This is a genomic window from Qipengyuania sp. ABI-127-1, assembly GCA_022953095.1.
Taxonomy (GTDB): Bacteria; Pseudomonadota; Alphaproteobacteria; order Sphingomonadales; family Sphingomonadaceae; genus Qipengyuania.
Genome location: JALJCR010000001.1, coordinates 337,434 through 568,119 on the forward strand (window position 1 = coordinate 337,434; position 230,686 = coordinate 568,119).

General features: G+C 61.7%; 193 protein-coding genes, 2 tRNA genes and 8 pseudogenes (2 of these 203 only partly in view). 112 read left to right on the plus strand and 91 right to left on the minus strand.

Annotated features, from left to right (window positions below):
• A protein-coding gene (locus tag MUY37_RS01690) for a PilZ domain-containing protein (RefSeq protein WP_499193750.1) crosses the window boundary here: on the minus strand, positions 1–15 show its 5' end (the start). Its footprint begins 321 nt before the window's first position; the window shows 15 of its 336 coding nt (coding positions 1–15); the start codon lies at positions 13–15; the stop codon falls past the left edge of the window.
• A 206-nt stretch (positions 16–221) separates the two neighbouring features.
• Here MUY37_RS01690 and MUY37_RS01695 point away from each other — a divergent pair, with 206 nt between their 5' ends.
• Positions 222–1,103, plus strand: coding sequence for an alpha/beta fold hydrolase (locus tag MUY37_RS01695; protein WP_499193751.1), 882 nt, complete (start codon positions 222–224; stop codon positions 1,101–1,103).
• Positions 1,104–1,612: 509 nt separating this feature from the next.
• Entirely contained in the window at positions 1,613–3,634 is a 2,022-nt protein-coding gene (locus MUY37_RS01700; RefSeq protein WP_499195100.1) for a ribonucleoside-diphosphate reductase subunit alpha, read from the plus strand.
• A 187-nt stretch (positions 3,635–3,821) separates the two neighbouring features.
• Here the strand turns inward: MUY37_RS01700 and MUY37_RS01705 are convergent, their stop codons facing one another.
• The gene (locus MUY37_RS01705; protein ID WP_499193752.1) at positions 3,822–5,018 is read right to left on the minus strand and encodes a GGDEF domain-containing protein; all 1,197 of its coding nucleotides are present in this window, start codon (positions 5,016–5,018) and stop codon (positions 3,822–3,824) included.
• Between the two features lie 481 nt (positions 5,019–5,499).
• Here MUY37_RS01705 and MUY37_RS01710 point away from each other — a divergent pair, with 481 nt between their 5' ends.
• The 5 genes from MUY37_RS01710 (at position 5,500) to MUY37_RS01730 (ending at position 8,258) form a co-directional block, all read left to right on the plus strand.
• Positions 5,500–5,664 carry a hypothetical protein gene (locus tag MUY37_RS01710; RefSeq protein WP_499193753.1) on the plus strand — a complete coding sequence of 55 codons (165 nt, stop codon included), beginning with the start codon at positions 5,500–5,502 and terminating at the stop codon, positions 5,662–5,664.
• Between the two features lie 44 nt (positions 5,665–5,708).
• Positions 5,709–6,773: a ribonucleotide-diphosphate reductase subunit beta gene (locus tag MUY37_RS01715; RefSeq protein ID WP_499193754.1), complete on the plus strand. Its 1,065-nt coding sequence runs from the start codon at positions 5,709–5,711 to the stop codon at positions 6,771–6,773.
• Positions 6,774–7,004: 231 nt separating this feature from the next.
• Positions 7,005–7,391 (plus strand): hypothetical protein, encoded by a 387-nt coding sequence (locus MUY37_RS01720; protein WP_499193755.1) that lies wholly within the window; start codon positions 7,005–7,007, stop codon positions 7,389–7,391.
• A gap of 306 nt (positions 7,392–7,697) precedes the next feature.
• Positions 7,698–7,952 carry an HP1242/YdcH family protein gene (locus MUY37_RS01725; RefSeq protein WP_499193756.1) on the plus strand — a complete coding sequence of 85 codons (255 nt, stop codon included), beginning with the start codon at positions 7,698–7,700 and terminating at the stop codon, positions 7,950–7,952.
• Between the two features lie 66 nt (positions 7,953–8,018).
• Complete coding sequence (locus MUY37_RS01730) at positions 8,019–8,258, plus strand: hypothetical protein (protein ID WP_499193757.1); 240 nt, start codon at positions 8,019–8,021, stop codon at positions 8,256–8,258.
• Between the two features lie 132 nt (positions 8,259–8,390).
• Here the strand turns inward: MUY37_RS01730 and MUY37_RS01735 are convergent, their stop codons facing one another.
• The gene (locus MUY37_RS01735) at positions 8,391–9,053 is read right to left on the minus strand and encodes a hypothetical protein (RefSeq protein ID WP_499193758.1); all 663 of its coding nucleotides are present in this window, start codon (positions 9,051–9,053) and stop codon (positions 8,391–8,393) included.
• Positions 9,054–9,150: 97 nt separating this feature from the next.
• Between MUY37_RS01735 and MUY37_RS01740 the strand changes: the two genes are divergently transcribed.
• The 7 genes from MUY37_RS01740 (at position 9,151) to MUY37_RS01770 (ending at position 14,388) form a co-directional block, all read left to right on the plus strand.
• The gene (locus tag MUY37_RS01740) at positions 9,151–9,714 is read left to right on the plus strand and encodes a DUF4440 domain-containing protein (RefSeq protein WP_499193759.1); all 564 of its coding nucleotides are present in this window, start codon (positions 9,151–9,153) and stop codon (positions 9,712–9,714) included.
• Between the two features lie 99 nt (positions 9,715–9,813).
• Complete coding sequence (argB, locus tag MUY37_RS01745; RefSeq protein WP_499193760.1) at positions 9,814–10,710, plus strand: acetylglutamate kinase; 897 nt, start codon at positions 9,814–9,816, stop codon at positions 10,708–10,710.
• 48 nt (positions 10,711–10,758) lie between these two features.
• A complete protein-coding gene (locus MUY37_RS01750) occupies positions 10,759–11,082 on the plus strand; it encodes a YggT family protein (protein ID WP_499193761.1) in 324 nt (107 codons plus the stop codon).
• Complete coding sequence (gene folD, locus MUY37_RS01755) at positions 11,082–11,978, plus strand: bifunctional methylenetetrahydrofolate dehydrogenase/methenyltetrahydrofolate cyclohydrolase FolD (protein WP_499193762.1); 897 nt, start codon at positions 11,082–11,084, stop codon at positions 11,976–11,978. Before MUY37_RS01750 ends, folD begins: the two co-directional genes overlap by 1 nt.
• Entirely contained in the window at positions 11,975–12,676 is a 702-nt protein-coding gene (locus MUY37_RS01760) for a hypothetical protein (RefSeq protein WP_499193763.1), read from the plus strand. Before folD ends, MUY37_RS01760 begins: the two co-directional genes overlap by 4 nt.
• Before the next feature lies 1 nt (position 12,677).
• The gene (locus MUY37_RS01765; RefSeq protein ID WP_115415317.1) at positions 12,678–13,301 is read left to right on the plus strand and encodes a MarC family protein; all 624 of its coding nucleotides are present in this window, start codon (positions 12,678–12,680) and stop codon (positions 13,299–13,301) included.
• Between the two features lie 49 nt (positions 13,302–13,350).
• Positions 13,351–14,388, plus strand: a complete 1,038-nt coding sequence (locus tag MUY37_RS01770; RefSeq protein WP_499193764.1) for a serine hydrolase domain-containing protein — start codon at positions 13,351–13,353, stop codon at positions 14,386–14,388.
• Here the strand turns inward: MUY37_RS01770 and MUY37_RS01775 are convergent.
• Together MUY37_RS01775 and MUY37_RS01780 are read right to left on the minus strand one after the other, a co-directional pair.
• Entirely contained in the window at positions 14,375–14,986 is a 612-nt protein-coding gene (locus MUY37_RS01775; RefSeq protein WP_499193765.1) for an LON peptidase substrate-binding domain-containing protein, read from the minus strand. The two genes, MUY37_RS01770 and MUY37_RS01775, sit on opposite strands and share 14 nt — an antisense overlap.
• 8 nt (positions 14,987–14,994) lie before the next feature.
• Positions 14,995–15,921, minus strand: a complete 927-nt coding sequence (locus MUY37_RS01780; protein ID WP_499195101.1) for a tetratricopeptide repeat protein — start codon at positions 15,919–15,921, stop codon at positions 14,995–14,997.
• Positions 15,922–16,117: 196 nt separating this feature from the next.
• On the opposite strand from MUY37_RS01780, the gene MUY37_RS01785 reads away from it, so the two are divergent.
• Positions 16,118–16,192, plus strand: a tRNA-Gly gene (locus tag MUY37_RS01785).
• A 351-nt stretch (positions 16,193–16,543) separates the two neighbouring features.
• Here MUY37_RS01785 and MUY37_RS01790 read toward each other — a convergent pair.
• Both MUY37_RS01790 and MUY37_RS01795 read right to left on the minus strand, forming a co-directional pair.
• A complete protein-coding gene (locus tag MUY37_RS01790; RefSeq protein WP_499193766.1) occupies positions 16,544–16,861 on the minus strand; it encodes a hypothetical protein in 318 nt (105 codons plus the stop codon).
• Between the two features lie 187 nt (positions 16,862–17,048).
• The gene (locus tag MUY37_RS01795; RefSeq protein WP_499193767.1) at positions 17,049–19,847 is read right to left on the minus strand and encodes a TonB-dependent receptor domain-containing protein; all 2,799 of its coding nucleotides are present in this window, start codon (positions 19,845–19,847) and stop codon (positions 17,049–17,051) included.
• 361 nt (positions 19,848–20,208) lie between these two features.
• Here MUY37_RS01795 and MUY37_RS01800 point away from each other — a divergent pair, with 361 nt between their 5' ends.
• The 7 genes from MUY37_RS01800 (at position 20,209) to MUY37_RS01830 (ending at position 28,912) form a co-directional block, all read left to right on the plus strand.
• Positions 20,209–21,141, plus strand: coding sequence for a LysR family transcriptional regulator (locus tag MUY37_RS01800; protein WP_499193768.1), 933 nt, complete (start codon positions 20,209–20,211; stop codon positions 21,139–21,141).
• A 153-nt stretch (positions 21,142–21,294) separates the two neighbouring features.
• Positions 21,295–22,623, plus strand: a complete 1,329-nt coding sequence (locus tag MUY37_RS01805) for a serine hydrolase domain-containing protein (RefSeq protein WP_499193769.1) — start codon at positions 21,295–21,297, stop codon at positions 22,621–22,623.
• Positions 22,620–24,221, plus strand: a complete 1,602-nt coding sequence (locus tag MUY37_RS01810; RefSeq protein WP_499193770.1) for an N-acyl-D-amino-acid deacylase family protein — start codon at positions 22,620–22,622, stop codon at positions 24,219–24,221. The genes MUY37_RS01805 and MUY37_RS01810 overlap by 4 nt, the downstream gene beginning before the upstream one ends.
• Positions 24,222–24,303: 82 nt before the next feature.
• Complete coding sequence (locus MUY37_RS01815) at positions 24,304–25,608, plus strand: FAD-dependent oxidoreductase (RefSeq protein ID WP_499193771.1); 1,305 nt, start codon at positions 24,304–24,306, stop codon at positions 25,606–25,608.
• Entirely contained in the window at positions 25,605–25,991 is a 387-nt protein-coding gene (locus MUY37_RS01820; RefSeq protein WP_499193772.1) for a RidA family protein, read from the plus strand. Before MUY37_RS01815 ends, MUY37_RS01820 begins: the two co-directional genes overlap by 4 nt.
• A gap of 164 nt (positions 25,992–26,155) precedes the next feature.
• Positions 26,156–27,394, plus strand: coding sequence for a dicarboxylate/amino acid:cation symporter (locus MUY37_RS01825; protein ID WP_499193773.1), 1,239 nt, complete (start codon positions 26,156–26,158; stop codon positions 27,392–27,394).
• 90 nt (positions 27,395–27,484) lie between these two features.
• On the plus strand, positions 27,485–28,912 hold the full coding sequence (locus MUY37_RS01830; protein WP_499193774.1) for an amidohydrolase: 1,428 nt from the start codon (positions 27,485–27,487) through the stop codon (positions 28,910–28,912).
• A 133-nt stretch (positions 28,913–29,045) separates the two neighbouring features.
• Here the strand turns inward: MUY37_RS01830 and MUY37_RS01835 are convergent, their stop codons facing one another.
• Entirely contained in the window at positions 29,046–29,276 is a 231-nt protein-coding gene (locus MUY37_RS01835; protein ID WP_499193775.1) for a hypothetical protein, read from the minus strand.
• 263 nt (positions 29,277–29,539) lie between these two features.
• On the opposite strand from MUY37_RS01835, the gene MUY37_RS01840 reads away from it, so the two are divergent.
• From MUY37_RS01840 to MUY37_RS01855, 4 genes are all read left to right on the plus strand, one after another.
• Positions 29,540–30,079: an RNA polymerase sigma factor gene (locus MUY37_RS01840; protein WP_499193776.1), complete on the plus strand. Its 540-nt coding sequence runs from the start codon at positions 29,540–29,542 to the stop codon at positions 30,077–30,079.
• Positions 30,080–30,117: 38 nt separating this feature from the next.
• Positions 30,118–31,035, plus strand: coding sequence for a FecR family protein (locus tag MUY37_RS01845; RefSeq protein ID WP_499193777.1), 918 nt, complete (start codon positions 30,118–30,120; stop codon positions 31,033–31,035).
• Positions 31,036–31,037: 2 nt separating this feature from the next.
• A complete protein-coding gene (locus MUY37_RS01850; RefSeq protein WP_499193778.1) occupies positions 31,038–33,404 on the plus strand; it encodes a TonB-dependent receptor in 2,367 nt (788 codons plus the stop codon).
• A 97-nt stretch (positions 33,405–33,501) separates the two neighbouring features.
• A complete protein-coding gene (locus tag MUY37_RS01855) occupies positions 33,502–36,705 on the plus strand; it encodes an autotransporter outer membrane beta-barrel domain-containing protein (RefSeq protein ID WP_499193779.1) in 3,204 nt (1,067 codons plus the stop codon).
• Between the two features lie 250 nt (positions 36,706–36,955).
• Here the strand turns inward: MUY37_RS01855 and trmB are convergent, their stop codons facing one another.
• Positions 36,956–37,663, minus strand: coding sequence for a tRNA (guanine(46)-N(7))-methyltransferase TrmB (trmB, locus tag MUY37_RS01860; RefSeq protein WP_499193780.1), 708 nt, complete (start codon positions 37,661–37,663; stop codon positions 36,956–36,958).
• 19 nt (positions 37,664–37,682) lie between these two features.
• Positions 37,683–38,447, minus strand: a complete 765-nt coding sequence (locus tag MUY37_RS01865; RefSeq protein WP_499193781.1) for a sulfite exporter TauE/SafE family protein — start codon at positions 38,445–38,447, stop codon at positions 37,683–37,685.
• 130 nt (positions 38,448–38,577) lie between these two features.
• Between MUY37_RS01865 and MUY37_RS01870 the strand changes: the two genes are divergently transcribed.
• Entirely contained in the window at positions 38,578–39,792 is a 1,215-nt protein-coding gene (locus tag MUY37_RS01870) for a mechanosensitive ion channel family protein (RefSeq protein WP_499193782.1), read from the plus strand.
• 60 nt (positions 39,793–39,852) lie between these two features.
• Here the strand turns inward: MUY37_RS01870 and ctrA are convergent, their stop codons facing one another.
• The 3 genes from ctrA to lptB all read right to left on the minus strand — a co-directional run bounded on the left by ctrA (position 39,853) and on the right by lptB (position 42,963).
• Positions 39,853–40,548, minus strand: a complete 696-nt coding sequence (gene ctrA / locus MUY37_RS01875; RefSeq protein ID WP_050601718.1) for a response regulator transcription factor CtrA — start codon at positions 40,546–40,548, stop codon at positions 39,853–39,855.
• A gap of 142 nt (positions 40,549–40,690) precedes the next feature.
• Complete coding sequence (gene rpoN, locus MUY37_RS01880) at positions 40,691–42,151, minus strand: RNA polymerase factor sigma-54 (RefSeq protein ID WP_499193783.1); 1,461 nt, start codon at positions 42,149–42,151, stop codon at positions 40,691–40,693.
• 26 nt (positions 42,152–42,177) lie between these two features.
• Positions 42,178–42,963: an LPS export ABC transporter ATP-binding protein gene (lptB, locus tag MUY37_RS01885; RefSeq protein WP_115417708.1), complete on the minus strand. Its 786-nt coding sequence runs from the start codon at positions 42,961–42,963 to the stop codon at positions 42,178–42,180.
• 197 nt (positions 42,964–43,160) lie between these two features.
• Here lptB and MUY37_RS01890 point away from each other — a divergent pair, with 197 nt between their 5' ends.
• From MUY37_RS01890 to MUY37_RS01900, 3 genes are all read left to right on the plus strand, one after another.
• A complete protein-coding gene (locus tag MUY37_RS01890; RefSeq protein WP_115415286.1) occupies positions 43,161–43,535 on the plus strand; it encodes a hypothetical protein in 375 nt (124 codons plus the stop codon).
• Between the two features lie 73 nt (positions 43,536–43,608).
• A complete protein-coding gene (locus MUY37_RS01895; protein WP_499193784.1) occupies positions 43,609–44,955 on the plus strand; it encodes a TldD/PmbA family protein in 1,347 nt (448 codons plus the stop codon).
• On the plus strand, positions 44,952–46,325 hold the full coding sequence (locus tag MUY37_RS01900; RefSeq protein WP_499193785.1) for a mechanosensitive ion channel family protein: 1,374 nt from the start codon (positions 44,952–44,954) through the stop codon (positions 46,323–46,325). Before MUY37_RS01895 ends, MUY37_RS01900 begins: the two co-directional genes overlap by 4 nt.
• A gap of 52 nt (positions 46,326–46,377) precedes the next feature.
• On the opposite strand, the gene ppa is transcribed toward MUY37_RS01900, so the two are convergent.
• Positions 46,378–46,911 carry an inorganic diphosphatase gene (ppa, locus tag MUY37_RS01905; protein ID WP_499193786.1) on the minus strand — a complete coding sequence of 178 codons (534 nt, stop codon included), beginning with the start codon at positions 46,909–46,911 and terminating at the stop codon, positions 46,378–46,380.
• A gap of 194 nt (positions 46,912–47,105) precedes the next feature.
• Here ppa and hisS point away from each other — a divergent pair, with 194 nt between their 5' ends.
• The 6 genes from hisS (at position 47,106) to metK (ending at position 54,478) form a co-directional block, all read left to right on the plus strand.
• Positions 47,106–48,347, plus strand: a complete 1,242-nt coding sequence (gene hisS, locus MUY37_RS01910) for a histidine--tRNA ligase (RefSeq protein ID WP_499193787.1) — start codon at positions 47,106–47,108, stop codon at positions 48,345–48,347.
• A gap of 417 nt (positions 48,348–48,764) precedes the next feature.
• The gene (gene prfA / locus MUY37_RS01915) at positions 48,765–49,832 is read left to right on the plus strand and encodes a peptide chain release factor 1 (RefSeq protein ID WP_499193788.1); all 1,068 of its coding nucleotides are present in this window, start codon (positions 48,765–48,767) and stop codon (positions 49,830–49,832) included.
• Positions 49,829–50,650: a peptide chain release factor N(5)-glutamine methyltransferase gene (gene prmC, locus MUY37_RS01920; protein ID WP_499193789.1), complete on the plus strand. Its 822-nt coding sequence runs from the start codon at positions 49,829–49,831 to the stop codon at positions 50,648–50,650. Before prfA ends, prmC begins: the two co-directional genes overlap by 4 nt.
• Before the next feature lie 240 nt (positions 50,651–50,890).
• Positions 50,891–51,571 (plus strand): DUF4167 domain-containing protein, encoded by a 681-nt coding sequence (locus tag MUY37_RS01925; RefSeq protein WP_499193790.1) that lies wholly within the window; start codon positions 50,891–50,893, stop codon positions 51,569–51,571.
• A gap of 42 nt (positions 51,572–51,613) precedes the next feature.
• Positions 51,614–53,209, plus strand: coding sequence for an apolipoprotein N-acyltransferase (lnt, locus tag MUY37_RS01930; protein ID WP_499193791.1), 1,596 nt, complete (start codon positions 51,614–51,616; stop codon positions 53,207–53,209).
• Positions 53,210–53,239: 30 nt separating this feature from the next.
• A complete protein-coding gene (gene metK / locus MUY37_RS01935) occupies positions 53,240–54,478 on the plus strand; it encodes a methionine adenosyltransferase (RefSeq protein ID WP_499193792.1) in 1,239 nt (412 codons plus the stop codon).
• 53 nt (positions 54,479–54,531) lie between these two features.
• On the opposite strand, the gene MUY37_RS01940 is transcribed toward metK, so the two are convergent.
• From MUY37_RS01940 to MUY37_RS01950, 3 genes are read right to left on the minus strand one after another with little or no spacing between them, the layout of a single operon-like run.
• Positions 54,532–55,671 (minus strand): CaiB/BaiF CoA transferase family protein, encoded by a 1,140-nt coding sequence (locus tag MUY37_RS01940; protein WP_499195102.1) that lies wholly within the window; start codon positions 55,669–55,671, stop codon positions 54,532–54,534.
• Between the two features lie 37 nt (positions 55,672–55,708).
• On the minus strand, positions 55,709–56,848 hold the full coding sequence (locus tag MUY37_RS01945) for an NAD(P)H-dependent flavin oxidoreductase (protein ID WP_499193793.1): 1,140 nt from the start codon (positions 56,846–56,848) through the stop codon (positions 55,709–55,711).
• A gap of 57 nt (positions 56,849–56,905) precedes the next feature.
• A complete protein-coding gene (locus MUY37_RS01950) occupies positions 56,906–57,832 on the minus strand; it encodes a 5'-nucleotidase, lipoprotein e(P4) family (protein ID WP_499193794.1) in 927 nt (308 codons plus the stop codon).
• Between the two features lie 453 nt (positions 57,833–58,285).
• On the opposite strand from MUY37_RS01950, the gene MUY37_RS01955 reads away from it, so the two are divergent.
• A complete protein-coding gene (locus tag MUY37_RS01955; protein ID WP_499193795.1) occupies positions 58,286–60,613 on the plus strand; it encodes a CDC48 family AAA ATPase in 2,328 nt (775 codons plus the stop codon).
• On the opposite strand, the gene MUY37_RS01960 is transcribed toward MUY37_RS01955, so the two are convergent.
• From MUY37_RS01960 to polA, 3 genes are read right to left on the minus strand one after another with little or no spacing between them, the layout of a single operon-like run.
• Positions 60,610–61,692, minus strand: a complete 1,083-nt coding sequence (locus MUY37_RS01960) for a mechanosensitive ion channel family protein (RefSeq protein WP_499193796.1) — start codon at positions 61,690–61,692, stop codon at positions 60,610–60,612. The two genes, MUY37_RS01955 and MUY37_RS01960, sit on opposite strands and share 4 nt — an antisense overlap.
• Before the next feature lie 39 nt (positions 61,693–61,731).
• On the minus strand, positions 61,732–62,964 hold the full coding sequence (locus MUY37_RS01965) for a sensor histidine kinase (RefSeq protein ID WP_499193797.1): 1,233 nt from the start codon (positions 62,962–62,964) through the stop codon (positions 61,732–61,734).
• 44 nt (positions 62,965–63,008) lie between these two features.
• Positions 63,009–65,843, minus strand: a complete 2,835-nt coding sequence (gene polA / locus MUY37_RS01970; protein ID WP_499193798.1) for a DNA polymerase I — start codon at positions 65,841–65,843, stop codon at positions 63,009–63,011.
• Positions 65,844–66,090: 247 nt separating this feature from the next.
• On the opposite strand from polA, the gene MUY37_RS01975 reads away from it, so the two are divergent.
• Positions 66,091–66,342 (plus strand): hypothetical protein, encoded by a 252-nt coding sequence (locus MUY37_RS01975; protein ID WP_499193799.1) that lies wholly within the window; start codon positions 66,091–66,093, stop codon positions 66,340–66,342.
• Between the two features lie 90 nt (positions 66,343–66,432).
• Here the strand turns inward: MUY37_RS01975 and MUY37_RS01980 are convergent, their stop codons facing one another.
• Together MUY37_RS01980 and MUY37_RS01985 are read right to left on the minus strand one after the other, a co-directional pair.
• Positions 66,433–67,407 carry a serine hydrolase gene (locus MUY37_RS01980; protein ID WP_499193800.1) on the minus strand — a complete coding sequence of 325 codons (975 nt, stop codon included), beginning with the start codon at positions 67,405–67,407 and terminating at the stop codon, positions 66,433–66,435.
• 179 nt (positions 67,408–67,586) lie between these two features.
• On the minus strand, positions 67,587–67,994 hold the full coding sequence (locus MUY37_RS01985) for a baeRF12 domain-containing protein (protein WP_499193801.1): 408 nt from the start codon (positions 67,992–67,994) through the stop codon (positions 67,587–67,589).
• Between the two features lie 91 nt (positions 67,995–68,085).
• Here MUY37_RS01985 and MUY37_RS01990 point away from each other — a divergent pair, with 91 nt between their 5' ends.
• The 3 genes from MUY37_RS01990 (at position 68,086) to MUY37_RS02000 (ending at position 73,031) form a co-directional block, all read left to right on the plus strand.
• Positions 68,086–69,453 carry a phosphotransferase family protein gene (locus MUY37_RS01990; protein WP_499193802.1) on the plus strand — a complete coding sequence of 456 codons (1,368 nt, stop codon included), beginning with the start codon at positions 68,086–68,088 and terminating at the stop codon, positions 69,451–69,453.
• A 4-nt stretch (positions 69,454–69,457) separates the two neighbouring features.
• Entirely contained in the window at positions 69,458–70,738 is a 1,281-nt protein-coding gene (locus MUY37_RS01995) for an acyl-CoA dehydrogenase family protein (protein WP_499193803.1), read from the plus strand.
• Positions 70,739–70,841: 103 nt separating this feature from the next.
• Complete coding sequence (locus tag MUY37_RS02000) at positions 70,842–73,031, plus strand: DUF305 domain-containing protein (protein WP_499193804.1); 2,190 nt, start codon at positions 70,842–70,844, stop codon at positions 73,029–73,031.
• A gap of 1 nt (position 73,032) precedes the next feature.
• Here the strand turns inward: MUY37_RS02000 and MUY37_RS02005 are convergent, their stop codons facing one another.
• The 4 genes from MUY37_RS02005 to MUY37_RS02020 form a co-directional block, all read right to left on the minus strand.
• Positions 73,033–73,707 carry an aspartyl/asparaginyl beta-hydroxylase domain-containing protein gene (locus tag MUY37_RS02005; protein ID WP_499193805.1) on the minus strand — a complete coding sequence of 225 codons (675 nt, stop codon included), beginning with the start codon at positions 73,705–73,707 and terminating at the stop codon, positions 73,033–73,035.
• A 327-nt stretch (positions 73,708–74,034) separates the two neighbouring features.
• A complete protein-coding gene (gene groL / locus MUY37_RS02010) occupies positions 74,035–75,684 on the minus strand; it encodes a chaperonin GroEL (RefSeq protein WP_499193806.1) in 1,650 nt (549 codons plus the stop codon).
• Positions 75,685–75,738: 54 nt separating this feature from the next.
• Positions 75,739–76,026, minus strand: coding sequence for a co-chaperone GroES (gene groES, locus MUY37_RS02015; protein ID WP_115415267.1), 288 nt, complete (start codon positions 76,024–76,026; stop codon positions 75,739–75,741).
• Positions 76,027–76,177: 151 nt separating this feature from the next.
• On the minus strand, positions 76,178–77,605 hold the full coding sequence (locus tag MUY37_RS02020; RefSeq protein ID WP_499193807.1) for an MATE family efflux transporter: 1,428 nt from the start codon (positions 77,603–77,605) through the stop codon (positions 76,178–76,180).
• A gap of 356 nt (positions 77,606–77,961) precedes the next feature.
• On the opposite strand from MUY37_RS02020, the gene MUY37_RS02025 reads away from it, so the two are divergent.
• Positions 77,962–78,627 (plus strand): hypothetical protein, encoded by a 666-nt coding sequence (locus MUY37_RS02025; protein ID WP_499193808.1) that lies wholly within the window; start codon positions 77,962–77,964, stop codon positions 78,625–78,627.
• 130 nt (positions 78,628–78,757) lie between these two features.
• Here MUY37_RS02025 and rplL read toward each other — a convergent pair whose 3' ends face one another.
• The 5 genes from rplL to MUY37_RS02050 form a co-directional block, all read right to left on the minus strand.
• Positions 78,758–79,135, minus strand: coding sequence for a 50S ribosomal protein L7/L12 (gene rplL, locus MUY37_RS02030; protein WP_115415265.1), 378 nt, complete (start codon positions 79,133–79,135; stop codon positions 78,758–78,760).
• A gap of 83 nt (positions 79,136–79,218) precedes the next feature.
• The gene (gene rplJ, locus MUY37_RS02035; RefSeq protein ID WP_499193809.1) at positions 79,219–79,734 is read right to left on the minus strand and encodes a 50S ribosomal protein L10; all 516 of its coding nucleotides are present in this window, start codon (positions 79,732–79,734) and stop codon (positions 79,219–79,221) included.
• A 294-nt stretch (positions 79,735–80,028) separates the two neighbouring features.
• Positions 80,029–80,757, minus strand: coding sequence for a hypothetical protein (locus MUY37_RS02040; RefSeq protein WP_499193810.1), 729 nt, complete (start codon positions 80,755–80,757; stop codon positions 80,029–80,031).
• Entirely contained in the window at positions 80,754–80,993 is a 240-nt protein-coding gene (locus tag MUY37_RS02045) for a helix-turn-helix domain-containing protein (RefSeq protein WP_499193811.1), read from the minus strand. The genes MUY37_RS02040 and MUY37_RS02045 overlap by 4 nt, the downstream gene beginning before the upstream one ends.
• On the minus strand, positions 80,993–81,502 hold the full coding sequence (locus MUY37_RS02050; RefSeq protein WP_499193812.1) for a DUF2975 domain-containing protein: 510 nt from the start codon (positions 81,500–81,502) through the stop codon (positions 80,993–80,995). The genes MUY37_RS02045 and MUY37_RS02050 overlap by 1 nt, the downstream gene beginning before the upstream one ends.
• Positions 81,503–81,687: 185 nt before the next feature.
• Here MUY37_RS02050 and MUY37_RS02055 point away from each other — a divergent pair, with 185 nt between their 5' ends.
• The 6 genes from MUY37_RS02055 (at position 81,688) to MUY37_RS02080 (ending at position 96,378) form a co-directional block, all read left to right on the plus strand.
• Entirely contained in the window at positions 81,688–82,200 is a 513-nt protein-coding gene (locus MUY37_RS02055) for a YybH family protein (protein ID WP_499193813.1), read from the plus strand.
• Between the two features lie 321 nt (positions 82,201–82,521).
• Positions 82,522–86,727, plus strand: coding sequence for a DNA-directed RNA polymerase subunit beta (rpoB, locus tag MUY37_RS02060; protein WP_499193814.1), 4,206 nt, complete (start codon positions 82,522–82,524; stop codon positions 86,725–86,727).
• A 61-nt stretch (positions 86,728–86,788) separates the two neighbouring features.
• Positions 86,789–91,117, plus strand: a complete 4,329-nt coding sequence (gene rpoC, locus MUY37_RS02065) for a DNA-directed RNA polymerase subunit beta' (RefSeq protein ID WP_499193815.1) — start codon at positions 86,789–86,791, stop codon at positions 91,115–91,117.
• Positions 91,118–91,406: 289 nt separating this feature from the next.
• The gene (locus MUY37_RS02070; protein WP_499193816.1) at positions 91,407–93,683 is read left to right on the plus strand and encodes a putative bifunctional diguanylate cyclase/phosphodiesterase; all 2,277 of its coding nucleotides are present in this window, start codon (positions 91,407–91,409) and stop codon (positions 93,681–93,683) included.
• 40 nt (positions 93,684–93,723) lie between these two features.
• Positions 93,724–95,073, plus strand: coding sequence for a glutamate--tRNA ligase (gene gltX, locus MUY37_RS02075; protein ID WP_499193817.1), 1,350 nt, complete (start codon positions 93,724–93,726; stop codon positions 95,071–95,073).
• Between the two features lie 12 nt (positions 95,074–95,085).
• Complete coding sequence (locus MUY37_RS02080) at positions 95,086–96,378, plus strand: NADH:flavin oxidoreductase/NADH oxidase family protein (protein ID WP_499193818.1); 1,293 nt, start codon at positions 95,086–95,088, stop codon at positions 96,376–96,378.
• On the opposite strand, the gene pyk is transcribed toward MUY37_RS02080, so the two are convergent.
• Positions 96,375–97,841, minus strand: a complete 1,467-nt coding sequence (gene pyk / locus MUY37_RS02085) for a pyruvate kinase (RefSeq protein ID WP_499193819.1) — start codon at positions 97,839–97,841, stop codon at positions 96,375–96,377. The two genes, MUY37_RS02080 and pyk, sit on opposite strands and share 4 nt — an antisense overlap.
• Positions 97,842–97,890: 49 nt before the next feature.
• Between pyk and MUY37_RS02090 the strand changes: the two genes are divergently transcribed.
• The 3 genes from MUY37_RS02090 (at position 97,891) to MUY37_RS02100 (ending at position 98,985) form a co-directional block, all read left to right on the plus strand.
• Positions 97,891–98,211 carry a DUF1244 domain-containing protein gene (locus MUY37_RS02090; RefSeq protein ID WP_499193820.1) on the plus strand — a complete coding sequence of 107 codons (321 nt, stop codon included), beginning with the start codon at positions 97,891–97,893 and terminating at the stop codon, positions 98,209–98,211.
• A 100-nt stretch (positions 98,212–98,311) separates the two neighbouring features.
• A complete protein-coding gene (locus MUY37_RS02095; protein WP_006833088.1) occupies positions 98,312–98,548 on the plus strand; it encodes a DUF2312 domain-containing protein in 237 nt (78 codons plus the stop codon).
• Positions 98,549–98,667: 119 nt separating this feature from the next.
• Positions 98,668–98,985, plus strand: a complete 318-nt coding sequence (locus tag MUY37_RS02100; RefSeq protein WP_115417702.1) for a heavy metal-binding domain-containing protein — start codon at positions 98,668–98,670, stop codon at positions 98,983–98,985.
• A gap of 1 nt (position 98,986) precedes the next feature.
• Here the strand turns inward: MUY37_RS02100 and MUY37_RS02105 are convergent, their stop codons facing one another.
• Positions 98,987–99,769, minus strand: a complete 783-nt coding sequence (locus tag MUY37_RS02105; RefSeq protein WP_499193821.1) for a CPBP family intramembrane glutamic endopeptidase — start codon at positions 99,767–99,769, stop codon at positions 98,987–98,989.
• A 71-nt stretch (positions 99,770–99,840) separates the two neighbouring features.
• Here MUY37_RS02105 and MUY37_RS02110 point away from each other — a divergent pair, with 71 nt between their 5' ends.
• Positions 99,841–100,584 (plus strand): YebC/PmpR family DNA-binding transcriptional regulator, encoded by a 744-nt coding sequence (locus MUY37_RS02110; protein ID WP_499193822.1) that lies wholly within the window; start codon positions 99,841–99,843, stop codon positions 100,582–100,584.
• Positions 100,585–100,675: 91 nt separating this feature from the next.
• A complete protein-coding gene (ruvC, locus tag MUY37_RS02115; RefSeq protein ID WP_499193823.1) occupies positions 100,676–101,152 on the plus strand; it encodes a crossover junction endodeoxyribonuclease RuvC in 477 nt (158 codons plus the stop codon).
• 227 nt (positions 101,153–101,379) lie between these two features.
• Here ruvC and MUY37_RS02120 read toward each other — a convergent pair whose 3' ends face one another.
• A complete protein-coding gene (locus MUY37_RS02120) occupies positions 101,380–101,490 on the minus strand; it encodes an enoyl-CoA hydratase (RefSeq protein WP_236925152.1) in 111 nt (36 codons plus the stop codon).
• 374 nt (positions 101,491–101,864) lie between these two features.
• Between MUY37_RS02120 and MUY37_RS02125 the strand changes: the two genes are divergently transcribed.
• Positions 101,865–102,212, plus strand: a complete 348-nt coding sequence (locus tag MUY37_RS02125) for an ArsC family reductase (protein WP_499193824.1) — start codon at positions 101,865–101,867, stop codon at positions 102,210–102,212.
• The gene (locus tag MUY37_RS02130) at positions 102,191–103,225 is read left to right on the plus strand and encodes a glycerophosphodiester phosphodiesterase (protein WP_499193825.1); all 1,035 of its coding nucleotides are present in this window, start codon (positions 102,191–102,193) and stop codon (positions 103,223–103,225) included. The genes MUY37_RS02125 and MUY37_RS02130 overlap by 22 nt, the downstream gene beginning before the upstream one ends.
• Here MUY37_RS02130 and ubiG read toward each other — a convergent pair.
• Complete coding sequence (gene ubiG, locus MUY37_RS02135) at positions 103,206–103,976, minus strand: bifunctional 2-polyprenyl-6-hydroxyphenol methylase/3-demethylubiquinol 3-O-methyltransferase UbiG (RefSeq protein WP_499193826.1); 771 nt, start codon at positions 103,974–103,976, stop codon at positions 103,206–103,208. The two genes, MUY37_RS02130 and ubiG, sit on opposite strands and share 20 nt — an antisense overlap.
• Before the next feature lie 53 nt (positions 103,977–104,029).
• Here ubiG and MUY37_RS02140 point away from each other — a divergent pair, with 53 nt between their 5' ends.
• The 4 genes from MUY37_RS02140 (at position 104,030) to purU (ending at position 108,502) form a co-directional block, all read left to right on the plus strand.
• Positions 104,030–105,310 carry an aspartate kinase gene (locus tag MUY37_RS02140; RefSeq protein WP_499193827.1) on the plus strand — a complete coding sequence of 427 codons (1,281 nt, stop codon included), beginning with the start codon at positions 104,030–104,032 and terminating at the stop codon, positions 105,308–105,310.
• Positions 105,307–106,479 carry a formate-dependent phosphoribosylglycinamide formyltransferase gene (purT, locus tag MUY37_RS02145; RefSeq protein ID WP_499193828.1) on the plus strand — a complete coding sequence of 391 codons (1,173 nt, stop codon included), beginning with the start codon at positions 105,307–105,309 and terminating at the stop codon, positions 106,477–106,479. The genes MUY37_RS02140 and purT overlap by 4 nt, the downstream gene beginning before the upstream one ends.
• 48 nt (positions 106,480–106,527) lie before the next feature.
• A complete protein-coding gene (locus tag MUY37_RS02150; RefSeq protein ID WP_499193829.1) occupies positions 106,528–107,544 on the plus strand; it encodes an NAD(P)H-dependent flavin oxidoreductase in 1,017 nt (338 codons plus the stop codon).
• Between the two features lie 103 nt (positions 107,545–107,647).
• A complete protein-coding gene (gene purU / locus MUY37_RS02155) occupies positions 107,648–108,502 on the plus strand; it encodes a formyltetrahydrofolate deformylase (RefSeq protein WP_499193830.1) in 855 nt (284 codons plus the stop codon).
• Between the two features lie 12 nt (positions 108,503–108,514).
• Here purU and MUY37_RS02160 read toward each other — a convergent pair whose 3' ends face one another.
• A complete protein-coding gene (locus MUY37_RS02160; RefSeq protein ID WP_499193831.1) occupies positions 108,515–109,312 on the minus strand; it encodes a LytTR family DNA-binding domain-containing protein in 798 nt (265 codons plus the stop codon).
• A 165-nt stretch (positions 109,313–109,477) separates the two neighbouring features.
• On the opposite strand from MUY37_RS02160, the gene MUY37_RS02165 reads away from it, so the two are divergent.
• Positions 109,478–110,005, plus strand: a complete 528-nt coding sequence (locus MUY37_RS02165) for a DUF2306 domain-containing protein (RefSeq protein ID WP_499193832.1) — start codon at positions 109,478–109,480, stop codon at positions 110,003–110,005.
• On the opposite strand, the gene MUY37_RS02170 is transcribed toward MUY37_RS02165, so the two are convergent.
• Positions 110,006–112,177, minus strand: a complete 2,172-nt coding sequence (locus MUY37_RS02170; protein ID WP_499193833.1) for a PQQ-dependent dehydrogenase, methanol/ethanol family — start codon at positions 112,175–112,177, stop codon at positions 110,006–110,008.
• Between the two features lie 164 nt (positions 112,178–112,341).
• Between MUY37_RS02170 and MUY37_RS02175 the strand changes: the two genes are divergently transcribed.
• Positions 112,342–113,349, plus strand: a complete 1,008-nt coding sequence (locus MUY37_RS02175; RefSeq protein WP_499193834.1) for an SPFH domain-containing protein — start codon at positions 112,342–112,344, stop codon at positions 113,347–113,349.
• A gap of 11 nt (positions 113,350–113,360) precedes the next feature.
• Positions 113,361–113,828, plus strand: coding sequence for an NfeD family protein (locus tag MUY37_RS02180; protein ID WP_499193835.1), 468 nt, complete (start codon positions 113,361–113,363; stop codon positions 113,826–113,828).
• 1 nt (position 113,829) lies between these two features.
• Here MUY37_RS02180 and MUY37_RS02185 read toward each other — a convergent pair whose 3' ends face one another.
• Positions 113,830–114,780, minus strand: a complete 951-nt coding sequence (locus MUY37_RS02185) for a complex I NDUFA9 subunit family protein (RefSeq protein WP_499193836.1) — start codon at positions 114,778–114,780, stop codon at positions 113,830–113,832.
• Positions 114,781–114,953: 173 nt separating this feature from the next.
• Between MUY37_RS02185 and MUY37_RS02190 the strand changes: the two genes are divergently transcribed.
• From MUY37_RS02190 to MUY37_RS02205, 4 genes are all read left to right on the plus strand, one after another.
• A tRNA-Leu gene (locus tag MUY37_RS02190) sits at positions 114,954–115,040 on the plus strand.
• A 177-nt stretch (positions 115,041–115,217) separates the two neighbouring features.
• Complete coding sequence (locus tag MUY37_RS02195; RefSeq protein WP_499193837.1) at positions 115,218–116,420, plus strand: tyrosine-type recombinase/integrase; 1,203 nt, start codon at positions 115,218–115,220, stop codon at positions 116,418–116,420.
• 262 nt (positions 116,421–116,682) lie between these two features.
• A complete protein-coding gene (locus MUY37_RS02200) occupies positions 116,683–118,857 on the plus strand; it encodes a hypothetical protein (protein WP_157668099.1) in 2,175 nt (724 codons plus the stop codon).
• Between the two features lie 192 nt (positions 118,858–119,049).
• Entirely contained in the window at positions 119,050–120,528 is a 1,479-nt protein-coding gene (locus tag MUY37_RS02205; RefSeq protein WP_347209442.1) for a hypothetical protein, read from the plus strand.
• A gap of 202 nt (positions 120,529–120,730) precedes the next feature.
• On the opposite strand, the gene MUY37_RS02210 is transcribed toward MUY37_RS02205, so the two are convergent.
• From MUY37_RS02210 to MUY37_RS02220, 3 genes are all read right to left on the minus strand, one after another.
• Complete coding sequence (locus tag MUY37_RS02210) at positions 120,731–121,765, minus strand: tyrosine-type recombinase/integrase (RefSeq protein ID WP_232468695.1); 1,035 nt, start codon at positions 121,763–121,765, stop codon at positions 120,731–120,733.
• A gap of 786 nt (positions 121,766–122,551) precedes the next feature.
• A complete protein-coding gene (locus MUY37_RS02215) occupies positions 122,552–123,673 on the minus strand; it encodes a patatin-like phospholipase family protein (protein ID WP_066842330.1) in 1,122 nt (373 codons plus the stop codon).
• Positions 123,674–123,734: 61 nt separating this feature from the next.
• Positions 123,735–124,343 carry a TetR/AcrR family transcriptional regulator gene (locus MUY37_RS02220; protein ID WP_499193838.1) on the minus strand — a complete coding sequence of 203 codons (609 nt, stop codon included), beginning with the start codon at positions 124,341–124,343 and terminating at the stop codon, positions 123,735–123,737.
• 294 nt (positions 124,344–124,637) lie between these two features.
• On the opposite strand from MUY37_RS02220, the gene MUY37_RS02225 reads away from it, so the two are divergent.
• The 6 genes and pseudogenes from MUY37_RS02225 to MUY37_RS02250 all read left to right on the plus strand — a co-directional run.
• Positions 124,638–126,095, plus strand: a complete 1,458-nt coding sequence (locus tag MUY37_RS02225) for an efflux transporter outer membrane subunit (RefSeq protein WP_066842334.1) — start codon at positions 124,638–124,640, stop codon at positions 126,093–126,095.
• Complete coding sequence (locus MUY37_RS02230) at positions 126,092–127,198, plus strand: efflux RND transporter periplasmic adaptor subunit (RefSeq protein ID WP_192796942.1); 1,107 nt, start codon at positions 126,092–126,094, stop codon at positions 127,196–127,198. Before MUY37_RS02225 ends, MUY37_RS02230 begins: the two co-directional genes overlap by 4 nt.
• A complete protein-coding gene (locus MUY37_RS02235) occupies positions 127,195–130,323 on the plus strand; it encodes an efflux RND transporter permease subunit (RefSeq protein WP_499193839.1) in 3,129 nt (1,042 codons plus the stop codon). Before MUY37_RS02230 ends, MUY37_RS02235 begins: the two co-directional genes overlap by 4 nt.
• A 31-nt stretch (positions 130,324–130,354) precedes the next feature.
• Positions 130,355–131,026 carry a LysR family transcriptional regulator gene (locus MUY37_RS02240; RefSeq protein WP_083987516.1) on the plus strand — a complete coding sequence of 224 codons (672 nt, stop codon included), beginning with the start codon at positions 130,355–130,357 and terminating at the stop codon, positions 131,024–131,026.
• A gap of 44 nt (positions 131,027–131,070) precedes the next feature.
• Positions 131,071–132,422 (plus strand): IS3 family transposase gene (locus MUY37_RS02245; RefSeq protein WP_499193840.1). Its coding sequence is split into 2 segments (ribosomal slippage): positions 131,071–131,406 and positions 131,409–132,422, totalling 1,350 coding nucleotides; the frame shifts between segments, so codons are not numbered across the junction.
• A 408-nt stretch (positions 132,423–132,830) separates the two neighbouring features.
• A pseudogene (locus MUY37_RS02250) lies at positions 132,831–133,639 on the plus strand (IS3-like element ISEli1 family transposase); the annotation flags it as partial.
• Positions 133,640–133,848: 209 nt separating this feature from the next.
• Here the strand turns inward: MUY37_RS02250 and MUY37_RS02255 are convergent.
• Positions 133,849–135,145: pseudogene (locus MUY37_RS02255) on the minus strand (IS110 family RNA-guided transposase).
• Between the two features lie 153 nt (positions 135,146–135,298).
• On the opposite strand from MUY37_RS02255, the pseudogene MUY37_RS02260 reads away from it, so the two are divergent.
• Positions 135,299–135,661 (plus strand): annotated as a pseudogene (locus tag MUY37_RS02260) (integrase core domain-containing protein); the annotation flags it as partial.
• Between the two features lie 29 nt (positions 135,662–135,690).
• Here the strand turns inward: MUY37_RS02260 and MUY37_RS02265 are convergent.
• Together MUY37_RS02265 and MUY37_RS02270 are read right to left on the minus strand one after the other, a co-directional pair.
• A complete protein-coding gene (locus MUY37_RS02265; RefSeq protein WP_083987518.1) occupies positions 135,691–135,861 on the minus strand; it encodes a DUF2188 domain-containing protein in 171 nt (56 codons plus the stop codon).
• Between the two features lie 153 nt (positions 135,862–136,014).
• A complete protein-coding gene (locus MUY37_RS02270; RefSeq protein WP_054525419.1) occupies positions 136,015–136,239 on the minus strand; it encodes a hypothetical protein in 225 nt (74 codons plus the stop codon).
• Positions 136,240–136,488: 249 nt separating this feature from the next.
• Between MUY37_RS02270 and MUY37_RS02275 the strand changes: the two genes are divergently transcribed.
• Positions 136,489–137,304, plus strand: a complete 816-nt coding sequence (locus MUY37_RS02275) for an HNH endonuclease (RefSeq protein ID WP_066842344.1) — start codon at positions 136,489–136,491, stop codon at positions 137,302–137,304.
• A 30-nt stretch (positions 137,305–137,334) separates the two neighbouring features.
• Here MUY37_RS02275 and MUY37_RS02280 read toward each other — a convergent pair whose 3' ends face one another.
• Both MUY37_RS02280 and MUY37_RS02285 read right to left on the minus strand, forming a co-directional pair.
• Positions 137,335–137,718, minus strand: a complete 384-nt coding sequence (locus MUY37_RS02280; protein ID WP_066842346.1) for a DUF3768 domain-containing protein — start codon at positions 137,716–137,718, stop codon at positions 137,335–137,337.
• Positions 137,715–137,903: a hypothetical protein gene (locus MUY37_RS02285; protein ID WP_066842348.1), complete on the minus strand. Its 189-nt coding sequence runs from the start codon at positions 137,901–137,903 to the stop codon at positions 137,715–137,717. The genes MUY37_RS02280 and MUY37_RS02285 overlap by 4 nt, the downstream gene beginning before the upstream one ends.
• Positions 137,904–138,565: 662 nt before the next feature.
• Here MUY37_RS02285 and MUY37_RS02290 point away from each other — a divergent pair.
• Positions 138,566–138,820: a hypothetical protein gene (locus MUY37_RS02290; RefSeq protein WP_499193841.1), complete on the plus strand. Its 255-nt coding sequence runs from the start codon at positions 138,566–138,568 to the stop codon at positions 138,818–138,820.
• A gap of 67 nt (positions 138,821–138,887) precedes the next feature.
• On the opposite strand, the gene mobF (MUY37_RS02295) is transcribed toward MUY37_RS02290, so the two are convergent.
• The 5 genes from mobF (MUY37_RS02295) to MUY37_RS02315 form a co-directional block, all read right to left on the minus strand.
• Complete coding sequence (mobF, locus tag MUY37_RS02295; protein WP_066842353.1) at positions 138,888–141,635, minus strand: MobF family relaxase; 2,748 nt, start codon at positions 141,633–141,635, stop codon at positions 138,888–138,890.
• Complete coding sequence (locus MUY37_RS02300; protein WP_066842355.1) at positions 141,635–143,455, minus strand: type IV secretion system DNA-binding domain-containing protein; 1,821 nt, start codon at positions 143,453–143,455, stop codon at positions 141,635–141,637. Before MUY37_RS02300 ends, mobF (MUY37_RS02295) begins: the two co-directional genes overlap by 1 nt.
• Positions 143,452–143,826, minus strand: a complete 375-nt coding sequence (locus tag MUY37_RS02305; RefSeq protein ID WP_066842357.1) for a hypothetical protein — start codon at positions 143,824–143,826, stop codon at positions 143,452–143,454. The genes MUY37_RS02300 and MUY37_RS02305 overlap by 4 nt, the downstream gene beginning before the upstream one ends.
• Before the next feature lie 201 nt (positions 143,827–144,027).
• A complete protein-coding gene (locus MUY37_RS02310; protein ID WP_066842359.1) occupies positions 144,028–144,543 on the minus strand; it encodes a hypothetical protein in 516 nt (171 codons plus the stop codon).
• A gap of 42 nt (positions 144,544–144,585) precedes the next feature.
• Positions 144,586–144,777, minus strand: coding sequence for a helix-turn-helix transcriptional regulator (locus MUY37_RS02315; protein ID WP_087910441.1), 192 nt, complete (start codon positions 144,775–144,777; stop codon positions 144,586–144,588).
• A gap of 347 nt (positions 144,778–145,124) precedes the next feature.
• On the opposite strand from MUY37_RS02315, the gene MUY37_RS02320 reads away from it, so the two are divergent.
• On the plus strand, positions 145,125–145,718 hold the full coding sequence (locus MUY37_RS02320; protein ID WP_237392257.1) for a hypothetical protein: 594 nt from the start codon (positions 145,125–145,127) through the stop codon (positions 145,716–145,718).
• On the opposite strand, the gene MUY37_RS02325 is transcribed toward MUY37_RS02320, so the two are convergent.
• The 3 genes from MUY37_RS02325 to MUY37_RS02335 all read right to left on the minus strand — a co-directional run bounded on the left by MUY37_RS02325 (position 145,715) and on the right by MUY37_RS02335 (position 147,599).
• On the minus strand, positions 145,715–146,395 hold the full coding sequence (locus MUY37_RS02325) for a nucleotidyl transferase AbiEii/AbiGii toxin family protein (protein ID WP_499193842.1): 681 nt from the start codon (positions 146,393–146,395) through the stop codon (positions 145,715–145,717). The two genes, MUY37_RS02320 and MUY37_RS02325, sit on opposite strands and share 4 nt — an antisense overlap.
• 4 nt (positions 146,396–146,399) lie before the next feature.
• Positions 146,400–146,663: a hypothetical protein gene (locus tag MUY37_RS02330; RefSeq protein WP_066842364.1), complete on the minus strand. Its 264-nt coding sequence runs from the start codon at positions 146,661–146,663 to the stop codon at positions 146,400–146,402.
• 201 nt (positions 146,664–146,864) lie between these two features.
• Positions 146,865–147,599, minus strand: coding sequence for a topoisomerase DNA-binding C4 zinc finger domain-containing protein (locus tag MUY37_RS02335; protein WP_157668101.1), 735 nt, complete (start codon positions 147,597–147,599; stop codon positions 146,865–146,867).
• A gap of 493 nt (positions 147,600–148,092) precedes the next feature.
• Here MUY37_RS02335 and MUY37_RS02340 point away from each other — a divergent pair, with 493 nt between their 5' ends.
• On the plus strand, positions 148,093–149,316 hold the full coding sequence (locus MUY37_RS02340; protein ID WP_499195103.1) for a tyrosine-type recombinase/integrase: 1,224 nt from the start codon (positions 148,093–148,095) through the stop codon (positions 149,314–149,316).
• 136 nt (positions 149,317–149,452) lie between these two features.
• Here the strand turns inward: MUY37_RS02340 and MUY37_RS02345 are convergent, their stop codons facing one another.
• The 3 genes from MUY37_RS02345 to MUY37_RS02355 form a co-directional block, all read right to left on the minus strand.
• On the minus strand, positions 149,453–149,647 hold the full coding sequence (locus MUY37_RS02345; RefSeq protein ID WP_499193843.1) for a DUF6961 family protein: 195 nt from the start codon (positions 149,645–149,647) through the stop codon (positions 149,453–149,455).
• Positions 149,638–150,189 carry a thermonuclease family protein gene (locus MUY37_RS02350; RefSeq protein WP_499193844.1) on the minus strand — a complete coding sequence of 184 codons (552 nt, stop codon included), beginning with the start codon at positions 150,187–150,189 and terminating at the stop codon, positions 149,638–149,640. The genes MUY37_RS02345 and MUY37_RS02350 overlap by 10 nt, the downstream gene beginning before the upstream one ends.
• Before the next feature lie 64 nt (positions 150,190–150,253).
• The gene (locus tag MUY37_RS02355; RefSeq protein ID WP_499193845.1) at positions 150,254–150,838 is read right to left on the minus strand and encodes a lytic transglycosylase domain-containing protein; all 585 of its coding nucleotides are present in this window, start codon (positions 150,836–150,838) and stop codon (positions 150,254–150,256) included.
• A 138-nt stretch (positions 150,839–150,976) separates the two neighbouring features.
• On the opposite strand from MUY37_RS02355, the gene MUY37_RS02360 reads away from it, so the two are divergent.
• The 10 genes from MUY37_RS02360 to MUY37_RS02405 all read left to right on the plus strand — a co-directional run bounded on the left by MUY37_RS02360 (position 150,977) and on the right by MUY37_RS02405 (position 165,726).
• Positions 150,977–151,885 carry a DUF7146 domain-containing protein gene (locus MUY37_RS02360; protein ID WP_499193846.1) on the plus strand — a complete coding sequence of 303 codons (909 nt, stop codon included), beginning with the start codon at positions 150,977–150,979 and terminating at the stop codon, positions 151,883–151,885.
• Positions 151,886–151,960: 75 nt separating this feature from the next.
• Positions 151,961–156,208, plus strand: coding sequence for a strawberry notch-like NTP hydrolase domain-containing protein (locus tag MUY37_RS02365; RefSeq protein ID WP_499193847.1), 4,248 nt, complete (start codon positions 151,961–151,963; stop codon positions 156,206–156,208).
• Positions 156,209–156,312: 104 nt separating this feature from the next.
• Complete coding sequence (locus MUY37_RS02370; protein ID WP_499193848.1) at positions 156,313–158,286, plus strand: ParB/RepB/Spo0J family partition protein; 1,974 nt, start codon at positions 156,313–156,315, stop codon at positions 158,284–158,286.
• Between the two features lie 151 nt (positions 158,287–158,437).
• Positions 158,438–160,453 carry a toll/interleukin-1 receptor domain-containing protein gene (locus MUY37_RS02375; RefSeq protein WP_499193849.1) on the plus strand — a complete coding sequence of 672 codons (2,016 nt, stop codon included), beginning with the start codon at positions 158,438–158,440 and terminating at the stop codon, positions 160,451–160,453.
• A 149-nt stretch (positions 160,454–160,602) separates the two neighbouring features.
• On the plus strand, positions 160,603–162,006 hold the full coding sequence (locus MUY37_RS02380; protein ID WP_499193850.1) for an argonaute/piwi family protein: 1,404 nt from the start codon (positions 160,603–160,605) through the stop codon (positions 162,004–162,006).
• Positions 162,007–162,181: 175 nt separating this feature from the next.
• Positions 162,182–163,111 carry an ArdC family protein gene (locus MUY37_RS02385; protein WP_499193851.1) on the plus strand — a complete coding sequence of 310 codons (930 nt, stop codon included), beginning with the start codon at positions 162,182–162,184 and terminating at the stop codon, positions 163,109–163,111.
• Positions 163,112–163,125: 14 nt separating this feature from the next.
• Positions 163,126–163,566, plus strand: coding sequence for a hypothetical protein (locus MUY37_RS02390; protein ID WP_499193852.1), 441 nt, complete (start codon positions 163,126–163,128; stop codon positions 163,564–163,566).
• Between the two features lie 219 nt (positions 163,567–163,785).
• The gene (locus MUY37_RS02395; RefSeq protein ID WP_499193853.1) at positions 163,786–164,721 is read left to right on the plus strand and encodes a DUF2493 domain-containing protein; all 936 of its coding nucleotides are present in this window, start codon (positions 163,786–163,788) and stop codon (positions 164,719–164,721) included.
• A gap of 70 nt (positions 164,722–164,791) precedes the next feature.
• Entirely contained in the window at positions 164,792–165,061 is a 270-nt protein-coding gene (locus MUY37_RS02400) for a hypothetical protein (RefSeq protein ID WP_499193854.1), read from the plus strand.
• A 266-nt stretch (positions 165,062–165,327) separates the two neighbouring features.
• Complete coding sequence (locus MUY37_RS02405; protein ID WP_259963171.1) at positions 165,328–165,726, plus strand: single-stranded DNA-binding protein; 399 nt, start codon at positions 165,328–165,330, stop codon at positions 165,724–165,726.
• A 67-nt stretch (positions 165,727–165,793) separates the two neighbouring features.
• Here MUY37_RS02405 and MUY37_RS02410 read toward each other — a convergent pair whose 3' ends face one another.
• The gene (locus MUY37_RS02410; protein WP_499193855.1) at positions 165,794–166,060 is read right to left on the minus strand and encodes a DUF6437 family protein; all 267 of its coding nucleotides are present in this window, start codon (positions 166,058–166,060) and stop codon (positions 165,794–165,796) included.
• A gap of 345 nt (positions 166,061–166,405) precedes the next feature.
• Between MUY37_RS02410 and MUY37_RS02415 the strand changes: the two genes are divergently transcribed.
• The 5 genes from MUY37_RS02415 to MUY37_RS02435 all read left to right on the plus strand — a co-directional run bounded on the left by MUY37_RS02415 (position 166,406) and on the right by MUY37_RS02435 (position 173,948).
• Positions 166,406–166,627: a hypothetical protein gene (locus tag MUY37_RS02415; protein WP_226792133.1), complete on the plus strand. Its 222-nt coding sequence runs from the start codon at positions 166,406–166,408 to the stop codon at positions 166,625–166,627.
• 730 nt (positions 166,628–167,357) lie between these two features.
• On the plus strand, positions 167,358–167,690 hold the full coding sequence (locus MUY37_RS02420; protein ID WP_499193856.1) for a hypothetical protein: 333 nt from the start codon (positions 167,358–167,360) through the stop codon (positions 167,688–167,690).
• Complete coding sequence (locus tag MUY37_RS02425; RefSeq protein ID WP_499193857.1) at positions 167,680–169,992, plus strand: type IV secretion system DNA-binding domain-containing protein; 2,313 nt, start codon at positions 167,680–167,682, stop codon at positions 169,990–169,992. Before MUY37_RS02420 ends, MUY37_RS02425 begins: the two co-directional genes overlap by 11 nt.
• A gap of 59 nt (positions 169,993–170,051) precedes the next feature.
• Positions 170,052–172,967, plus strand: coding sequence for a MobF family relaxase (gene mobF, locus MUY37_RS02430; protein ID WP_499193858.1), 2,916 nt, complete (start codon positions 170,052–170,054; stop codon positions 172,965–172,967).
• Between the two features lie 72 nt (positions 172,968–173,039).
• The gene (locus MUY37_RS02435) at positions 173,040–173,948 is read left to right on the plus strand and encodes an HNH endonuclease (protein WP_499193859.1); all 909 of its coding nucleotides are present in this window, start codon (positions 173,040–173,042) and stop codon (positions 173,946–173,948) included.
• An 8-nt stretch (positions 173,949–173,956) separates the two neighbouring features.
• Here the strand turns inward: MUY37_RS02435 and MUY37_RS02440 are convergent, their stop codons facing one another.
• Positions 173,957–174,592, minus strand: coding sequence for a S24 family peptidase (locus tag MUY37_RS02440; RefSeq protein ID WP_006832465.1), 636 nt, complete (start codon positions 174,590–174,592; stop codon positions 173,957–173,959).
• 365 nt (positions 174,593–174,957) lie between these two features.
• On the opposite strand from MUY37_RS02440, the gene MUY37_RS02445 reads away from it, so the two are divergent.
• Together MUY37_RS02445 and MUY37_RS02450 are read left to right on the plus strand one after the other, a co-directional pair.
• Positions 174,958–176,649: an HsdM family class I SAM-dependent methyltransferase gene (locus MUY37_RS02445; protein WP_499193860.1), complete on the plus strand. Its 1,692-nt coding sequence runs from the start codon at positions 174,958–174,960 to the stop codon at positions 176,647–176,649.
• Positions 176,576–177,361 (plus strand): hypothetical protein, encoded by a 786-nt coding sequence (locus MUY37_RS02450; RefSeq protein ID WP_197063450.1) that lies wholly within the window; start codon positions 176,576–176,578, stop codon positions 177,359–177,361. The genes MUY37_RS02445 and MUY37_RS02450 overlap by 74 nt, the downstream gene beginning before the upstream one ends.
• 26 nt (positions 177,362–177,387) lie before the next feature.
• Here the strand turns inward: MUY37_RS02450 and MUY37_RS02455 are convergent, their stop codons facing one another.
• Positions 177,388–178,698: a type II toxin-antitoxin system HipA family toxin gene (locus tag MUY37_RS02455; protein ID WP_499193861.1), complete on the minus strand. Its 1,311-nt coding sequence runs from the start codon at positions 178,696–178,698 to the stop codon at positions 177,388–177,390.
• Positions 178,695–179,054: a helix-turn-helix domain-containing protein gene (locus MUY37_RS02460; protein WP_499193862.1), complete on the minus strand. Its 360-nt coding sequence runs from the start codon at positions 179,052–179,054 to the stop codon at positions 178,695–178,697. The genes MUY37_RS02455 and MUY37_RS02460 overlap by 4 nt, the downstream gene beginning before the upstream one ends.
• Positions 179,055–179,203: 149 nt before the next feature.
• Here MUY37_RS02460 and MUY37_RS02465 point away from each other — a divergent pair, with 149 nt between their 5' ends.
• The gene (locus MUY37_RS02465) at positions 179,204–179,407 is read left to right on the plus strand and encodes a hypothetical protein (protein WP_499193863.1); all 204 of its coding nucleotides are present in this window, start codon (positions 179,204–179,206) and stop codon (positions 179,405–179,407) included.
• Here MUY37_RS02465 and MUY37_RS02470 read toward each other — a convergent pair whose 3' ends face one another.
• Genes MUY37_RS02470 through MUY37_RS02555 form a run of 18 tightly spaced genes read right to left on the minus strand, consistent with a single transcriptional unit; the run spans position 179,408 to position 197,125 of the window.
• Positions 179,408–182,119: a conjugal transfer protein TraG N-terminal domain-containing protein gene (locus tag MUY37_RS02470; RefSeq protein ID WP_499193864.1), complete on the minus strand. Its 2,712-nt coding sequence runs from the start codon at positions 182,117–182,119 to the stop codon at positions 179,408–179,410.
• Positions 182,120–182,131: 12 nt separating this feature from the next.
• A complete protein-coding gene (locus MUY37_RS02475; protein ID WP_499193865.1) occupies positions 182,132–183,568 on the minus strand; it encodes a conjugal transfer protein TraH in 1,437 nt (478 codons plus the stop codon).
• Positions 183,558–184,373, minus strand: a complete 816-nt coding sequence (locus MUY37_RS02480) for a conjugal transfer protein TraF (protein ID WP_499193866.1) — start codon at positions 184,371–184,373, stop codon at positions 183,558–183,560. The genes MUY37_RS02475 and MUY37_RS02480 overlap by 11 nt, the downstream gene beginning before the upstream one ends.
• On the minus strand, positions 184,370–186,103 hold the full coding sequence (locus MUY37_RS02485; RefSeq protein WP_499193867.1) for a conjugal transfer protein TraN: 1,734 nt from the start codon (positions 186,101–186,103) through the stop codon (positions 184,370–184,372). Before MUY37_RS02485 ends, MUY37_RS02480 begins: the two co-directional genes overlap by 4 nt.
• Positions 186,100–186,852, minus strand: coding sequence for a type-F conjugative transfer system pilin assembly protein TrbC (gene trbC / locus MUY37_RS02490; RefSeq protein ID WP_499193868.1), 753 nt, complete (start codon positions 186,850–186,852; stop codon positions 186,100–186,102). The genes MUY37_RS02485 and trbC overlap by 4 nt, the downstream gene beginning before the upstream one ends.
• Positions 186,849–187,862: a conjugal transfer pilus assembly protein TraU gene (gene traU / locus MUY37_RS02495; RefSeq protein WP_499193869.1), complete on the minus strand. Its 1,014-nt coding sequence runs from the start codon at positions 187,860–187,862 to the stop codon at positions 186,849–186,851. Before traU ends, trbC begins: the two co-directional genes overlap by 4 nt.
• Positions 187,859–188,497: a type-F conjugative transfer system protein TraW gene (traW, locus tag MUY37_RS02500; protein WP_499193870.1), complete on the minus strand. Its 639-nt coding sequence runs from the start codon at positions 188,495–188,497 to the stop codon at positions 187,859–187,861. The genes traU and traW overlap by 4 nt, the downstream gene beginning before the upstream one ends.
• A complete protein-coding gene (locus MUY37_RS02505) occupies positions 188,494–189,015 on the minus strand; it encodes a S26 family signal peptidase (protein ID WP_499193871.1) in 522 nt (173 codons plus the stop codon). Before MUY37_RS02505 ends, traW begins: the two co-directional genes overlap by 4 nt.
• On the minus strand, positions 189,012–189,338 hold the full coding sequence (locus MUY37_RS02510) for a TrbI F-type domain-containing protein (protein WP_499193872.1): 327 nt from the start codon (positions 189,336–189,338) through the stop codon (positions 189,012–189,014). The genes MUY37_RS02505 and MUY37_RS02510 overlap by 4 nt, the downstream gene beginning before the upstream one ends.
• Before the next feature lie 52 nt (positions 189,339–189,390).
• Positions 189,391–189,771 carry a hypothetical protein gene (locus MUY37_RS02515; protein WP_499193873.1) on the minus strand — a complete coding sequence of 127 codons (381 nt, stop codon included), beginning with the start codon at positions 189,769–189,771 and terminating at the stop codon, positions 189,391–189,393.
• Positions 189,768–192,311 carry a type IV secretion system protein TraC gene (gene traC / locus MUY37_RS02520; RefSeq protein ID WP_499193874.1) on the minus strand — a complete coding sequence of 848 codons (2,544 nt, stop codon included), beginning with the start codon at positions 192,309–192,311 and terminating at the stop codon, positions 189,768–189,770. The genes MUY37_RS02515 and traC overlap by 4 nt, the downstream gene beginning before the upstream one ends.
• Complete coding sequence (locus MUY37_RS02525) at positions 192,308–192,895, minus strand: hypothetical protein (RefSeq protein ID WP_499193875.1); 588 nt, start codon at positions 192,893–192,895, stop codon at positions 192,308–192,310. The genes traC and MUY37_RS02525 overlap by 4 nt, the downstream gene beginning before the upstream one ends.
• Positions 192,892–193,764 (minus strand): DsbC family protein, encoded by an 873-nt coding sequence (locus MUY37_RS02530; RefSeq protein ID WP_499193876.1) that lies wholly within the window; start codon positions 193,762–193,764, stop codon positions 192,892–192,894. The genes MUY37_RS02525 and MUY37_RS02530 overlap by 4 nt, the downstream gene beginning before the upstream one ends.
• Positions 193,761–195,077, minus strand: a complete 1,317-nt coding sequence (locus tag MUY37_RS02535; RefSeq protein ID WP_006834211.1) for a TraB/VirB10 family protein — start codon at positions 195,075–195,077, stop codon at positions 193,761–193,763. The genes MUY37_RS02530 and MUY37_RS02535 overlap by 4 nt, the downstream gene beginning before the upstream one ends.
• Positions 195,077–195,892 (minus strand): type-F conjugative transfer system secretin TraK, encoded by an 816-nt coding sequence (locus MUY37_RS02540; protein ID WP_499193877.1) that lies wholly within the window; start codon positions 195,890–195,892, stop codon positions 195,077–195,079. The genes MUY37_RS02535 and MUY37_RS02540 overlap by 1 nt, the downstream gene beginning before the upstream one ends.
• Positions 195,889–196,458, minus strand: a complete 570-nt coding sequence (locus MUY37_RS02545) for a type IV conjugative transfer system protein TraE (RefSeq protein ID WP_499193878.1) — start codon at positions 196,456–196,458, stop codon at positions 195,889–195,891. Before MUY37_RS02545 ends, MUY37_RS02540 begins: the two co-directional genes overlap by 4 nt.
• 12 nt (positions 196,459–196,470) lie before the next feature.
• Entirely contained in the window at positions 196,471–196,758 is a 288-nt protein-coding gene (traL, locus tag MUY37_RS02550) for a type IV conjugative transfer system protein TraL (RefSeq protein WP_499193879.1), read from the minus strand.
• A gap of 34 nt (positions 196,759–196,792) precedes the next feature.
• On the minus strand, positions 196,793–197,125 hold the full coding sequence (locus MUY37_RS02555) for a hypothetical protein (protein ID WP_499193880.1): 333 nt from the start codon (positions 197,123–197,125) through the stop codon (positions 196,793–196,795).
• Between the two features lie 365 nt (positions 197,126–197,490).
• Between MUY37_RS02555 and MUY37_RS02560 the strand changes: the two genes are divergently transcribed.
• Positions 197,491–197,982: a hypothetical protein gene (locus MUY37_RS02560; protein ID WP_006834206.1), complete on the plus strand. Its 492-nt coding sequence runs from the start codon at positions 197,491–197,493 to the stop codon at positions 197,980–197,982.
• Positions 197,975–198,190: a helix-turn-helix transcriptional regulator gene (locus MUY37_RS02565; RefSeq protein WP_006834205.1), complete on the plus strand. Its 216-nt coding sequence runs from the start codon at positions 197,975–197,977 to the stop codon at positions 198,188–198,190. Before MUY37_RS02560 ends, MUY37_RS02565 begins: the two co-directional genes overlap by 8 nt.
• 962 nt (positions 198,191–199,152) lie before the next feature.
• Here MUY37_RS02565 and MUY37_RS02570 read toward each other — a convergent pair.
• A pseudogene (locus MUY37_RS02570) lies at positions 199,153–199,611 on the minus strand (DUF8840 domain-containing protein).
• 85 nt (positions 199,612–199,696) lie between these two features.
• On the opposite strand from MUY37_RS02570, the pseudogene MUY37_RS02575 reads away from it, so the two are divergent.
• Positions 199,697–200,529: pseudogene (locus MUY37_RS02575) on the plus strand (IS3 family transposase); the annotation flags it as partial.
• A 209-nt stretch (positions 200,530–200,738) separates the two neighbouring features.
• Here MUY37_RS02575 and MUY37_RS02580 read toward each other — a convergent pair.
• A pseudogene (locus tag MUY37_RS02580) lies at positions 200,739–202,035 on the minus strand (IS110 family RNA-guided transposase).
• A gap of 153 nt (positions 202,036–202,188) precedes the next feature.
• On the opposite strand from MUY37_RS02580, the pseudogene MUY37_RS02585 reads away from it, so the two are divergent.
• Positions 202,189–202,548, plus strand: a pseudogene (locus tag MUY37_RS02585) (integrase core domain-containing protein); the annotation flags it as partial.
• 138 nt (positions 202,549–202,686) lie between these two features.
• Here the strand turns inward: MUY37_RS02585 and MUY37_RS02590 are convergent.
• The 3 genes from MUY37_RS02590 to MUY37_RS02600 form a co-directional block, all read right to left on the minus strand.
• On the minus strand, positions 202,687–204,273 hold the full coding sequence (locus tag MUY37_RS02590) for an ABC1 kinase family protein (RefSeq protein WP_006834199.1): 1,587 nt from the start codon (positions 204,271–204,273) through the stop codon (positions 202,687–202,689).
• Positions 204,270–204,836: a MarR family winged helix-turn-helix transcriptional regulator gene (locus tag MUY37_RS02595; protein ID WP_006834198.1), complete on the minus strand. Its 567-nt coding sequence runs from the start codon at positions 204,834–204,836 to the stop codon at positions 204,270–204,272. Before MUY37_RS02595 ends, MUY37_RS02590 begins: the two co-directional genes overlap by 4 nt.
• A 330-nt stretch (positions 204,837–205,166) precedes the next feature.
• Positions 205,167–205,352 carry a MarR family transcriptional regulator gene (locus tag MUY37_RS02600; RefSeq protein WP_228135198.1) on the minus strand — a complete coding sequence of 62 codons (186 nt, stop codon included), beginning with the start codon at positions 205,350–205,352 and terminating at the stop codon, positions 205,167–205,169.
• Positions 205,353–205,615: 263 nt separating this feature from the next.
• Between MUY37_RS02600 and MUY37_RS02605 the strand changes: the two genes are divergently transcribed.
• Together MUY37_RS02605 and MUY37_RS02610 are read left to right on the plus strand one after the other, a co-directional pair.
• Positions 205,616–206,503: an alpha/beta fold hydrolase gene (locus tag MUY37_RS02605; RefSeq protein ID WP_006834196.1), complete on the plus strand. Its 888-nt coding sequence runs from the start codon at positions 205,616–205,618 to the stop codon at positions 206,501–206,503.
• Positions 206,500–206,913, plus strand: coding sequence for a hotdog fold thioesterase (locus tag MUY37_RS02610; RefSeq protein ID WP_006834195.1), 414 nt, complete (start codon positions 206,500–206,502; stop codon positions 206,911–206,913). The genes MUY37_RS02605 and MUY37_RS02610 overlap by 4 nt, the downstream gene beginning before the upstream one ends.
• A 156-nt stretch (positions 206,914–207,069) precedes the next feature.
• On the opposite strand, the pseudogene MUY37_RS02615 reads toward MUY37_RS02610, so the two are convergent.
• The 6 genes and pseudogenes from MUY37_RS02615 to MUY37_RS02640 all read right to left on the minus strand — a co-directional run.
• Positions 207,070–207,249, minus strand: a pseudogene (locus tag MUY37_RS02615) (IS3 family transposase); the annotation flags it as partial.
• Between the two features lie 311 nt (positions 207,250–207,560).
• A complete protein-coding gene (locus MUY37_RS02620) occupies positions 207,561–210,293 on the minus strand; it encodes a TonB-dependent receptor (protein WP_034922553.1) in 2,733 nt (910 codons plus the stop codon).
• 166 nt (positions 210,294–210,459) lie between these two features.
• Positions 210,460–211,530, minus strand: coding sequence for an acyl-CoA dehydrogenase family protein (locus MUY37_RS02625; RefSeq protein WP_006834193.1), 1,071 nt, complete (start codon positions 211,528–211,530; stop codon positions 210,460–210,462).
• An 18-nt stretch (positions 211,531–211,548) separates the two neighbouring features.
• Complete coding sequence (locus MUY37_RS02630; RefSeq protein ID WP_006834192.1) at positions 211,549–212,760, minus strand: acyl-CoA dehydrogenase family protein; 1,212 nt, start codon at positions 212,758–212,760, stop codon at positions 211,549–211,551.
• Positions 212,761–212,828: 68 nt separating this feature from the next.
• Positions 212,829–213,155 carry a 2Fe-2S iron-sulfur cluster-binding protein gene (locus tag MUY37_RS02635; protein ID WP_006834191.1) on the minus strand — a complete coding sequence of 109 codons (327 nt, stop codon included), beginning with the start codon at positions 213,153–213,155 and terminating at the stop codon, positions 212,829–212,831.
• Between the two features lie 28 nt (positions 213,156–213,183).
• On the minus strand, positions 213,184–214,446 hold the full coding sequence (locus MUY37_RS02640; protein ID WP_006834190.1) for a cytochrome P450: 1,263 nt from the start codon (positions 214,444–214,446) through the stop codon (positions 213,184–213,186).
• 201 nt (positions 214,447–214,647) lie between these two features.
• Here MUY37_RS02640 and MUY37_RS02645 point away from each other — a divergent pair, with 201 nt between their 5' ends.
• The 11 genes from MUY37_RS02645 (at position 214,648) to MUY37_RS02695 (ending at position 228,964) form a co-directional block, all read left to right on the plus strand.
• Positions 214,648–215,376, plus strand: a complete 729-nt coding sequence (locus tag MUY37_RS02645) for a FadR/GntR family transcriptional regulator (protein WP_006834189.1) — start codon at positions 214,648–214,650, stop codon at positions 215,374–215,376.
• A gap of 50 nt (positions 215,377–215,426) precedes the next feature.
• The gene (locus tag MUY37_RS02650; protein WP_006834188.1) at positions 215,427–216,569 is read left to right on the plus strand and encodes an NAD(P)H-dependent flavin oxidoreductase; all 1,143 of its coding nucleotides are present in this window, start codon (positions 215,427–215,429) and stop codon (positions 216,567–216,569) included.
• An 80-nt stretch (positions 216,570–216,649) separates the two neighbouring features.
• Positions 216,650–217,342 carry a Coq4 family protein gene (locus MUY37_RS02655; protein ID WP_006834187.1) on the plus strand — a complete coding sequence of 231 codons (693 nt, stop codon included), beginning with the start codon at positions 216,650–216,652 and terminating at the stop codon, positions 217,340–217,342.
• Positions 217,339–218,511 carry a thiolase C-terminal domain-containing protein gene (locus MUY37_RS02660; protein WP_006834186.1) on the plus strand — a complete coding sequence of 391 codons (1,173 nt, stop codon included), beginning with the start codon at positions 217,339–217,341 and terminating at the stop codon, positions 218,509–218,511. The genes MUY37_RS02655 and MUY37_RS02660 overlap by 4 nt, the downstream gene beginning before the upstream one ends.
• Entirely contained in the window at positions 218,508–218,984 is a 477-nt protein-coding gene (locus MUY37_RS02665; protein ID WP_006834185.1) for a Zn-ribbon domain-containing OB-fold protein, read from the plus strand. The genes MUY37_RS02660 and MUY37_RS02665 overlap by 4 nt, the downstream gene beginning before the upstream one ends.
• 6 nt (positions 218,985–218,990) lie before the next feature.
• On the plus strand, positions 218,991–220,241 hold the full coding sequence (locus tag MUY37_RS02670; RefSeq protein WP_063506922.1) for an acyl-CoA dehydrogenase family protein: 1,251 nt from the start codon (positions 218,991–218,993) through the stop codon (positions 220,239–220,241).
• Entirely contained in the window at positions 220,241–221,332 is a 1,092-nt protein-coding gene (locus tag MUY37_RS02675; RefSeq protein WP_050599567.1) for an acyl-CoA dehydrogenase family protein, read from the plus strand. Before MUY37_RS02670 ends, MUY37_RS02675 begins: the two co-directional genes overlap by 1 nt.
• A 63-nt stretch (positions 221,333–221,395) precedes the next feature.
• Positions 221,396–223,006 (plus strand): acyl-CoA synthetase, encoded by a 1,611-nt coding sequence (locus MUY37_RS02680; protein ID WP_006834182.1) that lies wholly within the window; start codon positions 221,396–221,398, stop codon positions 223,004–223,006.
• Positions 223,003–224,640, plus strand: coding sequence for a flavin-containing monooxygenase (locus tag MUY37_RS02685; RefSeq protein WP_063506924.1), 1,638 nt, complete (start codon positions 223,003–223,005; stop codon positions 224,638–224,640). The genes MUY37_RS02680 and MUY37_RS02685 overlap by 4 nt, the downstream gene beginning before the upstream one ends.
• Before the next feature lie 5 nt (positions 224,641–224,645).
• Entirely contained in the window at positions 224,646–225,608 is a 963-nt protein-coding gene (locus MUY37_RS02690; RefSeq protein WP_499193881.1) for an alpha/beta fold hydrolase, read from the plus strand.
• A gap of 419 nt (positions 225,609–226,027) precedes the next feature.
• Complete coding sequence (locus MUY37_RS02695) at positions 226,028–228,964, plus strand: TonB-dependent receptor (RefSeq protein ID WP_006834179.1); 2,937 nt, start codon at positions 226,028–226,030, stop codon at positions 228,962–228,964.
• Between the two features lie 440 nt (positions 228,965–229,404).
• Here MUY37_RS02695 and MUY37_RS02700 read toward each other — a convergent pair whose 3' ends face one another.
• Positions 229,405–230,686, minus strand: the 3' portion of a protein-coding gene (locus MUY37_RS02700) for an efflux transporter outer membrane subunit (RefSeq protein WP_006834178.1). The gene runs 206 nt beyond the window's last position; the window shows 1,282 of its 1,488 coding nt (coding positions 207–1,488); its start codon lies beyond the right edge, outside the window; its stop codon occupies positions 229,405–229,407.

Sequence of the window (230,686 nt, forward strand, 5' to 3'; positions counted from 1 at the left end):
TCTGCGATCGACCATGGCGTGTCCCGTTGCTGTCGGTTTGCGACCGCAAGGAAGATGGACCGCGAACGCCAGGTGCGCTTGTATCCGAACGACATATTCGCGCGCGCTTTTACCCGGCGGTTACCATAGTTTTACCCTTCTCCCGATTTCGCGATGGACAATTTTCGGCAATTCCGGTGAATCTGCGGGAAACGGGTAGAGGGAGACGCGGTTTGCCAACGGTGACAGCGAACGGAATCGAGATTCATTACGAGGCCCATGGCGACGAGGCTAATCCGCCGATATTGCTGATCATGGGCTTCGGCGCGCAACTGACATTATGGCCCGATGAGCTGGTGGAAGCGCTTGCCAACCACGGCTTTCGTGTCATTCGCTACGACAATCGCGATATCGGCCTCAGTCACAAGTTCGACGGTGTGAAGGCACCCGGCCTTGTCAAAATGACTCTGCTGTCCAAGATCGGCCTCACGCCCAAAGTGCCTTATACGCTGGCCGATATGGCCGATGACGGGGCGGGCCTGCTCGACGCATTGGGAATCGCCAAGGCCCATATCGTCGGGGCGAGCATGGGCGGGATGATCGCGCAGCATCTCGCCTCGCGCCACGCGGACAGATGCCTCTCGCTCACCTCGATTTTTTCGTCCACCGGCAATCCCAAGCTGCCGCCCGCGAAACCCGAAGCGCTGAAGGCCCTGGTCACACGGCCCAAAAGCACCGAGGAAGAGGCGCTGGTCGAACATGGCATGATGCTCGCCCGCACCATCGGTTCGCCCGGCTATCCGACTGCGGATGAACGCCTGCGCGAACGGACCAGGGCGAGCGTGCGGCGCAGCTTCTATCCCGAAGGGCCGACTCGGCATTTGTCGGCGATCGTCGCCGATGGCGACCGGCGCGACATGCTCGAAACCATTTCCGTGCCGACTTTGGTTCTGCATGGCGAGGACGATCCACTGGTCCCCTGCGAAGGTGGCCGCGATACCGCTGCCTCGATTCGCGGAGCGAAGCTGAAGACGATCCCGGGATGGGGGCATGATCTCCCGCTCGAACTGGTCGACGAGCTTGCCGATGCAATCGCCGACCATGCGAAGGCGAATGCGGGCTAGGTGGGTTCGTCTTTGAGCCGCGCCCAGCGCGGCTGCCTACACCCGCTTCCGGATTCCAAAATTGCGCGTCCGGATTCGAACGAATCTCAACCCGGCACGATCATTTTTGCCCGCAAAATTTTTTTCCCGGATTCATTTTCGCCCTTGCGCTCGCCGCGAGTCCAGCTTCGTCCACGCGTCGCGGCGTTGCAACAAGATAAGTCACCATGCCCCGACCCTGCGTGTCTGCGGTAAATCGCGGCCAACCCCCTTGCGCTGGAGTCCCGGCTGATTCAGTATCTAGTGGTAGAGCGGCTGGGGGTACCCACAAGACCTAGCGATTTGCGGCGGGCTTCCCATATTGCAAGGATGGCGCGACCAAGCGGGCTTGTGGGAAAATAAGGGACAAGTTTTTGCCCCGGAGCCGCAAGGAATTGGTAGGCGAGGGCGATGCCCCGGCGACTCGAACACAAGCGGAACATGCGGGCCTGGAAGCAGGCACGCGAATGATACGGACAGCGGGGCAGACGATGGATTTCAAGAGCGGGGACGATACGGCGATGGCACTGGATCTGGATAGACAGGACACCGTCGAGGAGCCCACCACCGGCAAGAAAGCGGTTGCGATGGACAAGATTGATGAAGGCAGCGAAGGACTCGTCCAGGAAGCAGCGGGCGAAGCGCTGGCCGGTGCTGTGGCGAGTGCGGCTGCCGCTGCCGCCAAGGAAGACAGCAAGAAAGTGCTCGACCGGCGTTTCGACGTGCAGATCGACGAGAGCCGCGATGCCCTGCTGACCGAATTCGGCAAGGAAACGCTAACCGATCGCTACCTGCTGCCGGGTGAGAAGTATCAGGACCTGTTCGCGCGTGTCGCGGATTATTTTGCCGACGATGCGGAACATGCGCAGCGCCTCTACGATTATATTTCCAGGCTGTGGTTCATGCCGGCGACGCCCGTTCTGTCGAATGGCGGCACCACGCGCGGCCTGCCGATCTCGTGCTATCTCAACAGCGTTTCCGACAGCCTCGACGGGATCGTCAATACCTGGAACGAGAATGTCTGGCTCGCATCCAAGGGTGGCGGCATTGGCACCTATTGGGGCAATGTCCGCGGCATCGGCGAACCCGTCGGCCTCAACGGCAAGACCAGCGGGATCATTCCTTTCGTCCGCGTGATGGACAGCCTGACGCTGGCAATCAGCCAGGGCAGTCTGCGGCGCGGATCGGCCGCCTGCTATATCGATGTATCGCACCCCGAAATCGAGGAATTCCTCGAAATCCGCAAGCCCAGCGGGGATTTCAACCGCAAGGCGCTGAACCTGCATCACGGCGTGCTGGTCACCGACGCCTTCATGGAGGCGGTGCGCAACGGCGAGGAGTTCGATCTGGTTTCCCCGCGCGACGGCTCGGTTCGCAAGACGATAGATGCCCGCAGCCTGTTTCAGAAGCTGGTCGAAACCCGGCTTGCGACGGGCGAGCCCTATATTGTCTTTTCCGACACGGTGAACCGGATGATGCCCAAGCATCACCGCGAGCTTGGGCTCAAGGTATCGACCTCGAACCTGTGCGCCGAGATTACCCTGCCGACCGGTGTCGACCACCTCGGCAATGACCGCACGGCGGTATGCTGCCTGTCCTCGCTCAATCTCGAGAAATGGGACGAGTGGAACGAGGACAAGACCTTCATCGAGGATGTCATGCGCTTCCTCGACAATGTGCTGCAGGACTATATCGATCGCGCACCCGACGAAATGGCCCGGGCGAAATATTCGGCCATGCGCGAACGCAGCGTCGGCATGGGCGTGATGGGCTTCCACTCTTTCTTGCAATCCAAGGGCATCGGCTTCGAAAGCCCGATGGCGAAGGTGTGGAACCTCAAGATGTTCAAGCATGTCAGCGCCAAGGCTGAAGAGGCCAGCATGGTGCTCGCCAAGGAGCGCGGCCCCTGCCCCGATGCGGAAGAAATGGGCGCGATGGAGCGCTTCAGTTGCAAGATGGCGATCGCGCCGACCGCGTCGATCAGCATCATCTGCGGCGGCACCAGCGCCTGCATCGAACCGATCCCGGCCAATATCTACACGCACAAGACGCTGTCGGGCAGCTTCATCGTCAAGAACCCGTATCTGGAAAAGATCCTCGACAAGAAGAGCAAGAATTCGACCAATGTCTGGAACTCGATCCTCGAGCAGGGCGGCAGCGTCCAGCATCTCGATTTCCTGACGGCGGAAGAAAAGGCCGCCTTCAAGACCAGCTTCGAGATCGATCAGCGCTGGCTGCTCGAATTCGCGGCCGACCGCGCGCCCTTTATCGATCAGGCGCAATCGCTGAACCTGTTCATTCCGGCCGATGTCGACAAATGGGATCTGATGATGCTGCACTTCCAGGCGTGGGAGAAGGGCATCAAATCGCTCTATTACTTGCGCTCGAAGAGCGTGCAGCGCGCCGGTTTTGCAGGCGGTGTGGAAGCCGACAATACCGCAGATGCGGCCAAATACGAACTGGCCGCCGGCGGTGAGCAGACCGATTACGAGGAATGCCTCGCCTGCCAGTAAGCGAACAAAAGCCCGCATAAAACGCCCCCAGGCCGCCGACCGCCAGGATCGGCGGCCTCAAGCTTGTGTTGATCGCGCGCTCGATCGTCCTCTGGCTTATCGGGATGGCGCCGCTGAAGGACATTCGGCGATCGGTCGACGGCGGGGAGCAAGGTCAGTCGCAAACCGCGCCGCGCGCAGAGAGGTGTCAGGCGGCCATCAGGCTGCGGTTTCGCCCTTCGGCCTTGGCGCGATAGAGGGCGGCATCGGCTCTTGCGAGCATATCGGAGAGTTCCGGTACATTAGGGCCTTCGTGCAGCGCGATACCGATACTGGTGGTGCAACTTACGGTGGTGGCGCTGGCGTCGTGATCGATCTCTATCCGCTCTATCGCAACGCGCAATTCTTCGGCGATTGCATGGGCCTGAGCAGTATCGTCGGCGCGCAGGAAGATCACGAACTCCTCGCCGCCGAAGCGCGCGGCGAGCCCGCCGTGGCGGCTGGCCGAATGCCGCATCACTTCGGCCACCGCGCGCAGACAGGCGTCGCCCGCCTGATGGCCCCAGCGATCGTTGAACGCCTTGAAATGGTCCAGGTCGACCATGAACAGCGCGGTGCCGGCGTGCCCCATCGTGACCGGAGTCGCATAATGCTCGGCGAAAGTGTCTTCCGCCCGGCGACGGTTCGCGAGCCCGGTAAGCGGGTCTTTCATCGATAACTCGGTCAGTCGCGCATTGCTTTCCTCCAGAGCTTTGGTGCGTTCGTCCGCCTGGAGTGTCAGCAACAGGTTCCGCCGCTCGATCCAGTGGATGCGGTGGGCCAGAACCGTAGCCGCGCCCATGGTGAGCATCATGATCGGGATGAATGTCTTGGCGTAATCGGCGATGCTCCCATGGAGGAGCAGGAACCCTCCCACCGCCAGCCCATAAAGCGTTGCGAAACCGAACATCTGCCATCGCCGAAACGGTAGGACCGGCAGGGCGAGCCCGAACAATGTCACGACCCCGAGAGCCAGGAGGGCATTGTCAGGCGAGGGAACGAAGATGCTTGCATAAGCTATACTTACACCGAAACCGATGAGCGACAGGCCCATCAACAGCTTTTGCAGGGCGAGCAGCCGTCGGGGAAGCAGCAGCGCGGATAGGGTGAAGGGCAGTACCGCCCCCAACCTGACTGCGGCGATTTTCGTGAAATGATCGGGCGCGATCAGCGCGTCCACCACCAACGATAAAACGGCAACCACCGTGCCGAGCGCCATGAGGAAGCGCCCTTCGCGATGGTGCAGATCGCCGAGAGACTCCGCGATCGCTGCATGCAATCTGTGGTCCCACCCGCGCGGGGGCTTTTTGCCGACCAAAGCGGCATGCGCCGCAGCGGCGAGGTCGAAGTCTTGCGCCCGGTTCATATTTATTCGCGACTGTACCGGAATACCGCAATCTTGCAACGACTTGCACATTATAATGCCTTATACACCAAACGGGCTTCGGACTTTCCCGGGGGCGGGCTGTGTGCGATCCGCTGCGGGACCGCAAGCGATGGTTCCACATATCCGTCTTCTGTCACAGCTTTGGTGCCGGGGCTGGTGGAATGCGCGCGCCATTTTCCAGACAGATCGGGCCGGTGCCGACTTTCCCGATATGCGGATCTTCTTCGGTCGCAGATCGCAGATGCGCCTCGCTGCGAAGCATCTTAATCGCGTGGAATGCCTTTATTTTGGGTGGTTTACGCCTTGCCTGCGGAGGATCGGGGCCTGCGGAGGATCGGGAAAATCGGCCCCTGCTTTTGAGGAAGGCCCGGGCTGCGGAACCGATGGCGCCCCGCCCTCGATGTCGAGGAGCGGGGCGCCGGGGTTTACGGACATCGCCCGCAAAAGGGGAAACCGGACGATGCCGCTGTTCCCCGTGTTGCATATCGAATACCCTACCAACGGATTTTGCCTGAAGCATGTTCCGCAGTTCGTCGCACAGGTGAAGCGGCGAGGCGCAGGGCGGGTCTTTTTCCATCTTATCCCCGCCGAATCATTGCCGCTTGCCTTCGAATCCAAGCTCTGATTCACTATATGAGTCGTTCACGCGAAAAACCGGAGACCCACAACATGTCGTTGCTCGAAGCCCGCAAGACCTACAAGCCCTTCGAGTACCCCTGGGCCTACGATTTCTGGAAACGGCAGCAGCAGGTGCACTGGCTGCCGGAAGAAGTGCCGCTGGGCGAGGACTGCCGCGACTGGGCGCAGAAGCTCACCGATCACGAGCGCAACCTGCTCACGCAGATCTTCCGCTTCTTCACCCAGGCCGATGTCGAGGTGCAGGATTGCTACCACGACAAATATGGCCGCGTGTTCAAGCCGACCGAAATCAAGATGATGCTGACCGCGTTTTCCAACATGGAAACGGTCCACATCGCGGCCTATTCGCACCTGCTCGACACGATCGGCATGCCTGAAAGCGAATACGGCATGTTCCTCGAATATGAGGAGATGAAGGACAAGCACGACTATCTGCAGGAATTCGGCGTCGATACGGACGAGGATATCGCCCGCACCCTCGCCATGTTCGGCGGCTTTACCGAAGGGCTGCAGCTCTTCGCCAGCTTCGCCATGCTGATGAACTTCCCGCGCTTCAACAAGATGAAGGGCATGGGCCAGATCGTTAGCTGGTCGGTCCGCGACGAAAGCCTGCATTGCGAAGGCATCACCCGCCTGTTCCATGAATTCGCTCGCGAGCGCGACTGCCTGACCAAGGCGGTCAAGGAAGACATCATGGATATGTGCCAGAAGACGGTGCGGCTGGAAGATGCCTTCATCGACCTCGCCTTCGAGGATGGCCCGGTGCCGGGCATGACCGCGAAGGAAATCAAGAAGTATATCCGCTACATCGCCGACTGGCGCCTCAGCCAGCTTGGCCTGCAGCCGATCTACATGGTCGAAGACCACCCGCTGCCCTGGCTCGCCCCGCTGCTCAACGGCGTGGAGCACGCCAACTTCTTCGAAACCCGCGCGACCGAATACTCCAAGGGCGCGACAAAGGGCGACTGGAATACCGTCTGGTCGAGCTTCGACAAGCGCAACAAGGCCAAGGCCGCGAACGAGGAAGACGGCGCGATCGACGACGGCCCGGGCCTGTTCGGCGAGGACGGCGAAGGAGCGCAGGCCGCGGAGTGATTTGAAGCGACAATGAACGGGGACGAGTTGCTTGCGCTGACAATCTCAGGCTTGGCGCTTGCGGTTTCCGTGATGACGCTCTGGTTGACCTACTTTCGTAAAGGGTCAGTCCGGATGACACGGCCCACGCAGGTTTTCCTTGGCTCCGATGGTTCTCGGTCTTCCGGCCCAAATGGTCGGCCAAAGGTATTCTTGCGAGCGTTGTTGCTAGCAGAGGCGAAGCGCGGGCGAGTGATCGAAACCCTTTACGCAACACTGACACGAGACGAGTCCCGACAGAATTTCAATATCTGGGTCCACGGCGACGATCAGCTTGTGAGAGGGGGTGGCCTTTTTGTCGGTGATACCGGGGTGGTCGTTAATCATCATTTTTTGCTGCCCGCCGATCATTCCGAGTTCCGCTGGAAGGGCGGGACATACAGGCTTGAGGTGTTTGCGGATATTCTAGGGGACACCAAGCCAGTCAGGCTTTTGTCACTGGACCTCATGATGAGCGAGGCAGAAGCCAGTAGCGTCAATACGATGATGTGCGGAATGTACTATGATTGGGGCCCGCAAGCTGGGCGTTATATCTCGCACTTAGAGGCTCCCGGATTGCCTACGGAAGCGAGCGGTTAATGATCCTTCGTGGGAGGCTTAGTCCAAAGACCTCTCGCAGATTTAGTCGCATTGATTTCTAAGTTGTTCTGTTTGTTGACCTTCCGCTGTGGCGCCCCTCGCGGCAACAGCCGCCGCGATAATCTTCGGGCGCTGAACCCGAGGAGCAGGCTGCTACCGCGCAGGTCGTATGTAGCCACTCCGACCTTTGCCGGTGGATAGGCCCATTCGCGCGCGGCCTCGCTCCTCCACCCAAATTTGATCCAGCTCAATGATTGTTCGGCCACCCCTGCTAGGGTCGCTGCCAACATTATGGAAAGGACCCGCATGTCGCAGCACACGCCCAATGAACTGACTCAAATCTTCGCCCGGGATCGCGAACTGATTACGCGGCTTAAGCAGGACGATGCACATTACGTCCGGCTCGCCGACGAATATCACGAGGTGAACCGCGAAGTGCACCGGATCGAGGCGGAGACCGAGGCGGCGAGCGACGAGCGCACCGAAGAACTCAAAAGGAAGCGCCTCACCCTGCTCGACGAAATTACCGCCATCGTCGCCAAGGCGCGCGAGGCAGCCTGATCGTTTGCCGGGGGAACCGCTCTGGAGCGGGCCTCCCGGCATAGGTGCCACCACAGGAGATTTGCAATGAACAGCCGTCTTGTCGCCACAGCCCTGCCGCTGGCAGCCGCCTTCGCACTGGCCGCCTGCGGCGCAGAGCCCGAGGAACCCACTTACGAGGTCGACGTGACCGATGAAGGTGGCGGCGAACTGATCGTGACCCAGCCGGATCCCGATGCCGTGCCCGTCGACACGCCCGATACGCCGATGACCAATGTGCCCGAAGAGGGCGTGCCTGCGGATGACGGCCAGGCCGGCGCCGAGTAAACCGCGCAAGCGAAACGGGTGTGCCCGAACGGGCTCGCGGGGGTGAACGGCGTTTTCCTCCTGCCATCGGTGCGGCCCATATCTCGGGTATTGTCAGGGAACGGGGAGGCCCCGCGCCGGGTTTTGCAGCCGCTACCAGCCCCAGGCAGGCGGGGGCGGCTCCACCGGCGCGCTCGCGTCGAATTCCACGCGAAACAGCCGCGTCGGATCGTTGCGGCGGGTGAGTTGGTAAGCGAAGGAGGCGTCCGGCATGCCTGCCGGGTCGATCTCGATGCGCCAGACATTGGTCAGCGAGGCATCGAGCCCCTCGCGTGAAAACAGCGCGATGCTTTCATCGTCCACGGGAAAGTCCTGGCCACGCACACCCCCTGCCTCGGCGGAGGTTCCCCCATAGAAGGTCACGGCATCGGCTTCGCCATCGGCGTGGCGGTGATCGTGCTTCAATGTGAAGCGAGCATCCGCCCCCGCGCCTTGGCGGGTCACGATCCAGGTCCGGCTGCGGTCCCAGACGGGTTCGTCCGCCGCGCCGAAGTGCATCGCGTGAAACGCAATCGCGATCCGGCCCTCATCGCATTGCGCCCAGTGCGCAACCAGCCGTCGCTGCGGGAAATCCGTATCGCGCGCATCACTGCTTGCCAGGCGCCCGTCATAAGCCCGGCCGCAATGGCTCGACAGCGCCTGCCAGAAGGCCTCTTGCGGATGGGCCGCAGTGTTCGTCGGCGGCTCGGGTGTGGGCGCGCAAGCCCCAAGCGCCAGCGCCGCGACCAGGGCGGGTAGAATGCGAGCGGAAACCATCCCCTATCCCTAACCCCTTGGCGCAAGATTGAAAGCCGGTTGCACTGCAGGACTCTTGTCGTATTATGACGGCAACACACTGGAACAGGGACCTCCCATGCTACCCAGCCTCGTCGCCGCCCTATTCTTCGCTCAGGCTCCCGCCGCCGTATCCGCGCCGCAACCCATGCCGACCGGCGATGCACTGGAGAAACGGATCGTCGCCAATGACGCGCGGCTCTTCTGGGGGTTTTTCGAAGGCTGCGATCCCGATGCGGTTTCCGATCTGGTCCATCCGGACTTTCGCATGCTTCACGATCTTGTCGGCATGCCACTTTCGAGCGGGGCACAGATGATCGAGCAATCCCGCAAAAATTGTGCCGATCGCGCCCCGGGCGGCAAGAATGAAGGGTATCACAATCGCCGCCTGCCGGTGCCGGGATCGCGCCGCATCCAGAAGCTTGGCGATTGGGGGGTGCTGGAGGAAGGGCACCACACCTTCCACGAATGGCGCGCTTCGCTCAACGGCGGGCAGGGCGGCTGGGAGATGACCGGGGGTGGGCGCTACATCCATTCCTGGCAGTGGATGCCGCAAGAAGGCCGCTTCCGTCTGCTCGAAAGCCTCAGCATCGACCATGGTCCGGCCGTGCCCTACCCGCCGCAGACCGCTGTGCGTCCCTAGCCCGACCGATAGCCGGACGCTTGCCCCTTATCCGCCTGTGGCAGGCAGGCATGGCGGAAACCTTTGCCTCGCGCGCATGGCGGCGCTAACTCGCCCGCCATGACCCAGAGACCCGACATCCATGCGAAGGCCGAAACCCTGATCGAGGCGCTGCCCTATTTCCAGCGCTATGCGGGCAGAAGCTTCGTCGTCAAATATGGCGGCAACGCCATGGGCGACGATCGCGCCGCGCGCGAATTCGCCGAGGATGTGGTGTTGCTTAAGGCGGTCGGAATCAATCCGGTGGTGGTTCATGGGGGCGGCCCGCAGATCGGGGCCATGCTCGAAAAGCTCGGCGTCGAGACCCAGTTCATCGACGGTCTTCGAGTGACCGACAAACAGACTGCCGAGATCGCCGAAATGGTCCTCTCCGGCGCGATCAACAAGGCAATCGTCGGCTCGATCGCGCATGCGGGCGGCAAGGCGATCGGCATTTCGGGCAAGGATGGCGGACTGGTCACGGCGACCAAGCTGCAGCGCACGCAGAAGGACCCGGACAGCAATATCGAAAAAGCGCTCGATCTCGGCTTCGTCGGCGAGCCATCGAAGGTCGATACCACGATCATCGAAACCGCGACCGGGGCGGGGATGATCCCGGTGGTCGCGCCGATCGGCGTGGGCGAGGACGGCCACACTTACAACATCAATGCCGACACCATGGCCGGGGCGCTGGCCGCGGCGCTGGGCGCTGCCAGGCTACTTTTGCTGACCGACGTATCGGGCGTGCTCGACAAACAGGGCAATCTCCTCACCGACCTGACCCCCGCCGACATCCGGCGCTTGCGCGAGGACGGGACGATTTCGGGCGGGATGATCCCCAAGCTGGAAACCTGCGTGCAGGCCGTGGAATCTGGCTGCGAGGCGGCGGTCGTGCTCGATGGGCGCGTGGCACACGCCATGCTGCTCGAATTCTTCACCGCGCGCGGTGCCGGTACGCTGGTCGCAAAGGGTCGGTAACCGGCCCGACAGGGGTGGCGCGGCCCGTGTCGCTCTTGTAGGACGCGTATGACGGCCAAACCCAAGGGAACGCTCGACGAAATGCAGGCGCTCAGTACCATTTACCAGATCATCGCCATGCTCACCAATGTGCTGGTGATGCTGATTATCATTCAGTTCATCATCGGGCTGCTGTTCGCCTTCAACGTGGTGAATTCGCGCAACGAGTTCCTGGGCGCCTTCTACATGTCGATCAACCGCCTGCTCGAACCGGTGCTCGGCCCGATCCGGCGGGTGATGCCCAATACCGGTTCGATCGACTTTTCGCCTCTGGTGCTGATCATTCTGCTCAACATCGTCCTCATCGTTCTCGGCAATGTGATCTACGGCTGATGACGGCGCAGGTAATCGACGGGAAGGCGTTTGCCGCCAAGCTCCGCGAACGCGTGGGCGAATTCGCCGCGACATTCGCCGAAAAGGCGGGGCGCAAGGCCGGGCTTGCCGTGGTGCTGGTGGGCGAAGACCCTGCCAGCCAGGTCTATGTGCGCAGCAAGCACAAAGCCACGTTGGCCGCCAATATGGAAAGCTTCGAACACCGGCTGCCCGCCGATACGAGCGAGGACGACCTGCTTGCTCTGGTTGCCCGGCTCAATGCCGATCCGGCGGTGGATGGCATTCTGGTGCAATTGCCGCTGCCCGATCATCTCGACGAACAGGCGGTGATCGGCGCGATCAGTCCCGACAAGGACGTCGATGGCTTTCACGTCACCAATGCCGGCCGCCTTGCGGTTGGCCAGAGCGGTTTCGTTCCCTGTACGCCGCTTGGCTGCATGATGCTGCTGACCGACCGGCTGGGCGATCTGTCGGGTCTCGAGGCGGTCGTCATCGGGCGTTCGAACATCGTCGGCAAGCCGATGGCGCAACTGCTGCTCGACGCAAACGCTACCGTCACAATCGCCCATAGCCGGACGAAAGACCTGCCCGCAGTGGTCAGGCGCGCCGACATCGTTGTCGCCGCGGTGGGCCGGGCCGAGATGGTCAAGGCCGAATGGCTTAAAGACGGCGCGACCGTGATCGATGTGGGCATCAACCGGCTGCCGCCCGAACCCGGCGCGGATAAGGGCCGCCTCGTAGGCGATGTGGACTATGCCGGAGCGCAAGCAGTGGCGTCCGCGATTACCCCGGTTCCGGGCGGGGTGGGGCCGATGACCATTGCGGTGCTGCTGCGCAACACACTGGTTGCGGCCTATCGCAATGAAGGGCTGAACCTGCCCGAGGACGCGCTGTGAGATTTGCGATAGCCCTGCTCGCGCTGGGCCTTGCGGCTTGTTCCGCCAATCCGGGGCGGGACGACCGCTATGCGCGTGTTCTCACCCCCACCGCCACTCCGTCGCGCGTTGTCGCCACCGAACTCGCCTTTGCGCGGTTGGCGCAGGAAGACGGGCAATGGAGCGCCTTTCGCGAATATGCCGCCGATGGGTCTGTCATGTTCGTGCCCGAGCCTGTCGACGCCCGTGACTGGCTCAAAAATCGCGCAAACCCGCCGCAGGCGGTGGCATGGCAGCCGCACCATGTCTGGTCGAGCTGCGACGGTTCGCTGGCGGTCACACGCGGGGCGTGGCAGCGGGCCGATGGCTCGGTCGGCTATTTCACCACGGTCTGGCAGCGCCAGCGCGATGGCGAATATCGCTGGATGCTCGATCAGGGCGATGTGCTCGAACGCCCGCTCGAAGAACCGGAATTCGTGCGCACCGATGTCGCCGACTGTCCGCAGCGCGATGTCGCCGCCGAATTGCGCGAGCAGGCCGAACGGTCGCGCCCCGTTGCGGGCGGCACGTATTTCGATCAGGTCAGCGCCGATAGCAGCCTGTTCCTGACATTCGTCGTCTCACCCGATCTTTCCCGTCACTGGAAGCTGATGCTCAACCGGAACGGCAAAATGATCGATGCGATGTCGGGCAGCGTTGCTGCTCCGGGGGGCGCGTGACATGACCGCGCTCTTTTTCTCGGCCTTCATCACACTGTTCGTGGTGATCGATCCGCCTGGCTGCGCCCCGATCTATGCCGGGCTGACCAAGGGCGCGACCTCGGCGCAGCGCCGCAACATGGCAATCCGGGCGAGCGGTATAGCGCTGGTCATTCTGCTGGTATTTGCGCTGTTCGGCGAGGACTTGCTCGGCGCGCTGCATATCGAGCTCGACAGTTTCCGCATCGCGGGCGGGCTGATGCTGTTCTGGATCGCCTTCGAAATGGTTTTCGAGAAGCGCACCCAGCGGCGTGAGGAACGCGCCGAAAAGGTCGCGGCCACGCCCGAGGTGGAAGATGTGTCGGTCTTCCCCATGGCCATTCCGATGCTTGCCGGACCCGGCGCCATTGCGGCGATCATGCTGCTGATGAACGAGGCACAGGGTCTGGATCAGACCCTTGTCGTGCTGGGCGCCCTGGTGGCCGTGCTTGTCATCACGATGCTCGCCCTGATGGCGGCTGGCCCCATCATGCGGCTGTTCGGCGACAAGGTGGAGGCGGCGATAACCCGCGTTCTCGGTGTGCTTCTGGCCGCACTGGCCGCGCAATATGTCATCGATGGTCTACGCAACAGTTTCAGCATCTGACGCCGTTCGACACGGGTTCACCAGACGGGTGCACGCCGCTCGCGTTGGTATGGCGCTTTTCTTCTGCGTTGCGGCCCTCATGGGGCTGGGCAGCTCGGCTTCTGCGCGACCGTTGCCGCATTACACGATCCCCGAACTGACGGCGGCAATCGGTGAAGGGCAGCTTGGCCGGGTCGCCGTTCTGGCCGCAGAACAGCGGGGCGAGCGTGTTTATCTGGAACGGTTCGACGGCGAGCAGGTCGGCACTCCGGTCGATATCCGGTCGGCCGGCAAATCCATCACCGCGCTGGCGGTGGGCGCGGCCATTGCGGATGGCGCGCTTGCAGGCACGCATATTCCGGTATGGTCCTATCTCGGGTCTCCGCGCGGAGAACCGTGGGATTCCATCACCGTCGGCGATCTGTTGGGTATGTCTTCCGCTATCGACTGCAACGACTGGGAACGGCGCTCGCCGGGGCAGGAAGAACGGATGTACCGGAAACGCGAATGGCGCGCATTCGTCCTGGCTCTTCCTGCCCGCGAATATGTCCGGGACGCGCGTGGCGAGGGGCCGTTTTCCTACTGTACTGCGGGGGTCTTTCTTTTGGGCCAAGTCGTGGAGAAGGCGACCGGCGAGCGTTTCGATGCCTATGTGCAGCGCCGGTTGTTCGATCCGCTGGGTATCGACGGGGTCGTCTGGCGGCGGTCGCGCAGCGGCGAGATCCAGTCGGGTGGGCAATTGACGATCGATGCGCAGGCATTGCTGAGAATCGGCCGCATGGTACTCGATGGGGGCCGCTGGCAAGGCGAGGAAATTCTGCCCGAAAGCTGGGTCCGGAGTATGCTTGTACCGCGCCACAGGCTGGGCGAGCACGTGTTCTACGGCAACCTCTGGTGGGCCATCCCGATCCGGTCGCCGCGCGGCTATGAAGGTGCCTGGATGATGAAGGGCAATGGCGGGAACATCGTCGCCCTGATTCCGAGCTATGATGCCGTCCTGGTGGTGCAGGCGCGAAACTACAACCGCAAGAACGCCGAACGCCACGCCTTCACCGCTCTTTCGGCCATGCTGACGAGCCTCGACGAACCCGCGCCTATTGCAGAGTGACGATCTCGTCCCCGTCGTCACGCAGGGCGAAGAACTGCATGAGCTGAATCATCAATTCGCATCGCTCGCGCAAATCGGACGCTTCGAGGAGCGCCTGTTTCGAGGCCGCATCGAACGGTGCGATTTGCGAAACCCCGTTGATAAGCGTTTCGTCATCGAGCCGCGAGACCGAATCCCAGTCGACCGAATAGCCCTGCATGTCGGCAAAGCGGCGTGCCTCGAATTCGAAACCCGCGCGCTCGACGCTCGACAGCGTTTGCCCTGCGCGATCCTCGATCAGTTCCGCCTCGACCTGCCGGAAGGTCGTGGTGACGTCGAGTTCGCGCAGCACACGGAAACGGGCTTCGCCGTCCAGAACGATATTGTAGCGCCCATCTTCCAGCGCCTCGACATCGCCGATTCGTCCCAGGCAGCCCATTGCGTAGAGCGGGGCACGGTCTTTCGAGGTCTGCGGCTGGATGATCCCGATCAGCCGGTCTTTCGCCAGCGCGCTGCCGACCAGGTCGCGATAGCGCGGCTCGAAAATGTGCAGCGGCAGTTGCAGGCCGGGAAACAGGATTGCGCCGGGCAGAGGGAAGATGGGGATCCGGGTACTCAAGACGCTCCCTAACCGAACAGGATTTTGGACAAGCGCCGCCGGGTGGCGACCACCCACGGATCTTCGAGCCCGACCGCGCCGAAGATATCGATCAGGCGGGTGCGTGCGGCGCCCTCGTTCCACTCGCGGTCTTTCTCGACCAGGGCGAGCAGTTCGTCGGCGGCGGCATCGCGATCACCGGCGGCGAAGGCGGCCTCCGCATAATTGTAGCGAGCCTGAAGGTTCTCCGGGTCGGCCTCGGCCTTTTCGCGCAGGGCGGCGAGTTCGCCGTCATCCACCCTGTTGCCGGCCAGCTCCAGCGCATTGCGAGCCTGGTCGAGCTGCGGATCGTCGGCGAGCGAAGGAATGCCTTCCGCTGCCGCGAGCGCCGATTTCGCCTCGTCGATCCGCTCCGCCTGGACGAGTGCGCGAACCAGACCGGCATGGGCTGCGGCATTTTCGGGCGCCATCTGAACGACCTGCATGAACACGCCTGCTGCGCGTTCGGCATCGCCGTCTGCCAGAACCTTTTCGGCCATGTCGACGAACTGGCCGACATCCTGCTGCCCCTGAGCGTTTTCCGCGGACTGATCGGCGCCGGGCTTGATCGGCAATTGCCCGAGAATTTGATCGAGCGTCTGCTTCATCTGGGATTCGCTGCGCGCATTGGTCAGATCGGCAACCGGTTGCCCCTGGAAAAGCGCGTAAATGGTCGGGATCGATTGGACCTGAAACTGGGCCGCGATGAATTTTTCCTCGTCGACATCGATCTTCTTCAGCACCACGCCCTTATCGGCATATTCGGCGGCGACCTTTTCGAGCATCGGCGCGATGGCTTTGCACGGCCCGCACCAGTCGGCGTAGAAATCGAGGATGACGAGCTTCGTCATCGATGGCTCGACGACGTCGGTCTTGAAACGCTCGACCGCTTTCTGTTCATCCATGCTCAGGCCCATGCTCGCCACGTAAATCCACCTTTCGTTCGAAAAATCGTGCCCGCATCATGTGGGCATTGTCGCGCGAATGTGAAGGAGGGCAGGCGCCGCTGCAAGGGTATCGAAAAATCTGCATTTTTCGACTTGCGAGACTCGAGAGCCGCTGCTAGTTGGCCGCCTCCCCACCGGGACCAAGCGGTTTCGGTAGCGCCAGTGAGCGGGCGTAGCTCAGGGGTAGAGCACAACCTTGCCAAGGTTGGGGTCGGGCGTTCGAATCGCCTCGCCCGCTCCAGTTTCCATGACATTTCTGGAACTCGATCGCGCTTTTCCCGCGCTCGATCGGCTTGTGAGCCTGCGCTTTCCGCCCTGATGTGAGCGCGAAAGGTTGCGGGCGCCAAGCGGTGAATCGCGCTTGGCACTTGCAAAGCTCCTATCGGCTCCACTGTTCCGGGCTTTGCCGAATTCCTCCCAGATGGCGCTGGCGGGTTCATCCGGTGACGGTGTCGACAACGACAGAGCGCAGCCAGCGATGCTGCAGGCGGGCATCGCATTCTCGACGAAATGCTCTTCCATTTCTTCTCGGTACGGGCCGACATAGCTATCCTCGAACAGCCGACGGCCCCGGACTTCCGAACCGATCCGGTCAGACAATACCGCTGTCTCCAGATCGGCAGAACCAGCGCTCAACATCGAGCTGCTCTTGTCGGTTTTGTGAAGAAAGGTCAGGCGGCACAGAGGCGCCTTCTTCGCTACCGCCTCGATCAGTAGCGGTCTCAATTCGGACACCGTGATCCGGCTTACGCAGGCTCTGGAACGGCTGGTCGCGAATTGCGGGGGCGAAGCCTGGTGCCGGAAAATCCATGAAGAGAAACCCGAAACGCTCGAACTCTACCGCGATGAAAAGCGGGGCTTCGTCCTGCTGGCGCATACCGAGCGCAAGGGTCTGTATCGCCCCCCGCATGCCCGTTTTTTCAAGCTTCCGGCGCGAGGTGGCGGGGGCCAGGCTGCCGAATTATCTGTAGGCTGGCGCCCTTACGAGACGGTGCGAACGCCCGGCTCGAAGGGTATCCGCTTGGCGCCGCGCGGAGGAAAGGCGCGGTGGTCGGCCCTGTTCTGTATGAGAACCGACGACCGCGCCAATCAGAGTATCAAAAGGCCTTGGTGAACCCGACATAGAAGAAGCGTCCGACGCTATCGAAAAGCGATCCGCCGGAAGCACCTGTATACGTAGACGGGGTGCGCGGAGGGTGCTCGTCGAACAGGTTGTTCACGCCGAACTGAACTGTTTCTCCGCTATCGAAATCGTAGTTGAGAGCCACGTCGTGGTAGAAGCGCTCGTCGACAGTCAGGCCGCCGTAATACTCATCGCTTCGCTGGACGTCGATCTTCGACCCGCCAATGTAGCGTACCGACCAATTCGCACGAAGCCCCCCGACGGAATAGCCGACCTTGAGATTGCCCCGCCAGGTCGGGTTGCCATATTCCCCGTCGCTGATGAGCAGGGTGTCCGGATCTTCGGAATCGACCAGTTCTTCCAGCTTGTCCAGATAGGTCACGGTCAGCCCGACATTCAGACGACCGGGAAGACTTTCGGAGATCCGATCGAGATATGTGCGGTAATTTGCCGCCAGATCGAGACCCCGGGCGGTGAGCTGACCGATATTGACCTGGCGAAGGTCGATGGACGAAATCACATACGGATCGTTGATACCCGAGAAGTTACCGCGCGTGACCAGCGGACAGAAGGGGTTGTCCAGCGTTTCGGAATCCACGCATTTTTCGACGATCGAATTTCCGCTGATGGTTTGGATCGCGTCGTCGATCTCGATCGACCACCAGTCAGCCGAAAGCCGCAGGCCGTCGACTGGGGAAACGACAACGCCCGCAGTCCAGGAGTCGGATGTTTCTTCCGTCAGGTTGGGATTTCCGCCAAGGCGGGTGGTCAGCGCAAGCGACGAAGCGGGGTCGACCCATCCGGCGGGGATGCCCAGCGCCCGGCAATTCGCTTCGCGGTTCGGATTGAGATTGATCTCCGCCGCATCGCAGGGATCGGCCGAGATATTCAAGGCGCCCAGCGTCTCGGGTGCGAAGAATTCCACAAGCGTGGGAGCCCGCACGCTGCGCGAGCGGGTGACGCGGAAGCGCAGAGCATCGATCGGAGCCCATTCGCCGCCAAGCTTCCAGGCCACGGTGCTGCCAACCGTATCGTAGTGCGAATAGCGCGCGGCCCCTTCGAACTGCAGCGACTGCCCGAGGAAACTGTCCCTGAGCACGGGCACGACGATTTCCGCGAAGGCTTCCGACACACTGCTGCTGGCATCCACTTCGCCGCCGCCATTATCGGTCCGGTACAGCAAGCCGCGCGATCCCAGTGCGTCATCGACGCTTTTTAGCGAATCTTTGCGGTGTTCGGCGCCAATGGCGATGCCAAGCGGACCGGCCGGCAGGTCGATCAGATTGCCTGACACCTGGAAACCGGCAAGGAGCTGTTCGTTGGTGACGTCGCGCTGGAACGTGGCCTTGAAGTATGCCTTTTCCTCTTCGGTCAACATACCGCCGAACACGCTGATCGGCGCACAGCCAGCGTCACGCGCCGCTTCGCTTCGGCACACCATGTCCCCGGTAACCGGATCCCGCACGACATCGACTGCCTCGTAGAAACGGCTTTCAATTCGCGAATTGCCCCGCTTGTAGCGTTGGTCGCGCCGTCCGTACTGCGCAAAGGCAGTCCAGTCGAAATCGCCAAGCTGGCCGCGAAGTCCGCCGGCCACGGTGTAGGTTGTCCGCTTGTTGCCGTGTTCCCGATTGCCGTAGATATATTCGCCTTCGTAGCCGACCCTGATGGTGGACATGCCGTTGGCATCCATGAGGGCAGTGACTTCATCGGGCAGCGTGGGATTGTCGCGGCTGAGGGTCAGGCGGGAATCGAAGAATCCCTGGCCGTTCGTCTCGCTCTCCGCGAAGGAGAACTCGAAATCGGTAAAGGCGGTAATCCCGCTGGTCAGCTCGTATTCGAGACCCGCTATGGCAGAAATACTCTCGCGCGGATTGCGCAAATTGCGCTCGCGCCTGTCATAGCCGAAATCGCCGCCCACGCATTTCGAACCGTAGCACACGATATCGTCCGGCTGTTCGAGCAGTCCGTCGTCGTAAAAGTAGCGCTGCCCATCGATCACGAAGGTCGGCTGATATGGAGTGGTGATCGTGCGGGGATTGCTGATGACGATGCGATCGGGAATGCCGTCGTCAGGACCCGTATTGTCGGGATTGGTCACGAATGCCAATTCGCCTTTGCCATAGGCATAGCTGCGATCCCGGTAACGCAGCGTCTCGCTTTCGCCGTATGTCATACCGAAGCGTGCCGATCCGCGACCATCGCCGAATTGGCCACCGCCGCTGACCGAGACTCGGTAGGTGGCCGCGTCGCCACGGGAGGACAGACCCAGACGACCGGAGAGATTCAAGCCCTCGATATCGTCCTTGAGGATGATGTTGACGACACCCGAAACGGCATCGGCCCCGTACACCGCCGAAGCGCCGCCGGTTATGACTTCGACGCTTTCAATCATCGGGGTCGGGATTGCGGAGACATCGACCTGTGCCCCGTCGCGCGAGCCGGATACCCGGCGGCGTCCGTCGACCAGAACCAGGGTCCGATTCTCGCCCAGACCACGCAAATTCACGAAGGTGGAGCCGACGTCGCGCTTGAAAGTGTCGTTGCTCGACCCAAGACCGACTGCGATTTGCGGGTTCTGCATCAGAACGTCGCCGATGTCGTTCAGGCCTGTGTTGGCGATCTGCTCGGCTGTTACGACCGTTGTCGGCGTCGGGTTCTCGAAGCCGGTTCGCGCGATACGAGAACCCGTAACGACAATCGCATTTTGCGCGTCGCCACCTTCGGCCGCACCGGCTTCCTGACTGTCCTGCGCGTGCGCTGCGGAGGCCATGGAGCACAGCGCCAGGGCGCCCCCCCCCAAAAGCAGCTGCTTCGAAACTCTGTTTGACTCGGTAAATGCGACACGGTCGCGCTCAGGACACCTCATGACTTCCCCTTCTTCACTTGAACAAGCTGAGAGGCAGTTTCGCGACAAAGGAAGGTCGTGCGAAGTAGTATTAGTTCACCCGCCCATAACCCCCCGTTATGCGGCCAAAGACCGGTGTGACGCGTCGTAAGATCATGGCCTGGCTTCGGTATTTCGGAGCGCTTCAGGGGTTACGGTCCGTCAGCCTGGCCCGGACCGACCATTCATTGTTCCCATGTATATGCCGTCTGGTTATGCACTGGCCGCTCGTGCCCGGGGAGAAAATATGCGCTTGCGCCACATTGAAGTTTTTCATGCCGTCTACGAGCACGGTTCGATCAGTAGCGCCGCACGCATGCTGAATGTTTCCCAGCCTTCGGTCAGCAAGGTGCTGCGGCATGCGGAGGATCAGCTTGGATACGAACTTTTCTACCGCACGAAGGGCAGGCTTGTCGCGACCCAGCAGGCGCATGAGCTGTTCGCCGAAGTGGCCGAAGTCTATACCAGCCTCAGCAAGCTGACGCGTACCGCGCACAATATCGGCGCCCGAAAGGGAGGGCATTTGCGCATCGCGGTATTGCCGGCGATAGGCTTGGCGGTGGCTCCGCGCGCGATTGCCCGGCTATGCGCGAAAGATGACGATGTATCTTCCGAAATCACCACTCTGCACAGCCGCGAAATGGATCGATGCCTGCATGAGCGCGCATGCGATGTCGCCGTCGGTTTTCGTCTTGCCCACCATCCCGGAATCAAGCAGGTCGAGCTGGGGAGGCCGCGGCTCGTTCTGGTAACCCCATACGAAGCCTTCGGCTCGGCGGACCGCCCCGTGCCGATCGAAGCCTTACATGAAATCAACTTCGTCGGCGTCCGCGACAGTGGGCCGCTGGCGGATGCCTTCGTGAACGAACTCAACCGATACGAAATCGCGCCGCGCGAGGTTGTCACCTCGCATACCTATTATGCCGCTCTCGCGCTTGTGAGGGAGGGTATGGGCAGCGCTGTGACGGATGAATACACCGCTGCGGCTTTGGCCACGCCGGATCTCTCCTATTATCGCCTGGAGCCCAATGTGCAGGCCCCCATATACGCTACGACCCTCGAAAACACTCCCAACGCCAACCTCGTGGGCCGCTTTATCGAAAGCCTGCGCGCGGCACTGGCAGAGCTATCCGAGCCGAATGCGCTGGATCGGGGGCAACACCATAACGCGGGGCTATGACGCGAGTGACGAGTTGACATTGCCTCGAGGTTTCAACGCCTGCACTCCTTGCGCTCACCACCACGGTATGTTCGGGGATGAGGCAACGTGACAGCGGCGATCCGGAAACAGTCAGCACACAAGATCGCTGTAGTTGCGACAGCCGCTCTGGCCATGTTTGCGCCCCTTGCTTCGGCCCACTCGTCACGCGCTGAAATTCGGGCGGCGATTACCGAGCCCGGCCATGTTCCGGCGCCTGGTTGCGTCGTCGGCACGTTCGAGCGGGGATCGCCGACCCTGCTCGTGGCGCAGGGATATGCCGATCTGGCCGCGCGAAGGGCGTTGGATGGTGACAGCCTCTTTTACGCCGCTTCGATTTCCAAGCAGTTCACGGCTCTGGCGGCGGCAACGCTGATCGCGAAAGGGGATCTTTCGCTGAACGACGATGTCCGCACATACCTGCCCGAACTGCCGGTATACGATGCTCCGGTGACGGTCGGGATGTTGATGCATCACACTTCGGGCATTCGCGATTCGCTGGGTCTGCTGCGCATGGCGGGCTTGAGCGACGTCGGGAAGGCGGCCAAGGGTGATGCGCTCGATCTCCTGTTCCGGCAACGCGATACGCAGTTCATCCCGGGCACGCGGTACCGCTACTCCAATGGCGGCTATTTGCTGCTGGCCGAGATTGTCGAGCGGGTCTCGGGCCAGGCCTTCGCGGATTATGCAAGGCATGCGATCTTCGCTCCGCTCGGCATGCGGTCGAGCTTCTTCCTCGACGATGAAAGCCCTCGCGCAGGCAGTTACGCGCATGGGTACGTGCCGGAAGACGGCGCCTTTGCCGTTCGCGACAGCTTTCCTCGTTTCAGCGGCTCGGGCGGGCTGATGTTGTCCATGAACGATCTGGCCCGCTACGAATACGATATCGCGCGCGGTCACCGGGTCTGGACCCGCGAAGTGGCGCAGATCATGTTTGCGCCGGGCCGGTATTCGGATGGTTCGCTCATCGATGACGGGGCGGGCCTATCCTATGGCGGCGGCCTGCATCTCGGCGAGAGAGATGGCCAGCAAGTGGTCGTCCATACCGGGTCTGCGCAAGCCTTCCGGCATGCCTATATGCGCCTGCCCGGACAAAAACGCGCCTTCGCTGTCTTGTGCAACCGGGGGGACTGGAAGGCGACCGACAGGCTCAAGGCTGTAATGGCCGCCAGCGGGGTCCACTATCCCGGTATGCCGCGAACCCGGCCCGAAGGTCTGTTTCATTCAGCTGAATTGAACGCGAACTACCGCCTTGCTCCGGTCCACAATGGCCTCCGGGTGGAGGTGACGTCTCCTTTCGTCGAGGCGCCCGTCATCCAGTTTTACGCTGCCGATGACGATGGACGGTTCCACCACAAGACCATGACCATCGCCCCGACCGACGATCCCGACCGTATCTGGGTGAAGCGGGGCACGACTGCCGAACTCACCCTTGTCCGCATCGCAGAAAGTACCGACAAATGAGCGTGGTAAGATCGATCTCGACAGCCCTTGCCCTTCTCGCGGCGACGAGTCTGACGGGCTGCGCCACTTCCCGGACCGCGCAGCCCGGGACGACGATTCTGGCCGGCGGTACGATCTACGATGGAAGTTCGGAAACGCCGTTCGTCGGCGACGTGGTCATCGCCGGGGACGAAATCGTCTATGTCGGCCCCGGCCGCGATGCGCCTGCCAATGCGCGCATCATCGACGCCAGCGGAATGATCGTCGCCCCGGGCTTCATCGATCCGCACACTCATGCTCAGCGTTTCCTCGACGCCAGCGATAGCGAGGGCCGATTGAACCTGCCCTGGCTCATGCAGGGCGTGACCACGATTTTCTCCGGGGTCGACGGCAGCGGTACGCCGGAGGTCGGAGCCTTTCTCGATGAAGTGGAAACGCGGGGGTTCGGGACCAATGTCGCGACCTATGTGGGTTTCGGCCCCGTGCGCCGCGCCGTCCTGGGCGAATCCGGCCGCGCTCCCGACGAGGGGGAATTGCGCGAAATGAAATCGCTCGTGGCCAAGGGCATGTGCGAGGGCGCGCTCGGCCTGTCGACCGGCCTGTACTACGTTCCGCAGAGCTTCGCGGATACCGACGAGGTCATCGCGCTGGCGCGCGAGGCAGCGATACGCGGCGGCATCTACGACACACACCAGCGCGATGAAGCGACCTATACAATCGGCGTCGAGCAATCGGTGCAGGAGGTGCTGGCCATCGGCCGTGAGGCCGGGCTCCCGGTCCACATCGCCCATATCAAGGTTCTGGGTGTCGACGCCCACGGCACATCGGGTGCAATCATCGAGGCGATCAACCGCGCGCGCGGCGTTGGGCAGGACGTCACCGCCGATCAATATCCTTGGGAAGCCTCGGGCACCAGCCTGCAGGCCGCGCTGCTCCCGCCGTGGTCGCAGGACGGCGGGCGCGAGGCGCTGCTGGAACGGCTGGAGGACCCCGCCCAGCGTGGCCGGATCGAAGCCGAAATGGCCGAAAACATGCGTCGGCGTGGCGGTGCCCATTCGTTGCTGCTGGTCGCACCGGGGCATGAATGGACCAGCATGCGGCTCGATGCCATCGCTGCAAAGTGGAGTGTCGATCCGATCGCGGCGGCGATCCGGATCATCCAGGATGGCGACAGAAGTGGCAAGCTCGTGTCGTTCAACATGGCTGAAAGCGACATCGTCGCATTCATGCGCCAGCCTTGGGTCGTCACGAGCTCCGACGGTTCGGAAGGCCATCCGCGTATGTACGCTACCTTCCCGCAGAAATACCGCCAGTATGTCCAGCAAGCGGCGGCCGTCGATCTGGCGACCTTTATCAACAGCAGCACCGGCCGCACCGCGGACAGGTTCGGGCTGAGCGATCGCGGGCATCTCAGGCCGGGATACAAGGCGGATATCGTGATGTTCGACCCGGATCGTTACCGTCCGGTCGCGACTTATCTCCGACCGCGCGAGCTGGCGGAAGGCGTACTGACCCTGGTCGTGAACGGCAAAGTCGTCATCGCCGATGGCAAGCCCACCGGTGTCGCTGCGGGGCGCGCGCTACGCCATCGCCCGCCGCCCGAAACCTGTCGGGCCTGAGACGGACCACCTGCACACAACGATTGGTGACCGGATAAGCGGCGCGGGCTGCGGGCCTGCCGAATCGAATAGGGGGAACCCGATGAAACAATTGCAGTCGGAGTCCGAAGATATGTGCGCGTTTCCGGCGGAATCAGCCGGGCAGGATGCCGACATTGTGGTGCTGGGCGCTGGCGTGGTCGGCGTAACGACAGCTTATTCTCTTGCTCGGCGCGGCTATTCGGTCATCTTGCTCGATCGCGCGGACGGCCCGGCCCAGGGAAGTTCCTTCGCCAATGGTGCTCAGCTCAGCTACGCCTATACCGATGCCTTGGCGCAGCCTGCCCTGCTGGCCGGGATCCCGGCTATCCTGGCGGGTCTCAACCCCGCTTTTCGCCTGCGGTTCACACCCGATCCGGATTTTCTGCGCTGGGGCCTCTCATTCCTGCGCAATTGTACGAAAACGCGGTTTGCCGCGAATACCCGCGCCGCGCTCGTCCTCGGCTTCGAATCTCGGCTGGCCATGGCTGGCCTTCGTGACCGCCATCCCTTCGATTTCGGGCATGCGAGGCCCGGCAAGATGCACATCTTCCGCGATCATGCCAGCTTGCAGAATGCCCGGGACACGGTCGCGATCAAGCAAGTTGCCAACGTCTCGCAGGAACTGCTGACCCCGGCAAAGGCGATCGGGATAGAGCCCGCCCTGAGCGAAATCGGAAGCTTCGTCGGCGCGCTGTGGACCCCGTCGGAAGAGATCGGCGATCCACATCGCTTTTGTCACGGCCTGCTCGCCATTCTTACGCGGCAATTCGCGGTCAGGACGAAATTCGGTTTTACCATTGCCGGAGTGGACGAGCACAAGAACCGGATAGTCGTGCGTAGTAGCGATGGCATGACTGTGTCGGCGCGCAATGCCGTCGTTTGTCTGGGGGCCGACGCCCCGGGGGTTCTGGGCAAGATGGGCATCCGCGCGCCTATTCTCCCGATGAAGGGATACAGCTTCACCGCGCCTCCCGGTGCCAACGCGCCCAAAGTCAGCATCACCGATTCGGCGCGAAAGATCGTCTTCTGCCGCCTGTCGGATTCCATGCGTGTGGCGGGTCTGGCAGAGTTGAACAACGGTGATCCGCGCCCCGATCCGGCACGGCTGCAACTGCTCATCGACAACGCCGAAGCCGCCATGCCCAAAGCGGCGGCATATCGCGAAACAAGCGCCGGCTGGGCGGGGCTGCGCCCGATGACCGCGAATTCCATTCCCATCATCAAACGCGCGCGCGAGCGAGTCTTTCTGAACGTCGGGCACGGGATGCTGGGATGGACTTTCGCTGCCGGCGCCGCCGAACGCGTGGCCAAGCTGATCGAGGCCGAGGTCGGCAATCCCATGAACGACAGGAGTTGTATTGAATGAGCAAATCACCTGCCCCGCCTCTCAGCCGGTATCGCTGTGCTGGCGACCTCGTCTTCACGTCGGGGCAGCTCCCTCGCCTGGCGGATGGCTCGATCGTAGCGGGAGGCATTGAAGAACAGGCGCGACAGGCGTTGACCAATCTGGAAGCCGCTCTGGCGCAGGCTGGGGCGCGGCTCGATCAGGTGGTGAAAGTGACCGCATGGTTGACCGATGCCTCCCTCATGCCCGGTTTCAACACAGTCTATCGCGAGTTCTTCGCCGAACCCTATCCCGCCCGATCAACTGTGATTTCCGGGCTGGTAGCCGGCGATGTCGAGATCGAAGCCGTTGCGTGTCTGACACAGGGCATCGATACCGGAGGGGCGGGCAAGAATGCGGACTGATCGGGCACGAGGCGACTTCCGGCAGGCGCCCGCCACAGGTGGGCGACCGACTCGCTTTGGGCACTCTAAGTCTATGATCGGCATGGGTATTCTGAGCCATTCGGCTCGGCTTTTTCCTGCCTGATCGCACCGCCCCGACCGCATTAAGAGGAATACGACAAACGATGCTACGTGCCTGGTTCGCTTCTGCCCTGTGGAAACGCGTTTTGTTCGCGATGATTTGCGGCGTGATCGTCGGCAGCGTACTGGGAGAGAATGCCGTAGCGCTCAAGTGGATCGGCGATCTCTTCATTCGCGCGATCAAGATGCTGGTGATCCCGCTCATCTTCTTCTCGCTCGTTTCCGGCATGACGGCAGTGGGCGATATCGGCCGCCTGGGCAGTGTGGGCGGCAGGGCATTGCTCGTCTTCATGTCCACCGCGCTGATTGCGGTGACATTGGGGATGGGCCTGGCGATGGTGTTTCAGCCGGGGGTCGGGCTTTCGATCACCCTGCCCGTCGACACTGCCATACCTCCCGCGCCCGACCAGTCGCTGATCGAGATGATAACCGCGCTGGTGCCCGACAACCCGGTGATGGCGATGGCCCAGGGTGCGGTATTGCCGGTGATTATCTTCTCGGTCCTGCTTGGCATGGCGATCCTCGCATCGGGCGAAGAGGGGGCACCGATCGCCAGGGCGATGAATGCGGGTTCCGTGGTGATGCAGAAGATGACCATCTTCGTGATGGAACTCGCCCCGTTCGGCGTTTTCGCCCTGATCGCGTGGGTCAGCGGCACATTCGGCTTCGAAGCCCTGATCCCGCTGAGCAAACTCGTGGCACTCAATTATGCCGGCTGCGCGATCATTCTGGCGATCGTCTATCCGCTGATCCTGCGGCTGATCGCACGCTTGCCGGTGGTGGATTTCTACCGCGGTATCATCGATGCGCAGGCGGTGGCGTTTTCCACGGCCTCGTCCAATGCGGCCTTGCCGGTGACCTTGCGGTGCGTGGAGAGAAACCTCGGCGTCTCGCATGCGGTTGCCAGCTTCACGGTGGCACTGGGCGCCACCATCAACATGAACGGCACCGCCATGTATCTCGGCGTCATCGCCCTGTTCGGCGCTCAGGCATATGGGATCGAACTGACCGCGATTTCCTATGCGCTCATTGCCCTCACCGCCACGCTCGGGGCGATCGGCGCGGCCGGTGTTCCGGGATCGGGCCTGGTCATGATGAGCCTGGTGCTTTCGTCGATCGGCGTCCCGCTGGAAACGATCGCCTTCGTGGCCGGCATCAATCACATTCTGGATATGGCCCGCACCATGACCAACGTGTCCGGCGATGCAGTGGTCGCGGTGGCTGTCGGTCGCATGTCCGGCGAAATCGACGTCGAAGAATATGTTTCGGCCGATGATATTTAACGCCCCTTTGCTCGCCGCAAGAGCATGCGTGTGTGCTCGTGTGGCCCGCACCGGGAAGTCCAATCCAAACCCACCGATCTGGAGAAATTCATGAAACCCTTCATGCTGATGACCGCGGCGGCCCTGAGCTTGTCCTGCGCTCCCGTGGCCGCGCAGTCGGCCTATGACCCAGCCATGGCAGTCGATGCGGAACTGGAGCGCACGTCGCGCGTCGCGCGCGATATCTGGGAAATTGCCGAGCTTGGCTATCTGGAGGAGAAATCCTCGGACATCCTGCAGTCCGAAATCGAGGCGGAAGGCTTCACGGTCGAAACGGGCGTGGCGGGCATACCCACCGCCTTCATTGCGGAATGGGGCGAAGGCGGTCCCGTGATCGGCGTTCTGGCTGAATTCGATGCCCTTCCCGGTATAACCCAATCCGACAAGCCGATCCGCGATCCGATCGCCACGAAGCATGCCGGGCATGCTTGCGGCCATAATCTGTTCGGCGCCGGATCGCTGACCGCGGCAATCGTCTTGAAGCGCTGGCTCGAAGCCACGGGAACGCCGGGGCGTATCCGGCTCTATGGCACGCCCGCCGAAGAAGGCGGTTCGGGCAAGGTATACATGACCCGTGCGGGCCTGTTCGACGATGCCGATTTCGTGCTCGACTGGCATCCGAGCGACAGCAATTCGGCCCCGTCGCTCAGCAGCCTGGCAAACCGATCGGCCAAATTCCGCTTCCACGGCACCTCATCCCATGCCGCCTTCGCTCCCGAAAAAGGGCGTTCGGCTCTCGACGGTGTGGAAGGCATGAACATGATGGTGAACATGATCCGCGAACATACCAGCATGGATACGCGCATTCACTATGTCATCACGGAAGGCGGGGCCGCGCCAAACGTCGTGCCCGATTTTGCGGAGGTATTCTATTATGTCCGCCATTCCGACCCCGACGAGGTGCGCGCGCTCTGGCCACGGATCGAAGCCGCTGCACAAGGTGCGGCCATGGGAACGGGAACCAAGGTCGAATGGGAGATCATCCATGGCAACAATCCCACTCGGCCGGTGCCCGCGCTGCAGCGGAAGATGAGTTCGATCCTTCAGGAAATCGGGGGCATTTCCTATTCGCGGGAAGAGCAGGACTGGGCGCAAGCCATGCGTGAAAGCCTCGGCGAGAACGCCCCGCCCATCGCGGATGCGGGAAAAGTCGAACCCTACGCGACGTTGACGAGCTATGGTTCCACCGATGTCGGCGATGTTTCCAGTGCCGTACCTACGGTGAGTGTCCGCACCGCGACATGGGTCCCCGGAACGAGCGCCCATAGCTGGCAGGCCGTGGCCGCGAGCGGCATGTCGATCGGTTTCAAAGGTGCGAATCATGCCGCCAAGGCCATGGTCCTGATGGGGGTGGAACTGTACTCCAATCCCGATTTGCGGGCGCAAGCGAAGACCGAATTCACCGAATTGTTGGGGCCTGACTATACCTATGAATCGCTGCTTGGCGATCGGGAGCCGCCGCTCGACTACCGTAGGTGACGGGGCTTACTGCTCACCAAAGCAGGGGTCTTCCCGCATGGATTGCGAGAGGACCCCTGGCTAAAATCGAGAAACGAACCGCCTCGGTGTGAGGGAACGCAGGGGACACCGAGCGGCGCCTAGGGCGGCGGATCTATAACCGCATCCCCAGATCCACGAACACCTGATGACGATCTGTTTTCACCTCAAACGAGGCTTCATCATCTTCGTCCAGTAAAAAAGAAGCGCTGCCGTAGCCGGTATGGACGTATCCGAGCTTGGCATACCTGGCCGAGGAAACACCGATCTCGGCGCCGGAACCGACGTGATAATCGGCGCGCTTCTCCGGGAAGGCCGCAATATCTCCAGGCTTCTCGTCACCCACCTTGTCCTCGTCGTCCTCCGGATTGAGTAGGACAGCTTCGCCCCCAGCCTGTTCCCATCCCAGCCGATCTTCGCGGCCGGATCCTCGTCTGAAACCCCGCCCGACAGACGGGACCTTGATCCCGCCCCCACGCTTGCGGCCTCTTGCCGAGCTGGACGATCCTCCATATTTCAGGCATCAGGAATCGCTTGGTTGCCTTTGGCTTCAGGTATGGCCGTCCACCCGAAGGTCGGGCGATCACGCGCGAAGCGAAGTGTGAGAGAGTGACCCGCGCAGTGAGCGACGATCCCGACGATGATGGGCTGCAGGCGGTTTTCCTCGCCAACCGGCAAGTCTTGCTGCGCTTTCTCCTCGCGCGTGGGGCGGCCGAGGATGCGGAGGACGTTCTGCAGGAAGTATGGCTGAGGATCGCAAGCAGACCCCCTGCTCCGGTTTCGGCGCCGCTGCCCTATCTCTATCGCACAGCCAACACGGTGATGATCGACCGCTATCGTTCGGCAAAACAATCGGCGCAGCGCGAAAAGGATTGGGTCGAGGCCGGAGCGGGACCGATGCCCGGTATATCCGACAGCCCTTCGGTCGAGCGCGTAATCGCCGGGCGGCAATCCACTCGAAAAGTGGAGGAGGTGCTTGCGGGATTGCCGAAACGCGCCACGGCGATTTTTCGACGCAGCAGGATCGACGGCATCGCCCAACGCGCAATCGCCGAGGAGTTCGGGATCAGCATAAGCACGGTCGAGAGCGATTTGCGCAGTGTCTACCGGGCGCTCGCCGAGCTTCGGGAGCGGTTCGATGAGGAATGATCGCAGCGACTCCGTCCTTATGGCAGGAGTGACACTTCATGACGCTTGATCGCACCATATTAGACGAGGCCACCGTCTGGGCGGTCAGGACTTCCGATCCCGAATTCGGCGACTGGCCGGCGTTTACCGATTGGCTCGAGCGCTCGCCCGAGCATGCGGCGGCCTACGACCATGTCATGGCGGCAGTGGAAACCGGATCGGCAAGCGTCGATACCGTGCCCGCCAACGATGTCGATCAAGGGGCTTCCCAGCGTGTCGGCCGCTGGCTGGGGCCTGCAATAGCCGCCTGCCTGGCGCTCGTCGCGGTGCTGTGGATCTGGCCGTTGGGCGGGGCGGGATCGACCTATCGGACGGAGCCGGGCGAGATGCAGACGATCGCGCTGGCCGATGGCAGCACCATCGTGTTGGCGGGGGATAGTGAACTCGTCGTCGATCCGGACCGCACTCGCTATGCCCGGCTCGAGCAAGGGCGCGCCCTGTTCGAGATCCGTCATGACGAGAGTAACCCTTTCCGGGTCGATGTCGGACGCGCGACTCTGGTCGATGCAGGCACGATATTCGATGTCAGCATATTGCGATCCGATGTCGGAGTCGCGGTATCCGAAGGGGCGGTGATCTATAATCCTTCAAAAGAGAACGCGCGGATCGAGCCCGGCCAACTGCTTACATTCGATCGAAGCGACAGCACCTACCGGATATCGGACGTGCCTCTGGCCCAGATCGGCGAATGGCGCGAGGGACGGTTGACCTTCCGCGATCTGGCCCTCGCGGATGTCGCCGCGGAAATCTCGCGGGCCAGCGGAATAGCTTACACGGTTTCGGGGAGTAGCGGCGACCGCCCGGTTTCGGGGAGCATCGTGATCGAGCCCCTGCGTGCGGACCCCGCCGCGCTGGGTTCTCTTCTCGGCGTCGAGATCGAGCGGCGGGGAGATGCCTGGATGCTCTCGGCACGCTGACCATGCGCCCCTGGCCCGTCATTCTTGCGGCCTGTGTAGCCTGCTCTTCTGCGACCGCATTGGCGCGGGAACAGGCGATCGACGTGCCTGCCGGCACGGTCCCGGAATCGGCCATCGCGATGGCGCGGCAGACTGGCACGAGTATCGTGGTGAGCGATCCCGTCCTGACCAAGCGACGTACGCCGCGAATTCGCGGGCGCATGAGCGCTCGCCAGGCCATACGGCGCCTGGCGGAAAGCGCAGGGGCACGGGCGGTTGCGACGGGCACCGCATCCTGGCGGATCGAACCGCGCCCGCGGCGAACCGCCTCGGCTGGAAGGTCCAGGCCTCCGGATCCCCGGCGCGGTGCTGTCCATCAACCGCCGCCACCTGCGGTTCCCCCGACACCGATCGTGGTGGTGGCGAGCAAGCGCGACACGCGTCTCGACGAACTCGCAGCCCAGATAAGCCTGATCGATGGCGAGGATCTGGCCCTTGGCGGCACGGGCGGCACGGAAAAGATCACCCAGCGCGTGGCAACGGTGTCCTCGACCTATCTCGGGAGTGGGCGCAACAAGCTCTTCATTCGCGGGATTGCCGATTCCAGCTTCACCGGACCGACTCAAGCAACCGTGGGCCAGTACCTCGGCGATATGCGGCTTAGCTACAATGCGCCCGATCCGGACCTGCGTCTTTCGGATCTCGAGCGGGTCGAAGTGCTCGAGGGGCCTCAAGGAACGCTCTATGGCGCAGGCTCTTTGGGCGGCATCATCCGGCTTGTTCCCAATGCACCGGAACTCGACAGCCAGTTCATGCGTGGAACGCTCGGCAACGCCTTGACGCAGTACGGTGCAGCAAGCGTCGATGCGAATATGATCGCCAACATTCCGCTTGCTCCCGGGAAAGCGGCGTTGCGCATGGTGCTCGATGCGGCCAGCGAAGGCGGTTATATCGACAAGCCCCTGCTTGATCGCGACGATGTCAACCGCACGCGCACGCTTGCCGGTCGCGCGATCATGCACGTCGCGATCGCCCCGGACTGGGCGCTGGACGTGATCGGCCTCGCGCAATCGATTCATGCTGCCGACAGCCAGTATGCGGCGCGGAACGGTCAAGGCTACGACAGCCTGGCGCGTGTGCGCGAAGGCGCGGATGCCGACTATCTCCATGGTCAGTTCGTGGTGTCCGGGCGTATCGGCGCCCTTCACGTCCGCTCGACCACCGGCGCAGCGAGGCAGGACGTCCAGGAGCGTTACGACGCGACGATGCCGGGCGATGAGGATCGGGTATTCGTCCAGCTCAACGATACGCGCATGATTGCCCACGAGACCCGTATTTGGCTGCCGATCGAAGACCGGCGTTTTGGCTGGCTCGCCGGGCTGAGCCTCGTCGACAACAGCGCCCGCCTCAACCGCAGGCTCGAGCAGGACCGCGAGCGCACCTCTGCTACCGGCGCGCATAACTCGCTCACGGAAGGCACGATCTATGGGGAAGCCTCCTACCGGCTGCGAGACGGCTTCATAGCGACATTGGGGGCCCGATATACGCGGGCACGGCTGGGCGGCGCAGCGGAAGACGTGCCCCTGGCATTGGCGGTCGCAGGAGCTGCCATTACGGAAACGCGGGATCAGTCCGCGTTCCTTCCCTCGGGATCGCTCGTGGCCAGGCTTGCTCGTGCCACCAGTCTCTATATTCGCTATCAAGAAGGTTTCCGGCCCGGCGGGCTGGCTATCGAAGGCGAGTTCGTCCGCCGCTTTCGGCAGGACCATGCCCGCACTCTGGAAATGGGCGCTCGGCACGGGCGCGCGGGCATCGACCCGTTCGACCTGGCGGTGAATGTAGCCTACACGCGCTGGAGCGACATTCAGGCCGATTTTATCGATAATCTGGGCCTCCCCAGCACGGACAATATCGGCGACGGCCGTGTTTGGACCTTCAGCGCCTCGGGTAGTGTCTTTCTGACCGACGATTGGCGCCTGAGCGGCGGCGCGACCATCAATCGCAGCACGATCGACGAGCCCACCCGTTTCTTCCCCCATCGTATCACCCATGTGCCCAATATTGCCGCATTCTCCGGGCGGATGGGTCTGGACTACTCACGATCCGTCGGCAGCGATCTCGACCTCGATGCCCGGGTGTGGGCCAGCTACATCGGCAAGTCGCGGCTCGGAGTAGGGCCAGAGCTCGGCGATCTGCAGGGCGATTATGTCGATAGCGGTATGCTGGTCCGCATAGGCAATGAGCGGATCGGCGGGACCCTTTCGATCACGAACCTCGCCGGGACCGAAGGCAATCGCTTCGCTCTCGGTACGCCTTTCGCCGTACTGCGCGAGCAGGTGACGCCCCTGCGCCCGCGGACTATTCGGCTAGGTGTCGATTTCTCGTTTTAAGCACTCGACCCGGCAGCCTTCTGGGCGAGGGGGGTAATTTTCGTCAAGGCATCCCGCATCCGGCTCCGTCCTCCCATCATACAGACGGAGGAATTACATGCATCGTTACCTGCTGGCCGGTACCGCCTTGGCGACTTTAGCCGCTCCGCTCGCGGCGCAGACGCTTGTCGAGGGAAAGCGCACCCAGCCGATCCGCACTTCCCAGCTTAACGGTGGAACCGGCGATGCGGTGAAGGTTACCGACACGGGTTCGATCGAGCTTACCGCCGGATCGGCGATTATAGTCGATTCGGATCACGATGCGGTCAATGAGGGCAAGATCGTGGTCGCCAATGCAAATGGCGCAAGCGGCATGGAAGTGGTCGGCGATCGCCAGGCCGATATCGTCAACTCGGGTACGATCACCATCGACGAGACCTATACGCCCGAAGATATCGACAACGACAAGGATCTCGACGGCCCCTTCGCGGTCGGGCGCGATCGGGCTGCCATTCGGGTTCGCGGAAACCTGACCGGCGACATTCGCCACACCGGCACCATCACGGTGGAAGGTGATGAATCTGCGGGCATCTTGGCAACGGGTCGGCTGGACGGCGATTTCGTGCACGATGGCGAAACCAGCGTCGTCGGTGACGAGAGTGTGGGTGTCAGGTTGGACGACGTGACCGGCGATATCCGCCTCGCCGGCAAGATTACTGCGGTCGGCGAAGGTTCCGAAGGGGCGCATCTCGGTGGCGACATCGACGGCGCGCTCGTCGTTCAGGGCGATATTTCGGCAACGGGTTATCGCTACACCGCCTCGCCTGCCGACCCCTCCAAGCTCGATGACGACGACTTGCTACAGGGAGGTAGCGCCCTCGTAATCGAAGGCGATGTAGGGAATGGCATTCACTTCGCCGTCGCGCCACCCGATACCGACAAGGACGATCCGGACGAGGACAAGGACGGAATCGAGGATGCGGAGGAAGGCAACGCGAAGGTCGTTTCGTACGGTGCTGCACCCGCGGTCGTGATCGGAGCCGAGGACCGCGACATCGCGATTGGCGCGGTTCCCGCGACCGGGTCGGGTTTCGCTCTGATTGTCGATGGCGATATCGCAGGCCACGGGGTCTATGCCGGCGTCGACGGCAATGGACTGGCGATCGGCGGACGCGGCGGCGAAGTCGCGATCGAAAACGGCGTCTCGGTGGCAGGGTCGATCAAAGCGACCTCGAAGGACGCGAACGCGACGGCTCTGCAATTCGGAGACGGCGCATCCACCGGCGAGCTGCGCGTCTCCGGGAGTATTTCAGCGGCGCTCGACAAGGGTGCGGATAGCCGCGCGACCGCCATAGCGATCGATCAGGGAGCCAGCCTTCCGTACCTGCGCAACAGTGGAACGATCAAGGCCACATCCGGCAGCGAGGACGGCACTGCCATTGCCATTGCCGATCAAAGCGGTTCGCTTCGCCTCGTCGAAAACAGCGGCAAGATTGTGGCAACCGGCGCCGAAGCGGGCTCGGGGCGCAATATCGCCATCGACCTGACGAGCGTCACGTCCGGTGCCACGATCCGGCAGACGGCGGTCGGTTCGGGCGTCGAAGCGCCGGTGATCAAGGGCGACATCCGTTTCGGAACCGGCAGCGACCTCCTCCGGATCGACGATGGCGAGATTACCGGCAATGTGACCTTCGGTTCGGGGCGGGACCGGCTGCTGATGGCGGGAGACGCGAAGTACTCCGGACGCGTGGATTTCGGTGGCCAGGCGGATGAACTGGCCATGGTGGGGACTTCCTCATTCGCCGGGCAAGCGGATTTCGGGGGAGGCGCTGCCTCGGTGGCGCTTTCGGACGACGCCTCGTTCGCCGGACGTTTCTTCAACAGCCAGAACGTCGCAGTGGCAATCGAAGGCGGAACGCTCGACCTCGGCGCACCGACAACGATTGCCTCGCTCGATGTCGGCTCGAAGGGGGTCATTGTCGCCACCCTGAGCAAGGATGCCGAGAAGGGCAGCGCCATCACTGTCGGCGGGAATGCCAGTTTCGAGGATGGTGCAAAGCTCAAGCTGCGGCTGACCGATATAGCGGATGCCGAAGGCACCTATACCGTGATCCAGGCGGGAAGCCTGACCGGTGCCGATCAACTGACGACCGACAATACGCTCGTTCCCTTCATGTACAAGGCCGCGCTGGCAGTCGAAGACGCCGCAGGCCGGTTGACCGTCGATATCGAGCGCAAGCTGACCAAGGACCTGGGGCTGAATCGCTCACAGAGCCTTGCCTATGACGCGCTTTATACGGCGCTGGCCAAGGACGAGGACATCGCCGGGGTGTTTCTCGCCATTACCGATGAAGCGCTGTTCCGCGCGACAGTGGCTCAGACCCTGCCGGATCATGCCGGCGGAACTTTCGAAGGTCTAAGTCTCGGCATGCGTAGCTTTGCCCGTCGGCTGGCTGACGGCGACGGGCCTATCGAGCCTACGGGCAAGCTACGCCTGACATTCGCCGGTGCCGGCTGGGACTCCCGCAAGGATGTCGAGGAAAGCGCCCGCTACGATCTCGATGGGCTCGGGTTCTCGGGAGGCGCCGAATTGGCCACCGGGATTGGGACAATCGGCGCCAGCGCAAGCTGGCTGTGGAACGGTTACGACAGCGGCCCGGATAACCGCGTTCTCTCCGACACATACGAGGCGGCGCTCTATTGGCGCGGCGACTGGGGTGCATTCTCCTCCTTCGCGCGCGGTTCCTATGGCTTCTCGGATTTCAAGGGCTCGCGTCAGTTTCTCGGCAAGAATGGCGACGAGAAGATTTCCCGGACCATAGAGCGCAACTGGTCGGGGAATGTGGCGTCGCTCATGGCCGGGGCTTCGGTCGAGGCCGGCACGCAGTACTTCTTCATGCGGCCTTCGATTATCGTCGATTACATCCGGCTCGACGAAGACGGGTACGAGGAGACCGGCGGGGGCGAGGCGCTGGCTCTTTCCGTCGAGGACCGCACGAGCGACGAGCTCGGTCTGAATCTGGCGACCGCATTCGGTTTTGACCTGCTCGGCATGAGCCGGGGCGACGATATATGGTTGCGTCTCGAAGCCGAAGGTGGCTGGCGCGAAATCCTCGCGGGTGAGCTTGGAGGGACGACCGCCCGCTTCGGCGATGGCGACAGTTTCACCCTGCTGCCCGATCAACGTTCCAGCGGCTGGTTCGCCCGCTTGCGAGGGTATGGGGGTGACGAGTTTTATACTGTCAGCGGCGAATTGTCGGCCGAGGAGCGCAACGACAAGATAGGCTACGTATTGCGGGCTTCGATCAACTTCGCTCTTTAGCGCACCATTTCAAATAGGATCGGCCGGCCTAGTCCCCTCGACGCCCGTACTCGCAGGCCGGTCGTATCCTGGCCCGGACGCTCCCTGAAAGCGTCCGGGCCATTCAGCCTCGCTTGCCCCGGCATGTGGCGCACACGGCGCGCGGTTTTCCTGCGTGGCGGGGGGGTAATCGATGCGGCAGGCACCGCCTGGGATCGCGAACCGTCGCGTGGATATGGTACTGCGCTAGAATACTATTTCTACAAAGGAACTACCCTTCGGTCCGCCTGAATCGAAAATACCACACTTCGTGGCCGTAGACTGTGCGCGCCTTGTGTTCGTAGCGTGTTTCGGGCCAGCCGGAGGGGCGGTTTTGCCAGCTCTTCGGGCCATCGACGACCCATTCGAATTGATCGGTGAAGCGGCGCATCACCATCAGGGCGTGGCGCAGATAGACAGGGTGGTCGGTGCCGAAGCGGAACTCGCCGCCCGGCTTGAGCTTGTCGGCGATCATGCGAACCGGCCCGTCATTCATCATCCGCCGCTTGGCGTGCTTGTTCTTGGGCCAGGGATCGGGATGGAGCAGGTAGAGCATCGTCAACGCGCCGTCGGGCACGCGGCGCAGCACTTCCAGCGCATCGCCATGGTGAATGCGCACATTGGCCAGGGTCCGGTCGCGCACATGGGTCAGCGCCTGGGCCACTCCGTTGACGAAGGGTTCGGCGCCGATGAAACCGTGATCGGGCAGCATGTCGGCACGCTCGGCCAGATGCTCGCCCCCGCCGAAGCCGATCTCGAAATGCAGCGGGCGGTCGAAGCCGAACAGCGCTTCGGACGTCACCGGCCCTTCGCTCGGCACCGAGATCTGCGGCAGCAGCTTGTCGACCAACTCCTGCTGTGCCGCGCGCAGGGGCTTGCCCTGGCTGCGGCCATAAAGCCGGTTGAGCGTGGTCGGATCGCCTTCCTTGAATGCTGACATGCGGCGCGCCGTAGCGCCATCATCCCCATGTCGTCCAGATGCCGTAGGCGCTGGTGACGCTCAGCGCGATCCCGACCAGGATCAGCATCAGCTTGGGGCTGAAATGCTTCGCCGCCAGTGCCCCGAAGGGTGCCGCGGCGATCCCGCCGATGATCAGGCCCAGCGTTGGCCCGGCAATATGCGATATGCCCAGATGATAGGCGAAGCTGGCCGAGATAGAGAGTGTCAGGAAGAATTCGACCGAATTGACCGTGCCGACGACCTTGCGTGGTTCGGCTCCCTGGACCAGCAGGTTGGACGTCACCACCGGGCCCCAGCCGCCACCACCGGCGGAATCGAGGAACCCGCCTACAAGGCCCAGCGGCGCTACATATTTGGCCTGACGCAGCTTGGGCGGGTAGAGCAGGCCGCGCACGAGCAGCCACAGGCCGATACCAGCGAGATAGAGCAACACGAAGGGCTTGATCGTATCGCCATCGATCGATGCCAGAACGTAGCTCCCGATCAGCCCGCCGATGATGCCGGTTATCAACAGCCGGAAGAACAGGGCTTTGTCGATATTGCCGCTGAGCAAATGGCTGATGCCCGAGGTCGCAGTGGTAAAGCATTCGACGAGATGAACGCGCTGCGAGGCCAGCGCGGGGGGCACCCCCAGCAGGCCGACCATAAGCGTATTCGTGATGACGCCAAAGGCCATGCCCAGCGCGCCGTCGACCATCTGGGCCGCAAAACCGATCAGGATGAAGGGAGCAATCACCCCCAGATCGATACCGAACACCTCCATGATCGGGGGCTCGCCTTTCGCAATTGTCGCTGACGGCACTTACTGCGCTTCGCCGAGCCGGGCGAGATAGAAAATCTCTGCCGGGCTGCGGGGTTGAAGCGGTGTTGCGGGAACGGCTAGGCGGCAGGGCATGGAAGGACTTCTCGACGATTATTCCGATCTCGCCCTGTGGCTGCAGTCGCTGATTGCTCTCGCGGGCCTCGCGGTTGTCGCGCTGGCGGTGAACTGGCTGATCAAGCGCGTTCTGCTGCGCGCTGCCGCACCCTATCTCGACAAGCGCAGCGACACTGTGGATCGCTCGGTCGCGTGGCTCGCCACCGTGATTCCGCTGCTGATCGTATCGCGCGGGATTGCCGTGGTGCCCAATCTGCCGACGGAGATCGTGACGGTCACGGTCAATGTGGTGAAGGCGCTGATCGTGCTGTCCGTGGCCATGGCGATCAGCTGGGCGCTCAATTACGCGAACGAGCTCTATGCGCGCCGTCCCGAAGCCCGCAGCCGCCCGATCAAGGGCTATGTCCAGGTGGTGAAGATCGCCGTGTTCTGCGGTGCGACGATCCTGATGATCGCGGTGCTGATCGAACAGTCGCCGCTGCTGCTTCTGTCCGGTCTCGGCGCCATGGCAGCGGTATTGCTGCTGGTTTTCAAGGATACGATCCTCAGTCTGGTGGCCAGCGTTCAGCTCACCAGCAACGACATGCTGCGCGTGGGCGACTGGATCGAAATGCCGAGCATGAATGCCGATGGCGATGTGGTCGACATCGCGCTGCACACGGTCAAGGTGCAGAATTTCGACAAGACCATCACCACCATTCCGACACACCGGCTCATTTCCGATGCCTATCGCAACTGGCGCGGGATGAGCGAAAGCGGCGGCAGGCGGATCAAGCGGGCGCTGGTGATCGACCAGAACGCGGTTCGTTTCCTGAGCGGGGATGAAGTTGCCGGGCTCAGGCGTTTCCGGCTGCTCGACGAGTACCTCGCCAGAAAAGAGGCCGAGATAGCGGAGTGGAACCGCCACGAACTGTCCAGCGATTACGACGAAATCAATGCCCGCCGCATCACCAATATCGGCACGCTGCGCGCCTATGTGATCGCCTATCTCAAAAGTCATCCGCGTATCGCGGGCGGGGGGTTCACGCTGATGGTGCGTCAGCTTCCCCCGGGGCCGCAGGGCCTGCCGCTAGAGATCTACTGTTTCACCGATACGGTCGACTGGGGCGAATATGAATCGATCCAGGCCGACATCTTCGACCATCTGATTGCGATCCTGCCCGAATTCGGATTGCGCATTTTCCAGGAACCCAGCGGCCTGGACTTCGCGCGTATGGCGCAGCACACATAGAAAACGCCCGGCAGCCGAAGCTCCGGGCGTCTCTCGCTGTCCCGTCCAGGGGGGAAGGGGTCAGGCCGCCTCGGCCTCCTCGTTCGGATCGCGCAGCACGTAACCGCGCCCCCAAACGGTTTCGATATAGTTCTCGCCGCCACATGCATGGCTGAGCTTCTTGCGCAGCTTGCAGATAAAGACGTCGATGATCTTGAGTTCGGGTTCGTCCATGCCGCCATAAAGGTGGTTGAGGAACATTTCCTTGGTCAGCGTGGTGCCCTTGCGGAGCGAAAGCAGCTCCAGCATCGCATATTCCTTGCCGGTCAGGTGGACGCGGGCGCCGTCGACCTCGACGGTTTTCGCATCGAGGTTTACCGCCAGCTTGCCGGTACGGATGACCGACTGGCTGTGGCCCTTCGAACGGCGGACCACGGCATGGATGCGGGCGACCAGTTCTTCGCGATGGAAAGGCTTGGTCACGTAATCGTCGGCACCGAAGCCGAACGAACGAATTTTGGAGTCCATTTCGGCAATACCCGAAAGGATCAATACCGGGGTTTGCACCTTGGCGACGCGGAGCTTCTTGAGCACGTCATACCCATGCATGTCGGGCAGGTTCAGATCGAGCAGGATGATATCGTAATCATACAGCTTGCCGAGATCCAAGCCTTCCTCGCCGAGGTCGGTCGAGTAGACGTTGAAGCCTTCGGTCGTGAGCATGAGCTCGATTGCCTTGGCGGTGGTCGGCTCGTCTTCGATCAGCAGTACACGCATCGGAACTCCCCTGAATGGTCCCTAGTGTCGTTTGGTAACGCCCCGGAAAGAGGTGTTGCCCTGTATTAACCACAACACATGTGAACGGAAAAGGTTAACGCGGGGTAAATATCGTTAACTTTTCCCGGCGATCATCCGTGCCTCACAAGGCGCGCAGCTTCTTTTCGCGCCGACGTTGGGCGCTGGACCCGATGCCGATCGCCTCGCGATATTTGGCCACCGTGCGGCGCGCCAGATCGTACCCCTCGCCATTGAGCAGATCGGCGAGCTTCTGATCGGACAGCACTTTTTTGGGATCTTCCGCGTCGCACAAAGCCTTGATGCGCGCCTTGATCGCTTCGCTGCTCGCGCCTTCGCCATCGGCGGCGGCGACCCCGCTGGTGAAGAAATATTTCAGCTCGAAGGTTCCGCGAGGGCACGACAGATATTTGTTGCTGGTGACGCGGCTGACCGTGCTTTCGTGCATCTCTATCTTCTCGGCCACGTCGCGCAGGGTCAGCGGGCGCATGGCGGTAACCCCTTTGCGAAAGAAGCCTTCCTGCCTCTTTACGATTTCGGCTGCGGTTTTCAGGATCGTCTTCTGGCGCTGGTCCAGCGCGCGGATCAGCCAGTCGGCTTCGCCGAGCTGTTCGTTGAGCCAGCTTTGCGAGGCCTTGTCGCGTGCGCCGCTTTTGAGTTCGAGATAGTATTCGCGATTGACCACCAGACGCGGGAGGCTCGCCTCGTTGATGCGGATGTCCCAGCCTTGCGCACTCGGCGTAATCAGCACGTCGGGCACGATCGCCGATTCGGTGCCGCCGCCGAAGGCCAGCCCCGGCTTGGGATCGTAACCGCGCAGTTCGGCGAGCATGTCGGTGAAGTCCTCGTCATCGACTTCGCACATGCGCTTCAGCCGGGCGATATCGCCCTTCACCACCAGGTCGAGATTGTCGATCAGCCTCGCCATGCAGGGATCGTATCGGTCCGCCTCCTTGGCCTGCAGCGCCAGACATTCGGCCAGCGTTCGTGCGCCAACGCCGGTCGGATCGAGCGACTGCACCGCCTCCAATGCGCGTTCGGCTTCGGCCAGCGGCACACCCAGCTCCTCGGCGATCTGGAGCAGGTCGGTGGGCAGATACCCCGCCTCGTCCAGTTCCCCGACAATCCGCATGGCGATCAGCGCCTCGCGTGAATCGCGCGCCACCGCACCGACCTGTTCGGTCAAATGATCGGCCAGCGTCGGTCCCGTGGCGGAGCGGTTTTCGAGATCGGGCAATTCACCGCCGGCCATGCCGATATCGGCGCGGCTCCAGTCGCCGGCTTCCGCGTACGCCATATCGCCCGGCGCGGCCTCGGGATCGATGGCGTGGTCGGCGACGTCGAGTGCATTCTCGCCGCCGAATTCCGTCGCGCTATCGGGCTCGGTGTCACCCGTTGGGGGCTCTTCGCCAGCCTCCCGGCCGACCTCTCCCATTTCCAGCAGCGGATTGGCATCGAGCGCTTCGGCGACGAAGGTTTCGATTTCCAGATTGGACAGCGCCAGCAGCTTGATCGCCTGCTGGAGCTGCGGAGTCATCACCAGCGATTGAGTCTGCCGGAGGTCCAGCCTTGGGCTAAGCGCCATGGGTCAATTCCGGGCGCGCCTGCGCGTCACAGAGTGAATCCCTCGCCGAGATAGAGGCGGCGCACATTTTCATCCGCCACCAGCGCTTCGGGTGTACCGGCAAACAACACCTGGCCACCATAGATGATGCAGGCCCGATCGACGATCTCCAGCGTTTCGCGCACATTGTGGTCGGTGATCAGCACACCGATACCGCGCGTTCTGAGGTCTTTCACCAAATCGCGGATGTCGCTGATCGACAGGGGATCGATTCCGGCAAAAGGCTCGTCGAGAAGCATGATAGAGGGCTTCGCAGCCAGTGCCCGCGCGATCTCGCAGCGGCGTCGCTCGCCGCCGGACAGCGCCATGGCCGGACTCGCCCGCAACCGCGCGAGACCGAATTCGTCGAGCAAACGCTCGAGCTCCTGCGCGCGCGTGTCTGGATCGGGCTCGACCATTTCGAGCACGCAATTGATGTTCTGCTCGACCGTCATCCCGCGAAAAATGCTGGTTTCCTGCGGCAAATAGCCGAGCCCCAGGATCGCGCGGCGATACATCGGCAGATTGGTCACATCTTCGCCATCCATGAGGATACGTCCGGCATCCGGCCGCACCAGCCCCATGATCGAATAGAAGCATGTCGTCTTGCCCGCCCCGTTCGGCCCGAGCAGGCCGAGAACCTCTCCCTTGCCGACGCTGAGGGAAATATCCGTCAGTACGGCGCGCTTGTCGTAGCTCTTGGCAATGGAGATAACTTCGAGCCCGCCCTGCGGAATGGGCGGGGCGGCATCATGCACTGCGGCATTGTCCGAGCTTAATCCGATATCGGCCATGCACGGCGACATAGCACGCGAACCGGGCGTGAAAACCCCACGGCCTTGCCTTTTTCGACGAACTGGCAGGATTCGTGCATAGGCGCCGTCGCCCGGCGCTTTCCCACATCCCGTTGCCCGTTTGCGCAGGATTGCTTGCCAGCGGGCGGCATTTTTGAAACAATGCGATTCGGGCAGGAGAAACAGGGAGAGGCGCAGTGAACAAGGCGCTCGACGAAAACGATTTCGCAGGTGGTCGCTCATCCGCTCGCAAGCGTGATTGGCGCAAGGCGATGAGCGACAATGTGGCGCTCGCCCTGCTGGTCTATACCGCGTTGCAGATTTTCGTAACGGTTCATGCGATGAAGCAGGGATCGTCCTCGATCATGCCCTATCTCGCCCTCGTGGTTCTCGTCGCCGGCATCATTCCCGCCTGTCGCTGGTTCGAACGGCGCTGGATCGGCCTGAGCGACGAAGAGGCCGCCGAAATCGGTCTGAAGCCGGCCTTCCGCCGCGACCAACTGCTCCTGTGGGCATTGGCGATCGGTTTGCCCTTCGCCCTCACGACTTTCTTCAACATCATCTTCGCCTGATTTTCGCGGCAGTTGCCAGCACTGCGGCCCGCGCCTACCTCGCGCGGATGATGACCTTTTTCGGCAATCGCCCATGATGGACAGCAACGCCGCACTCGAACGGTGCCGGGAACTCGTCGACCTTGCCCGTTCGATGGGCGCCGATGAAGCCGATGCCGCCGCGCGCGCCTCTTCTTCCGAAAGCGTCAGCGTGAGGCTCGGCGCGCTCGAGGAGGTCGAGCGTTCGGAGAGCGAGGAGATCGGCCTGCGGGTGTTCGTCGGTCGCCGTTCCGCATCGATCAACACCAGCGATTTCGCACCCGACGGGCTGAAACTGCTTGCCCAGCGTGCCGTGGAGATGGCGCGCCTGGCACCGGAGGATCCCTATGGCGGGCTCGCTCCGCGCGACGCGCTTTTCAGTGGCGAACCGCCCGACCTGGACCTTTCGGATCGGTCCGAACCCTCGCCAGCGGATCTGCGCGAGGCCGCTCTCGCCACCGAAGATGCCGCGCGCGCTGTCGATGGGGTGACCAATTCCAACGGCGGCAGCGCGTCCTATTCGCGTTCGGTCTTCGCGCTGGCCACCTCCAATGGATTCGCTCGTGGCCATTCGGGTGGGTCGCATACGCTTTCGGCGAGCGTGGTGGCGGGCGAGGGAGGCGATAAACAGACCGATTATGCCTATCGCACCCAGCGCCACCGCAGCGATCTGCCGGACCCGGCCGAAATCGGCCGCGAGGCGGGGCAGCGCGCGGTGCGCAAGGTGGGTCCCGGGTCGATCCCGTCGCGCAAAATGCCGGTCGTGTTCGATCCGCGCGTGGGCAGCGGCGTGCTCGGCCACCTGCTTGGTGCGATCGCCGGGCCTTCGATCGCCCGCAAGGCGAGCTTTCTGGTCGGGCGCGAAGAGGACCGGCTCTTCGATGGTGCAATCCGCATCGCCGAGGACCCGCATCGCCTGCGCGGCCTGCGGTCGCGCCATTACGACGGCGAGGGCGTGGCTACGGTCGAACGCGCATTGGTGGAAGACGGGCGCATCACCGGCTGGCTCACCAATGTCGCCAGTGCCGCCCAGCTCGGCCTCGGCCTGACAGGCCATGCCAGCCGGGGCGGCGGCGGATCGCCGGGGATTGCGGTGAGCAATGTCGTCATGGAAGCGGGATCGCAATCGGTCGCGGACCTCATCGCCGATATCGAAGACGGTCTGTTCGTGACCGACCTCTTCGGACAGGGCGTCAATCTCGTCACCGGCGATTACAGCCGCGGGGCGAGCGGGCTGCGCATCCGCAATGGCGAACTGGCCGGGCCGGTCGCCGAAATCACGATCGCCAGCACGCTGCCGGACATGTTCCGCGCACTGGTGCCTGCGGACGATCTGGAACTGGTGCGCGGGGTGGACGTGCCGACCTTCCGCATCGATGGCATGTCGGTGGCGGGCCAGTGACGCGGCTGCTCGCCATTCTTGCCCTGATCTGGGCGATGCCGCTGGCAGCCCAGCTCGACGCGCCGACCGAACCGGTCGAGACACCCACGCCCGTCCAGACGATCGCCGCGACACAGGAAGCCGGTGCCGACGAACAGATCGCTGAACGCATCGCCGGGATCTTTGCCGAATTGCCCGCTTTTACCGGCGTCGAGGTTGAGGTGAGCGAAGGCGTGGTCTCGCTCTCGGGCACTGTGCCCAAGGCCGAGGACATCGATCGCGCCGAGGCGATCGTGAACCGGATATCCGGCGTCGTCACGATCGAAAACGGGCTGGAACGCGACCTGTCGGTATCCGCCGACAGCGCCGGTATATCGGTTCTGGGCGAGCGTTGGGACGCTTTCGTCAGCGCGCTGCCGCTGATTGCCGCCGCGCTCGGTGTATGGTTTCTCATCGCGGCGGCGGGCTATGTCATCGCCGGGCTGGGCGCCTTGTGGCACCGCATCGCTCCCAACAGTTTCCTGGCCGAACTGATCGCCAGCGCGATCCGCTTCGTGTTCTTCATCGGCGGTCTGGTGGTGGCTCTGGACATGATCGGAGCCACGGCTCTGCTTGGCGCGGTGCTGGGCGGGGCGGGCGTGATCGGCATCGCGCTGGGCTTCGCCATGCGCGATACGATCGAGAATTACGTCGCCTCGCTCATGCTCAGCCTGCGCCAGCCCTTCCGCGCCAATGACTGGGTCCAGATCGATACGTATGAGGGGCGGGTGATCCGTCTGACCAGCCGCGCGACCGTGCTGATGACGCTGGACGGCAATCACCTGCGTATTCCCAACGGCCAGGTGTTCCGTGCGGTGATTCTCAATTTCACGCGCAATCCGCAGCGGCGTTTCCAGTTCGATCTTGGGGTCGATGCCGATGACGATGCCCGCGCCGCGCGCCAATTGGGGCGCGATACGCTGGCCGCGCTGGATTTCGTCCTCGACGATCCGCCGCCCGAAGCGCGGATCATCGAGGTCGGCGATTCGAATGTGGTGATCCGCTTTCTCGGCTGGGTCGACCAGCGCGAGACCGATTGGTGGAAGGGGCAGAGCCAGGCCATTCCCGCCGTAAAGCGGGCTCTGGAAGAGGCCGGGTTCGGCCTGCCGGAGCCGATCTATCGCCTGCGTTTCGACCCGCGTTCGGCCACGGTTCCTTTCGCCACCGAAGCCACCGCCGGACCCGCTGCGCAGCGTGAGGAGAAGGCGAAGCCGGTTCGCGAGATAACGGTGACCGAGACCGAAGAAGACGTTCGCCCGGCCGACGAGATTGCCGCCATGGTCGATGAGGAGCGGCGCACGGGACAGGAGCAGGATAAGGACCTGCTCGATACATCGCGGCCGGTCGAATAGCTGCCGTCGGCCATAAGGGCCGCGTGGCGGCGCCCCCTCGCTCGGCTTCCTCTTACTTTTCTGCCTTGTAGCGATCGACCGCTTCGATGACGATGCGCTTGGCCTCTGCGGCGTCGCCCCAATTGCCGATGCGCACCCACTTTTCCTTTTCCAGGTCTTTGTAGTGGGTGAAGAAGTGCTCGATCTGCTGGAAAATGATCGAGGGCAGGTCCTTCGTTTCGGCGACATCCGAATAATAGGGGAAGGTGGTGTCGATCGGCACGCAGATCAGTTTCTCGTCCCCGCCATGCTCGTCTTCCAGGTTGAGCACGCCGATCGGGCGCGAACGGACGATGCAGCCCGGGATGAAGGGGGAGCGCGCGATCACCAGCGCGTCGAGCGGATCGCCATCGGGCGAGAGCGTGTGCGGAATGAAACCGTAATTGGCCGGATAGCGCATCGGCGTATGCAGGATACGGTCGACGAACAGCGCGCCCGATTCCTTGTCGAATTCATATTTCACCGGCTCGCCGCCAGTCGGCACTTCGATGATGACGTTGAGGCTTTCCGGCACATTGTCGCCGGTCGGAATCTTGTCGATGCGCATCCGCTACTCTTCTCGTAAATTTCGGTTTCGCCCCTCTCCCCAGAAAGACTTCGCCGGGCGGATAGCGGGGCGGGGCGCAGGCGTAAACAGGGACTTTCGTCGATAGCCTTCAGTTGCCCTGCCCCGCTTCCTGCCCGCATCGGACCATCGCTATAGATTGCGGACCCGCGCAGTTCGCTCTAATCGCGCGCACCATGCCCAAGACACCCCAAGCCATTCGCGGAACCCAGGACATTTTCGGCGCCGATGCGGAAGCCTTCGCCTTCGTCGTCGAAACCTTCGAACGCGTGCGCAAGCTCTATCGCTTCCGCCGCGTCGAAATGCCCGTGTTCGAGAAAACCGAAGTGTTCAGCCGTGCGATCGGCGAGACGACCGATGTCGTCAGCAAGGAAATGTATTCCTTCGACGATCGCGGCGGGGAAAGCCTCACGCTGCGGCCCGAATTCACTGCCGGGATCGCGCGCGCTTTTCTCTCGAACGGCTGGCAGCAGCATGCGCCGCTCAAGGTCGCGACGCATGGGCCGCTGTTCCGCTACGAGCGTCCGCAGAAGGGCCGCTATCGCCAGTTCCACCAGATCGACGCCGAGATCATCGGCGCAGCCGAGCCGCAGGCCGATGTCGAACTGCTGGCGATGGCCGATCAGCTATTGAAGGAACTGGGGATCGAGGGCGTCACGCTACACCTCAACACGCTCGGCGATGGCGACAGCCGCGAAGCCTGGCGCGCCGCGCTGGTCGAGCATTTCCGCAGCGTGAAGGATGAGCTTTCGGAAGATTCGCAGGAGCGGCTGGAAAAGAACCCGCTGCGCATCCTCGACAGCAAGGACCGCCGCGATAAGCGCTTCGTCGCCGATGCGCCGAAGATCGACCAGTTCCTCTCGGACGACGCGCGCGCCTTCTTCGATGCCGTCACCAGCGGCCTCGATGCGGCGGGTGTGAAATGGCAGCGCGCGGAAAGTCTCGTGCGCGGGCTCGATTATTACCGCCACACCGCCTTCGAATTCATTCCCGACGAGGGCAGCGAGGCGGCGGGCAAGCTGGGCTCGCAAAGCACCATCCTCGGCGGCGGGCGCTATGATGGGCTCATGGAAAGCCTCGGCGGTGCACCGACGCCTGCGGTCGGCTGGGCCGCGGGGATCGAGCGGCTGGCGATGCTGGTGGAGGAGTTGGAAGAAGAGCGCCTCGAAGCAATGGTGCTCGTCGAAGATGATGCCGGAATGGCTGCGGCAATCGAGTTGCTATCCGATCTGCGAGCCGGGGGCGTCACCGCCGACATTATGGCATCGGGTTCGCCGAAAAAACGCTACGACAAGGCGGTCAAACAAAAGCCACAACATATTCTTCGGGTCGATGAACGCGGCTATCATGGAATCTCGGGCGAAGGGGATGCCAGCAGGATCGTAGCTGCCATCAACCGACACTCTCCGTCACCCTGAACTTGTTTCAGGGTTCATCTCACCGATAGCGCCGTTGGTGAGGGGGCGGGATGGATGCTGAAACAAGTTCAGCATGACGGGGATGGGGAGATGCTCCGTTTCCACCCGTCACCCCGGACTCGATCCGGGGTGGTGCTTTTGTTCAGCGGTGTCGGGGGAAGCACGATCCCGGGTCGAGCCCGGGATGACGAAATGGGCATGGGTGGACGAACCTGCGATCGAACATCTTTCCTACCCGCTATTTCCTTCGCTAAGGATGCGGCAAGGCGGGTTGAAATGGCCATGGGGCGGGGGGGAGCTTCCGCATGTGTCACCCGGCTTGCGAGTAGAATTGTTGTTGTAAAAGAAAGATTTAGGCGAAAATGCGGAAGGTGACACCCTGTCGCCTTCGTCACCCATCCGCCACCCGAAACACTCATGACCATCCCAGCCGAACGCCTCGATCAGATCGCCCATCGCTTCGCCGAGCTCGAGGCGCGGATGGCGTCGGGTACGCTCGAGGGCGAGGAATTCGTCCAGGCGAGCCGCGATTATGCCGAGCTGGAGCCGGTGGCGAAGGTGGCCGCCGAGGTGAAGGCCGCGCGCGAGGAGATCGCGGAGCTGGAGGAGATGCTCGCCGACCCCGAAATGAAAGCCATGGCCGAGGAAGAGCTGGCCGAATTGCGCCAGCGCCTGCCCGAGGCGGAGCGCGAACTGGCCATCGCCATGCTGCCGCGTGACAGCGCCGATGCGAAGCCCGCCATGCTCGAAATCCGCGCGGGCACCGGCGGTGACGAGGCAGCACTTTTCGCGGGCGATCTCTACCGCATGTACGAGCGCTTCGCCGCTGAGCAGGGCTGGAAGGTTGAACCGGTTTCCATGAGCGCATCGGAAGTCGGCGGCTTCAAGGAGATCGTGGCAAATGTGACGGGCAACGGCGTCTTCGCCAAATTGAAATTCGAAAGCGGCGTCCACCGGGTGCAGCGCGTGCCGGAAACCGAAAGCGGCGGGCGCATCCATACCTCGGCGGCGACGGTCGCGGTGCTGCCCGAACCGGATGAGGTCGACGTCCAGATCGATGCGACCGATCTCAAGATCGATACCTACCGCGCGAGCGGGGCGGGCGGCCAGCACGTCAACACCACCGATAGCGCGATCCGCATCACCCACTTGCCCTCGGGCCTCGTGGTGACCTGCCAGGACGGGCGCAGCCAGCACAAGAACCGCGAGAAGGCGATGCAGGTGCTGCGCGCACGCCTTTACGAAAAATCGCGCGAGGAAGCGCAGGGCGCCGAGGCCGAGGCGCGCAAGGCCATGGTCGGCAGCGGCGACCGGTCCGAACGCATCCGCACCTACAACTACCCGCAGGGCCGCGTGACCGACCACCGCATCGGGCTGACCTTGCAGAAGCTTCCGCAGATCATCGCCGGGCCGGGGCTGGGCGAGCTGGTCGACGCGCTGATCGCCGAGGACGAGGCCAAGCGCCTTGCCGCGATGACCGAATGAACGTTGCCGATGCGGTGCGCGCCGCTGCGGAGCGTCTCGCCGCTACCAGCGACACTGCTCGTCTGGATGCGGAATTGCTCATGGCGCACATGCTGGGCGTATCGCGCTCGGATATGCTGCTACGGCATATGCGCGATCGGGAGCCTGCAGGTTTCGAGGGGTTGGTCGCACGCCGCGCCGTGCGTGAACCGGTCGCGCATATCGTCGGGCACCAGGACTTCTTCGGGCTCGATTTCACGGTCACGTCCGATACGCTGATCCCGCGCGGTGACAGCGAGACGATCGTGCAAGCGGCGCTCGATACGGCGAGGCCCGATGCACGGGTGCTCGACATGGGCACGGGCTCCGGCGCGTTGCTGCTTGCATTTCTCGACCGGAGGCCGGAATCGAGCGGGATCGGTATCGATGCGTGTGTAGCCGCGCTGGATGTGGCGGCAAACAATTGCGAGCGTTTGGGTCTTGCCGGGCGGGCACGTTTTCTCGAGGCGAGTTGGCTCGAGGATGGCTGGTCGAACGATCTGGGTCGGTTCGATCTGATCCTGTGCAATCCGCCCTATGTCGAGGCGGACGCAGAGCTCGAGCCGGACGTGCGCGCTTATGAGCCGGCTGGTGCCCTTTTCGCCGGGCCTGAAGGGCTTGACGCCTATCGCACGATCGTCCCGCAGCTTGGCAAGCTTCTTCTGCCGAACAGCGTCGCCGTCCTCGAAATCGGCGCGCGTCAGGAGGAAGCGGTTTCCGCCATCGCACGCGAATCGGGCTTTTCGGTGGAGATGAAACGCGACCTTGCAGACCGCCCTCGTGCACTGATTCTCACTTAGGGGTTGGCAAAGCCGATTCGACCCTTTACCTCTGGCCCCAGGCCAGTGGTGTGCGGCTAACGCTTCTCCACCGGTTCCAGCTCCGACATTGCAGTTCCGGTGCGCAGCCAGTGGCTACGCATACCATGCACAAGTCGGGGCACGCGAGTTGCGACAGGCGCAACCGCGCAAGGGGTCACGCGGCCATATGCGGACCGGTAAGAAGGTCCGTGCCGCGCATTGAATGAGGACCAGCTACCCTTGAACAACAATCGCAATAACCGTCGTCGCGGACGCGGTAACCGCAATCAGGGCGGTGCCAATTCGGCCAACCGGATCGACAGCCGCGCGCGTGGCAATGCCCCGCAGTTGCTCGACAAGTATAAGAAACTCGCGCAGGACGCCCAGCATAATGGCGACCGCGTGCAGGCCGAATATTACCTGCAATTCGCCGATCATTATTTTCGGGTAATCGCCGACAACAAGGCCCGCCAGGAAGAAGCCAAAGCCAAACGTCAGGAAGGGCAGGGGCAGAACCAGTCGGACGACGAAGACGACGATGATGGCGACGATCGTCGCAGCAATCGTCGCCAGCGCAGTCGGCGCGACGAGCAGGACGACACCGGACGCAAGCCGCGGGGCCGTAAGCCCAAGGGCGATGACGATGGTGAAGGCCGCGAATTCGAACCATCGGAAAACCCCTTCACCCGCCGCGATGACGAGGATGAGGCACCCAAAAAGCGTCGTGCCCCGCGCAAGGCGAAAAAGACCGAGGAAGCCGCTTCGGGCAATGCGGGCGAGATCGATGCGGCGGTGTTGCCGCCTTCGTTCGGCGCAAACGGTGCCGATGGCGATGCCGATGGCGCTGACGAAAAGAAGCCTGCCCCTCGGCGCCGCAAGCGCAAGCAAGACGATGACGGCGAGGTGAGTGCGGTCGGCTGATCGCGCTTGCGCGCCGGACCTCACCGGTTAAGGGGCAGGCCGATGGAGACAATCCCCGGCCTGGCCCGTTCCCACCCGAAGATTTCCGCGCTGTTGCTGGGCGCCATCTCGGCGTTCGGCTTCCAGCCATTCCACCTCTGGCCGCTCGGGCTTGCTGCGATGGCGGCTTTCGGCTGGCTTGCATGGCAACAGATCGGCTGGAAGCAGGCGCTGCTGGTTGGCTGGTTGTTCGGCCTCGCTCATTTCACGGCGACCAATAACTGGATCGCGACCGCCTTCACCTATCAGGCGGAAATGCCCGCAGCGCTCGGATGGGCTGCGGTCCCACTGCTGTCCCTCTATCTCGCGATCTGGCCTGGGCTTGCGACGGTCGCAGCCTGGCTGATCGCGCGGGGGAAAGGGCTGTTCGCTTTTGCCCTGGCATTCGGAGCGTGCTGGATCGCCGCCGAATGGCTGCGCAGTTGGGTCTTTACCGGCTATAGCTGGGGGCCGTTCTCCATGATGCTGCTCGGGCCTTGGGATCGCCCCGGCCTGGCGCGTTTGCTGCCCTTCGCCGGTAGCTATGCGCTGTCCGGCGTGGTGGTTGCAGCGGCGGTTGGCGGAGCAGCGCTCGCAGCCGCGCGGCGCTGGGCCGCGCTCGGCGCATCCGTGCTGGCGGTGACGGCGCTGATCTACTGGCCTGCCGATCAGGGCGGGACAGGCGATCTGGCGCTCACCCTGGTACAGCCCAACCTCAAGCAGGAAGACATCGACGATGCGTCGAAGTTCGAGGACCAGTTCCAGACCATTGCGGGCCTGAGCAGGCCGCTGCAACCGGGCGCTCGCCGTCTGGTACTATGGCCGGAAAGCGGCGTTCCCGACTATCTTCGCGATGGTTATCCGCAGCGCTACTACATCCAGATGACCGCCGGCGGCGACCCCGCCTTCGCGCGCGCGCGGATTGGCGATGTCATCGGGCCGGGCAGCCTGCTGCTGACCGGTCTGGTCGATCTCGAGATCGGCACAGTGGACGGGCGAAGGAAAGCGATCGGGGCCTACAATGCGGTCACGTCGATCGATCCCGATGGCAAGCTGGGCGAGCGTTATGCCAAGGCGCATCTCGTTCCTTACGGCGAATATCTTCCGCTGCGGGCTCTGCTCGAGCCGCTGGGCCTTTCGCGCATGGTGGCAGGTACGATCGACTTCATTCCAGGACCGGGACCGCGGACCCAGGATCTCGGGCAGTACGGCATGGCGGGCATGCAAATCTGCTACGAAATCGTCTTTTCTGGCGAAGTGGTCGATCGCGGTAATCGCCCGGACTATATTTTCAACCCGTCGAACGATGGCTGGTTCGGCACCTGGGGGCCGCCGCAGCATCTGGCCCAGGCACGTATGCGCGCTGCGGAAGAAGGGCTGCCTGTCCTGCGATCGACCACGACCGGCATCAGCGCGGTGATCGATGCGCGCGGAGTCGTGCGCGAACATATCGGTCGCAATGTCGCGGGGCGGATCGATACGCTGGTCCCGCCGCCGCACGCGCCCACGTGGTTCGCACGAATGGGCCACTGGCTCACCCTGATATGGGGCATTGTTTTTCTGGCACTATCGCTGGTTGCCATGCGCTTCGCAGGTGGCTACCCCACCCGCAACACATAAAGATTTCTTTATATCGGGATTTCGACTTTCATGCGCACCAGTTACCTGTTCACTTCCGAGAGCGTCTCGGAAGGCCACCCCGACAAGGTTTCCGATCAGATTTCCGATGCCATCGTCGATCTGATGCTGGGCAAAGATCCCGAGGCGCGGGTCGCCTGTGAGACGATGACGACGACTCAGCGGGTGATCCTGTCGGGTGAAATTCGCTGTGCACCGATGTATGATGCCAGCAATCCCGACTGGGCCGAAAACGGTGGCTGGGCACCGGGCGCAAAGGAAGAGATCGAAAAAGCGGTTCGCCGAACCGTGCGAGAGATCGGTTACGAGCAGGATGGGTTCCACTGGCAGTCGCTGACCTTCGAGAACCATCTGCACGGTCAGTCGTCGGAAATCGCACAGGGCGTCGATGCCAGCGGCAACAAGGATGAAGGCGCGGGCGATCAGGGGATCATGTTCGGGTTCGCTTGTGACGAAACACCCGATTTGATGCCGGCCACGCTCGATTACAGCCACAAGATCCTCGAACGGCTCGCCGCCGATCGCAAGAGCGGCGCGGCGCCCTTCCTCGAACCCGACGCCAAAAGCCAGGTCACCTTGCGGTACGAGAATGGCAGACCCGTGGAATGTACGGCAGTCGTCGTCTCGACCCAGCACGCCAAGGGGTATCACGAGGGCGACAAGGAAGCCGAACTCAAGGCCTATGTGAGGAAGGTCGTCACCGAAATCCTCCCCGAAGGCTGGATTTCCGAAGCGACCCAATGGCATATCAATCCCACTGGCGCTTTCGAGATCGGCGGGCCGGATGGCGATGCCGGTCTCACGGGTCGCAAGATCATTGTCGATACGTATGGCGGTGCAGCGCCGCATGGCGGCGGCGCGTTTAGCGGGAAAGATCCGACCAAGGTCGATCGCTCGGCCGCTTATATCGGGCGCTATCTGGCCAAGAACATCGTGGCAGCAGGCCTTGCCAGGCGCTGCACGATCCAGTTGAGCTATGCGATCGGCGTATCGAAGCCGCTATCGCTGTATATCGACACGCACGGCACCGCAGCCGAGGGCGTTACCGACGAAGCCCTGGAAAACGCGATCCGCGGAATGGAAAAGCTGGGCGGTCTGACTCCGCGGGCCATCCGCACGCATCTCGGCCTCAACCGGCCGATCTACCGCAAGAGTGCGGCCTATGGACATTTCGGCCGCCAGGCGGATGGGGAAGCCTTCCCATGGGAGCGTACCGATCTGGTCGAGGATCTCAAAGCGGCTCTCGACTGATACGACAAGGGCGGCCTCGCGGGCCGCCCTTTTCCTTGATGCCGGTGTAAGGTCTAGCCGTGTTCTCCCTTGCGTGGGCTGGGATGATCGAGCGCCAGTTCCGCTTCGGAAAAGGTGAACGGGCTGCGCACGCCCGGAATGCCTTCGAGATCGATGCGCATGGCGCGCGACTGTACCTGAGCCTCTTCGAAGACGGCATCGATGGGATTGACCCTTCCGGCCGGAATCCCGTCCTCCACGCAATCGGCGAGCAGTTCGTCCAACTGCCATTTGCGCGTTTCCGCGGCGATGATCGCGTCGAGTTCCTCGCGATTGGCGAGGCGGCCCTCATTGGTGGCGAACTTTTCTTCGCCCAGCAGGTCTTCACGCCCGAGCAGCGACAGCAATTTGCGGAATAGCCCGTCATTGGCCGGGGCCAGCACAACCTCGCCATCGGCGACGGGAAAGACCCCATAAGCGCTGACCTGCGCATGTTCGTTACCCATGCGCGGCGGGTTCTCGCCTGTCGTGAGAAGATGCATGGCCTGACTGGCGAGCAGGCCGACCGAGCAATCGAGCAGCGACATGTCGACATGCTGACCGCGCCCGGTGCGCTCGCGCATGGCGAGGGCTGCCTGAATGCCGATGACCGAATAGAGGCCGCATACGAGGTCCGAGATGGAGATGCCCATCTTCATCGGCTGACCCTGCGGCTCGCCGGTCAGCGCCATGAAACCGCTCATCGCCTGAATGACGAAATCGTAGCCGGCTTCAGGCGCACGCGGGCCGGTCTGGCCAAAGCCGGTGATCGAACAATAGACCAGGGCCGGATTGGCTTTGGCAAGGCTGTCGTAATCGAGTCCGAATTTCGCCAGTTTCCCGGTTTTGAAATTCTCGAGCGCGATATCCGCCGATGCCGCCAATTCGCGCACCCGCGCGAGATCTTCTTCGTTTCTGAAATCCGCGACGATCGACCGCTTCCCGCGATTGGTCGCGTGATAATAGGCGGCTTCGCGCTCGCCATTCTCGCGCTCTATCCATGGCGGACCCCACTGGCGGGTGCCGTCGCCCTCGGGGCTTTCGATCTTGATGACATCGGCACCAAGATCAGCCAGGATTTGCCCGGCCCATGGTCCGGCGAGCACACGGGCGAGTTCAAGGACTTTGAGCCCGGCAAGCGGGGCCTTCGGATTGCGCGGAGAATCGAGCCACATGGCGAGCGCCTTGGGCTGGTGGCAGACGGCGGTCAAGTCACCCCATACCGACAGAAGCGGCGAGGCGCCCCACGGCTTCGACAAACTCCTCGCGGAAATCCTGCACGACCTGTCGGCTCGAGCGAACCTGATCCACCAGACCGACGCCTTGGCCGACGAAATAGCTGACGAGCTCGCGCGCGCCGTCATTGCCCGCGGCGGCTTCGCGCTCGATCCGCGCGAAGGCCGGTTCGGACACCATCCCCATCAGCGGCATGGGGAGCGTGCCGGGGCCGCCCGAGGAATCCCATGCGTCGTGCCATGCGGTTTTCAATTGCCGCGCCGGTTTGCCGGTCCGGCTGCGCGAACGCACCGTGTCGCGGCTGCGGGCGGCAACCATTTTATCACGGAAGGTCTCGCTGGTCTCGGCCTCGGGCGTGGCGAGCCAGATCGATCCGGTCCAGGCGCCTTGCGCCCCTGCGGCCATCATGCCCGCCATTTGCCCGCCGGTCATGATCCCGCCCGCCGCGAGCACGGGCATGTCATGGCCTGCGCGCGCCAGTTCGCGCACCACTTCGGGTATCAGCACCAGCGTGGACACCTCGCCGCAATGCCCGCCCGCCTCGGTGCCTTGCGCGACGATGATGTCGACTCCCGCTTCGGCCTGCCGGATTGCGTGTTCTTTCGCTCCCACCAGCGCCGCCACGGGTACACCGCGTCGTTTGCCTTCCTCGATCATCGTCGGCGGGGCGATGCCCAGCGCGTTTGCAATGAGCCGGATCGGATGGCGGAAGGCGACCTCCATCAGCGCGAGGCCGTTTTCGGGCGTTATACCCATGCGTTCGCGCAGGATCGGCATTTCCGGTTCGGGTGCTATCCCGAATTCCCCGAGCACCCGATTGACGAAGCCTTGATAGGAGGGATCGATCGCGGCGGCGCGGCTCTTATTGTCCGACAGATCTCGAACCCGCGGGTCGATTACTTCCGGCACGAGGACATCCACGCCATAGGGGGCGCCCTCTACGTGGGCATCGATCCAGGCCAGCTCTTCCTCGAGCTGAGCGGGGCTGAAGCGGGTCGCCCCCAGCACGCCAAAGCCACCCGCCCTGCTGACTGCGGCGACCACGTCGCGGCAGTGGCTGAAAGCGAAGAGCGGAAAGTCCGCTCCCGTTAGTTCGCAAACGCGGTTCATCGGCATGTAGGTCTCTCCCTTGCAACCTACCCTATCCCCAGCGTGTCGTAGTGCAAGCGGTGTCTATTGGCCTTCCATGATCACGGGCGCATCGCTGGGCGATGGTTTCCAGCGTGTTTCCGGCGGGAAGACCTCGCCAATGGTGCCTTCCTGCCAGGCGCCATAGACGGGGTTGGGCATGAGGAACCAACCATTGCCCCATAGCTGCGCATATTGCCCGCGCGCGACAGCCGCGCGCCGTGCTGCAATGGCTCCCTCATCGGCGTTGAAGACATCGGCAAAGTCGCCAAGATTGTCGCCAGCCATGGCGATGACACAATACTGTGCGGCAATCCGCGCACGGCGCCCGTCCTTGCGGCTACCCATCGTATCGTCGCCCCGCAGGAACAGGTTCTCGAGATGAACGGCGGGGCCGGTGCCGACCGCCTCGATCGCCGCGATGGTGCCTGCGGCCGTATCCGAATTGCGATTGGTGTTGAAAATCACCGTTATACCCGCTTCGCGCAGGCGCTTGAGACCCGTGACCGCACCCGGCACGGGCTTGGCAATACCCGCGCCCTCATTGGCCCACGCGGTCCACTCGTCGATATCGAAGGGTTTGCCGGAAAGCGCTTGCCAGTATTCGTATCCGGTGTTGAGCAGCACGGTTTCGTCGACATCGAATACCGCGGCGAAGGGCTTCATCGTTCCGTCTTCAGCCATGCAGGAAGGCGTTCCCACTCCGCCCGGTGCATCGGGCAGGCCCAGCGGAACCGATTGCGGTATCCGGCGCTGGCGCGATACGGCGATGGCGTAGTCGGCGATTTGCCGCCAGGTTTGGATCGATACACCGGCGGCCTCTCCCGATCCGTAGAGCCAGCGCATGGTATCGGGCGCAGCTTGATCATCGCTTGCGACCACCGTCTGGGTGGCGATAACCGGCGGGGCTTGGGCCGTCGTGCATCCGCTCAGCGCAACCGCGCTCGCTGCAAAGGCAAGAATTCGTTTCATCGAATCGGTTCCGTTTCGGCTTGAGGGCGGTTCGGAGCCCCGCTTAGCACGGAGCAGGCTGATGCCCGCAAGCCCGTCGACGTTTCCTTGGCCGAGCCCTTCTGAACTCAAACCCCAATGAAGGCATGCGATTGTGCGATGCAGCATTGATCGGCACAACCCTGACTGTCACGAACAATCAAATTCAAGGCCTTAGAATTGAAGTGATGAACTTTGTTGCAAGTCATGCAACAAAAATTGCCCTTTTCGCACTTGCACAAAACTGCCTCAGCCAGCATATATCCACCTGCCTTTCAGGCATCCTCTCCCAAGACTTCCAAGCCCGGTTGGTTCGCCAGCCGGGCTTTTTTCTTGCGCATCGCGGACCCACGCATCGACCTCGTTCATTGCATCGGCAGGGACCCGTTCCCAAGTGGGACGGAGACAAGTTCAGGTAACGGGAGCCGAGTCCACATGGCCGATGCGGATGCTGCAGCAGCGACAGAGGAAAAGACCATAAGGCTGGCGGTGGCGGCTGCACGGCAGGAAGAAAGCGGGCAGGGCATAGCCCGCATGCCGCGATCGGCCTTCCAGGCGCTGGGCATCACCGAGGGAGACGTAGTCGAAATTACCGGGAAACGGGCCACCGCAGCCGTGGCCATGCCGGCCTATGACGAGGACCAAAGCCTCGATGTGGTGCGCCTCGACGGGCTCCAGCGCGGTAATGCGGAGGTTGGCTCGGGCGAGCATGTGAAGGTCGCTGTGGCTCAGTCCCGGCCCGCGACGCGCGTGGTCTTCGCACCCGCACAGCGGGAAATGCGGCTCCAAGGACCGGCGCAGGCACTCAAGCGCAATTTCTTCCGAAAACCGCTGGTTGCGGGCGATCTGGTGGCGACCACCGGTCAGCAGCCGGTCCAGAACATGCCGCCTGAGGTTCGCCGCATGTTCAATGCACCGGCCTATGCCCTGACCCAGATCCGCCTGAGCGTTGTGTCCACGACCCCCAAGGGCATCGTGCATATCGACGAGGACACAGAGGTCGAATTGCGCGCGGAATTCGAAGCGCCGCGCGACGCCCGGGCCGTGGTCAATTACGATGATGTCGGCGGCATGGGCGAGACCATCCAGCAATTGCGCGAAATGGTCGAATTGCCGCTGCGCTATCCCGAACTCTTCACCCGCCTGGGGGTCGACCCGCCCAAGGGCGTGCTGCTGCACGGACCGCCAGGCACCGGCAAGACGCGGCTTGCCCAGGCGGTTGCGAATGAGAGCGACGCCAATTTCTTCACCATTAACGGGCCTGAAATCATGGGCTCGGGCTATGGCGAAAGCGAAAAGGCCCTGCGCGAGGTGTTCGACCAGGCGACCAAGTCGGCGCCGGCCATCATCTTCATCGACGAGATCGATTCGATCGCACCCAAGCGCGATCGGGTGCCGGGCGAAGCGGAAAAACGATTGGTCGCCCAGTTACTTACCTTGATGGACGGGCTCGAGGCGCGTTCCAACCTGGTGGTCATCGCCGCGACCAACCGCCCCGACGCCATCGACGAGGCTTTGCGGCGTCCCGGGCGGTTCGACCGCGAGATTGTGATCGGTGTGCCCGATGAAAGCGGGCGGCGCGAGATCCTTGGTATCCATACCCGGGGCATGCCGCTGGGAGACAAGGTGGACCTTAGCGAGCTGGCCAAGGCGACCTATGGCTTTGTCGGCGCCGATATCGCCGCGCTCGCACGGGAAGCGGCGATCGATGCGGTCCGCCGTATCATGCATAAGATCGATCTGGACGAACGGACCATTCCACCCGAAGTGCTCGACGAGCTGTGCGTGACCCGCGAGGATTTCCTGTCCGCTCTCAAGCGCATTCAGCCCAGCGCTATGCGCGAGGTCATGGTCCAGATGCCCAATGTCGGCTGGTCCGATATCGGCGGGATCGGCGACGCGATCGAGAAGCTGAAGGAAGGCATCGAATTGCCGATGAAGAATCCCGAGGCGTTTCACCGTCTCGGGATCAGACCGGCCAAGGGCTTTCTGCTTTACGGCCCCCCGGGTACCGGCAAGACGCTGCTCGCCAAGGCGGTGGCGAAGGAAGCCAAGGCCAATTTCATCTCGATGAAGAGTTCGGACCTGTTGTCGAAATGGTATGGCGAGAGCGAGCAACAGATCGCGCGCATGTTCAAACGTGCCCGCGCTGTCGCGCCGTGCGTCCTGTTCATAGACGAGATCGACAGTCTCGTGCCGGCGCGCGGCAGTGGGCAGGGCGAGCCGCAAGTGACCGGGCGCGTGGTCAATACCATCCTTGCCGAGATGGACGGGCTGGAAGAATTGCAATCGGTGGTGGTGGTTGGTGCAACCAACCGCCCGACCCTTGTCGATCCCGCGCTGCTGCGTCCGGGTCGCTTCGACGAGCTGGTCTATGTCGGCACACCCGACAAGGCAGGGCGCGAGCAGATATTGGGCATACACACGCAGGCCATGCCGCTGGCGGATGACGTCGACCTGGGTGAAGTGGCGGCCAAAACCGCCCGCTTCACTGGCGCGGATCTCGAGGATGTCGTGCGCCGTGCCGGTCTCAGCGCGCTCCACCGCGCCGGTGGGGACGTGCAAAAGGTGACCGCAGCCGATTTTGCGGAGGCGCTCGATGACAGCCGGGCGACCGTTACTGTCAAAATGGAAACCGAATACAAGAAGATGCGCGGCGAGCTGAAAAAACGCGCCGCCGAAGTCCGGCCGATCGGCTTTCTTTACGAAGGGATGGTCGAAAGCACCCGCGATGAGAAGCACGGGCCGGATACCAGCGCCTAACCCTCCGTAACGCCGCGCTGATTCGCCGCCTCGACCTCGAGCCGGTGGCGGATCAGCGCTTCGGGTTGGTTCTCCTTGAGCCACGCCAGCATATGTTCCCGCACGGCGCAGCGCAGCGACCAAAGATCGCCGATTGTGTCGGCGCTCATCGACAGGCGCAGTTCGATGCTTTCGGGATAGGCTTCCGTCATCAGCAGTTGCAGATTGCGGCCATCCCACAAGGGATGATCTTGCACGAACCTCTCGAATTCTTCGCGAATTGGCTCGATTTCCGCGATCGGATCGAGGTGGAGCATGACCGGGCCGGTCAGCTTTTCGTTGACCCGCGACCAGTTTTCGAAACTCTCGTCGAGGAAGCGGCTTGTCGGTACAACCAGCACGCGCTCGTCCCAGGTGCGCACCGTCACGAAGCTCATCCGGATTTCCTCCACCCGGCCCGCCTGTCCGTCGACCTTGACCAGATCGCCTATGCGTAGCGGCTGGGTGAGAGCCATTTGCAGGCCCGCGATCAGGGATTTCAGCGCTGGCTGTGCCGCGGCACCCACGGCCAGCGCGGCAAGACCGGCCGAGGCCAGCATAGTCGTGCCGATATCGCGTACGCCGGGAACGTTGAGCATGATGAGCGATACGGTGATGATGATGATCGCGACCTTCACCGTGCGGGAAAGGATTGCGATCCGCGTGAGGCGGCCACGCTGCGCGACGGGATCTTCCGCTCCCTCGATCTGCGCTTCATATCCTTTGGCGAGGCCGCGCACGATGGCGTAAGCCACCCAACCGACCACTGCGGGTGTCAGGAATTTGGCCAGGAGGTCCCAGCCTTGGCCGACCAGGGCATCGTTCTCTGCCGCGACGGTTATCGAAAATGCGATGGCAGCCCAGCGAAGGGGCCTGCGCACCCCCTCCACGACAACATCATCAAGCGTGCTTTCCGATGCCTTAGCCAGCCGCCGCAGAATCGCGAAGGCCAGCCAATGGACGATGAACGCGGCCAGGATAGCACCGCTCAGCACGATCATGGTGTGGATCAGGCCCTCGATGGAAATCGGCCAATTGCGCGGATCGTAACGCTCTAACATCCGGTCATCTGCTATGAGCAGGGCAGCAGCAAAGCAAGCTTAGTCCTCAACCGGTAACTCGATCGAGACCCGCAGCCCATCCTTCGTGAATTTCCGTTCGAGAGTGCCGCCGAACTGCCGCGCGGCACTGGTCATCAGCAGGCTGCCGAATCCCTTGTGTTCGGGAACCTTTTCGATATCCGCCCCACTTTCGCGCCATTCGAGAGCCACCCTTCCGTCCTTTTCCGTCCAGGTCACATGCACCGTGCCTTCGGATTGCCAGGCGCCGTACTTCACCGCATTGGTCGTCAGCTCATGGAGGACGAGACCGAGCGGGGTCACCCGCTTGGCCGGCAGCATGATTTCCGGGCCATCGATTTCGGCAGTGTGCTTGCGCGAGCGATACGGAGCGAGCGAGGTTTCCACCAGCGCACGGAGCGAAGCAACGGGCCGTTCCAATTCGCCCTGGCTCACTTCATGCGCGGTGAGCAGGGCGCGGATTCTCTGGGCGATGCTCTCGGTGACTTCCTTGGCTTCGGGTTTGTCCCGCGCGCTCATCTGCACGATCGCGAGGATCACCGCGAAAAGATTCTTGACCCGGTGGTTGAGCTCGCGGGCAAGCAGGTCGGCGCGGTCCCGCGCTTCGCTGACGACCGCCGCCTGTGCCGCTTCGGCTTCCGCCCTGGCTGCGCGGCCGACCAGCCGGGCGCCCGCGATCATCGCCAAGATCAACAAGACCAGCAGGGCACCCAGCAGTGGCAGCAAACGCGCCTCGGTCCGCGCCGCCTGAGTGTTGCGATCGGCCAATATCGCATTCTCAATCTGCTCCATCTCTGCGATCGCGCGACTGAGCCGTTCCATGGTCTCCACACCCTCGTCGGTAAGCACCGCGCGGCGCGCATCGAGCAACCGCCCGTTCTCGAGCAGCTCTACGCTGGCTGCCATCTCGTCGAACTTGGCACGGGCAAGGGCGTCGATCTGGTCGATCAGCTCGGTCTGGCGCGGAGTCGCTTCGTCTCCGATCAGTGTCCGGATGCGATCAAGAGCTGGATCGATCTGTTCACGCCCGATCTGGTATGGCGAGAGATAGCGCCGGTCGAGAGTGATGAGATAGCCGCGCTGCCCTGTCTCGCCGTTCAAAGCCGCATGACCGATCAGGCGCAGCTCCTCCAAGATCTCGGTGGTTTTCGCAACCTGTTCGCGCTGGGCGCGCTCGGCTTCCACGGTTTGATAGACGAGCAGGAGCGTCGCGAACATGGCCGCCGCGATCACGCTCAGCAGGGCCACATTCATCCAGCGTGGATTGCGCGTGCGCGCGACGAAGTCCTCGATCTCGTTCAGTGTGCTGCTCCCCAGCTAGAACCCGTACCGATGTCGATGCCCAGCGGTATGTCAAGCTGCACGGCAGGTTGTGCCGCACCGGCCATGACGCTTTCGATGACCTGGGATGCGGCTTCGATATCGCCTTCGGGCAGTTCGAAGACGAGTTCGTCGTGCACTTGCAGCAACATGCGCACATGGCCGAGGCCCGCCTTCTCGAGTGCGGGCATCATGCGGACCATGGCGCGCTTGATGATGTCGGCGCTGGTGCCCTGGATGGGGGCGTTGATCGCGGCGCGCTCGCTGCCCTGGCGCTCGGCCTGATTTTTAGAGCCGATCCGCGGGAACCAGGTCTTGCGCCCAAACAGTGTTTCCGAATAGCCGCGCTCGCGCACCTGTTCGAGCGTGCGCACGATGTATTTCTGGATGCCGGGAAAGCGCCTGAAATAGGTGTCGATCATCGCCTGCGCCTCATCGGGTTGGACGCCGAGCCGACCGGCCAGCCCCCAGCGGCTGATGCCATAGAGGATCGCGAAGTTAATCGTCTTGGCGCGGGCACGGGTATCGCGATTGACTTCGCCGAACATTTCGGTGGCGGTGCGCGCATGGATGTCCTCGCCATTGGCGAAGGCATCCTTCAGGGTAGGGACATCGGCCATGTGCGCCGCCAGCCGCAATTCGATCTGCGAATAGTCGGCGGCGAGCAGGACATGGCCTTCCTCTGCGACGAAGGCTTCGCGTATCTGGCGGCCGATCGCAGTGCGGATCGGGATGTTCTGCAGGTTCGGATCGGTCGAGGACAGCCGCCCGGTTTGCGCGCCGACCAGGCTGTAGCTGGTGTGGACGCGCCCGGTTTCCGGGTTGATCGCAGCCTGCAACGCATCGGTATACGTGCTCTTGAGCTTGGCGAGCTGGCGCCATTCGAGCACCTTGTTCGCAATCTCCGCGCCTTCGCCGGACAGCCGCTCGAGCACGCTCTGATCGGTCGAATACTGACCGCTCTTCCCTTTCTTTCCGCCCTTGTAGCCGAGCGTGTCGAACAGGACTTCACCCAACTGTTTCGGGCTGCCGACCGTGAACTCGGTGCCGGCTAGCTCGTATATTTCCTTCTCCAGCCGCGCGATCTCGCCGGCGAACTCCTCCGACAGCTTGGCCAGCCGGACGCGGTCGACCTTGACGCCGTGACGCTCCATCTGCGCAACCACGGGGACCAGCGGGCGGTCGACGCGCTGGTAGATTCTCGTCCCGCCCTCGGTCGCCAGCCTCGGTTTGAGATGGCGATAAAGCCGCCAGGTTACGTCGGCATCCTCGGCGGCATATTCGGTCGCCTTGTCGAGCGGGACCTCGCCGAACGGTATCGCTTTCTTGCCGGTCCCGCACACTTCCTTGAAGCTGAGGCATGTGTGGCCGAGGTGGCGGTCGGCCAGTTCGTCCATCCCGTGGCCGCCGCCGATCCCGTCGAGTTGACGGCCCGCATCGAGATCGAAACTGATAATCATCGTATCGTCGATCGGCGCGACCTCGATACCATTGCGGGCGAGGACGTTGAGGTCGTACTTGCCGTTGTGGAAGACCTTGAGCACGGCGTCGCTGGTCAAGAGCGGCTTCAAGGCTTCGAGCGCGGCGGCCTTGTCGATCTGTTCCGGCCTTTCCGCGAACATATCGCTGCCGCCATGGCCAAGCGGGATGTAGCACGCATCGTTGGCCCCCAGCGCGAGGCTGATCCCGACAAGATCGGCGCGGATCGCATCGAGGCTGCTGGTCTCGGTGTCGACCGCCACCACGCGCGCCATATGGGCGCGCTCGATCCACTCTCCCAGCCGTTCCATGGTCTGGACGCATTCATAGGCCGAGCGGTCGATCGCGGGATAGTCGGGCAGTGGCTGACGGTTGCCCTCGGTGCTGGCGGGCGCACCCTTGGTATCGTGTTTGGCCGGATTGAGATCGGTTGCGCGAGAGGGGCTGCCAGTGCCTGCATCGAGCCGTTTCAGGAGACTGGTGAAGCCGTGCTTGGAGAGGAATGCGGCGAGCGGTTCGCTCGGCACGCCGTCGAGCTTCATGTCGTCGAGGGCGATGGGGAGGTCGCAATCTTCTTTCAGTGTCACCAACACACGGCTGAGCTCGGCGTCGGCGCGGTGTTCGATCAGGCGCTCCTTGAGCTTCGACTTCTTCATCCCCTCGGCCGCGTCCAGCGCCGCGGTCAAATCGCCATGTTCGGCGATGAGCTTGCTCGCGGTCTTGGGACCTACGCCGAAGATGCCGGGGATGTTGTCGACCGAATCGCCCATCAGCGCGAGCACGTCGCCGACCTTTTCGGGCACCACCCCGAACTTGTCCTCTACCTCTTCGATATAGATGCGCGCATTCTTCATCGTATCGAGCATGTCGATGCGCGCGCCGTCCTTTTCGCCCACAAGCTGCATCAGGTCCTTGTCGCTGGAAACGATCGTGACGTTCCAGCCCTGTTCCTGCGCCGCGCGGGCATAGGTGGCGATCATGTCATCCGCCTCGACATCGGGTTCTTCCACCAATGGGAGGCTGAAGGCCCGCGTCGCATCGCGGATCAGGGGGAATTGCGGAACCAGATCCTCCGGCGGATCGGGCCGGTTGGCCTTGTATTGATCGTAAATCTCGTTGCGGAAGCTCTGGCTCGACTTGTCCAGCACGACCGCGAGATGGGTCGGACCATCGGCCTTGTCCAGATCGTCCGCCAGCTTCCACAACATAGTGGTATAACCATAGACCGCGCCCACGGGAGTGCCCTCGGGATCGGTCAGGGGGGGGAGCCGGTGATAAGCACGGAAGATATAGGCCGAACCGTCGACGAGGTAGAGATGTGGTTTTTCACCCATGGTCAGGCGGCTTAGCAATGGCTTGCCCCCTTGGGGAGCGCGATTTTTCCTCAGCACGGCAATCGACGGATTCCCGCCGTTCCAGCGGAATTGGGGCCAAAATGTGGCAGCTTTTGGTGAATCTGCTTGCTAGGCCCCAATTTGGCCATTATTTAGACACTGTGAGGCCCCAATTCGGGACTCGCGTGGAGAGAGGGCCTTCGGCCTTCGAACCACCTCAAAACTCGCTGTTCAAGGATTTAGAACTATGCGCAAGATCGCTCTTTTCGCTGCTGCTTCGGCTGCTGCCCTGACTCTCGCTGCTTGCTCGGAAGCTACCGAAGATGCTGCCGAAGCAACCGCCGATTCGGCTGCTGCTGACGCCGAAGCCAACATGGAAGCCGCTGGCGACGCCATGGAAGCCGGTGCTGAAGACGTTGCTGCCGAAGCCGACGAAGCTGCTGCTGAAGTCGAAGCTGAAGTCGAAGGCGAAACCGAAGCCGAAGCTGCTGCCGACTAATCGCGCACGCTTCGCGAACGGTCAGCGTTCACGAAAAGAAAGGGCGGTGCCTTCCGGCGCCGCCCTTTTTCTTTGCCGAGTTACCGGACCTTACCTTCCGCCATATTCGGCCGAAGCCCAGTTGCGCCCATCGTTCGCGCTGCGCCCGAAGCCATGGTAAAGCGCCTGCGTGATGCTGGAAATCCGGGCATCGCGATTGGCCCGTGCTTCGAGCTTGCGGCTGCGGCTGCCATTTTCGATCGCCATGGAGGGGCTCTGCCCGGTAACGTAGATCGCGGCCGCGATTGCGCGCCCATCGGGCGTGTGGAAGATTCCGATATCGCTCGCCGTGCGGCTGAGCGTACCCGTCTTGTGGGCGAGATTGGCGCTGACGGGGAGCGCCGAGCGCATACGCCGTTTTCCGGTGGTCGTTTCTTCCATGGCGTCTAGCAAAAACCGGCGTGAATGATCGCTGAGCCACTTGCCCTGATAAATTCCGGCCAGCAGCTGCCCCATGGCGCGCGGCGTGGCGCTGTCCTTCGCGTCGACGCTCCAGGCCGGGTCGATCCGGCCATCTTCGCGGATCAGCGTGCGGATATCGCGGCTCAGCTCGAACCCTTCGATTCCGGCATTCCGGATCCACTTGTTGACCGCACGAGGGCCACCGACCGCCGCCAACAGGGCATCGGTGCAGTCGTTGCAGCTCTTGGAGATCATCAAGCTAAGATGTTTGTAGGCGGGCAAATAGGCGCCGCCGGGACGCGGCAGTCGAAACTCGCTCGTCAGACTCCAACGTCCTTCGTCCACTCCGGCAAGATAGGCGGCCGCTATGGCGACCTTGCTGGTGCTGGCCATCGGAAAGCGCTGATCGGCAAGCACACCGACCTCATGGCCCGTCGCCAAATCGACCGCATAGACGCCGATGCGGCCATTCGAGCCGTCCGCGAGCATGGCGATTTCGCGTTCGAGCGGAGTTTCGTACAGGGCCTCGAGCGTTTGCGGCGCCCGGACCTGGGTCCCCAAGGCATTGTCGAACTGGGCCTCGAACCCGCCATTCTGCGCCAGCGCCGGGGCAGACAAAGCCATCGCCCCGATCGCCAGCAGTCGTCCAAAAATTCGTCTAGGCATGCCGACCCTGTACACCCTCCGTGGTTAGGCGAAGCTTAATGCCCACCTAATGTGTCTACACAAGGGCGACGCGACGAAAAGTGTTGCGGGCGCGACAGGTTAGCCTGCCGACTTGTTACAATCGTTCGTCCGATGTCTCAGGCCTTGGCGATGACTTCTTCAATGCGCTCGGTCGGTTCGCCGGTAACCGTCTTGTCGATCTCGCCGACCAGGCGCTTCTCGAGTTCGGAATGATAATGCCTGCGCATTTCGCCCAGCGTCTTGGGATCGGCAATGACCAGAACGTCGGTAATCTCACCTGCTATCGACTTGGCATTCAGCCATTCCGCTGCCGCCGCACCATGGGCTAGTTCATCCAGATCCGTCCGCCCGAGCCGCTGCCCCACGGCATCCTGATGCTTTACCCCGGCGCTGAAATTGGTTGCCGACAGGTCGGGCTTCTCCGCACCGCTCAGCTTGGGTTCGAAAGGCTTGCCGCTGTTGCGCATCACAGTGAAGTTCTGACCGTCGACGATGGCGACATGGGCGTTGGCGGGAAGGCGCATAAAGGTTTCTCCTGATAGATAGGTTTGTTCGAATAACGACCCACCCCCGCAAGAGGTCCGGGCTTGAGCGACAGAGCGTTTCGCTTCACACATGAACCGCATGGGAGAGACGGAAAGCGCAAGCGCGCTCGCAAAAGGACTGGCCAGGGCGCTTGAGCGCGTCGGAATAGGGCCGCCGGAGGGCCTGACGAGGCTGACCGGTGGAGCCACCATGGAAAGCTGGCGGTTTTCGAGCGCAGGGAGGGTTTTTGTTCTGCGCCGTGCGCCGTCCGCAGCAATGATGGAAGGGCGGGCGATCGGGCACGATGTCGAAGCCGCCGTCATCCGCGCCGTTCATCAGCGCGGGGTGCGCGCTCCGGGAATCGTGGTCGAACTGGAGGACGCTGACGGTCTGGGGACCGGCTTTGTCATGGGTGCGCTCTCCGGAACGGCGGATCCTCGCGCTATTCTTGCTGCGAATGAGGGGGATGAGGTGGCGTTCGACCTGTGCGCCGACATCGCGATAGAGCTTGCCGAGATCCATAACACGCCGCTGGACAGCCTGCCTGATCTCCCTCGGCTAGAACCGTCCGACGGTGTGGCAGGTCTGCGAGAGCAGTTCGAGGAGGCCGGGGCGGATCGGCCGATCGTCGCGCTGGCGCTGAGATGGCTGGAGGACAATCTTCTTCCGCCGATCGACCCCGTGCTGGTCCACGGAGACTACCGGCTCGGCAATCTGATGGTGGAGGGGAGCACGCTGACCGGGGTGCTCGACTGGGAACTGGCGCATCTGGGCGACCACCATGAGGATCTCGCTTACGGTTGCATGACCGTATGGCGATTCTCGCGTCCAGACCGACCGGCTTATGGTCTCGGCACACTTGGCGATCAGTCGATCGAGTATGCGAGCCTTCACGGCCGCGAGGTCGATCCGGAGCGCTTTCGCTGGTGGCTGGTTTATCGCACGTGCTGGTGGGCGCTCGGTTGTTGGCGCATGGGTGCGACATGGCGTGAAGGAGCCGATCGCACGCTCGAACGCGCGCTCATCTCGCGCCGAACCAGCGAGCAGGAACTCGACCTGTTGCTGTTGCTGGAGGAAGGGGCGCCCCGAGAAGAGCGCGAGCGCGATCTGCCGGATAGGGCGGCTACGTCCGAACCGAGGGGAGAGGCGAGTGCCGGGGAGTTGGCGGTCGCAATCTCGGAATGGCTTGCGACTGTGAAAGAGCGGATGGATGGTCATGATCGCTTCCAGCATGCGGTCGCCCGTAATGCGCTCGGCATAATCGCCCGTGACTATGCTGTCCGGACAGAGGTGCGCGACGCGCAACTGGCTCGCGATCTGCTCGATGGCAAGGTTACACTGGCTCAGCCGGGGCTGCTCGCTGCGCTCAGGCGCAGCATACTCGACAAGCTGGCGGTCGACATGCCGAAATACCCTGCGCTGGCGATCGCGCGGAAGACATGGACGAAAGAGGAATAGGCCGATGGATTTCACCATTCCGCAGGAGCTCGAAGACTATTACGCGGAACTCGAGAGGTTTATCGAGGCGAAGATCGAGCCGCTGGTCGCCCGCGACGACAATATCCGGTTTTTCGATCACCGCCGCGAGAATGCGCGGACCGATTGGGAGCGGGGCGGGCTACCGAATGAGGCGTGGGAGGACCTGCTGCGGCAGGCCCGCCAGATTGCCGACGAGGCAGGACATTGGCGTTTCTCCGCGCCGAAGAAATATGGCGGGAAGGATGGATCGAATCTGTGGATGGCGGTGATCCGCGATCGGTTCGCTCAGCGTGGGCTTGGCTTGCACAACGATTTGCAGAACGAACATTCGATCGTCGGCAATTTCCCCTTCGTCGCCATGTTCGAAACCTTCGGAACCGAGGAACAGAAACGGGAATTCATTGAAGGCGGTTTCGCAGGCACGCGCCGCGTCGCCTTCGGCCTGACCGAGCCGGATCATGGATCGGATGCCACGTGGATGGAGACTAAGGCTGTGCGCGAAACGCGCGACGGGGTCGATGGCTGGCGTATCGATGGTGAGAAGATGTGGATCACAGGCATGCATGTGGCCACCCACTGCGCCATGTTCGCGCGCACCAGCGGCGAGAACGGCGATGCCAGCGGTATCACCTGTTTCCTGGTGCCCAATCCCAGCCCTGGCCTCGAGATCGAGGAATGGATGTGGACTTTCAACATGCCCACCGACCATCCGCGGCTGTCGGTGAACCATGTCTGGGTGCCCGACAGTGCGATCCTCGGTGTGGAGGGGCGGGGCCTTGCTCTGGCACAGAGCTTTGTCCACCAGAACCGTATCCGCCAAGCGGCATCGTCGCTCGGTGCGGCAAGCTATTGCGTCGAAGAGAGCGTGCGCTATGCCCGGACACGCAAACCCTTCGGCGAGGAATTGGCGAAGAACCAAGCGATCCAGTTCCCGCTGGTGGAACTAGCCACCCAATGCGAGATGCTGCGCCTGTTGATCTACAAGACCGCGTGGGAAATGGACAATATGCCGCATGAGGAGATCGAGAAGACAATCTCCGACAAGGTTTCCATGTGCAATTACTGGGCGAACCGGCTGGTTTGCGAAGCGGCAGACCGTGCGATGCAGGTCCATGGCGGGATCGGCTATTCGCGCCATAAGCCGTTCGAGCATATTTACCGCCACCACCGCCGTTACCGGATCACCGAAGGGGCGGAGGAGATCCAGATACGCAAGGTCGCGGCTTACCTGTTCGGCTATCTGGGGGCCAAGCGCGGCAAATAGGCTCGCTCCTGACCGCGCCCATGTGCCGTTCGTAGAATTTGCGCTTGACCGCCTCGCAGCAGGAATGCCTCTTGCCCGGCGGGAAATATCGGGGACTGACATTATGACCACTATGTTTCGCTTGCTGGGTGCGGGCCTGCTGCTTTCGACCTCTGTTGCTGCCATGGCGCAGACCGTGCCCATCGTTCTGCCCGGCGCGCCCGGCGAGACGCCGCGTGTGATCGAACCCGAGGAAGCCATCGCGCTGTCCGACACGCGTTTCTCCCCGGCGGATGTCGCTTTCATGCAGGGTATGATCGTCCACCACCAGCAAGCGGTCGACATGGCGCAACTGGTCAGGGATCGCACCAATAACGAAGCGATCCTGAAAACCGCCGACCGCATCGAGGCGGGTCAGAAAGACGAGATGGATTTCATGCGGACCTGGCTCAAGGACCGTAATCTGGAAGTCGCGATGCAGGGCATGGGCCATGCGCATCATACGATGAAGGGCATGGCGACGCCCGAACAGATGCGCGAGCTCGCCGCCGCCGACGGTACGGCTTTCGACCGCTTGTTCCTGCACCTGATGGTCGAGCACCATCGCGGCGCGGTGACAATGGTCGACGATCTTCATGGCACGTCGGGCAGCGCCTACGATCCGGTGATGTATGAATTCACCAACGACGTGGTGACCGACCAGAAGGCTGAAATCGACCGGATGAATGCCACGCTGGCGACTCTCTCGACCGATCCGCGCGCCACGTTGGTGGCAGGTTTTCGCGATGCGGGCGAGGCGATCCTGAACCTGCGCAAAGTGGCCACGCTCGAAAAGCCGCCTGGCTTCTTCGATCCGGAGAACCCCGCCCAATTGCAGCCGGTGAAAAAAGAGGACGAAGAGGAGGCCGACAAATCGCCGCGCGAAGAGGGCGAGGAAATCGAGGAGGACGAGCCCGAGTTCGGTGAACGCGGATCGCTGCTGAGCTTTGCTTTTACTGACATGGCCTTCAGCGGCGATATGATGGTGGCGGGCAGTTACCATGGCTTCAACGCCTATCGCCTGGGCGATGACGGCGTGCCGCAGCTGGTCAGCTCGGTCGTGTGCCCGGGCGGGCAGGGCGACGTATCGATCGTGGGCGACCTTCTGATCATGAGCGTGCAGGATCGCCGCGCGCGCGTCGATTGCGGGTTGCAGGGCGTCGACGACAAGGTGAGCGAGGAACGCTTCCGCGGGCTCCGCATATTCGACATGTCCGACATAACCCGCCCACGCCAGGTCGGGCTGGTTCAGACCTGTCGCGGCAGCCACACGCATTCGATCGTGAAGGCCGACGAAGATCGTCTGATCGTTTACAATTCGGGCACGAGCTACGTCCGCGACGATGAGGAACTGGCGGGCTGTTACGAAGTCGGAGGCGACAATACGGCGCTGTTCAGCATTGACGTGATCGAGATCCCAGTCGCCGATCCATCCGCATCGCGCATTGTCGACCGTCCGCGCGTATTCGCCAAGGATGGCGAGATCGCCGGCTTGTGGCGCGGCGGCGACCATGGCGACGGGACGCAGGACACCTATCGCACGGACATGTGTCACGACATCACCGTATTCCCCGCGCTCGATCTTGCAGCCGGTGCCTGCTCGGGGAATGGCATCATCCTCGACATCGAGGACCCGCTCAAGCCGGTGCGCATCGACGACGTGACCGATGAAGGCTTCGCCTATTGGCATTCGGCGACCTTCAACAATGATGGCACCAAGGTCCTGTTCACCGACGAATGGGGCGGCGGTGGCCGTCCGCGTTGCCAGGCAGGGGACCCGAAGAACTGGGGCGCCAATGCATTCTACGCGATCGAGGGCGGCAAGCTCGTTTATCACGGAACCTACAAGCTTCCCGCGCCGCAAGGCGACAAGGAGAATTGCGTCGCGCACAACGGTTCGATCATTCCGGTTCCCGGCCGGGATATCTTCGTCCAGGCGTGGTACCAGGGCGGGATTTCGGTGATCGACTTCACCGATGCGAGCAAACCGTTCGAGATCGCCTATTTCGACCGCGGCCCGGTCGATGAGGACCAGCTTGTCACAGGCGGTTACTGGTCGGCCTATTGGTACAACGGCCGCATATACGCGACCGAGATCAGCCGGGGGCTCGACGTCTTCGCGCTTGAGCCGAGCGAGCATCTGACCGCAGCGGAAATCGCAGCGGCCGAGGCGGCGGTCTATGCCGACGGCCTGTTCAATCCGCAGACGCAGACCCAGGTCACCTGGCCTGCCGACGTGCTTGCGGCGGTCGAGGAAAGCCGCACGGGCGGGTAAGCTAGGCCTCGATCGCTTTTCTCACATCCTGGACGAATCCGGTGCGGCGGATGATCGAATAGAGCAGCCTGGCCGCTATGCGGCCCGGCCAGCGCATCGGGCGGCGCACTTGCAGGAACAAGACCACACGTGGTTCTTGCGTTTCGTTCCAGACTTCGTGTGGATTGGTCTCGTCGAACACCATCCACTCTCCCTCGGCCCAGTGTACCGGCGTCCCGTTCACTTCCATCTCGCAGCGACCGGGACCCTGCGGGATCGCAAGTCCGAGATGGCAATTGAGCCAGGCCTTGGTCAGCCCGCGATGGCGCGGAACGTGCGTGCCGGGCTCCATGATCGAGAAGAATGCGACCACGAGCCCGGGTATCCGGTCGAGCATGGCAGCGGTCTGCGGGCACCGGGCGCGGTTTTCCCGGGCCTTGAAACCATAGCCTTCGAGAAAGAAGCTTTTCCAGGCAGAGCTGTTGGCAATTCGCCGATGGTCGGGCGAAAGCTTGCCGAATGCGGGTATCGAGCGACGCTCCACTAGGAGGGACGCAAGTTCCTGTCTGACGATATGCCATTCGCGCTGCAACTCATCGAGGCAGGGAAGGTACGAAGCGGGCAGGATCGCCTCGTCTCCGACCAGCGACTGGCGCGTGAACCAGCGATTCACCGGATCGCGCAGGCGTTTGCCCATGCGGATCAGAGCCGATTGCTTCGGCCTTGTATAGCGTTCCCGCGGCTCGGGGCGCGAGGCGTCGTCGTTCGATCCATGCCGAGGCTCGAGCGTGTCCTCGCGACCATTCTGGCGGGGCAGGGTTGTCGGCCCATTCCTCATGAAACGCGGGTTTATCCGGACCGTCGGCGCAATCCTTGGAATATCGCGCCAAATCGACAAGAGCCGTTTGGGAGCGGTTGAAGCGCTTGCGCGTAGCGGCGGGGTGCGGCGAGACAGGACCAACGAAAAGGCCCGGCAGGACTGCTCCTGCCGGGCCTTATTGTGTTTGGTCGGTCGGGGAAGGGCTTAGAAGCCCATGCCGCCCATACCGCCCATACCGCCCATGTCGGGCATTGCCGGGGCAGCGCCCTTGTCTTCCGGCTTGTCGACGATCGCGGCCTCGGTCGTGATCAGCAGGCCGGCAACCGAAGCGGCGTCCTGAAGTGCCGTGCGCACAACCTTGGTCGGGTCGATAACACCGGCATTGACGAGGTTCTCGTAGGTGTCGGTCGCGGCATTGAAGCCCAGCGTCTCGTCATTGGCGTCGACCAGCTTGCCAGCGACGACCGCGCCGTCCTGGCCTGCGTTCGAAGCGATCTGACGGACCGGCGCCTGCAGGGCGCGACGAACGATGTCGACACCGCGGGTCTGGTCGTCATTGGCGCCTTCGAGCCCTGCAAGAGCCTTGGTGGCGTAGAGCAGAGCCGTGCCGCCGCCGGGGACGATGCCTTCTTCGACGGCTGCGCGGGTTGCGTGCAGCGCATCGTCGACGCGGTCCTTGCGTTCCTTCACTTCGACTTCGGTCGCCCCGCCGACCTTGATCACGGCAACGCCGCCGGCGAGCTTGGCCAGGCGTTCCTGCAGCTTTTCACGGTCGTAATCCGACGAGGTGTTGTCGATCTGCGTGCGGATTTCGGAAACGCGCGCCTTGATGTCGGCTTCGTCACCGGCACCGTCGACGATGGTGGTGTTGTCCTTGTCGATGGTGACGCGCTTGGCTTCGCCGAGCATGCCGAGCGTGACATTTTCGAGCTTGATGCCGAGATCTTCGGAAATCATCTCGCCCTTGGTCAGGATCGCGATGTCCTGCAGCATGGCCTTGCGGCGGTCGCCGAAGCCCGGAGCCTTGACGGCCGCAACCTTGAGGCCGCCGCGCAGCTTATTGACCACGAGGGTTGCCAGCGCTTCGCCTTCGATGTCTTCCGCGATGATCAGCAGCGGACGGCCCGACTGGACAGCCGCTTCGAGAACGGGAAGCATCGACTGAAGGTTCGACAGCTTCTTTTCGTGGATCAGGATGTACGGGTTTTCGAGTTCGACCGTCATCTTGTCCGGGTTGGTGATGAAGTAGGGCGACAGGTAACCACGGTCGAACTGCATGCCTTCGACGGTTTCGAGCTCGAATTCGAGACCCTTGCTCTCGTCGACGGTGATCACGCCTTCCTTGCCGACCTTTTCCATGGCTTCGGCGATCTTTTCGCCGACTTCACGGTCGCCATTGGCCGAGATGATGCCGACCTGCGCGATTTCGTTCGAGCCCGACACGTCCTTCGAACGCGCCTTGAGGTCTTCGACGACCTTGGTGACGGCGAGATCGATACCGCGCTTCAAATCCATCGGGTTCATGCCGGCGGCGACCGATTTCATGCCTTCGGTCACGATCGACTGGGCGAGGACGGTCGCGGTGGTGGTGCCGTCACCGGCGGCGTCGTTCGCCTTCGATGCGACTTCCTTGATCATCTGCGCGCCCATGTTCTCGAACTTGTCCTTCAGTTCGATTTCCTTGGCGACGGTGACGCCGTCCTTGGTGATGCGGGGCGCACCGAAGCTCTTGTCGATCACGACGTTGCGGCCCTTGGGACCCAGCGTGACCTTGACTGCATTGGCGAGGGTGTCGACGCCGCGCAGAATGCCTTCGCGCGCGTCGCGGCCGAACTTAACGTCCTTGGCTGCCATTGGTTTTTCTCCTGGAAATTATGTGTCTGGTAGGAAGCGAAGAAGACTCGGCAATCAGCCGATGATCCCCATGATGTCGCTTTCCTTCATGATCAGAAGGTCTTCGCCGTCGAGCTTGACTTCGGTGCCCGACCACTTGCCGAACAGCACGCGATCACCGACCTTGACGTCGAGCGCGATACGGTCGCCATCATCGTCCCGCGCGCCATCGCCGACGGCGACGATTTCGCCTTCGCTCGGCTTCTCCTGGGCGCTGTCGGGAATGATGATCCCGCCGGCGGTCTTCTGATCGGCTTCGATGCGACGGACCAGAACGCGGTCGTGCAGCGGACGAAATGCCATAATGATGACCTCTCTTCTTAAGAGTGTGAAACAAGGATTGGCACTCCCACTCCGAGAGTGCCAGCGAGGCGCATTTGGGGACGCCTTTTCGTCGAGTCAACGGGGCGTCGGCGAAAAAAGTTGCGATGCTTTCGCCGGGGTGTGCGCGTGTTCAGGCCAGGCGAGGGGGCCTGTCCGTCAGTCCGAGTTTTTCGCGCTGGTGCCAGCGCCAGCCGAGCAGCGCGGCCGCAACCGTAAGGCCGGTGGCGAGCCCGATCCACACACCCACCCCCGCCAGCGGGGTACGGAAACCGAGATAAAGCGAAAGGCCGATGCCGGGCACCCAATAGGCGAAGGCGGCGATCCACATGGGTACGCGCGTGTCCTGCAATCCGCGCAGTGCGCCTGCGGCGACCGCCTGCATCCCGTCGAACAACTGGAAAGCGGCGGCGATCACGATGTATTGCAGCGCAAAGCCGACCAGAACCGCGTTTTTCGGATCCCACGGGTCGATATAGATCGCCAGCAGCGGCTTGGGGATCACCACCATCGCAAGGGCCGTCAGCGCCATGAAACCGGTACCCACGAAGATGGCGGTCCAGCCCGCGCGTTTCATACCGATGGAATCGCGTGCCCCGTAGAAATAGCCGACACGGATCGTCGCGGCCTGACTGACCCCGAAGGGCACCTGAAAAGCAAGCGCGGCAATCTGCAGGGCTACCGTGTGGGCAGCCAGCTGGGTTGCGCCGATATTGCCCATCAAAAAGGCGGCGGCACCGAAAATCCCCGCTTCGGCGGTGATGGTCAGCGCGATCGGTGTGCCGATGCGCGTGATATGCACAAACCGCTGCCAGTCGGGCGACCACCACCGCCCGAAGACGCGATAGCGATGCAGTCTGGGATCGAGGCGGATTACAAGGATATAGGCGGCGAGCGTAGTCAGCGTGGTGAGGATCGTCGCCACCGCTGCGCCCTTGAGGCCGAGCTCGGGCGCGCCGAGATTGCCGAAAATGAAGGCATAGTTGGCGAGCGCGTTGACGAAGATGCCGGCAGCAGTGATCGCGGTGGCGAAGATCGGGCGGTCCAGCGTGGAGACGAAGCTGCGCAGCACGTTGTTGAACAGCATGGGCACCAGGCTGAGCACCAGCAGCGTATTGTATTCGATTGCCATGGCGATAATCTGTGGTTCCTGCCCGGTGATCCGCATCAGCGGGCCAAGCAGCAGGCACACTCCGATCCCGCCAATTCCCGAGATCAGCGCAAGCCAGAGCGCCATGCGCACCGAACGGCGGACCGGACGCAATGCGGGCGCGCGCTCGCCAAGTTCGGCTGCCGCGACTGGTGCGACCGCGCCGGTCAGGCCGGACAAGGCCCACAGGACCATGCCGAAGAGCGCCACCGCCAAAGCCGAGGCCGCCAATTGATCCTGACCCAGCCGCGCGATGAAGATCACATCGATCGCATAGGTCAGCATCTGCAACAGATTCGCCGCCGCCAGCGGCCAGCTCAGCCGCAGCGTCGCGACCAGTTCGTCGCGCCAGCCATCACCGCCCGGTTCCGCAATGGTGGGCGTGGGCTCCATGGCGGTCTCGTGCGTCATGCAGCCGGACCGGATAGGCGAAGGACAGGTCCCGCTCAAACCGCCCGGAGCAATCGAGAGCAATTGGCGTCCCGCATGGTGCGCGCAAGCCACACTGCGCGATGCTCTGCCCGGCATTGGCCGAAAAATGGTCCGCTTGGGAGGTAACGGTGTGCGAGGCTTTCAACGGACTGGTCGATCGGATCGGCAGCGCTGCCATGGTTCGGTACCGGACGGCCGACCATGGTCATCGTCAGGGATCGAAAATCGGTTGGAAGTGACGCTGGCGACCGGTTCGATCTGAATCGGATGAAAGGAGAATTGGCTCACCGACCGATCGCGGGCATCGATCGCCTGGCACATGAGGGAGAAAAACCATGGAGAGTTCGGAAGCGGTCGAACCCGTCGCCGCACTGCAGGATTTCGTCGCTCGCTTCGGCGACCAGCGACTGTTTTCGACACAGGCGAAAATCGTGACCTACACTGCACCGTTATACAATGTGATCGGAAGCAGCGGCGATCCCAAGATTCCCGGCTATCCGAGCTGGACTTACCTACTTCAACAGTTCGGCATAGGCGTGGGCACCAACGACCATTGTTATGTCGATCCCCAGACGCCCGACCATACGCATCCCGCGTTCCTGGTGGGCGGGCATATGACCCCGAATAAGGACGGCAGCGTCCCGTCGACCGACATCTGCTACCTGATGCCGCTGTGCAAATGGCACAATGGCAAAGGTAACAATCACGTGGCTTTCCCGCATTCGCTGACACAGATCCTCGAACTGTACGGCTACATGACGAGCGAGCCTGCCGCGACATTCCTGGCGCGCCTTTCCGGGCAAGCCCCGGCCGCGCTGATTTTCGCCGAGGCGCAGGGGCTGAAGTTTCAGACGCTGTCCGAGGAGGATATCTCGCGGATCAAGTCGGGCTCGGTCGTCGATGCCCTGGGTTCCGAGGTGGCCGACAGGCACATCGTCCTTCGCCGCAGAGAAGACCGCGACGGTGTCTATTACACGGTCGACCAAGCTCAGCTCGACTAGGCTGGCCGGCCCGCCTGCCAGCGCGACCGGGATAGGAAAAAGGGCGGCGCCTCGCGGCACCGCCCTTCGTCTGATCTCGCGAAACGAGATCGAAGCGTAAGCAGATCCCCGCAGCGCGGGGAGCAGGAGCTTACTTGAGCTCGACGGTACCGCCGGCTGCTTCGATCTTGCCCTTGATTTCTTCGGCTTCCGCCTTGTTGACGCCTTCCTTGAGCGGCTTGGGCGCGCCTTCGACAAGAGCCTTGGCTTCCGAAAGGCCCAGGCCGGTGATGGCGCGGACTTCCTTGATGACCTGGATCTTCTTGCCACCGTCGCCGGTCAGGACGACGTCGAATTCGTCCTTTTCTTCGGCTGCGGCACCTGCGTCACCGCCAGCGGCGGGGCCGGCAACGGCAACGGCAGCGGCGGCGCTAACGCCCCACTCTTCTTCGAGCGCCTTGGCAAGCTCAGCGGCTTCCATGACGGTCAGCTTCGACAGTTCTTCAACAAGCTTGGCGATATCGGCCATGATGTTTCACTCCAAAAATAAGGCCGGGGTGTCCTGATGGACGAATGCCCCGATGAATATGTGTTCGTGCGTCGAACCGGCTCTTACGCGGCTTCCTTGGCGCCATAGGCACCGAATACGCGTGCGAGCATCGAGGTGGGTTCCTTGATCGTGCGGACAACCTTGGTTGCCGGCGCGTTGACGAGGCCCACGATCGTGCCACGAAGTTCGTCGAGGCTGGGCATCGAGGCGAGCGCCTTGACCCCTGCTTCGTCGAGCTTCTGCGCGCCCATCGAACCGCCGACGATTTCGATCTTGTCGGTGGTCTTGGCGAACTCCACCACGGCCTTGGCCGCGGCAACCGGATCCTCGGAATAACCGAGGGCAGTCGGACCGGACAGGTACTCTTCGAGGCCTGCGTAGTCGGTGTCCTTCAGGGCGAGCTTGGCAAGACGGTTCTTCGCAACCTTGTAGGTCGCACCGGCTTCACGCATCTTCGAGCGCAGTTCGGTCGACTGTTCGACCGTCAGGCCCAGGTTGCGGGTGACGACCACCACGCCCGCCTGGTTGAAGACATCGCTGAGCTGGGCGACCGCATCGGCTTTCTGCGAACGATCCATGCCATACTCCTTCACTATGGCCGCCCACTTGGAGGCAGACGACCGGCTACGTTTGTCCGCACCGGCGAACCGGAACGGGCGAGTCCGTTGATGGGGAAGGAGTGCGCCAGATGGCGCGAAACGGTGATGCTTGCGCATCGCCGGAAATTCTCTGTTCCCCGTCTAGGCTGGAAATTAAGAAGGCCCGATTGCCTTCACCAACTGTCTCGGACGGATGAACGGGCGGAATCGAAGAGACCCGCCGTTCGATGGCGGGCCTCTAAGGATCTTGGCGATTCTGTCAAGCGTTTCGCGTTAGGCCGCTTCGGTCGCGGCGGAGGCCGCGATCGGCGCGGGGCGTGTGGCAATGACATATTGCGCCGCAATCATCACCAGGGCGAGCCAGGCGGTAACGAAGCTGTCCAAACCGAGCATCGCCCATTTCAGCGCCGCGTTCTCGACGAAGATTGCCCCGATGCCCAGCGCATAGTGGATGATCATCAGCGGGAGCATGGCGATGATCGGAAAAAGGATGGCGAACAGCGCGTGCGGGGCCATCGTGCGGATCGATTGCAGCGGACTGATGAAGACGCCGAGCGGCGCTGCGACGACGAAGCGCACCACCAGCGGCATGAAGATCAGGCCGAACACGAAGAAGCCGATGCCCATCGGCCCGCCGGTCCAGACGAACAGGCTCAGCCATGCAAACAGCGCCTGCAGCGCGAGAACCAGCGCGAACAGCCCCGCAGCAGGGCTTTCGATGCGCATGGCGAAGTTGCGGCCCCCGCCCGAATGCAGCCAGCGGAAAAAGAAATAGGCGGGCAGCGATAGCGCAATCACCTTGGCGAAACCGAAATGCAGCCGCTGGGCGTTGTCGGCAGTGGCCTCTGCCGCATCGGGGTTGGCATACATGCCGATCCGCATCTCGACGACGTGTTGAATGAATTCGGCGACCAGCGGCACGGCGGCAACCAGTGGCAATGCCGCAGCGAATGCCAGGCTGCGGGTATGGACCGCGCGGAATTCGGTCAGGAAAGTGCTCATTGCTCGGTGTCCCCCTTGTTGGAATAGCGCAGCAGATCGCCCGGCTGGCAGTCGAGTTCGCGGCAGATCGCCTCGAGCGTGGAAAAACGGATCGCCTTGGCCTTGCCGGTCTTGAGGATCGACAGGTTTGCCAGGGTCAGGCCGATACGGTCGGACAGTTGGGTCAGCGTCATCTCGCGCTCGCGCAGTAGATCGTCGAGCCGGACCGCGATGCGGTGTGATTCTTCGCCCGGCATCATACCGTCCCTTCCAGGTCTTCACGCATCGCCGTGCCCTCGCGAAAAACGTGGGCAAGGACGAACAGCATGGGGGCGGCAATCCAGCCGGTGAACGATAACGACCAGCCGAAATATTCTCCGGTTGCCTCGCTCGCGCGGACCGACAGCCAGCCGTAGAAGAGGTCTGCCACGTTGATCGCAAGCAGTGCCCAGCCAATGGTCGACAAGCGTTGGGCATTGCGTAGCGTGAATGCGGCCCCTGCGGCGGTATCGCGCACCAGGGCGGCGAGACGTGTCAGGATGAAATGCACGGCGACTGCCAGCGGCGGGACGAGAGCGAGTACCCCGAAGAGATAATTTCGGACCTCCGCCCGCGCACCCGTTTCTGCATCGAAACCGTAGAAAATGGTGTCGCGGAAACCTTCCGGATCGGCGAGCAGCAAGGCGAAGAAAGCCATGAGGAGCGCAGCAACGATCCAGTTGAGCCAGTTGGCAACGCGCAGAACCCAGATGGTCGCTTCCAGCATGAGGCAGTCTCCCTTATCGAGATTCGATATACCGAACCTCTTTCATATCGTCAATCGATAATATCGAAATTCGATAATTTGTATTCGCATGTTATTCGCAGGACTGCGGATGACATTTGTGGAGCAGGTTTCGACCTCGTCGATCCGATAGGTCATCTATCGCCCGTCGGATGGGAGTGGTGTCCATGTTTCGTGTCTTGGTTGTTCTTGCGGCACTGGGTCTGGGCGGCTGTTCTTCCCCCTCGACCGATCCGCCCGCGAGAAGCGAACCCTCCGCCCGGGCGAGTCTGACGCCTGGCGACCGCGAGGCGCTGCGCGCACTCGACCAGAGCTATGGCAAGGCCTGGCGGGAAAAAGGGGCTAGGGCACAGTCGGAAGCGCTGTTGGCGCTTTTCGCGCCAGATGCCGTGGTTTATCCGGGTGATGGAGCGCCGCCGATTTCAGGAATAGAGGCTTTGCACGGCTTCTGGTTCCCCGATGGCCTTCCATCGACCGAGGTCGAATATTTCGAGCGGCATGCAGACGCCATCGAAGGATCGTCCGCGCTGGCGGCAATCAGCGGCCGCAGCGAGATTGCTTTCACCTATGACGGCACCCGCTCCGTTCAGGAAGGGCACTACATCATCCATGCCCGGCCCGACGAAGCAGGTTATTGGAAGATCGAGCGGATGATGTGGAGCAGTCGCCAGGTTGAGTAAGAGCCCGTCCGGCTCTCGCCGCCGCGCAGTGCGAGAATCCCCGGTTGACCCGTGCGCGCGCAAATCCTACATGGCCTGCGACCGCACGCTTCGAGCGAGTCCGATTCATGCGCGGGGATCGGGCACAGGATGGAAGCGGCGTTTCCATATTCGCGACGCTTGAGAAGCTGCAGCAGGCATGCCGGGACCGGTGTGCGTCCCGCTGCGGCCTTTTCGCGTCCCGGCTATGATCTCACGCGCATGAGGCACGAATTCCGAGGGGTTGTCCGCCCAAAGACGTGGACGATCTCCGGCGCACACGAGAAGAGGTAACTACCCCTTATGGCTACTAAGGCGAAGGCTCCGAAGAAGACCCGGGGCGCGAACGCGCAGGGCACGGCGAAGCGTCGTATCCGCAAGATCTTCGGCGACATCCACGAAGTCGTCGACATGCCCAATCTGATCGAGGTCCAGCGCGAGAGCTACGAACAGTTCCTGCGCTCGAACAAGGAGATCGATTACGTCTCCGGCCTCGAAAAGACGCTGCGTTCGGTGTTCCCGATCCGCGACTTCGCCGGCACCGCCGAACTCGACTTCGTCCATTACGAACTCGAAGCGCCGAAATACGATATCGTCGAATGCCGCCAGCGCGGCATCACCTATGCCGCACCCATGAAGGTGACGCTGCGCCTGATCGTCTTCGAGGTCGATCAGGAAACCGAGACCCGTTCAGTGCTCGATATCAAGGAGCAGGACGTTTACATGGGCGACATGCCGCTCATGACTTCGAACGGCACCTTCATCGTCAATGGTACCGAACGCGTCATCGTTTCGCAGATGCACCGTTCGCCGGGTGTGCTGTTCGATCACGACCGCGGGAAGACCCACAGCTCGGGCAAGCTCCTCTTCGCCGCCCGCATCATTCCGTATCGTGGGTCCTGGCTCGATTTCGAATTCGACGCCAAGGATATCGTCAATGTACGTATCGACCGTAAGCGCAAGCTGCCGGTCACCGCGCTGTTGTTCGCGCTCGGCCTCGACAGCGAAGACATCCTCGATCACTTCTACGACACCGTCACCTGGAAGCGTTCGACCGGTAAGCAGGGTGAAGGCTGGACCATTCCCTTCGTCGCCGAGAACTGGCGTGGCCAGAAGCCGGCCTTCGCGCTGGTGGATGCCAAGACTGGCGAGGAAGTCTTCCCCGCCGGGCAGAAGATCAGCCCGCGCGCAGCCAACAAGGCCGCCAAGGACGGTCTCGAAACGCTGCTGCTCCCGACCGAGGAGATTTTCGGTCGCTACGCATCGCGCGACATGATCGACGAGAAGACCGGCCGCATCTACATCGAGGCGGGCGACGAAGTCTCTGCCGAGAACCTCGAAGTACTCGATGCCGCCGGCATCGATGAAATGATCCTGCTCGACATCGACCACGTCACTACCGGTCCGTGGATCCGCAATACGCTCAAGGTCGACAAGGCCGAGAATCGCGACGAGGGCCTCGAAGCGATCTACAAGGTCATGCGTCCGGGCGAACCGCCGACCAAGGAAACCGCCGAAGCGCTGTTCGAAGGCCTGTTCTTCGACGGCGAGCGTTACGATTTGTCGGCGGTCGGCCGCGTCAAGCTCAACATGCGTCTCGAGCTCGATGCCGAAGACACCGTCACCACGCTGCGCAAGGAAGACATCCTTGCCGTGGTCAAGGAACTGGTCGACCTGAAGGACGGCAAGGGCGAAGTCGACGATATCGACAACCTCGGCAACCGCCGTGTGCGTTCGGTCGGCGAACTGCTCGAAAACCAGTACCGCGTTGGCCTGCTGCGCATGGAACGCGCGGTGAAGGAACGCATGAGCAGCGTCGATGTGTCGACCGTGATGCCGAACGACCTGATCAACGCCAAGCCCGCCGTGGCTGCCGTGCGCGAGTTCTTCGGCTCCAGCCAGCTCTCGCAGTTTATGGATCAGACCAACCCGCTCTCGGAAGTCACCCACAAGCGCCGCGTTTCGGCGCTTGGCCCGGGCGGCCTGACGCGTGAGCGCGCCGGCTTCGAAGTGCGCGACGTTCACCCGACCCACTATGGCCGTATCTGCCCGATCGAGACGCCCGAAGGCCCGAACATCGGCCTGATCAACTCGCTGTCGACCTTTGCGCGCGTCAACAAGTACGGTTTCATCGAAACGCCGTACCGCAAGGTCGTCGACAACAAGGTCACCAGCGAAGTCGTCTATCTCTCGGCGATGGAAGAGCAAAAGCACACGGTGGCGCAGGCTTCGGCCGATCTCACCGAAGACGGCTCGTTCGTCGAAGACCTGGTTTCGGCCCGTCACGACGGCGACAACCTCATGGCGCCGCGCGACACCATCACGCTGATGGACGTCAGCCCCAAGCAGCTCGTCTCGGTCGCCGCATCGCTCATTCCGTTCCTGGAAAACGATGACGCCAACCGCGCTCTGATGGGCTCGAACATGCAGCGTCAGGCGGTTCCGCTGGTCAAGGCCGAAGCGCCCTGGGTCGGCACCGGCATGGAAGAAACCGTTGCGCGCGATTCCGGCGCGGCCATCGCGGCGACCCGCGGCGGCATCGTCGATCAGGTCGACGCGACACGTATCGTCATCCGCGCGATCGGCGATGTCGAACCCGGCCAGTCGGGCGTTGACATCTACACGCTGCAGAAGTTCCAGCGTTCGAACCAGAACACCTGCATCAACCAGCGTCCGTTGGTGAAGGTGGGCGAAACGGTTGCACCGGGCGATATCATCGCCGATGGCCCTTCGACCGATCTCGGCGAACTGGCGCTGGGCCGCAACAGCCTGGTCGCCTTCATGCCCTGGAACGGCTACAACTACGAGGATAGTATCCTCATCTCCGAGCGCATCGTGAAGGACGACGTCTTCACCTCGATCCATATCGAGGAATTCGAAGTCATGGCTCGCGACACCAAGCTCGGCCCTGAAGACATTACCCGCGACATCCCGAATGTCGGCGAGGAAGCCCTGCGCAACCTCGACGAAGCGGGCATCGTCTATATCGGCGCAGAAGTGCACCCGGGCGATATCCTGTGCGGTAAGATCACGCCGAAGGGCGAAAGCCCGATGACGCCGGAAGAAAAGCTTCTGCGCGCAATCTTCGGCGAAAAGGCCAGCGACGTGCGCGACACCTCGCTCCGCCTGCCACCGGGCGTGGCCGGCACGGTCGTCGAAGTCCGTGTGTTCAACCGCCACGGCATCGAGATCGACGACCGTACGCGCGCGATCCAGAACGAGGAAATCGAACGCCTCCGCAAGGACTCGAACGACGAACGCGCCATTCTCAACCGCGCGACCTACAACCGCCTGCGCGACATGCTCGTCGGTCAAACCGCTTCGGCAGCGCCCAAGGGTGTGAAGAAGGGCAGCGAGATCACCGAGGAACTGCTCGACGAGATCGATCGCCACGAATGGTTCAAGTTCGCCGTGGCCGACGATGGCCGTCAGGCGCAGCTGGAAGCGGTCAAGTCGCAGTATGACGAAGCGGTCAAGTTCATCGAAGAGAAGTTCGAAGACCGCAAGGAAAAGCTCGAACGCGGTGACGAACTCGCCCCGGGCGTGCTCAAGATGGTCAAGGTCTTCGTCGCGGTGAAGCGCAAGCTGCAGCCGGGCGATAAGATGGCCGGTCGCCACGGGAACAAGGGTGTGATTTCGCGCATCCTGCCGATCGAGGACATGCCGTTCCTCGAAGACGGGACCCCGGTCGATATCGTGCTCAACCCGCTGGGCGTGCCTTCGCGCATGAATGTCGGGCAGATCTTCGAAACGCATCTCGGCATGGCGGCCCGTAATCTCGGCCATCAGATCGGCGAGCAGCTCGAGGAATGGAAGCGGGCGAACCCGAACGCTTCGGAAGACTTTGCCAATGCGAAGCCGCCCGAAGCCGTGATCTCGCGTCTGAAGGACGTCTATGGCGAAGAGTATCACGAAGCGATCGACAGCCGTTCGACCGCCGAGATCGTCGAACTCGCCGGCAATTTGACCGCGGGTGTCCCGATGGGTACGCCGGTGTTCGACGGTGCACGCGAAGGCGATGTCACGGTCGAGCTCGAGAAGGCCGGGCTCCACAGTTCGGGCCAGTCGGTGCTGTTCGACGGACGCACGGGCGAGGCCTTCGACCGCAAGGTCACCGTGGGCATCATCTACATGCTCAAGCTGCACCACCTCGTCGACGACAAGATCCACGCCCGTTCGATTGGCCCCTACAGCCTCGTCACCCAGCAGCCGCTGGGCGGTAAGGCGCAGTTCGGCGGCCAGCGCTTCGGGGAAATGGAGGTCTGGGCGCTTCAGGCCTACGGCGCCGCCTACACGCTGCAGGAAATCCTCACCGTGAAGTCGGACGACGTGATTGGCCGGACCAAGGTCTATGAAGCGATCGTCAAGGGCGACGACACCTTCGAGGCGGGCATTCCCGAGAGCTTCAACGTGCTCGTCAAGGAAATGCGCAGCCTGGGTCTGAACGTCGAACTCAAGTCGCTTGCCGACGACGAAGACGACGACGGCCTCGCGATCGCGGCGGAATAGGGGAGCCCCGGCTCCCCTCCGCTTTCCGCCCAATTAGAAATACCCCTCAGGGAATTACGTCATGAATGAACTGACCAAATTCACCAACCAGCTCGCGAAGCCCGAAACCTTCGACGAGATCCAGATCGGCATCGCCAGCCCCGAGCGCATCCGCTCGTGGTCCTTCGGCGAAATCAAGAAGCCGGAAACGATCAACTACCGCACGTTCAAGCCCGAACGTGACGGGCTGTTCTGCGCACGCATCTTCGGTCCGGTGAAGGATTACGAATGCCTGTGCGGCAAGTACAAGCGCATGAAATACAAGGGCGTCGTCTGCGAGAAGTGCGGCGTCGAAGTGACCGTGACCAAGGTCCGCCGTGAGCGCATGGGCCATATCGAGCTCGCCGCGCCGGTCGCGCATATCTGGTTCCTGAAGTCGCTGCCTTCGCGCATCGGCCTGCTGCTCGACATGCAGTTGAAACAGCTCGAGCGCGTGCTCTATTTCGAAAGCTACATCGTCACCGAGCCCGGCCTGACGCCGCTGGAGAAGTTCCAGCTCCTCACCGAAGACGAACTGCTCGAAGCGCAGGACGAGTATGGCGAAGACGCCTTCAGCGCCGGGATCGGCGCGGAAGCGGTCAAGATCATGCTGATGGATCTCGATCTCGAACAGGAGAAAGAGGACCTGCTGGAAGAGCTCGCGACCACCAAGTCGAAGCTCAAGCCGGCCAAGATCATCAAGCGTCTGAAGGTCGTCGAAAGCTTCATCGAATCGGGCAACCGTCCCGAATGGATGATCCTCGAAGTCGTGCCGGTCATTCCGCCCGAACTGCGCCCGCTCGTTCCGCTGGACGGTGGCCGTTTCGCCACCTCCGACCTCAACGATCTCTATCGCCGCGTTATCAACCGCAATAACCGTTTGAAGCGCCTGATGGAGCTGCGCGCGCCGGACATCATCGTCCGCAATGAAAAGCGCATGCTGCAGGAAGCCGTCGATGCGCTGTTCGACAACGGCCGCCGTGGCCGTGTGATCACCGGCGCCAACAAGCGTCCGCTCAAGTCGCTCAGCGACATGCTCAAGGGCAAGCAGGGCCGCTTCCGCCAGAACCTGCTCGGCAAGCGCGTCGACTATTCTGGCCGTTCGGTCATCGTGACCGGCCCGGAATTGAAGCTGCACCAGTGCGGCCTGCCGAAGAAGATGGCGCTCGAGCTGTTCAAGCCGTTCATCTACGCGCGCCTCGACGCCAAGGGTCTTTCGATGACTCTCAAGCAGGCGAAGAAGTGGGTCGAGAAGGAGCGCAAGGAAGTCTGGGACATCCTCGACGAAGTCATTCGCGAGCACCCGGTTCTCCTCAACCGTGCACCGACGCTCCACCGTCTCGGCATCCAGGCGTTTGAACCCGTGCTGATCGAAGGTAAGGCCATCCAGCTTCACCCGCTGGTCTGCGCCGCCTTCAACGCCGACTTCGACGGTGACCAGATGGCCGTCCACGTGCCGCTTTCGCTGGAAGCCCAGCTCGAAGCGCGTGTGCTGATGATGTCGACCAACAACATCCTCTCGCCCGCCAACGGCAAGCCGATTATCGTGCCTTCGCAGGACATGGTGCTGGGTCTCTACTACCTCTCGATGGAGCGGCAGGAGAAGAAGCCCGAGTTCATCGAGGACGGCGACGGCAACAAGGTCGAAAAGCTGCAGATGTTCTCGGACATGGCCGAGGTGCACCAGGCGCTCGAAACCAAGCAGGTCTCGCTGCACACCAAGATCATCGCTCGCGTCCCGCAGGCCGATGAAGACGGCAAGATCGAAATGCGCCGGTTCGAAACGACGGCCGGCCGCATGCTGATCGGTGAATGCCTGCCGAAGAACCACAAGGTTCCCTTCGACATCGTCAACCGCCTGCTGACAAAGAAAGACATCGCCGACGTGATCGACGAAGTCTATCGTCACACCGGCCAGAAGGACACGGTGCTGTTCGCCGACGCCATCATGGGCCTCGGCTTCCGCCACGCGTTCAAGGCCGGTATCTCCTTCGGCAAGGATGACATGATCATCCCCGAAGAGAAGATCGAACTCGTCGAGACGACCAAGGCACTGGTTGCCGATTATGAGCAGCAGTATCAGGACGGCCTGATCACCCAGCAGGAAAAGTACAACAAGGTGATCGACGCCTGGAGCCGTTGCGGCGACCAGGTGGCCGATGCGATGATGGAGAAGATCAAGGCCCGCCCGATCGGCAAGGACGGCGTCCAGGCCGAAATCAACTCGATCTATATGATGGCCCACTCGGGTGCACGTGGTAGCCCGGCGCAGATGAAGCAGCTCGCCGGTATGCGTGGCCTGATGGCCAAGCCGTCGGGCGAGATCATCGAGAACCCGATTATCTCGAACTTCAAGGAAGGTCTCAACGTCCTTGAATACTTCAACTCGACCCACGGCGCGCGTAAGGGTCTGGCCGACACCGCACTGAAGACGGCGAACTCGGGGTACCTGACCCGCCGCCTGGTCGACGTGTCGCAGGACTGCACGATCGTGGTCGAGGACTGCAAGACCGAGAATTCGCTCGACATGCGTGCTATCGTGCAGGGCGGTTCGGTCATCGCATCGCTCGGCGAACGTATCCTGGGCCGCACCGTGGCCGAGGACATCGTCAATGCGGCCACCGGCGAGGTCATCGCCAAGGCCGGTACGCTGCTCGACGAGCCGATGATCAAGGTCATCGAGGAAGCCGAAGTCCAGGTTGCCAAGATTCGCAGCCCGCTGGTCTGCGAAGCCCGGCACGGCGTCTGCGCCACCTGCTACGGCCGCGACCTGGCGCGCGGCACGCCGGTCAACATCGGTGAAGCTGTCGGCGTCATCGCCGCGCAGTCGATCGGTGAACCCGGCACGCAGCTGACCATGCGTACCTTCCACATCGGCGGTGCCGCACAGCTCAACGAGACCTCGCATCTCGAAGCGGTGTCGGACGGCAAGGTCGTCTATCGCGACATGCCCACCATCACCGACAAGAAAGGCCGCATCCTGTCGCTTGCTCGCAATGGTGAACTGGCGGTGATCGATGCCGAGGGCCGCGAACGCGAAATCCACAAGGTGCCCTACGGTACCGTGCTGATGCACAAGGATGGCGGTAAGGTGAAGGAAGGCGATCGCCTGGCGGAATGGGATCCGTTCAGCCTGCCGATCATCACCGAACAGTCGGGTGTGGTGAAGTTCCAGGACCTCATCGACGGCACGACCATGGAAGAGCGCGTCGACGATGCCACGGGTATCGCCCAGCGTGTGGTCACCGAAACCAAGACCACCGGCCGCAAGAAGAACGAGGATCTGCGTCCGCGCCTGACCCTGTTCAACGATGCGGGCGACGAGAGCGAGGCCGCGCGTTACATGCTGGCGCCGGGCACCGCGCTCTCGGTCGAGGACGGGGCCGAGGTCCAGGCGGGCGACATTCTGGCTCGTGCCAGCCGCGAAGCTGCCAAAACCCGCGACATCACCGGCGGTCTGCCGCGGGTTGCCGAGCTGTTCGAGGCACGTCTTCCGAAGGACAATTCGGTCATCGCCAAGATTTCGGGCAAGATCGAATTCGTTCGCGAATACAAGGCCAAGCGCAAGATCGCGATCGTTCCCGAGGAAGGCGATGCAGTCGAGTACCTGATCCCCAAGACCAAGGTGATCGACGTGCAGGAAGGCGACTTCGTGAAGAAGGGTGACACCCTGATTTCCGGCTCGCCCAACCCGCACGACATCCTCGAGGTTCTGGGCGTCGAGGCGCTGGCCGAATATCTCGTCAACGAGATCCAGGAAGTCTACCGACTGCAGGGCGTGAAGATCAACGACAAGCACATCGAGGTGATCGTTCGCCAGATGCTGCAGAAGGTTGAGATCACCGACGGTGGCGACACCGTGCTGCTGCCGGGCGAGCAGGTCGATCTGGAAGAGCTGAACGAAACCAACTCCAAGCTCGGCCGGAACAAGCAGCCCGCCATCGGCACGCCAATCCTGCTGGGTATCACCAAGGCCAGCTTGCAAACGCGTTCGTTCATCTCCGCCGCATCGTTCCAGGAAACCACGCGCGTGCTTACGCAGGCCGCGGTCGAAGGGAAGAAGGACACGCTGGTCGGCTTGAAGGAAAACGTGATCGTGGGCCGTCTCATCCCGGCGGGCACCGGCGCAGGCATGAACCGCATGCGCATCACCGCCTCGAGCCGCGATGCCGCCCTGCGCGCCCAGTGGAAGAAGGCGCAAGAGGCGATCATCGCAGCCAACACCGCCGAGGAAGAGCACGAGGCGGAACTCGCCCAAGGCCCCGAAGCAGCAATCGGCGACGATCCGCTGGCGAGCGTCGAAGGCGAAACGCACGGCACCGATGCCGATGCTGGCGATTACCTCAACGAGGATGCCAAGGACGGCGAATAAGCCGACCTTGCCAGCATCAGGCTGAAAGTTGGAAGGCCCCGGTGGAGCGATCCACCGGGGCCTTTCGCATGACACCTTGAGCGTGGGTGCTCATCCAACCCAGGATAAGGGGCCATTCGACCGAACGACGTGTACTGACGATGACTTTCCTGTAACTAGACAAAGCACTGTCGAAATATGACGGGAATGCGACAAATCGCAATGGTCCGGGGGAATTATGGGCGAGCCGAACGGATTGAAATCTCCGATCGATGCCAAAGAGTTGGAAAAGCTTAAGCTTTCTTGGCGAATGCGTACCTTCAAAAGCGGCGTGACAATTACGTTGCCGCCGACTTTTGCCGCCATCTCAATTCTCCTTTACGTATTTCTCGACAATGCGTCGCCTTCCGTGTTGTTTGGCTGGGCCTTCTTCCAGTGTGCGCTGCTCGCGGCTGTCATCTGGCTTGTTCGGGGCGTGGGGGCCGAAGATTTCGATCTTGCACGGGCGCGGCGCGACTGGCGACGGATCAGCCTCCTCCAACTGGCCAGCAGCTTTGCCTGGATGGTCATGTTTCCCTATTTGGCACTGGTGGTGCGCAATACGGAACTCGCCGTACTCACCGCAATTGCCACGGCGATCTTCTTCGCAGTCGCGCTGGTCACGCGAGCGGCGCCGCGCCTGGCGGTGTTCCACATTGTCGGAATGTCGGTATCGCTATTGTCGACGACTTATCTGATCGCCGGGTTCGAAGGGTGGCCGACCGCACTGCTCACTGTCGTTTTCGCCAGCTCTCTCCTGCTACTGACCTTCGAAGAGGAACGGGCCTTCGCGCGATCCATGGCTGGCGAGATGAAGAGGGAGGAAGCGGAATCGACCGTACGCCTCTTGCTCAACGATTATGAAGAGCAATCGTCCGACTGGCTGTGGACGGTCGACGCGGAGGGGAGACTGCGCGACGTGAGCGCGCGGTTTGCAGCGGCCACCGGGAGCGAGATCGACGTTCTGGAGAACAGCGTTCTCGTCGATCTCTTCATGCCTTCGGAGGAACGCGAGCGTCTTGCGCGGCACGTGACGGACCGCACCCGTTTTCGCGATCTGGTGGTCAAGGTGAGAGTTGATGGAGAAACCCGTTTCTGGAAACTCTCGGCGCGGCCGCGATACGATGGATGGATGAGCGGGGTCGCGCGCGATGTGACCAGCGATCAGCTGATCGAAGAGCGCGTCGCCTTCATGGCACATTACGATAATCTTACCGGCCTGGCCAATCGGTATCTCTTCAACGACCGGTTGCGCAATGCCCTGTCTACGGCCGATCGCGCCCGCAATGTAGTGCTGTTCTATCTCGACCTGGACGATTTCAAGGCAATCAACGACACGCGCGGCCATCTCGTCGGCGATCGCTTGCTGCGAGAAGTCGGAACGCGGCTCGAACGGGAGGTTCGCGGCCAGGATATTGTTGCGCGTTTGGGAGGGGACGAATTTGCCGTTCTGCTCGAAGCGCGCGGTGGCGCGGGTATGCTGATAGAACGCGCCCACCGCTTTCTCGCGGTCATTCGCGAGCCCTTCGAAATCGACGGTCATTTCTACCGCATTTCGGGAAGTATCGGGATCGCCAAATGCACGGATGGCAATTGCGAGGCGCAGGAGCTCATGCGTTGCGCGGACCTTGCATTGTTTGCTGCGAAGGAAAAGGGGCGCGATACACTCGCATTATACGACCAAGCGCTCGACCGCGCTGCGCGCGAGCGACGGGACATCGAGGCCGATTTGTGCGAAGTGATCGCGCGCGGCCAACTCGGGTTGCACTATCAGCCGGTCATCAATCTCGATACGGGCGAGATCGCCGGCTACGAAGCGCTTTTGCGCTGGTACCACCCGCAGCGCGGCATCATGACCCCGTCGGAGTTTCTCTATGTGGCGGAAGAAACGGGCATGATCGTTCCGATCGGGGAATGGGTCATCCGGCAGGCGCTCGCCGAAACCGCCGAGTGGGACGGAACTTTCCGCATTGCGATCAACCTTTCCCCCACCCAGATGCGCAGCCCCCACCTCGCCGAGGTCGTGGCGCAGGCGATCCATGCCCATGGCATTGATCCAGAGCGGGTGGAATTCGAGATCACCGAGCATGTCCTGTTGCAGGAACACGGGGTTTGTACCGGCAATCTCGAAAAGCTCCGCGAGCTGGGCACCAAGATCGCTCTCGACGATTTCGGCATCGGCTATTCTTCGCTCAGCTACCTGCGGCGTTTCCCGTTCGACCGGATCAAGATCGATCGCGCCTTCGTGGACGGGATCGACACCTCGGCGGATAATCAGGCTATTGTCGCCAGTATTACCCGCCTGGCCGGGGCGCTGGGCATGGCAACCACAGCCGAAGGTATCGAAACGCGCGCGCAGCTCGATCTCTTGCGCAAGCTGGGATGCGGGGAGGCGCAAGGCTATCTTATCTGCGAACCGGTCGCGGGCGAACACTTCCAGACCACCGATGCGGTCGCCGTCGTCATGCGCGGCGAGGACAGTTGCCTGCTCGACTATCGTAAATCGCGCGAGGCGGTGCTGAAGCGTCGCGCTAAACGCACCAGCTGACCTCTCGCCAAGCGGCGTACCCTCCGCTATCGGCGCGGATATGACCATCGTCACCCGTTTCGCACCCTCACCCACAGGGCGGCTCCATGTCGGCAACATCCGCACTGCGTTGCACAACTGGATGCTGGCCAAGAAAAACAACGGCATTTTCCTGCTGCGGATCGATGATACCGATGCCGAGCGGAGCCGCGAAGATTATGTCGAGGCGATCCGCGCCGATCTGGCATGGCTGGGCATCGTGCCCGACGCCGAGGAGCGCCAGTCACTGCGGCTTGCGAAATATCAAGAGGCGTTCGATGCGCTGAAAGAGGCGGGACGGGTCTATCCTTGCTATGAATCGCCGCAGGAGCTCGAGCTCAAGCGCAAGATCCGGCTGGGGCGCGGCTTGCCACCGATCTACGATCGTGGCGCGCTGGATCTCAGCGAAGATGAGCGGGCAGCGAAAGAGGCCGAAGGAAGCGTACCCCACTGGCGCTTCAAGCTCGAACATAACGAACCGATCGCATGGAACGACGGCGTTCGCGGTGCGCAGAAATTCGATCCGGCGCAATTGTCCGATCCGGTCATCCGGCGCGCGGATGGCAGTTGGCTTTACATGCTGCCGAGCGCAGTCGACGATCTCGACATGGGCGTGACCGATGTGCTGCGCGGCGAGGATCATGTTTCCAACACCGCGGTTCAAATTCAGATGTTTACCGCGCTTATTGCTGCGCAATATCCGGCGCGCCAGATGCCTGCTTTCGCGCATGAGGCGCTGCTGGTCGGGAAGGAAGGCAAACTGTCCAAGCGCCTCGGCTCGCTCGGCTGCGATGCCTTCCGCGAGCGGGGTATCGAGCCGGCAGCGATCATTGCATTGTTGGCGCGGCTGGGGACTTCATTGCCCGTCGAACCGATCGCCGATCGGGCAGTGCTGCTCGATACGTTCGACCTGTCGACCTTCGGGCGTGCTCCTGCAAAGTTCGACGAGACAGAGCTGGAGCGTATCAATGCCGCGCTGGTGCATCAGCTCGCTTTCGCCGATGTGGCAGACCGGTTGCCCAACGGCATCGACGAAGCCGGCTGGCATGCGATCCGGCCGAATCTCTCGCATGTATCCGAGGCCGCAGACTGGTGGCGGCTGGTGATCGGCCCGATCGAACAGCCCGAGCTTTCGGACGACGACCGTGCTTATCTCGAAGAAGCGGCCAGACTGCTCGAATGGGGCGAAGAACCCTGGCGCGCTCTCACAGGGGCGCTGAAAGAGGCCACGGGACGAAAGGGCAAGAGCCTGTTCCTGCCCCTGCGACAGGCCTTGACGGGTATGGCCCACGGCCCCGACATGGGAGAGTTGCTGCCGCTGATCGGCGAGGAGCGCGCGCGCGCGCGGCTGGAGGCGGCGGCGCGGCGATAGGGAGGAACGCGAATGACCGGTATGCTCGCTTCGGAATTGCAATTGCCGTGCGGGGCGGTGCTCCCAAACCGGATAGCCAAGGCGGCGATGACCGAAGGGCTGGCGACGCCCGACGGCAGGCCCACGCCCGAACTCGAGCAGTTGTACGGCATTTGGTCCGATGGCGGCGCGGGCATGCTCCTGTCGGGCAATATTATCGTCGACAAGGACCATCTCGAGCGTCCCGGAAATGTTGTGATCGAGCACGAGCCCGATGCCGATATGAAGGCCCGGCTGGCCAACTGGGCGAAGGCGGCTACACGCAACGGCAACCATTTCTGGGCGCAGATCAGCCATGGCGGTCGACAGACGCAGAAGCTGGTCAACCCGCACCCCAAATCATCGTCCGATGTCCAGCTTGCGCTTCCCGGCGGCCAGTTCGCCAAGCCAACGCCGCTAACACAGGCGGAGATCGCCGATCTCGTGAAGCGCTGGGCGGTTGCGGCGAAGGCTTGCAAGGAAGCAGGCTTTACCGGCGTGCAGGTGCATGGCGCACATGGCTATCTCGTCTCGCAATTTCTGTCGCCGCGGGTGAACCTGCGCACCGACGAATACGGCGGAAGTCTGGAAAACCGCGCGCGCTTCCTGCTCGAGATCGTCGCTGCGGTGCGCGCCGCCTTGGGGCCGGACTTCCCGATTTCGGTCAAGCTCAACAGCGCCGATTTCCAGAAGGGCGGCTTCGATTTCGGCGACAGCCTGCAGGTGGTGCAATGGCTCGAGGCGGCCTCGGTCGATCTGATCGAGATATCGGGCGGCACCTATGAACAGCCCAAGCTGATGGGCGTCGAGGGCATGGAAGAGGAAGAGGCGCAGAATGTCGCTCCGTCGACCGCCGCGCGCGAGGCCTATTTTGTCGATTTCGCCAAGGCCATGCAGGCCGAGGTTTCGGTGCCGCTGATGGTCACCGGTGGCTTCCGCACCCGCGCCGCGATGGAACAGGCGCTGGAGAGCGGGGCGGCGGATGTCATCGGGCTGGGCCGCCCCCTATGCGTCGATACCGATGCGCCCAACGCACTGCTTGGCGGTGCGGAGGAACTCGCCCGCTACGAAGACGATCTCGACCTGCTGCCGCCCTGGCTCGGCTTCCTGAAGCGCTTCCAAATGGTCAAGGCAATCAACGGCTTTGCCGGAATCTACTGGTTCTACCAGCAGCTCTGGATGCTCGGCCATGAGAGCCGCGTCGACCGGGGATTTCCGGTGATGAAGGCCTTCCGCCTGGTCGATGCGCGCAACAAGCGCATCATGAAGGAGCGGGCCGCGCTCTAGCCCCCGTGCTTGTCCAGTTCGTCGCCGCTCACGGTGACGACATGAAGCAGGTTGGTCGAGCCAGGCGTGCCGAAGGGGACGCCGGCCAGCGCGATAAGCTTGCTGCCCGCTTCGCTGAAGCCATGGCGCAGGGCCATGCGTTTACCCTTGGCGATCATCTCTTCGAAGCTGCCGATATCCTTGGTCGCTACTGCATGCGCGCCCCATAGCAGGCCAAGGCGGCGCGCGGTCTTCATGCTGGGAGTGAGGACCAGCATCGGCACGCTGGGCCGCTCGCGCGCGACGCGCCGGGCGGTCGAACCCGATCCCGTAAAGACGGTAATCGCGCTCACGGGAACCGTGTCGGCCACGGTCATGCAGGCATGGGCCAGCGCATCCGCCGTGGTCGAATCGGGCGGGGTATCGAGCAGACGGACGCGTTCGAGATAGGCTTCGTCGCGTTCCACCTGATGCGCGATGCGATGCATGATCGTGACCGCTTCCTCGGGCCAGTCGCCGGCAGCGGTTTCGGCCGACAACATGACGCAATCGGCCCCGTCATATACCGCATTGGCAACGTCGGAGACTTCGGCTCGTGTCGGGGCGGGGCTCTCGATCATGCTTTCGAGCATCTGCGTCGCCACGATCACCGGCTTGCCCTTGAGGCGGGTCTTGTTGACGATTTTCTTCTGTAGCGGCGGGACCTCCTGCGGCTCGAGCTCGACGCCGAGATCGCCGCGTGCGACCATGATCCCGTCGGACGCATCGATGATCTCGTCAAGGCGGCGCACCGCCATCGGCTTTTCGATTTTGGCGCATAGCGCGCCATAGCCGCCCATCAGCTTGCGCGCTTCGGCAAGGTCTTCCGGGCGTTGAACGAAGGACAGGCCGATCCAGTCGACGCCCTGCGCAATGGCAAAGGCGAGATCCTTGCGGTCCTTGTCGGTCAGCGCGGGGATCGGCACTTCGGCGTCGGGCACGTTCACGCCCTTGCGATCCGAAATAACCCCGCCGACTTCCGCCGAGCAGTGAATCTTCTCCTCGTCGGCGCTGATCACTTTGAGGCGGATCTTGCCGTCGTTGATCAGCAGACGCTGGCCCTTTGTCAGCAGCCCGAACAATTCGGGGTGCGGCAGCTCTACGCGGGTACCGTCGCCGGGTTCGGGATTGCGGTCGAGCGTGAAGTGCCCCGAATGGCGGATCACGGCCTGGCCATCCTTGAACTTGCCGACGCGCAGCTTGGGGCCTTGGAGGTCCGCCAGGATTGCGATCGGGCGCATGAACTGTTTTTCCATCGCCCGGATTCCAGCGATGGTCTTGCCGTGATCGGCATGTTCGCCGTGGCTCATATTCACGCGAAACGCATCGACCCCGGCCTTGAACAAACGAGCGAGCATCTCGGGGGAGCGGCTGGCGGGGCCGACGGTGGCGAGGATCTTGACCTTGCGGCCGCGCGGGTCGAGCTTTGGAGCGGTATTGGCCATGGAAATCGGCTATGGCACCGGTGTACGACAAAGCAAGGACGATACAACAATGATTACGAATGTGGACGACCCGCTCGACGAACTCGACGATGCCGTGGCGGCGGCAGCGTTTCGGCGCCTGGTGCGCCATCTGCGCCACCGCCACGATGCGCAGAATATCGATCTGATGGGGCTGGCGGGCTTCTGCCGTAACTGCCTCGCCGACTGGATCCGCGAGGCAGGTTACGCGGGCGACAAAGATGCGGCGCGCGAACTCATCCACGGAATGCCGATGGATGAATGGAAGGCTACGCGCGAGAGCCCAGCGACCGAAGAGCAGATCGCGGCCATGGAAGCCAGCCTCACGCGCAACAAGGCGGACCTGCGCTAGACGATTTTTCGACAAGGGCGGTTTCGTCTGCAAGCGGGCGGCGCTATCGCCCTAGCCTCTCGCCTGCGGGCGATTCTCACATCACCGGAGTTTGCATTTCATGGCCGAAGCCACCGACGACCGCCTGCGCCTGCTGATCGAGCGCATCGAACGCCTCGAGGAAGAGAAGAAGGGCATCGCCGACGACATCCGCGACGTCTACGCCGAAGCCAAGGCGGTCGGATACGACACCAAGATCATGCGCCAGATCATCAAGCTGCGGAAGATGAAGCCCGACGAGCGTAGCGAGCAGGAAACCATCCTCGACACCTACAAGGCCGCGCTGGGCATGGGCTGAGCCCGGCCGGTGTTTTCGCCTGCGGGGTTGATTCCGGCTGGGTGTGATCTATCTGTATAACACACTTGGCAGTGAGGAGAATAGAGAGCATGCCCAGCCCCTGGAAAGACGCCCGCGGGATCATTGTGACGACCACGCCGACCATTGAGGGGCGGCCGATTCAGGACTATCTCGGCATCGTCACCGGCGAGGTGATCGTTGGGGCGAACCTGTTCCGTGATCTCTTTGCCAATATCCGCGACATCGTCGGCGGACGTTCGGGCAGCTATGAACGTATTCTCGCCGATGCGCGCGAACAGGCGATCCAGGAATTGCAGGCCGAATGCGGTGCGCGCGGCGGGAATGCGGTGGTCGGTATCGACCTCGATTACGAAGTGATCGGCGACACCGGCTCGATGCTGATGGTTTCGGCCAGCGGGACGGCGGTCAAGATCTGATCTAGGCTCCGCTGCTCGCGAGCAAGACCAGCGAGATGAAAGCGCCATTGTGGAGGGCATGCAGCAGAATGCTTGCCCACAAGCCATAATGCACGCGCAGATAGCCGAGCATGGTGCCGGTTACGAGCTGCGGCAGTACGAGCGGCAGTGCCATGGCCATCTGGTCGGCTGGAAAGTTGAACAGATGGACAAGCGAGAAGGCCAGCGTGCTGACCCAAAAAAACAGTTGAAAACACCGCTGAAACCATCCGACGGCGCCGTGCCTTCGCAGCAGATAAAGCGCCGCCAGTGCCAGCACGACCCCAACCAGTGCACCCAGCGCCATGGCGGCGAGCCCGGTTTGCAGCGCATCGGCGCCGTAGGAGAAACCCGCCGCGCTCAGCAGTAGCGTGGCGGATACGCCGCCGCCCACGAGCGCGACCAAGGTGAGCAGATGCCCCGGTCGCCCAGATAACCAGCCGCGAAATGCGATTTCTTCTGCCAGGGGCGCCACAACCACCACGGCGAAAACGATGCCTGGTCCGATGTCCATTCCGGCCAGCGCCGTTTCGGGCATGTCGACACCCGTCGCGATGACGATCCCGGCGATTGCCAGCAATCCGCTCATCACGAGGAGGTCGAGAGCGAACAGGCGCAGCACCGCGATCAGGCCTGCCACCTGTGGCAGCGGTGCGCGTGCCGGCAGGACCGGACGCCGGAGGAAGCCGAGGAACCGGCTCCATTCGCCCCGCATGGTCATGGCGGGCGTCACCGCGCTCTCGCCACTTGTCGTGATTGCATCCATGCGGCTAAGGCGACCCCCAAGATTCTCTCACGAGAATACGTCCAACCATCTCAGCTACGCAAAGCGAAACCATGGCCGGCCATTCCAAGTTCAAGAACATCATGCATCGCAAGGGCGCGCAGGACAAGAAGCGCTCGAACCTGTTTTCCAAGCTCAGCCGCGAAATCACCGTGGCCGCGAAGATGGGCATGCCCGACCCGGATATGAACCCGCGCCTGCGCCTGGCCGTCAACAACGCCAAGGCGCAGTCGATGCCGAAGGACAACATCCAGCGCGCGATCGACAAGGCGACCAGCGGCGATGACGAGAATTACGAAGAGGTTCGTTACGAAGGCTACGGCCCGGGCGGCAGCGCCATCATCGTCGAGGCGCTGACCGACAACCGCAACCGCACCGCCACCGCCGTACGCACTGCCTTTTCGAAGAACGGCGGCAATCTCGGCACCGAAGGTTCGGTTGCCCATGGGTTCGAGCGCCTCGGCTTCATTTTCTACCCGGCCGATGCGGGCGACGAGGAGAAGGTCCTCGAAGCCGCGATGGAAGCGGGCGCGGACGATATCTCGTCGTCGGAAGACGGCCATGAGATCTGGACTGCGGCGGAAGACCTGCACCAGGTCGCGGGCGATCTTGAAAAGACGCTTGGCGAAGCCGAGACGGTCAAGCTCGCATGGAAGCCCAACCTTACCGTCGAAATGGACGAGAAAGGCGCCGGAACCCTGCTCAAGCTGATCGACGCGCTCGAAGATGACGACGATGTTCAGACCGTGTGGGGCAATTACGACATCTCCGACGAGGTGATGGACAAGGTCGGCTAGTGAGTATTTGTCGCGTGCGGGTCGGACCTCGGTCTGCCTCTTGCGGCGGGTACAGCAAGGGAAGCGCGAATGCGCTTCACGCTCGCGTCAAATGACGATCATCCTCGGCCTCGATCCCTCCCTCAGTTGCACCGGTTGGGGCGTGATCCGGGCCGAGGGCTCGCGCATCGCGCATGTCGCCAACGGGCAGGTTCCGACCGATCCGAAGGCGCCGATGGCCGAACGGCTTGCCATGCTGCATGCGGCCTTGACGGAGCTTATCGCCACGCACCGGCCCGATCGAGCGGCTGCCGAAGAGATCTTCGTCAACAAGAATCCGCAATCGACGCTCAAGCTTGCGCAGGCGCGGGGCGCCGTGCTGGCGGCTTGTGGAGGAGCAGGACTGGTGGTGAATGAACACGCCGCGCGGCTGGTCAAGAAATCGGTGGTCGGCACCGGCGGGGCGGACAAAATGCAGGTCCAGGCCATGCTCAAGATTTTGCTGTCCGGCGCAATGATTTCCGGGGCCGATGCGGCAGACGCGCTGGCGGTGGCGATTGCCGATGCGCATCTGGCGCCGAAGCGCTAGCGCAAAACGCAGGGCGCGAGCGGTTAAGCCATGTCCGCGCGCCGCTTCTGGCCTCGATCAGGCAAAAGCGGCCGGGCTCGCCGGGATGATCGCCGTCGCGAACAGCGCGGTGGAGATCGCGATCGAGAAGGCTGCGGCGTGAAAGCTGCGATTGGCGAAGATGAACATGGCTGAGGTCCTTTGGGGCCGGGAGATGCCGAGCGGGGTTCCGGCCATTTGTGATCGAATTAAGCGAAGACTGCCGGGCTGGCGGGAACGATGGCGGTGGCGAACAGCACTGCCGAAACCGTGATGGCGAAAGCGGCGGCGAAGAGGTTCTGGTTGGTCGAGGCGAACATGGTGCATTTCCTTCCGTTTTATGTGTCGGCGAGATTGTCTTGCCGGATGCCAGAAGGGTTGCAGGAGCTGTGCCAAATCCGGGAAGCCGCAGAAAACGGGGAATTCCTTGCCAATGAGGCCACTTGTCTAAGAGGTGAAATCCCCAAGGTTGGGAGAAAATCCCAACTGGTGGGATCGATATTTGCCGGGGCGTCATTTGCCTCGTCCCGTTTCGTGTCATTCCGCCCTGTCCCGCCGCGATCCAACAGGTTAGTGACATGCGCATGCGGCGGCGATTCCTTTCTCCAGAGCCTGGGACATGCGGCCCCTTCGACCCCGGCGCTTTTTCAACCCGGGCCGCCTGCCCCGTGGTTCAACCTTCAGGACAAGCCACTTGACCATCCATATCTACGGCATCCCCAATTGCGACACCGTCAAGAAGGCGCGCAAATGGCTCGACGCGCGCGAGCTCGACTACACCTTTCACGACTACAAGAAGGAAGGTGCCGATCCCGCGAGGCTCGCCGACTGGATCGAGGTCAAGGGTGTCGATACCGTGCTCAACCGCCGCGGCACAACCTGGCGCAGGCTGCCGGAGGAGGAGAAGGCCGATGTCGATGCGGCCAAGGCCGTCAAATTGTTGCAAGATAACCCTTCCATGATCAAACGACCCGTCGTCGAACATGACGGCACCCTGCTGGTCGGTTTCAAGGAAGACGAATGGTCCGCGCACTTCTCCTGATCCTTGCGGCGCTGGCCGTCCCATTGGCGGCAGCGGCGACGGCGCAGGACTTCATAGTGATCGCGCATCGCGGGGCCAGCGGCGAACGGCCCGAGCATACGCTGGCAGCCTATGAGCGCGCGATCGATCAGGGGGCGGATTACATCGAGCCCGATCTGGTGGCCACGAAGGACATGCAGCTCGTCGCCCGGCACGAAACGGAGATTGGCGAAACGAGCGACGTGGCGAGCCGCGAGGAGTTTGCCGATCGCAAGCGCTCGAAAACGATAGAAGGGCGGCTGGTCACTGGATGGTTCGCCGAGGACTTCACACTCGCCGAATTGCGCAGCCTGCGCGTGCGCGAGCGGCTGCCGGACCTTCGCCCCGGCAATGCGCGTTTCGACGGCCTCTATCAGATCCCCACATTCGAAGAAATCGTGACGCTGGTGCGCGCGAAGCAGACGGAAACCGGGCGACCGATCGGCATTTATCCGGAATTGAAGCACCCCACCTGGCTGTTGCAAGAGGCGGGAATCGATACGGTCGATCTGCTCGCCACCGCCCTGCGCAAAGCCGCTCTCGACGATGCGGACGATCTGGTTTTCGTGCAAGCCTTCGAGGTCGGGCCGCTCAAGCGGTTGAATGCGCTGGTTGAAACCCCCCTTGTGCTGCTGATTTCATCCCAAGGCGGCCCCTATGACGAACCCGCGATGAGCTGGGCTGATATACTGACCCCTCGGGGCCTTGCCGAAGTGGCGGCCTATGCCGATGGAATTGGTCCGCATCTCGGCCATGTCCTGTCAGCCGATGGCACTCCGACTGGCCTTGTCGGTGACGCGCATGCGGCGGGCCTAAAGGTCCATCCCTGGACGCTGCGCAAGGAGAACGCCTTCCTGCCGCCCGCGCTGCGCCGTGGGGATGGGCAGGGCGCGGCGGGCGATCTGGGCGCGCTTGCGCGCATGGTGCGCGCCGCGGGCGCAGATGGCGTATTTACCGACGATCCGGCGCTGGTGCTCAGCGCGCTCGGGCGGTGACGATATAGTTGAGCGCGAGGTCGCCGGACAGGTGCAGGCCCTTGGTGGGCGAAAAGCCTATGCCTTTCGGATCGTCCATTTCGAGCCCGGCTTCGCCGAGCAGTTCGCCCAGTTCTTCGGGCGTGATGAAATCGTCCCAGTGATGCGTGCCCTTGGGAATCAGCCCGATGCCTTCCGCAGCGCCGATCATCAGCAGACGCGACTGCGGCGTGCGGTTGGGAGTGGAAAGAACCATGAGCCCGCCCGGCGCAAGCCTGGCGGCGAGCGCTGCGACGAAGGCACGCTTGTCGGCGACATGCTCGATCACTTCCATCGCGGTGACGAGATCGAAGGTGCCGATGTCGAGGCCGCCGATCTCGCCCGCGATATAACGGATATCGAGCCCTGCACCTTCCGCATGAAGCGCGGCGGCCGCGACATTCTCCGGTGCTGCATCGACCCCTGTCATCTCAGCGCCCAGCCGCGTGAGCGGTTCGCATAGCAGGCCCGCACCGCAGCCGACATCGAGCGCGCTCTTTCCGGCAAGCGGGCGGCGCGCTTCGATATCGCCCGCCCAATGCAGGTCGATCGCTTCGCGCAGGAACTTGAGACGCACCGGGTTGAGCCGGTGGAGCATGGCGGATGAGCCCTTCGGGTCCCACCAGTCCTTGGCCAGCCTGCCGAAATGCGCGGCCTCGTCGGGCCGGATCGTTGGGCCGGAATTTGTGCTTGCCGAAGTATTGCTACTCGGCTGCGTGGTTGCATCGCTCATGCGCTCTGGCTAGCAGCCGTATCCCGGTAATTCCAGCACGGAGACCCCAGCGCTTGGCCCGTATCGTGATGAAATTCGGCGGCACCTCCATGGCGGGGACCGAGCGTATTAGGCGTGTTGCGAATATCGTGCGCAAACAGGCGGCGCGCGGGCACGAGGTCGCGGTGGTGGTTTCCGCAATGGCAGGCGAAACTGATCGGCTGGTCAATTTCTGCCGCGAGGCCAATGCGCTCTACGACCCGGCGGAATACGACGTGGTCGTCGCCAGCGGCGAGCAGGTGACCAGCGGTCTGCTGGCGCTCACACTGCAATCGCTGGGCTGCAAGGCGCGCAGTTGGCTCGGCTGGCAACTGCCCGTGCGCACAGTCGAAAGCCATTCCAAAGCGCGTGTCGAGACGATCGATTCCGCGGCACTGATCGAAGCGCTTGAAGCAGGCGAGATCGCCGTCATTCCCGGGTTCCAGGGCGTTTCCGAAATGAACCGCATTACCACCATGGGGCGTGGTGGGTCGGACACATCGGCGGTGGCCGTTGCGGCGGCGATCAAGGCCGATCGCTGCGACATCTATACAGATGTCGATGGCGTCTACACCACCGACCCGCGCATCGTCGCCAAGGCGAAGAAGCAGAAGGCGGTGACCTATGAGGAAATGCTCGAGCTCGCGAGCGTGGGGGCCAAAGTGCTCCAGACGCGCTCGGTCGGGCTCGCGATGAAAGAGGGCGTGCGTGTGCAGGTTCTCTCAAGCTTTGTCGGCGAGGATGCCATCCCTGCCGATGAACACCCCGGCACGATGATCGTGTCGGAGGAAGAAATGAACGAACTGGTGGAGAAAGGCGATATGGAACGCCAGCACGTGACCGGCATCGCGCACGACAAGAACGAGGCCAAGGTGATCCTCACCCGTGTGCCCGACAAGCCCGGCGCGGTCGCCCACATCTTCGAACCCCTGGCCGCGGCCAGCATCAATGTCGATATGATCATCCAGAACGTCGGCCGCGACAAGGGTGAGACCGACGTGACCTTTACCGTTCCGCAGGCCGACCTCGCGCGTGCGCAGGCGCTGCTCGAGGACAAGCGGGAGGATATCGGCTTCAATCGCCTCATCACCGACAGCAAGATCGCCAAGATCAGCGTCGTTGGCGTCGGCATGAAAAGCCATGCGGGCGTCGCCAGCACGATGTTCTCCGCCCTGGCCGATCGCGGAATCAACATTCAGGCGATCACCACCAGCGAGATCAAGGTCAGCGTGCTGATCGACGAGGACGAAACCGAATTGGCGGTTCGCGTGCTGCACACGGCGTATGGCTTGGATGCCGCGGACGAGGCGGCGTGAGCCACACTGCGAGAATCCTTCTGCTCGGCTCGGGCGAGCTGGGGCGCGAATTCGTGATCTCGGCCAAGCGGCTCGGGGCCTATGTGATCGCCTGCGATGCCTATGACGACGCGCCCGCGATGCAGCTGGCCGATGCGCGCGAAGTGTTCTCCATGCTCGATGGCGAGAAGCTGCGCGAGGCGGCGGAGAAGCACCGGCCCGACTTTATCGTCCCCGAGATCGAGGCGATCCGGACCTCGGTTCTCGCCGAGTTGGAGGAGGAAGGCTTTACCGTCGTCCCCTCGGCGCGTGCCGCGCAGTTGACGATGAATCGCGATGCGATCCGCGACCTCGCGGCGAACGAGCTGGGCCTCGTCACCTCGAAATACCGCTATGCCAAGAACCTCGAAGAGGTGATCGCGGCAGCACAGCACACCGGCCTTCCCTGCGTGATCAAGCCGGTCATGTCCTCCTCCGGCAAGGGCCAGTCGACCGTGCGCCGCGAAGAGGATCTGGAGGCGGCCTGGGACTATGCCCACGCCAATATGCGCGGCGACCGGCAGCGCGTGATCGTCGAGCAGTTCGTCGATTTCGATTACGAGATCACTCTGTTGACCGTGCGGCACAAGACCAAAGACGGGGGTTGCGTCACTTTCTGCCCGCCCATCGGCCACCGGCAGGAGCGCGGCGACTATCAGGAAAGCTGGCAACCGACGCCGATGTCCGATGCTGCCATCGACAAGGCACAGGTCATGGCGAAAACGGTGGTCGACGATCTGGGCGGCTATGGCCTGTTCGGTGTCGAGTTCTTCGTGAAGGGCGAGGAAGTGATCTTCTCCGAGCTTTCGCCGCGTCCGCACGATACCGGCATGGTCACGCTGGTCAGCCAGAATCTGACCGAATTCGATCTCCACGCCCGCGCGGTGATGGGCCTGCCGATCCCTGCCGAGTTGCGCGCGCGCCCGGCTGCCAGCGCCGTCATCCTTGCCGAGCGCGACAGCGCCAAGCTGTCCTACGAAGGCCTCGCCGAAGCCATGGCCGAAGGCGCGGACCTGCGTATCTTCGCCAAGCCCACCAGTCGTCCTTATCGCCGGATGGGTGTGGCGCTGGCGACGGCGGGCGACACCGATGCCGCCCGCCGCGCCGCGCGCGATGCCGCGCACAGGGTGCGGATCGTTTACGGCGATTGATGCATCCCGGCTTGCCGTAGCGGCGAGCCGGGCTTAAGCGCGCCTGCCATGAGCGACTATCCCAAGACCGCCCGCCTGATGCAGCGCGGTGCAGACTTCCTCGGAAGCGAAACAGCGATCCTGTGCGGCGCGATGAGCTGGGTTTCCGAACGCAATCTCGTCTCGGCCATTTCCAATGCGGGCGGCTTCGGCGTGATTGCCTGCGGGGCGATGACGCCCGAGCTGCTCGACACCGAAATCGCCGAAACGAAGAAGCTCACGAGCAAGCCCTTCGGCGTCAACCTCATCACCATGCACCCGCAGCTCTTCGAGCTGATCGAAGTGTGCAAGAAGCATGGCGTGGGCCATGTCGTGCTGGCGGGCGGCATCCCGCCCAAGGGCAGCGTCGAGGCGATCAAGGGCGGCGCCAATCCCGCCAAGGTGATCTGCTTCGCCCCCACGCTGGCGCTGGCCAAGAAGCTGCTGCGTTCAGGCGCCGATGCGCTGGTGATCGAGGGCATGGAAGCGGGCGGCCACATCGGCCCCGTCTCAACCAGCGTGCTGGCGCAGGAAATGCTGCCCGAACTGGCTGAGGACCACCTGATCTTCGTGGCCGGTGGGATCGGGCGCGGTCAGGCGATCGCGGGCTATCTCGAAATGGGTGCGGCTGGCGTCCAGCTCGGCACGCGCTTCGCCTGTGCGACCGAGAGCATTGCCCATCCGGACTTCAAGAAAGCCTTCTTCCGCGCCAATGCCCGCGATGCGATTGCCAGCGTGCAGGTCGATCCGCGCCTGCCTGTGATCCCCGTTCGCGCGCTGAAGAACAAGGGCACCGAGGAGTTCACGAAGAAACAGATCGAGGTCGCCGGTGTTCTGGACCGCGAGGAAATCGCGATGAACGAGGCCCAATTGCAGATCGAGCATTACTGGGCCGGGGCGCTGCGCCGCGCGGTGATCGACGGCGATGTCGAGAACGGCAGCCTGATGGCGGGCCAGTCGGTCGGCATGCTCAAGGAAGAGGAGCCGGTCGCGGCCATCATCGGGAAGCTGATGGCGCAAAGCGAGGAAGCGCTTACCCGGCGCTGAGGCGTTGCTCGGCGGTCCGGGATAGCCGTCCAAGCCTCCATTGCTCCGGGGCAAGCCGGATTGCGCTTGCCTTGGCAGGGGCCATGGAGCGAGGAGGGGCGCCATGACACAGCCACTGGTCTTGACCCTATCCTGCACCGACCGCCCGGGTATCACCGCGCGCGTAACCACTTTCCTGTTCGAACGCGGCGGCAATATCCTCGAAGCGCAGCAATTCAACGACCGCGCCAGCGACGCCTTCTTCATGCGCGTCGAGTTCGATCCCGGCGCCACGCCGCGAGAATCGATCCGGAACGACTTCGCGGCGCTCGCGCAAGAGTTCGGGATGGAGTGGAAGCTCGCCCTGCGCGACCGGCCGCGCCGCGTGCTGATCATGGTCAGCAAGTTCGACCATTGTCTCGCCGATTTGCTCTATCGCTGGCGCATCGGCGAACTTTCGATGGAGCCGGTCGCCATCGTGTCCAACCACCCGCGCGAGGCGATCGAGCACACCCATCTGGGCGACATCCCTTTCCACCACCTGCCGATCACCCGCGACACCAAGGCGCAGCAGGAGGAGCAGGTGAGGGTTATCGTTCGAGAGACCGGGGCCGAGCTGGTCGTGCTGGCCCGATATATGCAGATTCTATCGGACGATCAGGCCGCCTATTTTGCCGGGCGGTGCATCAACATCCACCACAGCTTCCTGCCCGGGTTCAAGGGCGCCAAGCCCTATCACCAGGCCTATGAGCGCGGGGTGAAGATGATCGGCGCCAGCGCACACTATGTCACCGCCGATCTCGACGAGGGGCCGATCATCCACCAGGACGCGGAAAGCATCAGCCACGCCGATACGCCCGACGAGCTGGTCCGAAAGGGCCGCGACATCGAAAGCCGCGTGCTGGCCGAGGCTGTACGGCTTCACCTGGAAGAACGCGTGCTCCTCAACGGCCAGCGGACAGTCGTCTTCCGCGGTTAGCGTGCCGCAAGCTTAGCCAGCGAGCCAGCCAGCTTCGCGCAGCGATGCCACTTTATTCCGGCTCACCGGAACCGCGATCCCGCTTGCGAGCGACAGTTTCACATCGCGCCCCTCGCGCCGGTGTCCACGAACGGCCGATTTCGCCACCCACCAGCCGCGATGCACCCGCATGCCTTTGTCCGAAGGCATCAGCGCGGTTGCCTCGGCAAGAGTGATCAAAACCAGCTCGCTGCGCTGTTCGGCATGGGCGCGCACGTAGTGGTCCTCCACCGACAAGGCGATGAGCGGCGGAAACCCGGCGGGCAGGCGTTCGTGCAGGCGGGTCCCGGCGACCCCGGCAGGGTCGGATTCTGAAGCGTTTTCAAGAGCACCCCCCTCTATTGATACGGGCACGGGTACGACGCCTTCGGTTCCAGGAGCCCTTGCGTAGATTACATAGAAGAGTGCGAAAAAGCCCATCCCGACCAGGATTGTCGAAGGCCATGTCCGGGAGAAATTCTCCCCGAATGCCAAAGCGCTGCCACCCTGCCACCACAACAGCGCCCACGCGATCATTGCTGCGCCGAAAGGGATCGCGAATGCGTATCCCCAAAGCCTTGCAAGGCCAAAAAGCTTGGCCGAAGCGGCGCCGACCTGTGCGAGCACTTGCATAAGCACCCACGCGGCAAGGAATCCGCCGATCCAGTAAGCGAGCCGCGCCCCTAGCGCCATCTCGCCAGGGCCGAAGGGATTGAGGATTGCAACCAGGGCGCCGATTGCTGAAATCACGCCAGCCTCGCCCTTGATCCGTTCGGCAGCCGAAAGTCGCAAGTCGATCAGCTCCCCGAGCGGTCCGCCGCAGGACCATCCGCGCAGAGGAGGGACGGCCCGCGTATCGCACGGACAATGCGCGCAGATACGCTTGGCACAGGGGCGACGGTGGCGAAACTGGGCGCGATTTCAAGCATCTCCCCTAATCTAGCGCGAGCCAACACCATGAAACAAGACACCATCCTCACCCGGAAGAACGCTATGAGCGTCGCGGGAATGGCGCTCATCACCGCGCTCATCACCCTCGTCCTGATGGCGCTAAGTGGCCTCACTGGGGGCTATTCCACTCAAGGGGCAATGGAGCGTTCAGGAGCGATCACGCTGCCAATCATCGTCCATCTGTCTACGGTAATCCCAGCGGTGCTGCTTGGGCCGGTCGTCTTGCTGCGCAAGAAAGGTGACGCATCGCATCGACTGCTCGGGCGGACATGGTCCGTGCTGATGCTCGTGACAGCAATTGCTTCGGCCTTCATCCACGCACCGGGCGGGGGTATTCTTGGAACGGGCTATAGCCCGATCCACTTCTTCACTCTCTGGACGCTCATCTGCATCCCCCTTGCTGTCTGGCTGGCGCGCAAGGGTCACATCGACGAGCACCGCCGCATGATGGGCGGGCTCTACGTCGGACTGCTGGTCGCAGGCGCCTTCAGCTTCATTCCCGGGCGCTTTATGGGGAACTTGGTATTCGGCTGATCAGCGCTGCGCGACCCGGTTGGCCGCGCGGGCGTTTTCCATTTCCTTGTCCTCGTTGGCGCGCTGGATGACATAGGCGCGGATGGCCTCGATCTCCGCAGGCGTCAGCGAACCCTTGAAGCTGGCCATGCCATTATCCTGCAGCGCGCCCTCATGGACGATCTGCTGCCAGGCCTGCCGGTTGTCGAGCGCACCCGATCGGCGCAGGTCGGGTAGCACGGTCGATCCGACAGCGCCGGGAGCGTGGCAGACCGCGCAATAGCGGGCGTATTTGGTGCGGCCGAGCGCAATGGTCTTGGTGCTTGCGCGGCTGGGCGGCGGATCGAGCGGCGCGGCGGCAAGTTCGGGTGCGGGCGGCAGCTCCGCCTCACCGCCCAGCTTGAAGACCAGCAGGCGGCTGATGTTGCGTACCGGGTGCATCTGGTCGATCAGCGTCCCGTCGGCGGTGATCGCGAAGGCGCCTCCCCATCCGGCCAGCACGGCGACATATTGCTCGCCGTTCACGGTGTAGGTGATTGGCGGGGCGACCACGCCGGTCTGCGCCGCAAAGCTCCACAGCTTGTTGCCGGTCGAGCTGTCATAGGCGGAAAACTCGCTGCCCGAGTTGCCCTGGAACACCAGGCCGCCGCCGGTCGCCAGCACGCCGCCGTTCCATGGACCGGGATGCTCGACGGTCCATTTGGCTTCCTGATTGACCGGGTCCCACGCGATCAGCCTGCCCTTGATCGTGCCCTGAACCTCGCGGCGAAAACCCATGTCGGGCGGCAGGTCGCCCGCGCCGATATCGAAACCGATGTTGAAGCCACGCTTGCGATCGGGCTTCCAGCCGGCTTCCGGCGCATAGAGCATCGCCGCCTCGAAGGCGGGGATGTAAACGAGATTTTCGCCCGGGTGATAGGCCATCGGATGCCAGTTGTGGCCCCCCAGTGGCCCCGGCATGACGAGAGCGGGCTGGCCGGTCACATCGACGCGTGTTTGCGGATTTTCGATCGGGCGACCGTTCTCGTCCATACCCGTTGCCCAGTTGAGCGGGATATAGGGCTCGGCGCTGATGAATTCGCCGGTCGCGCGGTCGAGCACGTAGAAGAACCCGTTCTTGGGCGCCTGCATCAGCACCTGCCGTGCCCGCCCGTCTATCTCCATGTCGGCGAGCACGATGTGCTGCGTGGCGGTGTAATCCCAGGTCTCGCCCGGCGTGGTCTGGTAATGCCAGACATATTCGCCGGTATCGGGCCGGATCGCGACGATGCTGGAAAGGTAGAGATTGTCGCCTTCGCCCGTGCCGTCCGCGCCTGGGCTGCGATAGGCCCGGTTCCACGGGGACCCGTTGCCGACCCCGAAATAGAGCAGGTCGAGTTCGGGATCGTAGGCCATCGAATCCCACACCGTCCCGCCGCCGCCGATGCCGCTGTCACCGGTCAGCACATCGCCGCTCCAGGTCTCGGCTGCGGTCTTGAGGTAATCGGGCGCGTCCCTGCCCTCGTCACCGGGCACGGTGTAGAAGCGCCACAGCTCGTCGCCATCCTTGGCGTCATACGCGGCGATATAACCGCGCACGCCGAATTCGGCGCCGCCATTGCCGATCAGCACCTTGCCGTCGATCACGCGGGGCGCGCCGGTGATCGAATAGCTTTGCGATTGGTCGACGGTGACCTTCTCCCAGAGCATTTCGCCGGTATCGCGATTAAGCGCCACGAGTCTTCCGTCGAGCGTGCCGAGGAACAGCTGGTTGCCCCAGGCGGCAAGGCCCCGGTTCACGACGTCGCAGCAGACCTTGACACCGGTTTCGCCGGGCACTTGCGGATCGTAGCTCCACAGCGGTTCGCCCGTGGCAGCATCGAAGGCGAAGACCTTGCTCCACGCGCTGGTGACATAGAGCTTGCCGTCCATCACCAGCGGCGTCGCTTCCTGCCCGCGCGCGGTATCCATATCGGCGAACCAGGCGAGCCCCAATTCGCCGACAGTCTCGCGGTTGATCTGGTCGAGTGGGGAATAGCGCTGTTCGGAATAGGTCTTGCCGTGCGTGATCCAGTTGGCTGGATCGTCGCCTGCATTGACCAGACGGACATTATCGATCCCGCCTTCGGTATTTTCGCTCGTCGCCATGTTGCATCCGGCCAGCGCCCCGGAAAACCCAAGCGCGGCCAACGCCGCCCAACCGATCCCTCGCATCATCCTCTCCCCGGCGACATTTGCGTCGCTCTTCGCAACCTATCCTGACGCGCCCGCGCGGGCTTGTCCATATGGCGGCAACTTGAGGCGAAGTGCCTTGATCCGCTTTCGCTTGCCGTCAGCCCTGTGCGCGCTACCATGCACGAGATCATAGGAGGGTCGAGATGCTGGGTGGTTCGCTAGTTCTGATATTGCTGGTGCTGCTGGTCGTGCTGTTCCTGATAATGGGCGTGCGCGTGGTGAAGCAGGGTTTCGTCTATACCATCGAACGGCTGGGCAAGTTCACCATGGCGGCCGAACCGGGGCTGCACCTGATCATCCCCTTCATCGATCGCGTCGGGCACAAGATCAACATGATGGAGCAGGTGCTCGACATCCCGGGACAGGAGATCATCACCGCCGACAACGCCATGGTCGGGGTCGACGCGGTGGTGTTCTTCCAGGTGCTCGATGCGGGCAAGGCGGCCTATGAGGTGTCGAACCTCTACCAGGCGATCATGGCGCTCACGACCACGAATCTTCGCACCGTCATGGGCTCGATGGACCTCGACGAGACGCTGTCCAAGCGCGACGAGATCAATGCGCGGCTGCTCTCGGTGGTCGATCACGCCACCTCGCCTTGGGGGGTCAAGATCACCCGCGTCGAGATCAAGGATATCCGTCCGCCGGTCGACATCTCCGAAGCCATGGCTCGCCAGATGAAGGCCGAGCGTCTGAAGCGCGCCGAGATCCTTGAGGCGGAGGGCGACAAGACCAGCTCGATCCTGCGCGCCGAAGGACGCAAGCAGTCCGCCATTCTCGAGGCCGAAGGCAAGCGCGAGGCCCAGTTCCGCGATGCCGAGGCGCGTGAGCGTGCCGCAGAGGCAGAGGCGAAAGCGACCGAGATGGTTTCCAATGCCATCGCCTCGTCGGGCAATCAGGCGATCAATTATTTCGTCGCGCAGGAATACACCAAGGCGGTAGGGAAATTCGCGGACAGTCCCAATGCCAAGACCATTCTGTTTCCGGTCGAAGCCACACAACTGATCGGTTCGCTCGGCGGGATCGGCGAGCTGATCAAGGGTACGTTCGACAATGTCGAAGGCACGGTCGATACCGGCAGCCCGATCCCTCCGAGCCGCGATCCGGCGCCCGTGCGGCGGCCCAGCGTGCCGCGCTCGCGCGATAGCTAGGCGTTCGGGCGATGGATGGCGTCGAAACCTATTGGATCTGGCTGATCGTCGGCCTGACGCTGGCCATGCTGGAAATGGTGGTGCCCGGGGTTTACCTCATCTGGCTGGCAATGGCAGCGCTGGGGATCGCGGCGCTGGTCTTCGTCTCCGCGCCGCCGCTGGCCTTGCAGATCGTTGCCTGGGTCTCGCTGTCGCTGATCTTTGCTTTTTCGGCCAAGCGCTGGCTGCGTGATCGCCCGATTGTCTCCTCCGATCCGCTGCTCAACAACCGCGCCGGGCGGCTGGTGGGCGAGACCGCGCTGGTGACGCAGGCGATCGCCGATGGGGAAGGGCGAGTGAAGGTGGGTGACAGCGAATGGATCGCGCGCGGCACGGATGCCGAGGCGGGCACGCGAGTCCGCATTACCGGCAGCAGGGGCGCGGAACTGCTGGTCGAGCCCGTGGCGCTGCTCGGGGACGACAGCGCCGCCGAGGACTAGCTCAGGCGCGCAGCCGCTCGTTGAAGCGGCCATGCTTGCGATAGCGGACCATCCACCTGTCGAGGAACAGGCCGAGCGGCTTGGGCTCGATCCCGAACTTGGCAAAGCCCGGGCAGTCGCCCGAAGCCACATTGCCCTGCTTGAGCAGTCTCCACTGGTCGCTGCCCATCGGCGTGCCAGGCAGCGCCGCGAACACTGCGGAAAGTCCGTCGGGCATCGGCAGGAAGCTGCGCTTGCGGTTTTGCGCTGCCGCAATCGCCTCGTTGATTTCCATCATCGAAAGCTGCTCGGGTCCGCCCAGCTCGTAGGTCTTCCCGCCATGCGTGCCCGGATCTTCGAGCGCGCGCACCGCCGCTTCGGCGACGTCATCGACATAGACCAGCTGCAGCTTCGAGTCGGGGGCGAAGACCGGCAGCACGGGCAGCGTCGAAATCAGCCCGGCGAACATGTTGATGAAGTTGTCGTCCTTGCCGAACAATATGCTCGGGCGCAGGATCGTGGCTGTGGGGAAGGCGGCCAGGACCCGCTCTTCACCGAGCTTCTTGGCCCCGGCATAGGCGATTTCGGTATCCTCGTCGGGCTCTGCGGCGATCGCGCTGACATGCACGAAGGCGCGGGCACCCTCCTGTGCGGCGGCCTCGGCCATCCAGCCCGGCGCCTCGCCCATCAGGCGGTAAAGATCGCCATCGAACGCACCGACCAAGTTCACGACGGCATCGGCGCCGGCCATGCAGCGTGCGACCGACTGGCGATCGCTCGCATCGCAGCGCGCGAACTGCATCTGGCCAAGATTGGCGAGTGGCTTCAATTTGAATGCTTTTTCGGGGTTGCGGCTGGCGATGCGTACCCGCGCGCCGCGCGTCAGCAGCGCCTGCGCCACGTAATTGCCGATGAAGCCGCTGCCACCCATCAGCACCACCAGCTTGCCGTCCAAAGCGCCGCTCTTAGCCATCGTAATCGCCTGTATCCTAGTCGCTGAATGTGTCGCTGCGCCCCTTGCCTCAACCCTTGGCCGCCCGCAAGCGTTCCGGCGGTCGCGAAAGACGTTGACAGGACTCGCCCCCCTTCGCTAGTGGCGCGCCCCTACCCGCAGCCGTGCTTCGATGACCGGCCAGCGACAAGTGTGCCCAGATGGCGGAATTGGTAGACGCACCGTCTTCAGGTGGCGGCGCTCGCAAGGGCGTGGAGGTTCGAGTCCTCTTCTGGGCACCATTTGTTCTCATCAGAACGTTCCAAAACATTGCAGAAATGGCGGAATTCTGCCATTCTTGACCTCTAGCGCAGAAAGCGAGGTCTTGTTTTGTTCCGCTTTGTTCCAACGTCTGTGGGGGCCTCGGCTGGGGGCTCCAGCTCAAAAGCCCCCAAATCGCACGAAAGTGAGGCCCCCAAATGAGCCTCAATGTGCAGGAAATCAAAGGCTTCCGGGCTGCCGACAAGTCATACAAGAAATACGACTCGCGGGGGCTGCTGCTTTTCGTGAAGCCGAACGGCTCCAAGCTCTGGTATTTCAAGTACCGCTTTGGCGGTAAGGAGAAGAAGCTGCCCATCGGCGCGTTCCCTGAGATCAGCTTGTCGCAAGCGCGCCAGCTTCGCGACCGAGCACGGCTCAAGGTTTCCGATGGCATCGATCCAATGCTGGAGCGTAAGCGCAAGAAGGCCAGGATCAAGCTAGGTGCGGAGAACACCTTCGAGGTCATCGCCAATAAGTACATCGACGAGAAGATGGTGCCCGAAGGCAGGGCAGAGGCCACGCTGCGCAAGGCGCGCTGGTTCCTCGAACTGCTCAAGCCAGCGATCGGCAATATGCCAATCAACGATGTCGATCCGCAGTTGATGCTGGCGGCGCTCAAGAAACTCGAAGCCAAAGGTAATCTCGAGACAGCGAAGAAGTGCCGCTCCTTCGCAAGCCGGGTGTTCCGGCATGGAGCTGCGCTTGGCCAGTGCCAAACCGATCCGACTTCGATCCTGCAGGGTGCACTGGTCACGCCCAAAGCACGGCACTACGCGGCGATCCTCGAACCAGAGAAGTTGGGCGGGCTGCTCCGTGCTATCGATGATTTCGAATGTTACCCGGCGACGAAGTTCGCGCTGAAGATCGCACCCCATGTCTTTGTGCGACCCGGTGAGCTTCGCCACGGCGAGTGGAACGAGATCGATTGGGACAAGGCCACCTGGACAATACCGGAAGGCAAGATGAAGGCGCGGCGGGCCCATGTGGTGCCGCTATCACGCCAAGTGTTGGACCTGTTGCGAGAGCTCAAACCAATTACCGGCAGCAAGGGCTACATCTTCCCGGCGTTCCATACGAACCAGCGCCCGATGAGCGAGAATACGATCAACGCGGCATTTCGGCGTATGGGGTTCACTAAAGAAGAAGTGACGGCACACGGACTGCGCTCGACTGCTTCAACGATGTTAAATGAAAGCGGCCTCTGGCATCCTGACGCCATCGAGCGGGCACTCGCTCATGGTGACAGCAACGCTATTCGTGGCGTCTACAATCGCGGGAACTACTGGGATGAACGCGTAAAGATGGCGCAATGGTGGAGCGACTATCTTGATGAGCTTCGACAACGCGGAGCGAGTCGCTGACTGCAATTTGAGATGGTGGCGGCTTTGCGCCCTATTCCAATCGTTCGACCGTAGATCGATAAAATCCAATTATGGCCGTTCAGTTGGGCGCCGTCCGCATGCTTCCTGATGTTGCGTGAGCAAAATAGCGGACAAGCGTCTGTTGATTCAGAAATCGCGCACCGGCTACTTAGAGGACGGGAAATTAGGGTAGCCGACATGGTGAAAAATTCTCATTCGCAGCATATCGTCACGCACTGTCGGTCATAATAAAGAGAATGAATTGTCCCAGTTCCAGCCAGTATCAGATCTTGCGGCCCGGCTAATTGCCGCCAAAAGCCAGCGGGCGATGGTCGCGCTGCTTCGGAACCAAGTCCGCCAACCCACGTCGAAGTCACTCGCCTCGGATGTCAAGGCTCATGTCCAATTGCTGGCAAAGTATCTAAACGATAACCGCGCGGGCGAAGCAATCGCGACGGCACTCGCCATGATGTTTCTCGACGCGGATCATGCCATCGCCTGCATGCGGCGCGAGGGTGTTTTGCGAGCATCGCGGTATGAATTCCGGGGATCTCTGATCGGCAGGGTTGCCAAGGCCGCGCTCAGCGTGCGCGAGCTGCTGACGGCGTCCCCTGACCGAATCGTGTATCTCGAATCGGTCGTGGCGCTTTCGCGCCTCGCCGGCAACGCCCGGGCACTACAGAAAGAGATAGAGACGACGATCCGGTCGCGCCATGCCGTGGTACTGAAGACCGTATTCGTGATGGTTAACACCTTGTTCTACCACGGCTGGTTGAACGACCATGAGGCAAGCTCCCTGAGCGGCCATCGCTACTCCTCGGAAGAGTATGCTGAAGCGGCCTCGCTCGTGTTGCGCACCTACGCTTCTATGTTTCCGGTCGATGGCGTCAGCTTCACACATGTGGACACGGACGCTTTCACGAAGAACGCGCTCGTCTACGAGCGGTTGCTTGTTGCCGCTATCCGCCTTACGAAGTTCAGGGAAGCCGAGTTCTTCATCGACGGCCTTCCGTACCGCGCCGACAGTGCGGGTGAGACCGTCACCATCTCCTCCATCGATCCCGACCTCGAGCGCTCCGTCCGACTTGGCTACATCCAGTCACAGAACCAGGGAATGATCCGCTACACGCACCTGCAGCAGACAAAGCCTGCGATCTCCATGCGCTCTGTTATCGACCGCGGCTTCGAGCGGGGCAGCTTCGGGGAGATGCTTGAGCTGGTTGAACAACCGATACGTAGATTGGTTTTGCGCCTGCCGGCCGTGCCTGAAATTTTCGAAGAGTTCTTCGCGCGCGACGATCTGTTTCTCGACGAACTCCAAATGCTCCTCGCGCTCGACGTCGACAACTTCGGCACGTTCGAGGAATTGATCTTTTCGATCACCGACCACGTCACCTCGATGGACGTCTTTAAGGTGCAGCGCTACTTCAACTTTCTCAGTTGCGCCTATCAGCGACGTCTTTCGGACCTGAAGGACGAGTCCGAGCGCGGGGAGTTGACCCTGACCTCGACTTTGCTCGTCATCCGTCACGACGACCTTATAAAGCAGATGGAGCTGATTTTCGGCGATGTGGACAAAGCCGTTGAGATCGTCTCCCTCCTGACGATGGAGCCGGGCGAGCCGCACCTCGACCTACAGTATCGCCCTTTCTTGGATACCGGGGGCTACTACGTCATAGCGCCGCACGTTGTCGCGGCTTCAAACCTCGTGCGTAACACGATCGTCGCCAACCGTCTCCGGTCTGCCGCCATTGGCCCCAAGGACCGCGTGGTCCAAGCTGTAACGGAGGCGCTGGGTTGCGCAGGCTTCCTCGTCCATAGCGACTTTGAGGTGAAGGTTGCTGGCCAAGAGTTGGAACTGGACGTTGTCGCCTGGCGCGATCGGTCGCTCTTCCTGTTCGAGTGCAAAAACGCTTACCATCCGGTGTCCGTCCACGAGATGCGCAACAGCTGGGATCATATTCGCAGCGCCAGGAAGCAGCTCGACAAGCGGCACAAGATCCTAGCGAACACCAATAATCGGGAGGTCCTCTTTCAGAAGCTCGGGTGGGATGTCGACGCGTCCTGCGAAGTCCACACCGGTATTGTCATCGGTAACCGGGTCTTCCACGGAGCAAACTTAAACGGACACCCAATCCGGCAGGCCCACGAACTGATCAACGTCCTAACGAGCGGACGCATCGTCGCGGATGAGGACAGCCTATCATTTTGGCGAGGTCCTGACTTCCAAACCGCAGATTTAATTGCCTATCTTGGTCCCGCGTCGATTGCTACGGATCAGCTGGCGGCGCTGGATCCTCGCGAATGGCGCTATTCGATGGGATACCGAGACCTCGCGTTCTCATCGTACGTACTCGACATGATTAAGTGGGACCGTGAACTGCGTGCGAGGCATGGACCGCCCGTGATTGGTGGGAGGCGGCAGGGTTTGAGCTGATCTCGGGAAATTGCTTTCGGTTAGATGCCACCGCATCGCTTGTAACTGTCGCCGACCAGTCATTGCTGCTGTGGATCGGTTTGAAGGATTGGGGGATAGATGAGTGGAAGCCAAGGCAGACAGCCTTCCGATCAACAAAACGAGGGCGATAGCATCGACCTCTTTATATCGCGAGAAGAGTTGATCGCTCGCTTGGCTGACGACGTCCGGCTTTACGATCCTGATCGCCAGAGCGGCTTCGAGCGGATGTCACGAGAGCGCTTCGAGGCGCTTGCACTCTGGGGCCTGCCGCAGGACTTTAGGGACGAGTGCTCGCCCACATCCTTCTGGTCAGCCGACCGGGAGCGGCTCCTCGCCGTGGTCTATCTTAAGGGTGGTCCCGGCAAAGTGGGCCTCGCGGTGATCGCTCGCGATGGCGAGGGACGCTACCGCCCGGTTGGACATCAGCGAGGCCTTCCGACGGTCCGGGCCGCCGAAGACATGCTGCGCGGCAACATGGGGCTATCGGCCCTCGAACTCAAACCAACCCTAAAGCCATTGCCCGACCAGCCCAAAGGGACCGACCTATTCTCGCCGATCGCCGAAGTAGATGAAACGGCCCTGCATCCCGGCTTCAGAATCCTTCGAGACGGCGTAGCGCAGCGCGGGGCGAAAGCGCTAATGGCCGAGCTTTCGCGCTGGGTGCCCGACTTGGACGGCAACCTCGCCCGAGACTTCCAAACGACAGGTTACAGCGCCCGCGTCTGGGAGATTTACCTGTCATTCGCGTTCCGCGAAATGGGCTTCCGGTTACGTCACGATCATCAGTCACCCGACTACCACTTGGAGCGAAACGGGATCGAGCTTTTCGTCGAGGCGACTACCGCTAACGCACCCGACACCCGCGCTGTGGCGACAACGGGCGGAGAACCGCCTCCCGTTCCTGATGATCGATGGTCATTCCTTGAAAAGGAAATGACACTGAAGTTCGGGTCGCCCCTACATACCAAAGTCGGCAAGCGCTACTGGGAGCTTGATCACGTCAAGGGAAAGCCATTCGTACTGGCGATCGCCGACTTCCACGCGCAAGCCTCGATGACTTGGTCGCATACAGCGCTGCCTATCTATTTATATGGTCGTTCCGCCGCCGTCAGCACCGGACCTGATGGCCGCGAATATGGCGAGGAAAAGCGTATTGACGCCTTCGAGAAGGGCTCGAACCAGATACTTCCGTTTTTCGAGCAGGATGGGACGGAGAACGTGTCGGCCGTGCTGTTTAGCAACGCGGGTACGATCGCTAAGTTCAACCGCATGGCGGTGCGTGCTGGCTTTGGTGATCGGTTCGTTACCCTCCGGCGGTCTGGTGGCTGGAACGACCCACGCCCAGACGCCTACGAGGCCATCCCTTTCGATTTTGACGTGGAGGATCCCGCTTACTGGGAAGGTTGGGCCGACGAACTCGAGCTACACCACAATCCGCGAGCGCTCTACCCCATTGACGACGCGCTGTTTCCTAACATTGCAAACTTCCGGATCGAGGATGGCGAGGGGGTTTGGAGAGGCCCATCGCCACGTGTCCTATTCTCTCGCACCGTGACGCTCGATCTTCTTGGCCGCGAAATCAACGACGATCATCAGCCTGCCGCCGGTGCAGAGGATGCCGCGGGAAAGGCCTCCCGCCGCTCTCCCTAGTGTTCAGACCGCGCTTTGACCTAAGGACGGTGATACGGCGCCCCTGACACTTGCCGACACGGAGTTGCATTGCCGATGCGTAATGCAAAGCTGTAAAAACAAAGGCAACTATCGATGAAAGTTCGCTTCTAACGTCTCGTCGGCTGAAAGCTGTCGATCCGCCAATGGTTCAATTCCAGTCCACCCACTCGAAGGCCGGGCACTAAGCGCCCGGTTCCTTCTTCTCGTCGTCCAACGGCGTGCGCAGGACGATCCGGCCATTGATAGGCACCACTTCCAATTGAAGCGAAAGCCCTTTGCGGTCGCGGTGGAACCACGCGGCTCCGATGCGGGTCCAGAAACCCTTGTCGCCCTTGTTGGCGACATGCCAGGCAAGGAATTCCGGCGGGTTAGTCTCCTGCGCGGGTGCGGTATTGCTGCGTGCCATGATGATTTCCTTTCGTGTCTGGTGGCTCGTTGCACCAACGGAAGGGCCGCACGGCCAAGGGCAGAATTCGTGTTCAACACGGGTGCGGAGCGAACTGGCGCGGGCCGGGCATTGAAGGCTGACCGCGTGCGGCCAGTTGGGTGCTTGAGAACGAAGCCGCCCGATCGAAGGGAATTCAAACACATGCCAAACCGTCACACTTGCGCCCTCGATCGCTCTCGCCCAAACGTTCAGCATACTGGTCGGATCGGATTTGCAGCGGGTAGTAGCGACACCGTAGCGAAACACGCGGCCTGCGAACGAGCGGCATTTCTTCGCAGTCTCGTGCTTACCAGTGGCTTCCAGACGTTTGAGAGGAGCCAGGACTTCGAATGGCTCGATCTCGTTGATGGGTCGGTTCCCGATGGCAGGTGCAAGCTTGTCGAGGAAATAGTTGGCCTTGACGATCGTGCCATCGGCGCGGCCATTCTGGACCATCATCTGTTCAATATACTCACGTGCGACTGCTTCGAACGTCTGTGCAGAAAGGAACTCCGCGCGGATTTTCCGCTTCCGCTTCTCAAAAGCCGGGTCGCCCCCTGAAGCAACAGCTCGTCGCGCCTCGTAGGCCGCGTCTCGCGCTTGCTTGAGGCTGATGTCGGGATAGCTGCCGATGCAGAGCTTCTTTTGCGCGCCGCCGATCCGGTATCGGAAACGCCAAAGTTTACCGCCGGTCGGCGTGACCTCAACATACAGGCCACGCTCATCGGTTACCTTGTACGGCTTATCCTTGGGCTTGAGTGCGCGGAGGCGAGTATCTGTCAGAGGCATGTGGGGGCCTTTTCATCTGGGCCTTTGCGAAATGGCCTCAAAAGGCCCACAAAAGTGTCTGGAACCCCCGAGAACAGGCGGGACGATCCGGAACGATCCAAGGGCCAAATCCCTAGGATTTCTGCGGGTTTTATAGATTATTTGGGAGAACGTGAGAAGAACAAATGGTGCCAGAAGAGGACTCGATCGGGCCGCCTAACACGTTGATTTCTGGAGTTCTTCATTCAGCCTCTCAGGCTTAGAACCATCACACTTACCATCAGCCAAGTACGCTGTAGCGGTTCGACGTCAAAACCAGGCAACCTCGCGAGATATCGGCTGACTTCTTCGACAGAGTTGCGATCCGGTCTGCGCGGGTTGAGACCCAGACCGCTGTCTGTCAGAACCCAACCGCAACTGGTAACGCCTTCAAGCGGAGTTGCGATGATGTCCGGTTTAGCTAGATGCTTCATGGGTGCGTCGGCCCTACTTCTCCAGACTGACGTGACGCCCAAAGGCAGACTGAGCAAACCAACCCAAGCATCAGCCAGAATGCAGTTAGAACGACCGCGACCATGAATTGGAGCGTTGTCGGTTTGACGCGATCCGCGACCAACCGGTTGAGCAAAGCGATAGCCGCGCCCATGAAGGTGACCTGTTTCGCGCAGTTCAATGCAACTACCAGCAGGCCCGAGAGAACAAAAATTAGCATTCAGATGCAGCGTCCGCTGGCATTGAGAGATGCTTTTTGCTGGCCTTCGCAACCCGACGGCCAACGCCGTAGGAGGCCGGCAGGCCCCTACATCATCACTGACGTCCCTGCTCTTCGCCATGGGCGAACAGGGCCTGCATGAATGCGGAATCGAACTGCTCGTCTGGGAAGGCGTCATCATCGAAATCGTCACCGATCTGGTAGACCGCAAGCGTTACGCCATGATGGACGGCGAATTCGCGATAGGACCGTAGGATGTTCCTATCGGCATGGGCGATCATGGTTTCGATCGAGCGGCGCAGGATCGAAAAAGCCGTTGGCTCGACGCCTTCGACCTGCGGCGCAAGGCGGCCATTATACAGAATGGTGAAGGAGCCGTTAGTCACATCCGCTCGCTCACGGAGCTCGGCCTGTCCCCACAGGATGCTGGGCGGTATCGCGAGGAAGCTTCCTGCGGTGTCGCCGTCAACATGCATTTCGCGGAAGGGCTGCCCGTCCGCCTCGACATCGATCATTACGGGCGGCATCAGCGCAGGGACGCTCGAGGAGGCTAGAAGGAGACTCTCGATAAGATGCTCGCGGTTGGGCATCGGCGAGACGGCGATAGAACCCAGATCCCAGATCGTGCCGCGCTGCGTGTCAAGATTGGTCGTAGTTACCAGAAGGCGGCGACCCTTCCGGTGTTCCTCTACGATCCGCTCGACAAGTTCGGGCGAAACCTCGCGCTCGATCATTTCGAGCAAGGGACGGCTGGTTGCAAAAGCTGGTCCACCGAGCAGCCCGGAGATCGCACGCTGACGGTAGATGTCGTCCGCGTCGATTGTCGTGTAGAGGCGGCGCAAAGCGTCGTCCTCGCTTGGACCTAGAAAAGCAAAAGGCGCGATAAGCGCGCCGGTGCTGACCCCGATGACGAGATCGAAGTCGGGCCGGTCGCCGCGTTTGCTCCAGCCCGTAAGGAAGCCTGCCGAGAAGGCTCCTTTGTCCGACCCGCTGGAGATGGCCAGCAGGTCGATCGGTTCGTCGTCACCCGAGGCTCGCCTCTCCGCCATCCAGCGATCATGCCATGGCCGGATAATCTCGATTGATGCCTCTGTATCGAACCGCGTGCCGGTGAAATCAACGAGTTGTCCACCCATCCGCGCCGCCGAGGAAACGTCTTCGCGCTCGGGCAGAGTTGCGCAGGCACCGAGCGCGGCAGAAAGGACGATCAAAAGCATCGCTCTCGGCGATGTCCGTCTTGGTATCCGCGAGGCGATACCAGGCCTGCGTCGCATGCTCCTATTTGCCATATCGCGCCATGAAGGTCTGATACGCGGCCGCAGCAATCCGGTGACATTCGTCGATCGACGCCTTCTCGCGCGAGCCGTACAAGCGCGGATCGAAAATCCCGACCTTGCAAAGTTCACCCAATTGCTGGGCGGCAAGTTCATGATCGTCGCACGCTAGCTCGCCCCGCCCGGCCCATAGCGCGATCATGCTCGCTACTTCGCGGTTGCCGCGTTGGGGGCCGTTATACATGAAGGTCGAAGTAGCGAGCGGAAAGCGGTCGAAGCCGCCGATGCAGATGCGGCACAGACGCAGCACGTCGTCGTCACGCCCGAACATGCGTGCGAGGCGCGTGGTGATGACCTTGAGACCTTCGGTCGCGGTCATGTCACGCAATTCCGGTGGTACGATCTCGGTGCGCACCCGGGTCAAGGAATGCTCGACCACCGCAACGTAAAGTGCGTTCTTGTCGCGAAAGTGATTGTAGAGCGTCGGCTTGGCGACTTTCGCCTCGCGCGCCACTGCATCCATGCTGGTACCCTCGAACCCCTCGCGTACGAACACGCGCTGAGCCCCGGCGAGAATAGCCGCCCGCTTCTTCGTCTGCGTGATCTTGTTCATCTGCTCCACTTCGTTCCGATCTGAAAGTGGCCATAGGCGATTCGGTTTCAGAAAGCCAACCCGAAGGTTCATGATGAACTTTTGGGTAGCTTTTCTGCTTGGCGTTCGGAATCGATATACCTATTGATCTCTCGCTAAGTTATTCGACATATTTCGTATCTTCTCAGCGCCTTAACGCGACTTTCGCGCAGGAGCGGCTGCTGAAATCCTTCAGGAACAAGCGACTGACTTAGCAAATTCGTTCTAGATTGTACTAGACGGTTCAGAGCGAATCGCCTAGCAGGCCAGCCCATTATGATCAGACTCACAATGCGACCAGGCCACCATCGCCGATGGATAGCCGCCGTTTTTTCGGCGGGTCTGGCAGGCTGCGCCACGGTCGGTCCTGATTACGAGCGGCCTCCTATCGAGGCGACAGCGACCGACTGGATCGATCGGGAAAGCGTACCGGTCGCCGAAGCGGAATTCATCGCCTGGTGGCGCAATCTGGGCGATCCGGTGCTCACTCGGCTGGTCGAAGCTTCGCTGCAGGACAATCTGACGATCCGACAGGCACTCCTTCGGGTCGAGGAAGCGCGGGCGCGACGCGCGCAAATCAGGGCTTCCGCGCTTCCATCGGTCGGAGCCGATGCCTCCGTCACCGCGCTGCAGCAAAGCCTCAACGCCAATCCGGGTTTTGCACAGATCCCCGGCTTTCAGCGAGAACTTGAAATCTACGATGTCGGGGGGTCGCTCGCCTGGCAGATCGACCTATGGGGCCAAACGCGCCGCGCTCTGGAAGCGGGCGATGCGCGCATCGAAGGCGCGATTGCAGCCGCCAACGGTGCACGGCTCGCCGTGGCCATCGAGACGGCTTCGACCTATCTTGCCCTGATCGGATACCAATCCGAGCGCGGCGCGCTTCTCGCCAGCATCGCGGCGCAGCGCGAACTGCTGGCGCTCTCGAATATTCAGCTTCGCGAGGGCGAAATATCGCGTGCCGACCTGCTGCTCGTTGAAAGCGAGCTCGCCCGCATCGAAGCCGAGCTTCCGCGCCTCGATGTCGAGATAAGGGCTGCTGCCCTGGCTCTCGGGCCGCTGATCGGCGGGTTGCCGGAACGAGAGATCGCGCTCGCGACCGAGGATCGGAACGAGGTCGCGCTGCTCGACGTGCCTGTCGGCCTGCGCGCCGATCTGCTCCGAAGGCGCCCCGATATCGCGCGCGCTGAACGCGAACTGGCGGCCGAGACCGCCGAGATTGGCGTCGCGAGGGCCGAGCTTTTCCCGCAGCTGCGCCTCAACGCGGCAGGGGGCTTCTCATCGATCGCGCTAGATACGCTCTTCGATGGCGACAGCACCAGCTATTCCATCGTGCCGTTTTTGTCGTGGCGCGTCTTCGAAGGCGGTCGAATCCGCGCGGAAATCGATCTCGCTCAGTTGGAAGCGCGCCGGGCTGCGCTTGCTTACGAGCAAAGCATTCTAACCGCGCTCGAGGAAACCGAGACGGCCATCGCCCGCTACGACCTGGGACGTGAGGCACTTGCACTGAGCGAGCGCGCCGCGACCCTTTCGGCAGAAAATTACCGCCTCGCCCGCATCCAGTTCCAGTACGGCGCGATCGACCAGCTTCGCTTGCAAGAGGCTGAGCGGGGTCTGCGGAATGCGGAACGCGGCCGAGCGATTGCCTATCGCCAGGCGAGTCTTGCCATGGCGGGGCTGTACGCCGCACTCGGCGGCGGCTGGCAGGCCGCACCATCGGGAGACCCATCGTGAAACATACCCTCGCCCTTTTTGGGTCAGCCTTCTTGCTGGCTGGCTGTTCCGAAACGGAAAAACCGCCCGAGCCCAGACCTGTCGCCTGGGTCGAAGTCGGCGCTTCGGAAACCACATCCGACGATCAAGTGACCTTCCCGGCGCGCGTACGCGCCGAACAGCGCGCGTCACTCAGCTTCGAAGTCGGTGGGACCCTCACCTCCGTACGCGCCGAGATCGGCGATCGGGTCGGACGCGGCGCGGTGGTCGCGACACTCGATTCCGCGACCTATCGCTTCAATGCCGCGTCTGCCGACGCGCAGGTCGTCGAAACCCGCGCGCGGCTTGCGCGCGCCCGACAGGAAGCGGAGCGACAGCGCGCGCTCTTTGCCGAGGGTGCAACCTCCGAGACGCGGCTGGAGACCGCCGATGCCGAGGTAAACAGTCTCGAGGCCCTTCTAGATGCCGGGCAGGCGCAGGCTGGCTCGGCGCGCGAGACGCTTTCCGATACCCGATTGCGCGCCCCCTTTTCGGGTCGTGTGGCGCGCAGGATCGTCGAGCCGGGCACCCAGGTCTCCCCCGGCCAGCCGGTGCTCGAGCTCGACGGTTTCGGAACCGAAGTGGTCTTCAGCGTCCCCGGAACGCTGCGCGATCGGCTTGCCACCGGTCAATCGGTCGAGGTGCTCCGACCGGGACGCGACGTGCCAGCTCTTGCGGCGACCATCACCGAGATTTCCAGCCGCGGCAGCGGGCCGGGCGCCTTCGAAATCGTCGCACGGGTGATGGCCGGTGAAGGGACGATCGAGCCCGGCGAGGTGGCCGAGGTTCGCCTGTCTCGCGACGCCGGTAACGAAGAACCGCGGCCACAGTCCGCCACTTACGCGATACCGCTGACCGCCATCATGCCCACCGGTCCCGATCGCGGAGAGGTATGGGTCGTCGACACGCAAACCGATAAAGTTTCCGCGCGCACCATCCGGTTCGAAGCGGCGAGCGAGAACCGCGTTACGGTAACGAGCGGGCTGAAGAGCGGCGACGTCGTCGTCAGCAAGGGAGCAGCCTTTCTGCAAACCGGTGAGCGCGTCAGTCTGATCGGCGCCGGCGCGCGGCGGTTCGCATCGTGAGCAATCTTTCGGAACTCGGCTTCCGCTACCGCGCGGCGGTTTTACTCATCGTTGTGCTCGCGATGATCTACGGCGTCGCGAGCTATTTCACGCTTCCCGCGCGCGAGGACCCCACGATCACTATCCGCGAAGCCGTGGTCGTTACCGCGCATCCGGGGATGGACGCGACACGGGTCGAGACCCTCATCACCACCCCGCTCGCCGAAGCTATCAAGACGATGCCCGAGGTCGACGAAGTGCGTGCCACTTCAATGGAGGGACAATCGATTATCCATGCCGAAGTCGCCTTCGCCACCGACGATCTTGATCAGGTGTGGGACGAACTGGACGAAAAGGTCGAGGAGACTGTGGGCCAGTTCCCTGAAGGTACGATGGCGCCAATCATCAACGACGAGTTCGGCGATGTCGCGGTCATTACGCTGGCGTTGCAATCTGCCGATTTCCCGATGGACGAGCTGGGCGATCTTGCGGAGCATGTGCGCGACCAGCTCTACACCATTCCCGGCACCAAGCGCGTCGACATCCTGGGTCGACCGCAGGAGCGGGTCTATATCGAGATGAGCAATGCGGTGCTCGCCCAACTCGGCGTTCCGCTCGATGCGGTCGCTGCGGCGCTCGCACAGCAGAACGTCGTGGCGCCCGGTGGCGCAATCGAGACCGAAAGCCGCCGATTGTCGATCGAACCGTCGGGCGCCTTCGAAACACTTGAAGACGTCAGAAACCTTTATCTCGACCTCGGCCCGGCAGGGACCATCCGGCTCGGCGATTACGCGCAGGTCAGCAAACGATCTATCGATCCTCCGTTGCAGCGCGCCTATTTCAACGGTGATCCTGCCATCGTCTTCGCCATCTCGATGGACGAGGCGCAAAGCGTGATCAACTACGCCGATCGCGCGCAGGAAACGATCGACGACGTGCGCCAGTCGCTGCCCGCGGGCATAACGCTTGAAACCATGACCTGGCAGGCCGAGCAGGTGAAGAACGCTGTCTACGGCGTTAGCTTCAACGTCCTCCAGACGTTCGCCATCGTGCTTGCGACCATGATCCTCTTCCTTGGCCTTCGCACGGGGCTCGTAATCGGCGCAGTGGTTCCTGCGGTCGTGCTGATCACACTCGCAATCATGGGCATGTACGGCATCAAGCTAGAGCGTATGAGCCTTGCAACCATCGTTATCGCGCTCGGCCTGCTGGTCGATAACGGCATTGTGATCGCGGAGGATTTCGAACAGCGCCTCGCCGAAGGCATCGACCGGCGCAAGGCTATCGGTCAGACGGGCGGAGAACTCGCCGGGCCGCTCCTCGCGTCGACACTCACCATTATCCTTGTGTTCCTGCCGCTCATGCTCGCGCAGCAGGAATCGGGTGAATACACGCGCAACATTTCGCTCGTCATCCTGATCGCTCTGTCGAGCTCTTGGCTGATCGCGGTCACGGTGATCCCCACCCTGTGCTATTGGTTCGCCAGGCCACCCGAGGAGCAACAGAAGGGCAAGATCAGGGCCAAGGTTGACGAAACGTTCGACTGGGGATCGGCGCGCTACGAGAAGCTTCTTCGCTGGGCGCTCGCGCATCGCAAGCTCTATCTTGGCGGCATGGCCGCGCTGTTTGCTATCGCAGCGGCATCGCTGCAGCTGGTTCCGCAACAATTCTTCCCCTCGTCCGACCGTGCGCAGATACTCGTCTATGCCGACATGCCCGTAGGAACCTCGAGCGTTGCGATGGACGAAAAGGTTCAGGCGATCTCCGAGTTCATTGACGATGACGAGCGCTATCCAGACTTCGACAGCGTGGCTTCCTATTCAGGGTTTGGGGGACCGCGCTTCGTGCTGTCGCTCGCACCATCGGACCCAGCCCCCAATAGGGGTTTCCTCGTCATCAACGCGAAGGACGCGGAGGTGCGCGATGCCGGTGTCGAGCAATTGCGGCAGGACATGGCCGTGGCCTTTCCCGACACTCGGATGCGGATCGCGGGGATGTTCCTCGGGCCGAGCGATCCCAACGTGATCCAGGTGCAGGTTCGCGGCCCGGACCCCGATGTCCTGCTTGAAACGGGCGACAAGCTCGCGGGCATCCTGCGCGAGGTCGAAGGGACGATCGACATCTTCTCCGATTGGGAAGAACCGTCCATGCAATACAGGGTCGAGGTCGACCAAGCGGCCGCGCGTGCGGCGGGCGTGACCTCGGCCGACGTCTCGCGTGCGCTCACGACCTATTTCTCGGGGCAATCCGTAGGCGTCTATCGCGACGGCGATGATCTCGCGCCGATCGTCATTCGTGCTCCCGAAATCGAGCGCACCGATCCGGCCCGACTGGAAGCGGTGACGCTTGTCGGGGCGGAAGGAGCGGTCGTACAGTTGGGTGAAGTAGCGATGGCTTCGCTTGTCCCGCAACGGGGACGCATCCAGAGCGAGAACCTGATCAAGACGCTCACGGTCGAAGCGCGTCCTACCTCGGTCACCCCGCAGGACATGGTTCCGATGGTGCAGGACAAGCTCGACGAGCTCGAGGCGATGCTGCCGCCGGGTCATCATATAGAATGGGACGGCATTATCGCCGAGAGCTCGGAAGGCACCAGCGCGCTGCTCGCCAATCTGCCCCTGATGATGGGGCTGATCGTCATCATGCTGGTGATCCAGTTCGGTGCGTTCCGACAGGCCGGTGTCGTTCTCCTAGTCGTTCCTCTGGGCGTGATCGGTGCGGCAGCCGGGCTTCATATCATGCAGGCCGATTTCGGCTTCATGGTGATCCTCGGCCTGTTCGCTCTGTTTGGCATTATCATCAACAATGCCATCGTTCTCGTCGACCGCTGCGAGATCGAGCGCAGTGAAGCGGAGAAACGTGCACACGATGAAGGCAAAACGCGCGACGATGCTGACGTTGAGCAAGTAGCCGAAGCGGTGGTCCAGGCCGGCATGCGCCGGTTCCGACCAATCCTGATGACGACGATCACCACGATCCTCGGACTCCTACCGCTCATCATCGGACAGGACGTGCTTTTCTACGGCTTGGCCAGCGCTATCGCGTTTGGTTTGGTGTTTGCTCTGGCAATCACATTGGGCGCGGTGCCCGTTCTGTACGCGTGGTTCTTTGGCGCACAGTCCGCCAGCTCGAAATCAGGAAAGTGATGATTGTACCGTCAACATCCGGGGCTCGTAATTGGCATTCGACATTCGTCAACTAAGATATGCAATCGCTGCAGCGGATCACGGCAGCTTTTATCGCGCCGCCCGCGCCCTTGATGTTGAACAATCAACGCTCAGTCGCTCAGTTATGAAGCTCGAACGATCGGTCGGCGCTCAGCTATTCTTGAGGTCACACTCGGGTGTAGCTCCAACGACCGCCGGGTTGCGATTTCTGCGCAGCGCCCGACCTATGGTCGCCAATGCGGACCGGATGATCGCCAACACGCGCGCGGCGGGCAGTGGCCGTGCAGGAGGTTTCGTTGTCGGGTTCAACAACTCCGTCTCTGCTGGAAACCTTCGTGCTACGCTGGTCGCCGCGCAACGCGAGAACCCTGACCTTAAAATCAACGGCGTCGAATCGGACCGCAGTGCACTTTTCGCGGGTCTCGACAGCGGCGAGATCGATATAGCCATCTTGATGGGCGAGATCGCCCGCGATGATTGTCGGCACGCCTCGTTCTGGAGCGAGCACGTCGTCGCTGCGATGTCGAAGGGTCACGCACTCTATGAGCGTGACACTGTCAACTGGACTGATCTGCGTGGGCAGCGCTTTATGCTGCCGACCGCCGATCCCGGCCCGGACATCCGCGACATGCTGATCGGTATGTCCCCCGTCAGCACCTATGGCACAGATTTGAGGTTGTGATTCAAGGAGGATTTGGGCTTCGTCGTAGTGACGAAGGAACGAAGATGAAGCCCAAATCCTCAAGGTCCAAATTGCCTGCCGAGCAGGTGGTCAAGGACATCCGCCGCAAGACCCGTCGGCATTTTTCATCGGAAGACAAGATCAGGATCGTGCTGGAAGGCCTGCGCGGCGATGACTCGATAGCTGAGTTGTGCCGCAAGGAAGGCATTGCCCAGAGCCTGTACTACACCTGGTCCAAGGAGTTCATGGAGGCCGGCAAACGCCGCCTGGCTGGCGACACCGCCCGTGCAGCGACTACGGACGAAGTCAGGGATCTGCGCCGTGAGGCCCGCGATCTGAAGGAATGCGTGGCCGACCTCATCCTGGAGAACCGCTTGCTCAAAAAAAGCATGATCGCGGATGGGGGAGACGACGCATGAGATACCCCGCATCCGAGAAGCTGGAGATCATCAGGATCGTTGAGCAATCGCATCTCCCGGCCAAGCGCACGTTGGACCAGCTCGGCGTCGCACGGCGCACCTTCTACCGCTGGTATGACCGTTACCTTGAAGGCGGGCCGGAGGCGCTGGCAGACAGGTCATCGACGCCGATCCGCGTGTGGAACAGGATCGCACCCGAGGTTCAGGATCAGATCGTCGAGATGGCGCTGGAGCAGACTGACCTCAGCCCAAGGGAACTGGCGGTGCCCTTCACTGACGAGAAGCGCTACTTCGTGTCGGAAGCCACCGTCTACCGGCTGCTCAAGGCCCACGATCTGATCACCAGTCCGGCCTATACTGTGATCAAGGCGGCAGAGGCGTTCCACACCCAGACCACGCGCCCCAACGAGATGTGGCAGACCGACTTTACCTACTTCAAGATCATCGGGTGGGGCTGGGTCTACCTCTCGACCGTGCTCGACGATTACTCGCGCTACATCATCGCCTGGAAGCTCTGCACCACCATGCGAGCCGAGGACGTCACCGACACGCTCGACATGGCTCTGGCAGCCTCAGGCTGCGACCATGCCAATGTGCTGCACAGACCACGTCTGCTGAGCGACAACGGTCCCAGCTACATCGCCGGGGAACTGGCCGAATACATCGAAGCGAACCGGATGAGCCATGTGCGCGGTGCACCCTTCCATCCGCAGACCCAGGGCAAGATCGAGAGATGGCATCAAACGCTAAAGAACCGCGTGCTGCTCGAAAACTACTTCCTGCCTGGCGACCTCGAACAGCAGATCGAGGCGTTCGTCGAGCATTACAACCACCAGCGCTATCACGAAAGCCTCGACAACGTGACGCCTGCCGATGCCTACTTCGGCAGGGCTGCCGCCATCATCAAACGACGAGAAAGGATCAAGCGAAAGACACTCGAACATCGGAGCTTGCAACACCGCAAGCTCGCCGCCTAAACATCAAACCCAGACGAGGCCCGCACTCCGCAATCCTACGCCGCGAGTTGTGCCAAATGTTTTGACGACGGACAGTCGAGCATCTGCAGCGGCTTGGCGTTCCGGACATCGTGATGGGTGAGCGAGAAATAGCAGCGCGCATGCTTTCGTTCACCGCGCGCCAACTCCAGTCGTCGCCAGGGAAAGGATGAATCGCCTATAATGCAACATTACGTCGTTCATGAGTCCTGGAATTACGATGCCCTAAAGGGCAATCGAAAGTCTTGGGTTAGGCAAGGATGCGAAGTCCATCGCCGAAAACTCTATCCAGAAATGGACCAATTTTCAGGTAGCAGAGCAGATTGACGTGACCCCCTGATTTTCCTCCAAGTTGGATTAGAGTCCGGCCCTGACAGAAGGACGGACGAGATGAAGAGAACGAGGTTTTCAGAAGAGCAGATCATCGGCGTGCTCAAGGAGGCGGAGGCGGGAGCGAAGACCGCCGACCTGGCCCGGCGACACGGGGTTTCGGAAGCGACGATCTACAACTGGAAGTCGAAGTATGGTGGGCTGGAGGTGTCTGATGCCCGGCGGCTCAAGGAGCTCGAGAGCGAGAACGCCAAGCTCAAGCGCCTGCTGGCCGACACGATGCTGGACAAAGCGGCGTTGAAGGATCTTCTGGCAAAAAAGTTCTGACGCCCGCCGCGCAGCGGGAAGCTGTCGCTCATCTTCAGGCATGCCACGGGATGAGCGAGCGGCGGGCGTGCCGTGTCATCGATGCCGGTCGCAAGAGCGTGCGTTACCGTTCCACCCGGGGCGATGACGCCGATCTGCGTGAGAAGCTGCGCGAGCTGGCCAACCAGCGACGGCGGTTCGGCTATCGCCGTCTGCACATCCTGCTGCGCCGGGAGGGGATCATGATCAACCGGAAGAAGACCCAGAGGCTCTACAAGGAGGAAGGCTTGGCGGTGAGGCGTCGACGCAGTCGCAGGCGCGCAGTCGGCACGAGGGCACCTGCTCCGGTGCTCGCCTTACCGAACCAGCGCTGGAGCCTGGACTTCGTGCACGACCAGATGGCGTCGGGCAGGAGGTTCCGGGTGCTCAACGTGGTCGATGACGTGACAAGGGAGTGTCTGGCAGCGGTGCCGGACACGTCGATCTCTGGTCGCCGTGTCGTTCGAGAGCTGACCGAGCTGATCGCCCAGCGTGGCAAGCCCGGCATGATCGTCAGCGACAACGTCCTAGGTCGGGAAGCAGCTGTGGGAAAAGGCCAGCAGGTCTCGTTGCGCCGATCATGATCGGCGCTAATTTCTTTTTGATCCAGATGGCTTCCATCGTCAAGGAATGCGCTCTCGGCCATAGCAAACACAGGATCCAGCGGCCGCATCGGTCGTGGTCCTAACCGTCCTTAAAATGAGATGCGGATGCCAGATGGAAGGCCCGAACATTATCTACAGGGTCGCAGTTGCGCCCTCACGGCACAGCAGAGAGGGGTCCTTCCATCTGGTGTCCGCCCGTTCAAGGAACGGGCGGTACTCGGTTCCCGTCTTGATGACGGCGTGCGCGACGCGCGCCATCTTGGCGGTGAGTGCAGTCATTGCCTTGCGGCGGCGATCAGGGTCGCTGGCGTGTCCTTCCATGTATCGACCCAGCTTATCGCGAAAGCTGTTGTCGCGTTGGCGAGCGGCAACTTGTGCGGCCATCCAGAAAGTGCGGCGCAACCGAGCATTGCCATACTTGGAAAGCTTGGTCCGACCGCGGAATGTGCCGGACTGGCAGGTGGCCAGATCGAGCCCGCAGAACTTGAGGAACTGGCGATGGTGGGCAAACCGTCGAAGGTCCCCGGCCTCGGCGAGGATGGTCAGCGCGTTGATGGGACCGATGCCAGGGATCATACGAAGCAGCTGGTAGTCACGGTTCTCGCTGAGCATGGCATGGGCGGTTCGCTCGATCTCGTCGCGTTGGCGGATCAGACTGCGCGCTTGCGCGATGACCATGCGAAACATGACAATCGCCACGGAATCCTCGTCGACCGGCAGTGCGACCGATGCGCAGGCGGTCTCGTAAATATCGTTGATTAATCGAGCCTTGGAGACCTTGCGGCCGACCAGTGACCACGCCTCGCTCGTGAATGCTTCCTGGCCAAGCGCTGTCATGCTCGCGGGCGTCGGAAACCGCTCGAGCAAGGCAAGAAACCAATCAGACCTGCTGTTGCCGGCGAAGCGCTCGATCTCTGGGAAGTAGAGCGGCAGGTAATGGGTCAGGATCCGGTGCCAGGTCTGGGTCTTGGCCTTGGAGATGGCCTCGTGTGTCTTCGACATCTCCTGCAGATCGTTAATCCCGGCGGCAAGCGGATCGACGTACCGCTGGGTGGCGCCAATCCGCAGCATATGCAGGATCACCTGCGCGTCCTTGGAGTCGTTCTTGTCCCAGCCATTATGTAGAGCCTCTCGGGTCCGGGCCAGGGCCACGGAGGAGATCAGGCGCAGCTCGAATCCTGCTGTGAGCAAGCGGTGCGCCAAGGTGCGGTGATAGTTACCGGTCGCCTCGAAGCCGACGACAATCGGTCTGCCAATATCAGCCAGATCGGACGCAAGGCGGTCGTAATCGGTCTTCGTCGCCATCACTGTCATACGCCGTCGCCGCCCGCCCTCCGGGCGTTCGATGAGTACCTCCTGGCGGTGCTTGGACATATCGATGGCTACCAGCACGGCATCGGCGGGTGTAGAACTGAGCTTGGTCATGGTCGGTCTGTCTCCAAAGTGTTGAGTCGACAACTTCACTTTAGAGACCTGATGACCGGTCATGACCGCCTTGATGAAGCCTGCGGGCGCTACGCGCCCTTGTCTCCATCAAGGCGAGCACTGCCTTCGATAGGCAGCTTTCCAATGTGCTACGGAACCGAGCTCACCAGCAACGCCGTGCTGGCATGGTGCGGCGAGATCGGCGTCGAGTGGCATTATATCGCGCCCGGAAGGCCGATGCAGAATGGCTATGTCGAGAGCTTCAACGGTCGCATGCGGGACGAACTGCTCAACGAGACGCTGTTCATGAGCATGGCCCATGCCCGTGTCGAGATCGCCGCCTGGGTGGATGATTACAACCGGGAGCGACCGCACTCATCGCTTGGCTACGCAACACCGGCGGCGTTCGCCGCCGAACTGGATAAGCAATGGCCTGCTTCGCTACGCCCTACGGGCTCCACTACGCAGCCCATTGCTTCAATCGCGCTTATGCGCAAAACAACCGCCCGGCTCTAATCCCAGCTGGGGGAAAGCTGGGGGTCACGTCACTGGATGTAAAGTTCCGTCTTCTGATTCTGAGCGATCCTTGTTGCAGCCTTGATCGCCTCGGCTTGGGTGTCGTGCACGCTGCTCGCTCTGGATGAGCCAGCCTTCTTCACCGCCCAACCACCAGTTGAACTTCGAACTACGTGCTGACCTTGCTTCGCCATCGCCATTACCTCCACGACGAATATAACAATCCTGCAAACTTGGCGCTAGGTGCTCGAAGCGATCTTTATGGCGACGATGTCCGCAACATCGCCAGAAAACTACGACAATCGACGGTCTTCTATCTGTCCGTCCTAGTCGATCCGCCCGAAGGCCGGGCGCTAAGCGCCCGGTTCCTTCTTCTCGTCGTCCAGCGGCGTGCGCAGGACGATCCGGCCATTGATCGGCACCACTTCAAGCTGCAGCGAAAGCCCTTTACGGTCGCGGTGAAACCACGCGGCTCCGATGCGGGTCCAAAAGCCCTTGTCGCCCTTGTTGGCGACATGCCAGGCTAGGAAGTCCGGCGGATTGGTCTCCTGCGAGGGTGCGGTATTGCTGCGTGCCATGATGATTTCCTTTCGTGTCTGGTGGCTCGTTGCACCAAACAGGAAGGCCGCACGGCCAAGGGCAGGATTCATGTCCAACACGGGTGACCCCAGCGAAGGCCGGGGAAACCGGCGCGGGCCGGGCATTGAAGGCTGACCGCGTGCGGCCAATTGGGTGCTTAAGAACGAGCCCGCCTGATCGAAAGGCATGCAAACACATGGCAAACCGCCACACTTGCGCCTGCGATCACTCTCGCCCAAACCTTCGCAATGGCAATCGAGGGCAGTTCCCGGAAACGCTGGAGCGAAGAGGAGACGGTGCTTGCGCTGTATCTCTACTTCCAGCTGCCGTTCGGAAAGCTGCACTCGGGCAATCCGGAAATCCAGGAGCTTGCCGCAGCGCTCGGGCGCACGAATAGCTCGGTCGCGATGAAGCTGTGCAACTTCGCCAGCCTTGATCCAAAGATCACCGACAGCGGACGCAAGGGCCTGGACGGCGCATCCAAGCTGGATCGCGCGGCCTATGCGGAGTTCGGCCAAGATTGGACAGGTCTCGTCTCGCGGGCCGAAGACCTATGGGCTGCACAGATCGGGCAATTCGACCCATCGCCCGCACCATCGCGCCTCAATGAGAAGCGCAGTGAATTCCGGTTCGAGACCTATCAAGGCGAGTCCACCACACAGGCGCTTGTGAACCAGCGTGTCGGCCAAGACTTCTTCCGCCGCGCGGTGCTCGCCAATTACGAAGAGACCTGCTGCATCACCGGCATCGCCGATCCCCGCCTTCTGACCGCAAGCCACATCAAGCCATGGGGCAAGGACAGCGACAACCGGCACAACCCCGCCAATGGCTTGCTGCTTTCAGCGACACTCGACCGCGCCTTTGATCGGGGGCTGATCACGGTCGATCGCCAACGGCGCATTCGCGTCTCGCGGCAATTGCGCGAAAGCCAGAGCCGCGAGACGCGCGACTTTTTCCAGCAATTCGAGGACGCGACTCTGCGCTCAGCAATCCGGTTCGATCCCGAGCCAGCCTTTCTCGATTGGCACAACGAACATTGCTTCGTCGATCAACGCGCCGCCTGACCTGTCAGGCGGCGCGCGGACTGCCGCCCCTCAATATTCACTGGCGAGCATGATGGTGAGCACCCGCCGGGTCACCGCAGGATTGGCCGGGTCATCGCTGCCAAAATGCAAATCGCGGTCGTAGGCATCGATCTTCCAGAACACGGTTTCGGCAGGCCGCGCAGGTCGCGTGGTCGTCCAGCGATCTTCGCCATCCTGATAGATCGCTCCGAAATCGCGCTCACCGTAAGGATCGTTGTCCGGCGTGAAGGCGTCGAAGGTTTCGATCAGCTCGCGCACCCGCGACTGATCTGCCTCTGACAAGGCTCGAAAGCCTTCGGTTGCCACAGCAACGCATGCAACGCCCATCGCCTGCCGCGCCCGGTCATTAAGCCGCGCAATGCGCTCGCTGCGGGAAAGGGCGCCAGTACTCATTGCACCGCCCTCCCGCCAAGTTCGCAGAGTTCGACCAGCTCGCCAAAATCCTCACGCTCGCCCAGTTCCTCGGCCAAGCGCTGCACGGTTCCGAACGGCAGACCGTTCTCATTGGCCAGCATTCGCAACCAGTCCTCGCGGCACTCGGCTCCGCATGCGCGGTAGTTCAAGATCAGGTCACCCATTTTCTGCCCTCCTTCGGCTGAAAGCCGCATCCGACACGCGGCATGCGGCCTGCCTTCCGGCGAGGATGGGAGGGGGAGGGAAAACCGGAATCGATGCCCTGGCGCGGGCCAGCGGGCACAGCCCGCCACACGGGGGCGTCTATTTCCGGTTTCGGGAACGAGAGGGCAAAGCCTTTGGTGTTCCCGCCAGGGATCGCCCGGCGATCCAGAGAACATCGGCACCCTTGCAACGGCGCGAAGCCGACGGAGGTCCTGCGCACGCGATCAGTGCGCCAGCGGGCCTCCGGCAATGAAAGAGGCAAGAGTGCCTGCGGGTTAGCTCAGGAATGCCGCGCCCTCAGGAGCGCAGAATGCGTGGGACAGAGCGCGTCCACCAGGAATTCCCGCTCTGCTTCGAACTGCTCCTGATCGTCACCCGGGTGGGATGAAACCGCAAAGCGGGTTCAGTCGAGCTTTGCGAGATAGAGCAGGTTGCCCGGAAGGGTAGCTTTCCATTTGTTGGATAAGATTAAACGAGGGGTTCGCTCATGTCGGTCACTTTACGGCAATCGAGCCGCGTTTTGACGTTGACGCAAATCATCGGTCCATCTGGCGAGAGTGTTTATTTCACTGTCAAGGGCATCTGGGTTTGGAAGCGGGCGATTCAACGCAGGTGCGGTGCTATGCAGCAACTCAGAACACCGCTGAAAACCATCGCGCATGGTCTCACAGTCAGCGATCGTGATCGCAGTCAGCTTGACGAGGCCGGGCGTTTTTACCTCGTTGGACAGACGGCGAAGAACGTGACTTACCGCTTCCTCAACCGCGATTTCCCACGTGTCTCGCAGCGATCCGGCGATAGATTTTACCGTTTCACGCCATTTGTCCTGATCGCCCTGATCGGGCAGGCTGTTGATCCCGCCCGGCACGGCCTGTAGAAGAAGAGCAGTTCATTCCAACGGCAGGACGAAGGATGCTATGGCCTGCCGTCGCCGGTGCTTTCGATCAGCCCAACCCAGCACCCATTGCCTGTGACTTTCCGGCTTCCGGAGTGCTCGCGGCCAGGGCAATCTGCTTTTCGCCCGCACGCTCATAGATCGCGCGAACGAGCCGGTCCTTATCGTCTGTGACAACCACCGCCTCGGCTTTGGCACGCGAAAGCGCGACATAGAGCATCTTCTGGTCGACCAGATTGGTGGAGCGGCTGTCGGCGTGGATCAGGACACGCTCGGCGGTCTGACCCTGTGCGGCGTGCGCTGTCTGGACATAGGCGTGACGCAGATGGGCGTCGCGAGGATCGGAGAGATCGAGATTCTGCTCACGTCCTTTGGCGAGCTTCACGGTTGCCCGGCCACGGTCAGTATCGATGCTGGTGACGGACCCGCCAAGGCCATTGATCCTTCCCGCTTCGCGGTCGTTGCGGGTGAACTGCAAGCGGTCGCCGGTCCGCAGCTCCATCGGCTTCGGCTCGAACACTTCGGCTTTGCCTGCACCCCATTGCCGCGGATGCCAGTCCAGCGACCGTCCATCGCGACCTTCGAGGGCAATGCGCCCGCGCTCGGGATCGACAGCTGCAATTGCGAAGCTTTCGCCCCGGCGCACGCCCTTGGCGGCATAGTCACGACTAAAGCGGACCACATCGCCGATGGCATAGCATGCTGCCTCGCGCGCTTCGGCACGGGTCAGGCCCTTCGCCACAAGCGCATCGAACCGCACGGCCTCCTGCGAAAGCTCGCCGCGCTCGGCCAGCTTTGTGCGGATCATACTGGTGAGCCTGTCGCGACCTTCACGCGATGGCTCGATGACCAGCGTTCGCGAGCGCTCTGCTGGCGAAAGGGCCAGATAGCGCCGGGCCATCGCCCCAAGGCGCGCCTCCGGCGTTGCACCTTCGATCACCTTGCCGCCGCCCCGTTCCAGCGCGGCCAGCGCCTTGCCCGCATGGCCATCGATTGAGGCCATGACGGCTTCACGGGTCCCGGCATTGGTCTGCCGGACCACTTCGGCCAGCTTCGCGGTCGCCATCCCCGCTTGCTGCAACTGGGCAAATGCAGCCCCCGCACCTACCGATCCAAGCTGTTTCACGTCGCCAACCAGCACGAGCCGGGCTCCGACCTTCTCAGCACGTGTCATGAGTTTCGCCATGTCGTGGGCCGCGAGCATCGAGGCTTCATCGACAATCCAGACGGCATCTTTGCCCGCTGTTTTTGCCTCGGGCGCAAGCAAATGCCGAGCCACGGTATCGCCACGCAGGCCGAGCGCCTCGCCCAGCACAGTTGCTGCCGATGCGGTTGGCGCAAGCGCGGTAACCGCAAGTCCGTGACGCCGTGCTTCGCGGGCATAGGTTGCAAGCACGGTGGTGGTCTTGGCCGTACCGGCATAGCCCTGGACGGCAGCGATGCGGTCGCGCGAAGTGAGCAGGTCTGCGGTCGCGCGTTTCTGGTCTTCGGTCCAGACGTAGCCATAGCGCACCGATTGGCGCGCCGCGCGCTCGATCGTTCGTGCTGCTGCCACCTGACTTGCAAGCGATTGCGCCATGCCGCGCCCGGCTTCCTCCAGGCGCAGCATGGTTCGCTCGGTCTTGATGGCCTGCGGCGTCGTGAACCCCGCAAACTCCGCCCCGCGCTGGTCAAGGACGGTGCGTGGGACAAGCTCGCCGCGCTCTCCGGCCTCGGCGATCGCTGCGCTGACTGCACCGTGCCCGGCTTTGCCGAAGGCGAAGTCTCCTGCCTCGCGCGTCAGCGTGCTGGCCGAAAACACTGCCTGCCGCTCAGACAATTTGGCAGCGGCCCATGCCACAGCCTGCCGCGCCAGTAAGTCGGGACTAATGGTTGCTTCGCTGCTTTTGACCCGCTCCCTCGCCTCGGCAATCAGCTTGTCTCGCGCCGCCTTGTCGAACCCGCTGTCATTGGCAGTCGCCCGCCAGTCGGCGCGCAAGGTGCGATGATCCGCATTGGTCTTGACCTCGCGCGTATCGAGCGCGGCGATCTGCTTTTCGGCGGCGCTCGCTTGCTCGCGGTTCGTGCCCCGCTCGGCGAGCCGGGCATCGATTGCTGCGGTGCGCTGGCTCAGTGCATCAATGGCCTTCTCTGGCACACCTGCGATCTCGAACAGCGAGTCTTTGCCCTTCTCTATCCGGTAACCCAGTGCGGCAACGCCGTGCGCCAACTCCTGCCGGTAGATCGCGCCGATCTCCTTTTGCAGCTGATAGAAGGCGCGCGGCTCAAGGCTGCGCCAGTTGCCATCCTTGTCCTGGGTTCCGTTAATGATCACGCCGTGGGTGTGCAGCTGCGGGTCCTGCGCCCGGCTCGTGGCATGGCGGAAGGTGGCGATGGCGAGGTTGCCGGTCGTCTCGCGCCGGACCTCGCCGTCCTGCCTGATCCGGGTTGCCGCCATGTGCTTCTCGACATGGGCGAGCGCCAGTTTCACCGCTGCGCCATGGGCCTTGATCAGCCGCTTGTCTCCGGCAACCTCGGCCATGATCGAGACCGACTTGGGCGCGGACAGTGTGATGTCCCAGCCTGGCCGGTGTTCGACCTTGCCATCACGGGTGGTGCCAAGCTGCTGCCCAGCAATACGGCCTTCGAGCAATTCTGCGAACTTCTCGCGGTCGACCTCGCCTGACAGGCCCAGCTTCTCCGCTGCCTCACCAAACCATTCGGATGGTGCCATGCCGCCTTCGGCATAGTAGTCGTCGGCCTCGTAGTAGCTCGCGGCTTGACCGGCACTCGACAGCGCCGAGACCGATGCGACCATCAGACGGGTCCTGGCTTCGCGTCGGGCTCGGCACCTTTGACGATCTCGCTGACCCGGCTCCATAGCGTGCCCGCCGGATCGCCTGGCACGTAGGCAGGCTGACGAGGGTCGCCACGCCGGGTGATGTGATCGGCGGTGAGGCCGATGCGCGCGACCGGCAGGCCATCGGGGAGCAACAGATAGCCCTGATGCGGAGAGAGCCGCAATTCGCTTTCAAGTACGGCGGGACGGAATTGTCGCTGGGTAGCGATGGTCGTGCGCGGCACTTCGCTGCCAATCGACAGCGTGTCGGTGGCAACGCGCAATTCTACCTCGCACTGGCCGATTGTCTCGCTCGCCCATTTGCGGGTTTCCTGATCGACGGTTTGCAGGAACAGCTTGGTATTACAGCAGGCGAGCATGGCCTCGGCGATGTTTGCACCGTAGCGATTGCGCATCTGCCCGAGCGCTTGAAAGGTGAGCACGATGGCCGCGCCGAACTTGCGTCCCTCTGGCAGCAGTCGGGCAAGGTTCTCGACGCGGGGAAGGTCGGCAAGCTCGTCGAGCACGAACCAGATGCGGCGGTCTGGCGACGGCGACAGACCCAGCACCGCACTCGCTGCGCATTCGAGCCAGCATGCCATGAGGGGCTTCGATGCTTCGAAGTAGTCTTCCTTGCGGGGCACGAAGATCCACGGCTTTGCACCCTCGCACTTGTCCAGCTTTGCGATGAAGTCTCGGAAGGCAAAGCGTTCTTCCCCTTCATCTTCGACCTTCAGGAACTGGATCAGGTTCGCCGCCTTGGCGAGCATGAAGAGCACGCTGCCAGTGGCGCGGTCGGCGTCGTTGGCAAAAGTGCGGGCGGACGACGTGTGCCCCAGCCACTCCTTCAACTGCTCCTTGTCCTTGACCTGCAAGGCTTCGAGCAGGGCTTCGAGGCTACAGTTCTTTTCCGCCCAGAGCGAGCGGATCATGTTGGCGACAAGAATGCGGCTGGTTTCCAACCAGACATCGTCATCCTGACTGCTTGTTTCGGAGACAAGCTGGCGCGCTATTCGGTCTGCATCGGCGGGGTGCGATATCTCGTCGAAGGGCGTCCAGAAAGCACAGCGCGCATCGAAGGGATTAAGGATAATGTCGCCGCGCGCGGGGTTGTAATAGTGCGCGATGAACTCTCCGCTAGTGTCATAGACCAGCGCTGCTTCGCCGCGCCTCTCAATACCGTCGAGCATCTGGCGAAGTGCAGTGGTCTTGCCGCTACCGGTAGTGCCGAGAAAGGCAAAGTGGCGGGTCTCGATCCGGCGCGGAACGGGGACCGGACCGATGCGCAATGTATCCCTGCCACAGAGCAAAGTGGTTTGTGCGGCGACGTCCTCTTCATCCACCACACGGGTTCCACCAATGACCCGGTCGGCGAGCGTATCTTTGCCCTGAGCCGACATGGTGCGCTGGAGCACCCAGACCGTGAACAGGCCTATGGCAAAGCCGGTGGTTGCACCGCCAGCGATCACTTTGACGACCTGCCAGAAGGTATCGGTGAAGAGCGGCTCAGAGGCAAACCAAGCGGCGGAAACGGTCCAGCGTTGGCCTTCCATCGCAATGTTTATCTTTATGTCGCTGCCCCCTAAGGAACCGAGCAGGGTCAGCACGTTGGCCCACGCATACTGCACTGCTGTCGTTATCGCGGGGCCATGCAGTAAGAACTGTGGGGCGATGATCGCTCCGGTCGCTGCTGCACCAAGAGTGATCGTGGAAAAGAAGCGAAAACGCTGCTGCCAGTGCGCCATGCGCACCCGCCACAAGGCGTGCGCGCGGGTGACAAAATCGATGTTGGAATTCATGGCTCAATCTCCAAGGCGAGCGAGCGCTGGCGCTCGAATGCGGCGCGCGCTTCGGCTGCTATTGTCTCGTCGGATTTCTTCGTTCCCAGCGCCGCATGGCGCGCGTAAGCGTAGGCCGCACATGCAGTAAACAGGGCCCGGTCGAGCACCCTTTCGACCTCGGCGAGGCGCTCCGAGATCGATCCGATCTCGCTCGCCAGTTCGGCTAGATCGGTCTCCTTGTCGGTGCCGTGAAGGACCGAAAGGAAGCCCGCGTCGATCACCTTCAGGAGCATCGCATACTCCGACAATCCACGCCGGTCGGCGATGCCGGACAGCGACCGTGCCTGCGAAGGATTGAGGCGGATGGTGCGCTTTATGTGGCTCGCCATCACCACCTCCCGCGCGCGCTCGAAGCGCGCTCCAGAAATGGCAGAATTGCGAGGGTCTGAACGCTTCGTTTCAGGGAGCGCGCTATCCGCGCGCTCCAGAAACCGCAGAAATCCTTGATGCACACGTGCGTGGGGTGTGTATGAAAATTACGGGTCCGATACGCAGTATCGTGGCCCCTTCCATCTCCAGCTTTTCTCCGGTCAACTGGCATGGGCGTCTTGCTCCATGCTTGCCGTTGGAGGCGTCGCAGACAGGATCAGATTGCGGGCGATATCGTCGTCGAAATACCGTTCGCGGGACTGGCGGGAAGGCAACTGGCGCTCCGCCATATCAGGGCGTGTGAACCAGCGAAGCAGTGCGAGGTCGATCGCTGATCGAACGTCATCTGCGAGCAGGTTGGTCTCTTCTGGCGTGAGGTCAAGCCACCCGAATTCGGTGCGAAGCTGGCTGCCAAGCGGATACCCGGTCCCGTCTCGGCTCCTGTAAATCGGGCCCTCGACAGTGAGGCAACAGTCTTGCCCCTCAAACCGCTCGCGGACCGGGCGTTCGTACCAGAGCCAGGGATGCAATGTGTGGCGACGGGCGCGCCCATCGGCGTTGTCTTCAACGAGCAATTCGACGAGCTGGGCCGCGCGCTCTACGTCATCGCTCGGAAGGCGACCGATCAGCCAGCCATGCTTCTGCAGGGCCGCGTTGATAAGGGAAAGGATGGACATGGGGGAGATGCTTTCTGCGGGCCATTGCCCGCCCAGGAGGGGTCAATAGCTGCGCAGGGGGAGGGCCTCGATCCACTCCTCGATGTCGGTGGAACGCCAGCGGATACGCCCGCCGCCAATGTCGATGGGATGAGGAAAGGCACCTCGGCGGATGCGTCGCCAGATTGTTGTCCGGCTGCGAATGCCCGTGAGGCGCATGACCTCATGGCAGGTGAGTAATTCAGTATTCGGCACGACAGACTCCTTTGCTTCAAGGTTCTGTCACCGAAGCCGTGTTCCCCCACGACGATGGGTTGTCCTTCAAATTGCCGTTGCGGACCGTGCGATCAGATGTTCAACTCAGCGCCACCAAGCTTCGGTGACGCGACAAACGCTATGCGAATCGCAATGATGTAGGAAAGAACAAAAATAGAACAAATGCCGTTCCGCATTGGCGGGTGGACGATGTTGGATCGCTATGGACAATCCGGGACTGAAAGAATTTTTGCCGCTGGTGTCCGCTTTCGGCCAATGCAGGTCCGAATCGACGGTTCTGGTGCAACGGGAGACCGGTTTTCGCGCGAATCGCAGCTTGAGCCGATATGACAAGCAAACGCGCTTTCGCTTTGCACGTTGATGCGGACATGCAAAGAAGGCGCGAAAATCTTTACACGTTAGCGGATTTGCGGATGCAGCAACTTCGGTCGGATAATGCCATCTGGGATGATGGCGAATGGATCAGCTGGGACGAAATCAACGAGCAAATCCAGTACAAGGAATGGCGGGCAAAATATCCCAATGCCGATCTGTCGCTGGTCTCGATATTCGAGAACCTGATCGGCACGGCTGAAGATTATCACCTTCACACAGGCAAGCACCTTCAGGTGTATGGCGATATCGGAGAGCTCTACGGGGCGATCACGCACGGCATAAAGCTGCACCGCAACTACGCTCAAGGATCGGACGGACGGCTCGGCAATGACCTGGTCGAGGTCAAGACAATCACACCATTCAAGAGCAATGACCGGGTCACGCTGAACCTCAGACGGAACTTCAGCATGGTCTTTCTGGTCAAGATCACCTCTGACTTCGAGGTTCGCGGGAAGCTCATTCCACGCAAGGCCTTGCCCCGTGTCAAGGGTGACAAGCTGGTTCTTGAGTGGGCGGATATTGGGGCTGAGCGAGGGGAGCCCTAGGCGCCTAGCGTTGCACGCAACAGCTGCACTGTAATCGCCTGCGCTTCGTCAACCAAGTGACCGTTATGATCGCGGTACATGAGTTGCTTGATGATTGAGCTAGCGAACTCAGGCTTCATATTTTCCGCAGCTCGAAGGGCATTCGTACATCGATCAACTCCACATTCCCGGAGGGCATTGATCACGTAGTCTTTGCCCAGCTTTTCGTTGGTAGCCGCGATATCGAACATATCGCGTGGCTGCATCGATGCACCGCGATAGTAGACCTTCTTAGCAACTATCTCTGCCGCAGTTTCCTGCCGGATTGTTCGCCCCCGTAGCTCACTGACCTGTGATGGCTCTGGCGTAATGTCGGCACAGCAAATGAAGTCGATTTCACCAATGTCCTCGAAGATCAGTTTGAGGGAACCTGCGCCGTCTGTTTTGTAGGTGTCTGGCATTCGATCGAGCTCAAACCCCTGCGTCTCGGGATTGAGGTAAGGGAGGAATTGGGGATCGGAAAGGAAGAGGTCGATGTCATGGCTCTCGCGATGATCGATCTGGAGCATCAATGCAGTCCCACCTCCGAACGACCAATCTGGCTCGCGGCCAACGGCTTCGGTGGTTCGCGCGATGATGTCGGATGCCAAATCAAATAGAAGCGGCCATTGGCTCGGCTGCTGTCGAGGCGAGATCACTTTCTCAGGCTGCCAGAGGCAGCGAGTACCCAGCCATCTTGGAAAACTGGCCAGCGACAGCTTTCGCCATATCCTCATTGACCTTCATTTCAGCCATGAAGGCTTTCTGGATCGCTGGTGCCACTTCCGAGAAGAAAGCGAAGACGCTGGCGTCACACGTTTCCACACTCGATGGGTCAGCGATGAGCGCAGCGAGTTGATGAGCGGAATGGTTCGCCCCATAGGGGGCGTTCACCGTTGCCAGAACCTGTGCAGTTAGGTTGCTCATCTTAAACCTGCGGAATCGATCTCAGGGTGAGAATATACGCTTCATGCGTTAGCAAAACAAGAATGTTCGAACATAGGAAGAACGCAGAGGGCCAATCCGCGATTTATCCCGCATTTTTCAAAAATCGCGTTTTGCGGGATAAAAGCCCCTCGATTGCAGACGCGCTCGGACATCGCTGCGATCCCTTAGAGCTCACTCCAGTCATCCATTCAAATTGCGTGAGTGACGGCACCTCGGAAAATTCGAGCATCCAAGGAAAGTCCCGAAACGTCCGCTCTTCTCAACCAACTGACCATCGCAGCCTTCCATCGGACACGAGATTGCTGCCTCAGGGGCGTCGAAGAGAGGCGTTTGGGGAGCAGGCTTCGGTTTCGCCCGACGAGTCCGGTAGCGCTGCTTTTTGAATTCCCACGGATGAACGTTGTCGTCATTTGCCCAGATGCCGCGTCGATTTCGCTGAGCATCGTCAAGCGCCTCGAAGTAGCTTTCATCGGGTCCATAGCGATCGAGTACCCATGCCCATCCATTGAGGATCATTTCCAATTCGATGTTGCGGTGAGATGGTGCAGTCAGTCCACGAATGAACTGTCCGAGCTGGGAAGCCGCACTGCTGGCACCATTGCTCTGATCCATCTGCAAGTAAGGCACGGCTACGATCCGCTTGTGGCGATCGACAATGCCGCCAGTGTCCATCTTTATCAGAATGGCCAGATCGACATGCCTTCCGCCAATGAGCGATTGAAGGAAATCACGCGCTTCGATGCCGCCAGGCTGCTCCATCTCCGGCGCGTCGATGAACCCCAGCCTGATGGTCACTTCAAGGCTTGCTCCCCGTCGTGGGTTGTCGATACGGGTCAGGAAGCCATCGCCGTCAAAGACCTTTAGGACAGGCACCCGAATGGTTTCGGAACCGGGATCTTCGGGTGCGATAAGCAAATGCCAATCCTCCTCAACGTCGCGAACAGCATTGTAGCGAAAATGTATATCGTTTCACTTAGCATCCGATTTTCGGAGCTGGTCGCCACCGCGTCAAATGCATCGCATTGGAGCTGGTCGGCCATGCAAATTTGCTGGAAATCAGACGCGTTTTGCGTTAATAGGCGCCTATTGAAATCATTGAGTTTTTCCGAGGGTGGGACCCAAATCCTCTGGTAAAAATACATTCTGGGGGCACCAACGGGGGCCTCACTTAAGTAACCAAGGTCAAGATTCTCGCAGTTTTGCGACATTCTGAGAGCGGTTCGAGTCCTCTTCTGGGCACCATTTGTTCTTCTCATGTTCTCCCAAATAATCTATAAAACCCGCAGAAATCCTAGGGATTTGGCCCTTGGATCGTTCCGGATCGTCCCGCCTGTTCTCGGGGGTTCCAGACATTTTTGCGGGCCTTTTGCGGGCCTTTGCGAAAACCACATTGGGAAAAGGCCCGCACATGCCTCTGACCGAGACTCGGCTTCGCGCCCTCAAGACCAAAGACAAGCCTTACAAGGTCGCTGACCAGCGCGGCCTCTATATCGAGATCACGCCTGCTGGAGGCAAGCTCTGGCGCTTCCGGTACCGGATCGGCAAGATCGAGAAGAAGCTTGCAATCGGAAGCTATCCCGAGGTCAGTCTCAAGCAAGCGCGAGACGCTACCTACGAGGCGCGTCAGGCTGTTGCCTCTGGGAGCGACCCGGCCTTTGAGAAGCGGAAGCGGAAGATCCGCGAGGAGTTTCTGTCTGCCCAGACGTTCGAGGCAGTCGCACGTGAGTACATTGAACAGATTATGGTTCAGAATGGCCGCGCCCAAGGCACGATCGTCAAGGCCAACTATTTTCTCGACCAGCTTGCACCTGCCATCGGGAACCGACCGATCAACGAGATCGAGCCATTCGAAGTCCTGGCTCCGCTCAAACGGCTGGAAGCCACTGGCAAGCACGAGACTGCGAAGAAATGCCGCTCGTTCGCAGGCCGCGTGTTTCGCTACGGTGTCGCAACGACCCGTTGCAAATCCGATCCGACCAGCATGCTGAAGGGCGCTCTCGTAACGCCGAGAGCCACGCATTATGCAGCAATCCTCGAGCCCACCGAGCTAGGCGGGCTGCTGCGCGCAATCGACGACTACACCGGATACATGGTCACGAAGTTCGCTTTGCAAATCGCGCCGCATGTGTTCGTGCGCCCCGGTGAACTCCGGCACGCCGAATGGCACGAGATCGACCTTGTCGATGGGGTCTGGAAGATCCCTGCCGGTAAAATGAAAGCGCGCCGAGCGCATGCCGTCCCGCTTTCCAAGCAGGTTGTAGGCTACCTCACAGACTTGGCCGAGATGCTCGGCCACGATGGATACGTGTTCCCGTCTGCGCGCAGCTCCAAGCGTCCTATGAGTGAAAACACGCTCAATGCCGCATTCCGTCGGATGGGATACTCGAAGGAAGAAGTCACCGCGCACGGTCTCCGAGCGACAGCATCGACATTCCTGAACGAGTCGGGACTCTGGAATCCGGATGCAATCGAGCGTGCCCTGGCACATGGCGACAGCAATGTTGTGCGTGGTATCTACCATCGCGGCAAACATTGGGACGAGCGCGTGCGAATGGCTCAATGGTGGAGCGACTACCTCGATGAGCTGCGGACAGGAGGAAAAGTCATCATGGGAAAGTTTGCCAAGGGTTGATCGGAAGGACGAATTTCTTCTCAGCCAGTGCAGGACTGAAGGCTCAGGACCAGCCCTATCAGGGACACTGACGCGAGCAAGGCGAACTCAATTCTGATGCCCCAGACTTTAAGCCAATTCCGCATCGAGCCGAGCCTCAGTTCGTAGAGCTTTGGCAGCTAAGCTGACCGAAGCGCTCAGCAACAGTCTTCCAAGTTGCTATGCCTGCCTCATCCCCTTCGTTGGATAGCCGCTGGATTTGCCGCGCGAAATACGCGGTTCCCTCTTCGCCATGGTTCTTTTCGACCCAGAGCGCGACGGCCCACAATTCCTGATCGCGGTTCAGCACCATGGTTCACGTCTCCCGGTCCAGGTTCGCGCCAGGCCTTCGCTGACCAGTTGATCGCCAAGCGAGCGGCCACCGCGCGTAACAACCCGCAATTTGCGCCCGTACTGATCCTCATCTCTGCTCCCGATGGCCCTCAGTTCAAAGGGCCCGCCATTCAGCAATTCGACAAGGCGATGCGTCGCGCGCATGCCGAGTTCGTATTCATAATCGCAACGAGGCTCGCTGATCTCGGGAGTGTCGATGTCGGCAATGCGGATCTTCACGCCATCAAGCCAGAAAGTATCTCCATCCACGACGCATGTGCGCCGGATCGATCCGCAGAGGTCGAATTCTGGGGAGCTCGCTTGCTGGAATAAAGCCTGAGGCTGCTGATCGTCGTTAGCAAGGCTGGCATCATGGACTGGCCAGTTGAGTGCCAGCATCCCTCCAGCAAATACGATCGCGAATGCTCCCAAACCCAACGCGATCTCCTTTTTCAGCTTCCGGCGCTTCTGTGCCTTCAACGCCTTGCGAAAGTCGAACGGCTCACCGGGGGTCTCATTCACTAGCGTTGTCCGTCTTCGTTCCGGCGCATGATTTCAGACAATAGCCGGAAATCAGGCAGTTTCGTCAATTGTATGTACCAATTGCTTGCCAACGTCCCAACACAGACCGGACATATTGCGGCGTTTCACCATTTTTCGGAATGCCGCGTGATCGGGAGACGGCACCTGGGCCCGCATTGTAAGCAGCCAAGGCTAGGTGGACCGCGTCGAACCGGTCCAACATATCGCGAAGATACCGGGCGCCACCGTCGATCGATGCAAGAGGATCATGACGGTTCCGGACGCCCAGTTCTCGCGCCGTGGCAGGCATAAGCTGAGCGAGCCCGGCAGCACCGGCTGGACTCACAGCCATCGGATTGAAGCGGGACTCAGCCCAGATGACAGCGCGAAGCAGGTTTGTCGGGAGCCCGTACCGGCGCTCAGCCTCGGCTATTGCTGCCATATACAGGCCCTCCCGGTAGGACACGTCCGCTGGCCCGGCCTGGTAGATTGCAGGAAGATATTGCCTTGCCGGCTGCTGGTCCGTCTTCGGTGGAACGATCGCGTGCTCGAACAAGGTGAAATCCTGGGCGCGGACTTGCTGAGAGGAGGTCGCGATCATCCCCAGGCAGGCGACGGATATCGCGGTCAGGCGTTTGAGGCAGGTCATCTCGATTGGTGCTCCATTGATCCGAATCGCAATGGAACATAAATAGAACATAAGCCTGTAGGAAAGCTGCGAATGCCTGCCTTCGGGAGAGGAGAGAAACGCTGACGAGGGGGCCACTTTGAATGCTGAGGAGCTCGCATGTCCCTGTCTGTCCAAACTCATCCCAACCGGTCGCTTGTCGAGACTGCCCGTCGCATTTGCGAATCGCGAGGGGGCAAATGGTCCGGCACAAAGGGCATGGCCTGCTGCCCTGCGCATGATGACCGCACGCCGTCACTCGGTGTGTCGCTCGGCCGACAGGCCATCCTCTTCCACTGTTTCGCGGGATGTGATCAGCAGAGCGTGCTGACTGCTTTGGCGAGTGAAGGTGTCGATGCAGCCTCGCTCTTTTCAGGTTCTGCGACTACCGAAGGTCCCGAGCCGACCAGAACGCGCAAACCCTCGGTGGCAGCGCTGAGGATCTGGCGCGATGCGCAGCCACTGCGTGGCAGCCCGGCAAAGGAATATCTTGAAAGCCGTGGCATCCTCGCCGCATCGTCGGCGCTGCGCTTCCATCCACGAACGCCGCTTGGTCCGAAGGGACGCACCCGCTTTTTGCCAGCCATGATCGCGGCAGTCAGCCTCGACGGGGGGCCGATTGCCATCCATCGCACTTTCCTCTCGGCCAATGCCAAGGCTGGCTTCGACAAGCCGAAGCGCGCGCTCGGCGCGCTCGGTGAAGCTGCTGTCCGTCTCTTCGCTCCGGTTTCCGGCAAGCTCGGCCTCGCCGAGGGTATCGAGAGCGCGATGTCGGCCTACGCTCTTACCGGTATTCCCGCCTGGGCGACCTTGGGCAATGAGCGCTTCGGCCTCGTCAGCGTGCCCGAGAGCGTAACCGAGCTTCACCTCTTCGTCGATCATGATGCGGGCGGCGAGCTGGCTGCGTCGCGTGGCCTGACCGCTTATGCCCGCGATGGGCGGACGATCCACGTTCGCAAACCATCCTCACGCGACACCGACTGGAACGATGAACTTACAGCATGGCTGCGCCGCAAGGCGGCGCCGTAGAGGAGAGAGGGCTTCTCGAATTCCTGATCCGGCAGACGGCGTGTCCCGATGCCCTCATCAGGAGGACGAATTGCCATGTTTCAATCAGACCTGTTTCCCGCCGGCGAACAGCTTCCGTCAGCGCCCCTGGCCTACGCCATTGGGACCAGGATTGCCGGACTTCTTGCTTCGGGACGTCATCTTACCCGCGCCGACATTTCCGGGCTGTTCGCCGACGAAACCGGCGTCCTGGACTGGGGAAGCGCCTGGACCATCGATGATTACAACAATGCGGTCGAGATCGGCGCGCTGCTCTGGCTTCGCGAGTCTTCGCGCATAGATCTGGCGACAAGCGTGCACGAAGCCGAAGCGCGGTTCGACTGGCTCGAAGCAGCCTTGCCGACGCGGCACGTTCGCAGCGAAGCACAGGTCGAGCTTCAGCAGTTCTCGACCCCGCCGATGCTGGCTTGGCTGATGGCGAAGGCCACAGCTGTCTCTGCGCAAGACACGCTCCTCGAACCGTCCGCAGGCAATGGCGCCCTTGCCCTCTGGGGCAGCGTGCAGAACGCTTCATTGATCCTCAACGAGATCGATCCGGCAAGACGAGACAGCCTGGGCCACATCTTGTCTGCGGCCACGATCACCGCGCACGACGGGGAACTGATCGCCGACCTGCTTCGCGGTCCTGTTCCGTCGGCCGTGCTGATGAACCCGCCATTCGCCCGCAGCCAGGAGCGCGGCAAGGACGGTGAGACGGCGCAACGCCACCTGCGCAGCGCGATCCGGGCCGCTGCCCGTGGCGCGAGGATTGTCGCCATCATGCCCGAAGGTTTCGATGCTTCCAGCTTCGTCGAGGCGCAGGACGAAGCGTCGCTGCTCCTTGATGCCCGGCTTCATCAGATGTTTCGCCGGACAGGGACGGGGATCGCCGTTCGCCTGGTCGTGTTCGACAAGACTCCGGCCGCGTCCTCGTCCGCGATCACCGGAGATACTGCCGACCTCATCTCGCTCCACGAGTTTATCACTGCGCTTCCGCCCCGTGCGCAGACATCCGCCAGGATCCATCACCTGCCTATCGGCAGGGCAGTGCGCCTTGTGGGCAAGAATTCAACTGATCGCGCGCCAGTCCGGCCGGTGGCGCCGTTCGCTGCGACACCAGCAGCCACAGCGAATGCGATCAATCTTGCCTATTCGGTCCTGGCAGCACCCGCGCCGGTGCCTGAACAGACCGGCATCTACCTGCCTTACCGGCCCAGCCGCATCGCGTTCGAAGATGCGCCGGTCCATCCCACCCCGCTCGTGGAATCGGTCGCCATGGGGTCGGTAGCGGCGCCCCAGCCGGACATTTGCCCGCGCCTCCCCGCTAACTGGCAGGCCGATGGCCTCTTGTCCGAAGCGCAATGCGAGACACTGGTCTACGCTGCACAGGCATTCGCGCGCGATCTCCCAGGTCAGTTCAAGGTCAGCCAGGAAGGAACCTCGCTCGAATTGTCCGAAGATGGGCACTCCTACCGACAGGGCTTCTTCCTCGGCGACGGGACCGGAGCGGGCAAGGGACGGCAAATCGCAGCAGTCATCATGGACCGCTGGCTGGGAGGCGAGCGTCGTCACGTGTGGATCACCAAGAACGAGACGCTGCTCGAAGATGCACGCCGCGACTGGGAAGCGCTAGGCGGGCTACCGCTCGACCTCCAGCCGCTCTCGCGCTGGAAACTCGGCCACCCCGTACCCATGTCCGAAGGCATTCTCTTCGTCACATATCCGACACTGCGCTCGGGCCGAGCCGAGGATACGCGGCTTGACCAGATCCTTGCCTGGGCTGGTGAGGACTACGACGGCGTCATCGCCTTCGACGAAGCCCACGCTATGGTCAATGCGCTCGGGGGCTCTTCAACCCGCGGAAGGGTCAGGGGCTCCGAGCAGGGCATGGCGGGCCTCAGGCTGCAGAACCATCTTCCGCGGGCCCGGGTGCTCTATGCATCTGCTACAGGCGCCTCGGATATTGCCAACCTTGGCTACACTTCCCGGCTTGGCCTCTGGGGACCCGAGACCGCCTTTCCGACCCACGAGGCGTTCATGACCGAAATCCGCGCTGGCGGCGTTGCGGCGATGGAGCTCGTCGCCCGTGACCTAAAGGCTCAGGGGCTCTACCTTGCCCGTGCGCTGTCCTTCGCCGGGGTTGAGTACGAGATCCTCGAGCACAAGCTGACCGAAGCTCAGGTGAGAATTTATGACGCCTATGCCGAGGCCTGGGCAATCATTCACCGCAACCTCGAAGCTGCGCTCGAAGCGACCCGCGTGGTCGACGAGGACAGCGGCGATACGCTCAACCGCAACGCCAAAGCGGCAGCGCTGTCGATTTTCGAAGGCACCAAGCAGCGCTTCTTTGCCCAGCTCCTGCTTTCGATGAAGCTGCCGAGCCTCATCCCCGCGATGGAAGCGGCGCTGGGCGACAACCATTCGGTTGTCGTGCAGCTGGTCTCGACCGCCGAGGCCATGCTCGACCGGCGCCTCGCCGACCTTACCGTGGAAGAACGCGAAGCTCTCGATATCGATCTATCCCCGCGCGAATATGTCATCGACTATCTTTCCAAGAGCTTCCCGGTTCGCCTGATGCAGGTTTTTACCGACGACGACGGCAACCTTCGCTCCGAGGCGATGAGCGACGAGGAGGGTAATCCCGTATTCTGCCCGCGCGCCATTGCCGCGCGCGACGCGCTGATCGAGCAGCTCTGTGCACTGCCGCCGATCGCCACAGCACTCGATGCGCTCATCGAGCACTTCGGAACCGAGGCCGTAGCCGAGGTCACGGGCCGTACGCGCAGGCTTGTCCTGGGACGCGATGGGCAGCAGCGCCTCGAACGGCGAAGCCCGAGTGCCAATGTCGCCGAAGCGCAAAGCTTTATGGAAGGGACCAAGCGCATCCTGGTCTTCTCGGACGCGGGCGGCACGGGGCGATCCTATCATGCCGACCTGGGCTGCCGTAACCAGCAGCGCCGGGTTCATTTCCTGCTCGAGCCGGGCTGGCGCGCCGACAACGCGATCCAGGGTCTTGGACGTACCAACCGCACCAACCAAGCCTCGGCCCCGCTGTTCCGTCCCGTTACCACCGACGTGAAGGGCGAACGCCGGTTCATCTCGACCATTGCACGCAGGCTCGACGCATTGGGCGCGCTGACGCGCGGCCAGCGCCAGACGGGCGGTCAGAATCTGTTCGACCCGGCCGACAATCTCGAAAGCGACTACGCGCGCGACGCGCTCAGCCGCTGGTTCCAGATGCTCTATGACGGCAAGCTCGAGCCCACGAGCTTTTGCAACTTCGTCGAGCGCACCGGCCTCCGGCTTGAAAGCCCCGATGGCGGATTGACCGACAATCTCCCTACCATCCAGCGCTGGCTGAACCGCATTCTCGCTCTGCCGATCGCGCTGCAGAACGCCATATTCGATGAATACCTCGGCCTCGTCGAGGCGCGGATCGAAGCCGCGCGCGAAGCCGGAACGCTTGATCAGGGTCTTGAGACCGTCAGGGTCGATCGTTTCACGGTACTCGCCGATGAACTCCTGCGCACCGACCCTGTCACCGGAGCAGAAACACGTCTCGTCTCGCTCGAAGTAACGAGGCACCTTCGGCCCCTACGATTGCAGCGCCTGGTGCGGATGCACGAGATCGGCAGCCCGCACGCGGTCCCGATGTGCAATGCGCGCTCGGGCAAGGTCGCATTGTCGGTTCCAGCCCGTCGCCTCATTGCCGACGACGGGGAAGTGATCGAACGTCGGCGCCTGCTGCGCCCGCTCAAGTCCGCGAACTGGACGCTTGACGCACTCGCTGAGAGCCACTGGGAAGAAATTGGCGTCACTGCGTTCACCAGCGCCTGGCGGGCCGAGGAAGAAGAGGCGGCCAACTCACCGGTAACTGAGCGCGTCCATCTCGCCACCGGACTGCTGCTCCCGGTCTGGAAGCGACTGCCCGGCGATCATGTTCGCGTCACTCGGTTCGTTGCCGAGGACGGCCAGTCGATCATCGGGCGCGAAGTGCTCGATATCGATCTCGCTGCGATCGCCGAGACATTTGGTCTTTCCGGGATTGTTGGACCAGCGGCAGAGCAGATCGGCGACCTCGTGCTCGCCAGCGGCAAACCTCTGGGCCTCGCGAGCCATGATCCTCTCACCGTGAAGCGCTCGCTGGTCGGGGGCGAACAGCGCCTTGAACTGACCGGGTTCTCGCCTGACCGGCTCGACTGGTACAAGGGCAAAGGCTGTTTCACTGAGATCATCCGCTACCGCACGCGGCTGTTTGTCCCGGTGTCGAGAGCCTCGTCGGTCCTCCCCGCGCTTGCCGCCTGATCTCCCAGACTGACCCCAATCTCAGAATGAGAGTGGAGGGAGCCCTTTGGGCTTGTGGGCCTCGTGATCCTCACCTGCGCCTTCATTCCATCAGGAGAACACCCATGATCCAGTCGATACCCTTGAAGAAGCTCGTCCCGAGCCCGCGCAACGTTCGCAAGTCGAGCGATGCCCTCGCCGACCTCCAGCTGCGGGCAGACATCGCCGCGCGCGGCCTGCTGCAGAACCTGGTCGTGCGCAAAGGGAAGCGCGGCAAGTTCGAGGTCGAGGCCGGCGGTCGCCGACTCGCCGCGCTGCAGGCGCTGACCGAAGAAGGCACCTTGCCCGAAAACCACGAAGTCACCTGCCTCGTCATCGAGGGCGAAGAAAGCGAAGTGCGCGAAGCCAGCCTTGCCGAAAACTTCCAGCGTCTCGCGATGAACCCGGCCGACGAGGCGCAGGCCTTCGCCTCCATCATCGAGGCAGGAGCTACCACCGAAGACGTGGCTCGCCGCTTCGGCCTCACTGTCCGGTTCGTCGAAGGGCGCCTGCGGCTCGCAGGTCTCGCCCCCTGCGTCTTCGAAGCGCTCGCCGAAGGCACAATCACGCTCGACATGGCCAAGGCCTATGGCGCGATTTCTGACATCGAGCGCCAGGCGCATGTTTATGCCGAGCTACAGGACGCCTGGTACCAGATCACGCCTGACACGATCCGCCGCATGGTGCTTGATGCCACGGTGCGCGGCTCCGATCCGCGCGCTGTTCTGGTCGGTCGCGATGCCTATCTCGCCGCAGGTGGCCGGATTGAGCGCGAACTGTTCGACGATGATGCCAGTGAAAGCTGGATCGATATCGCCCTGCTCGAAGACCTCGCGCACAAGGCCATGGAAGAAGCCGCAAAAAAGGCTGCGCTCGAATATGGCCTTGCCTGGGTGCGCCCGACGCTTGGCAACTACGTCAGCCATGATCTCGTCGAAGGACTGGGCCGTCTGCCTTGCGAGCCTGCACCGATGACCGAACAGGAAGTGCAGGAACTCGGAGAGCTCGAGGCCGACTACGACCGCGTCGCCGCCGTGCTCGAAGACGAAGACAGCGACGAGGAGGAGGTCACCAAGGCCGAACAGGAACTCGTGGTGATCGACCGCGCCATGCGCGCGCTTAATGATCGGCCACCGGTGCTTGCCGACGAGCTGAAACCCGATGCCGGTGCCTTCCTCGTCCTCTCGCGCAATGGCGAGCCGACCTTGGTCCCGCAGTTCTACACCGAGACCGAAGTCATCGCTGACGAAGGCGCGGTCGAGGCCATAGAAGATAGCGAAGCGGCGAATGCCAAGGGGAGCTCGCTCTCCCAGCGCCTGCTCGACGAACTCGCGATGCAACGCCGCGACATCCTTGCGATCCATCTCGCCAACGATCCGGCGCTCGCGCTCGACTTCATGGTCTTCACGCTCGCCGATGCCGATGGGCATGACTGGCGTGCCAGGAAAGCGTCGACGCTTGTCGGCTCTGTCGCTTCCGGCCCGGTTACCGGGTTCGAGGCCAAGGATGCACCGGCGAGCGCTGCCCTAGCCGAGTTCGCCGGGTCGCTCGATGAAAGCTGGCGCTCGGAAGAAAGCGATGTCGATCGGTTTGCGAGATTCCGGGCGTTGTCAGACGAGGCGCGCTCGGCCTGGCTTGGCCATGTCGTCTCGCGCACGCTCGTCGCCAGCCTTGCCTGCGAAGGCGAGCGCTCGGTGCCGATGCACGAGGCGCTCGGCTCACTGCTCGACATTGAGACCGCGCATTGGTGGCGTCCCACGGCGGCGAATTACTTCGACCGGGTGGCCAAGGCCCGTACGCTCGAAGCACTCGATGCCGCCGGCGGTCCGGAACTGGTCAGTCGCTACGCTGCCTCCAAGAAGGCCGAACTGGCAAGCGCTGCCGAGCGCATCTTCTCCGGCAACTTCATCGGCGAGGCCGAGGTCAAGGAACGGGCGCAGGCTTGGGTTCCACGGATCATGCGTTTCGCCGGTTCCGAAGAAGTCGAATTGGCCGACCACGAAGGAGACGAGGCGGTCAACGCCGAAGAAACTGGCGAGATTGCCGAGCAGGCTGCCTGACCCCTCCTGACAGGTCCAGGTCACTCGGCAGGCGGTCCGTCCCTCTCGGGACGGGCCGCCTTTTCCGTGTCAAATTTCGGGGCGGTTGCAGACCGTTGGGTTTTGGCGAACAGGCAGGCGAAAGCAGCCGTTTTTTGCAGGGGATCGGCGAATGCCGATGTATCCCCACGAAAACCTTGGGCAACCTGCCCAATTACTTGACGCACGTCTCCCAGAAACGTCATCTAATTGGGTGGCCTATGATTTCGCTTCCTTGTCGCACATTGAGTTCGAAGAGCTGGCAAACGCGCTCATCGGGGCAGAGCTTGCGGTTCGGTTTGAACGGTTCGCAGAAGGACCGGATCAAGGAATCGATGGTCGATACGCCGAGAGCGACCGCAGCGTCATTCTGCAGGCAAAGCACTATCTACGCTCGGGCTTTTCCAAACTGAACTCGGCGATGGCGAGCGAGCGCGCCAAGATCGATCAGCTCGCGCCTAGCCGCTATCTTCTGGCAACATCATGTGATCTAACACCAACTCGCAAACAGACGCTCGCCGAGAAGATCGGACCCGCGCTCCAGTCTCCCGGTGATATTTTCGGTCCTGCGGATCTAAACGCCCTGCTGCGCAAATTTCCTGAGATCGAGAAGGCTCATCCGGCGCTGTGGCAGGGGTCGACCGCAGCCTTGCGGTCCATCGTCTCCGACGCAGTGGTCGAGGCGCTGGGTACCAAGCAGGATATCCCAGAAATCTTCTCAGACCTGCTTGGTCAATCAATTGCCGCGAAAGGCGAAGGAGAAAAGGCGTCGAATTTCGAACGCAGCGTGTTGTTTCTGATCAAGACCCATCCCGCCGACGACGAGTTCGCGCTCTGGCTCGCTCCCAAGCTCGAGGCGGAGGGATATACTGTCTTTGCTGATATCCTCTCACTTGAGCCTGGAGATAGATGGCGACGCGAGGAGGGCTTGGTCCTGCAACATCGTGCAGCCAAGGCCTTGCTCTGCGTCTCGGCGGCGGCAACCGCAGACACAAACGTTCAGGACAATATCGATCTCGCTCTGGAAGTGGCGCAAGCGATCGATGACAGTCGCTTCATCATACCATTGAGACTTGAAGCGACCAATCGCATCAAGGGGATCGGGGATGCTCGGCCGGTCGACTTCGTGCGCGGATGGGGTGAAGGACTGCAGACCCTTCTGGAGACTTTGCGCAGGCAGAAGGTGCCTCGGCGTACCGAAGGTGTTGCGATCAACCTGAATTGGGAATTGTTTCGGCGGCGTCGCAGCATAGAATTGTCGACCGATCCCGAGCCCTTAACCTCGAACTGGCTCAGGGTTCTCGAGGCTCCCGACACACTCCGCTTTTTTTCCGCAATGGGTGCTCAGGCCGAACAAACGAGTGCCATCGCCGCCAAAACCCTTTCTTACCCGGCAATTGCTCAACGCGGGGGGATCATCAGTATGGCGGACTTAGACGACATCGAGGCAGAGCTCGCCTCGATCGGCCGTTTCGAGCTCACCGCTGAGTTGCCGATTGATGAATTTGCTGAGCATGGTTGGGCCGAACTCGCGATCGTGCGGCAGGTCGCGCAAAACATGCTGGTGCAAATGTTCGGCGAGGCTTGGATCAGCTACTGTAGTGAGCGAGGTCTGCTGCAATACAATTACTCCAGTTCAATCGGTTTCCATGCGTCGCCAGAACTAGCGCCGATAGGAAAACTGATCCCTTGGGGTCGGCAAGGCGAGCGACGCGCTTCGATGCTCCGCAACATTGCCAAGGGCCATATCTGGCAGTTCGGCGTGACCGCCACGCCAGTCTTGTGGCCCTTCTGGCATCTAAGACTCAAATCCCGCGTTCTATTCGCGGAGGACAACGGCACCCCCGAAGGCTTGCAGATCGACGATGCGAAGAAGATGCATCGATTGCGCAGATCAATCTGCAAGGGCTGGCGCAACAAGCAATGGCATGGCCGATTGCTCGCCTTCCTCGAACTGCTCTCGGGCGAGTCCGCCTATATCCGCCTCAAGCTTGGCGGTACGCGCTCGCTCATGCTCGATGCCTCTCCGATCCTGTTTACCTCGCCTGTCAGCACGGTCCTTCCAGACCTGCTGGACCCGGACGCTGAGGAAACTGACGCCAGTACGCTCGGGCGACCCGAGCTGTCGCTGGAAGAGGATTCGGCATGAGGTTCCCGGAGACGCAACTCAAGGTTGAGCACCTCGCTGAACCGCAGCTTGAGTTCGCTTTCGGCCAGCATAGTCCGCATCCAAAGGACGGGCTGTTTCTCTACGGCCCGCTGGCCAAAGCCAAGAAGACGAAGGAAATCAGGGTCGGCGTGGTCGGCACGCCCGAAGGTCTCGCGCATTTCCGGAGCTGGTCGCGTTCTTTACTCCGCTCGGTTGAGGTTCCGCCGCCGGGAAAAGGGGAAAAGGCGGACCGGCTGCATCTGGCAAATTTCCCCGGGCTCGAAGAGGCATTCGGCATTTCCTTCGATCCAGACGAATGCAGCGTGCTGTCAATTCCGCTCGCGGATATCGACAGGGCCACACGCGTCACCAACCTCAATGAGGCGGTCGACCAGGTGGCCAGTCTCTACATCGATCGCGTGCAAAAGTATCTGCGCAACGAGGAGAAGGCGATCGATGTCTGGGTGCTGGTCCTGCCCGAAATCGTCTATGAGCGCTGCCGTCCGGAATCTCGCCGCACCGGTTTGCCCTTGGTCAAGGGAGAATTCGGCAAAAAGCAAAAGTCTCGCGCAGACCTGCCGCTCCTGTCAGGGGCGGGAATCATCGACCAGAGCGGCGAGCGGATCTTCGAAGATGTCCCGGACTTTCACCGCCGTATCAAGGCAGAGTTCCTAAAGATCGCCCCCACTCAGCTAGTGCGCGAAACGACGCTCGCTCCAGGGGCATTCCTGAACAAAGCAGGCTACCCGATCCGCAATACGCAGGATGCCGCGACCACTGCCTGGAATCTGGCGACAGGCCTCTATTACAAGACCCAGCCAAAGCCACCCTGGCGCCTAGCCGAAGTGCGCCCGGGCGTCTGTTATATCGGGATGGTTTACAAGAGCCTGCCTAACGATCCTGACGGTCATGCATGCTGCGCCGCACAGATGTTTCTCAACGAAGGTGACGGCGTCGTCTTCCGCGGAGCCAATGGCCCTTGGAAGACAGGCGACCGCGAGTTCCATCTCAAGCCGCGGGCGGCCCGAGAGCTCATGGAACTCGTCCTCGAGACCTACATCGAAACACATGGAGCCCCGCCAGCTGAACTATTCATTCATGGGCAAACGACATTCAACGACGAAGAGTGGCAGGGCTTCGTCGCGGCAGTGCCGGATGAAACCAACCTTGTAGGGGTCAGAATCCGATCAACTGGCGGTGAAACAAAGCTTTTTCGCGATGGGGATTATCCGGTCCTGCGCGGCACGGCACTTTTGCTTGACGACCAGACCGCCTACCTTTGGTCGTCAGGCTACGTGCCCCAGCTGGATACCTATATAGGTCCGGAAACACCCAATCCGCTTCACATTACTGTGCTGCGAAGCCGATTCGCCAAACCTAATATCCTAACGGTGCTACAAGACATCATGGGACTGACCAAGATCAACTACAATTCCTGCAACTTCAATGACGGCCTGCCCGTAACTGTGCGGTTCGCCCGTATGGTCGGCGATGTCCTTACCATGGGCTCGGCAAAGGGAGAGGAGAAGCAGCCCTTCAAGTTCTATGTCTGATTGTTGCGGCACATTCTTCGCGAGATGTCCTTTTGGCTGTCCGCTATTGGGATATCGTCGCGAGCCGCAACAGGTCCGAAACGAAGACGCATAGCGGCAATCATTAATGAGAGGGGAGAGAGCTTTGCTCTTCCTGAACCGGGACAATTCCGTCTCGGCGATCAGGAGAACTCCCATGAAGAAGTCCCGTCGCGCTGCATCGACTTCGCCAGCCCAGCGCATCACCGCTGCCATCATCGAAAAGCTTGAGCAGGGCACCAAGCCCTGGGTCAAGCCATGGCGCGGTGTGCCGGTCTCGCGGCCCTTGCGCTCTTGCGGGACGCCCTATCGCGGCATGAACACCTTCTGGCTGTGGATGGTGGCCGATGGCTGTGGCTTCGCCTCACCCTACTGGATGACATATCGCCAGTGCCAGAAGCTAGGCGGACAGGTCCGCAAGGGTGAGAAATCGACCATCGCGATCTTCTACAAGAGCTACACCAAGAAGGTCGAGAACGCCGAAGGCGAAGCTGACACCGAAAACCGTCGCGTGCTCAAGGCCTATGCGGTGTTCAACGCGGATCAGTGCGACGGCCTTCCCGAGTTCTACTATCCCAAGCCACTCATTGCAGCGCTTGAGCCCGACGGACGCGAAGACCATCTTGATGCCTTCTTTGTCCATATCGGCGCCGATCTGCGTCATCATGGCGCGCAGGCCTATTACGAGCCGCTGCGCGACCGCGTCACCATGCCGCCAGCCGAACTGTTCGAAGCTTATGACCACTACTACGCGACGCTCGCACACGAGCTGTCGCACTGGACGGGTCATTCTTCGCGGCTCGACCGTGATCTCAAGAACCGTTTCGGCAGCGACGCCTATGCCGCCGAAGAACTGATCGCCGAGCTGTCCTCGGCCATTCTCGGGGCCGAATTGGGTCTACCGGTTGCCCACCTCGACCATCACGCCAGCTACATCGCGTCTTGGCTCAAGATCCTCAAATCTGATGAGCGCGCGATCCTCACCGCTGCGGCCAAGGCTGAAGAAGCAGCCAGCCTGCTCCTCGAACTGGGTGGTCACCAATCCAGCAAAAGCGAGAGCGATTTCGATCTCGCTGATGCGGCCTGAGCAGGAGACTGGTGATGGGACGTTCCGTCAGCTATCCAACCGGCTCCGTGGTGGCCTTTCGCCTGCTTGATGACGGCGAAGACGACGATCTCGACTGGGTTTACGAGTGTCTCGTCGACGAAATCATCGATACCACAAAGGCGGCCTTTCCTTCCTTTCAGCGCTTCGATGGATGGCGCGGCCGCGAGGACCGTATCCTCCTTCGCAATGCCTTCGCCGATTGCGGCATATCGACCTATTGCGGGCTCGCCGCGATCTGGCTCGCCGAACGCGACGATGCCCGGTACTGGGAGGCCGATTTCTACATCCCAAGAACGGCAAGGGCACGGCACTGGCTCGCCCAGGTGTCAGGAAAGTTCATCGACCTGTTTGGTGAGCTGCGCCTGGTCGGTCGGTTCTCAAATGGTGAAGCGATCTTCGAGCGCTCCCGATCCACCTGCGACACCGGGTCCTGATCCTGCCTCATCCCAGTCCGCCGGGAGAGGCCCTTGGGCCGGTCGGGGCGCGCCGCAACCTGCGGCCCGTCGGCCCGTGTTGCCCGCGCCAGCCTAGGGCCGCAGGTTTCCCGCTACGCGGTGCGTCGCGCCCCTTTTCCCGGCCCTGATCGGGCTCCGGCGGACAGGGCCGAGGCAATGGTGCCTCCTCTCCTTGTCTGCTCGATCAGGAGACACCCCATGTACGACAGCTTCATCGACCAGTTGAGCGGCCTTGACCTTTCGGGCCTCAGCATCAAGCCGGCTCCCTTCAACGCGACCGACTTTCCCTGCGAGGACGCGATCGATCAGACGCTTGGCGCCGTATGGTCCGACCTCTTCGCGATGTTTTCCGACACGGCCCTGGAGGCCGATGCCGAGGATATTGCCTGGGGTATGGTCAACCTCTTCCACCGCGCCGCCAGCCGCAAGTCGGCTCAACTTGATCGGGCCAGCGACGAGATCCGGGTCCTCCTCGCATCAGCCGATGGATCCGAAGTGCATTCGAGCAATCTGGAAGAGCAGGTCGAACGCGCGCACGCTGCCGAAGCCAGCATGCTGGCCTTCGAGCAGATGCGCGAGGCTGCAGCAGCACTTTACCGCGACGAGACCGGTTCCTCGTGGAAGCCCGTTTCCGGCTCGCGCACGAGCCATTCGCGGGGGCTCACATCTGCGGTGATCGATGCCCGCGATTTCCTTCGCGCACGCGCGGAGAACAGGCGTCATGCTCTGATTCCGGAAGGAACTCCGGTCCTTTTTGCCGGTGGTCGTCAGAGCTTCGAGAGCGCAGAGGACGCGCGCGCTTATGCCGACAATATCTGGGCGACGCTGGACAAGGTTCGCGATGTGGTTCCCGACCTCTTTCTGGTCCATGGGGGCGATGGCAAGGGTGCCGATCGCCTGGCAGCGAGCTGGGCTGAACGCCGCGAAGTCCAGCAGCTGACCTATTCGCTCGATCGTCGGCTTGGCGCCCGCGCCGGCTTCAAGCGCAACGAGCAGATGCTTGCGCTCAATCCGCGTTATGTCGTAGCCTTTCCGGGCAATGGCGTGACCGAACGGCTGGTGATCGATGCCAAGTCGCGCCGGATCACCGTGGTCGATCGTCGCGGCCTCTTGGGCACCTCTCCTGGGTCCTGAGAGGCCCTTCGTCATCCATATCTGAAATGCCTGGATGTGCATTCGGCGCCGACCCGACTATGGAACGGTCATGCAACTTGACGATCTGCTGCAGCGCTACTTTGCCACCACCGACCTCTCCGGGATTGCTCCCGACACCTTTGCAGTCGGCATCGAGCATTGCCGGGTCGATCTCGGCCTTGAGGAGGACCGGGGCAAGCGCTTTGCACTGTGGTCGTTCCTGCACATGTTCGGGTCCGCCCCCGATCTCGATGTGGCGTTCGAGAACGAGGAAGATCGGGAAGCAGCACGCAACTTCATGGATCTCCTGGCGGCATCGGAGGGCGATGGGGCAGGCTGATTGCAGCAGGGTCTTGGCACCTTCAGACCCGCACCCGATACCCATCCGGCTTTCTTCGCGAACAGTCCTGAACCAGGTCAGCTGAGGACAGCAACCCGTTCCTTTCCGGCCGTGTTGGCAGCTTCGCTGCCTGCCCGCACCACCCGTCATGAACGGGTTCCCCTTGGAGCTTTGCTCCTGCGGTGCAGTCCCCCCATGCCCTGCTTTTTCTGGATGTTCGCAAGCCGGAGATGGTCTCCGGTTTGAAGAACTGAAGGACTTACATCATGACCAATATCGCAATCCTCACCGGCCGCATCGCTCGCGATCCCGACACCCGCGAGACCAAGGGCGGCACCAATGTGACCGGGATCACCGTCGTCACCGATCGCCCCGCACGCGACAAGGATGGCAAGACCTACAAGGACGAGAACGGCTACACCGCCAAGGAAAGCGAGTTCCACCGGGTGACCTGCTTCAACGGCCTTGCCAAGACCGTCGGGCAGTACTGCTCCAAAGGCCAGCTGGTTTCGGTCCAGGGCCGCATCCACTACACCCAGTGGGAGGACAAGGACGGGGTCACGCGCTACGGCACCGAGATCCTCGCCGACAAGGTCGACTTTCTCTCCCGCGGCAACGGATCAAGCGACGACAACGACAACACCGACGCTCCCGATATCGACTGACCTCGATCCCGATCGTCGCCCCTACGAAGAGGCTCTGCCGCAAGCGGCAGGGCCTCTTCTTCTGTGGTTACTGGGTTCCCGGCGCAGCATTCGAAGCACGGGTTGCACCGCGCCCGGTCAGCTTCTCGATCGCGGCATCCTCGCCGAGTTTCCCGAGTTCTTCGGCAAGCTTCCTCAAGCCCTTCTTCGAGAAGCTTTCGAGGCCGCTTCCCAGGATGATTTCGCCGATTTCTTTGGCCGCTTGCACTTCAAGTTTGCGCTGTTTGGCGTCGAGTGCCTCGCGGTCCGCTTCGAGTTTTTGCAGGGCTGCAATCGCGCTCCTGTTTCGGGGCATGTTACTTGTCCTTTTGTCCCCCTCGGATCTGCTCCCCGATTGTTTCCATGCCCGCGTCATCAGGGTGTAGGAAAGGCAATTCGCACGCAGCAGATGTTTGATATTGGGCGGAGGTGGTGGGTCCTGGCTCACGGTTCTCCCAGCATGATGGCCTTGCGCCTCCCGCCTCAAGGACGGCGGGGCCCCACCATTTTGCCCGCCACCGGATTGCATCCGGCAGCGAACAAAATCGTTACCCCCACCGCCGCTATTGCGGTCGCCCATCCGGGCGCTCCCTGACCCGGGATGCACAAGACCATCGCGCGCACCTCCTGTCGTCTCACGACAGAAATCAGGAGGAATATCATGGCTTATTCGATGCATTGCGCCGTTGCGTCCCGGAGCTATTTCGAGGCTCTGGAAACCGCCGAGAAGAGAGCGCTGCACAGCTTCTTCGATCAGCATGTTATCGAGGATGACGAACTCGGGTACTTTGCCCTCGACGAGGGTGACTACAACATGCTGCCAGCGCATCTCGCAGCGCGGGTGGTCCACACGGTCCACGGCGGTATGCTCGACGAGTTCTGAGACTACCGACAGGGCGGGAACCGGGAACGGTTCCTGCCCTTTTTTCTTGCTCGCCGGGTAATCCAACCAAGGCCAAGAACCCGGTTCGGTCGGTTGCCCTGGCGGCCGCCGACCGCAATGCGGCGGCGCCCGATAAATGGAGCGGGGCTGTGGACGCACTCTGTCCCGCGCATCTTGCGATGCGCTCCTGAGGGTGCGGCGTGATCTGTTCTTGGGCCCCGCACGCACTTGCGAACCGGCACCGGGTCGGGCGGCGGGAAGCTGGGGCACGCGACAGGCCCCGCTTGCCTTGCTTCCCACGCGCCCTTGGCCGCTGCCTCTTTCGCAGGTGCTGTCCTTGGCTGGAGGCGTCGAAGTGCTTTCGATCTGCATGCGGTGAGCTGCCACGCCTGGTTGCTCGCGCTCCATCGTGGAGGTCGTAAAAAATCGTCCTTGATCAATCCCCCTTATTCCTGGACCACCTCGCGCACTTGGGAACAAGGGAGCACACCGTACCCCGCGAATTCGGGAAATATCTCTCTGATATCTCTATAGAATGTGGTTTTGGGCGAAACCAACCCGTCTGCGAGTTGAGCGGCTTTGCGCCGACCCGTGGACAACTCAAATCCATCTATCGCTATGAAATATCGCCTGAATCTTTCGATTGACTGTGAGTTGTTCATGATTTATTCTCGTCGTCACCTTCCGCAAGGTGAGCCAGGTTCCGTCGGTCCGACAAGGAACCTGTTTCATGACCCGACAAGATCGGCTTCAGACATTCGTATCTCTCTCCGTAGGTAACTGGGTTCGCCAGTGTGCGGCTGACCATGGCGTTAGTGTCAGCGTCTTTATCCGTGACCTCATTGTCGCCGCTTGGCAGCGCGATAACGAGGCGAAGGACCGCCCCGCAGGGCTCGATCCCGCGCGCCAGGCGATCTTCATCTCGGTGGCGCTCGATGCGCTTCTGGCCAGCCATCCTGATGCGAGTTTGCGCGACCGTACGCACGAGGCGTACCGGCGACGCCTCGAGCGTCTTGGCCTCCCTGTCAGCGCGAACATGGGAGGCCATTCCCATGAAGCATAATCTCCTGAACTTCACCCGCGGGAGCCAGCTGCTCGGCCACTTCGGTTTCATGTTCGCAGCGGGGCTGAAGGGTCCTCTGATTGCCACCGGCCTGGTTGCCGTCGGCACCTGCTATTGGGAAGTGCGGTCGGCTCTGAGTGATCACCAGATCTACCTGGTCTGGATGCATATCTACGCCAGTCTCTATGCCTTCATGGAGTTCGATCCGGCCAAGCTGGTCAACCTTGAATTGCTTGACGGCGAGAGGGTCGGCCTCCCCTTTGCTATCGTTCGCGAGTTCCCGCCGATGCGCGAGGCGGTCGAGGCGTTTCGTACGGCAGTGAAGCAGGGATTGCTGGTCTCGGCGGTACTGCTGATCCCGGCCTTCGTGTTCTTCTGGTGGTTCGCCGAGCGCTTTGGCGGGCGGTCGAAGGAGCGCAAGCACGAGCGGGGCGCAATGCTTGTTTCGCTCGACGAACTCGAAGAAGAAATCGAGCGTCACAACAAGGCATTCCGGGCCGAGGAACTGGGACGCAAGTTCGGCTGGAAATGGCGGCTTGCGAGCTCGTCGGCGCTTGCCGAAGCGGGCCACTACCAACCGGCACACCTTGCCGGCGTGAGCTGGCCGTGGCGGCTCGAACAGAGCCACGCCATGCTCATCGGCACAACCGGAACCGGCAAGACCGTGGCGCTCACCGAACTCGTTGCCGAAGCGCGCGAGCGCGGCCAGCGCGCGGTCATTTTCGACCTGACCGGCGCTTTTATCGAAACCTTTTACGACCCCGCGCGCGACATCATTCTCAATCCGGTCGACGCGCGCTGCCCGATGTCGAGCGTGTTCAACGACTGCTCAAGCGAGGCCGAGTTTCATGCCGCGGCGGAAGCGCTCGTGCCCCATGACGGGGGCGGTTCGGAACAGTTCTGGGTGCTCGCGGCGCGCATGCTGTTCGTCGAGATGTGTCTCCATCTTGCCCGAACCGGCACGGCAACCAACGAGGCTTTGGCACGGCGGCTGATGACCGCTGACCTGACCGAAGTGCATAAGCTGATGCGCGGCACTATGGCCGATCCGCTGACCGCTCCGGAAGCGGCCCGCATGGCGGAATCGATCCGCGCGGTGTTCAATGCGAATGCGAAAGTGCTCAAGCTGTTGCCCTCATCCGGACCGCGCTTTTCGGTACGCGACTGGGTTAAAGGTGACTGCCAGGCGGGCTCGATCCTGTTCCTGTCTGCCCGATATGTCGACATGAGCATTGCCTCGCAGTTGCTCACTTTATGGCTCGATACGGCGATGAATACGCTGATGACGCTCGAGCGCACGCAGGACCTGCGGATGTGGTTCCTGATCGACGAGCTCGGTGCCCTTCACCGACTACCGGCGCTTGAAAAGGGGCTGCAAACCGCGCGCAATTTTGGCGGTGCAATCGTCACCGGGGTACATGCGTTTGCCAAGCTCAAGGAAGTCTACGGCGAGAACATGGCCATGACACTGTCCTCGCTTGCGCGCACCAAGCTCATCCTGGCGACGGCCGATCGCGAAACGGCGACCTGGTGCTCTGATTTCATCGGCCACCGGCAGGTGCGCGACATGGAAGAAGGCTACAGCTACGGGTACAACAACGCGCGCGATGCAGTCAGCCTGACACCTCGGCGGCAGATCGAGCCGTTGCTCCTGCCCGACCAGTTTATGAACCTTCCGCGGTTGTCGGCCTACATCAAGTTTCCCGACGGATTTCCCGCTGCGCCGGTATCGCTCATTCCGCGCACGCGTGGTCGTATCGCCGAGGGGTTCATCGCCCGCGAGACACCGCTCATAAAGCCTGGCCAGGGTCCGACGGCAACGACGCCCAATGGGAAACCTGGTTCGAAACCGAATAGCGAGCATCCCGCGTCGAACGACGACGGTACCGGCAAGCCCGTCGATTCAAAGCAGCTCAAACTCGACTTAGGAGGGCAGCGTCGTGTCGCCGATGAACCACAGGATCGGCAGGAGCCTGTGCGGCTTGAAAAGCTGAATGCAGGGCGCGCTGCTGCTGATCTCGGGGCGGAAGACCGTTCTGATGCTAATCTGGAGGCGTCCCCAACGCTACCTGTGGCCGCCTTGCAAACCGGTGAGGATGCTCCAGCAGTGGGCGCGGAACGGCATCAGTCTGAACCAGGAACCGCTGCCGATGACGCCCATGGCAAGGGCGGTTTGATGCCTCAAGGCCGTTCGGCTGCCAACGAGCGCCAACCTCTCACTCCGGTCGAGAAAGACCTGCGCGAAGGTGCGGTCGCAGATCCTCCGGATAAGGATTTCGGCGAGTTCGAGCCCGACATTTGAAAGGCAAATGGGGAGGGATCACCTGGCCGCGAGGGGAGCCGTGACGAGGACCAGACTGGATGCTTTCCGTCGCCAATGTGCGCTCCCCTTCGGCTGCCGCGAGCTATTTCGCGGCAGACAATTACTACACCGGCGCCGATGCAGATCGTTCCGGAACCTGGGTCGGGAAGGGAGCGGAACGACTTGGTCTTGAGGGCCGCGTCAGCGCCGAGCAGTTCGATGCCTTGCTGCGGGGAGAACTGCCCGGCGGCATCCAGGTTGGCAATGCGGGCCAGGCCCACAGGCCTGGAACCGACCTCACATTCTCACTCCCGAAAAGCTGGTCGCTGCTCGCGCTAGTGGGCGGCGACCAGCGGATTATCGATGCCTATCGCGAGGCCGTCATCGAGACCTTGCGCTGGGCCGAAAAGAATGCGGCGCAGACCCGGATGGGCAGTCAGGCTGGTTACGGGAAGGTCGCGACCGACAACCTGACGATTGGTCTTTTCCAGCACGACACCAACCGCAACCAGGAGCCAAACCTGCATTTTCACGCGGTCGTGGCGAATGTCACGCAAGGCAGCGACGGGAAGTGGCGCGCGCTTCGCAACGACAAACTTTGGTCTTTCAACACGCTCCTCAACTCGATGACCATGGCGCGGTTTCGTCTGGCGGTCGAGAAGATGGGCTACGAAGCAGGGCCGGTTGGAAAGCATGGCAATTTCGAAGCAACGGGCATTGCCCGCGAGCAGGTCATGGCCTTTTCAACGCGGCGCGAAGAAGTCCTCGCAGCCAGGCGCGGGAGCGGACTTGAGGCAGGGATTGTCGCAACGCTGGAAACACGCAAAGGCAAAGAGCCGGTGCGCGATCGCGAGGGCCTTCTTTCGTCGTGGCGCCAGCGAGCCGAAGAGGTCGGTCTCGATCTTGGTGGTCTGATTGACGCATCCCAGATGCGTGCCGCGGCGAAGGCCTCAGAAGGCTCGAAAGAGCAAAGCCTCCTTCATCGCGGGATTGCGAGGCTGAGGGAGTTCGCGCAGCGGATCAAGGGCGATCCGGCTGATCCACTGATCCCTGCCCATGTTCTCAAGCAGGATGCACCGACCATCGCGGCCGCGCAGGCCGTGGCCTCTGCGGTGCGTCATCTCTCGCAGCGCGAGGCAGCCTTCCCGCGCGAAGGATTGCTGAAGGCGGCGCTTGATTTTGGGCTGCCGACGACGGTGGAGCACGTCGAAACCCGTGTGAACGCACTGGTCAGAAGCGGCGCACTCGAGCCCGGCAAAGGCGAGCACAAAGGCTGGCTGGCGAGCCGCGAGGCGCTAGACCTTGAAAGCATCATTCTCGCGAGTGTCGACCAGGGACGTGATGCGGTGTTGCCCATCCTGGATCGGGCGGACGCTGCAGAGCGGGTTCAGGCTTTTGCCGCGATCAATCACGGGATCTCGCTGAACGAAGGGCAGGAGGATGCGGCGGGACTTGTGCTCTCATCGCGTGACAGGATCGTAGCGATCCAGGGCATTGCCGGGGCGGGTAAAAGCAGTGTGATAAAGCCGGTTGCCCAGCTGCTCCGCGAGGAAGGCAAGCAAGTGCTGGGGCTCGCCGTGCAGAACACGCTTGTCCAGATGCTCGAGCGCGACACCGACATCCGTTCGATGACCATCGCCCGCTTTCTCGCCCAATGGGGCAGGCTTCTGCACGAGCCGGGAAATGCCACGTTGCTGAGTGAGGCTCGGACCGCGCTCGGAGACCATGTCCTGGTGCTCGACGAGGCGTCGATGGTGTCGAACGAGGACAAGGCCCAGCTGGTACGGCTGGCAAACCTAGCCGAAGTCCATCGTCTTGTTTTTGTCGGCGACAAGCAACAGCTAGGCGCCGTCGATGCCGGTAAGCCCTTCGACCTCGTCCAACAGGCCGGGATCGCCCGCGCCAACATGGATGTGAATTTGCGCGGCCGCGATCCCATCCTGCGGCGAGCCCAGGCCGCCGCGCAGGAAGGACGCGTCGACGATGCGCTCCGGGCACTTGCTCCTTCAACCATCGAGGCTCGCGGGGACAGTGCGATTGTGGCTGCCGAAAAGTGGCTTTCGCTCAGCCCAGCGGATCGGGATCGGACGTCGATTTACGCGTCTGGCCGAGCCTTACGTTCTGCGGTCAACGAGGCTGTCCAGCGCGGGCTCAAGGCCAATGGAGAGCTCGGCCCACGATCGGGCCGTCTGACCGTTCATTCGCGGATGAATGTGACACACGAGGAGCTGCGATACCTTCGCACATACCAGCCGGGCATGGTCCTCAACTTTCGCTCGCGCGACAGCACCCAGAAACTCTCCAAGGGCGACTACACCGTTAAGACCATCGACCATGCGCGCAAGCAGCTCGTGCTTGAGGACAGGAAAGGGCGGCTGCGCAAGTTTAATCCCGCGCGACTGCGGCCGGGCGCAGATGGTGATCGGCTGTCGCTCTTCGAACGCAAATCGCTGTCCATCATCGAGGGTGACAAGATCCGTTGGACCGACAACGACTACAAGCGCGGGCTGTTCAACGCCGACCAGGCGAGGATCGTGGCCATCGACACAAAGGGCGTCTTGGTGGAGACATCAGCGGGCAAGGAGCTCCGCCTGAGTCGCGGCGACCCCATGCTCAAACGCATGGACCTCGCCTATGCCCTCAATGCGCATATGGCGCAGGGACTGACCTCGGATCGCGGGATCGCAGTGATGGACAGCCGCGAACGCAATCTAGCCAATCGGCAGACCTTCCTCGTTACGGTCACCCGGCTTCGCGACGGCCTTACGCTGATTGCAGATAATGCCGAGAAACTCGGCCGGGCCATCAAGTCCAACAGCGGCGAGAAAGCATCGGCCCTCGAAGTAACGCAAAGGCTCAAAGCGGCAGCTGCCAAGGGCCTTTCGCAAGGCAAGGATGTTGGCAACGCTTCGCCCGCAAGTGAAAAGCCCGAACTGACAAAGGAAAGGGTAAAGCCTTTCGAAATCGGCATTTGATCACCGACAGCCTGGACGATTTCTGAGTTACCAGGCACGATGCCTGTTCGAGAGAAGTGCGGAGCGTTGCCGGTGAAGGGTGTTTTCGAGATCAGCGGCAATTCGCGCTACGACGACCTCATTACCGAGCGGTATCATTTCCCCTCGCAGTATCTCCCTCAGGCCCGCCAGCTCGATAACGACTGGATCCTCTACCGAGAAACCCGCGTATCGGGCGGCCGGATGGCCTACATCGCGACTGCTTTCGTTGAGCGGATCGATCCAGATGAGGCTGATTCAACCCATTACTACGCGCGCGTCAGGGACTATCTACCCTTCGATGATGCGGTCTCCTACCGCGACAAGGACGGACGCTTTGCCGAACGCTTCCTTCGCGAGATGGCCCGTCCACGCGATGCTGGGAGGACGCTGCGCGGAAAATCGGTGCGCACGCTCGATGGCGAGGATTTCGTCGCCATCGTCAATCAGGGGCTGAGCGAGACGCTCGACCCGGACAACCGGATCAGGCTCGAGCTCGACGAGCGGTATATCGACGATGCGACCGCCGCGCTCCTAGCCGATGAATTTGGCGAACGCCGGATCGAGCAGATCCTGGTGAACAAGAAAATCCGTGCCGCCAGTTTCCGCAATCAGGTTCTCGATGCCTATGACAGCACCTGCGCCGTCACGGGATTACGGATCATCAATGGTGGCGGGAAAGCGGAGGCACAGGCGGCCCATATCTGGTCCGTCGCCGATGGCGGACCCGACGTCGTACCCAACGGTGTGGCACTCTCGGCTACGGCCCATTGGCTGTTCGACCGGCATCTCATCACATTCGACGAGAACCTGTGCCTGCTCGTATCGCACAACAAGGTGCCGTCCGACCTGTTGAAGCTCTTCCCGCCTTCAGGACAGAAGATCAGGCTTCCGGTCGATCCGCGGGATCACCCCCGTCCGGACTTTGTGGCCAAGCATCGCGCGCGGTTTGCAGGGTTTTGATCCGGTAGTCAGACAGCGCGTCCGAACCAGATGACACGGCCGACCACCTGAATCTCGGACCGGTCCACATCGTCCCAGCTGGGATAGGCCGAATTATCGCTGCTAATCGTGATCTTGCGGCCACCTGGCTTGAGTGTCACGCGCTTGACCACCAGCGCGTCGTCGGCGCGCAGGACGTAGATACCGTCGCGTAGCCGCGAGCCCTGGTCTGACGCATCGACCAGCACTTCGTCGCCATCGCTGAGTGTCGGCTCCATGGAGTCGCCCAGGACATGGATGATCGAAAGGCTGGCACTCTTTGCCCGGGTCAGCCGGGCAAGCCAGCGTTCGTCGAAACCGAAGCGGGTATGGGCGGTCTCGCTTTCGGCAATCGCTCCAAAGCCCGCCGATGCATCGACATTAAGGACGGGTATCTCGATCAACCCGTCACGCATGGGTGCGGGCGGTCCGCCAAGCACTTGCTCGTCGACCCCAAAGAAGCTGGCAAGCGTGCGCCGGTCATCATCGTCCAGCTTGCGCGGCGAGCCGCGCTTGATGAACTGCTGAATATAGGACGAGTTTCGTCCGATCATCCGCGAGATTGAGGAATATCCGAGCCGTCGCTGCTGGATCAGGCGATCGAGCTCCTCTCTGACATGTTCCATCGTGTCGTTCCTTCTGTCGGCCTCAGGAGAGAAGGAAATCTCCTAGACTCGATGGAACCTTCCTACTAAGAACATAACAGGAACACAAGTGTTGAGTGAGTCGAGGAAGGCCATGAAATTGCTGGATCGCATTGAGCGTCATCTGAAAGAATCGCACATGTCAGCGACACGGTTCGGCCGCCGCGCTGTTGGCGATCCGCGCTTCGTGCTTGATCTGAGGGCTGGCCGGAGGCCGCGTAGAAGAACCGCCGAAAAGGTGGAACGCTACTTAGCAAATTGCGACAGCGTGCCTTGCCCCGCGCCCAAATTGGAAATAGAACATATAAAGAACATACAGTGATCCGCCGAAAACGTCACGGAAGGGGTTGTTCGAGCGGAACGAGTCAAGCAGAAGATCAGAAAGGGGATGGCGCGTGGACACACAATCAAATCGGAAGGCACGCGGCGCGTTCTTCACGCCTGCCGAGATTTCCCGCTACCTAGCTCAATGGGCCATCCAGTCCGCCAATGATGTCGTGCTTGAGCCATCGTGCGGCGAAGCGAGCTTTCTGCTTGCCGCTGGCGAGCGGTTGCGCGCACTCGATGCTCGCCCGCTGATCTGGTCGAGCCAGCTTCACGGTGTCGAGATTCACGAGGACTCGGCGAGCGCGGCTCAGGCGCTCTTGCGGGATGCTGGATTCGATGCGTCCGTCACGGTGTCCGACTTTTTCGACTTCGACGACCGCCAAAAGTTCGACGCCATAGTCGGCAATCCGCCATTCGTTCGATACCAGCAGTTTTCCGGTGCGGCGCGAACCAAGAGCCTCGAGGCTGCGCTAGCGCAAGGCGTTCGCCTGTCCGGCCTCGCAAGTTCCTGGGCCGGGTTCGTTGTCAAGGCGGCACAGCATCTTTCAGCAGACGGTAGGCTCGCACTCGTCTTGCCTGCCGAGCTGCTTTCGGTCAGCTATGCTGCCGAGGTCCGCAATTTCCTGCTGCGACGCTTCGCGCGCGTTCGGCTGATCATGTTTGAGCAGCGCGTCTTTCCCGAAGTTTTGGAAGAGGTAGTACTGCTGCTTGCTGAAGGCACTGGCGGCGCGCAGTGCTTTGAGGTCTATCAGACGCGCGATGTGCAATCGCTTAAGGCGGTCGATCTCGCGGACTGGACAGAGCATGAGCCAGCGGAAGGCGAGAAGTGGACACCCGCCCTGGTCGCCAAGAGCGCCTTCGCAACGTATCGCGAGGTTGCCGCCCGTTATTTCGAAGAGCTAGGCGTTTGGGGTCGCACCTACCTTGGCGCCGTGACCGGCAACAACAAGTACTTCACCCTCACGGCGGACGACGTGCGTAAGCATGGCCTGACTCAAGCCGATGTGACGGCAATCTCACCGCCGGGATCGCGACACATGCGCGGCCTAACGCTGACAGAGGCGGCATGGAAGGATCTGCTGCGCGACGGTTCGCGGGCGCTTCTGTTCTATCCGGGCGAGAAGCCGTCTGATGCTGCATTGCGCTACATTCGCGCGGGCGAGAAGGCGAATGTGTCGGACGCATACAAGTGCCGCGTTCGCTCGCCGTGGTGGCGAGTGCCGCTGGTCGAGCAACCTGACCTGTTCCTGACTTACATGAACCATGATCGCCCGCGCCTCGTCACCAACACTGCGAAAGCGCAGATACTCAATTCGATCTATGGGGTGCGGCTCATGGACGGTCGCCGCAGCATCGGTCGCGATCTGCTGCCTGTGGCGAGCCTGAACAGCGTGACACTGCTCGGGGCAGAAATCGTCGGTCGTGCCTATGGCGGTGGCTTGCTCAAGATGGAGCCGCGCGAGGCTGACCTATTGCCAGTGCCGTCGCTCGATCACATCAAGTCGGTCGAGACGGAACTTCGCGCAATCAAGCCACAACTCGCGAAGCATCTTCGGCATGGTGACGTAGAAGCAGCCGTGCAGTCTGTTGATGCCATACTATTGGCAGAAGTGGCGAACAGTGATCTAAAGGCCCTTCGTGCAGCGCGCGACGTGTTGTTTCAGCGTCGCCGCGCGAGGGGGAAAAATGGCGAGGATAGACGATCTTCTTAAGGCGGCATTGATCGAGGCTGGCGACAAGCCCGCCGACACGGCGAAGTCGGACGAGAAGAAGGCCTACAGCGAGAAGATTTCCGCCAACATCGCCCTCGCCGTGGCAGAAGAATTGCGACAGCGGGGCATGAGCGAGGCCCGTCCCGCACCTCCCGGCGAGCTGGGAGGCTCTGGCGCAGAACGTCGGATGGCTGGTGGTATCGGCGCCAAGAAGGTCGATGTGACGTGGTCGACGGAAGAAAGCGGGTTGATCCTCGGCATCTCGATCAAGTCGATCAACTTCAAGGACAACCGAACAAAGAACTATCAGAAGAATTTGACCAACCGGCGCGGCGATATGCTGATCGAGGCCGTCACGCTGCATCGCCGCTTTCCGTATGCCGTTCTCGGCGGCCTGTTCATCTTCGATGCCGGTGCGGCAACCGACAACACGCCCAAGCGGCGCTCGACGTTCGAGAACGCGCATTCGCGCTTCCGGTTATTCACCGGCCGCGACGATCCAGCTGGCCGAGATGAGCAGTACGAAGCCTTCTATTTCATGCTTCTCGATGCCTCGTCGCGGCATGCCAACTACACCCTCTATCGTGTCGGCAAACATGATGAAAAGATCGAATTCCATGATATGATTTGCGAACTTGTTGAACGAGTGGCGGTGAGAAACCCCGATTTTTACGAGTACGACGATGGCAGTTTGAGAAGCGTCAATTCTTAGGAACGCAGCTACCGTTTCACAGTGCTTTACTGCAAAGAGATTAGATTATCTCGAAATCCATTGCGCGCCTTGAGTGATATCCCTTGAGGTACTCCAGCCTCCAGCGCAAATTGCTCCCACTTGGATAGCGCCAAGCGGAAGTCGCCGATTATCGATTTTATTTCGCTTGCTTTCAGGTCGGCGAACTTTCCAAATTCCAGCAGATCGTCAAACTCGAAGCCGTCCGTTTTGCCGGCCAGAGACATCTGATGCTCGTTGGTCCAGTCCCCGTCAGGATTGTAGGCGTAGACGACATCGAAAGCGGGCGAGAGGCTCCAGCGACCCGAGCTATCCATGAGGAAGGCGATGTTCTTGGTGTGGTCGTCCTGGTTGCGAATGAAGACATTGAGCAGCGCGCGGCGCACCTGCTCCTTGATCGCTTCGCGTCCGAGGCCGAGCATGCGGATGGTTTCGATCGCCTGCTCGTAGCTATATGCCCGAGCGAGGTTGAAATCGAAATGGCGCATCGCGCAAAGCGACTGCATGTGGAGCTTCTTGCCGTCAGGCGTGCGATCGAAGCGCTGGGTCATGAAGTGCGCCCGCCCACCTTCTTCGTGCAGACGAGAGCGAGCCATGTCGATGCCAGCCTCTCGGGCGAGCAGATAGCAGGCGTACTCAAGCCGGCCGAAGCCCATGGGGTCGGCAAGTTCCTTGTCAGCATTGCCCGACACGCCGTCGAACTTGACCAGCCATTGCGTATACCCGGGCCCTGCAGTCAGCTGCCCTGAATGGAATTCTCCGGTCTCCTCATTCCAGGCGAGGACGGCCTTGGCCCGGGCGCCACCAGCAGAGGTGCCGACGCGCAAGATCTCCTGGAGTGCGCGATGATCATCTTCACCCTTGAGCACACCGGCCAGTTCTTCACGCGCGGCAATGACCCTGTTGGCGAGCTCGACAAGCGGAGCGATATCGACCGGCCGGCCCTGATCACGGCGCTCACCGGTAGCGGGCTCGAATTCGAGCGCGCCCATGCCTCGGCGACCGGTATAGCAAAGGCGCTCGACCGGATCGAAGCTGTCGGCTGTGCGGCCCTGCTCGGCAAGCCACCGGTTGATCAGGGCGTTACCAAACTTGTCGGGCAGGCTGTCGGCCAGCATACCCGGCAGCCCTTTGAAGGTCTCGTAATTCAGCGCGGGAAAGTCGTAGACGCCGCTTCGTAGGGGCATTGTGAGTGGGGCGACTTCGATGCCGCTGCGACTGAATTCCGGAGTGTATTCGAACACCCCGACATCGCGATCCTCATCCCACAGGACGGCGCCGATCTGACGACCCCAGAGATTGACGACGGCACGTGTCATGGGGCCTCGTCACCCCAGCTCCATTCCTCGCCAGCTTCACCTTCAGAAGACTTGCGCACCCTTTGCCGCGCTTTGCCGGTGTCGGACCGGGGATCGAGCGGGCTTAGCTTGGCGTCCGGCATGACATCCAGAAGGCGGTCTTCGATTTCAAGCGCACGCATTATCCTGGCAAGGCTATCGATGGTCCCGCCATTGCCGGCTTCCAGGCGGGCAAGCGTTGAACGCGAGATGCCAGCCATTTCCGCAAGCTCGGCCTGCTTGAGATTGCGTGATATGCGATATGCTTCGATCTGCTTCCCGAGGTCGGATAGCAGCACCGAGAGTGGGCGCAGATCTGGCGAGTTATAATGTGGCATTATCGAGACATTATCTCAAATATAGAGCTTTGTGTAGCGATTTTGCGTCTTTACATGACGATAGTTAATGTGTCAATATCGAGACGTAAATTCGCTTGTCATCGATAATGCATCAGATTTGCTACTTTATGTAAGTCGGAGTGATGGAAATGAATGACGAGAAGGGTCAAAACGACCAGACGGACTGGAAGGGCCTACGAGAGATCGACCGTGCCATCTCCGAAAATCGCCTCACGTCCTACTCATGGAAGAAGGCCTGGGCCGATAGATGGGCTCGAGCAGTGATTCTCACCGCTGCGTTCTTCTTGATCGCATTCGTCGTCTTTGTGATTGTTCAGGACGTGATCCTGTAATCACCTGTTGCCCCACTCCTTCACATCATCTGCCGCCTTCTCGCTTGCGCCCGTGGCGCCCTGCGTCTGGCGGTCCAGGTAACCTCGAACGGTACCAATCCTTCCACGACCCTGCTGGCGAACCCGCTCGACCTCATCCGTGATGCCAGACCGATCAGGAGCATCGGGCATTGAGCGACCACCCGCGGAGCCCACGGCTCCTCTTGCGCGCACCTGTCCAGCACTTCCGATCCCGGGGCGGCTGACAGGAGCGAAGTCCGGCAATGAAAGGTCTGCTTCTATGTCGTCTTGCAGCCGATCAGCATAGCTTTCGACAAACCGCGATTGCAGTTGTTGGCCGCGCGCGCTCATCTGGAACTCGATGTCGTCAAAGCGCACCGGCCCGTAATAGTCGCGATTGGCTTCGATCTCGGCCATGCCCCATTCGCGATAAGCCTGGCTCAGGTTCAGCGTGCCTGCGGCGCTGTTGGCCTCGTACCAGCTGGCCTGGTTCTCGAGGCGGCTGGCCATCTCTTCAGCCCGACGCGCCTCTCGCGTGTAGTTTTCGGCTTCGGTCAGCGATCGGCTGAGACCCGACGAGCTGGTCGACACTTGCGATACCGAGCTTGAGCTCGTCTCGCGCAGAAAGCCTTCACGCGTGTTAGACCAGTTGCGGCTATCCGAAAGTTGACGCAGCGTTCCCATGATCCTGCCACGGTCTTCCGAGGCGATTCCGATATCGCTGTCCGTCCATGATTGATTGCGGCCGCCTCTTGCCTTGGCACCCACTTGAGCTACGCCAACATTGGCTCCAGCCCCGCCATTGACCTCGCCATTAAGGAACCAGGATACAGTAATGTCGTCGGACGCGCGCCGGGACAGGCCGAATTGCTGCTGGAGCGTCCTCGAGGCATTGTCGACTTCGCTGAATGCCGTGCCGATGCTGTCGTTCGTTCCGATGCCGCTTACCGTGTCGGAGCTCTGACCCTGGCTGTAGGCGTTGCGGATCTCGCTGAACCGGGTGAGCGCAGAGCTTGTCGATTGCTGGGCGAGATTGGCATAGGTCTCGCTCTGCGTCCGGCTCTGGCTCGCCATCGTTCCGAGGCGTCCGGTGAAGTCCTGCCCCAGCGTCGGTGTGAACGGATAGCTTGAATTCGGGACAGCAGCGAACTCGCCATCGGGGAAGCTGGTCGTCTGCGTTCCGCTGTCGCTGAAACCACGCGTCTGCGTGGCGCCATAGGCGATGTTGGGGGCAAGATTGCCCTGCGCAAATTGGCGGGAAAACACCGTTGAATTATCGATGTTCGAGTTGCCGAGCGAGACATTGCCGGTGCTCGCTTCGCGCGAGGCTTCCTCGGCCGCATTCTGGCTCGGGTTGAGATAGCTCGTTGCCTGTCCCGAGATCGCCAGCGCACCGCGCGCCACCCCGCCCGCAAGGAACGGGATCGAGGCGACAAGATAGCCTGCCAAGATACTGATATCGCTGTTGACGTCGCTCATGCCAGCAAAGGTCGCCAGGCTGAGACCTGTGTTGCCGCCAGCGGCCGCGACATCGCCCGCGCCTTTGAACATCAGGATCATGTGCAGGATGACGAAGAGCGGTCCCCACGCCGCAAGGTAGAAGAAGCCGGTGACGTAACCTCTCAATGCAATCGGGCCGGTCCGCGGCATCAGGAACAGCGGGAAGAGTACCGGAAAGAGCGCGTAGAAAACCACCGTCAGCACGACATTGAGGATCGGGACCCATTTCATCGCGTTGTGCGCGATCGAGGAATAGGTCCGCTCGGTCTGAATATCGGCCCGGGTCTGCGCGAAGACGTCGATGCTGCCGGTGCCGCTCGCCCCGGCAAAGCCGTGCATGGCCTGGTTCATGGCATTGATCGTCAGCACCTGGCGGAAGATGTCGCTCGCGCTGCGCGAGATGCCGGTGAGATACTGATAGGCAATCGGGAGGTCGGCCATGAGCTTGGCCTTGGCGAGCGCTTCGGTCTGGCGCGGATAGAGCTGCCGTCCTGCGACAAGCGTCATCTCGTCGATAAGGCTCGCCCATTGCCCCGACAGCGCGGTGTAGGCTTCGCGGCAGGTGATGATCGAGGCCGTCACGCTGTCGTCGGCCTGCCGGGTCAGGAATTTCTGCGCGCGCGCCGCGCTGCCCGGTGCGATCGTCGCCCAGATATCGTCGCTCTCGGACAGCTCCTTCATCGAATAGCGGCCGAGAAGCAGATCGTAGAACACGCATTGCCGGACATGTTCGTCGAAGTTCGCGGCGAACTCCGGATCGGAAATGCGCAAGCTTCGCGTCGATTCGAGCAGCCGCGCGCCATAGATCATGCCGTTCTTCGAGTAGTTGAGGTCGTCCGGCAGGCCGAATACGAGCTCGGCCGAGCGCGTCAGATAGTCCCCCGCCTGGCTGGTGAAACTTGCCATCAAGGCAAGCCCGAGCGGGACATTGGCCACCGTCGCGGGGGCAAGGCTGGGATTGACCCGGTCGGTCACATGGACGTCCATGCGCGGCACCATCAGGCACATGTAGATGAGCGTCGCACCGAGGAACCAGTTGAGCCAGGCGCGCCAGTCCTGGTTGAACGCGACCACGATGACCGCGAGCACCATACCCATCACCAGCGCGACCTGAATGAGGCTCTTGTAGCCGCCCGCGCCGGTCCAGGCGGCAACGGCGTTGAGGACATTGACGACGTACTCGCCGCCGCCGACCGTGAAAATCTCGACCATGCTGCCCGACCCTTATGGAACAATGGAGCGGGACTGCATCCCGCGCGACCAGTCGAGCGCGGCGGCCATCGACGGCGACATCGAGACGGCGAGCATGTTCTCGATCATTGCGGTCTTCTCGATGATCTGCATGATCGCCGAGACCCGCGCCTGTCCGGTCGCTTGTCGCTGGGCGAGGCTTGACCGGACCTCGGCGACCTGCGTGCGCCAGATTGCAAGCTTTGCTTCGTCGGCCGCAATGAAGCTCGCCATCGAGCGTCCGGCCTCAGCGGTGATGCGTTCGAGGATGGCATAGAGGAGATCGATGCTGGCGATCTCGGCCAGCGTGTCGCGGTCGTCGGTTGCCATCCCGCGGCCATAGGCCGCCTGCACGGTTAGAATCTTGTAGAGCGGCACCGATGCCACCTGGAGCAGTTCCTTCTCCTCGTCGCCAATCGCTGTGTCGCTGCGGATGGCCTCGACCATGCTGCCGATGAGCCGGGCAACGCGCGGCCGGATGGCCTTTGCGCTCGACAGGCTCATCTGCTGAAAAGTGGGGTTGAGGCACTGGTCGGGCTCGTCGCACTGGAACACCCGCACTGACTGGCCCTGCGTCCCGTCGAGCAGTGCGGTGACGAGTGTCGAGGAAGAGTCACCGGCGAAAGGCACGAATTTGCCCGGCTCGTCGTCGCGGGGCGGCACGTAGATCACCGTGCCGATGAGCGTCATCGCATACTCGGCAAGATCGCGGTCGAAACTGCCACCTGGGTTGAAGAAGGCGCTCTGCTTGAGGACATGCCAGGTGTAATTGCGCGGCACACCGGGATTGACGTCGGCATAGTCGGCGCCGGCACCCTCATTGGTCGAGGCGCGTTGGCCGCGCGTCCCGCAGCCATGCTTGGCGGCGGCATAGTCGGTGAAGATGCCTTCAGAATTGCCGATCGCTTCGCAGATCGCCTTGTCGGCGAGATCGCCCTTGGGCCAGACGCCGCCGACCAGTCCCTGGGCCATCTCGCAGGAGTTGATCGAGAGATTGTTCATGAGCTGCGCCTTCTGGCTGAACTCCTGCATGATCTTCGAGCACTCGGGGCAGACGGTATCGATCGCCAGACTAAAGGCGAACCCCACCGCATTGTTGGCGACGGCCTTCAAGAGCGCGACCATCTCGCTCGCGTTGATGAAGGAGAACGACCCGGCGAAGATATCGATACCGCCGCAACCAGCGCGGGCACGCGGTAGCTGGAGATTGGCGATGTTGGTCGTCTTCTGCGGGAAGCGCGTCCAGACATTGCCAAGGCTGTAATAGCCCGCCGACTGTCCTTCGAACGCGCTTGGCCCAGTAACATTGGCCGCCGCGCCCATGTCGTCCATGAACCGGTCCATGCTGTCGCCGACGTTTGCGGAAAGTGGGGACAGGGCCATGCTGGCGGCAGCCAAGCTGAGCGCCGCATTGCGGATGCTAGTAATCATGTCCGGCTTCCTTCGAGGTGAGGAGGTAGATGCGATCCTGCAGCTCGTCGGCCGAAAGCACGCCGTATCCGATCGGGATCGGGCGCCTGGCCACGCTGTCCCACAGCACGAGCGCCGGGGTAATGCCGGGCTCGAGCCCCATCCGCGGCCGCTGGCCGCTTTCGACCTTGTAGTCGGGGAAGTGCCGGGACGGTCCGCCATCGGTCGAGATCGCCCGGACAGTGATATGCCAGCGGTCCGCCACCGAGCGCACGATCGGGCTCATCACTTCGCACGCGCCGCAGGTCTGGGCGAAGAAGTAGAACAGGCCATAGCGTTCGGAAAGCCTGGCCATCACCGCGTCGCGGTCGGCAGCGCGCGCGTCCTGCCATTGCTTCTTGGCAAGCGCGCCGACCGGTCGTTCGAGCGTGTAGTCGAGCTCGGGATCCTGCCAGATTGCACGCTGCCAGACATCGGAGAATAGAGAAGCCCGGTCGAGCTGGGCACGCTGGAAGCGGATATAGGCGGTGACGTTTTCCGGCGTCGGATAGAGAATCGCGCGTGCCTTGAGCTCGCGCAGTTCTCCCGTGACCGCGTCGAGTTCTTGCGTGGCGGTTACCTGGGCCGGTGGCTGCGCCATCTGCGGCTCGTCTGTCGGCACCGGCTTTACGCAATAGAACCAGTAGCCGAGCCTGCGCTGCTCGCAGTAGAGGCTGTCTGCCGAGGCAGCTGGCTCTGCCTCACGCGCTTCCTGTGCAATTGTCGGAACGGGAAGCAGTGCAGCGAGACACATCGCTAGCACCGGAACTGTTTGGCGGCGCGTCATTGGCCACTCCTTGCGTAATAGTCTTCGATTTTCTGCTGGATGAGGATGCTAGTCTCGAGCTCGTCGGGAAGCCGCGCAGCCTCGGTGAACTCGGCATAGACCTCGCTGAAATCCATCTGGCTGAGGTCGAGCCGGGCGAACTCGTCGAGAGTGAAACCCTCGCACTGCTCTTCCTTGGGCTTGTCCCAGGGCTTGGGCAGCTGGCGGCGGCCCTGTTCTTGCAGGATGCGCGAGAGCTTGCTCTCGAAGCAGCAGTAGACCTTTTTCTTGGTCAGGCAGACGCCGAGGAACTTGTCCGAACAATAGGTCCCCACATAGGCGCACAGCCCTTGCGCATCGCGTTCGTGGAGCAGCACTTCCTCGCGGCTGCAGCCGAGCGCGACCAGCAGGCTGATGCCGGGGATGAGCGGGAAGCCCTTGCCCTTGCAGCAGTTGAGCACCCCGAAGACCTTGGAGGAGCAGGTGTTGCGCGTGCCGCGGAACAGCGTCAGCGTTTCAGGATCGAACTGGCCGCGGGCCTCGTCCATTGCGTGGAGCGCGGTGACGGCATCCTTGAACTCGTCGTTCGCGGTGCGCTCGATCGTTTCGCAGCTGCCGTCGATGCAATAGACATCGCCGTCGCAGACATATTGTGTGCCCCCGCTATCGCCTGCCGGAAGCGGGCACTCGTAAACGCGCTCACTGGTTGAACACGGCGTATCGTCGGTGAGGCAATCCTCGCGCAGGAAGCGGCAGCTCCCGTTCGCTTCGAGTTCGCTGCAGTCGTTCCCGGCTGTCCGGCGCGCGCAGCTGTAGCTGCGCTGCCAGGCCCAGCAGCTTTGCGTGACCTCGACCCCATCAACGATACGGGTCTGCGGAGTGCTGTCGGTGCAGGTCTCGGCATCGAGCGTGCATTCGCCATTGTCGAGGAAGGACGAGCACTGGCTCTCGTTGCGCGTCGTGGTGACGACATTCTCGCTGGTCACAGTATAAGGGGTGGCACCCGGCACCGGCTCGCTGCAGCTGACCAGATCGACGCGCAGCGTTCCGTAGCAGCCCCAGTAATAGCCCGAGTAATAGTCGTAGCCGCACGGGATATCCCAGGACTGGACCACGCGGCATTGCGGTCCCTGGTAGTGATCGCAGGCATAGGGGCTCGACGGATCGACCCCGGTCCCGGCGATGCAATAGTAGCCGTAGACATCACGGGCCTCGACCCTGGCATCGAACGTGACCTGGCAGGTGCCTGTCTCGCGTGTTGCCGTAAAGCCGGTGTTGCAGGTGGCTGTATAGGTGCCCGCACTTGCCGATCCCGGCGGCAGCGGCACGCAGGCCCCCTGGCTACCGGTGACCGACATGCCGCTGGTGTAATCGAGCGGGGTCTCGTTGATGGTCCGGCTCCGCGCGAGCATGTCGGCGATCTCGTCGGGGTCGAACTGAGCACGCGAATCCATGCTGTCGCGGATCGTCCGCATCGGCGTGCTGGTCGTGGCGGCGCTGCGGGCGCGGGCCTCGATCTGGTCGGGATCGCGCGCAAGATCCTGCAGGTCGCGCGTCGCTTGCGGATCGAAGTTGGGAACGCGCGCCGCGTCGGGATTGGTCGTAGCTGCCTCGCGCGCCTCGTCCAGCAGCTCGGTGGCAAAGTCCTTGCCGTCAGCCCTTGCTGCATCGCGGGTCTGAGCGTCAACGGAAGCCGCGCTTGTGAGGGCGACGAGTGCGGCAAGAAGATTGGCAAGGGTTCTGCCGGTCATGGCCGTTCATCCCTGGAGAGCTGGCGCAGATGGAGGCGTGCAAGCTCGGCGCCCGGACCCTTGCCCGAGGCAAAGGTCTCGAGGACTTTTCCTACGCTGATGTTGCCGGCGATACGGTCGTGTGGCGGCACTTCGCTGGTGCAATCGAACCCGTCGCAGGGATTGAACTCAGTGCTCAGCATGACAAAGCTCGGTGCGGCTTCGATGTTGAAGGCGCGGAACAGCCTTGGATCAATACCGAGCGAACCGGCCGCGTCGCGGCTGCTCCAGATGGCAGCCAGGCGCTTCTTGAACGCCTCGCTGTTTCCTTGCGGGAACCCGCGCAGCACGGTGACGCCGCCGGCCTTGGTCATGTCGTGGACCAGCGCCTTCAGCGCCTCGGGCGGCATCGACAGGCTGGCAAAGGCAATGAAGCGCGGGGCTCCCCCGAGCGATGCCTTCTCGGCGGCCGCTTGCCCCGCGATCATCGCGTCGAAGTCGAGGACGGCGTCGGTCTCGATTGCCCTGATGCTGTCCGCATAGGCTGCGCGATTGGCCTGCGCTTGCGCTTGGATAGCTTGTGCATCCTCGATCAGCGCCTCGGCGCGTTGGCGGACATTGGTGCTGAGCGCCTGCGCATCATCGGCATGTTCGGCCGCGCGCTCGCGGATCGCTTCGAGGTCGATGCCTTCGGGCGCGCTCTGGGCGAGAGCGAGGCCACCGAGGGTGACGGCAAGGCCGACAGGCAAAAGGAGGAGGTGCTTGTTCATAGCGCGCAACAGTTCCGCTTGCGCCAGACGAGGTATCCCATGTCTTCGCCGATGGCGGGGATGACCTGTCCGGCCGATTGAAAGGTGGTGGAGGCGCCGATGGGTGGGCAGGCGTAACGGCCCGAGGTCGCCGGGTTGGGATTGGTGGCCTGGAAGCGGTATTGCTGCTTGCGCATCACCGGCATCAAATATTTGCCGCACAGACCCTTGGCCCCCATCGTTCCCCACAAGACGAGTTCGCGGTGGAGCTTGTATGCAAAGCGCGAGAGCACGAGCCGCGAGGCCTGGACGTGCCCGATCGAGGCCGAGACATTGCCGTTCATCGGGTACATCGACCCCTGGCAGCCCGCGCACCAGAACATCTCGTCGATCGGCAGCTTCGCGGTCGAGGCGACGCAGTCGGCCGCACAGGCGGCGAGCGCCAGCGGGTTGGCGAAGAGCACGGCCTCGGGGTTGATGATCGCCGTGAGCTCGGAATCCTGCCACAGCGGATCGATCTCGGAGATGTAGAGAATGTCGATCGAGCCCGATTCCAGGCACAGGAAATCGGCGACGATCTCCATCCAGTAGATCAGCGGATAGGCATACCAGTGGACGTGCCAGCTCGAATAATACTGGCTCGCGCCGCCTACCGCCGATGGACCCGAGATCGAGCGGAAGCCGATATCGAAGCCAGGATCGAGTTTCATGCCGCCCAGATTCACGAAGCACCACGGCTTCATGCTGACATCGGCAAGCCGCACCGGTTCCCAGAAGCCCATGGCGATCCCGGGCCTCAGACCGCACAGGCACACCGGCAGGTCGGGGTTGTCGGGATCGGGCCGGCTCGAAGGCCAGATGTCCAACCCGCCGATCGAGATCGGGAACAGGCACGACCAGCAGATGTCGGTGATCGGGTTGACGAAGCTGCCGGTGCAGCGTCCCGGACCGGCATCGGCCATGGCAGGCGTTGCGGTGGCGAGACCAAGAATTGCAGCCAGCACGAGCGCCAGCTTTCGTAAGCGGGTCATTGGGCTGTCCTCCTTTTTGGTGGCAGCACGATTTCGCTGACCTCCAGCAGGCGGCCCTGCTGGCGGACGCGTGCGGGCACCGACCTGATCCCGAACCTCTCCGTGAGCTTGCCGCCCTGGTCGAAATAGAAGCGGCGCTGGCGGGTCTTCATCAGCTCGAGCGGAGCGCCCTTCACCAGGATCAGCTTGGCATTGGCGTCCTGCTTGAGCGCCCAGGTGAGCTGGTCGGGATCGTCGCCGTCGAGGAACAGGAGATCGGCGCGAAGGCCGACGCTGTCGAGCGGATTGACCCTCGTGCCGGCGGCATGGATCAGCTCGCCTTTTGCCCCGCGGATATCGGCAGCGAGCGTGATCGTCGGATCGAATTGCCAGCGCCGGGCTTCGCTGGCCCGGACGATCCCGGCGACAGGATCGGGCCGGTTCACCCGCGCGATCGTGCGGCGCTTCAGGTCTTCATTGAGCCGGGCGGTCTCGCCCGAACGTTCCATTTGCGTCAGGCGCGAATGAATCTGTTCGAGGAGGTCGCGCTCGATCACGGGAAACACCGTGCCGCGCTGGCCGTAGTCGCGCGCAAGCGCGGGGGCGGGACAGAGCAGCACTGCAAGCAGGGTTGCGGGGAGGATGAGTTTGCTCACAGGATCGCCCTCCCGCTGCCGAGGATCTGGCCGCGGCAGACGAAGCCGATCTCGGCGTAGCGGCTGTCGAGGCCGCGGGGATGGCTGGTCCCGGTGTAAAAGCAGCCTTCTGGGATCGCTCCTTCGGGGCCTTTGTGAAGCGCAATGCCGAGACGGGTCTCATCGAGCCGCGCGGCGATCTTGCGACCGTTGATGAAGACCTCGTGGCCATGGTGGCTCACGACATCGCCCGGCACGCCCAGCACCCGTTTGCCGAAGAGCTGCGCGCCTTTTCCGAAATGCACTTCGACGAGCCTGCTTGCCGGCGGCTCGAAGAAGATCAGGCTGCCGCGCTCGATCCGCGCGTGCTTGTCGAGCCAGAACGCCCAGTTGGGCAGGCTCGGGCTGGCATTGATGAGGAAGGCGTGGTCTTTTGCGAAGGCGTCAACCGCGCCCCATCCGAGCGGCAACAACACCAGCGCGGTCAGGACGAACGGCCGTTTGATCGTGCGGACAAGACGAGCGGCAAAGTGCGTCACTGACGGCCTCCCTGCCCAAGCTGGCGGGCGATCCGTGCGCGCAGTTCGTCGGTGGCATCGGGGGCATCGCCTGCGAGCACCGCTTCACCGACCAGCACCACGCGGCCACCGGTCCCCATTTCCGCAACAGCGCGCTCGGACGCCTGGAGGAAGGCGAGCACGCGCGCCTGGCTGGCTTCGGGATCCTGCTGCCCGCGCGCTTCGGCATCGACGAATGCGGCGATGGTCTCGGCAAGCCGGACGGTGACGATCTGCTGGCGCGGCTCGGACAGCTCGCGGCTGACCCAGGCTGCCCAGAGCAGTGCGATCACGAGCGCGAGCACGCCAAGAATTCTGAGAAAGAGCGGGCGATTAAAAGATTGTAATCTGCGCGTGTCAGTCACGATTTGCCTCCCGGGCCGGATGGTTGTCGAGATCGGCCGCAAGCCGCCTCAGGAAGCGGGGCATGCGAAACAGCGTCACAGCGCCAGCGAGGACGAGGAAGCAGCCCTTGAGGTCCTGGCTGAACAGGCTGCGGCGCAGGCCGTCGGCTTCGAGATATCGGTCCGACAGATTGGCGAGCTGGGTGAAGAGGCCGCCAAGGTCCCAGCCCGCAACGAACAGGAACAGCGCGAGCGGCAATCCCAGCACGATCAGCAGCGAGGTCGCGGCAAAGCGCACAGTCTCGATGAGGACGAAGCAGCTCCCTTGCAGGAACGGCAGCAGGCTGCGGTGGTTGGCCGGAGGGGTCCGGTCGGCAAGATGCGAGACCATCATTGTCCGCCTCCCGCCACGATGCGGATGGCATCGGCGAGGCTGTGCCCGCGCCGCTCGCATTCCTGGATCGCGGCATAGGTGTCGGGATCGGAGGAGTAGATCGTCGCCGAGAAGGGATCGAGCACGAGCCGGCCGACCGCCTCGGTCTCGGGACCTTTGATGAAGACCTCGCTGTACTCGGTCCCCGAACGCTTGAGGCTGCGGATCAGCGTCTCGGTGCGGTCGTCCATGTCGAGCCGCGCGTTCGCTCTGAAATCGGCGATCGTCTCGGCCTTCTGCTGAAGCACCAGCATCCAGTCGCTGTTCTCGAGCGCTGCGCGTGCGCCATCGGACTTGTAATAGTCATTGAGGGACTGGGTCGCGGTCGCGAGCGCGCCGCCGTACTTGCGCGCGGTGCGGGCATAGGTCTCGACGAACTCGCCCATCGACCCGCCCTTGAGCATGGCCCAGGCCTCGTCGATCAGCAGCAGTTTCTTGGTCGCTCGCGATGAGCGGGTCATTGCCTGGCTGGTCATGAACATGATCGCCGAAAGGACGACGCTGCGCAGTTCCTCGCGGGACGCGAGATCGCTCATCTCGAAGACGGTGAAATCATCGTCGAGCGCGAAGCTCGCTTTGCCTGCAAAGAACCCGCCGTAGCTGCCGCCGCGGCAGAAGGGCGCGATCGCGGTGGCAAGATCGCGGCCCGCCTCGCTTTCCGATCCATGGAGCGTATGCGCGACATCGTCGACCGATGCGCCGCTTCCCAGGGCCTCCCATGTCGCGGTTACGGCCCGGTCGATGAGCCCACGCTCGGTGTCGCTCGGCGCGGTTCCGGGGCGCGCCATCTGGCCGATGATCGCCTTGACCATGGCGAAGCAGTCGAGGCGGTAATCCTCATCTTCGTGCGCACGGGCATCGTCGACCATCGAGAAGGGGTTCAGGGAAAAGCCCGAGGCGAGCGTAAACTCGACGAAGCGTCCGCCCTGCAGTTTGACCGAATGCTCGAAGCTGCGCCCGTCGTCGATCACCACGACCTTGGCGCCCGCGCCGCGCAAGGCGGCGCAGAGCTCCTGCAGCAGCACCGACTTGCCCGAGCCCGACTTGCCGCAGATCGCGATATTGTGATTGCCGGCAGTGTTTTCGAACGGCGACCACCAGAAGGGCTGGCCGCGGCGGCCAACGAGCAGGAGGTGCGGGATCACGCCGCCGAGATATTCCCCCTGCATTGGCGCGATATGTGCCGCTGTCGTCGAGAGCATGGTCTTGAGGCGCTTCAACCGCGCCATGTCGTCGGCGAGGCCATCGGCAAGGCTCAAGGGAAAGGCAGCGACGAGGCCCTGCAGCTGGAGGAAGCGCTCGTCTGCCAAATCCCATCCCGCTGCCTTGTAGATCGCCTTGATGATGCGTTCGTGCGCGTCGCCCTGGCCGAGCGGCGAGATGCTGGTGAGCCCGTAGAACAGCTTGACGAGCTTCTTGCCGGCTTGGAGTTCGGCCTGGACGTGGCGCCATTCGGCCGACTGTTCGGCGAGCTTGGGAAGAAAGCGCGCGCTCTTGGTCTGGCTGAGGCTGGTCGTGCGCATGAACTTGAAGCCAGCGCGCGCCGAGGCGGCTTCCTGGTCGGGGTAGACCAGGCACAGCATGGTCGCCGTTGGACAGGGGAAGCGCAGCTTGTCGGTGAACATGTCGCCGATGAGCCGCGCGCATTCCCAGGGTGCCCAGCGCTCAGGGGTAGAGCGCACGGCATAATGCCGCACGTCGAAATGGTCAGGATAGCATTCGCCGACTTCAGGATTGCCCTCCTCGTCTCGGCCCGTCTCGCGAAAGCGCTCGGTCCTGAGGATCAGGCGATCGTCGCCGACCTCGAGTTCGATGTCGCGGCGGATCGCTTGGGACTGGAGCGTATCGTGCGGGTTCCACGCATGGATGTCGGTCTCGTGCGCGGTGGTCGGCGAAGTAAGCTCGTCGATCAGCGCCAGCAATCCGCCCGGACGCAGCTCTTGCGCGTGCAGGCCGAGCGAATGGAGCATGCCCATCAGCCCTTCGCGGCATTCGGAGAGTTGGGCATCGGTCACACTGCCGGGCACCGGCACGCCCAGCGAGACGATCAGCCGGACGTTGCGAGCATGGAAGGGCGCATGCGCCGAGCCCGAGCTCCAGACGAGATCGTAAAGGCGCCTGGTGCGCGCCCTGGCGATAGCCTCGTAGATCCCGCCCTGCTCGTAGCGCGGAGCGAACCAGGGGCCGACCACGCTGCCGATCCGCGGAGATGCGAAGTTCAGGACCTGGAGGCAGGCGCCCTGCGGCAGGCCTTCGGAGAAGAACTGGCCGAGGATCTCGCCGGTCCGTTCGTCGGCCCCGATCAGCGGGGTGACTTCGAGCACGAAGCCTTTGGAGCGGGCGTTGCGGTAGAGCTTCGCCCCCTCGTCATAGACCCGGTAGGGCAGCCAGTCCGAGAGCATATCGAGCCCGAAATGCGCCTGCGGCTTTTCAGGCCGAGCCGTGTCGGCAAACAGGCCCCGCGAGAGTGCGTCGCGCGCGGCAGCAAGGGATAGCGTCACTGGCTCTCTCCTTCGGTCATGTCAGGGTGGGGGACCGGCTCGCGGGGAGGGGAAAACGAGCCAGGTCCCCCGGGCTCCGGCGCGTCAGCGCCGGGCATCGCCGGAACGGGCTGCGAGGGGATGAACAGCTGTTCCGGCAATGTGTCTGCCTCTTGGGTTTTTGGCGGTTGGAAATCGGTTGCGGGGTTGCTCTCGCGCGTCGCGGCAATGGTCGATGCCAGCGAGCGCAGGACTTCGCGGCGGCCCTGCGGCGCGCGCCAGCCTGTCCCTGCCTGTTCGGGCAGCGTCAGGTGAACGACGCGCGCCTCATGGTCGCGGCCCGCCGCGTCACGGTAGCCTGTCAGCACGACCTGCAGGCGGCGAACCGCTTCGCCGGTCGGGGTCACCGTCCGATGCGCGTCAACCGTGTCAGCCTTTTCAATGCCGGTCGCCCCGGCATCGATCGCGGAAGTCGGCGCGCAGGTCCCTTCGGGAGCGCGGCAGGCAAAGCTGCCTTTGACGTTGTCGCCAAGGCTGGCGCAGCCACTGGCCAAAAGGAGCGGCGCAGCGAGCACCATGGCGCGAAGGATCGGAAGCCGGCTCATTGCGCCACTCCCTTGCCTTCGGCGACGAAGCGGCGGATCGCCGCGGCATCGCGGTAGCCATGAAGCACCGCCCCATCGCGGGCGCGCACGATGACCGGAGTTCCGGCAAACCCGTTGGCTCTCGCAAAAGCTTCGTTGGCATCGAGCGCCTTGGCGTCCTTGCAGGTCTTGCCGATCGCCGGCGCCTGGCCGGCGTAGGCTGCATGCAGCGCCTTTGGCGGATCCTTCGCGCACAGCACGGCCTCGGAAATCTTGCGGCTTGCCGCGCCAAAGATCGAGATCGGTCGCTCTTCGACATGGACCTTGGCCTTGGCGAGTTCGGCGGTCAGGCGCTGGCAGTATCCGCACTGGAAGTCCGAGAAGACGACCAGGCGTTCGCCCTTGGGGTTGCCCCAGTGGATCGCGCCTGCAGCCGGAAGCGACGAGAGGTCGACATGGCTGGCAGCCGCCTGGATCGGAGCTTCGTCGCGTCCCGCCGGCGCGTCGCTGGCTACGCGCGCCGCACCCGCCGCGAGCAGGTCAGGATTGAGTTCGAGCAAGCGGGCGGCGGTGACGTCGCGCCGCTCTTCCATGTCGTAGAGCCGGCCCACGAAGAGATAGCGGGCGGTCTCGTCGATGTAGAACAGCGTGTCGCTCGAGACGACTTCGCACCAGGGGCCAAGCGTGTCGCAGCTGATCGCATCGATCGGGGTCTTGGGCAGCCGCAGCTTCAGTGCCTGCGCGACATCGCTGGCCATGCCGGCAGCGCTCGCAGGCATAGCGGTGACGGCAGAGACTCCGAGCGTCAGCACGGCGGCGGCGCTCGAAAGGGCAAGGGCAAGGTGGGCGGCGCGGGCCTTCAGGCCCGGCCGGTGCTCATTGTAGTTCATTTGGAGGGGCTCCTGACGTGGACGCCGTCGAGAAAGACGATCTCTACCTCGATGCCGGTCGGCATCTCGACGACGGGTTGGTATTGTTCGGCGCGTTCGATGAGGTATCGGCTGACGGTGTCGGCAGCCTCGCCGGCACCCTGGCCGAAGCCACCGGCGAGAATGTCGGTCGGCGACAGCGCCTCGCGCTGACCGTTGGCGCCGACCTGGCCGGTAAAAATGCCGTTGGCGTTGGCGGAAAATCCGCGGCCGAAGCCGCCCACAATCCCGGCGAGCAGCGCCTGGCTGACAAGGCTGCCTTCGCGGCTGACCACGCGGCCGCGCACGCCCGACTTTCCGGCGAAGGAGATGAACCCCTTGACCTCGCTCACCGCGAAGCGCCCACCGGGTTGCGCGCAGGTCATGCGCACCAGCTTGACGTAGACCTTCTCCGCCGAGAGATCGCCGCGCGCCGCGCCATTGACGAGGCAGCCGGTGATATCGGTGGTGAGCAGTTTGTTGCCGCGCATCACCGAGCGGGCCGGACCGGTGATCCGGAGCACCACGGGAAGCGGATCGCTCTGGCTGGCAACGCCGGTCGAGGCATCGACACCCACGATGACCGTTGCCGGTGCGTAGCTGTTGGGCGGAAGGTAATCGCGGCTCGCTTCGAGCAACAAGGCTGGCGCAGTCTCTGCCGCACGCGGCTTGCCGTCCTTGCCCGTCTCCGCGCTGAAGCTCATCAGGCTGAGCTGTCCGCCTTGCGTTTCCGGCGCTCCTTGCGGTGGCTGGACAGCTCCGCCGGTGCCGACGCCGGGTCCATAGGCAGGTGGCGGTGGCAGTGGCGGCGCGGCGGCAGGTGCCTTCGCAGCTTCGCTCAGCTGTGATCGCAGATTGGCATTCTCGGCCGAGATCGCGTCGATCGCCGCCTGGCCGTCGGAGCGCATCTGCGCGTTCTCGCTGCGCAGGGCTTCGAGCTCCTGCTCAATCTCGGGGCGCGGCAGCTGGGCCTGCTGGAGATCCTTGATCGCGCGGCCCTGTGCATCGAGCCGGTTACCGTAGCTCGCGACGAACTCGCGCTGCGAGAGGTTACGATTGACGAGGCCGCCGGTGTCGATTGTCGCCGCACCATTGGCATCGGTGCCAGCCTCGTCGCCGTCGCCGCCGAAAATGAACATGCCGCCGCCGATGAGCGCGATGGCCCCGATCCCGGCGAGCAGCATCTTCTGGCGCTGTGCGATCTGCGAATTGAGGTTGCGCCGTCCGCTTTCTCGCGCTTCCGGCGAGCCCGGCAGAGGCCTCTTTCCGGCGTCCTTCTGTGGTGCCTCGGCCATCAGTCGAGTCCTCCCTTGGCAAAGACTAGGAAGGCACTGGTCGCTTCACCGGGAGCGAGTGCATCGCGGCCATAGGCAAAAGCGAGCGCGCCTGCGGCACCTTCGCGCTCGGAGCCAAGCGCAAGGCTTTCCTGGCCGAGGTTGCGTACAAGGAAGCGCTGTCCGGTGAGTTCATCGCCCTGGTATTCGGCGACCAGCTGGACCTCGATCCCGCCAGTACGGCGCGGAGCGGAGAGTTCGGCGCGGGCCGTGAAACCGGGCAGGACGGCATCGCTTGCCATCGCCTCGATCAGGCGGATCGCGGCGTCCTCCGGCCCGGTCTCGGTCTCCCATTCGGTAGCCGCGGCTTTAGCGAGCGCGGGATTGGTGATGAAGAGCTGGGTCGCTTCCTCGCCGCCGAGGCGGCAGGCGAACTTGTAGACATAGCCCGCCTTGCTGGTCGCAAAGAAGCTGACCCGGGCAGCGGCAAATTGCGGGGGCACGGAGATATAGATGTCTCCGCGCACCGGCTCATGCGTCACCTGGAAATCGTTGTAGGGGAAGCCGCTCGCGATCTTCGAGACATTGGCAAAGCCATCATCGATGAGCGCAATCCGGGTGAGTTCGCCGCGGGCGAGTTCGCAGTCGATGGTCGCATTGTCGGCCGCTTCGACGAACTGGTCGGCATGCGCCGGGACCGGCGCGAGCGCGAAGGCGATTACGGCGAGGCCGGTCAGCTTGAGCCCGGGATCGGGGCGCCTTGTCGCGCCGATCGCGAAACAGGCAAGGCCGGTTCCGGCAAGCGCAGCAGCGAGGGGGGATGGGAGAAGGCTCATTGGCCGGAATCCTCCTTGTCGGTGGGAAGTTGCTCAAAGCCGGCGAGCGCGAGGCTGAGACCACGCTTCGACCAGCGGAAACGGAAGGAGCGGCGCTGGCTCGCGATCACCTGCGCGCCGACAAAGGTCTTGAGCGTGCCGGTGACGGTCGAGGTCAGGGCCTTGGGATCAACGTGCATTTCCGCGATCACGAAAGCCTGGCTGATGTCCGAGCCGCGCTGTTCCTCGACGATTTGGACGAGTTCGGCCTTGAGGCGGCCGTGAGCGGCGGGATCGGCGAGCTTCAGGATGTTCGCCATCCAGTAGTCGAGGCTTTCCGGGGCCCGGTTGAGGAGCATCAGCGCCGTGTCGCGGGTGACGAGCTCGAGATAAGGCGCGTCGATCCCGCCGCTCGAGACGGTGATCCGCTCGGCGGTAATCGGCACCAGCACCACCTGCTCGTCGCGGGTCACGGCGGCGCCGAGGCTGACCAGCGTGGTGACGCCAAGGACACCTGCCAGCACGGCAAAGCGGTTGCGTTGCCGCAGGTAGGTCTGCGCCTGTTCGTGCGCGAATTCTGCTCGCATGGGTCGCCTCCCTCAGCCCGCCAGCAGGCGGCAGTGGGAGGGCGGCGTGGCTTTCAGCCCGAGAAAGCTCCCGGGCAGGTACCAGTACGCAGCATGCACCAGTGCCGAACCGGCGCCGCGTGCCTTCGCCTTCCGCAAGGCGAACCAGGCTCCGACGGCCAGGCCGATGCCGATGAAGATATGCTGCGAGAGAATGCCCCAGGCGAAGGGAATGAGGATCCCTGCAAACTCGTCGATGGTCCAGAAGCCTATGAGCTCCGGATCGTCGAGCCGCCGTGGAACGAGGTACGTGTCGGCCATGATGCCGCCCTCCTGTCGTGACCGGATCCGCTGATCAGATGACCGCGGTCACGACCGAGGTGACGATCGGCACGCCGGTGCCGACACCGATCCCGACGCCAACCGGCACCGCGACCTGGCCGAGCGAGAAGCGCCCGGAGGCAAGCCCGATCAGGCCGCCCGCAAGGCTGAGCACGGTGATGATCTTGCCGCCCGAACCTTCGAGGAAATCGGTGAACTTCTGCAGCGCAGGATCGAAGGTGGTGTCGGCGCCGGCATAGGCGGCACCGGCGCAGGCCAGCGCCACGCAGGCGGGAAGAATGTAGTCGCGGCCACGAACGCGGTTGGGCGTGCGCTGCAGGGCCGGAAGGGCAGTCTTGGTGGTCATGGATGGAAACTCCGAGGGATTGAACATCAGCCAGCGATGTGTTCGCTGTATGTTCTTTCCTCTCCCCGGAGCCGGGCTGTAGGAAATCGGGAACTGGATTTTGGGGCTGCCGACCAAGCAAAAAGCGACATCTGAAGGTGCGATGGCCGGGATTCGCGCAGGCTGATTGCGGAGCAGCGCCGACTGTGCCGGCTTCTGAGCGAAGCGAGCCGCGATACGCGCGCCGGCGGCCGGAATTGGCGCGAATCGTCGGAGGAAGCTGATCGTTCCTTCCTCTATGTTCTCTAAATGTTCTTTTTGTTTTCCTACAGGCTTCCTTCGCGGTTAGCCGGAGAGTCGATCACTCTGGAGATAAGGATTCGTCGATGACCAACATGGCGCTCTTTGCCGAACAACAGGTTCGCGCCGACCTCGCCCGGCTGCTTTTGGCCGCCGTCGAAGCCAGCGGCCGTGCCCGCTGCGACATCGCTCGCGACGCGCAGATCCATAAGGATGCCCTGCGCCGTGTTCTTGCGGGCGAACGCTCGGCCAGCCTCGGCGAAGCCTTGCGCATTCTTGCCGCGAGCGGCGTCGCGCCGCACGCACACCTGCTCCTGTTCCTCGTCAGCGGCGGCGATCACGCGATTGCGTGGCTGCAATCGGACCTCGCGCAATTCTTCGAGGACTTTTCCGGCGAACTGCCTTCAGCGCTCGAGCGTGTCTTGGGCAACCAGGTTCACGATGTGAAGCCGCGCTGGGCCAAGGGGACCGCGCACCGCGTCGCCCGCTTGCTCTCCGACCACATCGACGAGCTCGAACGCAAGGATGCGCTGCTTGGCGATGTCTTTGCCGGTGCCGAGGGAGGCCATCGTGGGTGAAGAGATAGACAAAGGAGCGACCGAAACCCGGCGGGTGACGCGGCTCATTCGCCTGCCCGAAGTTCAGCATCGCGTCGGGCTTGGCCGTTCGACAATCTATCGCTGGATGGCCGAGGGCAAGTTTCCGAAGCCCGTGCAGCTGGGTGGATATGCGGTCGCATGGGCAGAAGACGAAGTGGAGGCCTGGATTTCGGACCGCCTGAAGTGACCGCTTATTGGTCTGGAGCTGACTGGTTGGAGGCGGACGTGCCATCGACAGGGGCAGTCAAAGGCATCCTTTGCGCGGTCGCCGGATCGAAGCAGTCGGCCCGATACCCTCGAGTATTGGGAGCGCTCGTCGCTGCAAGAACCGAGCTGATTTCGGAAGCCACCGGCGCCTATTAAGGAACATACAATATTGAGTAGGTCGAGCCGATCATGACAAAGTGCATCGAACAAGATTTCCCGTGTCAAAATCAAGAGTACGATGCGTTCGATCAAATAGCGCTCTTAGAACTAAGCCAGCCAATTTCTGCCCATGAGTTGGTGAACGAGAGCGCATTTTGTGCGGAACTGCCGGTCGACGACGAACTTCGTATTGGGAACATAACGTACAAGCTCTATCTTAAATTCCTCCGTGGTCAGACAGGCCTCTATCACCTGTGGGTAGACTATGACGCCTGCGACGACCATGGCAATTACACGATGTTATGCGTGTATGTCGGGAAAGGGTTTGCTGAGCTTCGCGTTGATAGCCACGTCAAAAAAATGGCCGAAGAATGCCCAGCTATACGTGACATTCACCAGCATGGAGAATCGTCTCTCTAAGTACTACGAGCAATTGTTTCTCGATGTGTACGATTTCGAATTAAACAACATTGAGAATTCTGGCGCAGAACATCTGTTTGCGGTTTGGGATGAGGAACGCCATCACTTGGAAACGCACTTGAATGAGGTTTCCAATCTGAGCAAAATTCAAAGTTTCGACGACTGGTAAGAAGTCGTAATCCGACCGGCCTCAGGTCGAACGAACTCCAGTCTACAGCCCACGCCGTTACCGGTCTGGACGTCTGGTGTTTTGGCGCAGAGCGGCGGCTATATTACACCCCAAAAGCGACCGCCGAGCACGAATATGGCCGCATGATTCTTCAAGAGATCGCACACCTGCGTGGAGCAATGAGAGCTTCCGGATCAGATCGGCTTAATGCCTTCGAATTGGACATCGGCAGCGTGTCCCCGCCAGATGGGCCTTTCAACGTTTTCCGCCAACGCAAAGCCAAAAGATGCGAAATTCCCCAAGTGACTGAGAGCTTCGCATTGCTTAGCGATGGCCTCTACGTTGCTCGGGATCTGAGCCACCTTTTCTGGATATCGCGCTGCTCGTACGATTACCCACTCGGGTCCATTGTCTCCGACAAATCAGATGTTCGGATCGACGTTGGGATTTGAGTGAGTGGACATGATCTCGAAACCCTTCCTTTGGAGCCATTGCTTGACAACTTGAACTGCAAAATCAAGTAGTTCCCAGTCGGTAACCTCAATGAGTTCATCTGAGGCCAGGGAAAACGGATCGACCGATTGCGCGTTTCTAAGGTCGATCAAGCCCCAACCGCCCAACTGCGGTTTCCAGCCTGTCAGCGTCCTTCCCATCGGCCAGAGGTGACCTTCCCCCCGAAAAGTGGTCCGTTTTGAGAGTTAGGATTTCGGCTATTTACGGCTTGAAAGGGGCTGATGAATGGCACGGAAGAGATACACGCCGGAACAGATTATCGGGATACTGCGTGAGGCCGAAGTTCGGCTCTCGCACGGAGAGAAGATCGGGGAGATCAGCCGATCGCTGGGGATTTCGGAGCAGAGTTACTATCGCTGGCGACGCGAGTACGGTGGGCTGAAGGTCAGCCAGGCTCGGCGATTGAAGGATCTCAAGAAGGAGAACCAGCGGCTCAGGAAGGCGGTGTCTGATCTTACGCTCGATGCGCTGATCCTGAAGGAGGTTGTCGAGGGAAAGTACTGAGCCCTTCACGGCGTCGGCTGGCCATCGACCATGTGCAGGAGGCATTGGATATCTGCCAGCGCCGTGCCTGCCGGGTCGTTGCCCAGCACCGCTCGACCCAGCGCAAGCTGCCCGCACCACCAGCCGACGAGAAGCCGCTGACAGCTGCAATCATCCGGCTGGCCCAGCAATATGGTCGCTACGGCTATCGCCGGATCACGGCGCTGCTGCGCAATGAAAGTTGGTTGGTGAACGCCAAGCGGGTCGAGCGGATCTGGCGCCGTGAAGGGCTCAAGGTTCCGCAGAGACAGCCAAAGCGCGGGCGTCTGTGGTTCAACGATGGATCATGCGTGAGGCTGCGTCCGCAATATAGTGGCCATGTGTGGAGCTACGACTTCGTCATGGATCGCACCCATGACGGCAAGGCCTTCCGCATGCTTACCGTGATCGACGAGTACAGCCGCCAGTGCCTGGCGATCCATGTCCAGCGCAAGCTCAAGAGCGATGATGTCCTGGCCGTGCTGACCGAGCTGTTCCAACGCCATGGTCCGCCTGATCACATCCGTAGCGATAACGTCCTAGGTCGGGAAGCAGCTGTGGGAAAAGGCCAGCAGGTCTCGTTGCGCCGATCATGATCGGCGCTAATTTCTTTTTGATCCAGATGGCTTCCATCGTCAAGGAATGCGCTCTCGGCCATAGCAAACACAGGATCCAGCGGCCGCATCGGTCGTGGTCCTAACCGTCCTTAAAATGAGATGCGGATGCCAGATGGAAGGCCCGAACATTATCTACAGGGTCGCAGTTGCGCCCTCACGGCACAGCAGAGAGGGGTCCTTCCATCTGGTGTCCGCCCGTTCAAGGAACGGGCGGTACTCGGTTCCCGTCTTGATGACGGCGTGCGCGACGCGCGCCATCTTGGCGGTGAGTGCAGTCATTGCCTTGCGGCGGCGATCAGGGTCGCTGGCGTGTCCTTCCATGTATCGACCCAGCTTATCGCGAAAGCTGTTGTCGCGTTGGCGAGCGGCAACTTGTGCGGCCATCCAGAAAGTGCGGCGCAACCGAGCATTGCCATACTTGGAAAGCTTGGTCCGACCGCGGAATGTGCCGGACTGGCAGGTGGCCAGATCGAGCCCGCAGAACTTGAGGAACTGGCGATGGTGGGCAAACCGTCGAAGGTCCCCGGCCTCGGCGAGGATGGTCAGCGCGTTGATGGGACCGATGCCAGGGATCATACGAAGCAGCTGGTAGTCACGGTTCTCGCTGAGCATGGCATGGGCGGTTCGCTCGATCTCGTCGCGTTGGCGGATCAGACTGCGCGCTTGCGCGATGACCATGCGAAACATGACAATCGCCACGGAATCCTCGTCGACCGGCAGTGCGACCGATGCGCAGGCGGTCTCGTAAATATCGTTGATTAATCGAGCCTTGGAGACCTTGCGGCCGACCAGTGACCACGCCTCGCTCGTGAATGCTTCCTGGCCAAGCGCTGTCATGCTCGCGGGCGTCGGAAACCGCTCGAGCAAGGCAAGAAACCAATCAGACCTGCTGTTGCCGGCGAAGCGCTCGATCTCTGGGAAGTAGAGCGGCAGGTAATGGGTCAGGATCCGGTGCCAGGTCTGGGTCTTGGCCTTGGAGATGGCCTCGTGTGTCTTCGACATCTCCTGCAGATCGTTAATCCCGGCGGCAAGCGGATCGACGTACCGCTGGGTGGCGCCAATCCGCAGCATATGCAGGATCACCTGCGCGTCCTTGGAGTCGTTCTTGTCCCAGCCATTATGTAGAGCCTCTCGGGTCCGGGCCAGGGCCACGGAGGAGATCAGGCGCAGCTCGAATCCTGCTGTGAGCAAGCGGTGCGCCAAGGTGCGGTGATAGTTACCGGTCGCCTCGAAGCCGACGACAATCGGTCTGCCAATATCAGCCAGATCGGACGCAAGGCGGTCGTAATCGGTCTTCGTCGCCATCACTGTCATACGCCGTCGCCGCCCGCCCTCCGGGCGTTCGATGAGTACCTCCTGGCGGTGCTTGGACATATCGATGGCTACCAGCACGGCATCGGCGGGTGTAGAACTGAGCTTGGTCATGGTCGGTCTGTCTCCAAAGTGTTGAGTCGACAACTTCACTTTAGAGACCTGATGACCGGTCATGACCGCCTTGATGAAGCCTGCGGGCGCTACGCGCCCTTGTCTCCATCAAGGCGAGCACTGCCTTCGATAGGCAGCTTTCCAATGTGCTATGGCGCTGAGTTCACTTCTCATGCCGTGCGCGACTGGCTCTGGCGGATTGGTGTGAAGACTCTCTACATCGAACCCGGATCACCATGGGAGAATGGCTACAACGAATCCTTCAACGGCAAGCTCAGGGATGAGCTTCTCAACGGGGAGATCTTCTACACTCTGAAGGAGGCAATCATCCTGATCGAGCGCTGGCGTATCCACTACAACACCGTCCGGCCACACTCTTCGCTGGGCTACCAGCCGCCGGCCCCACAAACGATCTTGCCTCGTCCTGCCATGCTGCCTTACGCTGCGCTCCAGGCCGCCCAGCAGGGCGACCCCAACCGCCGGAACTCTAACTTAACCGGTGGACCACCCTGATGGGGCAGGTCAGCAGCATGGTGGCGGCAGGCACCGCTTCGGCAGGTTTCTGTTCGGTCATTTCCACTCTTCTCCCTTGATGTAGCCAATATCGGTGCCGGGCGGCCGTGGTCTAAGCGTTCATTGTGTGTGGTCTTATCAGTTCCATCTAGGAATGAGTGCTATTCCCGCGAAAGCCAGAACAATTCCTGCCAGTAACAACGATTGGTCGGCCAGCAATGCGGCAGAGATGATCAACGCTGCCACCACCGGACCCTTGACGGGGGTGCTGCGGTCCTCTTCCCGCGTCAGATGGTTCAGACTGGCTGGGTCGATGGATACCTGAATCGTACCTGATCGAGCGACCGAGGCAACGTTATCGATTAGCTCGGGCAGCGATGCCGAGAAATCAAGCAGGCCACTGCGGACCTTGGCCAAATGATCCCGCGCGGCTCCGATCGAAAATCGCTCGGCAAACAATTGCATCACGATCGGCTTCGTTTCTTCGGCGATATTGTAGTCCGGCGCCAAAGAGCGAACGAAGCCCTCTGCGGTCAGCAGGGTGCGCAGCAAAATAGCGAGGTCGGGCGGCAATACGAGGCGATAATCGCGCAACAATCCGAAAACCCGATCGAAAATTGCCGCGAATTCTATCCCGGCAAGAGCTGTGCCGCTAAATTCCGCGATCAGCTCATCCAGGTCCATCACCAATTGCGCGCGATCCACGAGTGGATTGCCTGCCCAGTCGAGCAGCAGATCGGCCACCTTGTCTATCTGTCCGTTCGCGATAGCGAAAATCAGTCGGACGATTTCCTGACGCCGCGCGCCGCTGAGAAAGCCGACCGAGCCGAAATCGATGAAGCCTACCTGGTTCCCTTCCATCCAGAAGACGTTGCCGGGATGCGGGTCGCCATGAAACTCTCCATTGAGAAGGATCATCCGTAGCACTGCATCGGCATAGCGCTTCGCGAACTGGGCATTCCCTGCCGGATCAGTTGCCGGGTGCCGCGACGCGGGCTTTCCGCCCAGGGCTTCCTGCACATTGATCGTCAAGCCTGTGAGTTCCCAGTGGATCGCGGGCGTCTTCACCCCAAGCATCTCCAGATAACCGCCAATCCTTTCACAGGCACGTGCTTCTGCCGCCAGGTCCATCTCCCGCGCTAAATTCTTGGCGAATGTCTGAAGGAATTCCACGGGTCGATAGCGAGCAATGTCGCTTGACCGACGCTCGGCGAGGCCCGCGAGCCGTGTCAACAGCCTCATGTCCGCCTCGATCCTGGACGCCATGCCGGGTCGGCGGATTTTCACGATAGTCTCGCTTCCGTCCAGCAGGGTTGCGACATAAGTCTGCGCGATAGAGGCTGAGGCGATCGGGTTTCTCTCGAAAGCGGCGAATTCACGTTCCCAGTCGCTGCCCCAAGCCGATACAATCACCGGTTCGATCTTATCGAACGGCAGCGGTTCCACCTGGTCGTGGAGAGTGCCGAACGCGGAAATCCAGGGTTGTGTAAACAGATCGCTTCTGGTCGCCAGGAGCTGGCCAAGCTTTATTCCGACAGGGCCGACATCGCGCAACAGCGCCACCACCGATGCAGGACGCAAGTCCTCGGTATCTGGCTCATTCTCCGAAACCGGCATAAAGCCAAGCAAGCTTCCGAGATTTTTCAGACCGTGCCGGGCGAAAATCTGACCGAGTTCTGCTAGCCGCGTCAGTTCACCGACACTGTTTTCCAGATCATGCTTCATCGGCTTTCTTCGCAAGTGTCAGCCTGCTTCTGATTCTCCGCAACTTTTCGAAGCATCGTACGCAGGAGGTCGATTTGAGGCGCAGACATTCCCTTCCAGAGAATTTCGTGGAGTCGATCAGCCGCTTCGCGCAGTTCCGGCCAGATGGTTCTTACTTGCTCGGTGAGGTGGAGGTTCCAAACCCTTCGATCGTGCGCCGCCCGCTCTCGCTCGATCAAACCTTTTTCAACCAAAACTGCGACAGCCTGTCCTATCGTCGCCGATTCAAGCTCGAGCAGGCGAGAAATCTCGGTCTGTGTTAGCGTAGGTTCTCGCAACAAGGACGCGATGATCCGCCATTGTGTTTGATTGAGGTCGAGCCCCACGATCAGAGCGTCGAAGGTCCGCCGAGCGGTCCTGTTCACCTCTTCTAGCAAATAAAGGATGTCATCCTTTTCGTTGGGGGCGTAATCACGTATCTCATCTTTCGGCATATGCTTATCCATAGCGCTATCTTGGAAGGCTCGCGCATGCCTGGCGTGTTCAAGCTCAGCGTCAACCATATTCGCTAGCAGTGCCGCCATGCAAACACTCGCTGATTTCACGCTACAGCAGAAACTGAATCCGATGGTCGCTCAAGCTGATAAGGAACCGAACGGCGCTGGGTGAGTGCGGGGGCTCCGGCCACCTCGCCTGCCACGACTGCCGGGATGTTATGATCGCATGCGCTCGGCGTCCCTCATCTGAGCATCAGACCCCCTGAAGGGCAAACGCGGGCGTGAACGCGGGGCATGGGCTCGATTTCGAGTGATTATGGCTCGCTGCCCAGATTGTCATGCATCCTAGCCAGCGATCCGCGTAAGCGCTCCAGTTCCCCAAAACGGATCCCCCCGAGCAAGCGAGCATACATTGCATCAGCTTCTACTCGCATCTTGGGAAGTAGCTCGATTGCGGCAGGGCGTAAATGAACCCGCCAAACGCGCCTGTCGTTCTTCGCGCCTGCGTCTTTCCACCAGCTCAAGTTCTTCCAGGCGATCAATAGTCTGGCCGATGCTAGCGCGCTCTAGCTTCAGTTCCCGAGCCAGCTCTGTCTGGGTCATGCCTGGGCTCCGAAAGATAAGCCAATATACTCCATTGCGTCCGCGTGAGCCCGAATTGTTCAACCGAAGAATCGGCGGTCCTGCGCAAACGCCGGGTCACTTCCTCCATAAGAAAGAACAGCCGATCGGTATCGGTGAGGGAACTTGCCCCCCTTTGTATCCGCGTCATAGCCCGTCATGGCAGCCATCTAGGGCAACCTACCATAGCGGATCAGGAAATAAAGCCGTTTACTGTAAATCGATTTACAATATGAGGTTGCGGTATGCAGTCGCAAACTTTCCATATCGGGGGAAATGGTGGCATCTCCATAGCAGCCGAAGCGACCGGAAATGCCGATGCTTTACCGGTCTTGCTCGCGCATGGGGGCGGCCAGACCCGTCACGCATGGAAACGTGTCACAGCCGATCTCGCCAATGCGGGATTTCGTCCGATCGCAATTGATATGCGCGGTCATGGCGACAGCGAATGGTCTGCCGAGGGCGCTTACGAAACGCGCGACTTCGCTTCAGATCTCGTTGCGATCGCTTCAAAAATGGACCGCAAGCCAGCGCTCGTCGGGGCCTCCCTTGGCGGGTTGGCCGGACTGATCGCCGAAGGACACCTTGCGCCGGGCCGCTTCGCGTCGCTCACTCTCGTCGACATCGCGCCGCGTATGGAGACGGGGGGCGTTATGCGCGTAGTCGGCTTTATGGAGGAGCACGTGGAGACCGGTTTCTCTTCACCGGACGAAGCGGCAGAGGTCATCGCGCGCTACATGCCACATCGCCGCAAGCGCGGAGCCGGCAAGGGCTTACGGCGCTATCTGCGAGAGAAGGAAGACGGCCGCTACTACTGGCATTGGGATCCGGCCTTTATCCGCAACATCACACTAGCCAAGCGAAGCGATCCGGCTCATCAGGAACGCCAGTTTGATGCGCTGAACGATGCAGCCAGCAGGCTTTCGCTGCCATTGCATATTATTCGCGGCGGATCGAGCGATCTGGTTTCCGAAGACGCGGTCGCGCAATTGCTCGAACTTGTTCCACACGCTGAATACACCGACATCGCAGAGGCAACACATATGGTGGTTGGCGATGCCAACGATGCCTTTTCGGCAGCGATACTCGATTTTCTCAAGCGTAATCACAGTCCGCAGGGAGCCGTTACATGACCGATAATCTGACAAGGATCGATCCTAAGCGCCTCGAAGAGATCCTGCAGATTGCCCCGTTTCACCGGTGGCTTGGCCTCACTTTACGGTCATGCTCGAACGAGCAGCTTGAACTGGAGATGCCTTGGCGCGACGAGATCGTGTCAAACCCGGCAATCGGTTCAGCGCATGGCGGCGTGCTCGCCTCTCTGATCGATTTAACCGGGCTCTACACCTTATTGTCGCAAGGTACAGGGGCCAAGGCGACCGCCGATCTGAGGGTCGACTACCACCGCCCGGCAACCTCGGGACCACTCGTAGCATCGGGCAAAATAATCAAGATCGGTAAAAATATCTCGGTCGCTGAAACACGTGTATACGGTCCTACTGGCAACCTTTTGGCTAGCGGCCGCGGTGCCTACGTATGCTAACAGCGTTATCCTAATGGAACTAACTGCAGGGCGAAAATTAGCAGGTCTGTTCCTCGAAGACCTGCAAAATAGTCCCACGACTTTCAGAGCGAATTGCGTCGCGATAGCCGCCTTCCAATGAGTGACGTGACCCCCTGATCTTCCCCCCAGCCGGGATTAGAGCCGAGCTGCGTTGATGCGTATGAGCGCGGTTGAAGCAATGGGCTGCGCAGCGGAGCCCGTAGGGCGTGGCGAAGCAGGCCATTGCTTATCTAGTTCGGCGGCGAACGCCGCCGGTGTCGCGTAGCCAAGGGATGAGGGCGGTCTCTCTCGGTTGTAGTCTTCCACCTGACCTGCCCCATCAGGGTGGTCCACCGGTTAAGTTAGAGTTCCGGCGGTTGGGGTCGCCCTGCTGGGCGGCCTGGAGCGCAGCGTAAGGCAGCATGGCAGGACGAGGCAAGATTGTTTGTGGGGCCGGCGGCTGGTAGCCCAGCGAAGAGGGATTCATGCAGCGAACACCGCTGCCGGCCTCTCCCTATCACATCATCGACGATATTGAGCACACGGAACTTTTGTTCGGACGCCACCTAGTCGTGAGCAAATAAAAGTTCGAAAAAGAGGGCTCGACACAGCGAAGCGCCGAACCCTCTTGCAATTAGCGAGTAAGTTTAAAACTTGCCGCGCACGGTGATGCCGTAAGTCCGCGGTTCCGCAAGAAAAGCGGAGAACGTTTGTTGCGGAGCCACGAAAGGCGTGTTGAAGGCCACCTGCGTATACCCAACGTCAAACAAATTATTGACCCATCCCTCGATCGCGAAGCGATCCGCAATATTGGTCAGACCCACACGCCCGTTCACTACGACGAAGCTGTCCTGTTCCTTGCCGAAGAGCAGGTCGGAGCCGGTGTTGTAATCACCAGCCATACGAGCGTTCACGAAGACCAGGCCTTCGAGCCCACTGTCGCCGATTGGCGGCGTCCACGTAAGCGACGATGTTGCCACGATCTCTGGTGCATTCGACAGGTTGTCGCCTGGCAGCAAGCGTAGTGCGGGGTCGAGCGGTGCCCCGGTATCGTCCCCGATAAGATTGTCTTCAAAGCTCGTATCAGAATAGGTGACGCCAAGGGTAATATCCAAATCACGAGCGGGCCGTAGATAGGTTTCGATCTCGACACCTTGAGCGATCACACCTGGTGCAACTTCATCGGAAGAGCATGCACCGGTTGTCGCGCTTGCGTCTCTGTCGGCCCCGCCGAGATCGCTATCGCAACTATTGACCGTCTGCACAATGTAGAACGCCCCATTGAACGTGTTCAACTGGAAGTTACTGAACTCTTGCCGGAAGCCTGCAATGCTAACCCCGAACTCGCGTGTCGAGTATTTGAGGCCGATCTCATATGCATCGACTGTTTCTTCATCGAACTGCAGCGCGGCTGCCGAGATATTGGCCGGATCGAACGCAAGCGGATTTGACAGTGCAGACCTGTCGAGGTTGAAACCGCCCGCCTTGTAGCCGCGTGAATACGAACCGTAGACTAGCAGATCGGGAGTTGGCTTCCAGCTCAGGATAGCCGTGCCGGTAAACTCCTCTTCTTCGCGCGAGTCTTCGAGAGAAACTCCATCGAGCTCCGATGTCGAATTGCCTTGGCAGGAAAGGCTGATGATACCACCGGCCAGAGGTGCCAAAGTCGGAACACCCAGAAAGCCTCCGAGCAGATTGCGGTTTGTCGGACAAACCGTGTTGTCGTTGCGGAAAGTTGCGTCGAAGTCCTTGGTTTCGTTTGTATAACGAAGCCCCAGCGTCAAATCGAGCGTATCCGTGATCGCAAAGATATTATGCGTGAAGAACGCGAAGTTCTCACTCGTCTGATTGTAGACCTCGCTGACCGTTCCCAAATCGCTGATGCTTGCAAGGTTGTTGATACCTGCGAGGATCGCCGGGGTTGCAGCGCCGAATGCCGGGCTTCCGGTCAGCGTACCGTCCAATGCCGCCACGTTGGCACCCAGGCAATTGGAAGCCCCCGGATTGACCAAAGCCGGGTTGATCGCGATAGCGATGCGGCACGCTACGAAATTGCCGTACTGGGTGCCGAACCGCAGATTGTCACGCACCTGCAGTTCTTCATTGGCGTAATACGCGCCGATCAACCAATCGAGTTTGCCATCGAAGGCCTCACCGGTAAGGCGCAGTTCCTGAGTGAATGTTTCAAAGTCTCGAGCAAGAGCATTCTCGGTCGGAGCGCGGTAGAGAATATCGACAGTAGTGTAATCGGTGTCAGATCCCTGGCTGTTGGCATATTCACGGTAGCCCGTGATAGACGTCAACGTGACGTTCCCGAAATCCCAATTGATCTCAGCCGAAATACCGTAGTCTTCGGTTTCGCCTTCATAGCTTCTGCCCGGCGTAGGGTACAGGTCGCGGTTGAATGTATCCTGGGTGAGGGCACGCGGATCCTGCCCAAGCGCAAGCAACACGGGAACGATCGGATTTGCGGTACTCGTCAGGGCGGCCCCATCCGATGGCCTCGTAAAGGGATCAAATCCAGCGCTGATCCGTGCAAGCGGAGCAAACTCGGGCTGGACGAACGTCGCGGCACAGCACGCTTCGTCCTTTTTGGAATAATCCCCGACAAGGCGAATGGACAGGTCGTCATTGGGTTCGAACAGGAGCTGACCGCGGACCAGATAACGATCGCGATTGTTGATCGTCCCGCCGTTGGTAATATCGTTGTAGAAGCCGTCGCGCTCAAAATACACGCCGTCCACACGCGCAGCTACGGTGTCGCCAAGCGGAGCGTTTATGCCACCTTCGACGCGGATCGCATCATAGTTGCCATAAGTGAAGGCCCCGTATGCGCTGAAATCGAACTCGGGCGGTGCGGTGTAGATATTGATCAGGCCTGCCGATGAGTTCCGCCCGCCCAGAGTACCTTGGGGACCGCGAAGGATTTCGACCCTGTCGATAGGGCCGAGCTCACTCAGGGCGCTTCCCGAACGAGAGCGATAGACTCCATCGACAAAAACCGCGACCGAACTTTCCAGACCAGGGTTGTCGCCGACCGTGCCGATACCGCGAATACGCGCGGAACCGTTAGCTTCGTTGCCGGTGGAAGACACCAGCAGGGACGGTGCAACCTGGTTCAGCTCACGTATGTCGCTGGCGCCCGAATTCTGGAGGGTTTCTCCGGAAACAGCTGACACGGCGACTGGAACATCCGCCAAGACCTGCGATCGCCCTTGCGCGGTAACAATGATTACGTTTTGGTCTTCGACATCGGCCCCTTCAACCAGATCCGCATCGGGTTCGCCAACATCCTGGGCGAAGGCGGCTGTCGGTGTGAAGGCAAGTGCCGCTGCCAATGCACCAAGGGCGCAATGGTGGCGTGATGGAAATCTTTTCATGTGCCTCTCCTCTAAGAATGTGCCCCATCCTAGGCACTAGTCGATGTTAGAAACGATGCCGATAAGCGCGTTTCATTTCAAGACTTGGTAGATGAATTGACGGATTATTTCACATTGTCGACAAGCATGTGGCAAAAATGCCATGCAGGTCACTACATGCAGGTTTCTAGTAGCCAGAAAGCTTGGAAAATCGGTCCTTTAACCAGCTCGACGAACCGAAGCTCTGCTCCAGCACGCGGGCGCGCTTGAGATAGAAGCCGACGTCGTACTCATCGGTCATGCCGATCCCGCCGTGCAGCTGGATGCCCTCGTTTGCCATGGTGTGCATAACGCGGTTGGCTTCCGCCTTGGCGATGGTCGCCGCGCGCGCCACGCCGAAGCCGGCATCGACGGCTTGCAGGCCCGCCTCGACCGCGCTGCGCATCTGGGCGAGATCGGCGAAGAGGTCCGCCATGCGGTGTTGCAGCGCCTGGAAGCTCGCCAGCACCTGGTTGAACTGCACGCGCTGCTTCAGATAGTCGAGCGTGTCGTCGAACACTTGCTGCGCCATGCCGAGCATTTCGGCTGCGGTGAGCACGCGCGCGCGGTCGAGCACGTCATCGAGCAGGTTGTCGCCGCCATTGGCGAGCTTCTCCGCCGCCGCGCCGTCGAAGGTGACGTCGGCATGGCTGCGCTGGTCGGTCAGCTTGCGGGTGGTGAGCGCGACGCCGTCGCCTTTCTCGACCAGGTAAAGCCCGTCCTTCGCCGCGACGACGAACAGGTCCGCACCATGCGCTTCATGGACGAAGGCCTTGGTGCCGCTCAGCTTGCCGTCGGACACACTGGTCTCGATCTTCGCAGGATCGTGGCTCGGCCCTTCGTCGACGGCGAGGGTGGCGATGGCCTCGCCGCTCGCCAGCCTGGGCAGCCACCTGGCCTTCTGCTCGTCGCTGCCGCCAAGAACGATCGCCGAGGCGGCGACGGTGTTCATCACCAGCGGGCTGGCGGTGAGCGTCTTGCCGAGTTCCTCGACGACGAGGCCCGCGGACAGGAAGCCGAAGTCCGACCCGCCATGCTCTTCGGGGATGATGACCCCGGCCCAGCCCATCTGCGCCATCGTCGCATAGGCGTCGCGGTTGAAGGCTTCGGGCTCGCCGCTGGCGCGGACCTTGCGGAATTCGGTGACCGGGCTTTCGTTGACGGTCCATTCGCGCGCCATATCTCGCAGCATTTCCTGTTCTTCGTTGAGAACGGCCATTGTCCTTGCTCCCCTCTCTTACTGGTGGTCGAGCATGCCGAGCACGCGCTTGGCGATGATGTTGTTCTGGATTTCGGTCGAGCCGCCATAGATGGTGGTCGCCTTGCCGAAGAGCCACGCGCGCACGGCCCCGAGCTCGCCGTCCGAAAAGCCGTCGCCTTCCCAGCCGAGGCCCTGCAACCCGCGGATTTCGATCAGCAATTCGCTGCGTTCCTGGCTCAGCTTGGTGCCGAGCTTCTTGAGCACAGAGCTGATTTCGGAGACGCCGCCAGCTGCCTTGCTCTCTTCCATCGCGCGGCGCGCGGTGAGCAGGAAGCTGTTCCAGCGGATTTCGAAATCAGCGATCTTGTCGCGCAGCACCGCATCGGCGAGTTCGCCGTCGGCGCCCGTCGGCTGGTACTTCTTGGCGATATCGCCAAGGCTCTGGCCCATGAGTCGGGCGAGGCTGCCGCCGCCCGAGATGTTGGTGCGCTCGTGCTGCAGAAGGCGCTTGCCGATGGTCCAGCCCTGGCCTTCCTCGCCGACGAGGTTTTCCTTCGGGACCTTCACGTCGGTGAAAAAGGTTTCGCAGAACGGGCTGGTCCCGCTGATCATGGTGATCGGGCGGACTTCGACGCCGGGCGTGTCCATGTCGATCAGCATGAAGCTGATGCCCTTGTGCTTGTCGCTCTTGTCGGTTCGTACAATTGCAAAGCACTTGTCGGCCCATTGGCCGCCGCTGGTCCAGGTCTTCTGGCCGTTGACAAGGTAGTGGTCGCCCTTGTCCTCGGCAAAGGTCTGGAGGTTCGCGAGGTCAGAGCCGGCATTGGGTTCCGAATAGCCCTGGCACCAGCGGATTTCGCCGCGGCAGATCGGCGGAATATGCTCCTGCTTCTGTGCCTCGTTGCCGTATTCGAGCAGCGTCGGGCCGAACATCATGACGCCCATGCCGCCGATCGGGTTGTAGGCACCCGCCTTGGCGAATTCCTGGTCGATGATCTTGGCCTGCGCCTTGGTGAGGCCGCCGCCGCCGTATTCCTTCGGCCAGGTGGGGGTGCCCCAGCCGCGCGCGCCCACGGCTTCGCGCCACTTGGTCTGCGCCGGCGTTTCATTGGTGGGGCCGTCCACGCCGGCCAGCGCGTTCGACTGGCCCTTGAGTTCGGCGGGAAAATTGTCCGCCAGAAACTGCTGCACTTCCGCGCGGAAGGCGTCTTCGTCGGTCTGGGTTGCGGGCTCGATTTGTGTGGCCATGGGTGTTTTCTCGAAGAATCAAGGAAAGACAGATAAGAATGTAGGCTACGGGGACGAGGATCCCTCCGTCAGTATTGTTGTTCGGGTAGGTGAAGAACCAATCCATCCAGCATCGGCTTCATCGGAATCTGACAGGCAAGGCGACTGTATTCAGTGGTGCCTTCGGCGAACTGCAAGAGGTCGGCCTCCATTCCATCATGCATAAGCCGACCCACCTTGTCGATCCATTCGGGATCGACATGCACATGACAGGTCGCGCAAGCACATACCCCTCCGCAATCGCCATCGATACCCGGCACGTCATTGTATAGCGCCGCTTCCCTGGCTGTCTCGCCTTCTTCTATTTCGACCTCCCGTCGCTCACCATCGCTAGCCACGAACGTAATTTTGATCATCTTGAACTCCGCATTTCGATCTCGAGAGTCAGCGGGCGCGGAGCCGCACCGGCAGCCTGGTGATTCCGCGGACGAGGTTTGAAAAAAGACGCTCTGGTTCACCTGTAACCTCGACCCGGGAAAAGCGCTTGTGAATTTCTTCCCAGATGATCCGCAGCTGCAGTTCCGCGAGCCGGTTTCCCATGCAGCGGTGAATGCCATAGCCGAATGAGAGGTGATGGCGCGGATTTTTGCGGTCGATGATGAACTGGTCCGCGCGCTCGATAGCACTCTCGTCGCGGTTGCCTGACAGGTACCACATCACCACCTTGTCGCCCTTCTTGATCTGTTTGCCGCCGATCTCCCAATCTTCCAGCGCGGTGCGGCGCATATGAGTGAGGGGGGTCTGCCAACGGATGATTTCCGGAACCATTTTGCTAATGAGCGAAGGATCCGCGTCGAGTTTCGCGTACTCGTCCGGGCTTTGGTTCAAGGCGAGCACGCCGCCGCTGATGGAATTGCGTGTTGTGTCGTTTCCACCGACGATCAGCAGCATAAGATTGCCGAGAAACTCGAGGAACGGCATGTCGCGCGTGGCGGGAGAATGAGCCATCATCGAGATGAGGTCGTTCTTCGGCTCCTCGTTTATCCGTTCGTCCCACAGAGTCTTGAAATACATCGCGCAACCGATGAGTTCTTCGCGCCGCGCCTCGTAGGATTCGACGATCCCGGTTTCAGGTGCCGCAGTTGCTACATCGGACCAGCGCGTCAGCTTGCGCCGCTCCTCCCAAGGGAAATCAAACAAGGTTGCCAGCGTCATCGTCGTCAACTCGATCGCAACCTTATCCACCCAGTCGAAATCTTCGCCAATCGGGAGTTCATCGAGAATCTCTCCCGCGCGCTTGCGGATGATCGGCTCGAGCAGTTGCAGGTTGGACGGAGCCACTGCCGGAGTCACCGCCTTGCGCTGCTGATCGTGCTTGGGCGGGTCCATCGCTATGAACATTTCAAGTTCGAGCGCGCCTTCCACCGAATGCATGTCCTGGATTGCAATTCCGCCTAGCTTCGCTTCCGAAGAGAAGACCTTATGATTGGTGTCCACCGCCATGATGTCGTCGAACTTGGTAATGGACCAGTAAGGGCCGACATAGCTCTCGCGGCAGTAGTGGACAGGTTCTTCGGCGCGCAACCTGTCAAAAAATAGACCGATGGTATCGTTCTGAAACAGGCTTGGCCGGGCCACGTCGATTTCCTCGATCGGAATTGACGCGATCCTCGCCGCGGCATCCGGCTCGGCGATCTGGCTGTCCATAAGAACTATTCCTTCTACATCTCAGGCCTGATCGGCCTTCAGTCATCCTTAAGGGAGACATCTCGTGCAGTCAATAAATCGTATACTCTTTTAGTCCCTTGCAGACACCAATCCCATCGGATAGTGTGCCGATCCAACGAAGGTTTGCTAATATCCTTATACTTTTTATTCGAGAGGTGCGGGTGTGCTGATGAGTGGCGGATGTCAGCGGTGAAGAAGGCCAAGCGTGCCCTTTCTCTTGCGCAAAGCATCGTGCGGGACATCGAGGCGGGTCGCCATAACCCGGGTGACAGGCTTCCGCGCGAGGATGAAATGCTCGCGCGTTACGAGGTTGCGCGCGCAACTTTGCGGGAGGCTTTGCGGTTCCTGGAATTGCAAGGGGTCATCCATCTCCAGCTCGGCCGTGGTGGAGGTCCCGTCGTAGCCCGTCCGCAGACCGGCGATTTTGCAAGCAGTTTGTCATTGATTCTGCATTTCATGGAAGCCGATTTGCGTGGTTTGCTTGAATTGCGCGAAGCAATTGCTCCCGATGTCGCAGGGTATGCAGCCCAGCGTGCAACTACCGCTGATCTCAGCGCGTTGGCAGGGTGTCTGGCGGAATTGAGGCATCATGAAGCCTCTGATCAATTCGAGGAACTTAATCGCAGATTTCACGACTTGTTGGGTTGGGCGAGCGGCAATCCGCTGTTCGGTTTGCTGACCTCTGCGATGCATCTGTTGACCCGCGAGTTTTCCCATTCGCTGGGATATTCGGCACAGGAACGGGCGGTGCAGATGAAGTTTCTGGTGCGGGTGCTCGAGGCAGTGCGGACTGGCGACAGCGCCGCGGCCCGTCAAGCAATGAGCCGGTTGGTGGCCGGCTCTGCCGTCTATCTTTCGGAGCGCAGCCCCGAGCTGGTCTCGCAGCGGGTGCGGTGGGGGCAGCTGTAGAATTTTCAATAGTTTGAGTGTGCGTTTAGGCAAGTGGCTGGAGAGGAAGAATGGCGTTGAAGAGCCGAATATGCGAAATGCTGGGGATCCGGTACCCGATCCTGCTTGCCGGGATGGGCGGAGCGAGCGTTCCGGCGCTGGCGGCTGCGGTTTCGAATGCCGGCGGGCTCGGGGTCCTGGGTGCCGCGGCGTGTTCGCCCGATCAGTTGCGTGACTGGATTCGCCAGACCCGGGAATTGACCGACAAACCTTTCGGTGTCGATACGCTGCTCCCCGCGTCGGTCAGGCGCGGCTCTGCCCCTCAAAGCGGTGCTGCACCCCAAAATCCCATGGATCTGATGGGTGAATATCAGCAGTTCGCGCGCGACTTCATGGATCGTGAAGAGCTTCCGGAGGTCGATGCTGCCGCCGCCATGCGGGCGGCGGGCGCGCCTGAAATGGGCAAGGGCGGCCCGCAGTTGTTCTCGAAGGAATTCTTTGAGGCGCAGATGGAAGTGGTGATCGAGGAAAAGGTGCCGGTTTATGCTGCCGGCCTTGGCAATCCTGAACCGTGGATGGATCGGCTCCATGCCAATGGCACCAAGGTCATGGCGGTGATCGGCAAGGTCAAGCACGCCGAACAGGTCGTCGGGTCGGGCATCGACATGATCGTCGCGCAAGGGCACGATGGCGGAGGTCACAACTCGCCGATCGGGACTATTTCCTTGATTCCCCAGGTGGTCGACGCCGTTGGCGATCGTGTTCCTGTCCTTGGGGCCGGCGGTATCTCGGATGGCCGGGGTGTTGCCGCTGCGATGATGCTGGGGGCAGAGGGCGCGTGGGTCGGCACGGCATTTCTCGCGACCGAGGAAGCGGGCATCGAGCGCTTCCAGAAAGAGGCGATCACCGAAAGCGGCGATGCCGATACGGTCGTTAGTCGATCGCTTACCGGCAAACCGGCGCGCATGATCCGTAACAAATGGGCCGACGCCTGGGTGCAGGCCGGAAAGGAGCCTCTGCCGATGCCCTATCAGTCGATGATCTCCGGCCCGGTCATGGCCTCCGGGATCAAGGCAGAGCGCAAGGATGTCATCCCCGGCTTCGCGGGGCAAGGCATCGGCCTGATCGATTCGATCCGGCCTGCCGCCGAAGTGATGCGCGACCTGGTCGATGGAGCCGAGAAGGCGTTGGCGTCCGCTGGTATCTACAAGTGAAGCGCAGGAGGCAAGAAGATGGCTTACGCCAAAGGTCATGAATTGCGCCGCCCCGTAGAGCCTCTCAGAGCGCTGGGGCAATGAGGCAGTTGATTGCCGACAAGGAGGATACGGCGCAGGTGTTCCGTATCGTCAAGGCATTGTCGGGCAATTCCTATTATCGGAATTTCAATCGCTTCATGAAGTCGAGCGATGGGCGGCGTATCGCTTCCGACCGGGCCGACCTACTTGAAACCTTGTGCGATCGCAAACGCCTTGCGACCTGTGCGTCTGGCACGCTTGGCCGAGCCTACCTCGATTTTGTTTACGGGGAGGGTCTGACAGCAGAAGGTCTGGCGGAAGCCAGCGAGGCCGGAGGTCTGGAGGACCTCGGCGACCCCGATGTTTCCCTCTATCGTCGGCGCCTTCGCGATTCGCATGACCTGTTTCATGACGTCGCCGGATACGGCAGGGACGCACTGGGCGAATTGTGCGTGCTGTCCTTCGGAAACGCGCAATTCTATAATCACGGGATCGCTTTCATCTTGGGCGTCGGCATTCCCAAGATGAAACTGGAAGCTGCCCAGTTGCCAGTGGCGCGCGCTGCATTTGAAGCGTGGCGCCGGGGCCGGGCTGCAGCCGATCTGACCACCTTCTACTGGGAAGAAAATCTCGATCGTCCGTTGGAGGATGTCCGCCGCGAGTTGCGACTGCGTCCGCCGGAGACCTATCAGAGGGTGCGCGCTCTTTCCGAACAGCTCGAACGCGATTACCAGGCGGTCAGGCAGGCATGAGCTTAAGCGACAAATCGGCCATCACCGGAGTGGGCGAAACCGCTTTCGTGAAAGGCACCGAGAAAACCGCGGTCGACATGATGCTGGAAGCATCGCGCAAAGCCATAGCAGATGCAGGGCTGAAGCCGTCGGATATCGACGGCATGGTTCCTCCGCCGATCTACACCACCTCGGAAGAGATGGCGGCTAACCTCGGTATCGAAGTTCTGCGCTATGCCTCTACGGTCCACATGGGCGGGGCGAGCCCTACCACGGCACTCCAGAACGCCGCGATGGCAATTGCCAGCGGCTTATGCGACCATGTGCTGGTGACGCTCGGGTGGAACGGTTATTCCGCCTTGCGGCCCAAGCCTGGCGCACCGCCGACGCGGCCGATGAACATGAACACCCTGACGAATACGATCCAAGGCTATTACATTCCGTATGGCGTGTTCCTGCCGGTGCAGATGTATGCCTGGCTCGCCACCCGGCACTCCCGAATTTACGATATCGGCCCGGAAGCGATGGCGGCCGTTGCACTGGCGTGCCGTCGCCATGCGCAGATGAATCCGCAGGCCTTCACTTATGGCCGGGAACTGGATGCCGAAACCTACCATTCCGCGCGCTGGATATCCGAACCCTTTCGCCTCTACGATTGCTGTCTGGAGACTGACGGGGCATGCGCAGTCGTGGTTTCGCGAATAGACCGCGCCAGGGACATGCCGCATGTTCCCGTGAGCATCGCCGGTGCGGCTGAAGGGCATCCTTACCCCGCCGACGATATCCCTTCGCGTCCCGACCCCTTCAAGATCGGCCTGAGCTACGCCGCGCCGCGCGCGTTCGAAATGGCGGGGGTCGATCGCGAAGACATGGATTTTCTGCAGATCTACGACTGCTTCACCTACGTGGTTCTCCTTCAGCTGGAGGCCCTGGGCTATTGCGAACCAGGTGGACAGGCAGAGTTCGTCGCGAATGGCCAGATCGAGCTGGGCGGGCGCTATCCCGTCAACACCCATGGCGGCCTGCTGAGCGAGGCCCATGTTTGGGGACTGAACCATGTCGTCGAGGCGGTGCGTCAGTTGCGCCACGATTGTGGGGAGCGGCAGGTCGAAGGCGCCCAGACCGGCCTGGTGACCGGCTGGGGCGATCTGGGTGACGGCAGTATAGCGATTTTGAGGAGGTTTGCGTGAGCGACGAGAAAGATCTGCCGCCCAAGATGCGCCCCTCGGCGCAGGCCGCACCAGCCAAGCCAAAGCCGCGCCCGCAGGATCCGGTGGAGCAGGAATTCTGGAACCGGTGTCAGGACGGCAACCTTTACTTCCAGCAGTGCGAAGGATGCGGCAGTTTTCGGCATTTGCCGCGCTATATGTGCGCCCGATGCGGTTCTCCTGAATGGTCGTGGGAGCGTAGCACCGGCAATGGCACGCTGTTTTCCTGGACGGTGACCCATCAGGCACTGCATCCCGCCTTCGCCGGCGAGATTCCCTTCATCGCTGCGGTGGTGGAACTGGAGGAGGGAGTGCGCATGGCAACCCGGCTGGTCGATTGCGCGCTCGACGAGCTTGAGCTCGATCTGCCGGTCACGCTGGATTTCGAGCCGATCTCCGAAGATTTTCGCCTGCCAGTATTCCGACCCGTCGCGATCGCGCGCGCAGAAGGATAGACCAAGATGGATCTCGACTACGGACCCCAGTATGACGCGTTTCGCGAGGAAGTGCGCCAGTTCCTGCAAACCCACGGTCACCGCGCACCCGATGGCCAAGGCCGTGCCGCGCGCCCTTCCCCCGAAGCCGTCGAATGGCAAAAGCTGTTGATCCTGCATGGTTACACGGCGCGTACGATTCCCAAGGAATACGGCGGATACGGAGCCGAACCGGACATCCTGAAATCGCGGATCATTGCCGAGGAATTTTCGCGCGCTGGCATCCCCGCAGGCCTTGCGAACCAGGGCATTTCCATGCTCGTTCCCACGCTGCTGGAACTCGGAACCGAAGCCCAGAAACGGCAATGGATCGAGCCGACCCTAAATGGCGAGATAGTCTGGTGTCAGGGATATTCGGAACCTGGAGCGGGATCGGACCTCGCCGCGCTCAAGACCAGCGCCCGCGTCGAAAATGGCGACTTTGTCATCAACGGACAGAAGATCTGGACCAGCACGGCCAAGCAGGCGGACATGATCTTTTGCCTTGTTCGGACCGAACCGGACGCGCCCAAGCACGGCGGCATCTCCTACTTGATCTTCTCGATGGACACACCAGGGATCGAGGTCCGACCACTCAAGACCATGACCGGTCATGCCGAGTTCAATGAAACGTTCTTTACCGACGTGCGGGTTCCCCTGGATCAGATCGTCGGGCAGCGCGGGCAGGGGTGGTACGTGGCCAATGCCACACTGGGCCATGAACGTGGCATGCTGGGCGACCCCGATGCACTGGAAAACCGGCTCCAGGCGCTGGTCAGGCTGATGCAAAAAGAACGCATCGGCCAGGGTTGCGCAATGGACAACGCCGTTCTGCGTGACCGGCTGGTTGCATTGCAAGCCGAAGTCGCGGCGATGAAATTCAACGGCATGCGCATCCTGTCGAACAGCCTTAGGGGGGATGCCGGCGGCATGGCGAAACTTGTCGTGAAGCTGCAGAGCTGTGAGCTCGCCCATCAGATTTCCGCGCTCGCGATCGACGCAATGGGCGAGATGGGCATACTCTATCACGGAAGCGAGCGCGAGCGCGAAGACGGTGCCTGGCAGTGGAACTACATGTTCCAGCTTGGTCTGATCATCGGTGGAGGCACCGCCCAGATCCAGAAGAACATCATCGCCGAACGCGGGCTGGAAATGCCGCGCGAACCCAAGTTCGCAACGCCTCCCGCCGTCGAACAGGCGACGGCCGTTGCAAGCGGGCAGAATAAGGGAGCCGCCTGATGGATTTCGGACTTTCGCAAGACCAAGAGATGCTCTGCGACGCGATCAGCCGCACTCTTGCTGATACTTGTCCGCTCGATCATGTGCGCGAATGCGCGGAGGGCTCGGTTCCCTTCAGCGACAACGTGCGTTCGGCGCTGGGCGAAATCGGCATTTGGGGAATGATGGTTCCCGAGCAACATGACGGGCTCGGGATGACAATGCTCGATGCCGCCGCTGTGGCCGAGCAGCTCGGCTATGCCGTCGCGCCGGTGCCTTTTATCGGTGCCCATGTACTGGCACCCCTTGCGCTGGCACAGGGCGGTAGCGAGGAGTTGAAGGCGCACTGGCTGCCGAGGATAGCGAAGGGCGAGGCGCAAATCGCCGTCGCGATCGCGGAAACGGTGGAGATCCGGGACCGGGCAGGCGTGGACTTCGACGGCGCAAAGCTCGACGGAACGGCTTTGTTCGCGCTCGACTTCCTGGAAGCCGACGCGTTTCTGGTAGCCGATACCGCCGGTCGTATGCACTTCGTAGCTGGCGATGCTGCGGGTCTGGAGAAGGTTGCTCTCAAAACGATCGACCGCACCCGGAGCGTAGGGGAGCTGCGGTTTTCTGGCGTAGCGGGCGAGGCTCTCGCGGACGATGGTGGGGCCACAGTCAGGCGCCTGCGGGACGCCGGCCGGGTGCTCCTGGCCGCCGATAGCCTCGGTGCGGGCCAGGCTATGATCGAAAAAGCGGTCGACTATGCCGGGCAGCGCGAACAGTTCGGACGAGTGATCGGCAGCTTCCAGGCGGTCAAGCATATGTGCGCGGAAATGGCTGCCCGCCATGAACCATGCCGTTCGCTGGTCTGGTATGCCGCCCATGCGTTCGATGCGACGCCCGACGAGGCTTCGCTGGTGGCATGCCATGCCAAATCACATACGGGCGAAGTCCACCGTTTTGTCGCCCGAACCTCAACCGAGGTGCATGGGGGGATGGGTTTTACCGATCTCCTAGGTCTGCATTTCTGGTTCAAGCGAATCGGTTTCGACCGCCAGGTTCTGGGAAGTCCCGAAGCGGTCCGGGCCGAAGCAGCGGCCTTGCAGGGGTGGACGCAGGTCGCATGAGACGATGAATTAGGCGCACGCTACCGACAAAATCGTGGCCACCAAGGAGAGAGGAATTAATACGTGATCGACTGGAACCTTGGCGACATCCTTGATGCAATCGAACCTGCGGTCCCGGAAGATGCTCCGGCGCTGATTCACGGCGACCGGATCATTAGCTGGCCCGAAATGTCGAAGCGTTCGAACAATTTGGCGCGCAATCTGCGCGCGCAAGGTGCAGGCGACGGGGCGAAGATAGCCTTCTACATGCGCAACCGTTCCGAATACGGGGAATTGATGGCCGCGTGCTTCAAGGGCCGCCTCACGCACGTGAACATCAATTATCGTTACCGTCCCGAGGAGGTTTTCTACATCTTCGACGATTCCGATAGCGAGGTAATTGTTTACAGTTCCGAGTTCCGCGACTGCATTCTTGAACTGAAGGAACGGTTGACCAAGGTTCATACATTTGTAGAAATCGGCGATGCTTCGCAGATCGCTTCCTTCGCGCTTCCTTACGAAAAACTTGTAGAAGGTAACGGCGCGCCTCTCGATATCGAGCGTTCTCCGGATGACCTGCTGTTCATATATACAGGCGGTACCACCGGCATGCCCAAGGGCGTGATGTGGCGACACGATGATATGCGCAAGGCTCAGCTCGACGCGCAAAAGCTGCTGGGTCCGGTTCCCCAGACCATGGAGGAAATGGTGGCCCTGGTGAAGCAGGGCGAGCTTGCGCGCATCACTTTGCCGGCGTGCCCGCTGATGCATGGAACCGGGTTCATTACTGCTATTGGCACGCTCATGTCGGGCGGGGCCATCGTCACGCTGTCCGATCCATCCTTCGACGCGGAAGAATTGTGGGATGCGGTGGACCAGCACAAGGTGCAGAGCATCGCCATTGTCGGTGACGCTTTTGCCAAACCCATGCTGCAGGCGCTGGACGCCCACCCGAAGCGCTGGGACACGAGCAGCCTGATTTCGATCATCTCGTCCGGCGTCATGTGGAGTAAACAGGTAAAGGCGGGCCTGTGCAAACATATCCCCCAGGTCATCCTCATGGACAGTTTTGGCGCTTCGGAAGGGCTGGGCTACGGCTTGTCGGTGACGACCGCACAGGGCGGCACCAACACCGCGAAATTCGGGATCGGGGAATTTTGCGACGTATTCGACGAGAACGACCGGAAGGTCGAGGCGGGGAGCGGCGTGCCCGGCTTTATTGCCCGCAAGGGCGCAATCCCCACAGGATACTACAAGGACCCGGAAAAGTCGGCCAAGACTTTCAGGACGATCGATGGCGTGCGTTACTCCATCCCGGGCGACTGGTGCCGGGTGGAATCCGATGGAAGCCTGACCTTGCTGGGCCGCGGCAGCGTCTGCATCAACACCGCAGGTGAAAAGGTTTACCCCGAGGAGGTGGAGGAAGTGCTCAAAACCCATCCCGCCATTGCCGACGCGCTTGTCGTCGGGGTGCCTGACGAAAAATGGGGCGAAGCGGTGACCGCTGTGGTGCATTTGACCCAGGATGCGGACTTCGACGCGCAAGCGATCAAGGATCACGTGCGCCAGCAACTGGCAGGTTACAAAACGCCCAAGGCGATTTGCCCAACGCAAACCGCCTTGCGCGCGTCAAACGGCAAGGCGGATTATACTACGGCTAAAGACATCGCGAAAGCGGGTGCCGGGGCCTCGTGAGCCATTCGCCCCCTCCTGACTATGATGTCGTAATCGTCGGGGCCGGGTTCAGCGGAATATACCTGCTTTACAAGCTGCGTCAGGCGGGGTTCGATGTTCTGCTGGTAGACGCAGCGGAGCAGCCGGGCGGAATCTGGTACTGGAACCGCTATCCGGGAGCACGGGTCGATTCCCAGGTTCCACTTTACGAATTTTCCATTGCGGAAGTATGGAAAAGCTGGACGTGGAGCGAACGATTTCCAGGCTGGGAAGAACTGCGCGCCTATTTCCTCCACGTCTGCGATACGCTCGACCTCTGGCCGGCAATGCGAATGAAAACACGGGTCGAAAGCGCGCCGTTCGATGAAGACACCGCCTGCTGGCGATTGAAGCTCGACGATGGCGGAAAAGTAAGCGCGCGTTTCCTCTTGCCGGCCCTGGGGTTCGCCTCGAAACCCTACATTCCCGATATCCTGGGCCTTAGCGATTTCGAAGGCGAATGGTGCCATACCGCCCGCTGGCCGCAGGAAGGCATCGACCTTTCCGGCCGCCGGATCGCCCTGATCGGCACGGGTGCCAGCGGCGTACAGGTGGCGCAGGAGGCGGCAAGCTGCGCGGAGCAGCTGACGCTTTTTCAGCGAACCCCGATTCTCGCCCTTCCCATGCGGCAGGAAAAACTGGACGCTGATCGTCAGCTTCGCGAAAAATCCGAATATCCCGCTGTCTTCCACAAAAGGCTTACGACAAGTGGCGGTTTCGAATGCCAATCGCTGGACATCTCGGCCCTGGCTGTGACCGAGGAAGAGCGGACTACGCATTTCGAGGATTTGTGGCAGCGAGGAGGGTTGCGCTTCTGGTATCATAATTTCGCTGACATACTGACGAACGAGGACGCCAATCGCCACGCCTACGAGTTCTGGTGTGACAAGGTGCGCGAGCGGATCTGCGACCCGACCATTGCCGAGAAGCTCGCTCCCGATGAGCCGCCACATCCCTTCGGGACCAAGCGACCATCGCTCGAACAGAATTATTACGAGATCTTCGCACAAGACAATGTTACGCTGGTCGATCTGAACGACACCGCGATCACTCGCGTCACCGAGGCCGGGATAGAAACAGCCACTGGCATGATCCCGTGCGATCTCATTGTCTTCGCGACCGGCTTCGATGCCGGTCGTGGCGGGCTCATCGACATGAACATCACCGGCCGCGGTCGGCTGGCGCTGGCAGAAGCATGGAAGAGTGAGATCAAAGCCTATCTGGGCATGGCCGTCGCCCAATTTCCGAACATGCTGTTCGCCTACGGCCCGCTCAGCCCTTCAGGCTTTTCCAACGGTCCGACAAGCGCCGAAATCCAGGGTGACTGGATCTGCGATTTCCGGATCTGGCTGCGCGATAACAGGATCGGCCTTTTCGAAGCCGATGCGCTGGCCGAGCGAAGCTGGACCGATATGGTCGCCCAAGTAGGGTCGATGACGCTCTTCCCCAAGGCTGAATCGTGGTACATGGGCGCCAATATTCCCGGCAAACCCCGACAACTGATCAATTTCCCCAGCGTATCTGGTTACGCCGATCTATGCCACGATGTCGCACGGCACGATTATCGTGGTTTTATCAGGAATACACTATCCGGTATGGAGACTGCGCCGAAATGAATGAAATGAAACCAATCCACGACGGGTCAACAGATATTGATCCCGTATGGGCCGGCGACGGGGCGGATATACCCGAATGGTTCGCCTGGGCGCTGAGCGTGCCCCGTGAGGAAGGCTTCGTAGAGGTTGGTGGCGCGCGGGTGCATTATCTTCGCTGGGGCAGGCGTGACCGGCCCAAATTGCTCATGACTCACGGTTTTCTCGCCCATGCCCGCTGCTTTGCCTTCATCGCACCGTACCTTGCCGAAGACTACGACGTGGTGGCGTTCGATCTGGCCGGTATGGGCGATAGCGAGATGCGCGGCGTGGCCGATATAGCTGCGCGGGGAAAGGAATTTGTCGAGATCAGCGAAGCGCTCGATTTGTTTGCGGATGGAAGCAGACCGACGATCATCGCCCATAGTTTCGGCTCGGGTGCAGCGCTGACCGCCGTTTCCCAATCGCCGGATGCCTTCGCCGGCGTTATTGTCTGCGATCTCATGGTGATGCGGCCCGAAAAGCTGGAGAAATACTGGACCATGGGCAGATCGAGCCCCGGGTCGGGTAATCCTGACAAACCGGTGCGACGCTACCCGACCTACGAAGCGGCGCGCGAGAGGTATATCCTGTCGCCGCCGCAGGCAGTTGGTGAGCCGTTCCTGATGGATTACATGGCCTATCACTCTCTCCGCCGCGATGGCGAGGAGTGGACATGGAAGTTTTCTCCCGAAGTGTTCCGGCGCAGCAACAAGCCCGACGAATGGCTGACAGTAGGCCAGAGGCTGGTCGATGCGCCCGGGCGCAAAGCGATTGTGTACGGCGAGAAAAGTCAGCTCTTTGATCGCGATTCCGCCCGCTATATCCGGGAACTGGGAGGGGGAAAGATACCAATTGTTGCAGTGCCCGATGCACGCCATCATCTCATGCTGGATCAGCCGCTCGCGTTCGTCGCTGCGCTTCGGGCGGTACTGGCCTTTTGGAGCCTCTGAGATCCCCCATACTAAGAGGCTGGTTCCTGGTCAGAGGCCAGCGAGATGGGGGCAAAGGGCGTCCATATTCATCTTGTACTATATCCGAACTATTGTCGCCGTCGGCACGGCGAACGCTTCGTTGGTCTCGATGCCAGCTGGGGCAAAAGCTTTATCGGGAGCAACTCGCTTAGCGCGCCAACCATTGCTGATCTTTAGCAAACGTTCACTCCGCGTGCGATCTGGATCGTGGCCCATGGGGTCAAAAGATAAGGCGCTTTACTAATATCACGCGGATGTATATGCCCATGGACGGGGATTGGGCTAATTCTCTCCCTCTCCTCTCCACAGACTAAGGGGCGACCCTCGAGGTCGCCCCATTTTGCAGTAAGCGGCGGAGCCAATTATCGTCGCACTGAAGAGATGGGAAGGGATGCTATATGACACTGAGAGCGATGGTGCTCGCCACTTCGGCCATCTTGGCTTGGCCGCAGATGGCTTTAGCGCAGGATCCCACAACTGATGAGGCGGAACCCCAAGGATCCGTAATCATCGTTACGGCCCAACGCCAATCTCAAAGTCTGCAAGAGGTGCCGATCGCGGTCAGTGCCTTCGATGCTACGGCTCTCGAAAGCCAGCAGATCGAAAACGCTGCTGACCTTCAATTGACGCTCCCGAACGTCTCATTTTCGAAGGGCAACTTCACCGGGTCGTCCTTCACCATCCGTGGTATCGGCGATCTTTGTGTTGGTGTGACGTGTGACGCAGCGACGGCTATCCATATCAATGGTTCCCCTCTTTTTGGTACCCGGCTGTTCGAAACAGAATATTTTGACCTTGAGCGAATTGAGGTCCTACGGGGGCCGCAGGGCACCCTCTTCGGCCGCAACGCTACCTCGGGTGTTGTCAACCTTGTGACAGCCAAGCCTGACCTCGGTTCTTTCGGCGCGGCCGGAGAGTTCGAGTATGGGAATTACAACAGCATCAAGGCCGAAGGGATGGTCAATGTCCCGATCGGCGATTCTATCGGCGTTCGGGTAGCCGGATTCTTTCTGAATCGCGACGGTTACACCACAAACCTTTTCGACAATTCGGATGTCGACGACCGAGACATGTACGCTGTTCGTGGTTCTCTTCGTTTTGAACCCGGTGCCGATACCACTCTCGACTTCATGGCATATTATTTCAGGGAAGATGACACCCGTTTACGTAATCAAAAGCAGGCCTGCCAGCGTGACCCGCTCGGCGTGCTGGGTTGTCTGAACAATCGCCGCGACTTTGACATCACCAATGCCAATTCCACAGTCGGCGCAACGCTCAGTTCGCAAGAGTTCTTCGCTATTCAGGGAATTCCCTCAGTACTGGGATTGGGAAGCCTGTACGGCCCCGACGCATTTGCAGGATTCGATAAGCCCGACGATGTGCGCACGGTAAACACGGCGTATACTCCATTCTATTTTGCCGATGAAGTGCAGCTACAGGCCCGTCTCGAGCAGCGCATCGGAGCTATGACACTGACTGCAACCGGTCTTTATCAGGACACCGAAGTCGATTCCCGGCAGGACTACTTTCTGGGCATTCAGGATCGTACCGGCTTTGCTACGGCCTTGAACGTGTTGTCCGGCTTCGCGGCCAACGGTTTGCCTACCGGCCTCCCCGCACCTGCACCGGCGTTCGTGCCAGGTTCGTCGGCGTATTTTACCCCGATTGTGGAGGCTCTCATCCCCAATGGCCCAGGGGGCGTATTGTGCACCTCCGATAACGATGATGGGAACAGGGGCGCGTTCGAAGGTAATGTATTGTGCGGCGAAACGCCGCTATCCTTCGACAGGTCTTCAGAGCAACGCGAATCCTGGAGCGGCGAAATCCTCCTTTCCAGTGATTTCGACGGAGCATTCAATTTCCTGCTCGGAGGGATCTATGCAAAGTCCAAGACTACCGACAACAGTTACTATGTAAACTCATTCGCGCTTGACTACGCCAGTGCCATTCTGGGATCGTTTGGTACTTTGGCAGGCGGTGCACCGCCATCCTACTTCGCAACATCCATGTACCGCAACAATTCTCTCGAGGCTAATCTTGAGAGCTTCGGTGTGTTCGGGGAGATCTACGTCGACCTGACCGAGCGTCTGACCTTCACCGGAGGTTTGCGGTATAACGACGACAAGAAAGACGTGACTGCGCGCACGACCTTGATTAGCTTCCTCAATCCTTACGCGAATGACGGGGAGCCGTTCGACAGCCCGATCACTCCCTTAACCGGTCCCTCTGGTCTTTTTGATGCCGATCCTGGTACGCCAGGTGAGCAGCTAACGCAATTTAGAGAAGTAGGTTTCGATGAAATAACCGGGCGTGCGGTGCTCGACTACGAAGTTACGCCTGACAATTCGATTTACGCATCTTATGCCAGGGGCTATAAATCCGGGGGTATCAACCCGCCCCTTTCGCCCGTTTTCGATGTGGCTGAAAGCTTCGGATCAGAAACCATCGACGCATTTGAAATCGGATCGAAAAATACCTTTGCGAATGGCGCACTGCAATTAAACGCTACTGCATTCTACTATAAGTATAGCGGGTTGCAGCTTAGCCGCATCGTCGCCCGTACCTCAGTTAATGATACTATCGATGCCGATATCTGGGGTGTGGAACTAGAGTCCGTTATCCGGCCCGATCCCGATTGGCTTGTCAACTTGACGTTCAGTTATCTCAACGCGGAAGTTGCCGGCGACCAGTTCTTCTCCAATCCGCGCGACCCGGGTGGCGGCGATCCTGATGCCGTCATCATCAAGGATATTAGCAACGGTGCTAATTGTGCCGTAACCGGGCCAGCCCCCGGCGCGGCCGACGCATTCGTGGCCGGAGTGAACGCAGCTCTGGGTCTTCGTGGTCCCGAAGAATTTCCTAATGACGGCAATCTTGCGTCAAGCGGCGCATTCAGCATTTGCGATGTCTTGGCCGGAGCCGTTCCGGCGGGCAGCGGCCTTGCGGTATTAAGCCCTGGCGTAGAGGTCAACATAAAAGGGAACAAGTTGCCGCAGGCCCCCGAAATGAAGGTTTCGATGGGTGTGCAGTACACCGCCACTTTCGACAATGGCATGACTCTGGTTCCTCGCGTGGACGTAGCGCTGACTGGTGAGCAATACGGCAATATCTTTAACGGCAGGGTCAACCGGATCGAGCCATTCGTGCAAGCCAACGCGATCGTGCAGTTGAACAGTGCGGATGAGCGTTGGTTCGTGCGCGGATTTGTTCAGAACATTTTCGACAGCAGCTCGGTGACAGGATTGTACTTGACCGACGCATCCTCGGGGAATTTTACCAATATCTACACTTTGGATCCTCGTAGATATGGTGTTGCTTTGGGGTTCAGTTTCTAACAGGTCCAGATCGTGTTGGCGGGGAGATCGGTGGTCCTCCCAACGACCCGAACGGACAGTGCCAGCTAGTTCGTATTTCGACCCATGACTTTATAGCTTTTCCAGAGCGGCGTAATGCTCGATGACCGCCTCGTAAGCCTACCGACGAGGCGGTCATCGAACCGGCCAAATGCGAGCTGCACTCGAAATGCCTGTACGATCGCTCGTTGATGTCGCTACGAGATGCTCGCGGAAAGCTTAAGGCCTTACATAGAAACGACAATGAAGAGTCACCGAATAGTGCAATCGGGATATCCGATGGTGATACTGGCAAACGCACTCTGCGAAAGGCGGAAACATGCTGACCCCTATGATCCAAGATTGGGTCGTAGTGCACGAGGTGCTGACGCGTTAGGAAAAGTTGGAAGGGGCTGCGGGGCAGACTTCTGAGAAAACTTATCCTAACTCTGTTCAGGTTTCATAACTGATTTTCGATCGACCGGAGCTGGCTCAACCGACGTGCGATTGTCGCGAGACAATTCGACCCATCCCAACCCAAGCGACTTCTGGATCGCGATCCAGCCATTTGTCATGGCGGCGATCGCCCGATCGAGATTTGCTCTGGCCTGTTCGCGCTTGCGGATCGAAGTGTTGAGTTCGCCTTGCGAGATTACCCCCGCGGCGCGGCGTTGCTCGTTAAGCTCCGCAGCCGTGTCGGCCTGCCGACTGATCTGCGCCAGCGCGGCTACGTTGGCTCTTTGTTGCCCGAACCGAGCAAGCGATTGTTCGGCGTCGCGTAGTGCGCCCAGGACCACTTCAAGATAGCGCGCTTCGGCCTCGTCGCGCGCACTCTCGGCCTGATCGATCGATGCTGCCGTGCGGCCGAAATCAAGCAGGTTCCACTGCAGCCGCGGCAAAGCGATTGCCGATAAGTTGCCCGGGTCCAGGATGTCGTCGGGCTCCGATCCGCCCAAACCGAGAATCCCCATGAAGGAAATCTTGGGGAAGCGAGCAGCCTCTGCCACGCCAATGCGCGCATTCGCCGCGGCCAGCATGCGTTCGGCGGCTCGAACATCCGGCCGCCGCGCTATTAGCGCTGCGGGATCGCCCACCGCGACCCGTTCGGGGGGAAGCGGAATTTCGGCCTGAGCCGCCAGGAGCCCGTCGAGTGCGCCGGGCGCTTCGCCCGTCAGCACCGCGAGCGTGTCTTTGAATACATCGATGTCCGCTTGAGCTTCCGCGATCTGCGACTTGAGCAGTTCGAGCTCGGCGTTCGCGTTACCGACCGGGAACAGCGCGAGAGCGCCCTGTGTATAGCGCTGATAGGTCAGTTCGAGAATTTGCTGCTGCAAGTCGCGCTCTCGCTGGACAAGCTCGAGCCGCCCTTGCGCTTCTCGCAGGCTCACATACGCCCGCGCGATTTCGGCGGCGAGCTGGACTTTCGCATCCTCGGCGTTCGCCACCGAGGCCGCAGCCTGAGCGTTAATGGCCTCGACACGCCGTGCCTGCCCCCCAGCGAAATCGATCTCCCAGTTTGCATTGAGCCCGACGTTGTAGACGCTGAGGCTGTCCTGCTCTTCGGTGTCTGCAGGAGCGCCGGGCGATCCCGGGGGCGGGCCACTGCCGATATCTAGCCCTGGGATATTCGCCTGGACCGCAGTCGCCTGCGCAGCCACGGCGGGTAGCCGGTTGGCGCGCTCCTGGCGGACAGAAGCCCTTGCCTGTTCGATGCGAGCGCGCGCC

Coding starts and splice junctions, on each gene's coding strand:
- MUY37_RS01700 (WP_499195100.1), top strand. CDS start 1,613: ATGGATTTCAAGAGCGGGGACGATACGGCGATGGCACTGGATCTGGAT.
- MUY37_RS02150 (WP_499193829.1), top strand. CDS start 106,528: ATGAGCGACTATCCCAAGACCGCCCGCCTGATGCAGCGCGGTGCAGAC.
- MUY37_RS02630 (WP_006834192.1), bottom strand. CDS start 212,760: ATGGCCACACAAATCGAGCCCGCAACCCAGACCGACGAAGACGCCTTC.
- hisS (WP_499193787.1), top strand. CDS start 47,106: ATGCCCAAGACACCCCAAGCCATTCGCGGAACCCAGGACATTTTCGGC.
- MUY37_RS01810 (WP_499193770.1), top strand. CDS start 22,620: ATGAGCGTGGTAAGATCGATCTCGACAGCCCTTGCCCTTCTCGCGGCG.
- MUY37_RS02395 (WP_499193853.1), top strand. CDS start 163,786: ATGTACGACAGCTTCATCGACCAGTTGAGCGGCCTTGACCTTTCGGGC.
- MUY37_RS02555 (WP_499193880.1), bottom strand. CDS start 197,125: ATGACCACCAAGACTGCCCTTCCGGCCCTGCAGCGCACGCCCAACCGC.
- MUY37_RS02330 (WP_066842364.1), bottom strand. CDS start 146,663: ATGAGCAACCTAACTGCACAGGTTCTGGCAACGGTGAACGCCCCCTAT.
- MUY37_RS02045 (WP_499193811.1), bottom strand. CDS start 80,993: ATGCCGGGCGAAGAATCACACCGCATCGCGGTCCGGCTCGACGATCTA.
- MUY37_RS02310 (WP_066842359.1), bottom strand. CDS start 144,543: ATGTCCATCCTTTCCCTTATCAACGCGGCCCTGCAGAAGCATGGCTGG.
- MUY37_RS02425 (WP_499193857.1), top strand. CDS start 167,680: ATGAAGCATAATCTCCTGAACTTCACCCGCGGGAGCCAGCTGCTCGGC.
- MUY37_RS02385 (WP_499193851.1), top strand. CDS start 162,182: ATGAAGAAGTCCCGTCGCGCTGCATCGACTTCGCCAGCCCAGCGCATC.
- MUY37_RS01940 (WP_499195102.1), bottom strand. CDS start 55,671: ATGTGGCTCGATTCTCCGCGCAATCCGAAGGCCCCGCTTGCCGGGCTC.
- MUY37_RS02005 (WP_499193805.1), bottom strand. CDS start 73,707: ATGGGCAAACGCCTGCGCGATCCGGTGAATCGCTGGTTCACGCGCCAG.
- mobF (WP_066842353.1), bottom strand. CDS start 141,635: ATGGTCGCATCGGTCTCGGCGCTGTCGAGTGCCGGTCAAGCCGCGAGC.
- MUY37_RS01730 (WP_499193757.1), top strand. CDS start 8,019: ATGAACAGCCGTCTTGTCGCCACAGCCCTGCCGCTGGCAGCCGCCTTC.
- lptB (WP_115417708.1), bottom strand. CDS start 42,963: ATGGCCGATATCGGATTAAGCTCGGACAATGCCGCAGTGCATGATGCC.
- MUY37_RS02180 (WP_499193835.1), top strand. CDS start 113,361: ATGGATGGCGTCGAAACCTATTGGATCTGGCTGATCGTCGGCCTGACG.
- MUY37_RS02670 (WP_063506922.1), top strand. CDS start 218,991: ATGGATCTCGACTACGGACCCCAGTATGACGCGTTTCGCGAGGAAGTG.
- MUY37_RS02560 (WP_006834206.1), top strand. CDS start 197,491: ATGACCAACATGGCGCTCTTTGCCGAACAACAGGTTCGCGCCGACCTC.
- trmB (WP_499193780.1), bottom strand. CDS start 37,663: ATGTCAGCATTCAAGGAAGGCGATCCGACCACGCTCAACCGGCTTTAT.
- MUY37_RS01750 (WP_499193761.1), top strand. CDS start 10,759: ATGACGGCCAAACCCAAGGGAACGCTCGACGAAATGCAGGCGCTCAGT.
- MUY37_RS01715 (WP_499193754.1), top strand. CDS start 5,709: ATGTCGTTGCTCGAAGCCCGCAAGACCTACAAGCCCTTCGAGTACCCC.
- MUY37_RS02340 (WP_499195103.1), top strand. CDS start 148,093: ATGCCTCTGACCGAGACTCGGCTTCGCGCCCTCAAGACCAAAGACAAG.
- MUY37_RS01950 (WP_499193794.1), bottom strand. CDS start 57,832: ATGAAACGAATTCTTGCCTTTGCAGCGAGCGCGGTTGCGCTGAGCGGA.
- MUY37_RS02595 (WP_006834198.1), bottom strand. CDS start 204,836: ATGGCGGCACTGCTAGCGAATATGGTTGACGCTGAGCTTGAACACGCC.
- MUY37_RS02405 (WP_259963171.1), top strand. CDS start 165,328: ATGACCAATATCGCAATCCTCACCGGCCGCATCGCTCGCGATCCCGAC.
- MUY37_RS01975 (WP_499193799.1), top strand. CDS start 66,091: ATGCGCAAGATCGCTCTTTTCGCTGCTGCTTCGGCTGCTGCCCTGACT.
- MUY37_RS02470 (WP_499193864.1), bottom strand. CDS start 182,119: ATGGTCGAGATTTTCACGGTCGGCGGCGGCGAGTACGTCGTCAATGTC.
- MUY37_RS02020 (WP_499193807.1), bottom strand. CDS start 77,605: ATGACGCACGAGACCGCCATGGAGCCCACGCCCACCATTGCGGAACCG.
- argB (WP_499193760.1), top strand. CDS start 9,814: ATGACCCAGAGACCCGACATCCATGCGAAGGCCGAAACCCTGATCGAG.
- MUY37_RS02460 (WP_499193862.1), bottom strand. CDS start 179,054: ATGCCACATTATAACTCGCCAGATCTGCGCCCACTCTCGGTGCTGCTA.
- MUY37_RS02040 (WP_499193810.1), bottom strand. CDS start 80,757: ATGAGCACTTTCCTGACCGAATTCCGCGCGGTCCATACCCGCAGCCTG.
- ruvC (WP_499193823.1), top strand. CDS start 100,676: ATGACGATCATCCTCGGCCTCGATCCCTCCCTCAGTTGCACCGGTTGG.
- MUY37_RS02300 (WP_066842355.1), bottom strand. CDS start 143,455: ATGAATTCCAACATCGATTTTGTCACCCGCGCGCACGCCTTGTGGCGG.
- MUY37_RS01705 (WP_499193752.1), bottom strand. CDS start 5,018: ATGAACCGGGCGCAAGACTTCGACCTCGCCGCTGCGGCGCATGCCGCT.
- MUY37_RS02465 (WP_499193863.1), top strand. CDS start 179,204: ATGAATGACGAGAAGGGTCAAAACGACCAGACGGACTGGAAGGGCCTA.
- MUY37_RS02215 (WP_066842330.1), bottom strand. CDS start 123,673: ATGCTTTTGATCGTCCTTTCTGCCGCGCTCGGTGCCTGCGCAACTCTG.
- MUY37_RS01830 (WP_499193774.1), top strand. CDS start 27,485: ATGAAACCCTTCATGCTGATGACCGCGGCGGCCCTGAGCTTGTCCTGC.
- prmC (WP_499193789.1), top strand. CDS start 49,829: ATGAACGTTGCCGATGCGGTGCGCGCCGCTGCGGAGCGTCTCGCCGCT.
- lnt (WP_499193791.1), top strand. CDS start 51,614: ATGGAGACAATCCCCGGCCTGGCCCGTTCCCACCCGAAGATTTCCGCG.
- MUY37_RS02025 (WP_499193808.1), top strand. CDS start 77,962: ATGGAGAGTTCGGAAGCGGTCGAACCCGTCGCCGCACTGCAGGATTTC.
- MUY37_RS02400 (WP_499193854.1), top strand. CDS start 164,792: ATGCAACTTGACGATCTGCTGCAGCGCTACTTTGCCACCACCGACCTC.
- MUY37_RS02070 (WP_499193816.1), top strand. CDS start 91,407: ATGCGTACCTTCAAAAGCGGCGTGACAATTACGTTGCCGCCGACTTTT.
- MUY37_RS02305 (WP_066842357.1), bottom strand. CDS start 143,826: ATGGCGAGCCACATAAAGCGCACCATCCGCCTCAATCCTTCGCAGGCA.
- MUY37_RS01770 (WP_499193764.1), top strand. CDS start 13,351: ATGGCGCTTTTCTTCTGCGTTGCGGCCCTCATGGGGCTGGGCAGCTCG.
- MUY37_RS02415 (WP_226792133.1), top strand. CDS start 166,406: ATGGCTTATTCGATGCATTGCGCCGTTGCGTCCCGGAGCTATTTCGAG.
- MUY37_RS01725 (WP_499193756.1), top strand. CDS start 7,698: ATGTCGCAGCACACGCCCAATGAACTGACTCAAATCTTCGCCCGGGAT.
- MUY37_RS02320 (WP_237392257.1), top strand. CDS start 145,125: ATGACAAGCAAACGCGCTTTCGCTTTGCACGTTGATGCGGACATGCAA.
- MUY37_RS02475 (WP_499193865.1), bottom strand. CDS start 183,568: ATGATTACTAGCATCCGCAATGCGGCGCTCAGCTTGGCTGCCGCCAGC.
- MUY37_RS02360 (WP_499193846.1), top strand. CDS start 150,977: ATGTCCCTGTCTGTCCAAACTCATCCCAACCGGTCGCTTGTCGAGACT.
- MUY37_RS01850 (WP_499193778.1), top strand. CDS start 31,038: ATGCGCCCCTGGCCCGTCATTCTTGCGGCCTGTGTAGCCTGCTCTTCT.
- groL (WP_499193806.1), bottom strand. CDS start 75,684: ATGGCAGCCAAGGACGTTAAGTTCGGCCGCGACGCGCGCGAAGGCATT.
- MUY37_RS01820 (WP_499193772.1), top strand. CDS start 25,605: ATGAGCAAATCACCTGCCCCGCCTCTCAGCCGGTATCGCTGTGCTGGC.
- MUY37_RS02515 (WP_499193873.1), bottom strand. CDS start 189,771: ATGATGGTCTCGCATCTTGCCGACCGGACCCCTCCGGCCAACCACCGC.
- MUY37_RS02185 (WP_499193836.1), bottom strand. CDS start 114,780: ATGGCTAAGAGCGGCGCTTTGGACGGCAAGCTGGTGGTGCTGATGGGT.
- MUY37_RS01870 (WP_499193782.1), top strand. CDS start 38,578: ATGGAAGGACTTCTCGACGATTATTCCGATCTCGCCCTGTGGCTGCAG.
- MUY37_RS02345 (WP_499193843.1), bottom strand. CDS start 149,647: ATGGTGCTGAACCGCGATCAGGAATTGTGGGCCGTCGCGCTCTGGGTC.
- MUY37_RS02370 (WP_499193848.1), top strand. CDS start 156,313: ATGATCCAGTCGATACCCTTGAAGAAGCTCGTCCCGAGCCCGCGCAAC.
- MUY37_RS01765 (WP_115415317.1), top strand. CDS start 12,678: ATGACCGCGCTCTTTTTCTCGGCCTTCATCACACTGTTCGTGGTGATC.
- MUY37_RS02290 (WP_499193841.1), top strand. CDS start 138,566: ATGCAGCAACTCAGAACACCGCTGAAAACCATCGCGCATGGTCTCACA.
- MUY37_RS02530 (WP_499193876.1), bottom strand. CDS start 193,764: ATGAACTACAATGAGCACCGGCCGGGCCTGAAGGCCCGCGCCGCCCAC.
- MUY37_RS01980 (WP_499193800.1), bottom strand. CDS start 67,407: ATGGCTTTGTCTGCCCCGGCGCTGGCGCAGAATGGCGGGTTCGAGGCC.
- MUY37_RS02105 (WP_499193821.1), bottom strand. CDS start 99,769: ATGGATGCAATCACGACAAGTGGCGAGAGCGCGGTGACGCCCGCCATG.
- MUY37_RS02545 (WP_499193878.1), bottom strand. CDS start 196,458: ATGCGAGCAGAATTCGCGCACGAACAGGCGCAGACCTACCTGCGGCAA.
- MUY37_RS01960 (WP_499193796.1), bottom strand. CDS start 61,692: ATGTTAGAGCGTTACGATCCGCGCAATTGGCCGATTTCCATCGAGGGC.
- MUY37_RS01855 (WP_499193779.1), top strand. CDS start 33,502: ATGCATCGTTACCTGCTGGCCGGTACCGCCTTGGCGACTTTAGCCGCT.
- MUY37_RS02110 (WP_499193822.1), top strand. CDS start 99,841: ATGGCCGGCCATTCCAAGTTCAAGAACATCATGCATCGCAAGGGCGCG.
- MUY37_RS02175 (WP_499193834.1), top strand. CDS start 112,342: ATGCTGGGTGGTTCGCTAGTTCTGATATTGCTGGTGCTGCTGGTCGTG.
- MUY37_RS01735 (WP_499193758.1), bottom strand. CDS start 9,053: ATGGTTTCCGCTCGCATTCTACCCGCCCTGGTCGCGGCGCTGGCGCTT.
- MUY37_RS02000 (WP_499193804.1), top strand. CDS start 70,842: ATGACCACTATGTTTCGCTTGCTGGGTGCGGGCCTGCTGCTTTCGACC.
- MUY37_RS02365 (WP_499193847.1), top strand. CDS start 151,961: ATGTTTCAATCAGACCTGTTTCCCGCCGGCGAACAGCTTCCGTCAGCG.
- metK (WP_499193792.1), top strand. CDS start 53,240: ATGCGCACCAGTTACCTGTTCACTTCCGAGAGCGTCTCGGAAGGCCAC.
- prfA (WP_499193788.1), top strand. CDS start 48,765: ATGACCATCCCAGCCGAACGCCTCGATCAGATCGCCCATCGCTTCGCC.
- MUY37_RS01815 (WP_499193771.1), top strand. CDS start 24,304: ATGAAACAATTGCAGTCGGAGTCCGAAGATATGTGCGCGTTTCCGGCG.
- rpoB (WP_499193814.1), top strand. CDS start 82,522: ATGGCTACTAAGGCGAAGGCTCCGAAGAAGACCCGGGGCGCGAACGCG.
- MUY37_RS01780 (WP_499195101.1), bottom strand. CDS start 15,921: ATGGGCCTGAGCATGGATGAACAGAAAGCGGTCGAGCGTTTCAAGACC.
- groES (WP_115415267.1), bottom strand. CDS start 76,026: ATGGCATTTCGTCCGCTGCACGACCGCGTTCTGGTCCGTCGCATCGAA.
- MUY37_RS01740 (WP_499193759.1), top strand. CDS start 9,151: ATGCTACCCAGCCTCGTCGCCGCCCTATTCTTCGCTCAGGCTCCCGCC.
- rpoN (WP_499193783.1), bottom strand. CDS start 42,151: ATGGCGCTTAGCCCAAGGCTGGACCTCCGGCAGACTCAATCGCTGGTG.
- MUY37_RS01985 (WP_499193801.1), bottom strand. CDS start 67,994: ATGCGCCTTCCCGCCAACGCCCATGTCGCCATCGTCGACGGTCAGAAC.
- MUY37_RS02165 (WP_499193832.1), top strand. CDS start 109,478: ATGAAACAAGACACCATCCTCACCCGGAAGAACGCTATGAGCGTCGCG.
- MUY37_RS02130 (WP_499193825.1), top strand. CDS start 102,191: ATGGTCCGCGCACTTCTCCTGATCCTTGCGGCGCTGGCCGTCCCATTG.
- MUY37_RS02265 (WP_083987518.1), bottom strand. CDS start 135,861: ATGGCGATGGCGAAGCAAGGTCAGCACGTAGTTCGAAGTTCAACTGGT.
- MUY37_RS02420 (WP_499193856.1), top strand. CDS start 167,358: ATGACCCGACAAGATCGGCTTCAGACATTCGTATCTCTCTCCGTAGGT.
- MUY37_RS01800 (WP_499193768.1), top strand. CDS start 20,209: ATGCGCTTGCGCCACATTGAAGTTTTTCATGCCGTCTACGAGCACGGT.
- MUY37_RS02535 (WP_006834211.1), bottom strand. CDS start 195,077: ATGGCCGAGGCACCACAGAAGGACGCCGGAAAGAGGCCTCTGCCGGGC.
- MUY37_RS02285 (WP_066842348.1), bottom strand. CDS start 137,903: ATGGGTGACCTGATCTTGAACTACCGCGCATGCGGAGCCGAGTGCCGC.
- MUY37_RS02590 (WP_006834199.1), bottom strand. CDS start 204,273: ATGAAGCATGATCTGGAAAACAGTGTCGGTGAACTGACGCGGCTAGCA.
- gltX (WP_499193817.1), top strand. CDS start 93,724: ATGACCATCGTCACCCGTTTCGCACCCTCACCCACAGGGCGGCTCCAT.
- MUY37_RS01995 (WP_499193803.1), top strand. CDS start 69,458: ATGGATTTCACCATTCCGCAGGAGCTCGAAGACTATTACGCGGAACTC.
- MUY37_RS02540 (WP_499193877.1), bottom strand. CDS start 195,892: ATGAGCCTTCTCCCATCCCCCCTCGCTGCTGCGCTTGCCGGAACCGGC.
- MUY37_RS01845 (WP_499193777.1), top strand. CDS start 30,118: ATGACGCTTGATCGCACCATATTAGACGAGGCCACCGTCTGGGCGGTC.
- MUY37_RS02050 (WP_499193812.1), bottom strand. CDS start 81,502: ATGCTGGAAGCGACCATCTGGGTTCTGCGCGTTGCCAACTGGCTCAAC.
- MUY37_RS02640 (WP_006834190.1), bottom strand. CDS start 214,446: ATGGACAGCCAGATCGCCGAGCCGGATGCCGCGGCGAGGATCGCGTCA.
- MUY37_RS01710 (WP_499193753.1), top strand. CDS start 5,500: ATGCCGCTGTTCCCCGTGTTGCATATCGAATACCCTACCAACGGATTT.
- MUY37_RS02650 (WP_006834188.1), top strand. CDS start 215,427: ATGGCGTTGAAGAGCCGAATATGCGAAATGCTGGGGATCCGGTACCCG.
- MUY37_RS01945 (WP_499193793.1), bottom strand. CDS start 56,848: ATGCCGATGAACCGCGTTTGCGAACTAACGGGAGCGGACTTTCCGCTC.
- pyk (WP_499193819.1), bottom strand. CDS start 97,841: ATGGCCAATACCGCTCCAAAGCTCGACCCGCGCGGCCGCAAGGTCAAG.
- MUY37_RS02675 (WP_050599567.1), top strand. CDS start 220,241: ATGGATTTCGGACTTTCGCAAGACCAAGAGATGCTCTGCGACGCGATC.
- MUY37_RS02620 (WP_034922553.1), bottom strand. CDS start 210,293: ATGAAAAGATTTCCATCACGCCACCATTGCGCCCTTGGTGCATTGGCA.
- MUY37_RS02610 (WP_006834195.1), top strand. CDS start 206,500: ATGACCGATAATCTGACAAGGATCGATCCTAAGCGCCTCGAAGAGATC.
- folD (WP_499193762.1), top strand. CDS start 11,082: ATGACGGCGCAGGTAATCGACGGGAAGGCGTTTGCCGCCAAGCTCCGC.
- ctrA (WP_050601718.1), bottom strand. CDS start 40,548: ATGCGTGTACTGCTGATCGAAGACGAGCCGACCACCGCCAAGGCAATC.
- MUY37_RS02690 (WP_499193881.1), top strand. CDS start 224,646: ATGAAACCAATCCACGACGGGTCAACAGATATTGATCCCGTATGGGCC.
- MUY37_RS01795 (WP_499193767.1), bottom strand. CDS start 19,847: ATGGCCTCCGCAGCGCACGCGCAGGACAGTCAGGAAGCCGGTGCGGCC.
- MUY37_RS02195 (WP_499193837.1), top strand. CDS start 115,218: ATGAGCCTCAATGTGCAGGAAATCAAAGGCTTCCGGGCTGCCGACAAG.
- rpoC (WP_499193815.1), top strand. CDS start 86,789: ATGAATGAACTGACCAAATTCACCAACCAGCTCGCGAAGCCCGAAACC.
- MUY37_RS01825 (WP_499193773.1), top strand. CDS start 26,156: ATGCTACGTGCCTGGTTCGCTTCTGCCCTGTGGAAACGCGTTTTGTTC.
- MUY37_RS02635 (WP_006834191.1), bottom strand. CDS start 213,155: ATGATCAAAATTACGTTCGTGGCTAGCGATGGTGAGCGACGGGAGGTC.
- MUY37_RS02410 (WP_499193855.1), bottom strand. CDS start 166,060: ATGCCCCGAAACAGGAGCGCGATTGCAGCCCTGCAAAAACTCGAAGCG.
- mobF (WP_499193858.1), top strand. CDS start 170,052: ATGCTTTCCGTCGCCAATGTGCGCTCCCCTTCGGCTGCCGCGAGCTAT.
- trbC (WP_499193868.1), bottom strand. CDS start 186,852: ATGAACAAGCACCTCCTCCTTTTGCCTGTCGGCCTTGCCGTCACCCTC.
- MUY37_RS02485 (WP_499193867.1), bottom strand. CDS start 186,103: ATGACCGGCAGAACCCTTGCCAATCTTCTTGCCGCACTCGTCGCCCTC.
- rplL (WP_115415265.1), bottom strand. CDS start 79,135: ATGGCCGATATCGCCAAGCTTGTTGAAGAACTGTCGAAGCTGACCGTC.
- MUY37_RS02455 (WP_499193861.1), bottom strand. CDS start 178,698: ATGACACGTGCCGTCGTCAATCTCTGGGGTCGTCAGATCGGCGCCGTC.
- MUY37_RS02695 (WP_006834179.1), top strand. CDS start 226,028: ATGACACTGAGAGCGATGGTGCTCGCCACTTCGGCCATCTTGGCTTGG.
- MUY37_RS02220 (WP_499193838.1), bottom strand. CDS start 124,343: ATGAACAAGATCACGCAGACGAAGAAGCGGGCGGCTATTCTCGCCGGG.
- MUY37_RS02095 (WP_006833088.1), top strand. CDS start 98,312: ATGGCCGAAGCCACCGACGACCGCCTGCGCCTGCTGATCGAGCGCATC.
- MUY37_RS02655 (WP_006834187.1), top strand. CDS start 216,650: ATGAGGCAGTTGATTGCCGACAAGGAGGATACGGCGCAGGTGTTCCGT.
- MUY37_RS01965 (WP_499193797.1), bottom strand. CDS start 62,964: ATGAATGTGGCCCTGCTGAGCGTGATCGCGGCGGCCATGTTCGCGACG.
- MUY37_RS02270 (WP_054525419.1), bottom strand. CDS start 136,239: ATGGCACGCAGCAATACCGCACCCTCGCAGGAGACCAATCCGCCGGAC.
- polA (WP_499193798.1), bottom strand. CDS start 65,843: ATGGGTGAAAAACCACATCTCTACCTCGTCGACGGTTCGGCCTATATC.
- MUY37_RS02120 (WP_236925152.1), bottom strand. CDS start 101,490: ATGTTCGCCTCGACCAACCAGAACCTCTTCGCCGCCGCTTTCGCCATC.
- MUY37_RS02275 (WP_066842344.1), top strand. CDS start 136,489: ATGGCAATCGAGGGCAGTTCCCGGAAACGCTGGAGCGAAGAGGAGACG.
- MUY37_RS01955 (WP_499193795.1), top strand. CDS start 58,286: ATGGCCGATGCGGATGCTGCAGCAGCGACAGAGGAAAAGACCATAAGG.
- MUY37_RS01895 (WP_499193784.1), top strand. CDS start 43,609: ATGATGGACAGCAACGCCGCACTCGAACGGTGCCGGGAACTCGTCGAC.
- MUY37_RS02480 (WP_499193866.1), bottom strand. CDS start 184,373: ATGACGCGCCGCCAAACAGTTCCGGTGCTAGCGATGTGTCTCGCTGCA.
- MUY37_RS01790 (WP_499193766.1), bottom strand. CDS start 16,861: ATGCGGGGGGCGATACAGACCCTTGCGCTCGGTATGCGCCAGCAGGAC.
- MUY37_RS02440 (WP_006832465.1), bottom strand. CDS start 174,592: ATGGAACATGTCAGAGAGGAGCTCGATCGCCTGATCCAGCAGCGACGG.
- MUY37_RS02660 (WP_006834186.1), top strand. CDS start 217,339: ATGAGCTTAAGCGACAAATCGGCCATCACCGGAGTGGGCGAAACCGCT.
- MUY37_RS01805 (WP_499193769.1), top strand. CDS start 21,295: ATGTTTGCGCCCCTTGCTTCGGCCCACTCGTCACGCGCTGAAATTCGG.
- MUY37_RS02355 (WP_499193845.1), bottom strand. CDS start 150,838: ATGACCTGCCTCAAACGCCTGACCGCGATATCCGTCGCCTGCCTGGGG.
- rplJ (WP_499193809.1), bottom strand. CDS start 79,734: ATGGATCGTTCGCAGAAAGCCGATGCGGTCGCCCAGCTCAGCGATGTC.
- MUY37_RS02225 (WP_066842334.1), top strand. CDS start 124,638: ATGATCAGACTCACAATGCGACCAGGCCACCATCGCCGATGGATAGCC.
- MUY37_RS02280 (WP_066842346.1), bottom strand. CDS start 137,718: ATGAGTACTGGCGCCCTTTCCCGCAGCGAGCGCATTGCGCGGCTTAAT.
- MUY37_RS02170 (WP_499193833.1), bottom strand. CDS start 112,177: ATGCGAGGGATCGGTTGGGCGGCGTTGGCCGCGCTTGGGTTTTCCGGG.
- MUY37_RS01990 (WP_499193802.1), top strand. CDS start 68,086: ATGAACCGCATGGGAGAGACGGAAAGCGCAAGCGCGCTCGCAAAAGGA.
- MUY37_RS02210 (WP_232468695.1), bottom strand. CDS start 121,765: ATGCCTCTGACAGATACTCGCCTCCGCGCACTCAAGCCCAAGGATAAG.
- ppa (WP_499193786.1), bottom strand. CDS start 46,911: ATGCGCATCGACAAGATTCCGACCGGCGACAATGTGCCGGAAAGCCTC.
- MUY37_RS02055 (WP_499193813.1), top strand. CDS start 81,688: ATGTTTCGTGTCTTGGTTGTTCTTGCGGCACTGGGTCTGGGCGGCTGT.
- MUY37_RS02525 (WP_499193875.1), bottom strand. CDS start 192,895: ATGAGCCGGCTTCCGATCCTTCGCGCCATGGTGCTCGCTGCGCCGCTC.
- MUY37_RS02645 (WP_006834189.1), top strand. CDS start 214,648: ATGTCAGCGGTGAAGAAGGCCAAGCGTGCCCTTTCTCTTGCGCAAAGC.
- MUY37_RS02375 (WP_499193849.1), top strand. CDS start 158,438: ATGCCGATGTATCCCCACGAAAACCTTGGGCAACCTGCCCAATTACTT.
- MUY37_RS02600 (WP_228135198.1), bottom strand. CDS start 205,352: ATGACCCAGACAGAGCTGGCTCGGGAACTGAAGCTAGAGCGCGCTAGC.
- MUY37_RS02080 (WP_499193818.1), top strand. CDS start 95,086: ATGACCGGTATGCTCGCTTCGGAATTGCAATTGCCGTGCGGGGCGGTG.
- MUY37_RS02390 (WP_499193852.1), top strand. CDS start 163,126: ATGGGACGTTCCGTCAGCTATCCAACCGGCTCCGTGGTGGCCTTTCGC.
- MUY37_RS02090 (WP_499193820.1), top strand. CDS start 97,891: ATGATTACGAATGTGGACGACCCGCTCGACGAACTCGACGATGCCGTG.
- MUY37_RS01865 (WP_499193781.1), bottom strand. CDS start 38,447: ATGGAGGTGTTCGGTATCGATCTGGGGGTGATTGCTCCCTTCATCCTG.
- traL (WP_499193879.1), bottom strand. CDS start 196,758: ATGGCCGACACGTACCTCGTTCCACGGCGGCTCGACGATCCGGAGCTC.
- ubiG (WP_499193826.1), bottom strand. CDS start 103,976: ATGAGCGATGCAACCACGCAGCCGAGTAGCAATACTTCGGCAAGCACA.
- purU (WP_499193830.1), top strand. CDS start 107,648: ATGACACAGCCACTGGTCTTGACCCTATCCTGCACCGACCGCCCGGGT.
- MUY37_RS02625 (WP_006834193.1), bottom strand. CDS start 211,530: ATGGCCGTTCTCAACGAAGAACAGGAAATGCTGCGAGATATGGCGCGC.
- MUY37_RS02605 (WP_006834196.1), top strand. CDS start 205,616: ATGCAGTCGCAAACTTTCCATATCGGGGGAAATGGTGGCATCTCCATA.
- traU (WP_499193869.1), bottom strand. CDS start 187,862: ATGACCCGCTTACGAAAGCTGGCGCTCGTGCTGGCTGCAATTCTTGGT.